This window comes from Bradyrhizobium sp. SZCCHNRI1009 (genome assembly GCF_032487575.1).
Classification (GTDB): Bacteria; Pseudomonadota; Alphaproteobacteria; order Rhizobiales; family Xanthobacteraceae; genus Bradyrhizobium.
The window spans coordinates 111406-334715 of record NZ_JAUEUL010000006.1 but is presented as its reverse complement, the minus strand read 5'-3'; the positions used below and the strand labels follow the sequence as shown (position 1 = coordinate 334715).

Sequence of the window (223310 nt, the reverse complement as noted above, 5' to 3'; positions counted from 1 at the left end):
GGATCACCATCGTTGCATGCATGCTCTACGAATCCGGCCGTACCGAAGACATTCCTGACCGCTGGCGTGAAGCCGCCCAGTCCCTCATTTTCGATCCTGCTGCTGGCCAACGTCACGAGTTGCATGTGCAGCAGCCTGCTGCGGACGCCGCAGACGAAGCCAAGCCGGCCCCCGCCATCGCGCAGGTCCAGCATGGCTCGGCCGAGCTGATCGATCCTGCAGCCCCGGCACCAAGCGCTGATGCTCCGAGCGAGACGCCCGGCCTCCTCGCGCATGGCGACGCCGAGGCAACGGTGGTCACACAACTCTTCGACGTGAGCGCGCAGGCCCAGGGGGCGGCCGAGCCAACGGCTCGGACGGTGGTGGCCGGCTCGACCTGGCAAGTCACCCAGGAGACGTCCCTCCATCCGGCCACACCGATTGCGGACAGCTCCGTCGAACCAGCGCATGCCGGGCAGAGTGCCAGCGCGAGCGGATTCGTCCTCTCGATCAGCGTCGAGATGTGGTCAGGCGCCGGCGCATCGCTGCAGACATGGTCGTTCGGCAGCCTCGGAAAGCCAGCGACGGCGCACGCCGGACCGAGCGGAGAGCCCGCGCCCTCGCTTCAGGACGCGGTGACGGAAGCCATCGCCTCGGCGGTCAGTGCACAAGGCGCGACCAGCGCCCAGGTCGTTCAGGCGCTCGGCGGCAACTCCACGGGCGTGACGGGAGCCGGCATCAAGATCGGCGTCCTCTCCAGCAGCTTCAACAATCTCGGCGGCGCCGCAGCGGACGAAGCCAGCGGAGCCTTGCCCTCGGCCTCCAAGATTCAGATCCTCAAGGACATGCCATCGGGCGGGACGGACGAAGGCCGTGCGATGATGCAGGTCATCCACGATATCGCGCCTGACGCCAGTCTCGCCTTCTACACCGCGTTCCAGAGCGAGCAGGATTTTGCCGACGGCATCATCGCGCTCGCCAATGCCGGCTGCAAGGTCATCGTCGACGATGTGAGCTATTCGGACGAGCCATTCTTCCAGAACGGCATTGTCGCCCAGGCCATTCAGACCGTTCAGGCCATGGGCGTGACCTATGTGACGTCGGCCGGCAACAACGGCAGCTCGGCCTATCAGACGTCCTGGACCTCGACCTCGGGCAGCATCGGCGGAAAGTATTTCGATGGCAATGCACTGAGCTTCGGCGGCAGCATCGCGCAGACGATCACCGTGACCGCGGGCGCGAACCTGCTCGTGCAATGGGACCAGGCTTGGGGTCAAGACACGTCACATCTCGCGGTCGACGTGTTTCAGAATGGACAGTTCCTCGGATACGTTGCGAACAATTCGCTGAATCCGTGGGTTGGTTTGCATTTCTCGGTCTCGGGCACCTACCAGATCGTGATCGCCAACACGGGATTTACTCCTCCTTCCACGATCAAGGAGATTTTGGCAGGCAACGGCCTCCCGGTCTCCATCAGCGGCGCCAATGTCGGGACGGTCTTCGGTCACGCGATGACGCCGGGGGTGATCACCGTCGGAGCCGTCAATGCCGCCAACACGCCGGCCTTTGGCGCAACACCGGTCTCGGAAAGCTTTTCATCGTCCGGCGCCGGGACCGAGATCCTGTTCGCCAACGACGGCACGCGCCTTGCGACGCCGCTCCAGCTCAGCCCGGTCGTGGTCTCCGGCATCGACAACATCTCGACGACCGTCACGGGAATGACCGACTTCTACGGCACCTCCGCAGCCGCCCCCAGCGTTGCCGCGATCGCGGCCTTGATCCTGACGGCCAATTCGACGCTGAGCCACGCCGACGTCTCGGAGATCCTGCAGCAGACCGCGGTGCCGATGGCCAATCCGGCGGTCGCCGGCGCGGGTCTCGCCCAGATCAATCCCGCGGTCGGATCGGCCCCCTATTTCGCCAACACCATCGTCGAGGCGCTCGGATCGATCAGCCTCGCCCAGGTCGGTGTCATCTACGATCTCAACACCATCGGTGCCAGCACATCGGTGGCGCTGCGGTTCAACGGCGCCAACGTCGTCGTTCACCAGCTAAGCAACTGGATGCCGATCGGCGTCGAGGCCAACGGAGGCGGCAGCTACGAAGTCGCCTGGAAGTTTCAGGGGCAGGATCTCTACACCGTCTGGAACGTCGACAGCAGCGGCAACTACATCGGCAACGCGATCGGCGCCGTCTCCGGAAGCTCGTCCGCTTTCGAGACATTTGAGACGTCGTTCCATCAGGACCTGAACGGCGACGGCACGATCGGCGTCGTCAGCACCGTCATCGAGGCCGCGGGAGCCACGAGCCTGGTCCAATCCGGCAACGGCTATTTCCTCAATCCGGTCGCAGGCGGGACGGGCCCGCAGGTCAGCTTCAACGGCAGCACCGTCAGCCCCGGGCAGCTCGGCGGATGGGCACCGATCGCGGCCGAAGCCGTCGGCAGCGGCTATCAGATCGCCTGGAAGATGGCGGGCAGCGATCTCTACACCGTCTGGAACGTCGACAGCAGCGGCAACTACGCGGGCAACGCCATCGGCGCAGTCAATGGGGCCAGCAGCGCGCTCGAGGCGCTGGAGCCGAACTTCCACCAGGACCTGAACGGCGACGGCACGATCGGCATTCCGAGCACGGTCATCGAGGCCGCGGGTTCGACCAGCCTGGTGCTGGCCGGGTCGAGCTATTTCCTCAATCCCGTCGCCGGCGGCACCGGTCCGCAGATCATGTTCGGCGGCAGCATCGTGACCGTCGGTCAGTTCGACGGCTGGGCGCCCATCGCCGCGGAGACGTCCGGCAGCGGCTATGAGATCGCCTGGAAGATGGCCGGCGCCGATCTCTACACCGTCTGGAACGTGGACAGCAGCGGCAACTATACCGGCAACGTGATCGGCGCGGTTGCGGGAAGCTCCGCATCCCTGGAAGCGCTGGAGCCCAGCTTCCACCAGGATCTGAACGGCGACGGCACCATCGGCGCCCCAAGCGTGACACCCAGCGGCAGCGTGATCGAAGCGCTCGGGTCGACCAGCCTGTCGCTGTCGGGCACGACCTATCTGATGGCGCCGGTGTCGGGGGGGACCGCAACGCAGGTGATGTTCGGCGGCAACGTCGTCGTTGCCGGCCAGCTCAGCGGCTGGGCGGCGATCGCTGCGGAGGCCTCTGGCAGCGGCTATCAGGTTGCCTGGAAGATGGCCGGCACCGACCTCTACACGGTCTGGAACACCGATAGCAGCGGCAACTATACCGGCAACGCGATCGGCGCCGTTTCCGGCAGCTCGTCGTCCCTTGAAGCCCTCGAGACCAGCTTCCATCAGGACCTGAATGGCGACGGCACGATCGGGATCCCGACCATCGGCTCGGTGACGGCGAGCGCAGAGGCGGCCACGACGTCGAGCGCGGCCGACCTTGTCCTCGCCGCGCCTTCCTTCACCGGCAATCTCATCGGATTCGGCGGCACGGCCGCTCAGATCGATCTCAAGAGCATCGCCTTCACGTCGCTTCAGATGCATTTCGACGAGACCAGCGGGCTGCTGTCGCTGAGCGACGGGTCCAACAGCGCGTCGCTGCACTTCGTCGGCCCATTGTCGCAGGACAGCTTTCACTTCGCAGCCGACGGCCAGGGCGGCACGCTGATCTCCGGGACCTCGATCTCCGGCGCGGCGTCCTCATCGGTGTCGCTGCAGGGACATGACACCTTCGTGTTCGCCGAGCATTTCGGTCAGGTGACGGTCTCTGACTTCAATCCCGGCACCGACCAGATCGTGTTCAGCCAGAGCATCTTCGCGGAGCAGTCCGCACTGCAGGCCGCCATCCATGACGACGCGGCGGGCAACGCCGTCATCACCGATGCGGCACTCGACACCATCACCATCCAGCACGTTTCGGCGGCCGAGCTGCTGTCCCACCTGTCGAGCTTTCATCTGGTCTGAGACTGGGGCGGCATTCAGAGGGCCGCCCCTCATCGTCGTCAGCACCGACGGGCGGTTTTCCGCCAGTCGCAGGACAGATAACGGCTCGCGCGAGGGCCGCTCTTGGCCTATACGGCGCTTCGACCGCCCAAGACCGTGAGTTCGATGTCCCTGCCCCGCTCCGCTTCGCCGCGCCGCCTGCTGTACGTGGCCAACGAGGACTACGCCTTCCTGATGCATCGCCTGCCGATGGCGCGCGCGGCGCGCGAGGCCGGCTACGAGGTGCATGTCGCGACCAACGTCAACGCCGGCGCCGCCGCGATCGCCGCCGAGCGGTTCGTGCTGCATCCGATCCCGTTCCGGCGCGGCGGGCTGTCGCCGTCATCAGCCCTGCCCACGATCCGCGCGATCCGCGCCGTCGAGGCTGCGATCAGGCCCGACGTGGTGCATCATTCCGGGCTGCAATCGAGCGTGCTCGGCTCGCTCGCCACGCTCGGACGCACCACGCCCGTCGTCAACGCCATGACCGGGCTCGGCTATGTCTTCACCTCGGCGAGCTGGCGCTCGCGCCTGCTCAAGCAGAGCCTGCTGTGGCTGCTGCCGCGGCTCATGAACCGGACACCGAGCTGCGTGCTGGTGCAGAATCCGGACGATCGCCAGGCACTTCAAGCCATGGGCGTCCGCGGCGACAAGATCACGCTGATCCCGGGGTCAGGCGTCGACACCGACCGCTTCCAGCCGCTGCCGGAACCGGACGGGCCGATCACCTTCGGTTTTGCAGGACGGCTGCTCACCGACAAGGGCGTGCGCGCCCTGGTCACTGCCCACCGCATGCTGCGCCAGCAGGGCCGCAGCGACCAGTTGCTGATCGCCGGCTCCCCCGATCCGGCCAATCCCGCCTCAGTCTCGGCCGAGGAGGTCGAGGCCTGGCGGAACGAACCCGGCATCACCCTGCTCGGCCAGATCAAGGACATCACCGAGCTCTGGCGGCGCTGCCACATCGCCGTGCTGCCATCGCATCGCGAAGGTCTTCCGGTGAGCCTGCTGGAGGCTGCCGCCTGTGGCCGGCCGCTGATCTCCACCGATGCGCCGGGCTGCCGCGAGATCGCGATCCATGGCCAGACCGGGCTCTCGGTGCCGGTCGAGGACGCGGCCGCGCTGGCGCAGGCCATGGCGCAACTGGCGACATCGCCGGAGTTGCGCGCGCGCTACGGCACGGCGGCCCGTCAACTGGTCGAGGACAAGCTCTCGGCCAGGATCATCGGCCGCTCGGTGGTGGCGCTCTATGACCGCCTCACCGCGGCGCCGGACGCGCGCGGATGATCGCCCATCCCACCGCAGTCCTCGCCGCCATCGCCGTGCTCGCGGCCGCGATGTGCGGTGTGCTGATCGTGCTGCTGCGCCCGGTGCTGCAGCGCTACGCACTGGCGCGGCCCAACGCGCGCTCGTCGCACAAGATCCCCACGCCGCAGGGCGCCGGCATAGCCGTGGTCGGCGCAACGCTCGTGGTCGGCGGCGCCTTTGCCTCCGCGATGGGCTTTGCACCGCTGCTGATGCTGTTCATCGCGGTGCCGATGCTGGCGCTGGTCGGCCTGGTCGACGACATCAGGCCAATCCCGGTGCTGCCGCGGTTGCTCCTGCAGGGATTGGCCGTTGGCCTCGTCGTATTCACCGCGCCTGACGATCTCAGGCTGTTTCCGATCCCGCTGGCGGTCGAGCGCACGCTGCTGCTGATCGCGGGCCTGTGGTTCGTCAACCTCGTCAACTTCATGGACGGGCTCGATTTGATGACCGTGGCTGAGGCGGTGCCGATCACGGCGACGCTCGTCCTGTTCGGCCTCTCCGGTGAACTGCCCTGGCCGGCGACCGCCATCGCTGCGGCGCTGGGTGGCGCCATGCTCGGCTTTGCGCCCTTCAACCGTCCCGTCGCAAAGGTCTTTCTCGGCGATGTCGGCAGCCTGCCGATCGGGCTGCTGCTCGGCTGGGGCCTGCTCCATCTGGCCTGGCAGGGCTCCATCGCCGCGGCGCTGCTGCTGCCGCTGTATTATCTGATCGACGCCACCTTCACCCTGTTGCGGCGGATGGCGCGGCGCGAGCCGTTCTGGGCGGCGCACCGCACGCATTTCTATCAACAGGCCACCGATAACGGCTTCACCGTCTCGCGCGTCGTCAGCGAGGTGTTCATCCTCAATGTCGTGCTTGCGACCCTCGCAGCCATCTCGGTCGCGCAGCGTTCCATGACGGTCGACGCCATCCTGCTCGTCTTCGGGCTCGGCGCCGTCACCTGGGTGCTGAGCCGCTTCTCGCGGCGGCGCCATTGAAGACTCAGGCCGCGCTCGAGCCGAATTCCGGCACCGCATCCTTCAGCACCGATTTGATCGTCACCGGATCATTGCGCGCGATCGCCTGATCGAGCGCCGCGATCCAGGCCTTCAGCGTCGGCATCGGCGGCTCGTTCGGGTTGGCGGCCATGATGCCGGCGACGCCGATCTCGACCGGCGGCTCCTCGCTCGCAAACAGGATTTCGTTCAGGCGCTCGCCCGGCCGGATGCCCGTGAACACGATCTCGACGTCGTACCCCGGCTGCAGGCCCGACAGGCGGATCATGCGCTCGGCGAGCTCGACGATGCGAACCGGCTGGCCCATGTTGAGCACGTAGACCGAGACATCCGGACGCTGCGGCGCCAGCGCATGCGAGGCTGCCGTGATCACCAGATCGCAGGCCTCGCGAATGGTCATGAAGTAGCGCACCATGTCCGGGTGCGTCACGGTCACCGGGCCGCCCGCCTCGATCTGCGCCTTGAACTTCGGCACCACCGAGCCGTTCGACGCCAGCACGTTGCCGAACCGCACCGAGATCAGCCGCATCGGCGGCCGTCCCGCCGGCCGGTCGGCGAGCTGGCGGTCCAGCGCCTGGCAGTACATTTCGGCGAAACGCTTGGTGAGACCGAGCATCGACACCGGCTCGATCGCCTTGTCGGTCGAGATCATCACCATGGCCTCCGCCCCTGAGGCCACCGCGGCATCGGCCACGTTGATCGAGCCGAAGATGTTGGTCTTGACGCCCTCGCTCCAGTCGCGCTCGAGGATCGGCACATGCTTCAGCGCCGCCGCGTGGAACACCAGATCCGGCTTGAACTCTCCGATCAGCGCGAACACCCGGTCGCGATCGCGGATGTCGGCAATGCGCCCCTCGACCGCGACGTTCGCCTCGGGATCGGCCGCGAGCGCCTCGGTGATCGCATAGAGCGCCGGCTCCGAATTCTCCAGAATGAGCAGCCGTGCCGCGCCGAACGCCACGACGCGGTGGCAGATCTCGGCCCCGATCGAACCGCCGCCGCCGGTCACCACGACGGCTTTGCCGCGCACCAGCGCTTCCAGCCGGCCGTAGTCGATCTTCTCGCTCGGCCGCAGCAGGAGGTCCTCGACCGCGACCGGCGCGAGCCGCGGCGCATCGCCGCTCTCCAGCGACGGCAGGCGGCTCACGATCAGGCGCAACCGGCGCGCCCGCATCAGGAAGGTCTCCGGATGGCAGTCGGGCTCGAACGCCGTCGGCATCATCAGGGCGCGCGCGATCGGCCGGTCCCGCCGGGCAAAGTCGGCCGCGACATCCTCGACGTCGTCGATGCCGCCCAGCACCGGCACGCCGCGGATCAACTGGCCGCGGTCGGCGGCCGACGGCGAGAGAATGCCGATCGGCCAGATCCGCTTGACCGCGCCGCTCTCGATGCCGCGCAGCACGACCTCGGCATCGGCCGCACGGCCGATCAGGAGCGCGGGCGCCGCGTCCTCCGACCGCGCGTGCCGCCGGACCCGCGTGTAGCGGAAGTAGCGATAGGCGAACCGCAGCGCGCTCAGCGCAAAGATCTCAAGGAACCAATAGAGAATGATCGTGAGCTTGCCGAAGAAGAAGGTGCCGCGGACGTTCGGCGCGACGATGATGTAGTCGAGCACCAGCAGCGCCAGCGTCAGCACCGTCGCGACGCGGACGATGTTCAGCGCGTCCGGCAACGAGATGAACCGCCATTTCGTCGTCAGCAGGTTCGAGAAGTAGAAGACGACGAAGCTGAAGGCGATGAAATATGGCAGGATCTGAAAAAGCAGCGGCACCCGCTCCCAGAAGGTGCTGGCGCCTTCGAAGCGGATATAGAACGCCGCGAACAGCGCGACGACGCTGACCAGGAGGTCATGCGCGGCAATCAGCATATTCCGGTAGGTCAGTTGAGACGGACGCGTCATGGTTCCAGCGTCCCTCGCACCGTCTCAGGCTGCGTCCTCGATCGCAGCACCATGCCGCCGGCCACCCCGACGCCGATGACATACATCCACCCCTCGTGAAAATCGAAGATGTGGGAGTTGAACAGCGAGGTGAAGATGTTCTGCACCACCACGAGCAGCCCGATCCAGGGCACCAGCCCGTCGCCCCGGAACAGCAGGAGGTGCACGGCCCACATCGCGTAGAGAGCCACGATCCCGAGTGCCCCCCATTGCACCGCCACGTAGAGCGTCTGATTGTGCGGGTTGCCGACGACCTGGCTCGAGGAGAGGTCGCGCGACCCGCTCGCGGCCAACTCGAACAGATGACGCGTCGAGCCCGAGCCGTGTCCGATCAGCGGCGCGTCGGCCAGGAACCGCAACGACTTGCGCCAGAACTCGAGCCGCTCGCCGATCGACGTCACCGCGCGATCGTTCCTGTAGTCCTGATATTGGCTCGTGAACGTCGCCACCTTGCCCTGCAATTGCGGGGACACGGTCCATGCCGCGAGGCCCAGCGCAAGGGCAACAGCCGCGATCAGCAGGTTCGCGCGCCATTTCAAGTGGATCAGCCCGAACACCGCAAGCAGGATCGGGATCGTCACCAGCGCGGTGCGCGACACCACGATGAAGATCATGTTGGCGAGGAACGCGATCATGATCGCGGTGAGCAGGCCCGCCGGCGCGAAGCGGCGGGCGCGCAGCAATTGGGCGATCGGAAAGGCCAGTGCCACGGCGCAGAGCGAGAACTCCTGGCCCTGGTCGATGTAGTTCTTCACGAAGATGCCGCGATCGGCATTGGCCTTGAGCGCGAGAGCAGGATTGAACGCGACCGCGGTCGACATCGCGACCATCAGCACGCAGGAGGCGAGAAACGCGGTGAAAACCCACAGCCCGCGCTCCGACCGCTGGAAATGATAGAGCAGCGCCGGCAGCACCAGGAGCTTCGCCGCCGGTCCCACCGCGTAGAACCGCGCGCCCCACGCCACGTCCGACCACAGCGTTCCGACCAGCGCCAGCAGGAACAGCGCGATCGGCGCCAGCGAGATCGGCCGCTTCAGGACCTGCAGCAGACGTTCGACGTCGAGAAACGGCACCATCGTGATCAGCATGACCACGCCTAGGATCGATACCAGCGAGGTCGACCACGGCAGCGAGGCCGCCAGCAGAATGGCCACGACATCGACGGTCGTCCGCCACGCCGCCGGATCGCGCCAGCGGCGCGCCAGCAGCGCCGGGCCGGGATGACCTGCCAGCGTGCTCATCGCGCCTCGCTCCGGGCGCGATCGACCAGCGCCGTCGTGCTGTGCCCTTTCAGGATGTCGATCAGGATCACCTCACCGCCGCCGGCCTCGACGACCTCGTGCCCCACCACCTGCTCGCGCGTGTAGTCGCCGCCCTTGACCAGGACGCTCGGCCGGACCAGCTCGATCAGGCGGAGCGGCGTGTCCTCCGCGAAGATGGCGACGAGATCCACCGCCTCGAGCGCGGCCAGCACCTCGGCGCGCGCGCGCTCGTCCTGCACGGGACGGCTCTCGCCCTTCAGCCGCTTGACGGAAGCATCGCTGTTCAGACCGACCACGAGACGGTCGCAGGCGGCGCGCGCCGCGGTCAGCACCTTGACGTGGCCGGGATGCAGAATGTCGAAGCAGCCGTTGGTGAAGCCGACGCGCAGGCCCTCTCCCCGCCATCCCTCGACACGGGCGGCGAGTTCGTCGTCGCTCTCGATGATCTTCTCCTCGGCCGCGCGATAGGCATGCGGCAGGATCTTTCGGCGCAGTTCGGCCGACGTCACGCTGGCGGTGCCCTGCTTGCTGACGGCCACAGCCGCCGCGGCGCTCGCCATCCGCAACGAATCCTCCCAGGCGGCGCCCGCCGCGAGCGTCGCGGCAAGCACGGCGACGACCGTGTCGCCGGCGCCGGAGACGTCGCGCACCTTCACGGGATAGGCCGGCACGTGAATCGGATCGCCCTCGCGCGGGACCAGCGTCATGCCGCGCTCGCTCTGCGTCACCAGGATCGCCTCGCAGTCGGCGAGATAGATCGCATCCTGCGCGGCCGCGGCGATCTCGTGATCGGTCTCGGCCCGGCTGCGGGTCGCTTCCGAAAACTCCTTGCGGTTCGGCGTCAGCACGCTCGCGCCGCGATAGATCGCGAGATTGGCGCTCTTGGGATCGACGATGACGCGCTTGCCGGCCCTGCGCGTCGCGTCGATGACGTTGCGCAGCACGCGCGCCGTCAGCACGCCCTTGGCGTAGTCCGACAGCAGCACGATGTCGGCCCGCGCGATCAGCGGCAGGATGGCCTCGATCAGCTTCTGCTCGATCTCGCCGGACGCCGGTGCGGCGCGCTCCCAGTCGGCGCGCAGCATGTGGGTGGAGAAATGTTCGGAGACGAAGCGCACCTTGCGCGTCGTCGGGCGCGAAGGATCGCGCACCAGCACGCTCTCGATGCCAGCTTCCCTGGCGAGCTCGGCCTCGATCTGGTCGCCAGCCGCATCCTGCCCGACAAGGCCGACAAAGATGCAGCGGGCACCGAGCGCGGCGATGTTGCGCGCGACGTTGCCGGCGCCGCCGATATTGATCTCGCTGCGCTGGACCGCGATCACCGGCGCAGGCGCCTCGGGGGATATGCGCGACACCTCGCCATAGACGAACTCGTCCAGCATGAGGTCGCCGATGCACAGCACCGTCTGGCGGGCGATCGCTTGCGAGAGATCGTCAAAGTCGAACATCAGCGGCAGTCTCGGTGCAATGGTCGGAACCAGATCGTCTAGCGGAAGCGGTCGGAGGAATCGAGATAATCTCGGACATAACCGGCGACCGCATCCTCGAGCGACGTGAAGCCGCCGTTGTAGCCGGCGGCCACCAGCCGGTCGACGTTGCTCTGGGTGAAGTACTGGTAGCTGCCGCGAATCGCTTCGGGCATGTCGATGTACTCGATCCGCGGCGTCGCACCGAGCGTGGCATAGGCCGCGAGCATCATGTCCTTGAAGCTGCGCGCCCGGCCCGTGCCGACGTTGAACAGGCCCGACACGGAGGGAGAAGCCAACAGCCACAGCATCACGCGAACGACGTCGTCGACATGGATGAAGTCGCGGCGCTGGTCGCCATCGGCGATGCCTTCGCGGTGCGACTTGAACAGCTGCAAGGTGTGCCCGGCCTTGATGTCGTCGAAGCGGCGGGTCAGCACGCTCATCATCGATCCCTTGTGGTACTCGTTGGGACCGAACACGTTGAAGAACTTCAACCCAACATATTGCGGCGGCAGCCGCTCGCCGCGCTCGGCGCGCGCTGCGACCGCCATGTCGAACAGATGCTTGCTCCAGCCGTAGAGATTCATCGGCCGCAGCGTCTTCAGCGCGGTGAGCGACGGATCATCGACGAAGCCCTGCGCGCCGTCGCCATAGGTCGCCGCCGACGAGGCGTAGATGAACGGCGTGGTGTTCGCCGTACACCAATCGAGCAGCCGCAGCGAACTGCGGAAGTTGCGCTCCATCACCAGGTCGCCGTCGACCACCGTGGTCGCGGAGATCGCGCCCATGTGCAGGACGGCCTCGAGCCTGCGACCCTTCAGCCAGGCGTCCAGATCGGATGGCGGCACGACGTCCGCCAGTTGCCGCTTGGCGAGGTTGCGCCACTTGCCCTCGCTGCCGAGCGTGTCGCAGACGACGACATCGGTGCGGCCCGCATCGTTCAGCGCCGCAACCAGATTCGATCCGATAAACCCGGCGCCGCCGGTCACCAGCAACATTCAGCAACCCGTCCTGATCCCGAAAACCCCGGCCCTCGCGTAGCGCATGCGACGGCAAAGTGTAAGCGCTTTGGTGACGGCCCGCTCGGCCCACTTTACGTGCGGTGGCCGAGCGGCTACCAGCGCGCCTGAGCCAGGCAGACAAAGAATGAATTCGAATTCGACCAAGGTGGAGGTGGACACCGCGGACACCAGCCCGATCCTGATCATTCCCTATATGTGGATCGGCGATTTCGTGCGCGGCCATACCGTGGTGCGGGTGCTCAAGGAGCGCTGGCCGAACCGGCCGGTCGACCTGCTGGTGACCTCGCTCTGCGCCCCGCTGGTGGATTACATGCCCGGCGTCCGCTCCGGCATCGTCTGGGACCTGCCGCGCAGCCGGCTGGCGCTCGGCCGGCAATGGCAGCTCGCTGCGATGTTGCGCGAACGCCACTATCGGACCGCCCTGGTGATGCCGCGGACCTGGAAATCGGCGCTGGCGCCCGCGCTCGCCGGCATCCCCGAGCGCGTGGGCTTCGTCGGCGAGGTCCGCTTCGGCCTTCTCAACCGCTGGCGCTGGGGCGAGAAAGCGCTCCCCCGCTTCATCGACAAGAATGCCGCGCTGGCGCTGCCCGACCGGGCGCCGCTGCCGCCGGAATGGCCCGTACCGCAGCTGCGGGTGCCTCAGGACGACGTCGCACGCTGGCGCGAGGCCCATGGCCTGGGGAACCGCCCGGCCGTAGCACTGGCCCCGGGGTCGGTGGGTGCCGCCAAGCGCTGGCCTTTTTACGGCGAGGCGGCCCGGCTGCTGCGCGAGGCCGGCCTCGACGTCTGGGTGGTCGGCGGCCCAGGCGAGAAGGCGCTGGCCGCCGAGATCGTCGCCACCGGCGGCCCTGCCGTCCGGGACCTGACCGGAACCGACCTACGCAACGGCATCCTGGCCATGGCCGCGGCCGGCGTCGCCATCTCCAATGATTCGGGGCTCATGCACATCGCCGCGGCGCTGGGGACGCCGACGATGGGCATCTTCGGCCCGACCAGCCCGTACCATTGGGCGCCGCTGAACGGCCTCGCGGCGACGGTCCAGACCAGGACCCAGCTCCCATGCCAGCCCTGCCACCGGCCAGTCTGCAGGATGAACGACCACCGCTGCATGCGCGACATTCCGGCGACCGAGGTCGCCGCCACCGCCCAGCGGGTCCTTGCCGACGCGGCGATCCCGGTCGCGCCCTAGCTTGCGAAGCGGCACCGCGCCCCATACACCGGCGCTGACGTAACCCGAGCCGCCACCGTGACCCGCGCCCCCGACCCGATCGCCAGCCATCTCGCCCGCTCCCGCGCCGCCATGGAGCGCGCGGCCGACGATGCCGCGATGCTCGCCTGCGCCGGGCGGATCGCCGCGACGATCATCGCGGCGCTGCGCGGCGGCCACAAGCTGCTGATCGTCGGCAACGGCGGCAGCGCGGCGGATGCCCAGCACATCGCGGCCGAGATCGTCGGCCGCTACAAACAGGAACGGCGGGCCTACGCGGCGATCGCACTGACCACCGACACCTCGGCGCTGACCGCGATCGGCAATGACTACGGCTTCGATCACGTCTTCGCCCGCCAGGTCGAAGGGCTCGGCGCGCCCGGCGACGTGCTGCTGGCGATCTCGACCTCCGGCCGGTCGCCGAGCATCCTCAACGCGCTGCGAAAGGCGCGCGAGCGCGGACTGAGCACCGTCGGCTTCACCGGTGCCAAGGGCCTCGCGATGGGCGAATTGTGCGACGAGCTGCTGGTCGCGCCGAGCGACGACACACCGCTGATCCAGCAGATCCACCTCGCCACCGCGCATGGCATCTGCGAGGTGATCGAGGCGACGCTGATGCAGGACGAGGGCTAGATGACGACCGATCAGCTCAAGCCGGCGGCGTTTCTCGACCGCGACGGCGTGATCAATCACGACGACAACTACATCGGCTCGCCCGAGCGCATCCGCTGGATGCCGAATGTGGCGCAGGCGATCCGGCGACTCAACGACTCCGGCTATCACGTCTTCCTGTTCACCAACCAGTCGGGCGTTGCGCGCGGGCTGTTCTCGGAGGACGACGTGCTTAGCCTGCACGATTGGATGCGGGCCGAGCTCGCGGCGCAGGGGGCCGTCATCGACGACATCCGCTACTGCCCCTACCATACCGAAGGCTCCGTCGAGCAATATCTGCGCGAGCATCCCTGGCGCAAGCCGGCGCCGGGCATGATCCTCGACCTGATGCAGCACTGGCCGATCCGGCGCGAGGGCAGCTTCGTGATCGGCGACCGTGCCTCCGACATTGCGGCAGCGGAAGCCGCGGGCCTGCCCGGCTTCCTGTTCGCCGGCGGCGACCTCGATGCGTTCGTCGCCGACATCATCGCTCAGACCAGTCCGCGATAGACTGCGGCGATCTTCTCGGCCTCGGCCTCGAGGCTGAATTTCTCCACCACGCGCGTCCGCGCCTTCTCGCCCATCACACGTGCCGCCGCCGGATCCTGCATCAACGGCTCGAGCGCAGCGACCAGCGCATCGACTTCCCCCGGCGGCACCAGCTTCCCGGTGACGCCCTCCTCCACCACGATCTCCGCAGCACCCGCGCGCGCCGCCACCAGCGCGGCGCCTGCTGCCATCGCCTCGATCAAAGTGAGACCGAAGCCCTCGTTGCGCGAAGTGAAAGCGTAGATCGTCAGGCGCTGGTACCAGCGCTGGACGTCGGCGATGTCGAGCTCGCCGGTGATGACGATGCGCTGCTCCAGGCCGGCGGCGGCGATCTGTTTCTTCAGCTCGCTCGCGAACGGCATCTGCTCGGGCGTCACGGCGCCGACCAGCACCGCGGAAAAATCCGGAAAACGCGGCAGCAGCCGACACATCGCGGCGACGAACACGTCGCTGCCCTTCTGTGCGCGGACGCGGCCGAAGCAGCCGATGGCGTATCTGCCCGGCAAGCCGCTCTCGGCGAAGGCCGCCGCGCGATCCGCCGGCGGCGCGTAGATCTCCGTGTCGACGCCATGCGTCACCACCGTCGCCTCGCGCTTCAGATAGGACGCCGAGATGTCGCTGGTGGCGATGATCGCGTCCATGCGGCGGATCAGCCAGCGCGTGATCCAGCTGTGATGGCGCTGCGCGGCCGAGGTGAACACCAGCTTCAACGGCCAGCCCAGCGCCCGCAACAACGCGCCGACGATCATCTCGTCGTTGCGGCGCGCGTGCCAGATCAGCGGCCGCCGCCGGCCCCACAGCTTGAACAGATCGGCCGCTCCGATCCGCGCAATCCCCTCCGGCGCGTAGGAGCCGAGCCATGCCGCGCGCACGCGCTGCGCCAGCTTCGGCGCCACCATCCGGTTGGTCGCGGTCACGCCGGAATAGCGCCGGTGCAGGTTGGGCACGATGACGTCGAGATCGGCGGCAGAAACAGGCTCGGCTTGCACTACTCACTCCAATTGCAGCGGTTCCCTATACGCAACATTAAGCATCGCCGCCAGTTCGCTATGCACGCAACAGGTCCTTCATTTCGCGGGCGTTAGTCTGCGGCAAAACAAACAGGGATCGCGTCAAACAATGACCGTGCTCGTGACCGGCGGCGCCGGCTATATCGGCAGCCACATGGTGCTCGCGCTGGCGGAAGCCGGCGAAAGCGTCGTGGTGATCGACAACCTCTCGACCGGCTTCTCCGCCTTCGTGCCCGACGGCGTGCCGCTGTTCATCGGCGATGCCGGCGACGAAAATCTCGTGGACGGCGTCATCAGCCAGCACGGCGTCGATAGCATCATCCATCTGGCGGGCTCGGTCGTGGTGCCGGAATCGGTGCGCGATCCGCTGCTCTACTACCGCAACAACACCATGACCACGCGCAGCCTGTTGAATGCGGCAGTCGCGCGCGGCGTCAGCCGCTTCGTGTTCTCCTCGACCGCCGCGGTCTACGGCAATCCGGACGAGGTGCCGGTGCCCGAGAGCGCGCCGACCCGTCCGACCTCGCCGTACGGCACCTCGAAGCTGATGGCCGAGATCATGCTGCACGACGTGGCCTCGGCGCATGACCTCAACTACGTGGTGCTGCGCTACTTCAACGTCGCCGGCGCCGATCCGTTCGGACGCGCCGGGCTTGCCACCGTCGGCGCGACGCATCTGATGAAGATCGCGATGGAGGTCGCCACCGGACAGCGCGCCAAGATCGACGTCTTCGGCACCGACTATCCGACCCCCGACGGCACCTGCATCCGCGATTTCATCCATGTCTGCGATCTCGCCCAGGTGCACCGCTCCGCGCTGGCTTATCTGCGCACCGGCGGCGGCTCGGTCACGCTGAATTGTGGGTACGGCCGCGGCTATTCCGTGCTCGAGACCATCGAGGCCGTCCGGCGCGTTTCCGGCCGCGCCATTCCCGTCCAATACGCGCCGCGCCGCCCCGGCGACATCATGAGCATGGTGGCCGACACCAGCCGTTTGAAGGCGCTGCTCGACTGGACCCCGGTCTATGACGATCTGGAAACGATCGCCGCCCATGCGCTGGCCTGGGAGGAGAAACTGTTCCTGGAACGCCACAGCGGCGCGCTGCAGCGGGCCTCGGCCTAGAATCAAGCACTTAGCCGGAGGCCGGGGGGCTTGAAAAAGCCGCCCCGAGCGGGCAAGCACACTTGGCCGCCCGGCGATTTGCCCCGGCGGCCAGGGACCAGAATGGCCGACTTTCCGAAGAAGATCACCGACGATCCCTATGGCGCCGCGATCCTGATCCGCCGCCTGGTGATGGAACAGGGCCTCGTCTACTGGCGGCGCTATCTCACCGCCTTCGCGCTGATGGCGGTGGCGGCCGGAGCGAGCGCCGCGGCGACCTACGTTCTCGGCCAGGTCATCAACAAGGCCTATGTCGAGAAGAGCATTCCGGGCATCGTCGTGCTCTCCGGCGTCACCGTGCTGTTGCTGTTCGTCAAGGGCGTGACCACCTACGGCTACGCCGTCATCCTGTCCAAGATCTCCAACGCCATCCTCGCCAACAATCAGCGGCAGCTGTTCGCCAAGCTGATGAACGAGAGCGTCGGCTTCTTCTCCGAGCGCCATTCGTCGGAGTTCCTGGCGCGGCTCACGTCCGGCGCCAAGTCGATCACCGACATCCTCAACATGCTGATCAACGCCATCGGGCGCGATCTCGTGACCCTGATCGCCATGATCGGCGTGATGGTCATGCAGGATCCCTGGATGTCGCTGCTCGGCCTGCTCGTGGTGCCGCCGGCGATGCTGGTGCTGCGCAAGCTGGTCAAGCGCATCAAGGGCCTTGCCTACAACCAGTTCACCGGCACCGCCGACATCCTCGAGACGATGCAGGAATCGCTGCAGGGCATCCGCACCGTCAAGGCGTTCACGCTCGAGGACACGATGCGCGCGCGCATCGACGAGAACATTGCCGTCGTCGAGCGCAACGCCAACAAGATGGCGCGGGTGTCGAACCGCTCCAATCCGCTGATGGAGATGCTCGGCGGCTTCGCCGTCGCCGGCTGCCTGATGTATGCCGGCTACTCGGTGGTCGCGCTCGACGCCACGCCGGGCCAGTTCTTCTCGTTCATGATCGCCTTCCTGATGGCGACCGAGCCGGCGAAGCGGCTGGCGCGGCTCAACATCGACCTCAACAGCCAGCTCGTCGGCGCCCGCATGCTGCTCGAAGTGGTCGACAGCCCCGCCAGCGAGCGGCCCGACGACGACAAGCCGGCGCTGAAGCTCAGCGACGCCAAGATCGAGCTGCGCGACGTCTCCTTCGCCTATCGCGGCAACGAGACGGTGCTCAACCGCATGAGTTTTGTCGCCGAGCCCGGCAAGGTCACCGCGCTGGTCGGCCCGTCCGGCGGCGGCAAGTCGACGGTGCTGGCGCTGCTGCTGCGGTTCTACGAGGCGACCGCGGGCGACATCCTGATCGACGGCCAGTCGATCGCGCAGGTGTCGCGCCGCTCCTTGCGCGCGCAGGCCGCCTATGTCGGCCAGGACGTCTATCTGTTTCGCGATAGCATCCGCGCCAACATCGCCTTCGGCAAGCCGGGCGCGACCGAGGCCGAGATCATCGAGGCGGCGAAGGCGGCCTGCGCGCACGATTTCATCATGGGCTTCCCGCTCGGCTACGACACGCCGGTCGGCGAGCACGGCACCCAGCTCTCCGGCGGCCAGCGCCAGCGCATCGCGGTTGCCCGCGCGCTGATCCGCAATGCCCCGATCATCCTGCTCGACGAGGCCACCGCGGCGCTGGACTCCGAGTCCGAGCGCCAGGTGCAGGAGGCGATCGAGCATCTCTGCCAGAACCGCACCACCATCGTCATCGCGCATCGCCTGCACACCATCATGAACGCCGACGCCATCCTGGTGGTCGAGGCCGGCGAAATCGTCGAGCGGGGCCGGCACGACGATCTGTTGCGCCGTGGCGGCCGCTATGCTTCGTTCTTCCGCCTGCAACAGCGCGACATGGGGCCGAACGTCATCCCCATGACCGCGACTTCGTGACCGCGACATCCTGAAAAGCCCATTTCACCGCATCGAGACCTTTCATGAGCTCCACCGTCATCCCGGCCTTCCCGCAGCCCTCTCTTCCCGTCGTCGGCGAAGCCGGTGTCTTCCCGGTCCGCCGCATCTGGTGCGTCGGCCGCAACTATCTCGAGCACATCCGCGAGATGGGCAATGACGAGCGCGACCCGCCGTTCTTCTTTGCGAAGCACGCCGACATGCTGGCGCCCGAGGGCGCGGTCATCCCCTACCCGCCGCTGACGCAGGACATGCATCACGAGGTCGAGCTGGTGGTCGCGCTGAAGAGCGGCGGCCTGAACATCCCGACCGACAAGGCGCTCGACCACGTCTACGGCTACGCCGTCGGCATCGACCTCACCCGCCGCGACCTGCAGCTCGCCTCGCGCAAGATGCAGCGCCCCTGGGAGGTCGGCAAATCCTTCGACCACTCCGCGCCCTGCTCGGCTGTGGTGCCCGCGTCCAAGATCGGCCACCCGTCGAAGGGCAAGATCTGGCTCTCGGTCAACGGCACCGAGCGCCAGACCGGCGACCTCTCCGAGCTGATCTGGAACGTGCCGGAGATCATCTGGAAGCTGTCCCAGCAGGTCGAGCTCGCCGCCGGCGACATCATCATGACCGGCACCCCCGCCGGCGTCGCGGCCGTGGTGGCCGGCGACAAGATCGAATGCGGCGTCGACGGCGTCGGCACGCTGAAGGTGTCGATCGGGCCGGCGGCGAAGTAAGGCCGTCCTGCTAGTCGGGCGGCATCACCGCCGCAGATCTCAATTTCGAAAGGCCGCGCCCAGCGCGGCCTTTTTTATTCGCCTGACATCCGTAGCGAAGCACACCACCCGCAGCACCGGCGGTGCGCTCCCCTCCCCCTTGCGGGGAGGGGTCGGGGGTGGGGGTTCCGCGAGTCCCGTTCTCTCAGGAGCGAAGAAAAAAACGCGTGCAACGACAACACTCCCACGTCGATGCTCCGACACACTTTCCTCGCGCCTCGAAACCATCGCCAGTGGGAGCCATCACACGTGCTCCCAACTCAGCTCAGCGCCCGGAGACCCCCACCCCCGACCCCTCCCCGCAAGGGGGAGGGGAGCTCACCGCCTCCGTGCCGATGACCTTGCTCCTCATGGTGAGGAGCGCCGCATGCGGCGCGTCTCGAACCATGAGGCCCGTTACGCGCGGCAATCTCGCGGCACGACGGCACATGCCATCAGCCGGCGCGTGACAGCGCATGCGCAGCATCATCATCTCCACAATCTCAAACAGCATCGCGTCGATCCGGGAACGAGCACCCACCTTCTCGCGACGCAGTCCGCGCCCGAGTGATGCTCCAACTCCCGCCCTCTCCAGATGGAGGGCGCAGGGAAGGCCGGGCGCTGGCCGCGCCCGTGGCCCGCCTGCGAAAAAAATGCAGGCGGCAGGTACCACAGGTCTGGCCGAACACACCCGGCCCTCCCCGCGCGATGGTTTTAACAGGCTATAGCGCGCTCTTCCTGGTGCACCGGGCTTTCTGGCCACCATCCCCAACGCGATGCCGTTAGGCATCGTCGCCGGGTTGATACTAGCGTCGGAGTATCAGAACCACACGCCTTCACCGTCCGCGAACCGCACGTTCGTCCGTGCTCATCACACGCCGCCGCCCGCGTCCACCGCATCCCCTTGCCAACGTCCGTGACGACCGCGAACCGTCCCCTACCGTGCAACGGGATGGGCGGACTGTAATGCTGATTTTGCGAAGTTGTCAAGCGATTTATGTTTCTCCGAAAAAATCTGCAGGGTTGCACGGAGAGTTGATATGCCCTGTCGGCGCATTGGCTTTCGGATCGCTATTAACGATCCAGAAATAAGTCAGTCGAGACAAATTGAGAATTTGATACTGTTCGATTGTATTGCGGCAAACAAGACCCCAAGCGGCTATTCGGCTTCGTTCGTGGACGCTCCATAGTGAAATTGGGCACTCATGGTCCCCAACGAGACGGGCTGAATTTCTGGCTGAGGCGGCAGCACGGGTTCCATGGCGATCGGCGGCAACTCGCCTTCTTCGGCCATCGGTGTGTGCCCGGGTTGATACCGGCAGCCCTCGTCGTAAGCATTGTACCCCCCGTAGCTACGTATGATCATTATGGGCTGAGGATTGCCCTGAATAACAATAGGAACGCTACGCGGATCGGCGAAGACCTGAATTTCGGCCGCGAATTCTGTTCTGTGTCGCATACTGTCCGGAAAAATATCATCGTACTCGAGCCATCCATAAACCAGCGCCCTCTTCTTTCCTTCAAAGACGGCAATCGCGTCCTGAATGAAGAAATCGAAGTATACGTAGCTGCGTGACTTGGGGCCAACTAGGCCTCCGGCGGCAGCGAGGTCTCTGCTCCGGTCCGGGAAGCGAAAACCGGCAGGGATTTCGCCATCGAACACCGCCAGGTTGATTGCGGTAAAGTAGTTTCTCGCCGGCGTCCTGCCTGAGTTCACAATATTGAAGCTGATTCTGTAGTCGACGATCGCACTGTTCTGGCGGAAAGTCTGCACGCTCGAATCGCCAATCGAGAGGAACGCTCGCTCAACAACGACAAGAGCTCGTTCCGAAATCAACGCAGTACGGACTGCGGCCTCTGCCGAAGCCTTGGACGCCGCGATGGATTGCTGCATATCTCGAGATTGAGAAGCCGAGCTTTCTTGAAGAAATTCGAGTTGCCTTTCGCCGGCAAGCCAGAGCTTGCGGGTAGCGAGATACAATTGCCAAGTAAAAAGGGCAAGCAAACCGTTGAAAAGAATCAACAAACTATCCGCTGGCTTCTCAAAAAATAGTTCGTACCAAACCTTTTCTCTTTTCTTGTCAATTTGATTGGCCGCCGATTCAGCCATAGGTTTGGAGGTTGAGTCACTCCCGGCTTTTGCTGGAGGGATTTGGCTGTACGAGCTGTGCTTTTGAAGCACCAAGCCGCCAACGCTGGCCGCCACAAGTAAGAGCAGGACAAAAAATGGTCCCAACTTCACGACAGCCATAACAACCCCTAGCTGTAGATTTCGAATGGATCCAACTCGTGCAACTTTATCGCCGCAAGCCAAACAACAGACGGCGTCACAGAAAACGAGCCCCCCGTTTTTGGCGAGTTCGTCTTTCCCGTCTCAGCTAAACGGCGCTTCTTGATGCGTTTTTGATAATAAGCGCAGGGTGATCATTGGCTGGGGTCGCAACCGGACATGCCTCCGAAAATGATGAGGGTGGATTACGCTGCGCAAACTAACTAATCCGCCCTACCCTGTCCCAGCCTCACCGAAACGCCGACACCACGATCGCCCCCACGATCGCCACCGTCAGCGTGTACTTCGCCGTGTAGTACACCGTCCGATTCCACGCCTTCACCTTGCGCGTGGCCAGGTGAAACTCATACAGCTTGCCGAACACCTTGTTCAGCACGCCGACGTGCTCGCCTTCGACGTTCTGCGTTGCTGAGGCCTTGACGATGTGGTGGCTGACCCAGCGGTTCATGGCGGTGAAGAGGCCGTATTTCATCGGGCGCTCGACGTCGCAGAACAGGATGATGCGGTTGACGTCGGTGGCGTTCTCGGCGCTGTGGATGAAGGTCTCGTCGAACATGAAGGCCTCGCCGTCGCGCCAGACGCAGGGCACGCCGTCGACCAGGATGCGGCACTTGTCGGAGTTCGGGGTGACGAGGCCGAGGTGATAGCGCAGCGAGCCGGCGAAGGGATCGCGGTGGGCGCCGAGCTTGCCGCCAGGCGGCAGCATCGCGAACATCGCGCCATGCACGTTCGGGATGGAGTTCAGCAGCTCGACGGTCTTCGGGCACAGCGTTCGCGCCGACGGCAGGAAGTCGTCGTACCATTTCAGATAGAAGCGCTTCCAGCCGCTCTTGAAGAACGAGTAGAAGCCCCAGTCGTTGTTGGCGGCGGCGGCGCGGATGAAGCCCTCGTCGAACAGGCGCACGGCCTCCTCGCGGATCTCCTGCCAGTTGTCGGTGAGCCTCGATAGCTCTGGAAACTGCTCCACCGGGATGACCGGCGTGTTCGGCACGGCCGAGCCGGCATACATCAGCACGTTGTAAGGGGCGAGATAGGTCGAGTGGTCGCCGAGCTGGCGGGCGAAGCGCAGCCGCTGCTTGCCGCGGAAGTGGACGTAGATGGTGGCCCCGATCAGGATGTAGAGGCCGATGAGCTGAGGCGCGAAAAGCTGTCTGAGCATGTCCGGGACCCATGATCCGGCCGCTCAGAGCGTGTTGCGCAGATATGTCGCCTTTTTGGCGATCGAAATGGTGCTCTGATGCCAGCCGCTAGAGCCCCAATTTAGCCGCAAGTGCGGCGGGCCGCATCATTCGCACGTCGGTTGCAGGCGGACATCCGGGTTGAAAGTTCTGCGCCGTGGCCCCGTTGCAACAGCCCCCGGCACCGGCTCGCGATCGCGCTAGACCCGCGTCAGCTCCTGCAGGCCCTTGAAGGTCAGCCGCTTGGGGTCCCGGACGCCGGCCAGATACATGCGGCGGATGAAGGCGGCCACCGCGTCGCGGTCGCAGCCGGTCAGGACGACGATGGCATCCACCGCGGTCTTCTGGGCCTCCATGGGACTGGTCCTCCTGGCAATGCACCCGGCACGCGCAGGCTGTCACGATGCCGATTAACATCGCGTTAACCGTGCCGACGGCCGCCAGTTCCCATGCCGCGATTCCCGCCGCCGCTCCATACGCGAAACCGCGCAGGCCGGAGCGGCCGCCGTCGGGCACCGCAGGAGCGCCGCCGTCACACCAGGAAGAAGTCGTCGGGCGCCCCGATCAGGCGCTCATCGCCGTGGGCCACGAGCGTCCGCCGCACCGGGCGCACCGGCGGCGTGATGACCCGTCGCTCGAGCTCGTTGGCGCCGGGCAACTGATCGACGAAGCGGACGGCGAAGCCGTCGGGAAAATGCCGGATGACGCGGCCGATGCAACTGCCCACCGCCAGCGGCGTGCCGATCTCCGGCTGGATCTCCGCCGAGACCGCGGCGCCCGACATCGAGGCATCGATCACGAAGCACGGGATGATGCTGCCGTCGGCGAGCGTCAGCGCCGAATGCGGCGAGTTCGGCACGAAGCGCGCGTCGCGGCGGGAATCGCGGATCGACGGATCCTTCTGCTTCTTCTCCAGCCAGACCAGCTTCTCGGCGAGCTTGGCGCGCTCGGCCCGCGTCATCTCCAGCTCGAGCAGGAAGCCGCCATGCACGGTGTCGCTGATCTCGCCTTCGAATTTGCCGAAATCACGGAAATACGAGGTCAGGCGATCGCCGACCTTGCCGACGACGGGCACCTCGAGCAGCGCGCGAAACGGCGACACCCGCGTGGTGCGGCAGGCGAAGGAGCGCAGCCGTCCTTCAGGGGAATACCAGTTCGGCAGCGTGTAGGACCCGACCGTCTGAATCCTGACCGCGCGCTGCTTCAGGAATCGAGCAACCGACATTGCACGCCTCCCCTCGCCCCCATGATGTCCCCGACGATGGCCCGGCCGCCGCCGCGGCACGATGCGCTATTTACAATTTCTGCGTGCATTTTAGGTCGTACTAAATCGAATTGGGCATGACCGCCGTGCCCGGACCGTGCGCGCAAATTGTTGAGGAAATCTGAATGTCGAGACGGAAATCCCGCTCAACGGAATCGTATGTCCAACCCGTTTCCGCTTTCTGAAGATGCGGCCCCGTCTGATTACGGTGCAGCACGGCATGCAGTGTCGGCATCGTCACCCCCATGGAGAGTTCAGCGCGAACGTTTCGCGTGGCGCAGAGGCAAGTCGTGATCGGCCGATCCGCGCTGCCTCGCGCGACGGCACAACCTCGTCGACGGGGTCGCGTTCCTAAGCTCGCGTTGTTAGCAAACGATTCAGCTTAACGAGATTCCCACTGAGGCGCGGCTGCAACTCATGATCTCATTCTGTCGCGCGCGCGCCGACGGATGCGTGCAGGCGCGCCGTGCGCAAATAGCTAACACATTCGCGGCGTTTCACTATTTGCACGCTAACAACCTGTTCACCACTTGCGCAATCGTTGCTTGATGAGGGTGCCGCGGCCCGCCGCGTTCAAGTCTGCTTATACCATTGGCGCTTAGTCGTTAGTGAGGGAGAGCGGCTGTCAGTCGTCAGCGTGTTTGCTCCTGGTGTATGAGTAAGAGAGTAGTTCGGCGTATGATGACCGCACGCATCGTGGTGTTAACCATCGCTCTCGGCGCGGGCGGCGTTGCGGCCTATCTGGTCAGCAATTCCGACGGCCAGCGGCAGGCGCCCGTGGCGCCGGTCGTGCAGTTGCCGACGGTCGAGGTGCTGGTCGCCAAGACCGACATCGGACTCGGACAGGCGATCAAGCCCGGCGACCTGATCTGGCAGACATGGCCCGAGGCTGCGAGCAACATCTTCATCCGGCGCGGCGACCGTCCCGAGGCGGCCAATCAGCTCGTCGGCACCATCGCCCGCTCGCCCTTCGTGATCGGCGAGCCGATCCGCGAGCAGAAGCTGGTGAAGGCCGACGGCTCCGGCTTCATGGCGGCGATCCTGCCCGCGGGCATGCGCGCGATCTCCACCGAGATCTCGCCCGAGACCGGCGCCGGCGGCTTCATCCTGCCGAACGACCGCGTCGACGTCATCCTGTCGAAGCGCGACAAGAACCCTGACAAGCCCGGCGCCGCCGACTTCGTCAGCTCCGAGATCATTCTCTCCAACGTCCGCGTGCTCGCGATCGACCAGGCACCGAAGGAAAAGGAAGGCCAGAACACCGTCGTCGGCAAGACGGTGACGCTCGAGCTCAGGCCCGAGCAGGCCGAGACCCTGGCGCGCGCGCGCCAGGCCGGCTCGCTGGCGCTGGCGCTGCGCAGCATCGCCGACGTGAACGCAGCCGACGGCAACAAGACCGAGGCACAGCAACAGCAACAGCAGCAGCAGATGGCGCGACGGGGCAGCGCCATCGAGATCATTCGCTATGGGATCACGAGCTCGCTCACGGCGCAGAAGTGATCGAAAGGACGTGGAAGATGATGGGTGGGCATCAACGCGCAACGTTCGGGACGTGGGTCGTCCGCGCGCTATCGACATCGGCCGTGATCGGGCTTGCGCTCAATCCGGCGCTGACGCCGGTGAAGGCGGCTGACGACAGGCTGGAGACGCCCGTGGTGTCGGTCGGCTCGTCGAAGATGCGCTTCCTCTCCCTCGGCATCGGCAAGTCCGTCGTCGTCGACTTCCCGCAGGACGTCAAGGACGTGCTGGTCGCCGATCCCAAGGTCGCCAACGCCGTCGTCCGTTCGGCCCGGCGCGCCTACATCATCGGCGCGGCGGTCGGCCAGACCAACGTCGTGTTCTTCGACGGCGAGGGGCAGCAGGTCGCGGCCTATGACATCGCGATCAAGCGCGACCTCAACGGCGTGCGCCAGGCGCTGAGCCAGAGCATTCCCGGCGTGAAGATCGACGGCGTCGGCGAGGGCGTGATCCTGACCGGATCGGTGTCGAGCCCGGTCGAGGCGCAGCAGGCCGGCGAAATCGCCGCACGGCTGGTCGGCGGCGCCGACAAGGTGGTCAACTCGATCGTCGTGCGCGGCCGCGACCAGGTGATGCTGAAGGTCAACGTGTCGGAGGTCCGGCGCGAGATCGTCAAGCAGCTCGGCATCGATCTCAGCGCCAGCCTGAACTACGGCACCGCAGTGGTGAACTTCAACAACACCAACCCGTTCACCGCCTATGGCAAGTCGCTGGTCGGAACCAACGGCCTGTCCGCCACCGGCGGCGGCTTGTCGTCGGTGTCGGCGACGCTGCGCGCGATGGAGACGGCCGGTGTCGTCAAGACGCTGGCCGAGCCCAACCTGACCGCGATCTCCGGCGAATCCGCGACCTTCATCGCGGGCGGCGAATTCCCGATTCCCGGCGGCTATTCGTGCGATCCGACGACGCGGGTCTGCAGCACGTCGATCACCTACAAGAAGTTCGGCATCTCGCTCAACTTCACGCCCGTCGTGCTCGGCGAAGGCCGCATCAGCCTGCGGGTGATGACGGAGGTGTCGGAGCTGTCGAACGACAATGCGATCACGGTGTCCTACGCGCTGACCTCGGCCTCGACCTCGTCGGTGACGATCCCCGCCATCCGCACCCGCCGCGCCGAGACCACGGTCGAGATCCCCTCGGGCGGCTCGATGGCGATGGCCGGCCTGATCCAGAACCAGACCAAGCAGGCGATCAACGGCCTGCCCGGGCTCAATCAGCTGCCGGTGCTCGGCCAGCTGTTCCGCAGCCAGGACTACGTCAACAACGAGACCGAGCTGATGGTGATGGTGACGCCCTATGTCGTGCGCGCCGTCGCCCAGAAGGAGCTGTCGCGCCCGGACGACGGCTTTGCGCCGGCCACCGACTCGGAGTCGGCGCTGCTCGGCCGCATGAACCGGCTGTACGGCATCGCCGCCAAGGTCGACGCGGCCACGGGGCAGCCGGCCGGCTTCGGCTTCATCATCGACTGAGATTGCGGGACGACGGGGGACGGGGGAACGATCATGTCGGCAACATCCACACCAGACGGCGGACGCACGCTGCGCCGGATCGGCGCCATCGCGGGGCTGGCGCTCACGCTCGGCGCCTGCAACGCCACCACCGGTGAGGTCGTCGCGACGATCCCGGACGACTACAGGATTCGCCATCCGATCGCGATCGAGGAAAGCCGGCAGTCGACCGTCGTCTTCGTCGGCAGCGGACGCGGCGGCCTGACCTACCAGCAGCGCGTCGACGTCGCGGGGCTCGCGCGCTCATGGCTGCGCGAAGGCACCGGCGGAATCATGGCGGAGGTGCCGACGGGCACGTCGAACGCGCGCGCCGCGGCCGACGCCTATCGCGAGATCCGCGCCGTGCTGACCGCCGGCGGCGTTCCCGGGCACGCGATCACACTGCGCAACACCATGCCCGATGATCCGCGGCAGCTCGCCGTCATCCGGCTGAGCTATCCGAAGATCGCCGCCGTCGCCGGCCCCTGCGGGCTGTGGCCGGACGACCTCGGGCCGAACCTCGACAATCGCGGCTACAGCAGCAACCAGCACTATCAGAATTTCGGCTGCGCCACGCAGCGCAACCTCGCCGCGATGATCGACAACCCGGCCGATCTCGAGCAGCCGCGCTCGGAGATGGCCGCCTACACGCCGCGCCGCTCCGCTTTGTTCGAGAAGTACCGCAAGGGCGAGTCGACCGCGGTGGCGTATCCGGAGTCCGAGAAGGCCAAGCTCAGCGATACAGGCAAATGATCAACGCGTCCCGTCAAAGCCAGGACGAGCCGGCCGCCCCCAGCGGCCCCGTGCTCGACGACCACATCGCGCCGGTGCCGCGCGTCTCGGTGCAGGCGTTCTGCGAGACCGACCAGACCTCGGCCGCGATCCTCGCAGCCAGCCAGGACCGCCGGCTCGGCAAGGCGCACATCACGATCAAGGCGGGCGGCATGGCGCGCGCCATCGAGACCTATCATTCGCAGCCGACGCCGAACGTCATCGTGATCGAGACCAGGCCCGGCGGCGACATTCTCGGCGGCCTCGACGATCTCGCCAGCGTCTGCGATCCGGGCACCCGCGTGGTGCTGATCGGCAGCCCGGCCGACGGCGTCGCCTATCGCGAGCTGGTCCGGCGCGGCGTCAACGACTACGTGATCGGCCCGGTCGAGACCATCGACGTCATCCGCTCGGTCTGCAGCCTGTTCTCGGCCTCGGAGGCCGTCATCACCGGCCGCATCATCGCCGTGGTCGGCGCCAAGGGCGGCGTCGGCGCCTCCACCGTCGCCCACAACGTCGCCTGGAGCATGGCGCGCGACCTGACGCTGGATTCCGTCGTGATCGATCTCGACATGGCGTTCGGCACCGCGGGACTGGACTACAACCAGGATCCGCTGCAGGGCATCGCCAACGCCGTGTTCCAGCCCGACAGGCCGGATACGGCGCTGATGGAGCGCCTGCTCGCCAAATGCACCGAAAATCTCAACCTGCTCGCCGCACCCGCGACCCTCGACCGCGTCTATGATTTCGGCGCCGACGCGTTCGACGCCATCTTCGACACCCTGCGCATGACCCAGCAATGCATCGTGCTCGACGTGCCGCACCAATGGTCGGCCTGGACGCGGCACGCGCTGATCAATGCCGACGACATCCTCGTGGTCGCCGAGCCCGATCTGGCGAACCTGCGCAACGCCAAGAACCTGCTCGGCGTGCTCAAGGCCTCGCGTCCCAACGACCGGCCGCCGCTGTACTGCCTGAACCAGGTCGGCATGCCCAAGCGGCCGGAGATCGACCTGAAGCGCTTCGCCAAGACCGTCGAGGCCGAGCCGGTCGCGATCATCCCGTTCGACTGCAAGCTGTTCGGCACCGCCGCCAACAACGGCCAGATGATCGCGGAGATCGCGGCGCTGAGCCGCACGCCAAAACTGTTCCAGGACATCGCCAACCGGCTCACCGGCCGCGTCGACCACAAGCCGCAGCGCAACTCGCTGCTGGCGCCGATCGCAAAGCTGCTCGGCGCGAAATAGCGCTTCAGTCGTCGGACCGGCTGAGCGCCCGCGCCAGCGCCTTGTCGGGCTCGCCGGCCACCGGACGGTCGCGGCGCGGCGACAGCTCGCGCTGCGCGATCTTGCGGCGCTCCAGGATGCGCTTGACATAGGCGACGCTGGCGCTGGCCTGCTCCGGCGGCAGTCCTGATCGCGCGATGCTCTCGGCCTCGCTCATCCGGCCCTCCAGCCCGACGATGACGGCGAGGTTGGTCCTGACCCGCGGGCTGGCATCGGGATGCGCGCTCGCCTTGCGCAACTGCTCCTCGGCCTTCGGCAGCTCGTTCGTGAGCGCGTAGGAGAGACCGAGATTGGACAGCACGGACGGGTCGTCAGGGGCGATCTTCAGCGCCGTCATGTAGTATTGCCGGGCCTCCTCGTTGCGCCCCATCTGGTCGAGCGTGGCGCCCTGCGCCGACAGAATGCGCCAGTCGGGATCCTCGGGCGAATGCGCGCGGCTGAGCACGTCGAACGCCTGCTGAAAATTGCCGTTGTCGGCGAGCGCACGGCCATAGGCCGCAAGCAGCGTCCTGTTGCCGGGGCTTGCGATGCTCGCCTGCTCCAGCACGGCGACGGCCTGCGAGCGCTGGCCGGTGGCGCGCAGGGCGCTGCCATAGCGCAGCGCCACCTCGGGATCGTCGGGACTGGCGCGGAAGCGCTCGCGAAGCTGGTCGATCTCGGCGCGCGGGTCGGCGGCGGCAGCGCGGCTCTTTTCGGGATTGCCGCCCAGTGCCCCCGTGACCTCGCTGAGATCGGTGGTCTGGCAGGCGCCGAGACCGAGCAGCACGGCCGTGAACGACAGCGCGAACGCGGCCGGCCGGAGCAGAGGGAGAGAGCGGAGGGGCCGCGTACGCATGCAACTGAACTACTTCGGGACCAGATGATCTGCACGCTGGCAGATTAACCCTAAGGTCCCGTTAAGCGGGCGCGGCCGGCCCGCCTCAATCGATGAATTCGGCGCCGAACTCGCAGCCGATGCGCCAGGCCAGCCGGCACTTGCGCTGGTGGTCGGGCGCGAAGACGATGGTGAACTGCGGGGGAATCTCGACGAATTCGGCGATCACCTTGACGCCGCCGTCGGAAATATCCGTGACCGTGCAGTCGCGCGGCAGGCTGCCGTTGCCGTAGTGAATCTTCGCGATCCTCCTGCACAGCCGACGTTCACTCTTGCGACGGTTCGCCAACATCAACATTTCGACGTCTCACCCACTCGATCGTCCATTCCGGAGACCTCGTTTGTAGCGAGGAAACCTTGGGATCTGACTAGCGCCAAGCCCTGAAATCCAGGGGCCGGATTTGGATTTCGTTTACCCTCTGCATCCCTCAGCGGACCGGCAGCAGCACACGATCGAAATACGCCGACAGCCTCCTGACGTCGTCGAGTGGCAGGACGTCGGCGACATACTGATCGGGCCGCACGATCACGATGCAGCCCGCCGCGCGATCGATGCCGCGCATCGCAAAGATGTCCTGGCCGCTCTTCAGATCGGCACAGAACATCTTCTCGTAGTCGATGAGGCCGTAGCGCCCCTTGCGCGGCAGCAGCAGCTCCGGCATTCGTTCGAGCGCGAGCTCGCGATGCCCCTGCTGGAACACCGCGCGCAGATCGATCACGGAGTCGATGTCGGCGCCCGCCGGGGTGTGGCGGCGCAGGGGTGAGGCGGAATCCTCGCTGAGGAATGTGCACAGGCGGCGGATCGCGGACCCCGGCGCGGCCGGATCCTCTGCCGCCGCGAAGGCGAAGATGCGGAAGCGGCCGTCGGCCTGGACGACGTGGCCGAGCTGCACCGGCTTGGCGTCGCCGAGCCGGATGACCGGCGCCGAGTGAAAGCGCTTGCCGATGACGAAGCCTGTGGCGAGCGGCTGGAAGGTGTCGTCGCCGGTGAGGACGGAGGGCCGATAGTGCGTGGCGGTGCCCGCCGTGTAGCGGCCGTGACGGACGAAATAGTCCTGCGTCTTGGCCGCATCGGCGCCGCCCTGCTTGGCGGCGGAGGCGAGAATTCCTGCCCATTCGCGATCGAAATCGATCAGCTCCTGGGCGATGGCCCGCCGCTCGGCCGAATAGCTGTGCAGGAGCTCCGGCGCGCAGCGCTTGCCCAGCACGGCGGCGAGCTTCCAGCCGAGATTGAACGTGTCCTGCATCGAGACGTTCATGCCCTGCCCCGCCTTCGGGCTGTGGGTGTGGCAGGCGTCGCCGGCGATAAAGACGCGCGGCAGCCGCGTTGCGACCTCGGTCTCCGGCACGTCGTCAAACTTGTCGGTGATGCGCTGGCCGATCTCGTAGACCGACCACCACGCGACCTCCTTCACCTGAAGCGTATACGGCGCGAGAATGCGCTGCGCCTTGGCGATCACCTCGTCGACGGTGATGTTGCGCCCAGCCACGCGCTCGCCGACCTCGAGCTTGGCAAGCTCGACATAGAGCCGGACGAGATAGCCGCCCTCGCGCGGGATCACCAGGAGGCTGCCGTCCTTGGCGGACTGGATCAGCGACTTGAAGCGGATGTCGGGAAAATCGGTGACGGCGAGCACGTCCATCACGCCCCAGGCGTGGTTGGCGGAATCGCCGTGCAGCTCGCGGCCGATCGCCTTGCGCACGATGCTGCGTGCACCGTCACAGCCGACCACGTAGCGCGCCTTGATGGTCTCGACCTGGCCTTCATGCTCCGGATGGATGCGGTCGAAGCTGACGGTCACGCCGTGTGCGTCATTGCCTGTGGACGGATCGATATGAAGGTCCCGCAGTCGCCGGGCGTAGTGCGGCTCGAGCTTCGCGGCCGAACGGCGCATCACGTCCAGGAAGAAGTCGTGCACGCGAGCCTGGTTGAGCACGACATGCGGCATCTCCGACAGGCCATCCTCCACGTCCTGCACGCGGCCGCTGCGCGCAATATGCGCGCGGTTGGCGTCATCGGGCTTCCAGAACGTGGTCTCGTTGATCCAGCAGGCTTCCCTCAGCACTTTCTCGGCGAAGCCATAGGCCTGGAACATCTCCATGGTGCGGCAAGCGATGCCGTCGGCCTGGCCGAGCAGCAGCCGGCCGGGCTTCTGCTCGACGATGCAGGTCTTGATGTCGGGGAAGGCAGAGAGCTGGGCGGCGAGATTGAGGCCCGCCGGGCCGCAGCCGACGATGAGGACGTCGGCCTCGGCCGGCAGCGGGCTGCTCGCGCCGGCGCTCGCGACACGTTCGGCCGTGTCGAAGATTTCGGGATCGCCCGGCTGGAAGCCATTGAGATGAAACTGCACGTGACCACCCTCCCTCGCTGTTCCTTATTGATCAGTATGCTGATCATCAGTATGCTTGTCAAGCTGGTGACAGGAGATTCGAATTGACCGAGATGCGGGACATGCCGGGGCACCTGGCGCGCCGGTTTCAGCAGATCGCCGTGGCGGTGTTTCTGGCGGAGGTGGAAGCGGCCGGCTTCGACCTGACGCCGGTGCAATATGCGGCGCTGGCGGCGATCGCGGCCAACCCGGCGATCGACCAGATCACGCTCGCTGGCCTGATCGCCTATGACCGCACCACGATCACCGGCGTGATCGACCGGCTTGCACAGAAAGGCCTCGTTGTCCGCCGAGCGAGCGCGCGCGACCGCCGGTCACGGGAGCTGTTGATCACCGATGAGGGGAAAAGGACGCTGGAGGCGATCACGCCGGCGGTCGAGGCCGCGCAGCGGCTGATGGTGCGCGGCCTCAGCGCGGCCGAGGCGAACGAGCTGGTGCGCCTGATGCGCAAGGCGATCGCCGCCGCCAACGACCTCAGCCGCGCGCCGCTGCGGGAGGGGGCGGCGGAGGAGCGGTGAAGGTTGCTCCTGCTCCACCCCATCATGCGCACGGTCGCGCCCGAAAAGAACTGACGCTGACACCGTCGTTGCGGCCATCCTTCGAGACGCCCGCCTGCGGCGGGCTCCTCAGGATGAGGATCGAGTGCGTGGCGAAATCCTCTGCGGTGGCGAGATGTTTCCCCTCATGGTGAGGAGGCGCGAAGCGCCGTGTCGAACCATGAGGCCCGAGATCGCGCCGACGATCCGACGGAGCGCCCTGCCCTCACGAATACCGCATCACGCCATCGTCGACCTTGCCGAAGCGCAGGGAGACGATATCGAGGGCGTAGTTCTGGTACAGCCGCCACGGCCGCTTCGAGCCTTGTTTCGGCAGATCGGCGACCGAGCGCTGCACATAGCCGGAGCTGAAGCTCAGCGACGGCAGCGGCGTGACGGTGGCGTCGTCATTGTGCGGCACGCATTGGCGGTAGCCGTGCCGGTCCATGTAGTTGAGGAGCCGGCAGACATATTCGCAGGTAAGGTCGCATTTCAGCGTCCACGACGCGTTGGTGTAGCCGAGCGTCGCCGCCAGGTTCGGCACGTCGGAATACATCATGCCCTTGTAGTTGAGCGTCTTGGCGAAATCGACGGTGCGGCCGTCCACGACGACCTCGAGGCCGCCGAGCACCTGCAGCACCAGGCCGGTCGCGGTGACCACGACATCGGCCTCGATCTCGCGGCCGTCGGTGAGGCGCAGGCCGCGCTCGGTGAAGGTCTCGATCCCGGCCGTCACGACCGAGGCACGCTGCTCGCGAATGGTCTTGAACAGGTCGCCGTCCGGCACCAGGCACAACCGCTGGTCCCACGGGTTGTAGCGCGGCGTGAAATGGGTGGCGACGTCGTAATCGGGACCCAGCGCGGCGCGCACCCCGCCCAGGATCAGCTGCTTGACCCGCTGCGGCTTGCGCCGGCTGAGCTGGAAGAAATACATCCCGAACAGCACGTTGCGCCAGCGGATCAGGTGATAGGCGAGAGCAGCGGGCAGATGCCGGCGGAGCTTGTTGGCGAGCGCGTCCTGGGCGGGGCGCGACACCACATAGGTCGGCGAGCGCTGCAGCATCGTCACATGCGCGGCGGACTTGGCCATCGCTGGCACCAATGTGACCGCGGTCGCGCCGGAGCCGATCACGACGACGCGCTTGCCGGCATAGTCGAGGTCCTCAGGCCAGGCCTGCGGATGCACGATGCGGCCCTTGAAATCGGCCATGCCCTTGAAGTCCGGCAGGTAGCCCTTTTCGTAGCGGTAGTAGCCGGAGCACATGAACAGAAAGCCTGAGGTCATCCGCACGGTCTCGACCGTGCCCTGCTCCGTCCGGCGCTCGGCCTCGACGGTCCAGCATGCGTCCGCGCTCGACCACGACGCACGCCGGACCCGATGGTTGAACCGGATGTGGCGGTCGATGCCGTTCTCGGTCGCGGTGTCCTGGACATATTTCAGGATCTGCGGCCCGTCGGCGATCGCCTTCGGATCTGTCCACGGCTTGAACGAATAGCCAAGCGTGTACATGTCGCTGTCGGAGCGGATGCCGGGATAGCGGAACAGGTCCCATGTGCCGCCGATCGCGCCCCGCCCCTCCAGGATCGCGAAGCGCTTGCCCGGGCACTTGTGCTGCAGATGATAGGCGGCGGCGATGCCGGACAGCCCGGCGCCGACGATCAGCACGTCGACATGCTCTGTTGACATACGGTGTTCCTGGCGTTTCCTGGTGCAGCTTTCTTGCTCTGGCTGCGGACAGTCGCAACCCGGCCCGTCGCTGTCAAATCGCCGGCGCATTCGTCGTCGGTCAACCCTCCTCCGCTATCAGCGGGAAACACCCTCGATACGGATCTGGCGATGAACGCTCCCCACCCGCGCGACGACAGGCCCGGCGACAATGACGGCCCCGGCGGCAGTGGCGCGCCGTCACAGCGCATCGCCCTGGGCTTCTCGCTGTTCGCAATCGGGCTCGCAGCCTGGTCGCTCTTCCCGAGCTTTCCGGCCGGCCAGCTGATCGCGGTCGTCACCGTCATTCCGCTGCTGGCGCTCGTCCTCACCTTGCGCTTTCCCGGGCGGTTCCGCATCGGCCTCGGCTCCGGCTACGGCGCCAATCTCGGCACCGGTTGCATCGTGGCGGCCGGCACGCTCGCCGCGCGCACGCTGTCGGACGTCAATCTCGTCAGCTGGCTGCCGCTGACGGCCTTCGCGGCCGCGGTCGCGATCATTTTCCTCATCGTCGCCGCGCGGTTCGAAACCCAGCTCCGCCGGCGCGGCTGGCGGCTGCTGCTCGCTGCCGTCTTCGTTGCCGCCTATGCGTTCGGAGCGCTCGGCCAGTTCAACACCGCGCTCGACCGCTCGGCGCCGGCGCTGCTGCGCAGCCGCGTGCTGTCAAAGCATCTCGGCCATAGCCGGCTTGCGACCTACCAGGTGACGCTGGAGCCGTGGGGGCCGTTTGCGACGGCAGCCAATGCGCATATCGCGCAGGCGCTGTATGAGCGGCTGCAGCCGGGCGACACCGTATGCCTTCGCCTGCACGACGGCGCCTTCCGCATGGCGTGGTTCACGGTGGCGGCGTGCCGGTGAGGCGTCGCCTGCCGTCCAAGTTGCGCGGACGAGCGACGCTGCGTATGTCTAGGAAAGGATCGTAGCCCGCATGAGCGCAGCGACATGCGGGGTCTCACGCGCAATCTCGATGAACCCGGATGTCGCTGCGCTCATCCGGGCTCCGACCGTGAACGGCCTCGCATGACCGACTTCCTGCCTCGCCCTTTCGCCGTCGATCATCCCGACGTGCTGGAGCTCGACATCACGGCGCTCGACGCACGGCCGGGCGCGGTGCTCCTGGCGCGCTCGCCATTCTATCCCGGTGGCGGCGGCCAATTGCCGGACCGTGGCACGATCGCGTGGAATGGCATCGTTCGCGACGTCGTGGGCTTCGAGCCGACCGCTGCCGGCATCTGGCACCTGATCGGGGTCGACGCCATCCCCGACGGGGCGATCGAGCTGCACGTCGATCCGGCGTTCCGGCAGCGCATGAGCGAGCAGCACACGGTGGCGCATCTCGTCAACAGCGCCGTCTACACCCAGTTCGACGGCGCGCTGCTGACCGGCGTCCGCATGACCGAGACCGACGAATTCAGCGTCGACTTCGACCTGCCCAAGGTGGCGCCGGAGCAGCTCCGTGCGGTGGAAGACGCGGTGAATGCCGCGATCTCGGACGATCGTCCGGTGCGTGCTTTCGACATGCCCTATGACGATGCGCAGGCGACCGCGGGACTGTTCCGTGCCAAATCGGTCGCACCGCCGCGCCAGGCCGACGGCCTGATCCGCATCGTCGACATCGACGGCCTCGACCGCCAGGCCTGCGGCGGCACGCATCTGGTCTCGACGGCCCAGGCGCGGCGGATTCGTATTCTCAAGGTTGATAACAAAGGCCGCCAGAATCGGCGCTTCAGGATCGGGGTGGGCAGCGCGTAGAGCGGATGAGTGAAGCAACATCCGGGCTCTCACGCGCTGTCCTGGCGAACCCGCATGTCGCTGCGCTCATCGGGCTACGCAACTGCCTTGGGTTTCCATGGGCTGGACGATCACGTTGAACCCTTCGTCCGCCGTCGGCGCCACGAAGTAGCTCGTGAACAGGTCGAACTCCTCATCGGTCACCGTGAAGGCATGTCGGCCTTCCGCGTTGCGCATCCGCAGCCGCGCCTTGCAGACCTCGTCGGGCACGTCGAGATGGTGCAGCTGGTGCGGCGCGCCGGCTGCTTCGAACAGGCCGCGCATCCAGGCGCGGCTCGCCGGCGTGTTGGCGGGAAAGTCGAGCACGACGGAAACGCCGGCCCGCAACAGCGCAACGACGTGCGGCCCCATCACGCTGCGCAGCCGTGACGAATTGCGCACGTAGTCCGCCAGGGTGTGCTGCTCGCCGGGATAGAGCCGCGCCAGCCAGTCGTCCTCGGTGATCACGATGGTGCCCGGGCGCCGGCCCAGCGCGGCGGTCAGCGTCGATTTGCCCGCAGCGATCTTGCCGCACACGAGGTGCAGCGTGGCAGGACGAGAAGACATGGAGGGACCTCGCATACGGCGCCGCTTCGGACGCCAAGAGCATTCACAGGCAGTTCTCGCAGGCAGAAGCGCCCGGCCCGACGGATCAGGCCGGGTCGGTAATTCGGCTGATCGGTGCAGCGCCTGAGACGTGAATGCGGAAGGTCATGAGGATATATTTGACAGTTGTTGGCGACGGTGTCCAGGCCGGGCCTCATCGGTTGCTCGAAACCGCGCCGCGATTGAGTTTGACTCGCAGGACGCAACCGCCTGCATGTCACGCGCGCTGCGGTTCACGACTGAGTTGAAGCCACTTCAATGTTGCCGAATTGATCCACCGTGACGGGAGTCGACGACGGCGCAGATACTCCATTGCCAATGCGACGTTCGCTCCTGTAGTTCATTCCAAGGGGTGGGAGCGTCAGCCGGTGGCTCGTCAGGGGCGTCAACGACAAGGCATCGCATCAAGACGACGTGAGGCGCGCATGCGCTCAGCGCGGCGGCGCGCAGCGCTGTCGCGGCTCGGCGGTGCTCTCGTCTGGTTTGCAGCATGGGCCCTGATCTTCCAGTCCGCGCTGGCGCTCTCCGCGATGAGCGCTGCGGCTGCGGCTCCCGACGCCGTCGCCATCATCTGTCAGAGCTCCACCGACGGTCCGACGTCGGACGACATCGGCACTGCGGCCAAGCAATGCGCGAGCTGTCCGTTCTGTGCGCTCGGGCGCGGCGTCACCGTCCCGCACGTCCCCGCCGTGGCGCGGCCGATGCAGATGGTCGTTGCGATCCCGATCGAGCGCACCGACCTCGTTGCGGCACCCCGGCCTGCGCTCGAACTGCCGGTCGCTCGCGGACCACCGGCGGCCGTCTAGGCCGACACTCCAGACATCTCATCCCGTCACGATGCGGCCGGTCTCGTCGGCGCGCGCTGTAGGCTGCCGTCCGGCGGCCGCCGCAGCGTGCCCGCAGCCGCCTCGTCGCGACATGTTCACGAGGCCACGGCGCGCTCGCCGCCAGGCGCCTCTCCCATTCCTATTCCGAGATCCCATCATGGACCATTGTTCGACACCCGTCCGGCGGGGGTTGCTCCGCTCAACCACCGTGCTGACATCGCCGGCGCTGCTGGCATTCGCCCTTTCGAGCCCCGTGCTCGCACAGGACCCATCGCAGGCTCGCTCCGGCACCACGTTGCCGCAGGTGACGGTCACTGTCCCGCAGCCCCGCCCGGCCGCCCGAACGGCAGTCCGCCGCAGGGGCGCACATGCGGCGACGACCAATCCGGCAGTTGCGCCACCGCCGCAGGCGGCCTCATCCGACGGCGTCGCCACGCCTCCCGGCGCCACTTCGGTTGCGCCGGGTGACATCCTGGCGAAGCGGGCCACCACGAGCGACACGGCTGCGCTATTTGCCGATGTGCCCGGCGTCAGCCTCTATTCGGCCGGCGGAGTCTCGAGCCTGCCAGCGATCCATGGCCTCGCCGACGACCGCCTGCGTATCAAGGTCGACGGCATGGACACCATCGCCTCGTGTCCCAATCACATGACCCCGGCGCTGTCCTACATCGATCCGGCCCAGGTCGCCGCGGCCAAGGTCTGGGCGGGCATCACGCCCGTGAGCGTCGGCGGCGACTCGATCGGCGGCACCGTCGCGGTCAACTCGCCGGCGGCCCTGTTCGCGGCGCCGGGGCAGAGCCTGCTGACCAAAGGCAGCATCGGCACGTTCTACCGCAGCAACGGCAACGTGCGCGGCGTCAACCTGTCGGCCACCATGGCCACCGAGAACTACAGCGTCAGCTACAGCGGCGCTGCGGTCAAGGCAGACAACTATACGGCCGGCGGCAACTTCAAGAACTTCACCCTGAGGAGCTCGATCACGCCGGTGCTTCCCCTCGATCAGGTCGGCTCATCCGCCTACGAGACCAGGAATCATCTGATGGGCGTCGCCTGGAGCAAGGACGGCCAGCTCATCGAGCTGAAGGCGGGGGTGCAGGAGGTCCCCTATCAGCTCTACCCGAACCAGCGCATGGACATGCTGGGCAACGATGCCTACAGCGTCAACCTGCACCATCTTGGCCGGTTCGACTGGGGCGATCTGGACACCCGCCTCTACCATCAGTCCGTCGATCACTACATGAACTTCGGCGGTGATCGGCTGTTCTCGTATGGCACGCTGAAGCCGCCGAACACGACGGGAGCAAGCTATCCGGTCAACGGCATGCCGATGTATACGCGCACCAAAACCAACGGCCTGACCTCCAAGGCCGACATCACGCTGTCGCCCCGCGACGTGGTCCGCGTCGGCGTCGATCTGCAGACCTACCGTCTCGACGACTGGTGGCCGCCGGCCCCCGATTGCGGCGTCGGCAACTGCATCGGCGGCATGGCGCCGCTGACGTTCTGGAACATCAACGGCGGCAAGCGCGACCGGGCCGGCGTGTTCAGCGAGTGGGAGGCGAAGTGGAGCCCGTCCTGGCTGTCGCTGCTGGGCGTGCGGTTCGAGCGCGTCGAGACCGACACCGGACCGGTCGTCGGCTACAACACCAGCACCACGCCGCTGACATCGGGGTTCATGTCGGGCATGTACGAGACGAGCTCGGTCGGCTCCCGCGCGGCGTTCAACGCCATGGATCGCTCGCGAAAGGACAACAATATCGACCTGACGGCGCTGTTCCGGAACACGCCGAGCGCTCATCTCACCTTCGAGTTCGGCGCGATGCAGAAGACCCGGTCGCCGAATCTGTACGAACGCTATTCCTGGTCGCGCAACACCATGGCGCTGGAGATGAACAACTTCGTCGGCGACGGCAACGGCTATCTCGGAAACCCCGATCTGAGACCCGAGGTCGCCCATACCGTGAGCTTCACCGGCGCGTGGCACAGCGCCGACCATGAGGCCGAGCTCCGGCTCACCCCCTACTACACCCATGTGCGCGACTACATCGACGCGGTGCAGTGGAAGGCCGCCACCAACACCGCTGCCGTGCCTGCCGTCGCTAACCAGTTCGTGATCATGAAGTACATGAACCAGCAGGCACGGCTGTACGGCTTCGATCTGTCCGGCAAGGTACCGCTGGGCAGCACGCCGGTCGGCGATTTCGGCCTGAAGGGAGTCCTGAGCTATACCAACGGCAGGAACCTCGACACCGGAAGCGGCCTCTACAACATCATGCCGATCAACGGCAAGCTGACGCTCACGCACCGGCTCGACGGCTGGGACAGCGGCCTCGAGCTGGTGATGGTGGGCCGCAAGTCCGACGTCTCCGTCGCGCGCAACGAGCTGAAGACCCCGGGCTACAGCCTGGTCAACCTGCGCAGCAACTACACTTGGCAGAAACTGCGCATCAGCTTCGGCGTCGAGAACCTGTTCAACAAGCTCTACTACCTGCCGCTCGGCGGCGCCTATGTCGGCGAGGGCGCATCGATGTCGTTCAACAAGGAGGCCGGGACCATCGCTGCCACCGGCGGCGGCGTATCGGGCACCGCGACGATGTGGGGCACCGCCGTTCCCGGTCCCGGACGTTCGTTCTATCTGGGTGCGAACCTGGAATTCTGACGCCGGCATTCGCAGCACTGCCCTGTCCCGCAAGCGGGACAGGGCGAGAGCGGGCGCCAGACGACGACGTCGTCGCGACCAGCTGCACGAGCGAGACGTAACGTCGCGCATCGCGCCATCTGCGATTCTCGGCCGAAATCGCGGCCCTCACGAACTTGGAAAAGCTCTAAGAGCGATTCCAGCCGCCGCTCCGTTGACACATCGGGGCGGTTGCCGTCTCCACTGATCCCACGATGCATCGTATTTGAATTTGCTCATTGGAGGGATTGATGAGACTGACCATCGCCGCCGTGCTCGGTGCCGCACTCGCCGGCTTCGCCATCTCGCCGGCTCTGGCCGACGGCTACAAGGACTGCACCAAGCTCGACAAGGCCCAGTGGAAGCCGACGGCCGAGGCGGAAGCCAAGGCCAAGGAAGCGGGCTACGAGGTGCGCCGCTCGAAGGTCGAGGGCTCCTGCTACGAGGTCTACGGCGTCAAGGGCGGCAAGCTGTATGAGCTGTTCTACAGCCCCGAGGATCTCAGCCTGAAGCACACGATCGCCAAGTAGTTGGCGCAAGCGTCGTCCAGCGTGCTGAACGACGTGACGTGAGAGCCATGCACGGCACAGCCCCCAGAGCCAGCCTGAAACGCCAGGACACCGCCGACACCGTGCAGGTCTGGGACCTGCCGCTGCGGCTGTGGCACTGGATGCTCGCCGTGCTGGTGCTCATCGCCTGGGTGACGCCGAACGTCCATGACGGGCTGCACCGGATTGCGGGCTACGCGATCCTGGGTTTGCTCGCCTTTCGCCTGATCTGGGGCATCATCGGCACCCGCCATTCGCGCTTCCGCAGTCTCCGTGCCCGGCTGCGCGCGACGCCGGCCTACCTGTGGAATCTGCGGCGCGGCAGGACCGGGCGCTATCTCGGGCTGAATCCCGCCGGCACGGCGATGCAGCTCGCATTGCTGCTTCTGCTGATCGTCTCCGCGGTGACCGGCGCGATGCAGGTGACCGTACGGTTCTTCGGCGTCTGGTGGGTCGAGGACACCCACGAGGTGACGTCCTATCTGCTGATCCCGCTGGTGGTGCTGCATGTCGCCGGCGTCGTGCTGGTGAGCCGCCTGCAGCACGAGAATCTCGCATGCGCCATGCTGACCGGACGCAAGCTGCTGCGGCGAACGATGCAGCGTGGGCAGCAGTCCAGCGCAAGAGTGGACTCATAAGCGACACACGGAACTCACAATCGCGCACCGTTGCGCTGATGTCACAGTTCCCGCAAAAGCCGCTGGCCACGGGCGTCGTGTTATTGCACCTCGCCGCCAAGCGCCGAACAATCGCAGGTATCGGATACCTGACCGCCCCTCACCAGCAGGGGCTCGGATTTTGGGGAGACCGGATGATGAGCTCGCAGCAGCTTCTGACGCGTGCGTTGTGTCGGTCCGTTGTCCTGGCAGCTTGTGCGGCGGCTTGGCCCGCGGCTGCCGCCGAGATCGAGGCGGCGACGCCGCCCATCGTCGCGGAGCCGATCGCGACGTCGCCGCAGCCGACCGCAGCCGAGCCTGCGCTGACGACCGCGTCGATCACCCCATCGGCCGTCCTGCCTGCGGACGAACAGGCCGCTCCCAACGCGGCAACCGAACCGCCCCGGCCCACCGTCGCCAGCGCCGACCACATCGAGATCCTCGACGAGTGCCCCGACATCGATGCCTGCATCGACCGCTATCTGTTCGCGCTGTATGAGCGCGCGCCGAAGCTCGACAAGATCCGCGAAACCGAGCGCCGCGTCGTCACGGTCAAGCGCAAGGGGCGCATGGTCAAGGTGACGCGCAGCTTCACCAAGCTCGTCGACAATGACTTTACCTGGAAGGATCCGAAGGCGGCCGAGCGCGTCGGCCGCAGCATGGCCGAATACGTGATCGGCGGCATGGACCGCGGCTTCAAGCTGAAGCTGTTTCACACCCTGCACGCCGCCGAGGCCGCGGGTCTCGCGCCGGGCATCACCAGCGGATTCCGCGACGACTATCGCCAGGAGATCGCGAGCGGGCTGAAGGCGGCCAGCAATCGCTCCTATCACGGCGGCAGCCTGCGCGGCGGCTACGGCCATGGCCTCGCGGCTGACATCGTCAGCGTCAACGGCGCGACGCGCGCGCAGCGCTGGGTCGCGACCGAGGCGCTGTGGAAATGGGTCGACGCCAACGGCAAGACGTTCGGCATCGGCCGGCCCTATCTCGACCGCGACCCGCCGCATGTCGGCCCGGTCGACGGCGAGGAATATGCCAAGCATCGCGCGCCGGCCGTGAAGGTGGCAGCGGCGGAGACGAACAAGCATAAGCGCATCGCCGCGCGACCGGAGCATCATGCGGCCAAGCGCGCGAAGGCGGTCCGCGCGTCGGCGCTGGCGTCGCGGCGGACGGGGTGATTGCAAGCGTAGATTGCTACGCCTGTCGCTAAACCACGGACTTGACGACATCCTTCAGTGCGGTGAGCGATGCAGCGCCCTCTCCCCTTGTGGGAGAGGTCATCTCCGAACCATCCACGCACGCGGTCGGGTGAGGGGTCTCTCTCCGCGAGCGTTGCTCGTGGAGGCATACCCCTCACCCAAACAGATTTGTGGCAGTCACCACCTTGCCCTCTCCCACAAGGGGAGAGGGCGCATTCATGGGCATCGCACTCGACTTGTCATCCTCAATCGCTACGATTGAGTTTGATAGTTACTTCGCGATCAAAACAAAAAAGGCCGGGGCAATGCCCCGGCCTTCGTCGTTTCGCCGCGCGTTGCGCCGGAACTCAGTAGCGGTAGTGGTCCGACTTGAATGGGCCTTCCAGCTTGACGCCGATATACGAAGCCTGGTCGGGGCGCAGCTTGGTGAGGGTCACGCCGATCTTGGCGAGGTGCAGCATGGCCACCTTCTCGTCGAGCGACTTCGGCAGCACGTAGACTTCCTTCTTGTACTTGCCGTCCTTGTTGTTGGCGTAGAGTTCGATCTGCGCCAGCGTCTGGTTGGTGAAGGACGCCGACATCACGAAAGACGGGTGGCCCATCGCATTGCCGAGGTTCACGAGGCGGCCTTCGGACAGCAGGATCATGCGCTTGCCGTCGGGGAAGGTGATCTCGTCGACCTGCGGCTTGATGTTGGTCCACTTCAGGTTCTTCAGCGAGGCGACCTGGATCTCGTTGTCAAAGTGGCCGATGTTGCAGACGATGGCGCGATCCTTCATCGCGCGCATGTGCTCGATGGTGATGATGTCCTTGTTGCCGGTGGCGGTCACGAAGATGTCGGCGCGCGGCGCGGCATCTTCCATCGTCACGACCTCATAGCCCTCCATCGCCGCCTGCAGCGCGCAGATCGGATCGATTTCGGACACCATGACGCGGCAGCCGGCCTGGCGCAGCGATGCGGCCGAGCCCTTGCCGACGTCGCCGAAGCCCGCGACCATCGCGACCTTGCCCGACATCATCACGTCGGTGCCGCGGCGGATGCCGTCGACCAGCGACTCGCGGCAGCCATAGAGGTTGTCGAACTTCGACTTGGTGACGCTGTCGTTGACGTTGATCGCGGGCCACAGCAGAGTGCCGGCCTTCTGCATGTCGTACAGACGATGCACGCCCGTGGTGGTCTCCTCCGAGACGCCCTTGATCGACTTGGCGATCTCGGCGAAGTAGCCCTTCGGCTTCTCCTTGAGCTGCTTCTTCAGCAGCGCGAAGAACACCTCCTCTTCCTCGGAGGCCGGCTTGTCGAGGAACGCCGCATCGCCGTTCTCGGCGCGCAGGCCGAGATGGACGTACATGGTGGCGTCGCCGCCGTCATCGAGGATCATGTTGGGATGGCCGCCGCCATGCCAGTCGAACAGTTTTGCGGTGTAGTCCCAGTAGTCGACCAGCGTCTCGCCCTTGACGGCGAACACCGGAATGCCGGCGGCGGCGATCGCGGCGGCCGCGTGGTCCTGGGTCGAATAGATGTTGCAGGAGACCCAGCGGATGTCGGCGCCGAGCGCCTTCAGCGTCTCGATCAGGACCGCGGTCTGGATGGTCATGTGCAGCGAGCCTGCGATGCGCGCGCCCTTCAGCGGCTGCTTCGGGCCATACTCCTCGCGCGTCGCCATCAGGCCGGGCATCTCGGTCTCAGCGAGCGAGATCTCCTTGCGGCCGAACTCGGCGAGCGAAATGTCCTTGACGATGTAGTCGGTAAAACCTGGCTTGGCGGTCATGTCGGGTTCCTGGTCGGATGAATTCGAACTGGTCGTAACGAATGAGATAGACGCGTCGAGGCGCAGTCCAGATCACTCTCCCCGTTGCTCACGGGGAGAGGCAACGGCGGCCTTCTGCCGCCGTCTTCTGACGACGCCGATGCGAGGCATCGGCTGTCATCTCTCTCCGCGCGCGCGGGGAGAGAGATGACGTGTGAATCACACCGCGCGTTTGAACGATTCGGCGAGGTCGGTCTTCTCCCAGGAGAAGCCGCCCTCGTTGTCCGGCGTGCGGCCGAAATGGCCGTAGGACGAGGTGCGCGCGTAGATCGGACGGTTGAGGTCGAGGTGGCTGCGGATGCCGCGCGGGGTGAGATCCATCACCTCGGCCGCGATCTTCTCGAGCCGGTCCTCGGGCACCTTGCCGGTGCCATGGGTGTCGATATAGATCGAGAGCGGGCGCGCCACGCCGATCGCGTAGGCCAACTGCAGCGTGCAGCGGTCAGCAAGACCGGCGGCGACGATGTTCTTGGCGACGTAACGCGCGGCATAGGCGGCGGAACGATCGACCTTGGTCGGGTCCTTGCCCGAGAAGGCGCCGCCGCCATGCGGGGCTGCGCCGCCATAGGTGTCGACGATGATCTTGCGGCCGGTGAGGCCAGCGTCGCCGTCGGGACCGCCGATGAAGAACTTGCCGGTCGGATTGATGTGCCAGATCGTGTTGGGGGTGATCCAACCTTCCGGCAGCGCCTTGCGCACGTAAGGCTCGACCCGCTCCCGCACCTGCTCCGAGGTCATGTCCTCGACCAGATGCTGGTGCGACACCACGATCTCGCGGACGCCGACCGGCTTGCCGTTCTCATACTGCACGGTCACCTGGCTCTTGGAGTCCGGACCGAGCACCTTCTCGACCCCGGAGTGACGAGCCTCCGAGATCAGACGCAGGATCTTGTGGGCGTAGAAGATCGGTGCCGGCATCAGATCCGGGGTCTCGTTGGTGGCGTAACCGAACATGATGCCCTGGTCGCCCGCGCCCTCTTCCTTGCGCTCGCCAGGCTGCAGCGCATCGACGCCCTGCGCGATGTCGGCGGACTGCGGGTGCAGCAGGATCTCGATGTCGCAGGTCTTCCAGTGGAAGCCTTGCTGCTCGTAGCCGATGTCCTTGATGGCCTCGCGGACGACGTGTTCGATGTGGTCGTTGGTGACCGAGGACGGGCCACGGGTCTCGCCGGCGATCACGACCTTGTTGGTGGTGGCAAGCGTCTCGCAGGCGGCGCGGATCTGCCAGGGGTCGATGCCGGCCTTCGGCCCTTCACGGTAGAACAGGTCGACGATCTCGTCGGAAATACGGTCGCAGACCTTGTCCGGATGGCCCTCGGACACCGACTCCGAGGTGAACAGATAAGACGCGCGCATCAAGCAACCCCTTCTTTGCCGCCCACGGCGGTCATTTGTATTGATCCCAAGTCTCTCGATCCCAAGTCTCTTGATCCCAACTGTCCTGATCCCAGGATGTCAGTCGCGACGCCGCGAGATGACGTAGGACTCGTCGTAGAACCACAGCCCGTTGTGCTTTCGCAGAACCTCTCTGGCGGCGTCGAGCGCACGAGACGAGTGGGCCACCTCGGTCAGGCGGTCTTCCTCGATCTGCGCGACATACACCGCCGCGTTCCAGGCTGCAAAGGCCGTCGAGGTTCCGATCGCACCGGTGACCTCGTTGGGCAGAGCCTCCATCTCATACCTGAAAATCGAGCGATTGTCCGCATAGGCGTTAAAATTTAAGTCTCGCCCACTGGAGCCCAGCTCGTATTTCACGGCGCGCAATAGCTCATGGCGGCTGACCGAGAAAGGATTTTCTCCGGGCCAGACCGCCTGGATGATGTCCAGGCCGGGATCCTGGCCGTGGGAGTGGATTCCGATCAGCCGGCCGCCCGGCTTTAAGGCACGCGCCAGCGGTGCGATGATGCGCTTGGCGCGAAAATTGACCGAGGACCGGGCACGGTAGGGCTGGGAGGCGATGATCAGGTCGAAATTGGCCTCGACCCGTCCGGCCCGCGGGATGATGCCGTCGAGCAGGAAGCGGTGGTCCTCGCGGTACAGCACCAGCGCGATCGGCCGTTCGTAGACCGGCATGCCGGTGCGCTGGGAGACGTTGGCGCGCCAGTTCTGCTCCAGAAACGGCTTCAGCGCGGTGATCTGGGCCTCGAAATCCCCGGACGAATCGCCCTGCAGCACGACCTCGTGCCAGATCATCGACGCCGCGACCGAAGGCGACGCCGGCGTCAGCCAGGGCGCCTCGGCATAGTTCATGTTGGTGAACACGAACACGCTGGCCGGATGCTCGAACAGCCGGTCCGGCACCTTCTCCAGTGTCAGCCGGACGTCCTCGAGGCTCAGCTCCTTGCCGGCGACATAGAACGGAATGTGTGGAAAACGGCCGTGCATCGTGCGCAGCACCTTCGACAGCACGGTGCCGTCGCCGACGCCGGCGTCGAACAGCCGCAGCGCCGGCGGCCGCGGATGGATGCTGGCGAGCTCGAGACCGACGCGCTCGGCCACCACCCGCTTCTCGCTGCAGGTGTGCACGAACAGCAGGTATTTCTGGCGGTTCTCGAAGAAGCGGAAATTGCTCTTGGGATCGCGCTTCTCCGGCACGACGTCGAGCCGCGGCGGCGGCAGCGTGCCGGTGGAAGCCGCGATATAGGCCTGGATGCGGTCCAGCGTATCGATGGTGATGCGCTTGCCCTCGCGCAGCCGCTGCACGAGCTTGCCGTCGTTCACGGCCCGGCGGCCGAACGTCGATTCCGCCATGTCCGACTGGCGGCAGAACTCCGTGATCTGGGCGAGCAGCTGGTCGTTCTTCATTCGGTCCGACGGGTGGGAAATGCAAGTGGGCAGCGCGCCCTTGGCCCAACCTCCTAGCACCATCTGCCCACCATTGGAAAGAGCCTGAACCCGGACCCTTCCGGACGCAACAAACCGGATAGGTTCCTGCCTCTCGTCCCCACGGTCCGTGCCGATGCGCCGCTCCCTCCTGCTGCTGATACCGCTGCTGGCTGCCCTCTGGACGTCTCCCGCCCTCGCCCAGTCGAAGTCCCAGCTCGGCCCGCTCTGCACCACCGAGACGACGCCTGCGGACCAGATGATCGCCGCCTGCAACAAGATCATCGCCCTGAAGGCGTTTTCCGGCCGCCAGCTGGCGACGATCTATTTCTGGCGGGCGGTCGGCTGGAACAAGAAGGGCGACTACACCCACGTGATCGCGGATGCCACCGAGGCGCTACGGCTGGCACCGGCGCAGGCGATCTATAATCTGCGCGGCTCGGCCTACTACGACAAAGGCGAGTACGAGATCGCGATCGCCGACTTCAACGACGCCATCAAGAGCGGCGCGCCGAGCGGCACGCTCTTCCACAACCGCGGCAACGCCTATCGCGGCACCGGCGACTACGCCAAGGCGATCGCCGACTACGACCAGGCGATCAGGCTGATGCCGAAATCCGCGCTGTCCTGGCAGAATCGCGGCATCTCCAAGGAAGCGACCGGCGACCTCGACGGCGCGCTTGGCGACATCAACGAGGCGATCCGGCTCGATCCGGCGCTGGCCTCGCCGCTGATCAACCGCAGTGTGATCTGGCGCGCCAAGGGCCATCTCGACCGCGCCGTCGCCGACGCTTCGGAGGCGGTCCGGCTCGCGCAGAATCCGCCGGCCAACGTGATGACGCCGCCGGGCAGCGTCGTCATCGCTGCCCATGTGCATCGCGCGCTGGCCTATGAGGCCAAGGGCGAGTTCGACGCGGCCAAGGCGGATTACGCCGCGGCGCTGACGACGACCGCATCCGATGCCGGCAGCAAGGCCAACCAGGCCACCGCCAGGGTGCGTCTGTCGCTGCTGTCGGAGGCGGTGGTGCGCCCCCAGCCGCAGCCGGAATCCACGGCCCCCTCCTCGGCCGCAGCGGCGCCGACGGGGCAGCGCATGGCGCTGGTCATCGGCAACGGGGCCTACGCTCACGTGCAGCCACTGCCCAATCCGCCGCGCGATGCGCGAGCAATCGCCAGGAGCCTGCGCGACATCGGCTTCACGGTGACCGAGGGCATCGATCTCGACCGCGCGGCGATGCAGGCCAAGACGCGCGACTTCCTGCGCGAGGCGACGCGGGCGCAGGTGGCCGTCGTGTTCTATGCCGGCCACGGCGTGCAGATCGACGGCCGCAACTATCTCCTGCCCACCGACATCGCACCGTCCGCGGGCAGCGATGTGGTCACGGCAATGGTCGACATGGACCAGATCCTGGCCGGGCTCGACGACCAGGTCCGCACCAACATCCTGATCCTCGATGCCTGCCGCAACAATCCGTTCGCGCCGCCGGAGACGGCAAGCGCCGGACCCGGCCGGGGTCTCAGCGCCACCGGGCTGGCCGCACCATCGTCGCTCGGTGCTGGCGCGACGTCCGGGGCCGGCACGCTGATCGCGTTCGCGACCGCGCCGGGCAAGGTCGCGCTCGACGGCGACGGCGACAACAGCCCGTTCTCGGCGGCGCTGTCGCGCCACATCGGCACGCCCGGGCTCGAGGTGCAGCAGATGCTGACGCGCGTACGCGCCGAGGTCGTGGCCGGCACCAAGAACCGGCAGGTGCCGTGGTCGAATTCCTCGCTGCTTGGCGAAGTCTATCTGGCGGCGAGATAAACCTGGGGCTGGGCAGGCACTGCCACAGCCCGACCATCACAGCCCGCGAGACAGGTGCGGCACGCCCGAATCCTGATATCCTTTCTGAACAATGGAGACCAAGCGTGTCGCCGTCGGCCCGCCGCATCGCCGACACGATCCGCTAGCAACAAGTTCGTCTCGAAGGATGAGGGAGGCTCGCATGATCGGTCGTTTCGTTGTCGGACTAGGTGTGTCGCTCGCGCTGGCGGCAGGCCCGGCGCTCGCCGACGATGTCAGCGGCGTCTGGCTGCGCGAAAGCGGCGCCTCCAAGGTCAGATTCGCGCCCTGCGGCGGCGCCATCTGCGGCACGCTGGTCTGGATCAAGGAAGGCACGGTTACCCCCGCCAAGGTCGGCCAGCGGCTGTTCTCCGGCATGAAGCCGACCGGACCCAACGCGTGGGCCGGCAGCTACAGCAATCCCGACGACGGCAAGACCTACGATGCCAAGATGACCCTGTCCGGCGGCACGCTGACCACGGCCGGCTGCGCCTTCGGCGGCGTCATCTGCCGTTCCTCGACCTGGACGCGGACGAATTAGAGCTCCGTTTGCGAATTCATACTACGGTCGGGTCACATCAGGGCATCGATCGTCCATATGGCAGCGAAAACGCAGGCGCGGCTGGGATTCGTGCTGTTTGCGGTGATCACCGCGGCAGTCGCGACGTTCGTGCTGGCACGCCGCTCGGCGACACTGTCCGGCAGCGACCACCGCATGGTCCGCCAGCTCGTCGTCCACTACAATCTGCTGGCTCGCCCCGATGACCCGATCATCGTGCTCGGTGACAGCATCGTCGAGGCGGCGACGCTGCCGGCCAACGCCTGCGGGCATCCGGTCGTCAACGCCGGTCTCGCCGGCGCCGGGACGCGCAGCGATCTCGCCGGCTGGCTGAAGCCCGCACTCGGGCCGAAACGGCCGTTCGCGATCATCGTCTCGCTCGGCGTGAACGACGCGCTGGCCGCCAAGCCCGACTCCAGCGAGGTCTTCGCTGCGCGCTACGAGGCCCTGCTGCGCGAGCTGTCAAAGCTCACCACGCGCATCTTCATCGCCGAGTTTCCCTCCGTCGAGGCGCGCGGGCCATTCACGCCGGCCATGGAGAAGGCCGCCGCGGCGAGCATCACCGGCTATCGCGCCGTGCTGCCGGACCTCGCAAGGCGCACCGGCGCGACCTTCCTGCCCCTGCCGCCGATGGAATCGCCGTTCACGCTCGAAGGCATCCATCTGAATGCCACGGGCTATCGGTCCTGGGACCAGGCGATCCTGCAAGGAACCGAGCTCGCCTGCCGCTGATCCGCAGGCTGCGAAAACATTCCTTCACTTTGCGCCGGCTAGGATTGGGCGTACATCCCGTCGAGACGGTTAACGATCACCGCATGGCCCTGCCTCACACATCGACATCGTCTGGGACTCACAAGCTGCTCGGGCTCGAGCTGCTGCGTTTCATCGCCACGATCTCGGTGCTGTTGTGGCACTATCCGCACTTCGCCTACGTCGCCGACGCGCCGGTCGATCTCGTCCGAAGCGAATTGCCATTCTACCGCGTGCTGTTCCCGTTCTACGAGCTCGGCGAATACGGCGTGGTGATCTTCTGGTGCATCTCCGGGTTCATCTTCTTCTGGAAGTACAGCGCGCTCGTCCCGGATGGCGCGGTCGACGGCTGGACCTTCTTCGTCAACCGGCTGTCGCGGCTCTATCCGCTGCATCTCGCAACGCTGCTGCTGGTCGCGGGGCTGCAGGCCCTCTATGTCGCGCAGCACGGCTTCTTCTTCGTCTACCAGAGCAACGATCTCGCTCATTTCGTCGCCCAGCTTTTCATGGCGAGCGACTGGCTGCCGCCGACCGGGGTCAGCTTCAACGGCCCGATCTGGTCGATCTCGATCGAGGTGCTGGTCTATGCGGCATTCTTCCTGGCGCTGCGCTTCGTCACCACGTCGCCGCTGTTGAACCTGGCGATGATCCTGGCCGGGATCGCGAGCGGGACGCTGGTCGGCAAATGCTTCGTGTTCTTCTATGCCGGCGGACTGGCCGCCATGGCGCGGCAGGGCGTCGCCGAAGTCTCGTATCGGCCGAAGCTCGAGGCGCTCGCAGCATGCGCCGTCATTGGCATTCCGTTCGCGCTCTGGCTATCAGGCGTCGCGCTCGCCGGGCGCTCCGCAGCATTCCTGCTCGTCTATACACCTGTCTTGTTGTTCATCTGCGCGACGCCCATCACGCTGCCACGGCGAACCGAAGTCCTGCTGCAGGCAGCCGGCAACATGACCTATTCCTGCTACCTGTTGCACTTCCCGATCCAACTCACGATCGCGCTCGCTTTCGGTGCGCTTGGACGAGCGATCCCATACGGCAGCGAGATGTTCTGGATCGGCTTCATGGGGCTGACCTTCACGGCAGCGTATCTCACCTATGACCGGTTTGAGGCCCCCGCCCAGCGGCTGATCCGCCGCGCCCTGCTGCGCAAAAACGAAGCGGGGCGGATTGCTCCGGCCCCGCTCCCACATCATTGATCGGCACGATCCGTGCGCCTGATCGCCGGGCGCACAGCCTCGGGCAGCTGATTACTTCCCCCAGATCTCCTCGGCGAGCTCGACGCAGAGGCGCAGCTTGGCCCACTGCTCTTCCTCGCTCAGGATGTTGCCTTCCTCCGTCGAGGCGAAGCCGCATTGCGGCGACAGCGCGAGCTGGTCGAGCGGGGCGAACTTCGAGGCCTCTTCCAGGCGGCGCTTGATGTCGTCCTTCTTCTCGAGCTCGCCGACCTTCGAGGTGACGAGACCGACGACGACCACCTTGTTGCCCTTGGGCAGGAAGCGCAGCGGCTCGAAGCCGCCGGCGCGCTCGCTGTCATATTCCAGGAAATAGCCGTCGTAGTTGGTGTTGGCGAGCATGGTCTCGGCGACCGGCTCATAGCCGCCCGAGGAGATCCACGTCGAGCGGAAATTGCCGCGACAGACATGGGTGGTGATGGTCATGTCGGCGGGACGCTCGGCGATCGCGTAGTTGATGATGCGCGAATAGATCTGCTGCAGGCCGTCCGGATTGTCGCCGCGCTCGCGCGCCTTCTTCAGTTCGTCCTGCGAGCACAGATAGGCCCACACGGTGTCGTCGAACTGCAGATAGCGGCAGCCGGCGTCGTAGAACGCCTTCACGGCCTTGCGGTAGGTCTTGCCGAGATCCTCGTAGAAGGCGTCGAGATCGGGATAGACGTCCTTGGAGATCGATTTGCGGCCGCCTCGGAAGTGCAGCACGGCCGGCGACGGGATCGTCATCTTCGCCGTCACATGCGCCGTATCGGCGTGCTTCTTCAGGAAGCGGAAATGGTCGAGCATCGGATGATCGGCCGGGAAGTCGAGCTTGCCGATAACGCGCACCGCGTCATGACGGGTCTGCACGCCGGTGAACTGAATACCGGCGTCCGGGTGAAACAGCTCGCAGCCGGTCAGCTTGGCGAGGAAGTCGAAATGCCACCAGGAGCGGCGGAACTCGCCGTCGGTCGCAAGCTTCAGGCCGGTCGAGGCCTGGCGATGCACGACCTTCTCGATCTCCATGTCCTCGATCTTTGCGAGGTCGGCCGCCGAGATCTCGCCCTTCTCGAGCTTGGCGCGGGCTTCCTTGATCTTCTGCGGCCGCAAGAGGCTGCCGACTTCGTCGGCGCGGAATGGGGGCTTGGTGCGTTGCATGTGCTCACTCCTTGGAAGGCGTCGATTCGTTGGATAGGGTTGTTGGACCGGCCGCGATCTGTCCTGGCTGGTCACCTGGGCAAAGCGTGATGGACTGGGTCCATCCCCTACCCCGTATCCGGTCGGTATACAATTCTGTCGAAGAGAGATCGTGGAGAGGCACGGCGCAATCCATGCCAAGTGCGGTGGTCTGGCCAATTCCGACCGCGTTCGATGGGCAATCTTGAGGTGACCCCATCAAATCCGTCTCCAGGCAAAGCGCCCTCGGGACAACGAGGCTCCGGCCGCCAGGCCGTCACAACTGGATTCTGCATACCGATGTTGACGACGGCCGCGCCATACCGCCAGACCTCGGTCGATTGCGCGAGCCACGCCGTCCCCGCAACCAATGATGACGCTTCGGCTCGTCGCGTTCAAGCCTATCGATCAGGTCAGTGCGCGGCGGCGCTCGCGACGCCGAGATGCCGCTCCAGGGGCGCCGGATCGGCCTTCAAGGCGCTCGACGGCGCATCGTGCACGATGGTGCCGCGCTCCAGGATCACGACACGGTCGGCCAGCGCCAGCAGCTTCTGCGCGTGCTGCTCGACGATGATGGAGCACAGCCCGCCGGCGCGGCTGATGGTGCCGATCGCGGCCAGCAGCTCCTCGACGATGATCGGCGCGAGGCCTTCGGTCGGCTCATCCAGCAGCAGCACCTTGGGATTGAGCGTCAGCGCGCGGCCGATCGCCAGCATCTGCTGCTCGCCGCCGGAAAGCTGGTTGCCGAAATTGTTGCGCCGCTCCTTGAGCCGCGGAAACATCTGGTAGACGCGCTCGACCGTCCAGGGTCCGGGCTGCGCCACCGCGGTCATGTTCTCCTCCACCGTGAGCGAGCGGAAGATGTTGCGCTCCTGCGGCACCCAGCCGATGCCGGCGCGGGCGCGCTGGTCGGCGCGAAGAGCCGTGATGTCGGTGCCGGCCAACGCGAGCTTGCCGGAGAAGCGGCGGGTGACTCCGACGATGGAGTTGATCAGCGTGGTCTTGCCGGTGCCGTTGCGGCCGAGCAGCGCCAGCACCTGCCCCTCGGGCAGCTTCAGCGACATGTCCGGCAGCACGACCGCCTGGCCGTAGCCGGCGCGCAGGTTCTCGATTGTCAGCAGATCGGTCATCACGCGGCCTCGCCGAGATAGACGGCCTTGACCTGCGGATCGCGCGCGACCTCGTCGGGCGCGCCCTCGACCAGCAGCGCGCCGGAGACGAGAACCGAGATGCGGTCGGCGAAGGAGAAGACGAGATCCATGTCGTGCTCGATCAAGAGCACCGTCACGTCGCGCGGCAGCGCCGCGACGGCGGCGAGAATATCCTTGCGCTCGCCCTCGGGCACGCCGGCGGCGGGCTCGTCGAGGAGCAGAACGCGCGGGCGCGCGGCGATCGCGACCGCGATCTCCAGCAGGCGCTGCTTGCCGTAAGGGAGCGTCGAGGTGCGATCGTTCATCACGTCGAGTAGCCGGAAGCGCTCCAAGGTCTCGGCGATCTCGGCATTGATGTCGTCGCGCGTGCCCATGCGCCGCCACCAGTTGCCGCCGCCGCCGAGTCGCTCGGAGACCGCGAGCCCGATCGTCTCCAGCGGCGTGAGGTCCGGATAGAGCTGGTTGATCTGGAAGGTGCGCGACAGGCCGCGCAGCACGCGCTTGTGCACGGGCAGGTCGGTGATGTCCTGGCCTTCGAGCAGGATGCGCCCCGCGCTCGGCTCCAGCACGCCAGTGAGCTGATTGATGACTGTGGTCTTGCCGGCGCCGTTCGGACCGATCAGCGCATGGCGCGCGCCCGGCGCGATCTGCAGCGACAGATTGCGGGTGACATGGAGGCCGCCAAAATGCTTGTCGAGGCCGCGGGTTTCCAATGCGTAGGTCATGGCGCCTCGTTATCGGTGAGGGCCACCGCGGCCTTGCGGCCGGCGATCTGCCGAAGGATGAGATTGGGCAGCCACAGCGCATAGGCGTGGATGCGATGGCGGCCGACCAGAACGATGACGACGAGCACGAGGCCGATCCAGAACATCCAGTATTGCGGCGTGATCCACTGGAACAGCTCCTGCAGCATCCGGAACACGGCGGCGCCGATCAGCCCGCCATAGAGATAGCCGGATCCGCCGATGACCAGCATCAGCACGAGGTCGGCGGAGCGCTCGAACGAGAACACGTCGAGCGAGGCCAGCGCCGTGGTCTGGGTGAACAGCGCCCCGGCAATGCCGGCGTAGAACGCGCCGACGGTGTAGATCGCGATCAGGCGCTTGTTGACGGGAATGCCGACGGCGGCGGCGCGCAACGGATTGTTCTTGATCGCGCGCAGCGACAGACCGAAGGGGGAATGCACGATTGTCCGCGCCAGCAGGGACAGCACGAACAGCACCGCGAGCGCATAGAAGAACCCGGTCTTGCCGAACATGTCGAAGGCGAACACGCCGAAGATCGGCTGGATGTCGATGCCCTGGAGACCGTCGGTACCGCCGGTGATGTTGGAGAAGCGCTCCGCCAGCGCCTCCATCAACAGCGCGATGCCGAGCGTCACCATCAGCCGCGTCAGGTCGACGCCGCGGATGACCAGGAAGCTGGTGGCGAAGCCAAGCACGGTGGCGGTGAGGCCGGCCACGATCAGCGCCAGCACCGGCTCGTTGATGATGCCGTGCACCGAGAGCAGGCCCGCGCAATAGGCGCCGACGCCGAAGAAGGCGGCGTGGCCGAGCGAGACGATGCCGGCATAGCCGAGGATCAGGTCGAGCGACAGCGCGAACAGCGCCAGCCGCAGGATCTCGGTCATGATCAGGTAGCGCGAGGGAAACGCCAGTCCGACCGCCAGCACGACGATCCAGAAGGCGAACTCGCTCCAGTGCCAGCGGCCGTGCTGCCTGGCGTGAAATCCGACCTCGGTTTGTGCGTTCATGGTCATGCGATCCTCACCGCGTCGCCGTGCGGCCGAACAGGCCGTTCGGACGCCAGATCAGGATCACGATCATGATGGTGTAGATGACGAAGGGGCCGAGCTTCGGCACGTAGTATTTGCCGGCGACGTCGCCGATGCCGAGCAGCAGCGAGGCGAGGAACGGGCCGGTGATCGACGACGAGCCGCCCACGGTGACCACGATCAGGAAGTAGATCATGAACTTCAGCGGGAAGTATGGATCGAGGCCGAGGATCTCGGCGCTGAGCGCGCCGCCCAGGCCGGCGAGCCCGCAGCCGAACGCGAAGGTGAAGGCGAACACCTGCGGCACGTTGATGCCGAGGCCGCTCGCCGCGCGCGGATCATCGACGGCGGCACGCAGCCGGCTGCCGAACCGCGTCTTGGAGAGCACCAGCTGCAGCCCCACCGTGAGCAGCCCGCAGATGACGATGATCATCAGCCGATAGCGGCCGATGCCAACGCCGAAGACGTCGAACTGGCCCTGCAGCACGTCGGGCAGATTGATGAAGATTCGCGAGGAGCCCATGATGTAGTCGACCGCGGCCACCGTCATGAAGACGAGCCCGATCGAGAACAGCACCTGGTCGAGATGGCTGCGCGCATAGAGATGCTGATAGAGCGTCCGCTCCAGCAGCGCGCCGATCATGGCGCTCGCGACGAAGGCCAGCGGCAGCGCCGCGAAGAACGGCCATCCCATCCGGTTGACGAGCACGGCGCAGACGTAGCCGCCGGCCATGGCGAAGGCGCCATGGGCGAGGTTGACGAAGTTCATAAGGCCGAGCGTCACGGCGAGCCCGCAGGCCAGCACGAACAGCAGCATGCCGTAGGCGACGCCGTCGAAGAGGTTGGTGAGGATGGCGGTCATGGAGTCTAGTTTCAGTCCCCAGTCATCCCTTCATCCGAAGGGCATGCATTCAATGCTTGCTCGGTCTGCGCCTCCCCCGCCTGCGGGGGGAGGTCGGATCGCATCTGAACGATGTGATCCGGGTGGGGGACATCTCTCCACACGACGCGTGTGCCGTGGGGTACCCCCACCCCAGCCCTCCCCCGCACGCGGGGGAGGGAGCGCACCGTTCGTGCGCGCTCGAGATGACGCCTATCGCGTCACTTCTTGGCCTTGCCCGGATCCTTGACGGCCTCGAAGGTCTGGAACTCGACGTTGTAGAGCTCGCCGTCGACCTTCTCGACCTTGCGGATGTAGACGTTCTGAACGATGTCGCGCGTCTCCGGATCGATCGAGATGGGACCGCGCGGGCTCTCCCAGGCCATGCCCTTCATCGCCGCAAGCAGGGAATCGCCGTCGGTCTTGCCACCGGTCTTCTTCAGCGCCTCGTAGATCAGATGGATGCCGTCGTAACCGCCGACCGCCATGAAGCCCGGACGGCTGTTGAACGCCTTCTTGTAGGCCGCGACGAACTCCTTGTTCTTCGCCGACGGATGCGCCGCCGAATAGATGTGCGCGGTGACGGCGCCGAGCACGGCGTCGCCCATGTCGTTGAGCAGGTCGTCGTCGGTGACGTCACCCGGTCCGATCACCTTGATGCCGCTCTTGTCGAGGCCGCGCTCGGCATATTGTTTCATGAAGTTGCCGCCCTGGCCGGCCGGCACGAACACGAACATGGCGTCCGGCTTGGCGTCCTTCATGCGCTGCAGGAACGGAGCGAAGTCGGGGTTCGCCAGCGGAACCTTGATTTCCTCGACGATCTCGCCGCCGCCGGCGGTGAAATGCTCCTTGAACGAGGCCAGCGCGTCGTTGCCCGGCGCGTAGTCCGAGGTCAGCGTGGCGACCTTCTTGATGCCGTTCTTGACCGCCCAGTCGCCGATGATCGTCGAGGACTGCGGCAGCGTGAAGCTGGTGCGGACGATGTAGGGCGACTTCTCGGTGATGATGGAGGTGCCGGCCGCCATTACGACTTCCGGGATCTTGCCCTGGGTGGCAAGCGGCGCGGCGGCGAAGGCCGCCGGTGTCACGCCGAAGCCGGCGATCACATTGACCTTGTCGTTGACGATCAGCTCCTGCGCCAGACGCTTGGTGTTGTCGGGCAGCGCCGCGTCGTCCTTGAGGATGACCTGGATCTTCTTGCCGGCGACGGTGTCGCCGTTCTGCTGCATGTAGAGCTTGATGGCATTGTCGATCTGCTTGCCGGTCGACGCCTGGCCGCCGGTCATCGGCACGATCAGGCCGATCTTGAACACGTCTTCGGCCCGCGCCGCACCGGACGCGAGCGCAGCCGCGGCGAGCGCCGCACTGGCGGCGAGCGTCAGTGTCTTGTTTCGCACGAACATTGAAACTACCTCCCTGGTCGATCAGGACCGCAGCCCCCGGCCATTGTTGTCTTAACCGTGCGATCTCGTTCACGATATCGCGGGCGCATCGCTGCGGACTTGGGACCCCGTTGTCAATGGCGATCATGGGAGGCTTCGTGAACGGTAGGTTTCCGCAACGGACCACCGATCCGTGATTGGTATATTAATACCTAAACCATCGAACGGCCAAATTTTACCAATTGATGGCAAGTCGTTAGGGTCCGGGCCGCGGGTCGCCCGCAGCACGAAAGGTCCCCCGTCAATGCCGGCCAGACGCCCCCACCGGACCAGGCTCTTTCCGGCCGCGATGATGCTTCTGGCCGCGGCCGGGCCGATCCTCGCCGGCTGCTCGTCGATCAATGAGAAGGTCGGCGCGGGGATGGGCGATCTGATGCCGCAATGGGCCGGCGGCCTGCCGGCCGACGCGCCACCCCGGCCGGGCACCCCCGAATACGACCGGTTCATGCAGGAGCGCGAGCGGCAGCGGCAGTTGCCGGCCGCCGAACGCGACAAGCAGACGCAGTCCAACGCCAACGCGCAGGCGACCGCCCCCGGCCGCTGACGGCGGCGACATCAATCCATGAAGACGACGGTCTTGCGGCCGTTGAGGATGACGCGGTCCTCGAGGTGATAGCGGATCGCCCGCGCCAGCACGCGCCGCTCGATGTCGCGGCCCTTGCGCACGAGATCGTCGGGGGTGTCGCGATGGCTGATTCGCTCGACGTCCTGGTCGATGATCGGGCCCTCGTCGAGATCGCGGGTGACGTAATGGGCGGTAGCGCCGATCAGCTTGACGCCGCGCTCATAGGCCTGGTGGTAGGGTTTCGCGCCCTTGAAGCCCGGCAGGAACGAATGGTGGATGTTGATGCAGCGGCCCGACAGGCTCGCTGACATCTCGTCCGACAGGATCTGCATGTAGCGCGCCAGCACGACGAGATCGGTCCTGGTCTCATCGACCAGCTTCAGGATGGCCTGCTCCTGGTCGCGCTTGGTGTCCTTGGTGACGGGCATGTGGTGGAACGGAATGTCGCCGAAATCGAGCCCGGCATAGGTCTCGCGCGGATGGTTGGAGACGATCGCGGTCGGAATCATCGCGAGGTCGCGGGTGCGCCAGCGATAGAGGATGTCGACCAGGCAATGGTCGAACTTCGACACCAGCAGCATCACCCGGCGCTGCCCGGCGCGGTCGCGCATCTGCCAGTCCATCGCAAAGCGTTCGGCAATCGCGGCGAATCCGGTCTGCAGCGCCGGCAGGTTGACCGCGAGGTCGGCCGCCGTGAACACCACGCGCATGAAGAAATGACCCGTCTCGAAGTCGCCGAACTGCTGGGCGTCGAGAATATTCTGGCCGTTATGGGCGAGGAAGGTGGAGACGGCCGAGACGATCCCGGGACGATCCGGGCAGGACAGGGTCAGGACATATTGGTGGTCGGACATGGCGTGACGTTACCGGGCGGAGGACGAAGGGTGAATGATGCGGCAGGCTTGGCGCCCGTTCGGGCCCTGCTCTATCACCCTCCGCGCGCTTGCGCCAACGCTCGGCCCATGGGCAGGATGAACAAAATATCAACTCTCAAACTTCGAGCATCGTCATGGCTGACAGGCTGACCGGCAACCGCATCCTGATCCTCGAAACCCGCGAGGAGGCGCAGTTCTCCCGGCTGCTCGCCGAGCAGGGCGCCGACGTGCTGCAATGTCCGATGTTCACGATCGAGGATGCGCCGGACCCGGCGCCGATCGAGGCCTGGATTCGCCGCTGTAACGAACGGCCGTTCGACGATCTCGTGCTGATGACCGGCGAGGGCCTCAGGCGGTTGATGACGGTGGCGCGCCGGATCGGCGTCGAGGCCGAGTTCATCGCCGCGATTGGCAAGGCCCGGACCTTCACCCGCGGTCCCAAGCCGGGGCGCGCCTTGCGCGAGCTGGGCCTGGAAGCGCAGGTCACCACGGAGAAGCCGACCTCGGAAGGCGTGGCCGAACTGCTGGCAGGCTACGACCTCACGGGCCATCGGCTCGGCCTGCAGCTCTATCCCGACAAGGATCATTCGGCGCTGATCGGCGCGATCAAGGCTGGCGGCGCCGAGGTCGATCCGGTGCTGCCCTATGCCTATGATGCCAAGGCGGCGGACGCGAACATCCTCACCGCGATCGACGAGATGATCGCCGGCAAGGTTGACGCGATCGCGCTGACGAGTTCGGGCCAGCCGCGGCGGCTGTTCGACGTCGCCAGGGCGCACGGCGTCGAGGCACGCCTGCGTGAGGGACTGGCACGCACGCAGATCGCCTCCGTCGGGCCTGTGGTGACGGAGGAGCTGGCTGCGCATGGGCTGACGCCGTCGATCACACCGGCGGGCGAGGCCTATTTCATGAAGCCGCTGATCTCGGCGATGGCCAAGGCGCTGGGTGTGAAAGTGCCGCCAGCGGCGCGTTACTAACAGTGTCGTCCCGGGCTTGACCCCGGACCTATAGCCACCGATCGCGATGAGGCAGGCAACTACCAGCCCCGTTCCCAGATAGCGTCCGCGGTATGGGTCCCGGCGTTCGCCGGGACGACAGCGGAGGGTTAGGGGGCGGCCTGCCCCGTCTCCTGCAGAAACGCTTGATACGCGCGCGCGATGCCTTCCTTCAGCGACGTCGTCGCGCGCCAGCCGAGCTTTGCCAGGCGCGAGATGTCGAGCAGCTTGCGCGGCGTGCCGTCGGGGCGCGAGGTGTCGAAGCTGATCCGTCCCCGATAGCCGGCCGTCGCCGCGACCACACGGGCGAAATCGGCAATCGTGATGTCCTCGCCGGTGCCGATGTTGACCAGCCCGGCCTCCGAATAGGTCTTCATCAGGTGCACGCAGGCATCGGCCATGTCGTCGACATAGAGGAATTCGCGCCGCGGCGTTCCCGTGCCCCAGACCACCACCTCCGGCGCATCGGCGAGCCTCGCCTCATGGAAGCGGCGGATCAGCGCCGCAACGACGTGGCTGTACTCGGGATGGTAGTTGTCGCCGGGACCATAGAGATTGGTCGGCATCACGTTGATGAAATCGGCGCCATACTGGCTGCGATAGGCCTCGACCATCTTGATGCCGGCGATCTTGGCGATCGCGTAGGGCTCGTTGGTCGGCTCCAGCGGCCCGGTCAGCATCGAATCCTCGCGCAACGGCTGGGGGGCGAGCTTGGGATAGATGCAGGAGGACCCGAGAAACATCAGCTTCTCGGCGCCGTTCACATGCGCGGCGTGGATGACGTTGGTGGCGATGGCGATGTTCTCGTAGATGAACTCGGCACGCAGCGTGTTGTTGGCGACGATGCCGCCGACCTTCGCCGCGGCGAGGAAAACGGCCTGCGGCCGGGCGCGCGCAAACCATGAGAACACCGCCGCCTGGTCGCGCAGATCGACCTCGCTGCGCGGCACCGTCAGCAGTTCGACGCCTTCGCTCGCCAACCGCCGCACCAGCGCGCTGCCGACCATGCCGCGATGGCCGGCGACGAAGACACGCTTGCCGCGGAGATCAAATGGCGTGGCCACTGCTCGCCTCCCGCCGTGCGGCGCACAGATCGCTGGCGACCATCTCCTTGACCAGTTGGGCGAAGCTCGTCCTTGGTTTCCATCCGAGCTTGTCGCGCGCCTTGCTGCAATCGCCGATCAGGAGGTCGACCTCGGTCGGGCGGAAATAGGTCGGGTCGATCCGCACCACCGCCTTGCCGGATCTCGCGTCGATCCCGGTCTCCTCGACCCCCTCGCCGCGCCATTCGATGCGGCGATCGACCTCGGCGAAGGCGAGCTCGACCAGCTCGCGCACCGAATGGGTCTCGCCGGTCGCCAGCACGAAATCGTCAGGCGTATCGGCCTGCAGGATACGGTGCATGCCCTCGACATAATCGCGCGCATGGCCCCAGTCGCGCTTGGCCTCGAGATTGCCGAGATAGATCGTCTCCTCCAGGCCGGTCTCGATGCGGGCGACGCCGCGGGTGATCTTGCGGGTCACGAAGGTCTCGCCACGGATCGGGCTCTCGTGGTTGAACAGGATGCCGTTGCAGGCGAACATCCCATAGGCCTCGCGATAGTTCACCGTGATCCAGTAGCCGTACAGCTTGGCGCAGCCATAGGGCGAGCGCGGATAGAACGGTGTCGTCTCCCGCTGCGGGATCTCCTGCACCAGGCCGTACAGCTCCGAGGTCGAGGCCTGGTAGAACCGCGTCTGCTTCTCCATGCCGAGAATGCGAATGGCTTCCAACAAGCGCAGAACCCCGAGCGCGTCGGCATTGGCCGTGTATTCCGGACTCTCGAAGCTGACGCCGACATGGCTCTGGGCCGCGAGATTGTAGATCTCGTCGGGGCGGATCTGCTGCACCAGCCGGATCAGGTTGGTGGAATCGGTCATGTCGCCGTAATGCAGCAGGAACGGGACGTTGCCTTCGTGCGGATCCTGGTAGAGATGATCCACCCGCGCGGTATTGAAGGACGATGACCGCCGCTTGATGCCGTGCACAGTGTAGCCAAGGCCGAGCAGATATTCGGCCAGATAGGCGCCGTCCTGGCCCGTGACGCCCGTGATCAAGGCCACGCGGCCGCTGCAATCCTTCCCCGCCATACTCACTCCAACACCGTCGCGCCCCCTCGGGCCGAAGTTCCCGGCGAGCAGTCCACAGCCGAAGCCGCCGGTCAAGCTCGACGGAAAACAAGGCGTTGGATCAATCCCGTATCGGCGCGACGCAAGGCGGGATCTAGTCCCCGTAGCAGCGCAGCCGGTCGAGATCGAGCACGGTCACCCCGCCATATTCGACGCGCAGCAGGCCTTCGCGCTCCAGCGTCTTGAGGCATTGATTGGCGTTCTGCCGGGACAGGCCCGACAGCGCGCCGATCTCCTCCTGGGTGATCTCCAGGTGGCGGGTCGTATTCGGGTAGAGGATCGGATTGAACAGTGACGCGATGCTGCGGGCGAGCCGTGCCGTCGCATCCAGCGTGCGGCCGACCTCGACCAGGCCGATGAACTGGCCGAGCCGCTCGTTGAGCTGGGTGACGAGGAAGCGATTGAAGCCGACGCTGTTCTCGAACAGCCACATGAAGGTCGGTCGCTCCATCAGCGCGACGCGCGTATCGCGCAGCGCCACGACGTCATAGCGGCGCGGCTCGTTCTTCAGCACGCTGCCCTCGCCGAACCAGGCGCCGGCCGACATGCCGGCGAATGTCGTCGCCTTGCCACCGCGCGACACCGTGCTCATGCGCGCCAGACCCGTGACGATCCCGGTCCAGTAGTCGAATTGGTCGCCGCGGACGAAGATGTGTTCGTTGGCCGCAAACGACCGCTCGACGACGCCGGCCGCGGCCGTGTCGATTTCCTCGGGCTTCAAATGGCGGGACCAGGGCGCGATGCGCAGAAGGGTATCGGGAGAGATCAAGCCGTCATCTCGTCTCGTCGAAGCTCGCGGCAGCCATATTGCATCGCAACAATCCAGCGGTGAATTTAGCCTGGGAAATGTCAGGCGCAAGACAGTTCCTGATAGCGCTTTCCCCTATCGAGGGCCACTGCTCTCGACTCGCGCCTCCGATGAGGTGCATCCGAGATGCGGCAAAATGCGCCCGCCCGGGTGGCCCGTCATTCGTCGGATGGCGCGGAACCGATGCCCGGGATAGGATTGCAGCCGACGCGACGAGCTCAACGTCGCGCGACACGATGCCTTGAAGAGCGCGCCAAGCGCCCAAGACAATTCGGGAGGACGACTTGGACTATACGTTGGAAGCGCGCGGAGTGTCGCTGCGTTTCGGTGGGGTGCGGGCCCTGACCGACGTCAGCTTCGGCGTGCGCGAGGGCGAGTTGTTCTCGATCATCGGCCCGAACGGTGCCGGCAAGACCTCGATCGTCAACTGCATCTCCGGCCGCTACAAGCCGACCGAGGGCCGCCTGTTCCATCGCGGCCGCGACATCACCGGCCTGCCGCCGAGCGCGCGCGCCAATATCGGCATCGGCCGCACCTTCCAGAACCTCGCCCTCTTCCACCACATGAGCGTGCTCGACAACATCATGGTCGGGCGCCATCACCTCTTGAAGAACAACTTCCTCACCGGCTCTCTGTATTGGCTCACCGGCGCGCGGCGCGAGGAGCTGAAGCACCGCGAGAAGGTCGAGCAGATCATCGACTTCCTCGACCTGCAGTCGGTGCGCAAGGCGCCGGCCGGCACGCTCTCCTATGGCCTGCGCAAGCGCGTCGAGCTCGCCCGCGCCATGGCGCTGGAGCCACATCTCATTCTCCTCGACGAGCCGATGGCCGGCATGAACTTCGAGGAGAAGGAGGACATGGCGCGCTACATCGTCGACCTCAACGAGGAATACGGCATGACCGTCGTGATGATTGAGCACGACATGGGCGTGGTGATGGACATTTCCCACCGCGTCATGGTGCTGGATTTCGGCCGCAAGATCGCCGAGGGCGACCCGGCCGCGGTGCTCGCCGATCCCCACGTCAAGCGCGCCTATCTCGGCGAGGAGGACGAACTGCTGGTCGATCCCGACGAGGCGCCGTCCATCGCGGAGGACGCGGCATGATGGACTATGCGGGTCGCGTCCGGCAGGCCGACACCTATCCGAAGCTGCTACGGCTGAACGCGAAAGAGCACGGGACGGAGATCGCGCTGCGCGAAAAGGATCTCGGGCTGTGGCGCACCTTCACCTGGGCCGACTACCAGGCGCGCGTGCGCGATTTCACGCTCGGCATGGTCGAGCTTGGGCTCGGCAAGGATGCCGTGATCGGAATCATCGGCGACAACCGGCCCGACTGGGTCGCGGCGGAGATCGCAACGCATGCGATCCGAGGCTACAGCCTCGGGCTCTATCGCGATGTGCTCGACGACGAGGCCGCCTACCTGCTCAATTACGGCGAGGCTCGGTTGGTGTTCGCCGAGGATGAGGAGCAGGTCGACAAGCTGCTCAACCTCGCCGAGCGCGTGCCGGCGCTCAAGCATATCGTCTATTCCGATCCGCGCGGCATGCGGAAGTATGACGATCCCAGGCTGATGCCGGCGGACAAGCTCGCTGAGCTCGGCCGCAATCGGGCGGCGCGCGAGCCGGATCTGTACGACCGCATGGTCGATGCGACCGTCGGCGACGACGTCGCCATTCTCTGCACCACCTCGGGCACGACCTCGCATCCGAAGCTCGCGATGCTCTCGGCCGCGCGCGTGCTCAAGCACTGCGCGACCTATCTCGCGTTCGATCCGAAGGGGCCGGAGGACGAATACGTTTCGGTGCTGCCGCTGCCCTGGATCATGGAACAGGTCTACGTGCTCGGCAAAGGACTGCTCTGCCGGATGAAGGTCAACTTCGTCGAAGAGCCCGACACGATGATGAACGACTTCCGCGAGATCGCGCCGACCTTCGTACTGTTTGCACCAAGGGTGTGGGAGCAGATCGCGGCCGACGTCCGTGCCGCCGTCATGGACGCCTCGCCGCTGAAGCAACGGCTCTACCATCTGGGCATGTCGACCGGCCTTGCGGCGCTGGAAAAGGGCCAGCATTCGAGCCTTGCCGACATGCTGCTGTTCCGTGCGCTGCGCGACCGGCTCGGCTTCACCCGGCTGCGCTCGGCTGCCACCGGCGGTGCCGCGCTCGGGCCCGATACGTTCAAGTTCTTCCGCGCCATGGGCGTACCGCTGCGCACGCTCTACGGCCAGACCGAGCTGCTCGGGGCCTACACGCTGCATCCGGACGACAAGGTCGATCCCGACACGACCGGCGTGCCGATGGCTGACGACATCGAGATCAGGATCGACCAGCCCGACAGCCAGGGCATCGGCGAGATCCTGGTACGCCACCCGAACATGTTCCTGGGCTACTACAAGGCCCCGGAAGCCTCGACCGCCGACGTCAAGGACGGCTGGATGCATTCGGGCGACGCCGGCTATTTCAACGACGCGAAGCAGCTCGTCGTCATCGACCGCATCAAGGACCTCGCCGAGACCGCGCGCGGCGAGCGCTTCTCGCCGCAATATATCGAGAACAAGCTGAAGTTCTCACCCTATATCGCCGAGGCCGTCGTGCTCGGCGCCGGCCGCGAGCACCTCGCCGCGATGATCTGCATCCGCTATTCGATCATCTCGAAATGGGCCGAGAAGAACCGCATCGCTTTCACCACCTATTCCGATCTCGCCTCGCGCAACGAGGTCTATGCGCTGCTGCAGAAAGAGGTCGAGACCGTCAATGCCCACCTGCCGCCGGCGCAGCGCATCTCCCGCTTCCTGCTGCTGTACAAGGAACTCGATGCCGACGACGGCGAGCTCACACGTACGCGCAAGGTGCGCCGCAGCGTCATCAACGAGAAGTACGCCGATATCATCGACGGCATCTATGGCGGCAAGCCGGCGATCCCCGTCGACACGGTCATCCGCTTCCAGGACGGCACCACCCAGCGCATCCGCACCACGCTGAAGGTGGTGGACCTGGACAGCCACGGCCCCATGGCGGAGGCCGCAGAGTGATGTGCTTATCGTCATATTCGGTCATCCTGCGCGGGCTTGACCCGCGCATCCATCTTCTTGCGAGAGCGATGGATCGCCGGGTCGAGCCCGGCGATGACGAGCAGCGGCTTGAGCCGCAGCGAAGGTTACTGCGCATGACTGCGCCCTCTCCCCTTGTGGGAGAGGGCATCTCGGCCGGTCAACGCAAACGCGGTCGGGTGAGGGGTCCCTCTCCTCTCGCTCGCCCGCGGAGAGAACCCCTCACCCGGCTGCGCTGCGCGCAGCCACCCTCTCCCACAAGGGGAGAGGGTAAGAGCCACGCCGGCTCGGCACACCCAATCGTCATGCGCGGGCTTGCCCCGCGCATCCATCCTCTTCCGACAAAGCTGGATCGCCGGGTCAAGCCCGGCGATGACGAGTGAGAACGATCATGAACACCGCCTTCCTGATCCAGCTCCTGGTCAACGGCCTCGTCGTCGGAACGCTCTATGGCGTGGTCGCGATGTCGTTCGTGCTCATCTACAAGGCGACCCAGGTCGTCAATTTCGCGCAAGGCGAGCTGCTCCTGATCGGCGCCTGGGTGTGCTGGGCATTGCTGACGAAATATCAGGTGCCGTTCTGGGTCGGCATGCCGCTGACGCTGGTCTTCATGTTCGCGTTCGGCATCGCGATCCAGGTTGTGATCCTCCGGCCGATGATCGGCGAGCCCATCATCTCCGTCATCATGGTCACGATCGGCCTGTCGACCGTGTTCCAGGCGGCGCTGAAATGGATGTTTGGCGTCAATCCGCAGCCGTTCCCGCCAGTGTTCGCCAGCACGTCCGTCGACCTGTTCGGACTGCAGATCCAGACGGTCTACGTCATGAGCCTCGTCGTGTCGCTGCTGATGATGCTCGGCATGGCCTGGTTCTTCAAGGCCTCCAAATATGGCCTTGCGATGCGCGCCACCGCCTTCAACCAGCAGGTCGCGCAATCGCTCGGCATCTCCGTCAAGAGCGTGTTCGCGATGGCCTGGGCGATCTCGGCGACCGTCTCCGCCGTGGCCGGCGTGGTCGTCGCCGTCGTCAACGGCGTGTCCTCGGGATTGTCGGCCTACGGCATCAAGGTGTTTCCGGCGGCGATCCTCGGAGGCCTCGACTCGGTCGGCGGTGCCGTGCTCGGTGGCATCATCATCGGCCTCCTGGAGAACATCGCGCAATATGTCGACAGCCAGTATCTGCACTGGGGCAATCTGTACGAGATCGCGCCGTTCTACGTCCTGATCATCATCCTGATGATCAAGCCCTACGGCCTGTTCGGTACCAAAGACATCGAGCGGATCTGAACCATGGTCGCACGTTCCACGATACCCGCCGGTGACTTCCGCACCTCCTACGCGGCCGACACCACGATCTTCCCGACCAGGACCAGCCGCAATTTCGCGATCGCCGGTGTCATCCTGCTGTGCTTCGCGCCGCAGGTGTTCTCCGAATACTGGCTGTCGGTTTCGATCCAGATCGGCATCTTCGCGATCGCGGCCCTCGGGCTGAACATCCTGGTCGGCTTCACCGGCCAGATCTCGATCGGCCAGGCCGGCTTCTTCCTGCTCGGCGCCTTCACCTCGGCCTACATCAACAACGCCTATGCCATCCCGGTGTTCTTCGCGATCCCGCTCGCCGGCGTGATCACGGCCCTCGTTGGTCTGGTCTTCGGCCTTCCGGCGGCGCGGCTGAAGGGGCTCTATCTCGTCATCGCCACCCTCGCTGCGCAATACATCCTGCTCGACTTCTTCTCCCGGGCCGAATGGTTCTCCGGCGGCTCGGTGCCGGCTTCGGCCAATCCGTTCTCGATTCTAGGCTACACGCTGCGCGGCGACCGGCAGTATTTTTATGTCGTGCTGGCCTATGTGCTGGTCTGCTACCTCCTCGTCACCAACCTGATGCGCACCCGCGACGGCCGGGCGCTGATCGCGATCCGCGACCATTATCTCTCGGCCGAGATCATGGGCATCAACCTGACCAAATATCGCACGCTGTCGTTCGGCCTCGCCGCGTTCTTCGCCGGCATTGCAGGCGCCCTCTATGCGCACTACCAGCTGGTGATCTCGCAGGAAGGTTTCGGCATCGAGCGCTCGATCCTGTTCCTTGCGATGATCATCATCGGCGGCACCGGTTCGATCATGGGCACGCTGATGGGGACCGCCTTCGTCGTTCTGCTGCCGGAATCGATGGAGTGGCTCAGCCATCTCCTCAAGGGCGGCGCGATCGACAAGGCGCTCGCGCTCAACAACAACATCACCTTTCTGCGCGAGATCGCGATCGGCCTGATCATCATCGGCTTCCTGATGTTCGAGCCCGACGGGCTCGCGCATCGCTGGCGCCAGATCAAGACCTATTGGAAGCTCTATCCGTTCTCACATTGATTCCAACCAACAGGGACCGGCGGCAATCCGGCCCGAACCCACCACAGGAGGAAGCACTATGACGATCAAATCATGGCTCGGCTCGGCGGCACTGGCGCTCTTGGCGGGCGCATTCGCCCCGTCGGCGCAGGCGCAGCAGATCGCGATCGGCCATCTGCAGGATCTCTCAGGCGGCACGTCCGACGTCGGCACGCCCTACGGCCAGGGCGTCGCGGACACCTTCGCCTGGGTCAACAAGAACGGCGGCATCGGCGGCAAGCAGCTCGCAGTCGACAGCAACGATTATGGCTACCAGGTGCCGCGCGCGATCGCGTTGTACAAGAAGTGGTCGGCACCGGACAACAAGGTCGCGGCGATCATGGGCTGGGGCACCGCCGACACCGAGGCGCTGACCGGCTTCCTCGCCAACGACAAGATCCCGGACATGTCCGGCTCCTACGCTGCCGCGCTGACCGATCCGGAAGGCACCAGCGGCAAGGCGAAGCCGGCGCCGTACAACTTCTTCTACGGCCCGAGCTACTCGGATGCGCTGCGCGCCGAGCTGACCTGGGCGGCCGAGGACTGGAAGGCCAAGGGCAAGCCGGGCAAGCCGAAATTCGTCCACATGGGCGCCAACCACCCCTACCCCAACGCGCCGAAGGCGGCCGGCGAGGCGCTCGCCACCGAGCTCGGCTTCGAGGTGCTGCCGCCGCTGGTGTTCGCGCTGGCGCCGGGCGACTACAGCGCGCAGTGCCTGAGCCTGAAGAGCTCCGGCGCCAACTACGCCTATCTCGGCAACACCGCGGCTTCCAACATCTCGGTGATGAAGGCCTGCAAGAATGCCGGCGTCGACGTGCAGTTCCTGTCCAACGTCTGGGGCATGGACGAGAACGCCGCCAAGACCGCGGGCGCTGCCGCCGACGGCGTGATCTTCCCGCTGCGCACCTCGGTGGCCTGGGGTGGCGATGCGCCGGGCATGAAGACGGTGCAGGAGATCTCGAAGATGTCCGACCCGACCGGCAAGGTCTACCGCCCGGTGCACTACGTCGCCGCGGTCTGCTCCTCGCTCTACATGAAGGAGGCGATCGAGTGGGCTGCGAAGAACGGCGGTGCCACCGGCGAGAACGTTGCCAAGGGCTTCTATCAGAAGAAAGATTGGGTGCCGGCCGGGATGGAGGGCGTCTGCAGCCCGTCGACCTGGACGGACAAGGACCACCGCGGCACCATGAAGGTCGACCTCTATCGCGCCCGCGTGACGGGTCCGACCGATGGCGACCTCAACGACCTCATGGCCAAGGGCGTGATCAAGCTCGAGAAGGTCAAGACCATCGAGCTGCCGCGCAAGGCGGAATGGGCTGGTTGGTAAGTTGATCGGCGACGGTTGAGTGAACTCAGCAGTCGCCCCACACACGATCGTCATCCCCGCGAAAGCGGGGATCCAGTACGCCGCGGCTCATCGATCAAGCATCGGCGTCTCTGGAATACTGGGTCCCCCGCCTGCGCGGGGGACGACAGCGGTGGACAGCCACAATGACCGAAACACTCGACACTCCGCGAACCGGCGCAGCCAGCGCGACAGCAGCCCCCCTGCTCTCCGTCCGCAACATCGAGGTCGTCTATGACGACGTCATCCTGGTGCTGCGCGGGCTCAGCCTCGATGTGCCCAAGGGCGCGATCGTCGCGCTGCTCGGCGCCAATGGCGCCGGCAAGTCGACGACGCTGAAGGCGATCTCCGGCCTGTTGAAGACCGAGGACGGCGAGGTCACGCGCGGCGAGATCATGTTCGACGGCGCGCGCATCGACGGCATCGATCCGGAGAAGATCGTCCGCCGCGGCATCTTCCAGGTCATGGAGGGGCGCCGCATCGTCTCCGACATGACGTCGCTGGAGAACCTCAAGCTCGGCGCCTTCACGCGCTCCGATCGCGAGGTCGCAAGCGACATCGAGATGGTGTTCAACTATTTCCCGCGGCTGAAGGAGCGCACCGGCCTCGCCGGCTATCTCTCCGGCGGCGAGCAGCAGATGCTGGCGATCGGGCGCGCGCTGATGGCGCGGCCGAAGATGATCCTGATGGACGAGCCGTCGATGGGACTGTCGCCGCTATTGGTCAAGGAAGTGTTCGCGATCATCAAGGAGATCAACCGCGATCTCGGCGTCACCATCCTGCTGGTCGAACAGAACGCGCGCGCGGCGCTGTCGGTGGCCAGCCACGGCTACATCATGGAGCAGGGAAAGGTGGTGCTCGACGGCACCGCCGACAGCTTGCGCGACAACGAGGACGTCAAGGAATTCTACCTCGGCGGCGCCGGCGACCAGCGCAAGAGCTTCAAGAACCTGAAGAGCTTCAAACGGCGGAAGCGGTGGCTGTGAACGTCACACTCCGTCATTCCGGGGCGCGCGGCACGCGCGAACCCGGAATCTCGAGATTTCCGGGTGCGGTCCAGTGCGCCAAATGGCTTCGCCAGTTCGCGCAGCGAGCCGTCCCGGAATGACGTGCCAGGACACGAGCAATGACCACCCACTACGACGCCCTCGAAACCCGTGATCCCGCAGCCCGCGAGCAGGAGCTGTTCGGCCGCCTGCCCGACGTGCTGCGCGCGGCGACGACGGCGCCGGCGTATGCGGCGCTGCTGCAGGGCATCGATCCCGGAGAAATCACGAGCCGCGCCGCGCTGGCGCAGCTGCCGGTGCTGCGCAAGTCCGAACTGCCTGCCCTGCACAAAGCTGCCCCGCCGTTCGGCGGCTTCGTCGCGCAGGCGCCCGGCGCGTTCTCGCGCCTGTTCACATCGCCCGGACCGATCTTCGAGCCGGAGGCAGCGCACAACGATCCCTGGCGCGGCGCCCGCGCGCTGTTCGCGTCGGGCTTGCGCAGTGGCGATGTCGTGCTCAACACCTTCAGCTATCATCTGACGCCGGGCGGCTTCATCTTCGATGCCTCGGCGCGCGCGCTCGGTTGCGCTGTCATTCCGGCGGGACCAGGGAACACCGAGGCGCAGTTCGAACTGATCGAGGCCTATCGCCCGATCGGCTACAGCGGCACGCCCGACTTCCTCAAGATCCTGCTCGATGCCGCCGCCAGCGCCGGCCGCGACGTCTCCTCGCTCAAGCGCGCGCTGGTGTCTGGCGCGGCGTTCCCGCCGTCGCTGCAGGCCGAGATCAAGGCGCGCGGCATTGATGCCTATCAGGCGTTCGGCACCGCCGATCTCGGCATCATCGCCTATGAGACCGCAGCACGCGACGGCATGGTCGTCAACGAGGACCTGATCTTCGAGATCGTCCGCCCCGGCACCGGCGATCCGGTGGCGCCAGGCGATGTCGGCGAGATCGTCGTGACCTCGCTCGATCCCCACCATCCCTGGATTCGCCTCGCCCTCGGCGACCTCACCGCCGCTCTGCCCGGCATCAGCGCCTGCGGCCGCACCAACATGCGCATCAAGGGCTGGATGGGCCGCGCCGACCAGACCACCAAGATCAAGGGCATGTTCGTGCGCCCCGAGCAGGTCGCCGAGATCGGCAAGCGCCACCCGGAGCTCGGCCGCCTCAGGCTGGTCGTGACCCGCGCCGGCGAGACCGATGCGATGACGCTGAAGGCGGAATGCGCCTCGCCATCAGATGGCCTGCAGGACGCGCTCGCCGCCAGCCTGCGCAACATCACCAAGCTCGGCGGCAGCATCGAGCTGGTCGCGCCTGGCGCGCTGCCCAACGACGGCAAGGTGATCGCCGACGAGCGGTGAATTCCTCTCATTGTCCCCGTAGCGGGAAGCCCTGCACCAGCGGCATGAGCGCGGCGGCGCGCACCGCCCCCACGCAATTGTCGCATCACGCGCGCTCTCCTATACAGCCATGTCCCGTCTCTCGGAGTTCGTCCGCATGGCCTTTCCGCGCGCGTCCAAAGCCCTGTCCCGCTTCACCGTGCTCGATCTGACGCGGGTCCGCGCCGGCCCGACCTGCGCGCGGCAGTTCGCCGACTGGGGCGCCAACGTCATCAAGATCGACGCCATGATGGAGGACGGCGGCGAGGCGCTCGGCGGCCCGCGCCGCGGTTCCGACTTCCAGAACCTGCACCGCAACAAGCGCGCGATGACGCTCAATCTGAAAGATCCCAAAGGCGTCGATGTGTTCATGCGGCTGGCGAAGCAGGCCGACGTGGTCATCGAGAATTATCGCCCCGACGTGAAGACCAAGCTCGGCATCGACTACGAGGCGGTGCGCAAGGTCAATCCGCGCATCGTCTATGGCAGCATCTCCGGCTTCGGCCAGGACGGCCCCTATGCCAAGCGGCCCGGCTTCGATCAGATCGCGCAGGGCATGGGCGGGCTGATGTCGATCACCGGCGCGCCCGGGGAGGGGCCGATGCGCGCGGGCATCCCGATCGCCGATCTCTCCGCGGGCCTGTCCTGCGCGATGGGCATCCTCACCGCGCTGCTCGAGCGCGAGGTCTCCGGCGAGGGCCAGTGGGTCCAGACCTCGTTGTTGCAGGCGCAGATTTTCATGCTCGACTTCCAGGCCGCGCGCTGGCTGATGGAGAAGGAGGTCGCTCCTCAAGCCGGCAACAACCATCCGACCAGCATCCCGACAGGCGTGTTCAAGACTTCTGACGGCTACATCAACATCGCCGCCACGGGGGGACGGATCTGGGAGCGGCTGTGCCAGACGCTCGGCGCGCCCGAATGGATCGACAATCCGGACTACGCGACCGCGCCGGCGCGCTCGAAGAACCGCGATGCGCTCAACGCCGAGATCAACGCGCGCACGCTGGCAAAGACGAGCGAGCAATGGGTTGCCGAGCTCAACGCCGCCGGCGTGCCCTGCGGCCCGATTTACGCGATCGATCAGATGTTCGAGGATCCGCAAGTGAAGCATCTCGGGATGGCTCAGCAGGTCGCCAGCGACGACGGCCGTGACATCACGCTGGTGGCGCAGCCCTTCACCTTGTCGCGCACGCCGAGCCGGATGGCGGCGCGGCCGCCGGAATTCGGCGAGCAGACCGAGGAGATCCTTTCGGAATTCGGCTTCACCGACGGCGAGATCGCCGATCTCCGGCTGCATCGCGTCGTGTGAGCAAGTGCAATATGACCAAGCTGCGGCATCCCGCCGCTGTGGCCCAGATGTCACCACGTTGGAACTTCGACCTGGGCGGGATTGAGGCCAGAGCGAGACCGCGTTAACCTCTTCTCATCAGTTGATCGCGGACCCCCGGGGCCCGCGGGCTTGAGGAGTAGCGGGTCATGAGCGCATCGGAATTGAACGAGTTTCTGTCGGCGATGGATATCGTCCGCGACGTCAACGCCGCCGCTTTGAATCACGACGGCGCGCTGCCCTTCGATGAGACGATGCTGGACAACGAGTCCGACTGGTACCACATGCCGGTCGCGGAGAAGGCCAACTGAGGCTGACCTGCCTCGGGTTCGCGTCCTCGCTGACCTACATCACCTTTGCTCGAAGCCTTCGTTCCGAAAAGCCGGACGGAGGCTTTTTCCTTTCGAGGGTGACGGGATGAGCTGCGAACCCTGATCCACCGAATGCAAAAAAAAGCCCGACGCACGCGCCGGGCAAGGTGATCGTCTCGGGAGGAAACATCAGGGCGCGATGACCAAAGATCAGGCACCGCGCGTGAGCAGCACGACGTCTGCCCATGAATGAAGCCTACCACTGTGCTGCCTAAAATGCTGTCATCGCAAAGACACAACCTCTGGAGAAGCGCGGAAGCGATTCGAACAACGGTCCGTCGCTGCCGATCCGGCCTCTCGTAAACGTGTCGGCGGTGCCACAGTCCGATTACGATCTGCACTGCCGCTCAATTCACCCAAAAAGTCACAATTCCCGCCCCCGCAAATTTGCGTGCTTTGGACGACGGCCTGCGTCCGTCGATCGGCACCGGCCTGATATCGAGTCGCGCGAAGGGCTGAAGTGCTGATCCCAGGCAGATTGAAGAACGAGACGTCGGCCGATTCACTCCGACGTACTCAGTTGCGTTGGCTGACAGCGACGACAGCGCTACTCACCGTCATGCTCGCCAGCACAGTCCTCGCCCAGGCGACGAGTGGCGGCGACGGCGGCGCAGCGACTGGGAATGGCGGCACGAGTTCGGCCACTGGTTCGGGCGGCGATGGCGGTGCCGGAGCCAACATTGCGCAAGGAGGCGGCGGCGGCGGCGCGGGTGTGAACGGCGGCAACGGCGGAGGTGACAGCACGGGCCAGACCCTGGGGGGCCAAGGCGGCATCGGCGCGGGCGAGCGGGGACATGCCGGCGAAAGCGGCAGCGGGAGCACCGGCGGCGGCGGTGGCGGTGGTGGCGCTCATGGCGCGGTGGTCATCACGAACGACGTCAATTCGACAACCGTAACCGGCGGCAATGGCGGACGGGGCGGCTCGACCAGCCTCAGCTTCGGAGCCGGCGGCGGTGGCGCGGGCGGCTACGGGGTGGTCGTGGATGGCAGCGGCCTGACGTACACGAACGTTGGGGTGATCACTGCTGGTGGCGGCGGTCCCGGCGGCGTCGCCAACGGCACTGGTCGTGGAGGCGACGGCGGCGATGGTGGTTACGGCGTCTATCTGACCGGCACCAGTATCCTGGTCAATTCTGGCGCGATCTTCGGTGGCGTAGGCGGCGATGGCGGCAACACCGCCAACAGCATCCAATTCCACGCCGGTGGCGATGGCGGCAATGGCGGTGCAGGCGCGGTCTTCGCAGCCGGTGGAACCTTGATCAACTCCGGGAGCATCAGCGGTGGCGCTTCAGGAAACAAGGGCGTTGGCCCAAATGCGAACGACGGCGACTACCGTCCGGCCGGGGCCGGCGTCACCGGCGCCAATCTCACCATCATCAACAGCGGCACGATCTCGGCCGGGTTCAATACCGGCGGCGTCGCCGTGACCAGCGCCAACGCAATCACCTTCACCGGCGGCAGCAACACGCTGGAGATCTGGGCGAGCTCGATCATCAACGGCAACGTGGCCGGCACCGGCAGCGACACCTTCCGGCTCGGCGGCGCTGTGAACGGCACCTTCGACGCGTCCACGATCGGCGCCTCGGCGCAGTATCGGGGCTTCTCGAGCTTCGTGAAGACCGGCACGAGCACCTGGACGTTGACCGGCACCACCACCGCCGTCACGCCCTGGGCCATCAACCAGGGCACGCTCGCGGTCTCCTCCGACGCCAGCCTCGGCGCGGCCTCCGGCGGGCTCTCGTTCGGCGGCGGCACGTTGCAATATCTCGCGGGCTTCAGCTCCAGCCGCAACATCACGCTCAATGCTGGCGGCGGCAGCTTCGACACCAACGGCAACAACGCCACGCTCAGCGGCACGATCACCGGCAGCGGCGGACTGACCAAGCTCGGCGCGGGCACCCTGACGCTGACCGGGACGACCACTTTTGCCGGCGACACCGTCATCAGCGGCGGCACCCTGCGGACCGGTGCGTCCGGCGTTCTCTCGGTCGCCAGCAGCTACATGATCGCGAGCGGTGCGACGCTCGACATCGATGGCACGGGCCAGACCATCGGCGGACTTTGCGGCAGCGGCAGCGTCCTCCTCGGAACCAACGGGTCGCTGGCGATCGGCGACAATGGCGGCGCCACCGTGTTCTCGGGCACGATCTCGGGCAGTGGCACCTTCGTCAAGAGCGGCCCGGGCGTGATCACACTCGGCGGCACCAACACCTACACCGGGGCGACCATCGTCGATGGCGGCACGCTGCGCGCCGGCGCGGCCGGCGCCTTCGCCCCCTGGAGCTCCATCGAGGTCGACAATGGCGGCACTCTCGATCTCAACGGCTTCAATCAGACGATCGCCTCGCTGACGGGCGGCGGCGCCGTGCTGCTCGGCGCGGGCACGCTGACGTCAGGCGGCGACAACGCCAGCACGAGCTACACCGGCACGATCTCCGGCAGCGGCGGCTTCACCAAGGTCGGCACCGGCACGATGCGGTTCGACGGGCCGACCAGCTACACCGGCGCGACCACGATCGGCGCCGGCACCTTGCAGGCCGGCGCCTCCGGCGTGCTCGCCTCGGCCAGCGCGTTCATGATCGCGCCGGGTGCGACGCTCGATCTCAACGGTTTTGATCAGTCCATCGGCTCGCTCACCGGCAGCGGCAGCGTCCTGCTCGGCGCGGGCACGCTGACATCAGGCGGCAACAACGGCAGCACGACCTTCTCCGGCACGGTCTCCGGCAGCGGCGGCTTCACCAAGACCGGCAACGGCCGGATGACGCTCACTGGCACCAGCAGCTACACGGGTGCGACCATCATCAACGGCGGCGTGCTCGACGTCGAGGGCGCGATCACCAACACGTCCGGTGTGACCGTCAACGCCGGCGGCACGCTGATGGGCGCGGGCCTGGTTGATCCACCCATGACCGTCGGCATCAACGATGGCGGCACGCTGGCGCCCGGCAACGGCACCGCGGGGTCGTCGATGACCATCGTCGGCAACCTCGCCTTCCAGTCCGGCGCGTTCTATCTGGTGCAGATCGATCCGACGACGGCCTCGTTCGCCAGCGTCACCGGATCGGCCACGCTCGGCGGCGCGACCGTCAAGGCCGAGTTCGACGCCGGCGGCTACGTCGACAAGCGCTACACCATTCTGACGACGAGCGGCGGCATTACGGGCAGCTTCGGCTCGGTGGTGAAGACCAACCTGCCCTCCGGCTTCAAGACCAGCCTGAGCTACGACGCCAACAACGTCTATCTCGATCTGATCCTCGCCTTCGCCCTGCCCGGCGGGCTCAACGGCAATCAGAAAGCGGTCGGCGACACGCTCTCGGTCTTCTTCGACCGAACCGGCGACATTCCGGTCGTGTTCGGCAAGATGAATCAAGCCGGGCTGACACAGGCGTCCGGTGAGAGCGCGACCGGGAGCCAGCAGACGACGTTCAACGCGATGAGCCAGTTCGCGGGCCTGCTGACCGATCCGTTCGCACAGCGTGCTGGCGGCGGTACCGGCAGTGGCAGCGCGAGCAGCTACGCGGACCCCACGCGCAAGCGCACCGATGCCTTTGCGATGCTGACCGACGACAGGCCGGCGGACTTCGCGCAGCGCTGGAATGTCTGGGCGGCCGGCTTCGGCGGCTCACAATCGACCAGCGGCAATGCGGGCGTCGGCTCCAGCGACACCACCAGCCGCATCGCCGGCACCGCTGTCGGCGCCGATTACCGGATCGCGCCGCAGACCTTTGCAGGCTTCGCGCTCGGCGGCGGCGGCACCAACTTCAGCGTCGGCGGCCTCGGCTCCGGCCGTTCCGACCTGTTCCAAGCCGGCGCCTATCTGCATCATCATATCGGCCCGAGCTATCTCGGAGCCGCCCTGGCCTATGGCTGGCAGGACGTCACCACCGACCGTGCCGTCACCATCGCCGGCGCCGACCGGCTGCGCGCGACCTATCAGGCCCACGCCTGGACCGGCCGCATCGAGGGCGGCACCCGCTTCCTTGCGCCGGTCGGCGGCATCGGATTGACGCCGTACGCAGCGGCGCAGGTCACGAGCCTGCGGCTGCCCGGTTACGTCGAGCAAGCCGTCGCCGGGGCCTCGACGTTCGCGCTGAGCTACAACGGCAAGACGGTCGCTGATACGCGCACTGAGCTCGGCCTGCGGACTGACAAGTCCTATGCCTTGAGCGATGGCACACTCACCCTGCGCGGCCGACTCGCCTGGGCGCACGACTTCAATCCCGATCGTTCAGTCGCCGCGACCTTCCAGACGCTGCCGGGCGCGAGCTTCGTCGTGAACGGCGCAGCGCAGGCGCGCGATTCCGCGCTAGCGACCACATCGATCGAGATGAATTGGCTGAACGGCTGGAGCGCAATGGCCACATTGGAGAGCGTGCTCTCGAACGTCACGCGCTCCTATGCAGGCAAAGGGACCGTGCGCTACGCGTGGTGAGAGCTGGCGCGGCGCTCACCTCTCCCGAGGCAGTCCTTCGAGACGCCCGCCTAGGGGCGGGCTCCTCAGGACGAGGTCTGAATCCGCGGCGCGATCAAGATCCTCTCCATGAATACGCGGTCGGCGTGTTCATGGCCTCGTGTAAGGCGGCCGCTCGGTCCCTAGCCCGTCATGGTGAGGAGCGCCGCGCCCAGACCAACGAAAACGGCAACGGTCGAGCGCGGCGCGTCTCGAACCATGAGGCCCAATACGTCGCGGCCAGCTTGCCCTACGCCTCGGCCTTCGCCGCAGGCGCGCTGGACTTGCCGAAGCTCGCCACCAGCCGATCGATCAGCGGCCAGAACAGCAGCAGGATCGCCAGCGTCGTGATGGTGCCGACGAGACCGTTGGCCCAGAACACCTTCATGTTGCCGCCGGAGATGATCATCGACTGCCGGAATGCATCCTCGGCACGGCTACCGAGCACCAGCGCCAAGGTGAACGGCGCCAGCGGGATCTTGATCTTCTTGAAGACATAGCCGACGACGCCGAAGCCGAGCATCAGCCACACGTCGAACATCGCGTTCTGGATGGCGTAGGCGCCGATCGCGCAGGACACCACGATCATCGGCGCCACCGCAGCGAACGGCACGCGCAGGATCGAGGCGAAGATCGGCACGGTCGAGAGCACCAGCACGAGGCCGACGACATTGCCGAGATACATCGAGGCGATCAGGCCCCAGACGAAGTCCTTGTGCTCCACGAACAGCAGCGGGCCGGGATTGAGGCCCCACACCATCAGGCCGCCGAGCAGGATCGCCGCGGTACCCGAGCCGGGAATGCCGAGCGCCAGCATCGGCAACAGCGCCGCGGTGCCCGAGGCATGCGCTGCGGTCTCGGGTGCGAACACGCCCTCGATACGGCCCTTGCCAAAACTGTCCTGGTTCTTGGAGAAGCGCTTGGCGAGGTTGTAGCCCATGAAGGAGGCCGCAATCGCGCCGCCCGGCGTGATGCCGAGCCAGCAGCCGATCACTGAGGAACGCAGCAGCGTCATCCAGTATTTCGGCAGATCCTTCCAGACGGCGAGCACCGTGCGCAAGGAGATCGCGGCGGCGTGACCGCGCAGCGCCAGGCGTTCCTCCATCGTCAGCAGGATCTCGCTGATGCCGAACAGGCCGATGACCGCGACCAGGAAGTTGATGCCGCGCAACAGATCGGTCGAGCCAAAGGTCATCCGCAACTGACCGGACACGGTGTCCATCCCGACGCCGGCAAGCAGCAGACCGAGCGCCATCGCAATGACCGTCTTGTGCTTGTCCTCGCGTCCCAGGCCCACGAACGAGCAAAAGGTCAGGAGATACACGGCGAAGAATTCAGGCGGACCGAACTTCAGCGCAAACGACGAGATCCAGGGTGCCAGGAAGGTGATCAGCATCACCGCGACCAGCGAGCCGATGAACGACGAGGTGAAGGCGGCGGTCAGCGCTTCCGCTGCTTTGCCCTGCTGCGCCATGGGATAGCCGTCGAAAGTGGTCGCCACCGACCACGCCTCGCCGGGAATGTTGAACAGGATCGAGGTGATGGCGCCGCCGAACAGCGCGCCCCAGTAGATGCAGGACAGCATCACGATGGCCGAGGTCGGGTCCATCGAGAAGGTCAGCGGCAGCAGGATGGCGACGCCGTTGGGGCCGCCCAGCCCGGGCAGCACGCCGACGAAGACGCCGAGCACCAGCCCGACCATCATCAAGAGCAGCGTCTTCCAGGTCAGGAGGACCGCGAACCCGTGCAGCAGCAGACCCAAGGCTTCCATGATTTCAATCCAACTGTTACCGCGTCATTGCGAGCGCAGCGAAGCGATCCAGAGTAGAGTGCGCAGCCCTGGATCGCTTCGTCGCTTCGCTCCTCGCAATGACGGGGGATAGACCGGTGTTTAGTACCCGAACGCCGCTTCGAGCGGCCCCTTCGGCATGATCACGTCGAACACGACATCGAACGTCACGAACATCACGGCGCTGAACAGGAACGCCGTGAGCAGCGATTTCCAGATCGCGATCTTGCCGACGAGGCGCATGAACCCGGCGATGAGCAGGAAGCTCGCGACATAGATGCCGAGGAACTGCATCGCGATGCAGAACAACAAGGTCGGCACGAACACGGCCATCACGCGGCGCAGTTGCGCGCGCGTCACGAAGGTCTCGACTGCTTCCTTGCTCGACAGGAAGGCGGCGCCGATCCCGTAAAGGCTGGCGCCGCCGAGGATCACCGACAGATAGAACGGAAAGTAGCCGGGCTCCGGACCGGTCGAGTCCCAGGACGCACCGGTCCGCCAATTGTCCCAGGCGAGCACGACCGCGAGCGCGAGCAGCAGCAGCGACACCGCGACGTCGACGGTCCCGGTAGAGGTGACGGCCGGAGAATTCTCCTCCGGCGCGGTCGGATCGTCGACGGCAATCTCGAGCTCAGCGTTGGACATCGATCCTCCTCATCCCCTCGCCCCGTCCAGCCTTACTTGGCGACGAAGCCCGCTTCCGTCATCAGCTGCTTGTTGAGCGAGCCATCCTCTTCGAGGAACTGCAGCATGTCCTTGCCAGTGAGGAAGATCGGCTTCAGCGCCTGCTTCTCCATGTAGTCCTTGTACTCCGATGTCTGCACCAGCTTGCTGAACAGGTCGATGTAGAACTCCTGCTGTTCCTGCGTCACCTTGCCCGGCAGGAACATGCCGCGCAGCATCAGGTACTGCACGTCGAGCCCCTGCTCCTTGCAGGTCGGAATGTCGTTCCAGGACTGCGTTTCGGTGACCTTCGTCGTGTAGGAGATGCGCTCCTTGTCGAATACGCACAGCGGACGCACCTGGCCGGCGCGCCAGACTTCGAGATTTTCCGACGGATTGTTGACGTTGGATTCGGTGTGACCGCCGACCAGCTGGGTCGCGGCCTCGCCCCCCGACTTGTAAGGCAGATAGGAGAACTTGGCGCCGGTCTTCTTCTCCATGAAGACGGTCAGCACGTGGTCCTCTCGCTTGGAGCCGGTACCGCCCATCTTGAACGGCGAGGCCGACGCCTTGGCGGCATCGATGAACTCCTTCACCGTCTTTGGGCCGTTGACGTTGTCCCACAGCACGAACTGGTCGAGTGCGATCACCGCAACCGGCGACAGCTCGTGCCAGTCGAACGGCAGCTTGGCCGACAGCGGCAGCATGTAGATCAGCGAATAGGCGATCAGGATCTTGTTCGGATCGCCGTCGCTGGACTTCATGTACATCAGGGCTTCGGCGCCCGACGCGCCGCCCTTCAGCGACACGACAACCGGCTGCTTCAGAAGATTGTTCTTCTGAATGGCAGCCTGCATCATCCGCGCCATCTGGTCGGATGCACCGCCGGCGCCCGCGGCGACGACGATCTCGACCGGCTTGGTCGGCTCCCAGCCGGCAAAGGCCGGAGCGCTTGTGAAAATGGCCGCCGTCGCGGCCGCGATCTTGATCAGTTTGCGCACGTGTTTTCTTCCCCGTTCGAAACGCCAGCTTGCATCCTACCAGGATACTGCTGGCTTATTGTGGTCAGTTCAAGAACACAAGCACGATGCGGCCTCATGTTCCTCGGCATAAGGTCGCAAGCACGGCATCGGACTACTTGCCTTTCCAGTTCGGCGTCCGCTTGTTGAGGAACGCCTCCATGCCCTCGCGGAAATCCTCACTCATATAGGCGCGCAGGATCAAATCCTCGCCCTCGTCCCGCGACAGGGTCCGGCGGATGCGGCGCACCGCCTCCTTGGTCACCTCGAGGGTGATCGGCGCGTGCGAGGCGATGAGCTTCGCGGTCTCCAGCGCGCGTGTCTGCAGCGTCTCGACGTCGGGCACGATCTCGTTGAGCAGACCGAGCGCCAGCGCCTCGGGCGCCTCGACCAGCCGCGCCCTGAAGATGAGATCCTTGGTGCGCGCAGGCCCAATCAGCGAGACCACGCGCGAAATGTTCGACATCGACAGGCAGTTGCCGAGCGTACGCGCGATCGGAAAACCGATGCGCGTGGTCTCTGTGCCGATACGGATGTCGCAGCAGGCGGCGATGCCGGCGCCGCCGCCGGTGCAGGCGCCCGCGATCGCCGCAATCACCGGCACACGGCACAGTTCCAGCGTGCCGAGCACGCGGTCGATCCGCGCCTCATAGTCGAGCGCATCCTGCGCGGTCTTGAAGGCGCGGAACTGTGAAATGTCGGTGCCCGAAGCGAAGGCCTTGTCGCCGGCCCCGGTCAGGATCAGCGCCTTGATCGACCGATCGCCATTGATGGCCTCGCAGATCGAGGCCATCTGGTCGTACATCGCGAACGTCATCGCGTTGCGCGCCTGCGGCCGGTTGAAGGTGATCTTGGCGATGCCGTCGTCGACGGCATAGATGAGATCGTCGGAGCCGGTCACAGGCGCGGTCATCAGGCCACCTTCGGAATCGGCGCGGCCTCGCGCGCCTTGAGAACATCCATCGCCGCAAGCACGCCCCCGGCACGATGCGGCACGTTGGCGAGCGCCAGGCCCATCTCGACGCCGGAGAGCGTGCCCATCAGCATCAGGTCGTTGAAATGACCGATATGGCCGATGCGGAAGACCTTGCCCTTGATCTTGTTGAGGCCGGTGCCGAGCGACATGTCGAAGTTTTCCAGCACCGTCTTGCGGAACTGATCGGCATCATGGGCGTCGGGCATGACGACGCCGGTTAGCGCCGGCGAATGCGCCTGCGGATCGGCGCATTGCGTGTCGAGGCCCCACGCCTTCACAGCGGCGCGCGTCGCAAGGCTGTGGCGGCGGTGGCGGGCGAACACATTCTCGTGGCCCTCCTCCTCCAGCATCTTCAGCGCCTCGTTGAGGCCCATCAGCAGATTGCAGGCCGGCGTATAGGGAAAGGTGCCGAGCTTGTTGAAGGTGATGATCTCCTGCCAGTCCCAGTAGGAGCGCATGCCGGGATTGGCCTTGGCGGCGGCGAGCGCCTTCTCCGAGACGGCGTTGAAGCCGAGGCCCGGCGGCAGCATCAGGCCCTTCTGCGAGCCCGCGACGGAGACGTCGATGCCCCACGCGTCGTGCTCATACTCCATCGAGCCGAGGCCGGAGATGGTGTCGACCATCAGGAGCGCCGGGTGGCCGGACCGGTCGAGGGCCTTGCGCACCTCGAGCGGCGGCGTCAGGCAGCCGGTCGAGGTCTCATTGTGCACGACGCAAACGGCCTTGATCTTGTGCGCCTTGTCGTCGACCAGACGCTGCTCGATCGCCGCGATGTCGGCGCCATGACGCCAGTCGCCGGGGATGAAGTCGACGTCGAGCTTGAACTTGTCGGCGATGCCCCGCCACAGCACAGCGAACTGGCCGGTCTCAACCATCAGCACCTTGTCGCCGGGCGCGAGCGTGTTGACGATCGCGGCTTCCCACGCGCCGGTTCCCGACGACGGATAGATGATCACCGGCTGCTTGGTGCGGAAGATGCGCTGGCTGGCCGCCAGCACCGCGAAGCCGAGCTCGGCGAACTCAGGACCGCGATGGTCCAAGGTCGGCATGTCCATCGCGCGCAGCACGCGGTCGGGTACGTTGGTCGGCCCCGGAATCTGAAGAAAATGCCGTCCCGTGTGCACAGTCATTGGCGTCCATCCCCGGTCATTTGGTTGGTGCGCGGACGTGGCATGCCACGCGCTCGCCGCGCTTTTCTCCCGCCAGACCGCTGGCGTCAATAAAGAAGACGCAAGCACCGATCGCTCCGGGCTGACATCCCTCAGATGCACACAAATCCCCTTCTTCTGTGCAGTGCGGCATAGCGGGGCACCCCGGCTTGCGGCACGCGATTTGGCCTCATGTCACCGCCGCAAGATGACTCGGCGCATTGCCCTGCGATGGCTCGTCGAGCAGGGCCATCGCGGCATCGACACCGCCGGCGCGATGCGGCACGCCGGCCGCGCGCAGCCCCATCTCGACACCGCTCAGCGCAGCAATCAAGGTCAGCGCGTTGCACTCGCCGAGATGGCCGATGCGGAACACCTTGCCCGCGACCTTGGACAGGCCCGAGCCGAGCGACATGTTGTACTTATCGAGCACGACCTGGCGGAACTGATCGGCGTCATGGCCCGGCGGCATGAGCACGGCGGTCAGCACCGGCGAAAAATCCTTTGGCTCCTGGCACAGCACCTCGAGGCCCCAATGCTCGACCGCGGCGCGGGTCGCGGCCGCAAGGCGCTGGTGGCGCGCGAACACCTGATCGAGCCCCTCCTCGAGCAGCACGGCAATCGCTTCGCGCAGGCCATAGAGCAGGTTCGTCGCCGGGGTATAGGGGAAGAAGCCATTCGCGTTCAGCTTCAGCATGTCCTCCCAGTCCCAGAACGAGCGCGGCATCTTGTTGCCCTTGGCAACAAGGCGCGCCTGGTCCGAGATGGCGTTGAAGCCGAGCCCCGGCGGCAGCATGAAACCCTTCTGCGAGCAGGATACGGCGACATCAACCTTCCACTCGTCGAAGCGGAAGTCGGCCGAGGCGAGACCAGAGATGGTGTCGACCATCAGCAGCGCCGGATGTTTGGCGCGGTCCATGGCGGCGCGCACCTCGCCGACCCGGCTGGTCGCGCCGGTCGAGGTCTCGTTGTGCACGACCATCACCGCCTTGAGCCGATGGGCGGCATCGGCGACCAGCTTCTCCTCGATGACGGCGGGATCGACGCCACGGCGCCAGTCGCCGGGAATGAAGTCGACCTCGATGCCCCACCGCGCCGCCATCTGCCGCCACAGCGTGGCGAAATGGCCGGTCTCGACCATCAGCACCCTGTCGCCCGGCGACAAAGTGTTGACGATGGCGGCCTCCCAGGCGCCGGTGCCCGAGGACGGATAGATGACCACCGGGCTCGTGGTCTTGAAGATCGTCTGCGAGCCGCTGAGCACGGCCCTCCCCAGCTCGGCGAACTCGGCGCTGCGGTGATCGATCACCGGCATGTCCATGGCCCGCAGCACCCGCTCGGGCACCGGACTTGGGCCCGGAATATGCAGGAAATGACGGCCTTGGGGACGGGTCACGGCAGAACTCCAGGGAGACGACGGCATTCTGGCACCCATGATTGCATTCAATTTCTTGACGTGCAAGAGCTTAAACGCATTCACGGATGAGGTCGACCACATCTGTAACTACCGCTACAATGGGTAAGATGAATTCCACGATTCCCGATATCGAGACGCCACCCTTGGCTGGGCCAAGCGGTCGATCCGTGCCCGCGCGGGACGAGACCTCGCTGCATGACGAGATCCTGGCACGGCTGCGCGACTACATCGTCGAGGGCCACGTCGCCGACGGTGGACGCCTGTCCGAGCGCCAGCTTTGCGAAATGCTGGGGGTATCCCGCACGCCCTTGCGCGAAGCGCTGAAGGTGCTCGCAGCCGAAGGGCTGGTCGAGCTACTGCCCAATCGCGGCGCCCGGGTGCGCCCTCTCAGCGCCGCCGACATCCATGAATTGTTCGACCTGATGGGAGGCCTGGAAGGCCTCGCCGGGCGCCTCGCCTGCGAGAAGATTTCGGATGAAGCGATCGCGGAAATCGAGCAATTTCATCACGATATGTACGGGTTCTACATGCGGCAGGACATGCAGGGCTATTTCCGCATGAACCAGTTGATCCACCGCGCGATCGTCGACGCCGCCGCCAATGCCACCCTTCATGCGACCTATGAGAGCTTGGCGGGCCGCATCCGCCGGGTGCGCTTCTCCGCCAATTTCGCCCGCAAGCGCGAGCGCTGGAGCGAGGCCATGCGCGAGCATGAGCTGATCCTCGATGCGCTGCGCCGCCGCGCCGGAAGCGAGCTGTCGGACATCCTGTTCCAGCATCTGCGCAACAAGGGCGCGGCTGCGATCGCCTACTTCGCAGAGGGCCAGCCGCCGCTGGCGGGAGCCAAGCCGGACAAGGTCGAATAACGCCCGGGATTGCGCAAATTTGCATGCAATCAGATTGACGCATTTGCGGAAATGAATGACACCGGGCGGAACAGCGCCCGCCGGACGACAGCCGGGCCCGACCAGGGATCACCATGCCGAACGCCAAAGCCGGTCCGTCCAGGCTCGAACAGAAGCTCCGCGCCGAGATCACGGGCAACGTCTTCTTCGACCGCTTCAACCGCGGCCGCTACGCCACCGACGCCTCGTTCTACCAGGTCATCCCGGCGGGCGTGGTCGTGCCGCGCACGATGGACGAGGCGCTGCTTGCGCTCGCCATCGCCCGCGACGACGGCCGCATCGTCACGCCCCGCGGCGGCGGCACCTCGCAATGCGGCCAGACCGTCAACGAGGGGATCGTCGTCGATTTTTCCAAGCACCTGAACCGCATCGTCTCGCTCGATGTCGAGGCCCGGACCTGCGTGGTCGAGCCGGGCATCGTGCTCGACGATCTCAACCGCCAGCTCAGGAAGCACGGCCTGTGGTTTCCGGTCGACGTCTCCACGGCGTCGCGCGCCACGATCGGCGGCATGGCCGGCAACAATTCCTGCGGCGGCCGCTCGCTGCGCTACGGCACCATGCGCGACAACACCATCGCGATCGACGCCGCGCTGGCCGACGGCACGCTGGCGCGTTTCGGCGAGGTGCCGCGCGACCTTGGTGACGTCAGCGCGCCCGACGGCGCCCGCGCGCTGTTCCGCGACATGCTGGCGCTGGGAGAGCGCGAGGCGGCCGAGATCGCCGACAAGTTTCCCAAGGTGCAGCGCCGCGTCGGCGGCTACAATCTCGACGCGCTGACGCCGCGCAACGCCGCCAACAACATGGCCCACCTGCTGGTCGGCTCGGAAGGCACGCTCGCGTTCTCCACCCGGATCGAGCTCAAGCTGTGGCCGCTGATCCGCACCAAAGTGCTCGGAGTCTGCCATTTCGGGAGCTTCTATCAGGCGATGGATGCGGCCCAGCATCTGGTGAAGTTGAAGCCGATCGCCGTCGAGCTGGTCGACCGCACCATGATCGGGCTGGGCCGCGACATCGCGATGTTCCAGCCGGTGATCGCGGCCGCCGTGCGGGGCGATCCCGACGCGATCCTGGTGATGGAGTTCGCCGAGGAGACCAAGGACGAGAATCTCGCCAAGCTCAAACAGCTCTCCGAGCTGATGGGCGACCTCGGCTTCTCCTGGAGCAACGAGATAAGCAAATGGGGTGGCGTGGTCGAGATCACCGAGCCCGCGCTGCAGACCGCCGTCGCCGACTTCCGCGCCGCCGGCCTCAACGTGATGATGTCGATGAAGGAGGCCGGCAAGCCGGTGTCGTTCGTCGAGGACTGCGCGGTGCCGCTGCCGCATCTCGCCGACTACACCGCGCGCCTCAACGAGGTCTTCGCCAGGCACGGCACGCGCGGCACGATGTATGCGCATGCCTCCGAAGGCTGCCTGCATGTCCGTCCGGTGCTGAACCTGAAGCTCGAGAAGGACGTGAAGGCGATGCGCGCGATCGCCGAGGAAACGTTCGCCATGGTGCGCGAGTACAAGGGCTCGCATTCCGGCGAGCATGGCGACGGCATCGTGCGCTCGGAATTCCATGAGCAGATGTTCGGCAGCCGCATCGTCGCCGACTTCAAGGAAGTGAAGCGGCGCTTCGACCCGGCGAACGTGCTCAATCCCGGCCGCATCGTCGATCCGCCCAGGATCGACGACCGCTCGCTGTTCCGCTATCCGCCGGACTACCGCGTCGACGACATCAAGACAGTACTCGACTGGTCGGCCTATCCCGGCGCCGCCGGCGGTTTCCAGGGCGCGGTCGAGATGTGCAACAACAACGGCGCCTGCCGCAAGCTCGACGGCGGCGTGATGTGCCCGTCCTACCGCGCCACCCGCGACGAGAAGGATGTCACGCGCGGCCGCGCCAACACCTTGCGACTCGCGATTTCCGGCCAGCTCGGTCCCGGCGCGCTGTCGTCCGACGAGATGATGGAGACGCTGAAGCTCTGCGTGTCCTGCAAGGCCTGCCGCCGCGAGTGCCCGACCGGCGTCGACATGGCCAAGATGAAGATCGAGGTGCTGGCGGCCCGCGCGACCACGCATGGCCTCACCTTGCGCGACCGGCTCGTCGCCTATCTGCCGCGCTATGCCGATATGGCTGCCCGCTTCGCGCCGCTCGTGAACCTGCGCAATCACGTCGCGCCCCTGCGCGCACTGATGGAGCGCGTCGCGGGCATCAGCGCCAGGCGCAAGCTGCCGGCGTTCCGCAGCGACACCTTCCGTGTCGACGCCGACGCGTTCGGTCCGGCTGATGGCCGCGAGGTCGTGCTGTTCGGCGACACCTTCAACCGCGTCTACGAGCGCGAAAACCTCGACGCCGCGCTGCGCGTGCTGATCGCCGGCGGCTATCGCGTGCATGTGCCGAAGCCGACGGATGGTGGCCGCCCGCTGTGCTGCGGCCGCACTTTTCTCTCCGCCGGCCTCGTCGGCGAAGCCAAGTCCGAGCTGCAGCGCCTGGTCGAAACCTACGCGCCGTTCGCATCGCGCGGCGTGCCGATCATCGGCCTGGAACCGAGCTGCCTGCTGACGCTCCGCGACGAGCTGCTGTCGCTGCGCAACGACGCGACCGCGAAAACGATCAGCGCACATGCGCTGCTGCTGGAGGAGTTTCTGGCGCGCGAGGCCGAGAGCGGCCGGCTCGCGCTGCCGCTCGCCCCCCTGCCCGGCAAGGCGCTGCTGCACGGCCATTGCCACCAAAAGTCCTTCGCCGCCTTCAAGCCGGTCGAGCAGGTGCTGCGGCTCATTCCGGAGCTCGAGATCGAGACCATCGAATCCTCCTGCTGCGGCATGGCCGGCGCCTTCGGCTACGGCGCGGAGACCTACGAGGTCTCGCTGCAAATGGCGGAAGCGTCGCTGCTACCAGCCGTGCGCAAGGCTGACGGCACGACCTTCATCGTCGCCGACGGCACCTCCTGCCGTCACCAGATCCAGGACGGCGCCGATCGAAGCGCCGTGCACGCCGCGCAACTCCTGGCGATGAGCCTGGAGCGAGGGCGCGCATCAACGTAGTTCGTAAGTGGGCAAAGCGAAGCGTGCCCACCACAGACCTTCCGCTTCGCCAGATGGTGGCACGCTCCGCTTTGCCACCCTACGCAGCTTCGTTTGAGTTAATGACACAGGGACTAACAGACATGGCCGATCTCACGCTCGACACCGCCCGCAAGATCCTCGATGCCACCCTCGCCAAAGGCCTCGAAAAGAAGCTCAAGCCGCTCGCCGTGATGGTGCTCGACGCGCGCGGCTGCCTGAAGGCCGCCGCCGCACAGGACGGCACCAGCCTGATGCGGGCCGAGGTCGCGCACGGCAAGGCTTATGGGGCGCTCGCGCTCGGCCTCGGCTCCCGCGCCCTGTTCCAGCGCGCGCAGGAGCAGGCCTATTTCATCGACGCCGTGAACACGCTGGCCCAGGGCCGCATGGTCCCGGTGCCCGGCGGCGTGCTGATCATGGACGGCACCACGCTCGTCGGCGCCGTCGGCGTCTCCGGCGATACCTCCGATAATGACGAGATCTGCGCGGTCGCCGGCATCGAAGCCGCCGGCCTCAAGGCCAATGCGGGCTGAGCTCGGTCGCACCAGCAGCTCTCCGGGAGTTCTTCCGTTCCACGGTCTCGAGGGGGCTGGCCTGCCCTCTCGGAGCTCGGTGGATCGCGCGTCGAACTCCCCGGCTCTGTCAAAAGCTGACGGAGAATTCATTCGGCCGGCTTGACCGGCCCGAAACATTGCCGGCCGCCGCACGTTTGTACCAAGGGGCGCGTGGAGAAACCGGACATGCCTCGCAGACGAACTCGCACCATCATCATCACTGGCGCCTCCGCAGGCGTCGGCCGTGCCATCGCGAAGCGTTTCGGCGAGGCCGGCGATCGCATCGGCCTGATCGCGCGCGACGAGGAAGCGCTGCGCGACGTCCAGCGCGAGCTGCAGGCGCGGTTTGCCCATGCCGAATACGAGGCCGTCGATGTCGCCGATGCGCAGGCCCTGTTCGACGCGGCCGAGCGGCTCGAGCAGCGCCTGGGTCCGGTCGACATCTGGATCAATGACGCCATGGAGACGGTGTTCTCGACCGTAGCGGACATCACGCCGGAAGAATTCCGCCGCGTCACCGAGGTCACCTATCTCGGCTTCGTGCACGGCACGATGGCGGCGCTGCGCTCGATGCGCCGGCGCAGCGAAGGCCGCATCATCCAGATCGGCTCGGCGCTCGCCTATCGCGGCATTCCGCTGCAGGCGGCCTATTGCGGCGCCAAACATGCGATCCGGGGCTTCACCGACTCGCTGCGTGCCGAGCTGATGCACGAGCGCTCGGGCATCACGCTCAGCATCGTCGATCTGCCCGCGGTGAACACACCGCAATTCGACTGGGCCCGCGCGCACCTTGCGCATACGCCACGCCCGATGGGCCGGCCGGTGGAGCCCGAGGTGATCGCGGACGCCGTCTATCGCGTTGCCGACGGCGGCTTCCGCGAATATTGGATCGGCTGGCCGACACTGCTCACGATCCTCGGTAACGCCGTCGCGCCGGCTTTGCTCGACCGCTACCTCGCAGCCAAGGCGATCGCCGGGCAACAGACCGATGTGCCGCTGGTGCCCGACCGCACCGACAATCTCGATCACCCGGTGACGCGCCTGCACCGCACCCGCGGTTCGTTCAGCCGCGGCGCGGCCCAGCAGACCCTGCTGGTGCCCGGTGATGTCGCGCGCGCGATGACGGTCGCGCTCGGCGCCGCGGTCTTTATTGCGTTGGGAGCGGCAATGAGCCGGCGGCGCTGGCGATGAGCCGCGACGCTGCCCTTGCGCGACACCGGCAAGATGCGCTTCTCTGCAACGCGGCTTCCACTCGGGCTCGGGGCGCCTCCATGACCATCGAGAGCATCAGCGCGATTACTATCGCCACCCACGACATGGCGCGCGCCGTCACTTTCTATCGCGCGCTCGGCTTTGACGACGTTGCTCATGGCGGCGCCCACACACCGTTCACGAGTTTCAGGGTCGGCTCCGGCTTTCTCAACCTGATCGCCATGCCCAAGGACAAGCAATGGAGCTGGTGGGGCCGCATCATCTTCCATGTCACCGACGTCGACGCCGTCTACGCGAAGGCGCTCGGCGCCGGCTTCACGCCCTCGACCGAGCCGCGCGACGCCGAGTGGGGTGAGCGCTATTTCCACCTCACCGATCCCGATGGTCATGAATTGAGCTTCGCGCGGCCGCTGGGCTAACCGAGCTCGAAGGTGGTGACTCCGAACACCCGCTCGATCCGCAGCGGCGGGATCGGCCCGGTGTACATCCGCGCGGTCTCGAACACCGGCACGAGGCCGAGGCCGTCTGCGAGCGCCACCGCCGCGGAATTGATCGCGGGCCCGTCGAGGAACACCTCGGCTTCGCCGGCCGTGCTCAACAGAGCCGCGATTACGGCCTCGGCATCATCGCGCCTCTCGGCAACCAGCGGACCGATCTTGTAGCCGATGCGGCACGGACGGATCACACCCCAGGCGGCTAGCGTATCATCGCGGATCAGCGCACGCCCGGCATGTCCAGGCGCCTCGATCCACGCCTGCAGGAACGCTCGCCGGGGCGCCGGAAACACCGTCGCGTCGGCGGCTTCGATCTCGGCGAGCGGTACGCCTGCCAGGGCGACGATGTCAGAATGAACCGCCGCCGGCAGTGGCATCGCAAGCCTGCCGCCGTAACGCACATTGGCGTAGGCATAGCTGAAGCCGGATCTCCGGTAGTTGTCCTGCTGCGCGACCACGCCGTCGAGGCCGACCACGCGCGCCCCGGCATGCGCCATCGCCGCCTGCCAGAGCCGTAGCCCGTGACCGTGCCCGCGGAAGTCGGGTCGGACGATGTAGAAGCCGAGAAAGGCGAAGCGGTCGTCGTAGTTCACGCAGGACACGGTTGCGATCGGCACGCCCTCACGCTCGGCAATCAGAAAGCCGCCCGCATCGACCACGGCGAAGCAGGCCGCATCCGACAGGCCGGGGTTCCAGCCCTCGGCCGCCGCCCAGCCGACCGCCAGCGAAATCTCGTCTGGACGCATCGAACGGATGTGCAGGCCGTCAGCGTTGGGATGTCCTGCCGATCGCGTCATGTTCTTCTCAATCCGAATGCCGCAGCATCCATCAATCATGACGCCGTGCGACGCTCGGAGCAACCTACGTAGCCAATCCTGCTGTAAGGTTTCAGTCGCAAACGAAGATCATCCAAGCTCATTGTTCATCTGCGGAAAGGACAGGACCGGGCAACACGCGAAAGTGTGCTGCGCAGTCGCGGACCAATCGTAGGCACGTCTCGATGAGCTGCTGAATCGCCTCGGGCATCCGCTCCGGATATCTTTTTCCGGATAGAGCTAGAATTGAATTTTGATGTGCCCCTCGACCGAGTGATCCTGGGTGCTCGTCGAAAGATTGCCGCGATAGGACAATCCTATGACGGTATTCGCGCTTGTGCGCAGATCCAGTGCGGTCTGCACCAGGGCGGCATCCCGGGCGAGCGGCACTCCGGCGATGTCGAATCGAGCGCCCGTGCTTCTGAAAAGCAGGTAGTCTTCCGGACTAAGCTGGCCGAACCCGTGTTGCCAAGCGAGCGATGCTGAAGGTTTGAGCGCCATTCCGCCCGACAATGCAATCACCGCCGACGCGCGCGCCCCGATCGCGGTATACCCCACGTCCTCCTCGCGCGCTGCGGCGGAAAGTGCGGCAACGTCACCGACCTCATCGAAGCCGTTGGTATGGAGATGGATCCAGGACCAACCTGTGAATGGCTCCACAACAGCATTTGCGAGGTTCAGCTCATACCCAATCTCACCAAACAATTGTGAGCTGAACGCGCCATAACGCCCGGTCGCCCGTTCGAGAAAACCAGGATAGCTGATCGAGCGAGCGCTCCCAATCGTGATGACACTCAGAAGGGCTCCCGAGCGGACGTTCCAGGCACCCACGCCCAATCCTGTATAGACGCCGAAAAATGCGCTATCGATATCGGCCGAGCTCGCACGGGCATCGATGCTCATCCTCGAATTGGTGTAGCCGAGTGCGACGCCTGCCCGCCAGTTGTCGCCCAGCCGCCCGTCTACTCCGCTGAAGAAGCCGCTCAGGAGTCTGCTCATACCAGCAGCACTCCCGTCACCATGAACCGTGCCCCAAGCCCCCACTCCCTGAGCCCACCAGGCAATATTCCGCGATGTGGATGCGTTGGCCGACAAAGGAATGCTGCCAGCGCGGAAAATGTGCCTGCCCGTATCGGCATAGGCCAGGTGCTTCGGCGAGGATCGATCGGCATCACCGTAGATCACGGCCGGACCTTCGGAGCCAAAACTCGCAAAGGCCCCAAAACGGTCCTCAAACGACGTTTGACGCAAGCGACCGAGGATGGCGTCCCGGGCGTAATGACCGTCTTCAACGATGGACGTGCGTGCGCTGGCATGAAGTTCGCCCGATAGCGCGTCGAACGCCTGCTGCGCGCCGGCCGCCGTCTGGAAGATCACGCTACCGAAAAGCCGGCTGTCCGGCGAGCTTTGCTGGAGAGCGGTGGCTACGGCCAGCTGGTTTGCCGTTCGCGCGACGCTCGGAAAGAAGGTCGACTGGGTCAGCGAGAGGAACACGTTGTGGGCATCATAAGTCAGGCTGGGAAACAGGAACGCAGAGTTGCTGCTCACCCCAGAGAAGGCACCAATGACGCCATCGGTGGCATTGAGAATATTGTAGGTCGTACGGAAGCCATAGGCACCGCTTTGCGGCAGGACAACAACATTGCCATTGAGTCTCGCCGTGCCGGTCGCCACGATCCGGTCTGCGGCCCCGGTCGTGTTGGTCTCGACTTCGTAGGCGGAGCCAGGGGCGAAGGATAGGTCGCCGGAGACATTAAGCGTCCCGATCGAATTGCCTGGCGCAACGACTCCGCTGCTCGCAACACCGAGCCCCCCGATCGTGCCATTGCCCGTGAGCCGGGCCCCGGAGTTGACGAACACGGTCGATGCAAGCGTCCCCGTGACGTCCAGTATCCCGCCGTTGACGAACGTCGGGCCGGTATAGCTGCTGTCCCCGCTCAGGACGAGCGTGCCACTGCCGTTCTGCTCGAGGGTACCAGAGCCCGAGATCGTTCCACCGAAGGTGTAATTGTCGGAATGATTGAAGGCCAAGATTCCATTGTTGATCACGTCGCCGACGATCGAGCCGCTGGTGCCGCCATTCCCGAGTTGCAGCGTGCCGGCGCTGACGGTGGTGCCGCCGGTATAAGTGTTCGCGCCAGAGAAGATGGTCGTGCCGGAGCCAAGCTGTTGGAATGTCCCGGTGCCGGAAATGATGCCACCGAACGTGTAGCTGTCGGAACGATTGATCGCGAAGATGCCATTGTCGTTGACGTTGCCGCCAATCGAACCGCCGCTGCCGCCATTCCCGAGTTGCAGTGCGCCACTGTTCACCGTGATCGAGGTGTTTGGCATGCTTCCGTCGACCTCGAGCAGGCCGCCATTCACGGCAAAGCTGGAGATGAGCGGAGTGGTGCCCGTAAGCGTCCAGTGGCTGCTGCCTTCCTTGAGAAACGTCCCGAAGCCCTGGTATTGCAGGCCTGCACCGACAGTTGCGACGTTGAAGCTCGCTGTACCAGTGCCGCCTAGTGCAAGGGTGTCGCTGCCGCCGCCGAAGACGTTGCCGTTGATCACAGCGGTTGGATGAAGCTCAAGCCGGTTCGCCGAACCATGAAATCGCACCGCGCCGCCTGCACCGCCGTTTAGCGTGCCGGCCACAGTGAGAGTCGTGGGGCTTACGACGAGGCTCGATGTATCAATGGCGAAACCAGCCGCCCCCGTACCATTCGAGGTCACGTGGCTTCCGGCACCGATCGCAATCGCAATCGATCCGCTCGTTCCGCTTCTGGCATATATGCCCGTCGTATTGGTTCCTGTGACGTCGCCAGCGACGGTAATCTCTACGGCGCCATTGCCATCGCTCCGCGCAAATATGCCACTCTCCTGGCCGCTCACGGCGGTTCCGGCGGTCGTGGTCACCGTGACATCCGCGTTCCCTCTCGCGAGAAGGGCGACATCGCTGCCGGTCGTGCCGGCGGCCGTGACGTCACCATTGACGGTTACGGTCGTCGATCCAGTGCCGTAGTTGCGGCTCAGAATTCCATAGCGCGCGCCACTAACGTTGGAGCCCGCGCCGGTTGTCACGGTCAGATCAGTGCCGAAATTGATCGCCACGATTCCCCGCGATACCGCGGTTGTGCCCGTGCTGACGACGTCGCCATTGGTCGTGATATTGAGCGCGCCGGTGCCCTGGTTGCGGCCCCGAATGCCGTAGTTGAGGGCGGTGATGTCGCCGTTGGTATTGACCGTGATGCTGCCCGGAACGCTGGCCGTTGTCGTCATATTGAGTCCGTTACCGGCGCTCGCGGTAAACGGAGAGGAGTTCGTATCGGTGTATGAAAGGTCGCCAGCGCCGGTGATCGTGAGGGCATTCGCGGAAACGGTCGTAATACGGAATCCTGATAGCGCAGTCACGTGCGCGTTGGCGCCCGAAATCGTCTGGGCGGTGCTGGCCCCCGAGCATTCCCAATTGGAACCGCCCACATTGGCGCAAGCAGAGTAGGCCCGGCGGCTATAGCCGGAAACAGCACCCACCAGCATCGAAGACGACAGCACCAGCTGCCGGCATAGAGACCTGTCGGACAAGCGCCCCCTCCTTGGGCTGGGAAATTCAACCTTTATATGTCAAAAATCACTCGACAACCAGGAGATGCCGCACTTCGATCACAAAGTCGTAGGTCGATCCCGTCTTTCGAGGCGCTCTCCTGGGCCGCGCTGAAGAGGCGCGGCCTCTTGTCGGGTCCACCGCCGTTTGGGGAAGCATCCATGTGCTGTCGTGACGATGTGCCGACATTCGAATCAAACGAGATTTTGCCCGCCGATCAAACTGGCCTGCGCCTTCCCGCGGAACAGGTCGGCCAAGCCGGCGGGGAGGCGCTTCGGTACTCCATGTCCCCCGGACTGCCCGAGTTTCTTGGTTCTCAGCGCATCGCCATCGTGGGTTCGTCCTATCAATCCGGCAAACTCTATTTCCTCGGTCAGAACGTCGATGGCGGGCTCTTGGTCCACGAGCGCCTCTTTCACAAGGCTATGGGACTCTGCGTCGTGGACAGAGACACGATCCTGCTCGCCACGATGTTCCAAATCCTGAAATTCAGGAACGTGCTTGCGCCCGGCCAGCGGATCAACGATCTGCACGATGCCTGTTATGTCCCGCGCCAGATATTCACCACCGGCGAGCTCGATGTTCACGACGTCGGGGTGCTGAGCGATGGCCGCATCGTCTTCGTCAACACGCTTTACAATTGTCTTGCTTCAATATCGGAACGGCACAGCTTCACGCCGCTGTGGAAGCCTTCATTCATTTCGAAGATCGTCAAGGAGGACCGATGTCACCTGAACGGACTTGCCATCGAAGACGGCACCCCTCGCTACGTTACCGCGATCAGCAAATCGGATACCGTCGATGGCTGGCGCGACCGTCGCTCCGACGGCGGCATCGTCGTCGACGTGCACTCCAACGAGATAGTGATCGGCGGTCTCTCGATGCCTCATTCCCCCCGACTCTATCGCGGGAGATTGTGGGTGCTTAACTCGGGCACAGGGGAGATCGGGTGGATCGCGCATTCAGCAGCCGGCGCGACGTTCCAGGTTTTGGCCTTCTGTCCCGGCTTCGTGCGCGGGCTCGCGTTTTTCGGCAACCATGCCTTCGTTGGCTTGTCGAAACCTCGCTATGAGCGGTTCGAGGGTCTCGCACTGGATCGCCGGTTAGCCGAAACCGATTCCGAACCGTGGTGCGGAATTCAATTGATCAATCTCGATACCGGTGTCTGCGAAAACTGGTTTCGGATCGACGGGGCGGTAACCGAATTCTACGATCTGGGCGTGGTGGCAGACGTGGTGCGCCCCATGGCGATCGGCTTCGCCAACAACGAGATCCTTGATCTCGTCACCCATGATCCGATGGATGCCGCTCAGAGCGCTTGGCCTGTGCAGAAACGAGCGCCGGGACTGGGGTCCCCGTCGCGGGCGTAGAGTTGCACGCTAGCCGAGGAACAAGTGCTCCTCAAAGACGGCAGGCCGCACGCACGTGACGGTGACCAGAAAGCCCGGGGCACCAGAGAGATCACGTATAAGCCGATTCACCTGCCCTGCGCCCTCTTCATCTCTGAGTGCTGAGACCAGAACGGGACTCGGGCGCACGGCGCCGCGAGATTGCTGACGAATATATTCTGTTGCTTGACGATGGCGACGATGTTGAGAACACGCGCACGTCTCCACCAGCGTTATTCCGGACCGCGCCTGCAACGCGTGGGCACGGAATCCATAACCGCCATCGGGAGTATGGATTCCGGGCTCGCCCTACGCGCGCCCCGGAATGACGACCTCATCATACGAGCGAAATCATTTCCCCGGCCACACCGGCTTGCGCTTCTCGGCAAATGCCTTCAGGCCTTCCTTGGCGTCTTCGGTCATCGCGAGCAGCGCAATCTGGCTTTCGAGATAGGCGATGGACTCGTCGAACGACATCGAGGCGATGGCGCGCATGGCGTATTTGCCGCGGCGGATGGCTGTCGGCGACTTGTCGACGAGACGGCCGATCAGCCAGTCGATCTTGCCGTCGAGCTCGGCGGCGGGAACGACGTGGTTGAGCAGCCCGGCGGCCTGCGCGACCTTGGCGTCGAACGGCTCGCCCGTGAGCGCCCATTCGTTGACGAGACGCGGCGGCGCGATGCTCTGCAAGAGGCTCAGGACCTGCATCGGGAACACGCCGACCTTCACCTCCGGAAGGCCGAAGAGGACGTGGTCGGCCGCGACCGCCATGTCGGTCATGCACAGCAGGCCCATGCCGCCGGCCATGCAGACGCCGCCGACCCGCGCGATCGCCGGCTTGGTGGCATTCTGCGACAGCCTGAGCAGATCGGCATAGTCGACATTGGGACGGGAGAAATCCATCGCGAACGCCGCGCCGGAGTTCTGCAGGTCGGCGCCCGCGCAGAACGCCTTGTCGCCCGCCCCCGTCAGCACGATCACGCGCACCCCGGGATCGTCATGCGCCTGGCGATAGCCGCGCGAGATGCCGGCGATGACGTCGCCATTCAGCGCGTTGCGCTTCTCCGGACGATTGATGGTGATCCAGAGGGCCTGCCCGCGCTTGTCGAGAATCACGCTGTCGTCGGTCATCGCCTTGCCTGTCGCTTGCTGTCGGATGCGAGATTGTCGCGGGATAGCCGCGAGGAGCAAGGAAAACTTGCGTCAGGAGGCCGCGCGGCGGCCGATCTCATCGATGACGCCGCGCAGCAGCGGACGCGCAGGCTCGAACTGGCCGGTACGCAGGAACGCGATGGTCTGCCGGAACGACGTCGGATGCACCAGCAGTCCCACGTGCGAGGCCTTGACGGTCGTGTAGTCCGTCATCCCGACGAGCTTGCAGCTCTCGACCGAGACGCGGCCGTCGTTCGGCCATGGCAGCAGGAACAGCCCGGCGATCGGGTCGAGGAAACGGTTGCCGGCGATCACGCCGATCTCGTAGTCGGCGGCCGGCAAGGAGGCGAGCGTGACGTCTTTCGTGGTCACCAGTTGCAGGCCTGCCGGCCCGAAATAGGCGCGATACAGCCCGACGTTCTGCAGCCGGTCGGCGAGCTCGCTGCCGCCATTGGGCGTTCCCAGCATGACGACACGGCCGAGCCGCGCCGGCCGATGCTTCGCGATCGCGACCCGTGCCAGCAGCCCGCCCATCGAGTGGGTGACGAAATGGACCGGACCGTCGATCCCGGCGGCGAAATCGGCGATCGCCGGGCGGATGTCGTCAGCAAGAAACTCGAGCGGCTTCTTGCGGCTCTCATAGTCGAGGTTCAGCGTCGCAAAACCTGCGCGCTGCAACCGCTTTTCCAGCGGACGCAGCATCAATGACCGGCCGGCGATGCCATGCAGCAGCACAACCCCCGCATCGCGGGGGCCACTGTGCTGAGAACGCCGGCGCAGCGATGCGATCACGCGACTTCCCGCTCCTCCGGCTCGCGCTCCGTCGTAGCGGTTGCCGCACTCGCCTCGGCAAGCGCCTTGGCGCCGACATAGTCGGTCTTGCCCGAGCCGAGCAGCGGGATCTTGTCGACCACCATCACGACGGCCGGCACCGCAAGCTCCGGCGCGCCTTGCGCCTTGGCCTGACGCTGTATCGCGGAGCGTTCGGCATCCTTCTGCGTCGTGATCAGCACGATGCGCTCGCCCTTGCGCTGGTCGGGGATCGACACCGCGACCGAGGCTGCCTGCGGCCACAAAGCCGCGGCGATCTGCTCGACCACCGTCAGCGACACCATCTCGCCGGCGATCTTGGCAAAGCGCTTGGCGCGGCCCTTGATCGTGATGAAGCCCTGCGCGTCGATGGTGACGATGTCGCCGGTGTCGTGCCAGCCCTCCGGCAGTGCCTCGAGCACGCCGGGATTTTCGGCCCTGACATAGCCGAGCATGACGTTGGGGCCGCGGACCGAAAGCCGTCCGCCCTCCTCGATGCCCGGCACCTTGTCGAGCCGATACTCCATCAGCGGCGACAGGCGGCCGACGGTGCCGACACGGTTGGCCATCGGCGTGTTCATCGCCAGCACCGGCGCGGTCTCGGTGACGCCATAGCCTTCGAGAACGCGGATGCCATAACGCTCCATGTAGATCTGCCGTGTCCGATCCTTGACCGGCTCGGCGCCGGCAATGACCAGCCGCAGGGTGCGGAAATCGTAGGCATGAGCGGAGCGCGCGTAGCCGGTCAGGAAGGTGTCGGTGCCGAACAAGATCGTGGCGCCGGTCTGGTAGATCAGTTCGGGCACGATCCGGTAATGCAGCGGCGACGGGTACATGTAGATCGGGATGCCCGCCAACATGGGCATCATCATGCCGCCAGTGAGGCCGAAGGAGTGAAAGACCGGCAAAACATTAAACACAAGATCGTTAGCGTTGGCATCGACCCTCGCCAATGCCTGCGCGGCATTCGCGAGAATGTTGCGATGGGACAGGACGACGCCCTTCGGGGTGCCTTCGGAGCCGGACGTGAACAGAATCACCGCCGGATGGTCGGCATTGCGGGCGACGCGCGGCTTGGTGCCGTCGATCATCCCCTTGATCTTGTCGGCCAGGCTGACGGAGGCCTTGACGTCCTCGAGATAGACCAGGCGGGCCTGTCCTTCGATCGCCGCGATCAGCTTGTCGAGCTTGCCCTTCTCGATGAAGGCCCGCGACGTCAGAACGGTCGTGACCTGCGCCGCCTTCATTGCCGCCAGCACATTCACCGGGCCGGCGGAGAAATTCAGCATTGCCGGCACGCGGCCGATCGACTGCAGCGCCATGAACACCACGGCGACGCCGGCGGAGTTCGGCAGCAACAGGCCGATGTTCTCGCCCACCATCGTGCCCTGCTCGAGCTTGCGGCTGAGCACCTGCGAGCCGAGCAGCAGCTTGCGATAGGTCAGCTTGGTGCCGAGCGGATCCTCGATCATCACCTTGCCGGTGTCGTGGTCGCGATGGGCATGGGCGAGCGCCTCGAACAGCGTCCGATCCAGCATGGCGTTCTTGACCATGGCGTCGATCATCACGTCCTGCAGCGCCGCGCCGGCCGCATTGCGGCGGGTCTTGCCCTTGAGAGCCGCATCGATGGTGAGCTTCACCGGCGGCAGGATCGTCACCGTCACCTTGGGAAACCAGGAGCGCTTGATCTGGCCATCCTTGAGATAGCTGAGATGCGAGCGCTGCGCGCCCTCGATGCGAACGGGCACCACGATGGCGTCGGCCTTGTCGGCGATCATTGCGGTGCCGTCATAGACCTTCATCAGCGAGCCCGACACCGTGATGCGGCCCTCGGGGAAGATCACCACCGGCTCCTGGCTGGCGACCAGCTTGATCAGGTCGCGAGCACCGAGCGGCTTGGTCGGGTCGATCGTGATGTGGCTCACCAGCTTCAGGAAGACCTTCGCCCACCAGGCCTTGGAGATCCCGGTGTCCACGGCGAAGGTCGCATCAATCGGAAGCACCGCGTGTAGCAGCGGACCGTCGATCAGGCTGACATGGTTCGGCGCGATCAGCATGCGGGTGCCGGCTGGCGGCAGGTTCTCCAGGCCGCGCACTTCGGTGCGGAACAGAGCACGGAACAGCATCGCGCCGAAATCGCGCACGCCCTCCCTGCCCCATTTGTTGAGCACGAACCAGACGGCGCCGAAGCTGGCCAGAGCCAGACCGAAGAAGATCCAGGCGATCGAGACGCCCGCGGCCTGCAGGCCGGCTACGCCCAGCGAGCCGACCACCATGAAGGCGGCCTGCAGCACATTGCCGGCAGCGATGACCCGGGCGCGCTCGGTCGGCTCCGACCAGGCCTGCACGGCGGCGAACGCCGGAACCACGAACAGGCCGCCGCCAAAGGCGAAAACGGCGAAATCGATCAGCATGCGCGCGCCCGCCCAAGAGCCGACGAAGGCGAGCGGCGTGAGGCCCTTTGCGGCCTCGGTCGTCCCGATCGCCCAGGACAGATCGAGGCCGAGCACGCCCATGAGGATGGCGCCGATCGGCACCAGCGCGAGATTCGGCCTGACGTGGCTGAGATGCGCTGCGAACAGCGAGCCGATGGCAATGCCAATCGCGAAGATGGCGAGGCACAGAGTGACCACGCCCTCGGTGCCGCCGACGACATCCTTGACCAGCGCCGGCAGCAGCGACAGCACGACGGCGCCGACCAGCCAGAACCAGGACACGATCACCATGCCGTCCCACAGCCGCGGCGCGGCGTACAGCGACTTGAGAAGGTGCGAGGTCGAGGTCCAGGGATTGGCCGTGATGCGCAGATCGGGGGCCGACGGCGACGTGTGCGGAATGCGCGAGGCCGACGCCCAGGAGATCAACGCGAGGCCGATGACGGCGAGAGCGACCCATCCCATGTGCGACGAGCCGGAGACGAGCTGGCCGCCGGCGATGGTGCCGATCAGGATGGCCATGAAGGTCGCGCCTTCGACCAGCGCGTTGCCGGTTGCGAGCTCACCGACCGTCAGTTGATCCGGCAGCATGGCGTATTTCACGGGACCGAACAGCGCGGCAATGACACCGAACATGCCGAGGGCGACGAACAGCAGCGGGATCGAATGCAGAAAGAAGCCCAGCGCCGCAAAGGTTGCGGCGAAGATCTCCGCGAATTTGAGCCGGCGCGCCACGATTCCCTTAACATATCGATCCGCCAGCTCGCCGCCGAGCCCGGACAGGATGAAGAACGGAAAGATGAAGACGGCGCCCGCCACGGTCACAAGCGCGTCGCCATGCGTTGCCACGGCGCCATAGAGCAGCATGATGACCAGCGCATTCTTCAGGACGTTGTCGTTCAGCGCCGAGGAGAATTGAGCCCAGAACAGCGGGGCAAAACGGCGCGACGACATCAACTGCTTGATCATGATCGATTCCTGATGTGCTGCAGCGGCTTGGCCGCAAGGATCGCAAGAGTCTTGAAGGTTGGTGATGAAATGAGGCGGAGCCGGCGATGCATCCCGTTAGACGCGGTCATGCGGTTAGGCGTTCTGTTGTTGGTCGCCGACCAGGATGGAAAATAGCGCGAAGGTCGTGTGCAAAAGGCTTATCCAGACCGATGGCAACGGGACGGAGGGGGTGGGACGCGAGGACATGGTGACCGCTTCGTTGCGCATCAGATCGGGATTTGAGACGAGGTCAGGTCAGTTCGCTCAGGTAGTGGAAGCAGCCGAACAGGCCGCCACGGCGCAGCCGGTGCCCTTCGCGCCCGGCGGCACGAAACAGACGTTGTCCCGCCAGCCGCCTCGTTCGCCGCGCAGCCAGCAGACCGGCAACATCACAAGCATTTGCGATCCGCTCGACGCGCGCCGTCCAAAGGTGAGACGCGAACCGCGCGAGACCGTTCAGTCCTGTCGGCGCATTGGTCGAAAAAAAATGGGGAGCGCGAGAGTCGAGAACCTGCATGAGACTTCTCCATATTTTGAGCAACGCTCAAAATATATATCGCGCTTTTGAGCGCCGCTCAAGAAGAGAATGTAAAACGTCAAAGAAGGGTAAAATGATCCTGCGAGGCGCCGCCCCTCGGCGTGAGGGGCAATTAGGGCCCTCGAATCAGAAGGGATTTTCGATAACTCGGCTTGCCCCAGTGGGTCAGCCTGCCGATTTGCGCAGCCAGACCTTGTTGTCGTGGAAGGCCGCGCCCCCGATCGGGGCGACGGTGTCGGCGGCGGTGAGCACGTTGATGCCGCGTCCCCCGACATGGGCGCGATTGGGATGGATCGATTCGGCGATCAACACTCCGCGCCGGACTCCGTCGAACAGCCGGGCCGCAAGCGAGGTCTGTCCGCGCTCATTGCCGAGCGTGACGATGTCGCCGTCGACGATGCCGAGCGGGGCTGCATCCAGCGGATGGATCATGACGGAGGGGGCCCCTTCCCGCGCCTGCGACGATGGCGTCTCGTTGAAGGAGGTGTTGAGGAACGAGCGTGCGGGACTGGTTGCAAGCCGGAACGGATGCTGCTGATCGACCTCTTCGGTCGCCGCCCAATGGTCGGGCAATGACGGCATGCGCTCCGGATTTCCCATGACGCGTCCGAATGGCGGATGAGCCCAGTCGGCCTTGAAGTGGAATTTGCCGTCCCTGTGCGCGAAGCCGTCGAGATAGTGCGACGTGCGGAAGTCCGGCTGAAGGTCACGCCAGACATCGGCCTCGAGCCCGGCGATATCGCCATGGCCGCTCTTCTTCAACGTCGCATCGATCAGCTCGCGCGGCGACATCTCGAAGCCCGGATGCACAGCCCGCAGCCGCCGCGCCAGGCCTTGCAGCACCTCGTGGTTGGAGCGGCACTCACCCGGTGGATCAATCAGCTTCGGTCCGACCGAGATGTGCTGATGGCCGCCGCCGTAATAGAGATCGTCATGCTCCATGAACATCGTGGCGGGCAGCACGATGTCCGCCATCTGCGCCGTCTCGGTCATGAACTGCTCGTGGACGGCGACGAAAAGGTCTTCGCGCGCAAATCCGTTGCGAACCAGCTCCTGCTCGGGCGCCACCGTCATCGGGTTGGTGTTCTGGATCAGCATCGCCTTGACTGGCGGGCCTCCACAGAGGGCCACCGCGTCTCCCGTCAGGATGCGCCCGATCTGGGACTGATCGAGGAAGCGGGTGGAATGATCCACGGCGTCATGGCCCTCGATGATCGACTCATCGAAGTGCCAAAGCGCGGCGTTGTTGAAGAAGGCCCCGCCTCCTTCGTACTGCCAGGCGCCCGTCACCGCGGGAATGCAGGATGCCGCATGCATCTGCGTGGCACCGTTCCTGCTACGGGTGAAGCCGTAACCCAGCCGGAAGAAGGTGCGCTTCGTCTCTCCGACCAGACGGGCGAACGCCTCGATCTCGGCCACGGGAACGCCAGAGATTTGCGATGCCCATTGCGGCGTCCGCGTCTGCAGATGCGCTTCGAGTTCCGCAGGGCAGTCCGTGTACTTCTCCATATAGGCGCGGTCGGCAAAGCCGTCGCGAAACAGCACGTGCATCACGCCGCAGGCAAAGGCGCCGTCGGTGCCCGGGCGCAGGATGATCTTGATGTCGGCCTGCTTCATCGTCTCATTGTCGTAGACATCGATCGCGGCGATCTTGGCGCCCCGCTCTTTTCGGGCGCGCGCGGCATGAGTCATGACATTGACCTGCGTGTTCACCGGGTTCGTGCCCCAGATCACGACCAGGTCCGAGAGCGCCATTTCCCGCGGATCGACGCCGGCGATCTTCCCGGTGCCGATGGCAAAGCCGATACGCGCGACATTGGCGCAGATCGTCGAGTAGAATCGCGAATACTTCTTCACATGGGTGAGACGATTGAGGCCGTCGCGCATCACGAGACCCATCGTGCCCGCGTAATAATACGGCCATACCGACTGAGCGCCAAAATCCCGCTCCGCCTGGAGAAACCGCTCCGCGATCTCGTCCAATGCCTCGTCCCAGGAGATGCGTGCAAAATGCCCTGATCCTTTCGGACCGACGCGACGCATCGGATGCATCAGCCTTTCAGGATGATGAATCCGCTCGGCATATCTCGCGACCTTGGCGCAAACCACGCCAGCCGTATAGGTCTGCCGTTTCGAGCCGCGAACGCGACCGACCGTCTTCCGATCGAGCACTTCGACGTCGAGCGCGCAGGCGGACGGACAATCGTGCGGGCAGGTGGAATGGCGGATATCGACGCGGGTCTGCTGGTTCATGCCCGATTGGTAGCATCAAAGAATGCATCCGCCGAGAGCATTCGCGAGGCATTCGCATGAACAAGATTCGTACGTGTCTGCATCACCGCAGATCTGGTTCTGGACGCGGACAAGTCGCCGCCGACGACGGCTGATCCGCCGTTAGGGGCGAGATGAAGACGGCAAGAAAAGACGATAGGCTTTGTTGCGTGCTCGTGTTTGCTGCCTGCGACGGTCTACATCGCAGCGCACCATCACGAGCCCTCAGCTGACGGCAATTTCGATTGCAAAGCGATTTTCATATATTAATATATCAGTTGAGGAAACGAAAATGTCCGGTCGCCCCCCGAGGAAATTGGCCGCAGCGCCACGGCCCGTGGTGGCCCGCATGCGCCGCAATGGTCGCCCCCGCGGCGCGACAGCAGCGTCACGCATCTACACCGATCTCAGGTCGGAACTCGTGTCGCTCGTGCGCCTGCCGGGCGAACCGATTTCGGAAGCGCAGATCGCGACGGCCTATGGCGTCAGCAGGACACCGGTCCGCGAGGCCATTCTGAAGCTCTCGGACGAAGGGCTGGTCGAGATCTTTCCGCAGTCCGGCATCTTCGTCTCGCGCATTCCGGTCGCAGCACTCCCCGAGACCATCATCATCCGAAAGTCTCTCGAAGAGACCACCGCACGGATGGCGGCCGAGCATGCAACATCGAGCCAGTTGCTCAACCTGCATGCGACCCTCGAACGTCAGCGCGAGGCCTGCGCCGCAAAGGATCGCGAAGCCTTCCACCAGGCCGACGAGATGTTTCACGCTGGCATCGCCGAGGTCGCCGGCTATCCCGGTATCTGGAAGCTGATCGTTCAGGTCAAGGTTCACGTCGACCGCTATCGCCGCCTGACCTTGCCGCAGATCGGACGGATGGCCGAAGTGATCGCAGAGCACGAACCAATCCTTCAGGCCATCGAACGGCGCGATCCGGATCGTGCCCGGGCTGCCATGGCGAGTCATCTGGAACGCCTGCTCGACGACATCTCTGAAATTCAGACCAAGAATCCAGAGTATTTCGATCAACCAAGCTAGCGAGATGATCGCATCGAACCTTGCGGCGACACGATCACTTCGGCGGAGAGACGCCATGAAAAGACGCGATTTCATCAGACTGAGCGTGGGCTTTGCGGGCGTTGCAACGCTGCCGCCGATCTCGGCCGCCCTTGCGCAATCGAAGGCGGTGTTCAAGGCATCCGACGTTCAGCCGCCGGGGTATCCGACGGTTGCAGCAACAGAAAACCTCGGCAAGAAGCTTGCGGCGGCAACCAGCGGCAGGCTGTCGATCCAGATGTATCCGTCCGCTCAGCTCGGCGGCGAGAAAGAGACCATCGAGCAGACCCAGATCGGGGCGATCCAGATGCTGCGGGTCAGCACCGGCGCGCTCGGCCCGATCGTCGATGACGTCAACGTCGTCAACATGCCCTTCCTGTTCAAGAGCATCGAACATTCGGAAAAGATGATGGACGGTCCGATCGGTCAGGACCTTCTGGACCGCGTCAGCGCCAATGCCAGCGCAAATCTCGTCGCGCTCTGCTGGATGAATTCGGGTGCGCGCAGCATCTACAATACCAAGAAGCCCATCAGGACGGTGGAGGACGTGAAGGGGCTGAAGATTCGCGTGATCGGCAATCCCATCTTCATCGACATGATGAACGCGCTCGGCGGCAACGGCGTCGCGATGGGGTACGATCAGGTCTTCAGCGCGCTGCAGACCGGCGTGATCGACGGGGCCGAGAACAATCTACCGAGCTACGTCTTCAGCAATCACTACACGGCCGCGAAGTACTATTCGCTCACCCAGCATCTTGTCATTCCAGAAGTCCTCGCGTTCTCGAAGCGCGCCTGGGCGAACCTGTCGACCGACGACCAGACCTTGATCAAGAAGTTCGCACGCGAAGCACAGATGGAGGAGCGCGAACTCTGGAAGGTCTACGAGCGGGAAGCGATGGAGAAGGCCAGGGCCGCCGGCTCCGAAATCGTCGAAATCGCCGACAAGGCGCCGTTCCAGAAGGCCGTAAAGCCGGTCTGGGACAAATACGGTCCGAAGCACCAAGAACTGATTAAGCGCATTCAGGACATCGCGTAGACCGCGCGCTCGGTTCGGACGATCGGGAGGCTTACGATGGCCGGACTCCATCTCCGGCGATGGATGCGCTGCATCTCGCCTGCGTCATCGCGGGCGTGACGGCGCTCGTGCTGATCTCAGCCCTCATCCTTTGGGCGGTCTTCACGCGCCTACGTCCTGAACAGCGCGACCTTCTGGCCCGAACCGATGGCCGTCCTGTTGTACTGGCGCCACCAAGCCACAACGCCGTCCTGTACTCGCTCGCGACCGGTGGGGCGTTCTCGATCAGCGCGCTGCTCATGGCGGGTATATTCCCGGGACTGCTGCTCGGCTTCTCGCGGATCCTGCTCTGTACCGTGTTCGCCTATCGCGAAGACCATCCCCACAGCCGGCAGGTTCCAGCCAAGGATGCGGTCAAGATCACGATCGATCGCTGGCCGGATGCGGCCATCATCGGTTCAGCAGGACGCCGGAAAATGCTTCTCGGCCCCTACTCGTCCTCGTCTTGACCGGTCTCTGCCAATCCGCGTAGCGGCTCGGGATTCAGAAGAACGATCGCCCCGTGCTCGAGGCGGACCCAGTCCCGCGCGGCCCACGCACGCAATTGCTTGTTGATGCTCTCCCGCGTCATGCCGACCATTTCGCTGATCTCCTGCTGAGTGATGGCAATGGTGCGGCTCGCGGCATCCAGCTTGCGCTTGTCGGTCAGGCCGAGCAGTGCACTGGCAAGGCGGCGAGGAAGATCCTGAAGGATGACCTGCTCGACCTGGTCGCTGGTCCAGCGCAGCCGATCGCAAAGCAGCTCGATGAATTTCATTGCCAGCACCGGTTGGCTCTTCACGAACGGCAGGAATTCGCGCCGATCGATGACCAGTATCTCGCAATTCGTGTTGGCCGTTGCATCGGCTGTGCGTTCTCGTCCGTCGAGCACGGCGACCTCGCCGAATATCTCACCCGCGCTGATCAGGTTCAGGATGGCATTGCGGCCGTCGGGCGACGAGACACTGATTTTGACGGTGCCACTGATCACGGCATATAAGCTCGAGCCAGGATCGCCTTTTGAGAAGATGGTTGCACCGCGCTTGAGCGATGTCGGCTTGGCGTAGCGGCAGAGCTGATCGACCGCATCAGCCTCGAGCTCACGAAAAATCGGATGCTGACGCAGCACCGACAGTTTGCCGTTATTGGTAGGTCGGACGCTCGCCCGCTTTTCCTCAGTCACACCGCATCTCCCAGGCGTCCGAATACCGCCGCCCAAGGGAAATGTCCAAAGCTGGTGGCCAAGGCCCCGCGGATATCAGGGGACTATGGACACGCCTACAGCCACCAGCAAAAACGATCCCTCGGACTTGCGACCACCGATCCTCGATTTCATTGCATCTCGGAATACGGCAGATCGGCGGATTGTCCAGGAAAATGCGGCGAACGCTCAACGGCGAAGCCATGTGCCAATCGACGCCGGAGGCGTTTACGCCGCCGGGACGGGCCCTGCATACATTGTGCAACGCGTGAGAGTCGTCCAGCCGCCCCGTCGGACCGGCAGCGCTACTCTTCTGAGCGCAAGATGCCGCAGCCCAAGGGCAGCCTGTACCTCACACCCGATGCCTTGTCTGTGAATCAGCCCAAAGCAGGACCGCAGCGAACCCGACAAAAACCCCCACAACTGCAAAGCTGACCATCATAGCGTCCAGCGGCATGTCTCTCTCCCCCTGTTCGAGTTTGAGACACAGTTCCCTATCGGCTGCGCGACAGTCCTTGATCCAGATCAATGCAATACGGATTTCGCCCGCGATGTCAGGCAGCAGCCATTGCTTCAGCTCGCGCCGAGTCCCGAAGCGAGACGCCCCCGGGCAGGATCGCGATGATGCCCTCCCGTTCGAGCTTCGTGAACGTTCGACTGACGGTCTCGATGGTGAGCCCGAGATAGTCGGCGATATCCTGCCGACTCATCGGCAACGGTACCATGTTAGAGGCCCCCCGAAGCTCCACCAGCCGATCCCTCCAGCCAACGAGGAATGTCGCGACCTTCTCCTCGGCTGATCGGCGTCCGAGAAGTACCATGTGATCACGCGCCTGATTCAGCTCCTGCACGGCCAGTTCGTTCATCCGGCGCAGCAGATTCGGCTTGTCCTCGGCAAAGCGTCCGAACGGTCCCTTCGCGAACTGGCAGACGGTGACGGGACCGATCGCGTCAGCCGAAAATCCGTGCCGTTCCTCCGTCGTCATGCCGACGAAGTCGCCGGGCAGCGCAAATCCGACGATCTGCCTGCGTCCGTCGGGGAGAAGCTTGTAGAGCCTCATGACCCCATCCAATAAATTGTAGAAGCAGGACGACGTATCTTCTTGCGCGAAAACCGTCTCGCAGGTCGCAAAATGGGCTCGGCGGCTGAGGTGCTCGAATTCGCGCATCTCAAACTGGTCGAGCGACGCACAGACACTGAATCCCCGCACGGCACAATCGGCACAGGCCTGCCCGTGGAAATCGATTGCAACAAGAGACGTCTTCATACGAGGGCTCCGGTGGGCCAAGCGCAAAGCGAATGGTTGCATTCTAACGGACGCTCGAAGTTCCGATTGATTCAAATCAAACGAACCAACAATCCGGGCCCTATCGTGGCCGCCACTCCCAACACCAATGGATATCGTGAATGCAGCGGCTTGTTCAGTGCCACCTTCTCGCCGCCACGATGTTGGCGACACCGTCATACGCAGCGTCGACAGCAGAGCAACGCGGACAGGCTTTCGCGAAGGCCCACTGCGCACGATGTCACGCCATCGGTCGAACGGGAGAGAGCCCCTTCGAACCGGCCCCTCCGTTCCGCAGCCTACATCTCCGCTACCCGATCGAATCGTTGGGCGAAGCGCTCGCGGAGGGGATCATGACTGGTCACCCGGCCATGCCCCAGTTCCAGCTCGCGCCGCCGCAGATCCACGATCTGCTCTCGTATTTGAAGAGCTTGGAATAGCCCCGTCGATTCAGAGCGCCTGTATCGTCCAGGTCAAAATCGATTTGGCGATCCGGCCGAAGGCCTCGTCGAAGGCGGACACGGCATCAGCAGGATCAAGCCGGGCAACGGGCTGGTTTTCGTCAAACAGCCGAGACGCGATGGCCTTGCCGTTCTTGTCGACGAGGCGAGCCGACAGGCCGATCTCCACCGCGGCGGTATCGGCATTGATCCGGAAACGGCGGACATCAATCAGCAGCTGAAAATCCGGCTGGCCCAGATCGGATGTCCGCAGCGGAGCGTGGGCCACATCGTAATTCTCGAAGGCATCGATCAGACGTGATTGCAACAACTTGGGGATGCTGTCAGCCCACAGGAAATCACCGAACCCCGGGTAATCCTTTGTTGGCGTGAATAGCATGCGCTGAGTCTGCAGCATCGCCACGGCCGTGGGCTCAGGTATCGCAAGCTGCCCCTTGATGGTCTTGTTGACCGGCCCCAGTTCTCGCGGCGCGCTCAGATCATAGGTGACTTTCTGTGCTGGAGCACCGCCTCCCGTCATTTTCTCCAGACCCGAGACGATTCCATCGAGCTTGCCGGTATTCCGCGCAAGGCCGTCTGAGAATGTCTTGAGGTTGGCGATCGTATCTTTGAGCGGCCCTGCATTCTCCGCAAGAACTGCATCGACACGCCGCAGGGCGTCCCGGGCGGCCTGCGTCATGCTTTGTCCGGCGCCCGGTTCTGCAATCAAGGTCGATACGGCACTCGCCGCTCCTGCCGACGCGCCACCCTCCAGCGCGATCACCGGCACTCCTGTCAGCCCCTGAAATTCCAACCCTACTTTGGTGTCGGCGCGCACGGGAGTCGTCGACGCCACGGAAATCGTTGCGTTGACCCGACGCGGATCGTTCGCCGCCAGACCGAGCTCGGTCACCTCGCCGACCCGGATTCCATTGAACAGAACGGCAGCCCCGACCAGCAGGCCGGGCACCGAGCCCTCGAACTGCACGTGATAGGTCGTGCGAGGACCGAGTCCTCCGGTGTTGTTGAGCCAGTAAACGAAGCCAAAGATTGCGACGATGGCCGCCAGCACGAAGCCGCCGATGACAGCGAAGGGTGCACGGGTTTCCATCTTTCAACTCGCTTTTGGTTGCAGCATCTGGGATCGCTTGCCGTGAAAATAGGCTTTGACCCATGGATGTTCTGATCGGAGGAGGTCGCTCATAGGACCAATCGCCACGATCCTGCCATCGGCCAACGCAGCGACACGGTCGCAGACCGTGTTGAGGCTGGCGAGGTCATGGGTCACCATAAACACCGTCAATCCCAACGTCAGCTGGAGCGTCTTGATCAGGGCATCGAAGTCGCCGGCGGAAATCGGATCGAGGCCGGAGGTCGGCTCGTCAAGAAATACGATCGCCGGATCGAGAGCGAGGGCGCGCGCCAGCGCCGCGCGCTTCGTCATGCCACCGGATAGCTCGGCTGGGAATTTATCACCGTCCTCTGCGCGAAGGCCGACCATTTCGAGCTTGGCTATCGCGATCTCATCCATCAACTCCTGCGACATCTGCAGGCTCTCGCGCAGCGGAAACTGAACGTTCTGCTTGACCGTCAGTGACGAGAACAGAGCTCCCTGCTGGAACAGAATTCCCCAGCGCTTCGCTGCCGCCTGCGTCGTCCGCTCCTCGGCGCTCCCAAGGGTTGTCCCCATGACCTCGATAGACCCGCTGCGCCGAGGAATGAGCCCGATGATCGTCCGCATCAGGACGGATTTTCCGCCGCCTGACGCGCCTACCAACCCGAGAATCTCACCGCGACGAACGTCGAGCGAAAGATCGTTCAGAACGAGCTGCCGGCCGAACCCGACAACGAGATCGGTCACGCGGATCGCGCTGGACACGCCAAGATCATCCATTGCTACATTCCAATGGACGCAAAGAACACGGCGAAAAGACCATCGAGCACGATGACCAGGAAAATGGACTTCACCACGGATGTCGTAGTCTGTTGCCCCAGCGATTCGGCACTACCTTTCACACGAAGTCCCTCACTGCAGGCGACAATGCCGATCACCAAGGCCATGAACGGCGCCTTCAATATTCCCACTTCGAAGTGCGTCACCGAGATGGCATCGTGTAGCCGGGCGATGAAGATTGCCGGTCCCATGCCGCCATAGAGCTGGGCCACCAGCCCTCCTCCATACAGGCCAGCCATCGAGCCAATGAAGGCGAGAATTGGCAAGGTCAAGATCAACGCAAGGATACGGGGCAGGATCAGCACCTCGACAGGATCAAGTCCCATCGTCACCAGCGCATCGATCTCCTCGCGCATCTTCATCGATCCAAGCTCGGCCGTGTAGGCGCTTCCCGACCGTCCTGCCACCATGATCGCGACGATCAGAACGCCAAGCTCGCGCAGGACCAGAATTCCGACCATGTCGACGACGTAAGACTCGGCACCGAAACGTCGAAAATGGAAGATCCCCTGCTGGGCAATGATGGCGCCGATCAGGAAGGTGATCAACACCACGATTGGAATGGCCTGCCATCCGATGCGGTACATCTGATAGACGAGGGAGGTCACGCGCAGAGATCGCGGCCGGCGCAGCGTCCGCAGCAGCGCAAAGAACAGCGCGGCCAACATGTCCAGAAACACCTTGATGTCCTGGGCGGCCCCCAGACTCGAACGACCGAGGTCGGTGAGTTTGGCAAGGATCGGGTTCAGTCTCGGTGCCGGCGCGACGGCTCGCCGATTGACCTGCCGGACCTCCTCGACGAGGCCGATGTAGTTTTCTGCCACCCCGGTCGTCTCGACCCGCCGACCGCCAACAGCAGCCCGGCGGCCGAGCTTCTCAAGCAACCAAGCCCCCACGGTATCGATTTCGCTGACGGCTCCAAGATCAAGCTTCACCGCAGTCGCGCTGTTGATGCTGTTGCCGACAGAGCTGGTCAAGCTCTCGAGCTCTGCCACGTTCAGGGACACCCATGATCCGCTCGGACGAAGCTCGAGCACATCCTCCGTCGTCGCGGCGGTAAGTCCCGGATGAGCACGCAATTGGATGTCTCCCTCATTCGGCGTGCCGAGGCACACCCGTTCCTAAATCGCGCCGATCTGCCTCGCTTGATCTGCGTCAATCCCGTCAGCGCAACGGGTTGAGCGAAATCAAGCATCGTGCCGAGCTACGTTCTACAGTGATTTTGACCCGAGGACAAAACATGGCCATCGACCCGACGACGCTCCGGACCGAGTTGGAGAGCCTGACGCGCGAGCTAAGCCAGCTGTTGCGGGGCGCGGGTGCGCCGCGTGACAACCCGGACGCGCAACCAGCTGCCGGAATGCTCGCTGCAGCGATCGAGGGGCTAGACATGCGTCTAAGTGAGACCGACGTTCAGGTGGAGCGGATGATCAGGGATCGTCCGATCGCGGCGACAGCTTCGGCCTTCGCCTTCGGGCTCGCGGTTGGCCTCCTGCTGCGGAGAACTTAAGTGGATACCGAAAATGTCGTTAAACATTTGCGCCTTCTCTGGCGGACGGACCGGGTCATTGCCGACATCAGGCTCCGGCATCTGCTCGTCGGACTCGGCCTCCGGGCCTTTGCGGCGCTGATCGCCGTCTTTGGCCTCCTGATGTTCGAGCTGGCGGCCTACCTTGCGTTGGTCCAGATCACCTCTGCGGTCGTGGCAGCCGCAGCACTCGGAGCCTGCAATATCGCGATTGCGGCGATCCTCCTGATCATCGCATCCCGTGCACCGTCCGGCCGGGAACTCGAACTAGCCAACGAGATTCACTCCTCGGCGATGGACTCGCTGCAGTTGGAAGCACGAGCTTTGCAGTCCCGGATCTCGAGCGTGGTCAACCATCCGCTCAACAGCCTCATTCCGCTGCTCATCGTTCCCGTTGCGACGATGATCATCAGAACTCTCCGCTCGCATGGCGCCTCCGAAGGCGAGGCGGCGAGGCCGCCGTCGAATGACGACCACCATCCGACCTGAACCGATGGATCCGGTGAGAGGACACCAAACACTAAGCTTAGAGCCTGAGTTTGACATTGCAAAGGTCGCGCTCGGTTGGATCGGTTCTGACCTCGAAACCGAGGTTCCTACACATCTCCAGCATGACGACATTCTCCTGCAGGACGTCGCCGGAGATCATTTTCAGGCCCTCCGACTTGGCGTATTCGATGATCAGCTGCATCAATGCCCAGCCGAGTCCGCGTCCCTTGAGATCCGACCGCAACAGGATCGCGTACTCCCCGCTCTCGTAAACCGAGTCGGAGTGAATCCTCACGACGCCGACCAGTTCGTTTGTCGCTTCATCGAGCGCCACAAAAGCCATCGCGCGCGCATAGTCGAGCTGCGTCAGGCGCGCGATGAACTCGTGCGTGAACTCCTTCATGGGGGCAAAGAATCGAAGACGCAGGTCTTCCGGAGTGACATGCTTGAGGAACTCATGAATGGTTGGCTCATCCTCGGGTCGGATCGGCCGCGCAAGGATCCGCCAGCCGTCCTTGACCTGGAGATGCCGTTCCCATTGGCTCGGATAGGGCCGAACGGCGAAATTCGACGGACCAGAGCCTTTGAATTTCGGCGGAACCCTGCCGACGGCGACGCGCGCATCGACGGCCATGACGCCGCTCTCGTCGGCGAGCAGCGGATTGATATCGAGTTCGCGAATCTCGGGAACGTCTGCTGCAAGCTGCGCAAGCTTGACCAGCACCAGTGCGACTGCATCGGGCTTGACCGCGGGGACATCACGATAAGCGCGCAGCAATCGTGAGACGCGCGTCCGCTCGATGAGGTTTCGCGCCAGATGGAGATCGAGCGGAGGCAGACCGAGCGCCTTGTCGTTGATGATCTCGACGGCGGTACCGCCCCTGCCGAACACGATCACGGTTCCGAAGATCGGATCGTCGGCAATGCCCATGATCAGCTCCCGCGCCTTGGCGCGGACGATCATGGCTTGCACGATCACGCCGGAAATCCGTGCGTCGGGCCGAAGGGCCTTCGCGCGGGCCATGATCTCGTTCGCCGCGTTACGCACGGCCTCGGCCGTGGTGAGATTGAGCACGACACCGCCGACGTCGGATTTGTGAATGATATCTCTCGACAGAATCTTGAGAACGACAGTTGTGCCTTGAGCGAACAACTGTTCCGCATACCCGACCGCCTCGTCGACCGAGGACGCAGCGAACGTCGGCACCATCGCAATATCGTAAGCCTCCAGCAGGCGACTGATCTCGACCGGATCGAGCCAGGTCCGCCCGTCGGCGAGGGCTGTCGCTATAATTCCGCGGGCTGCGTCGACGTCGGGCGCAAAAGAGCTCGGCATGGCCGGCGGGACAGCGGCAAGCGATTCGACCACCTCCCGATGACGAACGAGATGCATGAAGCCGCGAACGGCATCATCCTCGGTTGGATAGTTCGGAATTCCTGCCCCGCTCAAGGTCTCGATGACCGGCTGCTCCGCGCCGACCCATGCCGCCAGAACCGGCTTTGCCCAGCGCCGGTGCTGCTTTCGATAGGTACTGACGAACTCGGTGACAGCCGTGGCGATGGCGCTCGCGGATGCAATCGCGGTCTGAACATTCATGACGAGAATTGCATCGTTGGCTTGATCGGCGAGCAGCGCTTCGAGCGCGAGCGTGTAGCGTGCGGCATCGGCATCGCCGACGATGTCGACCGGGTTGGATCCGGACCAGGTCGGCGGCAGGATGGCGTCAAGTTTGTCGTGGACGACCGGCGAAAGTGCGGCAGGCACGCCTCCGAGCTCGACCAGTCGATCCACGGCGAGCACGCCGATCCCGCCGCCATTCGTGAGAATGGCGAGCCTCTTGCCCATGGGCGACTCCACCCGCCCCAGCGTTTCGGCGCAGTCGAACAACTCGCGCAGATCGGAGACCCGCAGAACGCCGGCCCGGCGAAAAGCCGCATCATAGACGGCATCGGCTCCCGCCAGCGCGCCCGTATGTGTCGCCGCAGCTTGCGCACCGACGGCACCGCGGCCCGACTTTACGACCACAACCGGCTTGACCCTTGCCGCCCCTCGCGCCGCGGACATGAACTTTCGCGCGTCCTTGACGGCTTCGATGTAGAGCAGGATCGCGCGGGTCCCACCGTCCAACGCGAAGTGGTCCAGAAGATCTGCGAGATCGACGTCCAACTGATCGCCGATCGAGACGATTCCAGAAAACCCAACACCGCGCTGAGCAGCCCAATCTACCATCCCCGCCGCGATAGCGCCGGACTGGGAAATGAGCGCCAAGCTTCCTGCAACCGGCATGTGTGCCGAAAAGCTCGCATTGAGCTTGATGGTAGGCATCATGATTCCGAGACAGTTCGGCCCGATGAGACGCATGCCGTATTTCTGCGCCGCCTTCTCGGCCTGGTCGGCGAGCGACCCCTCTCCGTGCCCGAGACCCGAGGTAATGATCAAAGCCCCTGCCGTCCCCAACGCGCCTGCGCGATGAATGAGATCCGGGATCGAAGGGGGGGGCGTCGTGATCACCACCAGTTCCGGCACAAACGCCAGTTCGGCGAGGCTGCCAACGGCTGCGATATTGGATATTTCCCGATAGCGAGAATTGACCAGGCCAAGCTTGCCCTCGAACCGCGCCTTGACGATATTGTCGAGGATGGCCTTCCCTACCGAGTTCGGTCGCGGACTTCCTCCGATCAGAGCGATGGAGCGTGGCAAAAGCAGGTTCCGCATTCGGTAGGTCGACATTTGCACGTCCAACATCAGTCGGTGAAAGGCGGGTGAATCCCGGAGACTGATCTTAGTTTCAATCCGCAGCCGGTCTAGCGCGACTTATCATCCCAGCATGGTGACGGATGCAACCCCGCTGCGTTCCCTGACTGCGCCTGCCGGTTCTGCTCGGTAGGCCGCAGTATTCGGACCAAGTCCTTGATGAGCATCAAACGATTGCCGGGCTGATTATCTTATTACCCTGCAAATTCGTCCGGGAGGCTCTCCGATGCGAGCGATGGTTCTGCGAAAGCCTGGAGCGCCTCTGCAGCCCGAGACACTCGCGGACCCCGATCCTGGTCCCGGTGAGATCCGCGTCAAGATCAGGGCATGCGGCGTGTGTCGCACTGACCTGCATGTGTACGACGGTGAGCTTCCCGACATCCGGTATCCGCTCATCCCCGGACACGAGATCGTCGGTCATGTCGATCAGATTGGTCCTGGTGTGACGACGCACAGGCTCGGCGAACGCGTCGGAATTCCATGGCTGGGGCATACATGCGGCCATTGCGCGTTCTGCGCACGTGGTATGGAAAATCTCTGCGACCAGCCGACGTTTACCGGCTATACGCGCGATGGCGGCTATGCGACCCACACCGTCGTCGACGCAAATTATGCATTCCCGCTCGATGGTCTGGAGGATGACATCGCCACCGCACCACTGTTGTGCGCCGGCCTGATCGGCTGGCGATCCCTGGTCATGGCAGGGGAAGCCGAGAGGCTTGGCATCTACGGATTCGGCGCGGCGGGTCACATCGTTGCCCAGGTGGCCCGCTGGCAGGGGCGTCAGATCTATGCGTTCACCCGCGAGCACGACGAGGCTGCGCAGGATCTGGCTCGCCAACTTGGCGCCACATGGGCCGGAGCGGCGGGCCAGCGTCCCGATGTTGCTCTGGACGCGGCCATCATCTACGCGCCAGCTGGCGAGCTTGTTCCGGCCGCTCTGCGGGCTGTTCGGAAGGGTGGCCGGGTGGTCTGCGCAGGTATCCATATGAGCGACATTCCGACGTTTCCCTATTCCCTTCTCTGGGGAGAACGCCAAGTGGTGTCCGTCGCCAACCTGACGCGACAGGACGGTCTCGATTTCCTGCAGGTCGCGCAGCAGGCTCAGATACGGACCCATACGACGCCCTATCCGCTGTCCGACGCAAATGACGTTCTGGCCCGCCTGAGGCGGGGTGACGTCGTCGGCGCGGCGGTGCTTATCCCGGACTTTTGAAGTGAACGTGGTAACCCCGCCCATGGCATCAACATCCGATCAGGAACTGGTCTTCTCCTTCTTGGGCAATACCACCCGACATCCAGGTGTCCGCCGGATCGACACGCACGCGGCTTCAGTGTTTCTGATCGGCGACCGCGCTCTGAAGATCAAGCGCGCCGTTCGGCTGCCATTTCTGGACTATTCGACGCTCGATCGGCGCAAGGCAGCGTGCGCGAAGGAAATGGAGATGAATCACCCGTTTGCTCCAGACATCTATCGGCGTGTCGTCGCCATCACCAGGGCGCCAGACGGATCATTCGAAGTCGATGGATCCGGCACTCCGGTCGAATATGCCGTCGAGATGCGTCGCTTCGATGACAGCCGGACACTCGATCACCTCGCTCGCCACCAGCAATTGGAGATCGGCTTGGGCGAACGTCTGGCGGAGACGATCGCGGCGTCGCATGCCGTGGCCACCCGGATGCCGTCCAACGCGTGGACGCAGTCGCTTCCAGTCTGGATCGACGCGTTCGTCGCCAGCTTTCGAAACGTCCCACTATTTGACGCTACGCAAATCGAAGAACTCCGCGCTCTTTGCCACTCGGCCTTCACACGGCTCTGTCCCCTGCTCGAGCAACGCGCAAAAGAGGGGCACGTGAAGCGCTGCCACGGCGACCTCCATCTCGCAAATATCGTTCTCATCGACGACAAGCCGGTGCTGTTTGACGCCATCGAGTTCGACGACCGGATAGCCACGATCGACGTCCTCTACGATCTCGCGTTTCCATTGATGGACCTCTTGCACTTCGGGCAGTCGATCGCCGCCAACCATCTCTTGAATCGCTACCTCTCGATCGCTGCGCCCGACCAGACCGGTGGATTGGCTGCTCTGCCTCTGTTCATGGCGATCCGGGCCGCTATCCGTGCGCAAGTCTTTCTTGCAAGGCTCGACCGCAGTGATGCCGAACACTCGGAGGCAGACCGCTCTGCGACCATCGGGATCGCAGAGAGCTACTTCCAACTTGCGCGCAGCCTCATTCGGCCGGCGGAGCCGAGGGTGGTCGCCGTCGGCGGATTATCGGGAACGGGAAAATCTGCGCTCGCCCGGGCTCTGGCTCCCCTCTTGGCTCCTCCACCGGGAGCAATCGTGTTGCGCAGCGACGTGCTGCGCAAGCAACTATCCGGCGTGAAGGAAACCGAACGCCTCCCAGCTGCGGCCTATACGCCGGCATCGAGTGCACAGGTCTATCGAGAGTTGACGACGCAGGCCGGCCGCGTGCTCTCACAAGGCTTCACGGTGATCGTCGACGCCGTGTTTGCACGTTCGGATGAACGACAGGCGATCCATGATCTCGCGAACCGGCTGAAGGTGCCCTTTGCCGGCCTCTTCCTCGTCGCAGATTTGCGCAGCCGGCAGGAGCGGATCCACCATCGAGTCGACGATGCGTCCGATGCAACGGTTGGAATTGCCGAAGATCAGGAACGCTACGACATCGGCGCCCTGGATTGGCTCCGGGTGGATGCGTCGGGCACGGCCGAGACGACACTGGAACAAAGCCGATCATTGCTCCGGATCGGCACCTGAGTCCGGTGGAATAACGCTGCCTGACCGCCACAAGCGGCGACTACGTGTGCACGTAGTCGCCCGGCGCGTCTCCGAGATCATTTGAACGATCTGCCCCGAGTTGCGGCGGCGCGCCCGGTGCACCCGACTGCTGTCCAAGCCACGCCGTCCACGCCGGCCACCATGACCCCTCCAGTTTTGGCGAGGTGCTCTGCCACTCGTCCGGCCCGAGATATGGCGCGTCGGCTGCCTTGGTCCGCATCTGATGGGAGCGCCCCTGCTCGCCCGGCGGCGCCACGATGCCGGCATTGTGGCCGCCGCTCGCAAGCACGAAAGTGACGTCGGCATCAACTTCGTAGTGGACCTTGTAAGTCGACTTCCAGGGCGCAACGTGATCACGCAGGGTCCCGACCACGAACATCGGCGTGTGGATGTCCGAGAGCGAAACGGGTTTCCCCTCGACCCGATATCGCCCCTCGGCGAGATCGTTGTTCAGGAACAGCTTGCGCAGATACTCGGAGTGCATCCGATACGGCAGCCGCGTCGCATCTGCGTTCCATGCCATCAAGTCGCTCGGATTCGCGCGCTCACCGAGAAGATAGTCGCGCGAGACACGCGACCAGATCAGATCGTTGGAGCGCAGCAATTGAAATGCGCCCGCCATCTGCGTGGTGTCGAGATATCCACGCTCCCACATCATGTCTTCGAGAAAGGCGACCTGGCTTTCATTGATGAAGAGCGTCAGCTCTCCCGCTTCGGTGAAATCGGTCTGGGCCGCAAACAGCGTGATCGTCTTCAGACGCTGGTCACCGTCCCGTGCCATGGCCGCCGCCGTGATCGAAAGAAGCGTTCCGCCGAGACAATAGCCTGCGGCATGAACCGGCGTATTCGGAATGATCGTTCCGATCATCTCCAGGGCCGCCATGACGCCCAGCGAGCGGTAGTCGTCAAACGCAAGATTCCGGTCTTCCGCGCCGGGGTTTCGCCAGGAGATCATGAAAACCGTAAAGCCTTGGTCGGTCAGGTATCGGACCAGCGAATTGTGCGGCGATAGATCCAGGATGTAATATTTCATGATCCAAGCCGGTACGATCAGGACCGGCTCTGGTCGCACCTTCTCGGTCGTCGGCAGATATTGAATCAGCTCAATCAACTGATTGCGAAGCACAACCTTGCCCGGTGCGGTCGCGACGGTCTTGCCGGCGACGAACTCACCATTGCTCGATATCTTTCCGGGCTGCATTACCTGCATGATATCGGCGAGCCAGTTCTGCCAGCCGAAGATCAGGTTCTCTCCACCGCTTTGAAACGTCTTTTCCAAGACTTCCGGGTTGGTCGCGGCAAAGTTCGATGGTGCGAAGATGTCGAGCAGTTGACGAATTGAAAAGTCGACGACGGCTTCGTTGGCGGGGTCGACACCACGAATGCCGGTCGTCGCCTTGTGCCACCAATCTTCCCCGAGCAGGAACGCCTGGGCGAACAAGTTGTACGGGTACGTCGCCCATTGCGGCGTGGAAAAGCGATGATCGTTCGCCTGCGGTTTGATCAGGTCCCAAGGACCACGATTCGGGTCTGCAAAATGCAGGGACCGTTCAGCGACCTGCTTTGCGCCGTACCAGGCATCTCGAACGATTTCGATCTGGCGCTGAGGTGCAGCGGCCAGATGACAAGCCCAATCCAGATACGCCATTGATAGAGCGGCCGGGGAAATTCCGCCGGTGAGCCGAGCCAGCATCGCGCTGAAGGCCTTGTCCAGCTCGTGATCCTCGCGTCGAAGCTCGCCGGAACTCGCGTCGGCTTCGCGGGAGAGCAACTTTGCGTCGGATGCGGCGAGCGCAGCAGCCGGCTTCAAAGAGGTCCCTGCAGAGACAACGGCACTGCTTCGGTCGTTGTCGGTCGTTCCTTCGCGTTCCCGTTCGGGACGCGACACACCCGCACTCTTCAGTTTCGCCACCGTTGCCCCATAAGATTCACGCTGGCATCAATCAGGCGCTGCCCGTGTTTGAAAAGTCGATCGCAATCACGCCTGACGAAATCAATCTGATGCCGTCCACATTCCTGAACCATCGCCTGGATTCCCGTCACGGAATGCACGCCGGCCAGCTTCGACACGAACTCGGCCAGCAGATGCGCCTCCGTACGCGCGCGATCCAGCACTTCGTTGCTGGCAAACAGAATCTCCTCCATGATGATCTGCTGGGAGCCAACGAGCAGCTCAAGTGCGTGCTTGTTGGAGAGAGCGACACGTTCGGACAGTTCGGCCGTTTCGTCGGCCAGGATCTTGGTCCCGGAGAACTCGGACATGGGCACCTCTCCTCTCGCTGGATCAGAAGGCCGTATAGCTGCAATTCAAAGCCAAGACCTTGAGCTGCGTCAATGACGGCGGCGGCACCTGCTTTGACCTGCGTCAATTCAAGACCGTGGCAGCGGGTTACTTTTTCTTAGCTTTTGACATTGGAGTTCGCCATGCGCGCCCATCAGATCATGACCCGCCCCGTCATCACCGTCACCCCTGACACTTCCATCGTGGATGCGGCAAATATCATGCTTCAACGGCACGTCAGCGGCCTTCCAGTGGTCGATCCCGGCGGAAAGCTGGTGGGCGTCGTCTCGGAAGGCGATTTCATCCGCCGAACGGAGATCGGCACCGGGCGAAAGCGCGGCCGCTGGCTGCGATTCATTCTCGGGCCCGGAAAGTCGGCGGCCGACTTCGTCCACGAGCATGGTCGCAAAGTGTCAGAGGTGATGACCAAGTCTCCCTTGACGATCACCGAGGACGCCGCGCTGGCTGAGATCGTGGAACTGATGGAAAAGAACCACGTGAAACGGTTGCCCGTGGTCAAGGGAGACCGAGTGATCGGCATCGTGTCACGGGCGAACCTGCTGCAAGCGGTCGCCGCGCTCGGGCGGCAGGTTCCGGATCCAACGGCCGACGACGATCACATCCGCAACCGCGTGATCGACGCCCTCGAGAAGAACGACTGGTGCCCGTTCGGATTGTCCGTCATCGTTAAGGACGGCATCGTTCATCTGAGCGGCGTCATTACCGAAGAGCGGTCGCGGCAGGCGGCAATCGTTGCCACCGAGAACATCTCTGGCGTCAAGAAGGTGCATGATCATCTGTGCTGGGTCGACACCATGTCGGGCATGTACCTGAACTCACCGGAAGACGATGAGATGGCCAAAGCCGGCTGATGGCTGCTGAGGACGCTGCCGCTCCTCCGTGTCCGGCAACAGTGACGATGCCCTCAGGCTCCCGGATTATTGCGTCCGAACGTCCCTACCCGACGCAGGGCTTCGATCTCCTGCTCGGTGTACCCAAGCCTGTGGCGCAGGATTGCGGCCGTATGCTCACCGAGCCGCGGCGCCGCCGTCGGCTCGACGGTTGGTGTGAGCTTCATGGTGATTGCAGGCTCGACGTTGGGTATCGAGCCTGCTGTCGGGTGCGGAATACGACAGGTGCGGTCGCGCATCCGGACCTCGGCCGCGTTGAACGCCTGCTCGACCGTTCGAACGCGTCCAACCGGAACTCCAGCCTGGTTCATCCGGGATATCCAGACATCCATCCGTTCCGTGGCAAGGATGTCGGCGATGAGGCCGCGCAGTTGCGCACGGTTGACCCATCGCGCCCTTCGCGTGGCAAAGCGAGGATCGCTCAGGAGATCCGGACGACCAAGCACCTCAGTCGACAGCCGGCGGTAGAGCCGATCGTTGGCACATGCGATGTAGAGTGGGCCATCTGACGCTTCAAAGACGCCGACCGTCGGAGAGTCGTTCGGCGAATTTCCCGTTCGCGTGGGGTTCACGCCATTCATCAAATACGCCATTCCGGAGAAGCCTGTCATCGCCAACGCGATGTCGAACAGCGCCACCTCGACGTGCTGCCCGCGACCGAGCCGCTGCCGGGCGGCAAGTGCCAACAGGATGGCATTGCAGGCGGACATGCCGGTGGCCAGATCAACGATCGGAGGACCGGTCCGCACCGGCGGACCGTCGGCGAAACCGTTGAGGGACATGAACCCGCTTTCGGCCTGGGTGATCGGATCGAACCCTGATCGCCACGCGAATGGACCGGAGCGTCCGTAAGCCGAGATCGAGCAATAGATCAGCCCGGGATTGGTGCTGGACAATGCCTGATAGTCCAGCCCGAACTTCTCCATGACGGACGACGAGAAATTCTCCACGACGATGTCGGCCTTGGCGATCAGCGCACGCGCGACGTCTCTGGCCTGCGGGATCGTGAGATCCAACACCATGCCGCGCTTGTTCCGATTGAGGCTGAGGAACGCAGCGCTCTCTCCGCCGAGCTCGGCGTGCTCGTATGCCCGGGTATCGTCCCCCGTGAGCGGCTGCTCGATCTTGATCACCTCGGCGCCGAAATCGGCCAGCGTCTGTGTGCACGCGGGCCCTGCGACGACACGTGTGAAGTCGATCACCAGCAGACCAGCCAGCGCGGTCGGCGCGTCAGGCGACCGTGGCGCACGCTCTGGCAGGGTGACCTCGGCCGGCATCCCAGAGTCCTTCCCGCGGCTTTGATCGTCTGAAGCGATCTTCCATTCACTGCCGGGCGCGGCTTGCCTCCAACGTCCGACAACGCATGGTTAGCTCAACGGCGGCCGCAAAAAAAGCCTGGGTCGGAGCTGTCGAGCCGGGCTAGTTCTGCTGCAGCGCAATGCAATCTGCATAAGGCGTCGGTCGACAGCTCACCGCCGGATCATCTTGCGCCAATAAAGCGAGTTCCCCCAGGCCCAGGGCCGGCCCGGTTGGAACAACACATATCCGCACCGAATGAAATTGTTCGCGGAAACGATGTTGCAGGTCGTGTCCGAAACGATGCAATCCAGTCCCGAGCGGCGCGCGCGCAGCTCGATCGCACGCATCAGCCGCCGCTGCAGGCCGTAACCACACCGCTCTTGGAGAACACCAACCCTCGAAAGGTAGGCGATGCCTTTGCCGAGGGATGACGGCGTCATTCCGGCGAAGGCAACGGGCCGTCCGAGCTCGGTCGATATCCACCATTGTCCGCTCTCGAAATCAGGCAGAGGCGCGCAATCGAGGAATGTGCGCGCATGGAGCTCCTTCAAGGTGTCGAGAACGTCAGGCTCGCAAGCGTCGACCTCCCTGATGCGGAAGCGGCGGTCTCGCCGTAAGGTCCTGGCTGGCACGGCATTACCTTCCGAGCACGACTTTGATGCCGAGCCAGATCGCGCCGATCAGACCTGTCGCGATGACCGTGATGACGGCCTTGAACGTGTAGCTCTGAGCCTGCTCCACGCTCTTGCGCCAGCGCCGCAGGTGCTGGAAATCGGCTCTCAGCTCAGTGATCGTCTTCGACATGGTCGCTTCCGGAATCTTGCAAAGTGGATTTGGAACGTGGTCACGACAGCGCATCGCCGGCGGCGATCGCGACGAGCCCTACCAGGGCGAGCGAAATCAGATAGACGGTCATCGTCCTGTCCCGATCGGTTGAAAACAGAAAGGCGCGGCGGATCGCGGCCAACGCGATCGCTTCGGGCGCGAACCTTATCCCTCGCGTGAGGGACCGCTGCGGGCACGACGACGATCATCGTGCCCGCGACCACCCCGTTCGCGCGGGACGGTCAACATCCGGATGACTATGAGAGCACACGCTGCCGAACGGCAAAATGAGGTGATCCGGAAGCAGTCGCGCCAGCATCCCCGAACAGGAGCCCACCGCTGTTGGCGGGCTGCGGCCACCGCGATTTCGGAAATTTCGATGCTGACATTTTGTCAGTGATTTGCCCGACGTGTCAAATTTGATCGAAATGCGGCGATCGGGTTTTCCGATTTCGATAACCACCGGGCGAATTCCTTTCCTGAAACATAAAAAGCCCGCTGCCGACTGATCGGCGCGGGCTCTATGATTTTTTCGACGTTGGCAAAATGCGCCTGATTTGCCCGACGTGTCAAGCGCCCAAATGCGCGCCGATCGTCAGTTCATTTCGCAGCTCGTCGGGCTGAGCCGGAAGGAGGTTTCTTGATGTATGTCGTCGCAGTCGTTCTGGCCGCCTTGTCCGCGCTGTTCTACGCGGCCGCGCAGCATCAGCTCGGATCGGTCGGTGCCGACGTCTGCAGCTACGGCAGCCTGTTCTGCGATAAGCCGCACTACATGATGACGGGTGCGCTGCTCGCGGGCCTCTGGGGCAAGTTCGTCAGCATGCGATAGCAGCGTCGACGATCAGTTCTTGATCGCGTAGAGCGGCGTTCGCACGGTCAGCTGATAGACCGGCTTCGGCGCCCATGCAATCTGCGCCGTGATGCCGAACAGGCGATTGTCGTCGTCATCCATGCGATCGAGATCGAGCCTGACCAGTGGCTGCGTGTAGGCCGCGATCGGCGCGAGGGCGAGCAGCTGCGCACCGCCGAACGACTGCAGCCCGACCCGCGCGGAGACCTTCCAGTTGTTGTCCCACTGATAGAAGCCGCCGACATAGCCGGCGGTGGTGTCGCCGATCCGCGCCAGAACGGTGTCGATCTCCGTGTGAGCATATTGGATGCCCGCCAGCCAGCCGCGCATCTCGTCGGGGTCGAGCGCGTATTTCGCCTCGACCACCGTATTGAACGACGTTGTCGCCAACGGCGAGTCCGGCACCGACCGCGTCAGCGTCGACTGCAGCGTCAAGGTCGGGAATGCGCCACCGTTCTGCTGATAGACATCGGCCTGGAAGCCGAGGAACCAACTCGTCACCGCGACGTCAGACCAACCGGACAGGCCGTTGTAGGACGCGCTGCCGGTGAAGCCGCCATAGAGCGAGAGCGCGTCGCCGAGATCCGCCGTGAGCGGAACGTCGACGCCGACGCTCTGGTTGGTCGGGGCCGAGAGCTGCGGGCGCCCCGGCAAGGTTGGCCGGTCGAGCAGCTTGCGCAAGGTTGCGAGCTGCGACAGCGTTCCGAACAGCGAGGTGTCGCCGAGGCCCGTCGACAACGCCCCGCCGGGCAGATAGGCGTAGTTCGTGCGGAAATCGATATAGACGTTGGCAAGAGCCGCCGGCTCATCCGCCTCATCGTCCTTGGCAAGGGCACTGCCGCTCATGACCAGTGCCGCGCCCGCGACAAGAGCAGATATCCGCCGCTGCGTCCGACCGCCGCGCAGCCGCCATTCCTCGTGTGCCATGAGACTTCCCCCAGCACCGAAAATACGCCGGTCAAGCGCGATCCTTCAAGTGCTGATCGCGCGAAGCCGACCGGGGTCAGGGGAAAGCTGCCGCGCGTCTCATGCCGACGGCGCCGGCTTCGCGCCTGCCGCTCGCGTGGCCATGACATGGCGCAGCACGCGCGACAGCTCGTCGACCGAGTAAGGCTTCTGGATCAGGCTGAAACCGTGGCGGTCACCGTCAGCGAGGACATGACTGTAACCGCTGTTGAGCACGATCGGGATCATCGGCAACCGCCGGCGGATTTCCTGGCCGAGCGTCACCCCGTCCATGCCGGGCATCACGACGTCGCTGAGCACGAGATCGAAGCTCTCGGGATTCTCGTCGATCATCCGCAGTGCATCCGTTCCGCTGCGCGCAAGCACCGTCCGGTAGCCGAGGTCCTCGAGCAATTGCGTGGAAAATTCGCCGATCTCCGGGTTGTCCTCGACGACCAGCACGCTCCAGCGCGCAGCGAGCTGTTCGGCATCCTGCTCGCTCCGCTCGCGCGGTCCCAGTGGTTTGTCCGTCAGCGGAAGCAACAATGTCAGCGTCGTGCCCTTGCCGAGCTCGCTGTCGACCAGCACCCGTCCGCCGGACTGATGAACGAAGCCGTACACCTGGGACAGACCGAGGCCGGTACCGCGCCCAACGCCCTTGGTGGTGAAAAACGGCTCGAAGATCCGGTCGATCTGATCTGGAGGAATGCCGGATCCGGTGTCGCTGACCGCAATGGAGACGAACGACGACTGCCCGGACTGACCGCCCTCCCGGACGATCTCGCCGCGAATGCTCAGGACGCCCCGCCCCTCCATCGCATCGCGCGCATTGGCGACGAGGTTCACGAGCGCCGTCTCGAACTGATTGATGTCGACGTCGACCGGAAGCGGGCGCAAAGCGAGATCGAGCTCGATCACAGCCGGTGCGCCGAGCACGGTCTGCAGCATCTCCTCGATCCGCTCGATATGAACAGCGGCATCGAAGACGCGGCGCTCCATCGGCGTCCGCCGCGCGAAGGCGAGCAACTGTCCGGTGAGCTTGGCGGCGCGATCCGCCGTGTCCGAGATCGCATCCACGTAGCGCCGCATGCGCTCCGGGGACAGCTGGCGCCGGCGCAACAGGTCGGCCGACGACCGGATCACGGTCAGCAGATTGTTGAAGTCGTGCGCGACGCCGCCGGTGAGCTGGCCGATCGCCTCCATCTTCTGGGCCTGGCGGAACGCCTCCTCCGCCTTGCGCCGTTCGGTCAGCTCGACCGCCTCGGGCACGATGGCGGCCACCTGTCCGGTCTCATCCCGCACCGGCCGCATCTGGAAGTCGAACCAGCGTGAGCCGCCGACCGGCAGTTCGAGCTGCAACTCCTGGCGGGCCCCGTCGCCGCGAGCGACGGCGTCAACCAGTGATCTGATCACCTCGGGCATGCCGGGCGTACCCGCAAACCACGGCGTCTCCCAGAATGGCAGCCCTGCGACCTCGTGCAGCGGCGCAGCGATCGCTTCGAGCGAGGTCGCATTGGCGTCCAGAAGCGTCCCATCGGACGAGAGCAGCGCTTGGAACGTGTAGCTCGCCTCGAAGATCGTCCGCAGCCGCGCCTCCTTGGCCTGCAGCTCCGCGGTACGCTCGGAGACCTGCGTCTCCAGACGCTCGTTCAGCTCACGCAGCGTGATCTCGGCCTCGTGCCGCACCCGCGACAGATCGATGTTGGCGCGCACCCGCGCCAGCAGCTCGCGCGCGCTGAACGGCTTGGTGAGATAGTCGCTCGCCCCGGCATCAAGTCCCTCCACCTTGGCCTCTTCGCCGGCGCGCGCCGACAGCATGACCACAGGAATGTCGCGAAGCTGCGCATCGCCACGCAGCACTCTCAGCAGGCCGAAGCCGTCGAGCCCCGGCATCATAACGTCGGTCAGCACCAGATCGGGGCGGCGCCGTCGGACGGCCTCGAGGGCCGCGATGCCATCGCTGACCGCCTCCACGTCATAATCCTCGCCGAGCAAACGGCGGACGTAGTCGCGCATATCAGGATTGTCGTCCGCGAGCACCACGCGATCACGGGCCGATGCCGTCGCGGAGCGAACTCCGAGGTCATCGGATGACGACGGGTGAGGAAGCTCGAACCGCCCACCACCGTTCAGCCATCCGAGCGCCTCCTCGATGTAGGCTTCGGCACGCACGTTGGTAACGGCCAGGACACGGGAAGGTCCGATCTGGCCCGCCGGCAGATGCGCCGAGCCTAGCGGAATTCGCACGGTGAAAACCGAGCCGCGGCCGAGTTCGCTGTCTACGGCGATCTCCCCGCCATGAAGCCTCACCAGTTCCTGAACGAGAGCGAGACCGATGCCGCTGCCCTCGAAGGATCGGCCGCGCGCACCTTCGATGCGACGAAACCGTTCGAACAAATGCGGCAGCTCACTGGGCGGGATGCCGGTGCCGGTGTCGCGAACCTCGAGCTCGGCATGATTGCCGTCAGTGGACAAGCCGATCGACACCGCGATTTCACCTTCGAGGGTGAACTTGAACGCATTCGACACCAGATTGAGAACGATCTTCTCCCACAAGTCGCGGTCGACATACACCGGCTCGGACAGGGGCGTGCGGTCGATGGTGAGACGCAGGCCGGCAGGATCCGTCGCCGAGCGGAAGTTGGACACGAGCTCGGCAGTGAAACCCGCAAGATCGATCGGCTCGAAATGCGCGGTCATGCGGCCGGCCTCGATGCGCGAAAAGTCGAGCAGCGTGTTCACGAGCTTCAGCAGACGAATGCCGTTGCGGTGGATCAGGCTGAGGGCGGATCGCGCCTCGGGGGTGAGTTGGGCCTCGGCGCGGCCGAGCAGCTCTTCCAGCGGGCTCAACATCAGCGTCAGTGGCGTACGAAACTCGTGGCTGATGTTGGAAAAGAACGTCGTCTTGGCGCGGTCGATTTCGGCCAGCGCTTCCGCCCGGCGCCGCTCTGCCTGATAGGCCCCGCCGTTGCTGACGGCCGCTGCAATCTGCCCCGCGACGAGGTTCAGGAAGCGGGCATAGCTCTCGTCGTAGAGGCGGAACGGATTGAGACCTGCGACGAGGAAGCCGCCCCGTCCGGCTTCCCCCGACGCGGGCAGCGGAAGCACAACGGCGTGCTGTGGCGGCTGACGCCATCCGCCGGTCGGAAAGCTGAGACCGAACCGCCGCGGAAGGTCACGAACCAGCACCGCATCCTGCAGCTTCAGCGCTTCGGCCAGAGGCCACGTTGCTTCCGGCTGAATTCTCAGCCTCGGCTGAGCAGCGGGATGATCGCGGTCGATGCCGGTCAAGGCCTGCAGTCGCGCCGCCTCGCCGTCCGGGTCGGTCATGTAGATCATCGCGAACGGAAGGTCGCGCGCCTCCCGCGCCAACGCGTCCGCGCAGCTTGCGCAGGCCTGATCGATGCTGCGGGCCCCGGCCCCGGCATTTGCGAGTTCGCGCAGCAACGAGAGCTGGCGCTCGCTGATCACGCGCTGAGTGTCATCGGTGTTGGCGCAGAAGATTCCTCCAGGTGATCCATCGTCGTCCGGAATGGGACTGTAGGAGAACGTGTAGTAGGTCTCCTCGGGAAAGCCGTTGCGCTCCATGATCAGGAGTTGCGCCTCGACATAGGTGCCCTGGTCACCGCCGCCGGCCTTGGCCAGCAACGGACCGATGTCCTCCCAGATCTCGTGCCAGACTGCAGAGATCGGTCGGCCGAGTGCCCACGGATGTTTGCCGCCGATGATGGTCTTGTAAGCATCGTTGTAGAGATAGATCAGCTCCCTTCCCCAACCGATCCAGATCGGCTGTTGGGATGTCAGCATGATCCTGACGGCCGTCTTCAGGCTCCGCGGCCAATGCTCCGGCGGTCCGATCGAGGTGCTCTCCCAATCGAACCGCAACATCAGTCCGGCCAGCTCACTGCCTCCGGAAAAAAGCCTCTCGCGCTCGGCCATGCCGAGCTCCTGATCATGCCCTGTTTGCCGCTCGTCCGGCACGCGCTCCCCCTGGTCGAAATCCGACGTGATCTGGAACGCAGGTACTCTCCTCCGGTTCCGGAGCCGGGAACAAAAAGGGGGCGTGCGACTTCGAGACATACACCGCCGGGGGAGCGCTGCCATGGCCACGACCGTTGCATCTGAACCGAACACACCGAGACGGTCGCCCTGGAGCGTATTCCGGCTGTTGGGTCCAGGTCTCGTGACCGGTGCCGCTGACGACGACCCGTCGGGAATAGCAACGTACTCCCAGGCCGGCGCGCAGTTCGGTTATGGGCTGTTGTGGACGGTCTTTCTGACAGCGCCTTTCATGATCGCGATCCAGCTGGTGAGCGCGCGCATCGGCCGTGTCACCGGCAAAGGGCTGGCGGCCAACATCACCGCGCTTGCGCCACGCGGGATCGTCTTCGGCCTCGTCGCGCTGCTGGTCGGCGCCAACACCTTCAACATCGCAGCCGATATCGCGGCGATGGCGGAGTCGCTGTCGCTGGTGATCGGCGGTCTCAATCATGAGCACGCGCTCATCTTCGCCGCCGGGTCGACGCTGCTCCAGGTATTCCTGCCCTACCGCCGCTACGCACCTTTCATCAAGGTGCTGACCCTCAGCCTGTTCGCCTACGTCGCGACCGCTTTGATGGTCAAAGTGCCCTGGAGCACGGCGCTGCTCGCGGCGGTTTGGCCCAGCCTCTCGACGGAGGCCGACTATCTGCTGACGGTGGTGGCTGTGCTCGGCACCACCATCAGCCCCTACCTGTTCTTCTGGCAGGCCTCGCAGGAGGTCGAGGAGATGAACCAGGGCAAGGTCGACCGTCCCTTGCGCGAGCTGTCGAAGAAGGACCACCCCGACCTCCGCCGGATCAGGATCGACACCACGATCGGCATGATCTTCTCCAACGCGATCGCGTTCTTCATCATCGTGACGACCGCCACGGTGCTGCACGCGCATGGCATCACCAAAATCGACTCGGCGACGCAGGCGGCCGAAGCCCTGCGCCCGCTCGCGGGCGACTTCACCTTCCTGTTGTTCGCGCTCGGCATCATCGGGACCGGCATGCTGGCGATCCCGGTGCTGGCGGGCTCGGCCGCATACGCCGTCGCCGAGATCTTCGGCTGGCACGCGACCCTGGAGGCCAAGCCGGACGAGGCGGTCGGCTTCTACAGCATCATTGCTGCCGCCACGATCATCGGCTTCGGGCTCGGCTTCACCGGCATCGACCCGATCCACATGCTGGTGTGGAGCGCCGTGCTCAACGGCATCGCCGCCGTGCCGATCATGGCGATGATGATGGTGATCGTGTCCAATGCCGGGCTGATGGGCCGCTTCCGCGGACGGTCCTGGCTGATCGCCCTGGGATGGATGGGGACAGGCATCATGGCCATCGCCGTGCTGGCGCTGCTGTGGTCATTCGTCACGGGCCGCGCCTAGCGGCCATCGCATGTCCCTCTGCGTCGGCTGCAACGCAGTTGCACAACGTCATTGGTGCAACGCGGAACGTAAACTGTGTTAACAGTCCGTTCCCGCCATCCCGCCGCGATTGATGCCGATCAACGCCGGGCGCGCGCCGGTATGGCGGTGCTCGAACAAAGGACCTCGGAGACTGCCTTGACCCAGCCGCAACGCATGAGCGCATCGACGCTCCCCCCCTATTCTCCGCGCGGACTCGCGCTGCTGCGCGATCCGCTGCTCAACAAGGGCACCGGCTTCACCGAGCAGGAGCGCGATGCGCTCGGCCTGCGCGGCTTCCTGCCCGCCGGGGTCATGTCGATGCCGGCCCAGGCCGAGCGGATCCTGGTCAATCTTCGCAGCCTGTCCAGCGACCTCGAGAAGTATGTGGCACTGAACGCGCTGCATGACCGCAACGAAGCGCTGTTCTTCCGGGTGGTCTGCGACAATATCGACGAGATCCAGCCGCTGATCTACACGCCGACCGTCGGCCTCGCCTGCCAGAAATACGGTCTGATCTTCCAGCGTCCGCGCGGCCTGTTCATCTCGGCCAACGACCGCGGCCGGATCGCGGAGATCCTCGCCAACTGGCCGTATCGCGCCAGGCTGATCGTCGTCACCGACGGCGAGCGCATCCTGGGTCTCGGCGATCTCGGCGCCAACGGCATGGGCATTCCGGTCGGCAAGCTGTCGCTGTACTCGGCCTGCGCCGGCATCCATCCGGAAGAGTGCCTGCCCGTCATGCTCGATGTCGGCACCAACAACGAAGAGCTTCTGGCCGACCCCTACTACATCGGGCTGCGCCAGAAGCGCCTCACGGGCGAAGCCTATGACGCCTTCGTCGACGAGTTCATGACCGCGGCCCGCGCCGCCTTCCCGGGCGTGCTGATCCAGTTCGAGGATTTCGCCAACCACGCCGCGTTCAAGCTGCTGCACAAATATCGCGACGACGCCTGCGTCTTCAACGACGACATCCAGGGCACCGCGGCGGTGGCGCTCGCCGGCTTGTTTTCGGCGCTGCGCATCACCGGCGGCAAGCTCCGCGATCAGACGGTGCTGTTCCTCGGCGCCGGCGAGGCGGCCACCGGCATCGCGGATCTCGTCGTCTCCGCCATGATGGCCGAGGGCCTGTCCGAAGCAGAGTCGCTGCGGCGCAACTGGCTGACGGACTCGCGCGGCCTCGTCATCAAGGGGCGGGAGAACCTGCACGGCCACAAGCTGCGCTATGCGCACGACCAGGCGCCGATCGCGGACTTCCTGACCGCGATCAGGACGCTGAAGCCGACCGCGATCATCGGCGTGGCGGCCGTCGGCGGCGCCTTCACGCCGGAAGTGCTGCAGGCCATGGCCGAGCTGAACGAGCGCCCCATCATCTTTGCGCTCTCCAACCCGACCTCGAAGGCGGAATGCTCGGCGGAGTCGGCCTATCGCTATACCCAGGGCCGCGCGCTGTTCGCCTGCGGCAGCCCCTACGATCCAGTCAAGCTCGACGGCAAGACCTTCGTGCCGCGTCAGGGCAACAACTCCTACATCTTCCCCGGCGTCGGCCTCGGCGCCATCGCCAGCGGCGCGCGGCTGGTGACCGACGAGATGTTCATGGCCGCCGCGCATACCCTGGCGAACTGCGTCACCGGCGCCGATCTCGAGCAGGGCAGCCTCTACCCGGCGCTGCCGCGCATCCGCGAGGTGTCTGCCCATATCGGCGCCGCGGTGGCCGGCGTTGCCTATCAGAACGGGCTCGCCACGGGCCCTGCGCCGAACGATCTGCTCGGTTTCGTCGAGTCGAAGATGTACGACGCCCGCTACTGAGCCCGAGATCGCGGATGCCTCGGGCTCACCGAGGTCGAGCGAGGAGGCATCCGCTCTATTGATCCGGAACGATCGCATTGGTCGGCGTCGGCCGGTCCGTGATCTGCTGACCGAACAGGCTCGCGATCAGTTCGACCGCGACGCGCGCAGTCTTGCCGCGCTCGTCGAGGAACGGGTTGAGCTCGACGATGTCGACCGAACGGACCAGGCCGGAATCGTGCAGCATCTCCATGATGAGATGCGCCTCGCGATAGGTCGCGCCGCCAGGTACGGTCGTGCCGACGCCGGGGGCCACCTCGGGATCGAGGAAGTCGACATCGAAGCTCACATGCAGGACGCCGTTCCGCGCACGAACCCTGTCGAGGATCCGGCGCATCAGCACGCCGACGCCGAATTCGTCGATGGCGCGCATGTCGGCGATGCTGATACGCCGGAGACGCAGCAGCTCCTTTTCGGCCCTGTCGATCGAGCGGATGCCGAACAGCTCCAGCTGATCCGGGGGGATGGACGCGCGTGCCTCGTCGCCGAGCAGGCCGTCGAGACCCGGCTCGCCGCACAAGAACGCGGCGGACATGCCGTGCATGTTCGCCGTGATCGTGGTGTCCGGCGTGTTGTAGTCGGCATGTGCGTCGAGCCACAGCACGAACAGCTCCCGCCCGATCTCGCGGCAATGGCGCGCGACCCCGTTCACCGACCCCATCGACAGCGAATGGTCGCCGCCGAGAAACACCGGAATGGCGCCGGTCCGGGCCAGGTCATGGCTGCGGCGCGCCAGGACCCGCGACCAGCGCTGGATCTGGCGATAGTGCTTGGCCCTCGCCGGCGGCTCGTCTGCAGACTCCGTCATGTCGACGATGCCGACATCGCCGTAGTCGGTAACGTCGAGCCCTAGGCTTTCCAGCACGTTGATGAGACCTGCGGTGCGCAGCGCAGCCGGCCCCATCAGCGTGCCGCGGACCGACGCGCCGAGATCGATCGGCGCACCAAGGACGGCAATGCGATGTGGCGCTGTAAGGTCTGGAGAAGCCAAGACGGAATCCTTTCATCGACGGCCGGCCGCCCAGCGTAGCGCGATTTTGCACCGCGTGCTTCGCCGGTGATGCGTCTCGGTCCACGGGAACCAATCGCATCAGACGGCATTTTCAGGAACGTCACATCCGCCCTCGGCCGAATCGCGTCGGCACGGGGGGCCAATCCGACGAGCCGCGGCAGGAAGGCGACCAAAGTGAGCAGCGAAACGTTCGAAACTCCTCCACAGCCGGGCGTCGCCGAACGCGCGCTCGACACCGCGACCGACATGTCGCGCACACTCGGGGAGATGGTCGGCACCTTGAGTGCGGCCGTCGACCGGCTCAGCGAAGCGGCAAGGGACGCGCGGCGGCCGGGGACCGCTCTGTCGACCGTCAGCGCGATCACCCGCGAGGCGCCGCTCGCAAGCCTGTTCGTCGCCTTCCTGTTCGGGGTCGCGGTCGCGCGCCGGCGCTGAAGGGTGGCGCTCAGAACAGCCGCGGTCCACGCCGGTCGAGCTGCGACTCCCAGGTCAGGAGCGTGGCGACCATGATCATGATCGCGATCCCCGCGACACTGATCAGAATCTGCATCGCGAACCCGCTCGCCACATCGGTCAGCACGACCTGGCCGAGAAAGGCCAGCAGCACACCCACGCAATAGATCGAGAGCGAGCTCTCACCGCACCTGATCATGGCCGTCGTCAGCGGACGGATCGGCCCCTTCCATTGCGGCGGCGCCAGCCGTGACACCACGAAGGCAAGCGCCAGGAAATGCAACAGCCGCACCGGCGCAAGGTGGCTCTTGTAGATCGGATAGATCAGGCCGCTGATGCCGGACGGGATCAGGCTCTCGAGACTCTTGAACTCCCAGCTGAGCGCCATCAGCAGACTGAAGACGAGATAGCCGATCGCCACGACCAGCAGCATCGGCGAGTCGAGGAGCCGGCGCAGCCGCGTGGTGCCGGCATAGCTGTACCAGGCGCCGATCACGAACAGGAACTGCCAGGCGAACGGATTGAAATACAGCTCGCCGCTCGGCCACGCTGGCACCTGCCAGCTGAACAGCTGAACCATCATGTAGAGCAGGAATGAAAGCACCAGCGTCAGCGTCGCGCTGGTCATCATCAGCCACAGGATGACGGGAAAGCAGAAGTGCAGGATTGCGAACGTCAGCAGGATGTCGGTGTTGACCGGCGCGAATTGCAGCAGCGCCACATGCACCAGCGTGGGCCCGGGCTCGCGGAAGAAGAAGCCGGTGTTGGTCTCGTCGACGAAGCGCGTGCCGCCGCCGATCACCCAGACCAGCGCCGCATAGGCGAGCAGCAGGACCAGGAACGCCGCATAGATCTCCCAGGCACGCCGCAACGCCCGCACCACCGTGGTCGCCCAGCCCTGGTCCCGCAGCGCTCCGCCATAGGCCAGCATGCAGGTGTAGCCGGAGATGAAGACGAACACCTCGGAGGTGTCGCTGAAACCGTAATTGCGCAGCGTCAGCCACGCCAGCGAGTTGTCTGGAACATGATCGATGAAGATGAACCAGAGGGCGAGACCCCGGCACGCGTCGACCCGGAGGTCACGCCGTCCGTTGCCGTTCCCGTTGCCGGCTGCCACGCTATCTGTCTTCGCCAGCTCTTGATCATCGGCAAACAAGATGGACCTCGTCTCGGGATGGCGGACCAACATCGACTCCGGCATGTCGTGCCTTAATATCTCCTGCCGGTCATCGATCGGAACTCGAATCCGAAACACGCGTCGTCCGCCCTTCCGGCAGATTCCGGGCCCTCGAACGCGCCCCCCCGTCTTCGTCTTCAGGTTGCCCCGCGCGATTTCAGCGGATTGTGCACGGCCGATATCCGCACTGGAAAAGTGTGCACGGAAGCCGGGTACCTGCGGAACATTGTCGGCATGGTGGTGTTAACCATCTCACCAACCGCGGTGCTGGCAATTGTTCCAGTCCCGTATTTGCCCGGATTGATTGTAGATTGGTTAGACGTTGACTTTGAGTGGAAGTGTTGACAGGGGGGTTCCGTGATCCACCGAGGTGTCCAATATACGGTCGTGGCGACTGCTGAACCGGACATTTGGGAATGGCGGTACGAGTTTGGCGATCAGATCAAGACCGGACGCACCCAGACCAGACTCGCCGCGCTCGCGGCGCGGCGCGTGAAGTCGAAGATCGATGCGGCCCTCCGTGCGGCCCAGACGGGTTCCGTGTCCACGGTGAACGTCGCCGAACGGATCGACAGGGCGAAGGCTGTATCGCATAGCCTGACCTGACATTCTGTTCCCTGGCAGTCCGGCGAGCGCCGGTCGGCTCATCGTCTGTTGAGACAGATCAAGGCATCGATGCCGGCATTTGTCATGTTCAGACTATGGAAACTCTCGTTTTTCGCTGCTCCCAGACGGGATCGAACGTGCAGATCGGCTTGGCCACACCGGCTCTTGCCGACCAGTTCGACGCCTATGAGGCGGCCGCATGCCCCGCATGTGGCGGTACGCACCTCGTCAACAGGCTGAGCGGAAAGATGCTGAGCGACAGGGAGGGCTCGACATGTCCTACGTTGCGGAAGAGTTGACGATCACCGCCTCGCCCGGCGTGTCTCGCCCGACCGATATGTCTTGGCTGCGCCGTGCGACCGCGCTCCTGAAGGCGATCGTCAGCCGGATCGACCTGTCCCACTTTCCCAAATCGTGCTGTAATTGACGTCGAGATTCATCGACGCGCCGCGTGCCTGCGCGGCGGAACGGCCAAGATCGCCCCTCTCCAGGGGCGAAACATTCCTTCATGAGCCGCTCGCCGCCACTTGGGCGAGGTGCGCCACCACCCAACAGACAAAGATCAGGAGTTTCTTGATGCACGCCTCGGTGATGAGAGTTATCGCGATCGCGATCGCGGCTGCGGCTTCGACACCGGTCTGGGCCGCCGATCCGGATCACGGCGGAGATCTGGCCCGTCGCTGGTGCGCCTCATGCCACCTCATCGAAGGGACGCAGAAGCAGGCCAGCGCGGACGTTCCCTCCTTCGCCCAGATTGCTAAGAAGACGGATTTGACGCCAGAGAAGATCGCGTTTTTCCTGCTCGACCCGCATCCGAAGATGCCAAGCTTTCCGCTCAACCGGCTGGAGGCAGCCGACATCGCCGCCTATATCGGCAGCCTGCGAAAATAGGGCTGGGCTCCTTCGCCCGTCTGGTCCGCCCGCGCCCATTCGGCGGCAGCGCTGCCGCCGAGCTCCGTCCATGCAGACCGTCGCTCCTGCGACGGCAAGGCTCGCGGTTCAGCTCTTGGGCTCGGTCACCTTGCTCGCGGCGGACATGATGCTCGCCGTGATCGTCTTCATGTGTTCACCGGCGTTGGTGAACTGGCTGCGCAGGAACTCGGACTGGATCCGCATCGCCTCCTCGAGCTCGGTGGCGTGAACGAGCTTTCGCGCGTGCTCGAAAGCCGTCTTGATGTTCTGCTCGGTGAGAGTGAGCGCCTGCTTGGACATGTCCGCGGCAGGGCCCGGAACCGTGCCGATCGACTTGCCGGCTGCGTCGAAGAACATCTCGAACGCCTTTTCCGCCTGCGAGATGGTCTTTTCGGCCAGGTCCCGCAGTTCAGCGGGCACTTCGAGTTTGGTTTGGGTCATCGTTGCGTCCTCCACGACAGATCCAACTACCACATCCGACTCCCTGCGTCGCCGTGCAAATGGATGCGGGAAGAAGCCGGCAAGCGCCTGTCAGAGCGCGGCCAGACGTTGGCGCGCGATCTGCAGCGCGTGCTCGATCGAAGCGAGATGACGATCATAGGTCAGCCGCGCGCGCTCGTCCGAAACGAAACCTGAGAGTTCTCGCGCATGCTGCAGGGCAAGATCGAGGAGGAGGACAGTTCTTCTCACATCTTCCCTGACGCCGAATGCACCGGCTCGCACGTTGTCCGTGTGGACGGCACCGGCCACCACAACCGCGGCCTTCGCTTGCGCCCTTGCAAAGGCGGCGTGAGGCAAGAGTACTCTCGTGCGAAAGGGAACGATGTTGGTCATTGGCCTTTCCCCACTGCTCTGCAGGGGCGGATCTGCATCGAATTTTCAGCGTTTTACCCGTGGCATTTTACGGAAGCCTTAGAGCGATCGCACACTTCATGGCCGCCCTGGCCGCAACGCGAGCGACGGGATTAACTTGAAGGCAAAGGGAGCGGCCTCGACTCCGGCGAAAAGTGTCAGCCGCGGTCGCGGCAAGCGCCGATCAGCCCGAAAAGCGACGCCGATACTCCGACGGCGACACACCGAGATGCCGCAGGAACGCCCGCCGCATGCGCTCGTCGTCGCCAAAACCAGCCCGTTTGGCGATTTCGACCACGTTTTCGACCTGGCGGCTTTCGAGCAGGAGGCGCGCCGTCTCGACCCTGAGCGCCTCGACTCCCTGTGCCGGTGTCATCCCGGTACGGCTGACATAGGTGCGGGCAAAGGTACGCGGCGTCATGCCGGCTCGCGCGGCCAGCGCCTCGACCCGCAGATCGCTGGCGATGTTCTCGATGATCCAGGCATGCAGCGCACTGAACCGACCCTCGACGTCGGACGCTTGCGCCGCCAGCACGGTCGAAAACTGACTCTGGCCGCCAGGACGTTTCAGAAAGACGACGAGCCGTCGCGCCACGTCGAGTGCGATCGTATGACCGAAATCCTCCTCGATCATCGCCAGCGCGAGATCGATGCCGGCGCTCACGCCTGCGGATGACCAGACCCGGCCGTCCTGCACAAAGATGGCGTCGGGCTCGACCTTCACGTTCGGAAAGCTGTCCTGCAGGCGCGGACAATAGCGCCAATGTGTCGCGGCCCGCCTGCCCTCCAGCGCTCCGACCCAGGCCAGCGCAAAGGCGCCGAGGCAGACGGACGCGATGCGGCGGGCGCCGGGAAGCACCTGGCCGATCCACTGCATCACCGTCTCGTCCTGCCGCAGCTTCCAGATGCCGGGCCCCCCCGGAATCAGCAGCGTATCGACCTCCTCAGGCTTCAGGGATGAGAGTGGCGCAGTGTCGATCATCAGGCCGACATCGGTCGGCACAAGCCCGCCTTCCTTGGACACGTAGCTCAGCACATAGCCCGGCGCCGGCAGCTCGATCTCGCTGAGCTCGGCAAACACCTGTGCCGGGCCGGAGACGTCGAGCAGTGTCACTCCAGGAAAGGCGAAGATCGCCAGCCGCCTTTCGGCACCATCTCGACGCACCGCAGCACGCCGGGGAGAGTTGGCAGAATTCGAGGGCATATTGTCCTTTAAGCCATCGGAGCCCCGCCTGTATAGCTCGACCTTGCAGTGCTGGAGTTCACGCGATGTCGCGCAACCTGGACGGCCGATACAAGACGGTCGCCTCGCCCTGGGACGACTACACCGTCTACAGCTTCTCCGATGCGTCGGAGATCCAGCAGCCTGATCGGCAGCCGATCATGGATGCGATGAATTCGATCATTGCCATTAACTGGAAAGCAATCGAACCCCACTGGACCGCGACCTCGTCGCCATTCGACAGCAAATACAGCCTCGTTCTGGTCTACGATCACATCGGACTGGTCGCGTTCTCGGTCTATCGCGTGATGACGATCGCGCAGCGGCTGGCCATCTACCGCAGTGGGACCGAAGTACTACCCGCACATCAGGGCCGTGGCCTGTATGGGTTCTTTACGTCGCAGATCCTCAAGCATCCTGGGTCGGCCACGCCCGGCGAGGAAATTCTGTACGGATGGCGAACGCGCAACCCGATCGTGTGGGCGGCCAACGCCAAGATTTGCGAGAGAGTCGCGCCGTCGCTGCTCGACGAGTCCGCGGATGCCGAGCTGCAGGCCGCCTGCGTCGAGATGTGTGCGACCATCTATCCGGGCAAGCAGCTCGAGGTGCCCCACATGATCATGCGTGGCGCCTATGGACACATCCAGCACATCAGGCAGGACTATCACGGCAGGGCCTCGCTGGTTGAGACCGCGATGTCGCGGATCATCCCGGATTCCGCCGACGCCCTGTTCTCCGTCGGCTACGCGAGGGTGTGATGGCGGCGCTTGGACAACAGGCGGTCGCGTCCTCTCCGCTCCGGTTCTTCGATCGCGCCTATGTCGCGTGGGGAACGGTCGCGTTCGCCTACGCCATCGCCTTCCTGCAGCGGATGTCGCCGCAGACCGTGGGCCTCGACTTCATGCGGGACTTCGGCACCGACGCCTCCGGCGTCGCGATGCTCGCCTCCAGCTACTTCTGGGGCTACACATTGATGCAAATCCCCGCGGGCGTGCTGGTCGACCGCTACGGTGTGAAGCGCGTCGTGCTGTGCAGCATGACGGCATCCGTGCTCGGCAGCGCCGCCTTCGCCCTGTCGCCCACCCTGCTCGACGTCTTCATCGCGCGGGTGGTCGTGGCCTGCGGCGACGCGCTGGTGTTCACGGCGCTGCTGAAGCTCGTCGCGCAGAGCTTTTCCGACCAGCGTTTCGGCCTGATGTCCGGCGTCTCCCAGGTATCGGGCTATGTCGGCGGCGTCCTCGCCACGACTCCGCTCGCTGCTGCGGTCAGCGGCTTCGGCTGGCGCGCCTGTTTTCTCTTCATTGCCTGCGTCGGCGTCGTGAACTTCGCCTGCGCGTCGGCGACCCTGAAATCCGCACCGGCGAACTACACCAGTAGGACGCTGAAGAGCGTCCTGATCACGAGCTGGCATGCGCTCGGGTCGGCCGCGACCTGGGGATGCGCCATGAGCTTCGCTGCGCATTTCGCGGTCGTGACCACGCTCGCCGGCGTATGGGGCATCCCGATGGTCGCGCATTATTTCGGCATCTCGCCGTCGGCGGCCGGCGGCCCCCTGCTCGCCTTCATGGTCGGCAACGCCATCGGATCGATCTTTCTCGGCCATGCCGCGGACCGGATGCAGTCGCTCAATGCAGCTCTGATCTCCATCACCTTCCTGCGCATGCTGCTCGTCGTGATGCTGTTGCCGGCACTGGCGCACAGCTTCGGCTTCTTCTATGTCGGCGCGGTGTTCGCCCTGCTCGGCCTGGTGGCCGGGGGCACCGTGCCGCTGATCCTGAAAAGCACCAAGCATCTCTACACGGCGGAGCGCATCGGCGTCGGCGCATCGATCAATACGACGGCCGCCGGCATTTTTGCCGGACTGGCTCAGCCGGTGATCGCCTTTGCCATGGTGAGTGCGAGCGGCCTCAACCCCGACATCGGATCAAGCCTGCGCAGTGCTGCCAGCGATTCCGGCTACGCAGCCCTGATCGAGATTCTTCTCCTGATGTCGCTTCCTGGACTGCTTGGGCCGCTGATGATGAGGCGCAAATTGATACTTCGTACTTAAGCATAAAAAACAGAGAGGGTCAGTATGTCGCGTTTGTATTTGAGAAGGGACGAAGTCCGATCCGGCCATCAGGCCGGAAGCTGGCAGAGCGTCCTGTTTTCGGAATTCGAGGCTCAGATGAGCAGCGAAGCAAGACCCTTTCCGTGCGTATACGGCGTCGCGGGCTATCGTCACGATCAGCTTCGCTATCTGTTTCTCGACCCCATCGACATCGATGTGCTCGGCCAGCAGCTCGCCTTGTTCGTCTCCGAGAGCCGCTCGCACGGGCCCAACACCTCGCTGGTCCTGTTCACCCGCCCGCGCCCGGTTCAGACCATCGACTCCTACTACAAGAAGTTCTGGAAGATCCTCGATCAGTTGGCCCGCGTCGACAGCCAGCCGTGGCCGGCCGAAATTCCCGAGACCGTCGATCATCCGATGTGGGAGTTCTCGTTTGCCGGAGAGCCGATCTTCGTGGTCTGCAGCACACCCGCGCATGTGATGCGGCAAAGCCGTCGCTCGAGCGCATTCATGCTGACCTTCCAACCGCGCTGGGTGTTCGAACGGATGCTCGGCACCGATGAGGCCGCCGCCAAGGCCTTCGGCGAGGTGCGCAAACGGCTGGTCCCGTTCGACACGACGGCGCCGTCGCCCCAGCTCGGACGCTACGGCAATCCGGAGGGCCGGGAGTTCAAGCAGTATTTCCTCTACGACGACAACCAGCCGCCGCCGGCCTGTCCCTTCCACAAGCTGGCGCAGACCAAGCCATCGTCCATCGCAGACAAGGAGCAGGCCGCATGACCCAGATCATCGCTGGAACGAAGACCAGCTTTGCGATCGATCCCGACATCCTGGCGCTGTTGCCGACGCAGGGCTGCATCGAGCTGCAGCACGATGCGGCCGGCAAGGTTCACGCCTTTCATACCCACCCGGTCGACGAAATCCTCGTCGTGATCCGGGGACGGCTCACGTTTCGTTGGGAAGGCGGCGAGCGCATCTGCACGGCCGGCGACAAGATTCTGCTGCCGGCCGGGACGCTGCACGAATCGGAAGCGCTGGATGATGCAATCTACGCGATCGCGACGCGACCGCCCGCAACCATTGCATGCAATCGGGAGGGATGAGCTCAGGACAGAGGGCGATCGGTCTCCGAAAGGGACTCCGCGGTCAACCGCTCAACCATCTCGATCACCTCGATGCGCTGGCCCGGAGCCAGCTTCAGGAATGCCTTCAGCAGACGAAGGCTTTCCACGGCTTCGCTCGATGGGGCTCCGAGCTTCGTGTGCAGCTCCGCGATGAATGTTGAATTCTTCATCTCGCACCTTTGGCAGGAAACAGTAATGCCAGTCCTTAGCAAACGTGAAGGCCTTGCACGCAAGGTAGATACTGCAGCAATCGAGGCTGAAAGTCTTGGTCTGACGACTGCGACCCTGATCCTCAGGATGGCCCGCCTGGAAATCGACCGTGCGGAACCCGAAGAGGTTGAAAGTATGCCAGCGAACAACTCTTGCAGCAAGCCGAACTGACCGGTTGGTTGATTTCGGCGTCACAATTTGAGCCTTCTGGCAGTTTCTGGCTGACGATACCAGTGGAAACGGTCGTTTACCGAACGAGGCGGGGGGATTACGGAAGCGGTAAGCTTGTCCTCCACATTAGAGGTCTTCTATAGTTTGCTTGGGGGAAGAATGGGTTGCGGATCCTGTCCGGGATCCGTGCCCACTCCCGCGACACAGCGGCTGCAGGAAGACCATGCGCACTTATTATTTCGATATGAAGGATGGCATTCCGACCAGAGACCGGACCGGCCTGGAATTTGCGACGAGTGCAGGGGCGATCGAGCACAGCCGGGATTTGGCCCGGCGCCTCCGGCACGACCCGCGCATCACCGACCGCAGGCTGTCCATCGTCGTCGTCGACGAATCTGGCGCGGAGGTTCACCGCGAGCCGGTTTATCCGGCTGCAGTGAAAGCCAGCCTGTCCTGATTTTTTCATAGGCGTGCCAGCAGTGACTGCGCGCTGACTGCTTTTTCTACTTTTCGTAGAGGGCACGAAAAGCAAGACAACTCTTGAGTGTGCATATCGGACGCGCGGTCCGGGCCGCTTCGGCATCAAGAGCCCCCTGAGTGCCAGACGCCCCGCCGATCCACTCGACCGGCTCTCTCCTTTCCTCGGCCGCCAACGCACGCCGCCGCTGCACCACCGAGGGCCTATTGCTGCTTCTCCCAAAACGAGAGCAGGCCCTGGGAGGCCGAACCGCCGATCACGCACGGGATGCCGACGGCGACCTGCCCCAGCGCGGCGGCCGAGACACAACCGAGCGCAAGGGCGCCGACGCCGAGCTGTCCCCAGAAATCCATGTTGCGCCGGGCATCCGAGCCCTTGGTCTTCAGCTCCTCGACGGCGGCGACGGCATCCTTGCGGACGGCGCCGAGCTGCACCGTATCGGCGGCCTCGACCACCTCCCTGAGCGGCTCCTTGACCGGTCCCGACTGCCGCGCCAGTTCCTCCCGGAGATAGTCGCGCAGGCTGGCATCGCGCACCGAGTAGCTGGCAAGCGTATAGCGCGCCATGCTGCCGATCGTCAGCTTGTCGACCGTGTCGCGGCTCTTCGACCAAGGCAGCATCTGGACGATACGCTGGATCGGTACGCGCGAGCCGGTTGCGAAGTAATAGCCCCAGAGGATGTCGAGCAGATCCTGGTGGGTCGCGTAGCTGAGCCGCGTGTCGAGCTTGCGTTCCTCCTTCTTGAACGGATTCTGCGTCAATGCGCCACGCAGCTTGTCCATCACGCCAGGCTTCGTTTCCTCCAATGGGATGTCCATCAAGGTCGGCTGTGCGCCGCTGAGATAGCCGTCGATCATCACGCGGCGGCCCGGCATCTTCGGCGCCACCCTGCGCATGAGATTGCGCCAGTCCGGCAGACCTGAATAAGCGATGGCTCGCACGACCACCCACTCCTCCTCGGGAGGCACGGGAAAGAAGCTGTTGACAAGTTGTTCGGCCTTGGCGGGATTGGAGCCGATCGCCCCCGCGATGAATCCGAGATAAATGCCCGCGTTCTCCGGCTCCTTGAACGTCTGTGAATGGAATAGCACCCGGACCGCCGCCGGCACATGGGCGTAGTCGGGTTTGGTGCGATAGTTGTAGATCCAGTTCTGGACGACACCGAGCGACGCGCGTGGGTCGATCTCCGGGACGACCGCAGCAGCAAGAGCTGATTGAACGAAAGTGCAAGCGATGAGGGCCAAGGCGATCGCGCGCATGGTCTGCTCCCGACAAACGTTCGCCGCATCAGCATCTGCTGGCGCGTACGGATGAGGACGATGCTGCACGCCGTTTGAATCGACTCTGCGTCGAATCTGCGGCCGTGCTCGGTTCCCTGCCGGTCACCCTTCGCAGGCGTGATCGCAGGCCGCCAAGTCTCCACGGCCTCGACATGATTTGGCCGTCCACCGGCTCTTGCATCTGGGCATGACGAGCAGGCAGATGCGTGCATGTTGACCGCCCGGAACAGCCGTCACCGCGGAGACAGCAGATCGCGACACGTCGCATTGATCGTTGCGACACTGTCGGTGCTGACGTCTGCGCCGCCGGCCGTAGCGGGCGAAGCCCTTGCAGTACAGGGCAATCGGCGCGTCGATGCCGACACCGTGCGATCCTATTTTCACGCTGACGTCAACGGGCGATACGACGCCGCCGCGCTCGACGCCGGCTTGAAGGCGCTGGTTGGGAGCGGACTGTTCGACGACGTGAAGATCAGCCGCGCCGATGGACGGACCGTGGTCCGCGTCTCGGAAGCAAAAGTGCTCGATCGCGTCGCCTTCGAAGGTAACAAGAAGGTGAAGGATGCGGAGCTCACGGGCGCGGTGCTATCAACGCCGCGTGCCGGCCTCCAGCGCGCAACTGTCCAGGGCGACGTCGCCCGCATCATCCAGGCGTATCATCGTGTGGGACGCGACGACGTCCGCGTGGTCCCGGAGATCATCGATCGCGGCAACGACCGCGTCGATCTCGTCTTCACGATCACCGAAGGCAGGAAGACGCCGGTCAGGGCGATCAGCTTCACGGGCAACCGGGCCTACGGCGCACGGCAATTGCACGCGGTGATCAAGACCTCGGCCACCAACGTGCTGAGCTTCGTGACCGGCGGCAATGTCTACGACGCCGATCGCGTCAACGAGGACCGCGAACTGCTGCGGCAATACTATCGTAACCACGGCTACGCCGATGCCGAGGTCACGAACGTGAGCGTCGACTATGACGCGGCAAATGGCGGCTACAACCTCACCTTTGCGATCGAGGAAGGCGTCCTCTATAGGCTTGCGGTGGTCGACATCTCCTGTAACGTGCAGGGGCTGACGTGCGAGCGCCTGCGTCCGCTGGTGCTGGCGCAGCAGGGCGACACGTTCGACCAGAGCAAGATCGACAAGACCTCCGAGGTCCTGACGGCCGAGCTTGGCAAGCTCGGCCTTCCGTTTGCGCAGGTCGAGCCCAGGATCACGCGCCATGCGCAGGATCGGCTGGCCGACGTCATCTTCCAGATCGAGCAGGGACGGCGCAGCTATGTCGAGCGCATCGAGATCCACGGCAACACGCGCACGCATGATGACGTGATTCGACGCGAGTTCGACGTCAGCGAGGGCGATGCCTACAACAGGACGTTGATCGACCGCGCCGAACGTCGCCTGCGCAACCTCAACTACTTCAAGACCGTCAAGATCTCGACGCGGCCTGGCTCGGCCAGCGATCGCGTGGTGCTGGACGTCGAGGCCATCGATCAGGCGACCGGCGACTTCAACGTCTCGGGCGGCTATTCGTCCACGGACGGATTGCTCGCCGAGGTCAAGATCGGTGACCGCAACGTGCTCGGCACCGGCAACACTGCGCAGGCCACTTTCACCTACGGCCAGTTCGCGCGAGGCGCCAGCCTGTCGTTCACCTCGCCCTACGCCCTCGGTCGAACGACACCTGGCATGGAGCTGTTCGCGCGACAGAGCATGGTCAGCACGTTCCAATCGTTCGGCAGCAACACCTATGGCGGCGCCCTCACCCTGGGCATGCCGGTCAGCGAGCAGACGGCCATGCTGTGGCGCTATTCGCTCTATGACCAGAGGGTGGTGCTCGCACCGGGGATCTCGCCGGCGGCGGTGTCCCTGCCGGTTCGCCAAGCGGTCGCAGCCGGGCGGCAGACGGTGTCCTCGCTCGGCAATACCGTCACCTATAGCACCCTTGACAATAACAAGGTGCCGACCAGCGGCATCCGTTCACAGTTGACGCAGGATCTCGCCGGCCTCGGCGGCGATGTTCGCTTCTTACGGACCACGGGCGACGTCCGCTATTATCGGTCGATCAACAGCGACCTGACCGGCATGGTGCGCGCGCAAGGCGGCTATATCACCGGATGGGGCGGCCAGCAGGCGCCGCTGCTCAACAGCTTCTTCGGCGGTCCTACCATGGTGCGCGGCTTCGCGCCGGGCGGCTTCGGACCGCGTGATCTGACGCCGGGATCGACGATGGATAATGTGGGCGGCAGCCTGTTCTGGGCGACCACGGCGGAGCTGCAGGGCAACATTCCCGGATTGCCGCAGGAATACGGCCTGCGTGCATCGGCCTTCGTCGACGCCGGGACCGTGTTCGGCTATCGCGGCCCGACCCAGAATGTCCAGGTGGCGAACAGGAACGTGCTGCGGTCCTCGGTCGGCGTCGGCATGACCTGGGCATCGCCGTTCGGACCGCTTACCGTCGACTACGCGGTCCCGATCAGCAAGGCGGCATACGACGTCGTGCAGCCGCTCCGTTTCAGCGCCGGTGGCTTCTGAGCCAACGCCGCAACGTCGACGGAGCGCCGCGTCACCTCAGTACGGATAATAGTAACCGCGCGGGCCGTAATACGGGTGACCGTAATACGGGCGAACATAGTAGGGCCGCGGTGCGTAGTACACCCGCGGCGGCCCGTAATAGCCGGGGCCGGGATAATAGCCGGGCCCATAGTAATAATAGTCGTCGTTCTGATGCGCGGCGATTGCGCCGAAGGTGCCGATCATTGCACCCATGATGGCCAAGCCGGCGGCTGGATTGCCCCTGTAGACGCGGCGGTAGCGCCGGCGAGCGCTGAGATCGGTCAAATCGCCGGCTGTCGCCGTCGCGACCGCCGGCTTGTTGGCCGGACCCGCCACCCGCGCATGGGCCGGCGCCGGCGCGCTTGCCACCACGGCGATGGCCGCGACGGCCGCAATCGCGATTTTTCCACCGGCCGAAGGAGATCGATATTTCCCGCTGAACATGGCATCACCCTTCACTTCACTCATTCCCGAATACAACATGGCCGGGCGTGCAGCTTGACCTGTGTCAACTCAGGACGAACCAGCCGTCCGGCGGCACGTACGCATCCCGCAATCGTGCTTAGACGCGACGTCACGCCCCCTGGTTCAGCCCACCGCCGCATCGATTTCTGCGAACCGATGGCCGCCCGTCGGGAACCAATGGCTGCACACCGACGCCGTCCATCATGCCGTCGGCAACAGGAGTCCTCATGCCTTCCAGACTGACACGCCCATTCTTCAGCGCCGTCGCCACGCTGGCGCTCACCGCTTCGATGGCGAGCGCCGGCGACAGCGCGACCTCGCTGTTCAAGGTGGTGACCGTCAAGGATGAGATCGTCATCGGTCTCAATAGCGAAGAGCTGGCTACGATCGGCGGGAACGATGCCAGCGCCGTTGCGCGCGCATTGGCGCAGAAAGGCGACCTCGCGGCCTGGCAGTACAACGTTCATCGCGGCCCGAACGGCGAGCTGCAGATGGCACCTTCGGCCAAGATTGCTCTGCTGTCGCATGCCTCGCTGCGCGTCGAGCCCTACAGCACCACTTATGTCGTGGCGCCCCATCCCTGAACGAAACGATTGTCCGACCGGCGCTCGTACCGTCGACGACGGAACGAGGCCGGTCGGGCCAGCCGTTAGCTCTCGCCCCGATGGCCCGATCGCACGGCCCCATCGCATGTCCTGGGGACCCTGTCGGTGGAAAACCCGTAGACCACGGCCAGCCGGTCCAGGCACTCCTTGAAGCGGCGGGCGAAATAGTCGTTCCAGCGCTGGCTGGCGAGCCCCCGCTTGTGTCCGACCTGCTCCATGGTCAGGCCGTGCACCAGGATGTCATGGGTAATCGCCGCGCCGTCGGCGCCGAGCTCGCGCTCGGCGCGGTTGAGCCGCAGCACCGCCCGCCTCTGGCCTTCGGTGACCGGCTCGCGCCCGCGGGCGCCGTCAACGTGCTCGCGCGAGGGATCGATCGCCTGCGGGCCTCGCTCGGCCCGCTCCCAATCGTTCTGGAACGCCCGTCCGGCCCGGTATTGGGCGTCATCGATCTGCTTGTGCGCGTGCAGCCGGCCGAGCGGGTCGCTGCGGACCGATCGCAACGCGACGATCTTTTCGCCGGGCTCAAGCGCCAGCGGGTCGTCGATCTCTACGGGAATCACGTCTGCATTTCGCGGCAGGTCGTGAGCTCTGCGGTCGTGGGTCTTGGACATGCGATGGGGCTTGCTGCGTCGGGGGCGCGCCATGTCTCGTCTCCGGAAAATGAATGGGGTCGGTTCGGGTCGGGCTTGCCGCGCTCTACGCGGCCGCGACCAGCCGCAGGATCAAAGGGCCGGCGGGGCGCGAAGCGGTTTCCTCGGGCGGAAGCCGCGTCAGATGGTAGTGCGGCGTGCAGTAGCAGGAGCCGGGCTGGCGCGGATGACCGCAAAAAGTGATGGGATCGTCGTCTCGGTCGCCGCCATAGGGATAGCGGCAATCGTTGCGCTCGAGCTGGTCGAGGGACAGCAGGCGCGGGCTGATGCCGACGCAACGCAGCTTGACGGCCGCCGCGGGTTTCGCCGCGGATGGCATCGGCCGGGCCGCCGCGTCCGGGCTCCGCCGTCCGGTTCGGGGCGCCGCGGACATCGGCCGGGGCGTGGATCGCGCGGCTTTCGGCCCGCCCGGCGCGGCCAGCCCGATCCGCCTGCCGCGGCCAAGCGTCGCGTTCCGGGTATAGGCGGTTCCGAACTGCGCATTGAGGGCGCGCGCGATCTCGGCATAGGACCGCCCCTGGGCATGAAGCTCGCACAGCATCTTGGAATGCTGGTCTGGCCAATCTGTGGATTGCATTCTCGCCTCTTCCTTCTGGGTCGGGGCCGCCGGACCCGCCGGCTCACCCGACGGCCAAATCTTCCGATATTCCGAAGAAAAAGTCAAGCTTGAGTTCTGATTATTCGAAACATATAATGTCTTCCGAGATTCGCAAAAGAGGTCAAAGCCATGTTGGACGTTGCCATGATCGAGCGTGCACTCGAGAAGCCAGGAAAGACGAAAGGAGGGTTGGCCCGCGCCATGGGCGTGCGGCCGGGCGCGGTCTCCGAGATCCTCGGCGGCCAGCGCCTGATCAAGGCGGCCGAGATTCCGCTCATTACGGAGTATCTCGAGCTCAATTCCGTCCCCATCATGGGCCGGGTCGGCGCCGGCTCGGTGATCGAGCCCGATTACGAGCAGGTGCCCGTCGAGGGCCTCGGCGAGGTCGCCCTGCCCTTCCCGATCTCCGAGGAGACCATCGCCTTCGAGGTAACGGGCGATTCGATGCTGCCGAAATACGAGAACGGCGATGTGATCGTGGTCTACCGCGAGCAGCGCCACCCGCTGTCGAGCTTCTACGGCGAGGAGGCGGTGGTGCGCCTCAAGTCCGGCGAGCGTTACCTGAAGACGATCGAACGGGGCAAATCGCCGTCCGTGGTCAATCTGAAGAGCTTCAACGCCAAGCCGATCGTGGGGGTCAAGCTGGACTGGATCGGCGAGATCTTCGTCACCCTGCCGCGCGGCCAGATCTCGCGGATCCGCGCCAAGGCGGCCGCCAAGTCGCGCGCCCGCGCGGCAAACAAGTAAGACTCGAGGCCGGATGCAGGGGACGCCGAGGCGCTCCCCCTGCATCCCCTCCCTCCAGTGGAGGGTGGGCACCGCGCCTGTTGCGCCGTCGTGATCGACAATTCTGAGCGACATATGGGGATGTGCGTCCATGGTCTCGCGGCGCCCCAGGCGTCCGAGTGATACAGTGGTCTCACCCTCTTCAAACGAGAGGGTGCAGGGAAGGCCGGACCTCGACTGAGGCCCGTGGCCCGCCTGCTCAAAAAATGCAGGCGGCAGGTACCACAGGTCCAGCCGGATGATCCGGCCCTCCCTGCGCGATGGCTTTACGGCTGCTTCGCGTTCTCCCCGGTGCGCCGGGCTTTTTGGTCACCGTCACCCACGCGGCGCCATTGGCGCCAACGCAGGCTTGATACTGGCATCGGAGTATCAGGACCACGCGACTTGACCGTGCGAGCCGATGTTGTTCGTCCGCGCGAATGACCACGCTGCAAACCGGCTCGCCCATCACTCCCCGCCTCCACGTGTCGTGACGACCGCGATACGCCCTCTCCACGAGGCGGGATGCGCCTAGACAATCACGAATTCTGAAAAAGAGAAAGAAGAATTTTTCGGCCCGGCGGGCCGGACCGGGGCAATGCGTTGAAGCCTCGCCCAAAACAAGCGTTTCCGCACACGTCGTCTGCGGGCGATCGAAGGCCATGAAACGGACCATCGTGCGGGCGCATCGACCCTGATTCGCCCGACGGGCGTGACGCCTTGCCAGCAGCCGCGCCTGGCGCCCGGATCAGTCCTCGACCCGCAGCTCCTCGCCATCTCTCGCGGAAGGCAGCCCAATTCGAAAGCGCCTGAACGCTGCAATCCTCGATACGGCAGAGCGACTGGTGGGACAGGCTGGTCTTGCGCTATCTCGGCTCCAAGCGGTGGCCCGCCCCGACGATACACGCGCCCGCCAGCGAGCCGGACCTGCTGCGCCGTCGCGTCATCGCCGATATCCGGCCGAGGTCGACGACGTCGCGCAAGCGGATTGATCCCGATCAAGGACCAGGCGCCGCGCCAGAGCAAACTCACCATCAACCTGTGGCTGCACAGGCAGGACATGGGGAAACGCCATCATGGGAAACGCCATGCGGAGATATCTTCTTGCCTTTAGCTTGGTGATCGCCGCACTCGGCTTCACGTCGTCGGCGCGTGCGGGATGCTGGCCGAACGAAAACTTCCACCTCGTGTGCTGGCTGGATACCTATGGAACGGCGTGCGAAGCGCATCACGCGCTGACCAGCGTCAGGGCCGTGCTGTATCCGGAGCCGCGCTACTCGTACTATGAATTCGAGGTTTCGCACTGGTGGACGGCCCACAAGACCGTGGCCTGTCCGCCGAATCAAAAGACGACGTTCAGCGGTGTCTGGGACCGGGAAACCGGAAAGGCGGAGGAAACGGCGACCACCGGCATTTCGTCGGTGACGAGGCGAGTCTACTGCAGCAACAATCCCTGGACGGGCCAGGGGCCGCCAACGGTGCCGATCTGCTCATATCCGGCCGATGATCCGAACGTGGGACTGCCCGTCACCTCGGCGATGCTCACGCAAAGCCAGCGAGACGATCTGCTTCGCGTTCAGGAGCCGTTGCATACCCGTTGCCAGCAGATCAAGCCGCTCGAGGACGAGGTGTCGTGGCTGAACGGCCGCCCCATCGTCGAGGTGGTCGCGTCCCACCATGAATATCAGAAGCTCGAATGGCATCTGTGGTTCATGGATTTCGGCGAGTTCGGACCATGGCATGAGGTCGCGGCACCGAAGCCGAAGGGCCCCTTGATCTGGAAGGGCACGACCTATACCGAGCGCCGCATTGCGACATCGAGGCACAGATATTGGCTGAACAAGCCCGGCCGCTGGAAGGTGGTTGCGAAGCCGAAGCCGACCGCGGCGGCGGCGCAGGCGATCCCGATCAGCGTGACCACCGAATGTCCCGGCGCGACGTTCAACGTGCAGTAACGGGCGATGACGCGGTCTTCATGGCGTGCGGGAACATGCTTCCGGACGCCACGCTACATCGCCTGGACTATTTCCGCGGCTGATGCCGGTTTGGTGATGGCCGCGCAGGCTGGGATGGAGTCGGTGAGGCGAGGGTGGACCGAATCAGTCTTGACAAAATTCTGATTTAAAGAAATAATGGAGCATCACAGTCAGCCGAAGGCGAACCGGCGCTCCATGCAGTATTTCGTCGTGATGATCGACTACGGCCGGCGCGGACGCGAGGCCGTGGTCGATCCTGAGATGACCCGGCGCGACGTCGTGGCGCGCATCGCGTCGGGCGAATATGCGAACGTCAGCTTCATCCACGAGATCGTCGACCGATCGGTTGCCGACGTCACCGCCGACATCATGTCCGAAGCCGCCCTGCCCGAGATCGATGGGCGGGACGCCGACCTGCAGGCCGTCCGGTTCGATCACCTCCACGACCTGCGCAAGCACGAGCAGGTTTGATCCGGCTGCGCCAGATCAGACCAGAAAGACGGTCGAACCGGTCGTCTTGCGTGCCGCGAGATCGGCGTGGGCCCGGGCCGCCTCCTTGAGCGGATAGGTCTGGTTGACCTCGATCTTCACCGCGCCCGATTTGACCACGTCGAACAGCTCGTTGGCCATCGCGACCAGGCTCTCGCGCCTGGCGGCGTAGGTGAACAGCGTCGGCCGGGTCACGAACAGCGATCCCTTCTGGGCGAGCAGCCCGAGATTGAGCGGATCGACCGTGCCGGAGGACTGGCCGAACAGCACGGCGTAGCCGAGCGGCGCGAGGCAATCGAGCGACTTGAGGAACGTGTCCTTGCCGACGGAATCATAGACCACCGGCACCTTCTTGCCGCCGGTGATCTCGCCGACGCGTGCGACGAAGTCCTCCCGCGTATAGATGATGGTGTGCTCGCAGCCGTGGGCCTTGGCGAGTTGCGCCTTGTCGTCGCTGGATACGGTGCCGATGACGTGAACGCCGAGATGCTTGGCCCATTGGCTGAGGATGAGGCCCACGCCGCCGGCCGCGGCATGCAGCAGGATGGTTTCGCCCGCCTTCACGCGGTAGGTCTGCCGGATCAGGTACTGGGCGGTCAGGCCCTTGAGCATCATCGCGGCGGCGGTCTTGTCGTCGATCTCGTCGGGCAGCTTCAACAGCAGCGCGGCCGGCATCAGCCGCGCCTCGGAATAGGCGCCGAGCGGGGACGAGCCGTAGGCGACGCGGTCACCCACCTTCAGGTCCGTCACCCCTTCGCCCAGTTCCTCGATCACACCGGCGCCCTCGCTGCCCAGCCCGCTCGGAAGCTGGACCGGATAGAGCCCGGAGCGATTGTAGATGTCGATGAAGTTGAGCCCGACCGCCGTGTGGCGAATGCGCGCCTCGCCGGGGCCGGGCTTGCCGACCTCGATCTGCTCCCAGGCGAGAACCTCGGGACCGCCGGTCTTGTGGAAACGAATGGCGTTCGTCATGGGTTGTCATCCTCCCTGTTCGGATTGCGCGACGCCGCGCCGCCCGGTCGCGCGCCGGCCCCTTGCGGGCCGTTCGAGCCTGTGCTTCTCCGCGACCGAACCTCGGTCTTCCGTAGCCGCAGTCGGCTGGGTTTGGCAATCGGCTTTGCCAGCCGGCACAGGAACAACGATCACCGTTCCAGCGTTCATCGGCCATAGCGTGGAGTCCGAGCCCATGCCGCCCAAGCGACGCAGCGCAGTAGTCAATCCGGCCATCCTGATCGAGCTGGCCTGCCACACCTTGATGGGCATCGCCATGGGGCTCGGCTTCGCCTTCGGGCTGACCCAACTGGATGCGTTCGGCATCTCGACCCTGATCGCCCACAGTGTCGATCCGCACGTGACGTTCGTGATCTTCGTCGGTGTGTTGACGCTGTCATTTGCCGTCGGCGCGACGATGACGGGCTTCGTGTTCACGATGATGGAGGAGAGATAGAAAGCCGCGCGCCGATGGCTGCATGGGCGCCCGCAATGTCATCAGCGCGTCGCGCAAACCATGCAGATGGAGATCAGGTTCGACCGGCGCGGAGACGACCAGATGGCCGGACTGATCGGTGCAAGCGATCCGCGGCTTCGCGAAGCAGGCTTCAGAGCCGCGGGCGTTGTCGCGCGCCTGGGCGCACGGCCGTCATGAACGGCTGGCTTGCTCTGTTTGCGGCTGGAATGCTCGAGATCATCTGGGCGCTCGGCCTGAAGCATTCCGACGGCCTGACACGCTTCTGGCCCAGCGTCGCGACCGTGACCGCGATCCTGCTCAGCTTCGCGATGATGTCGCTTGCGCTGCGCTCACTGCCGTTTGGCACCGCCTATGCGGTATGGACCGGCATCGGCGCGGCCGGGAGCATCCTCGCCGGCATGGTCCTCTACAGCGAGCCGGCGGATCCGACGCGACTGTTCTGCCTCACGCTGATCATCACCGGCATGATCGGGCTGAAGCTGAACTCGCCGGTCTGACACCGTCGACGGCCTCCGGCAGGATCGTGACAGCTCGACGCTGCCGAAGACGATGAGGGCGATCACGAACGGCAGCAGGTGATAGAGCGCACGGAAGATCAGCAGCGCCGCGAGCAGCCGCTCCTGATCAACGCCGCCCAGACCCAGCAGGATCGTTGCATCGAACAGGCCGATGCCGGCCGGGGCATGGCTGGCGAATCCAAGCAAGGTCGCGGCGATGAAGACCGCCATCAGCCGCGCGAGGTCGATGCCGAGCTCGGCCGGCATGAGCACATACATTGCCAGCGCCGCGGTGCTGAGCTCGAACAGCCCGACCGCGATCTGCAGCAGCACGGCAGGCCCGGACGGCAGCCGCACCGGCCATCGTCTGCTTCGCCGCCCCGGCCAGCTCCACACCACGAAGGCGGTGACGGCGCAGAGCAGCGCGGCCGCAACGGCCCGGTTGAGCGCCGGCGGCCAATACTCCACCCAGCCGAAGGCGTCCGGATCGATCATCAAGCTCAGGCCGAGGGCGGTGAGATTGCCGAGCCAGAAGGTCAGCCCGGTCAGGAAGCTGATATTGGCGATGTCGATCGCCCCGAGCCGGTACGGCGCGTAGATCCGGTATCGAACCAGCGGCGAGATCAACGCGACCGCGCCGATGCCGTGCGCGATCGGATAGCTCGTGAAGCTGCCAAGCGCGGCCGCGCGATAGGGAATGTCGCGGCGGCCGATCGTCCGCAATGCGAACAGGTCGTAGAGCGTGAGGCTGGCGCAGGAGAGGAGGACGAATGCCAGAGCCGCCGCGATCAGATGACGGTCGGTGGCCTCGACGATCGACAGGACATGGGCAAAGTCGAGCTTCTTGACGGCGCGTGTGAGAACGTACACCGCCACAGCCGCGATCGACAGGCTCAAGGCCAGTCCGCCCAGGCTGCGCCACCAGATTCTGCGGTTCGACGGCAGCGGCGGAACGTCGATCAGGTCAGCCATTCAACGTGTTTTCGCTTCAAGCCTGCGCCGGCCGATTCGAGCAGGACGATGGCGCCGTGTGACACACCGATGTGACAGCGGCGTTACCATTGTGCGCTGCCCCCATGCCTTAATTATTTGTTAACGACGGACGATCGTTCACCGCTACCAACACGGCGAGCTGCAATGCAGCACCACATTTGCGATCATTCAAATTTGAATTAATCGCGGACGGGTTCGAGCGTAATGACGTGGACCGTATCAGTACGGATGCATGAAGGTCGCATCTTCGTCACGCGGACTTTCTAAGACGGGTGCGGGACGCCAACATTCGAGGCAGCATGAACGCGGAATTCGAACACGAACTCACGCCGGACCAATGGGAGACGCTGAAGGCGCTTCGCATTCCCGCGCGTGAACGCCGCAGGCTGAACGGCATGATTGTCGACGAGCTCACCGCATTTGGACTCGTCTCTATGGACAATGGCGCGGCGACACTCACGATGGCCGGCCGCAAGGTGCTCGTCAGGGGATCCTCACGCCTGCTCGATGTCGCAGCCTGATGTTTCGGAGCGCGGCCCGCCCTTCGAAGCGCCACGCGCCGAACTCACCACATGGATTTCCGCGCACGCTCGGGCCACTCGCGATCGTACGCCGCGCCGTCGATGTCGTTGGCCGTCATCGCCGCGAGAATCTGCCCCGGCGTCGGCAGTTGCTGCGGATCGACACGCCTATCCGGGTTCCAGAGATCGGCACGAACGATCGCGCGGGCACATTGGAAGTAGATCTCTTCCACCGTCATGATGACGACGGAGCGCGGCAGCTTGCCTTCCATCCGGAACGACTCCAACAGATCGGGGGCCGTCGACAGATGACCATGCCCGTTCACACGCAGCGTGTTGCCTGATCCCGGAATCAGGAACAGCAGAGCGATCCGCGGGTCGCGCACGATGTTGCGCAAGGAATCCACGCGATTGTTGCCGCGGCGGTCCGGCATCATCAGCGTCTTGTCGTCGTGGATGCGGATGAATCCGGGGAGATCGCCGCGCGGCGAGCAATCGAGACCTTCGGGACCACATGTCGCGAGCGCCACGAACGGCGACTGCTCGATCATGATCCGGTAGTGCGGCGTCACGCGATCGGCCACCTTCGCCGTCGAGGCCAGCCCCGTCTCGCCATAGATCGCCTCGAGCTGTTCAATCGTGGTGATGATCGACATGGCCGCTGCCTCCGTTTGATCCGATCGGCTCTGCGTCAATCGGCCGCTTGATGATGTCCGCAAGCCTGTGACCGTGCGGCTCGGGGTCTCCGACATTGACGATCGTGACATCCGCTACGGCGTCTTCGCTCACCGCGCGGTGGAGACGCTCGCCGATGTCGCCGTCACTCGGACGGTGCCGCTTGCCGAGCCGTTCGGCGAGAACATCCGCGGGCGCGGTGATGGCGACGACGATGACGTTGGCATAATCCCGGCGCGCGGCGGGAATGATCGTTCGCGAGACGTTCACGACGACGGTGCGGCCGGCCAGGATGTCATCCTTGATCGCGCGCGGCACGCCGTAGTCATGACCATGGGCCTCCCAATGCAGCGCGAACTCTCCAGCACTGAGCGCCTGACGAAAGGCGGACACGCTCATCTCGAGATTGTCCTCGAAGGCCGAGGCTTCGCGCGTGACGATCCGCCGCGGAAAGACGACCCGGTCATCGCCGGCGCATTCGCGACGCGCCACGTTGAGCAAGGTGTCCTTGCCCGCGCCGCTCGGCCCGACCACCAGGATCAGGCGTCCCGGACCAAGCTTCCCGGATGTCGTCGCTGAGGCAGGCTCGATTCCGCTCATGCCACCCGCAATCCTTCCCGCCAGACGCTGCGCACGACCGACAACTGGCCCGCGACATGAACCCGGATCAGGTCCGCACGCTTGCCCACGGCGATCTCGCCGCGATCATGCAGGCCGACGGCGTCCGCAGGCGCCTTGGTGACGGTGCGGACGGCGGCGGCAAGATCAATGGACGGCACCCGCTGCGGCAATTGCAGCGCGCCCATCAGCAGACTCGACGGCACATAGTCCGACGACAGAATGTCGAGCAGGCCCTCGCGCGCGAGGTCCACGGCTGCGATATTGCCGGAGTGGGATCCGCCGCGCACGACGTTCGGCGCGCCCATCAGGATGCTGATGCCCGCCTGGTGAAGGCCCCGCGCGGCCTCCATCGTGGTCGGAAACTCCGCGACCGCGATGCCGTCCTTGATTGCGTCGGCGACGTTCTCCTCCGTCGTGTCATCGTGGCTGGCCAGCGGCACGTCATGGGTCTTTGCCAGCGCAATGATGTCGCGCATGTTCGGCGCCGCGTAGGCCTGCTGATACGCGAAGCGGCGCGCGAACATCACGTCGAGCTCGGCATCGGTCTTGCCGCCGCTCTTGCCGCGATAGTAGTCGCGCAGCTTGCCTTCGTCGCGAAACTGGCGCTGCCCGGGCGTATGATCCATCAGCGACATCAGCCGCACATCCGGACGCCCCGCCAGTTGCCGCGCCTCCTCGACCACGGTCGGCATCGGCACTTCGCAGCGCAGATGCAGGAAGTGATCGGACCGCAGCAGGCCGCCGTCGCGCGCCGTCGCGATCGCCTCCGCGAGCACATTGGCTTGACCGTCGACGCCCTCGGCGCCTTCCTCGCTCCACACGCGCAGCGAATCCAGCACCGTCGTGATGCCCGCGGTCGCAAGCTGCCCGTCATAGGAAATGACCGCAGCGACGGGGTCCCAATAGACCTTCGGGCGCGGCACGAAATGCGCTTCGAGGTGATCGGTATGCAGTTCGACCAGTCCGGGCATCAGCAGGTCGCCGCCGGCATCCAGGCTGCCGGCCGGCGCAGCCCCTTCGCCCAATTCCGCGATCCGGCCTCCGGCGATCGCCACCCAGCCCTGCTCGACGACGCGGTCGGCGAGGACCAGCCTGGCATTGCCTATCACGATATCGGACATGTTCGCGCTCATCTGCAATGTCTACCTCTATGCCGCCGCGGCGAATGTCGTGACGTCGACCGTGCGATCTGCAATCTGGGCGCGGATCTCGTCATCATGGACGATCGCGAGCATGGCCACTCCATCCCTCTTCTTTGCCGCGATCAGGTCGACCACGACCGCACGGTTGGCCGCGTCGAGCGACGCGGTCGGCTCGTCGAGCAGCAGCACCGGAAGGTCGGAGATGAAGCCGCGGGCGATATTGACCCGCTGCTGCTCGCCGCCCGAGAAGGTCGATGGCGGGAGCGACCACAACCGCTCGGGAATGTTCAACCGCCGCAGCAGCGCGCCTGCCCGCCCCCGGGCGTCTTCGCGCGGCACGCCGGCCGCGAGCAGCGGCTCGGCTACGACATCGAGTGCAGGGACCCGCGGCACCGCGCGCAGGAATTGGCTGACATAGCCGATGGTCTGCCGCCTCGCATTCAGGACCAGGCGCGGCTCGGCGCCGGCGAGATCGGTCATCGCGCCCACGTGCCGGACGCCGATGCGTCCGCCATCGCAGCGGTAGTTGCCGAAGATCATCTTCAGGATCGACGACTTGCCAGCGCCCGACGGTCCCGACAACACGACGCATTCGCCGGCCTTGACCTGGAACGACACGCCGCGCACCACGGGCAGCGAGATGCCGCCCTGCAGATGCATGGTGAAGGTCTTCTCTGCATTCTCGACATCGATCATCACGGTCATCGCATTGGGCTCTTGCATCATGGCGGCAGGATCGAGGACACGAGGAGCTGGGTGTAAGGCTCGCGCGGATCGTCGAGCACCTGGTCGGTGAGGCCGGTCTCGATCACCCGCCCCTCCTTCATGACCATCACGCGGTGCGACAGCAGCCGCGCCACGGCCAGATCGTGGGTCACGACGATGGCGGCCAGGCCGAGCTCATTGACGAGGCTGCGCATCAGGTCGAGCAGGCGCGCCTGCACCGAGACATCGAGCCCTCCGGTCGGCTCATCCATGAACACGAGCCGGGGCTCGGTCACCAGATTGCGCGCGATCTGCAGCCGCTGCCGCATGCCGCCGGAATAGGTCCGCGGCGCATCGTCGATGCGGGCGACATCGATTTCCACGCGCTCGAGCCAGGACGAGGCGGTCTGCCTGATCCGACCATAGTTGTTCCAGCCGACCGCCATCAGCCGCTCACCGACATTGGCGCCGGCGGAGACCGCCATGCGCAGACCCTGCGCCGGGTCCTGATGCACATAGCCCCAGTCGGTGCGGAACAGAAAGCGGCGCTCGGCCTCGCCAAGGCCGGCAAGATCGCGCAGCACCCCGTCGCGCATGCGGTAGGACACGCGGCCAGCCGTCGGCGCGAGCTGCGCCGACAACATCTGCAAGAGTGTCGATTTGCCCGAGCCGGATTCGCCGACGATGGCGAGCACCTCGCCGGGATAGAGCACGAAGGAGACATCGCGGCAGGCCGCCAGGCGGCCGTAGCTCTTCGCAAGCCCTTCCGCGACGAGCAGCGGCTGATCGGATGCGCTGATCATCTCAGCCATGGGCGCTCTCCTTGTGCGGGGGGACGCTCTGCGCGCCACGATGTCCGGATGCCTGGCGGCCCTCGCAGTAATCAGTGTCGGAGCAGACGAACATGCGGCTGCCCTTGTCGTCGGTCACGATCTCGTCCAGATAGGACTCCTCCGCGCCGCACAGCGCGCAGGGCGCGTCGAACTTGTAACGCGTGAACGGATGGTCCTCGAAATCCAGCGAGACGACCGACGTATACGGCGGAATGGCATAGATTCGCTTCTCGCGTCCCGCGCCGAACAATTGCAGCGCCGGGCAATTGTCCATCTTGGGATTGTCGAACTTCGGCGTCGGCGACGGATCCATCACGTAGCGCGCATTGACCTTGACCGGATAGGCGTAGGAGGTCGCGATGTGACCGAAGCGCGCGATGTCCTCATAGAGCTTGACGTGCATCAGGCCATACTCGGCCAGCGCATGCATGCGGCGGGTCTCGGTCTCGCGCGGCTCGAGAAAGCGCAGCGGCTCGGGGATCGGCACCTGATAGACCAGCACCTGCCCCTCGTGAAGCGGCGCCTCGGGAATGCGATGCCGGGTCTGGATGACGCTCGCCGCTTCCGTCGAGGTCGTGGTGGCGACACCCGCGGTCTTGGCGAAGAACTTGCGGATCGAGATCGCATTGGTCGTATCGTCCGAGCCCTGGTCGATGACCTTGAGCACGTCGCAGGGACCGAGAATGGCCGCAGTGACCTGCACGCCGCCGGTGCCCCAGCCATAGGGCATCGGCATCTCGCGGCTCGCGAACGGCACCTGATAGCCGGGAATCGCGATCGCCTTCAGGATGGCGCGGCGGATCATCCGCTTGGTCTGCTCGTCGAGATAGGCGAAGTTGTAGGCCGGCGCGTTCATTCCGCAGCTTCCTTCAATTCGGGAGCGGCATTGGCCTCGGCGAACTCCCGGCGCAGCTTGCGCAGCAGGCCGAGCTCGGACTGGAAGTCGACATAATGCGGCAGCTTCAGATGCTCGACGAACCCGGTCGCCTGCACATTGTCGGAGTGCGACATCACGAACTCCTCATCCTGCGCCGGTGCAACCATGTCCTCGCCGAGCTCGCGCGCCCGCAGGGCACGGTCGACCAGGGCCATCGACATCGTCTTGCGCTCGCTCTGCCCGAAGGCGAGGCCATAACCGCGGGTGAAGCACGGCGGCTCGGTCGCCGAGCCCTTGAACTGGTTCACCATCTGACATTCGGTCAGCTCGACCGATCCGAGCGGCACCGCGAAGCCGACCTCCTCGGCCACGAACTCGACCTCGACGTCCCCGAAGCGGATTTCGCCGGCGAAGGGATGGTTGCGGCCATAGCCGCGCTGGGTCGAGTAGCCGAGCGCGAGCAGAAAGCCCTCATCGCCACGGGCCAGGTTCTGCAGCCGCAGATCGCGGTCGGCGGGAAAGCTCAGGGGATCACGGGTGAGATCGCCGACCGGCGCGCCAACCTCGGCTTGCGGCGACGGCTCGATCAGTCCGTCCTGACCGAGAATATCGGTGACACGCGGCGTCGGCGCATTCGGCGCCTCGGCACGGGCCGGCAGCTCCGGCTCGACGCCGGCCGCCAACTGCGGATCGAGCAGCCGATGCGTATAGTCGAAGGTCGGCCCGAGCACCTGGCCGCCGGGAATGTCCTTGAAGGTCGACGAGACACGCCGCTGCACCCGCATTGCGCCGGTATCGACCGGCTCGCTCGCGCCGAAGCGCGGCAGCGTCGCGCGAAAGGCGCGCACCAGAAAGATCGCCTCGATCAGATCACCGCGCGCCTGCTTGATCGCCAGCGCCGCGAGCTCGCGATCGTACAGCGAACCTTCGCTCATCACGCGATCGACGGCGAGCCCCAACTGCTCGGAGACCTGCGCCAGCGACAGCTCCGGCACATCGCGATCACCCCGGCGCTCATGCGCCAGCAGCCGGTGCGCGTTCTCGATGGCGCGCTCGCCACCCTTGACGGCAACATACATGCCTCACTCTCCTGCGGAAACGAGCCGGGTCGTTCGCGGGATGGCGACGATGGACGAGCCATCGACCAGCACGACGTCGACACCACGCGGAAACAGCCTCTCATTGATCGACAGCCGCTCGAACAGGTCGGTCGGCGCGACCGTCGCACGGAACGATGTCGTCCCGTCGATGCCCGGACCACGCAGCTTGAACGTCGGCCCCCGGGACACGCTCGGCACCTGCAGGACCAGCGTCGTCGAGCGATCGGGATATTCGGCACTGCCGAGCGCGAATGAAGTCAGATCGGGAAGCGTTTCCGGGTCCGCCGCGACCGCAAAGCAGGCGAGCGCCGCGTCGGCGACGATCGGCGCCCCCGTATGAAACTTGAGCCAGGCGCCGACCTCGGACGTGCCGGCGAGCGGCGCATCAAGCCAGATCGGCGTATCGTGATCGAACAGGGTCAACGCGATCGCGGCGGCACCTGGCATCAACGACGACGGCCGGCCGACATCGCCCTCGACCTGTCGCAGACTTCCCGGACGCGCCATGGCCTCCATGACGATCCGGAAGGTGGATTGCGCGGACAGCACATTGTCGGCGAAGCCGGGCTGCAGATCGGAAGCGGCGGCACCCATCAGCCTTCTCCTCGCACCATCGTATAGAAATCGACACGCGTGGCCGCAGCCTGCTCCGCGCGGTGGGCCCGCGATGCACGCATCTGCGCCTGCAGCGGTGCGACCACCTGCGTCTCGATCGATCGCACATGGCTTGATGACTGGATCATCGCGTCACACAGCGCGATCAGGCGCGCCTTGCCGGCGTCGCGTCCCAGCACATAGCCGAACCCGACCTCGCCGCTCTCGAGCCGCACCGCGGCGCGCGACACCGTCGCCTCGCCGACATTGAACGGCGCACCGTCGCCGCCGATCCGTCCCCGCAGCATCACCAGGCCATTCTCCGCCGGACGAAGATCGCGATACTCAGGCACCGCGAGGTCATTCAGCCTGGCGCGGATGTCCGCATGCGAGGCATGCGCCAATACCCGCATCGCCGCCCTGCGCCGGTCCTGCATCGTGGTCTCGCCGTCCATCGTCATCCCGATCTTGCCGTCTCGAAGTTGTCTATGTTAATAGACAACTTCGTAGCGAAGCGCCATGACTGTTTGATGACATGGGCGTGATTTCAGGCCGGACAGCGGAGAGCCGTGGATGAGCATGCAAGGCGCCGACTCGGGCGTGGCGCTGTGGCGGCGGGTGGCCGACGGCATCGAGCGCGACATCGCCGACGGCCGCTTCGCGGCCGGAACGCGCCTGCCCGGCGAGACCGAAATCGCCGAAACCTATCGCGTCAACCGTCATACGGTGCGTCGCGCGCTCGCGACCTTGGCGGAGCGCGGCCTCGTGCGCGCCGAGCGCGGCAGCGGCACCTATGTCGAAGCGCCTCGTCTGTCATATCCTCTGAGATCGCGCACCAGGTTCTCCGAGATCGTGGGGGCCGGCGGGCGCGAGCCGCGTGGACAGCTGATCGCAGCGTCCGAAGAGCCCGCGACGCGCGAGCTCGCGCGCGAGCTGCGATTGAAGACGGGCGCACCATTGGTGCGGATCGAGGCGCTGCGTCTCGCCGACAAGACGCCGATCTGCGTGAGCACATCCTGGCTGTCGGCCGAGCGTTTCCCCGAGGCCGGCCACATCTTCGCGTCGGTGCGCTCGATGACCGCCTTGCTCGCCCATTACGGCATTCGCGACTATCGCCGCGGCGCGACCAGAATCACGGCGGCGATCGCCGACGCGAGCGACGCCGCGCGGCTCGACCTCGCGCTTGGCCGTCCGGTGCTGGTGGTCGACAGCACCGATGTCGATGCCGACGGGACGCCGCTCGTCAGCAAGCGCTCGCGTTTCGCCGCGGAGCGCGTGACGTTCGAGGTGGAGAGCTAGACCAGACGTCCGCTACTCCCCCGTGCGCGCTCAGTCGATGAGCGAGCCGTCCTGATTGAAGAACGGATGCGGCCCGTCGAAATCTCCGATCGGCACCTGATGGGTGACGACCGTTCCGAATCCCGGTCCTGGAAACCAGGCATGAAGGTGAAAGGCCGGCGGCTCGACCCGGAAGGATGGCGGGCGCAGCTCGGCCAGATCGAGCGCGACGGCATGGTTCGGCGCTGGACAGATCGTGCAGGGAATGCCCGCAAACCGGGTCAGCGTCGCGCGATGAACGTGACCGCATCCGATCAGTTGCACCCGCGGATGGCGCGCGAGGATCGCCGCGAGATCGTCGGCATTGCGCAGGTTCTGCCGGTCCATGTGCCAGATGCCGGTGGTGAATGGCGGGTGGTGCAGGAACAGCAGGGCCGGCCTTTCGCTGGAGGTGGACAGCCTGGCATCGAGCCATTGTAGACTCGCCTCGTCCAATTCGCCATGCGGATGGCCGGGCACGCTGGAATCGAGCAGAAGCAGATCGAGACCGGCCAGTTCCACATGCTGGTTCAGTGGCGCCGACTGCTCATGAGCAGCGCCGGGAAACGCCGCGCGCATCAGTTCGCGGGAATCGTGATTGCCTGGTACGGCGGCGAATGGAATCTCGAGGCCGGCAAGAAGATCTTTCAGATGATCGTACTCGGCCGGCGACGGCGTATCGGCGAGATCGCCCGAGATCACCACCAGATCGAGCTTCGGCGCGAACCGGTTGAGCTCCATGATGCAACGGGCCAGCGCACGCGCCGTATCGACGCGGCGGTAGGCGAGCCGGCCGGGCCCCTTGATGTGCAGGTCGGAGATCTGGGCAATGGTGACGGGGCTCTTGGTCATCGGCTGATCAACCCTTCTCCGGCAGCAGACGAATGGACTCGGGCGCAATCCGCAGGCCGATCCGCTCGCCCGCAGCGACCCTGATCGTATTCGGCGCGTCCACGGTCAGTGCGATCGCGGCGGCATCGCGGACAACGATCCGCTGCCGGTCGCCGGCAAAGCGGACGCTGTCGACGACGCCGGTCAGACTCGATGCCGCGGCGTCGACGATCGCGATCGTTTCCGGCCGAACCATCGCCACCGCCAGGTTGCGTGGACCGGGATCGGCGATCGGCTGCCGGCCTCCCGGCAGAACGAGCTGGCCGCCGTCGAGCGGCGCCTCGATGATGTTGGCCGCGCCGACGAACTCCGCGACGAAACGATCGGCCGGCGCAAAATAGACCTCTTGCGGCGTCCCGATCTGGGCGATAGCGCCCTTGCGCATCACGACGATGCGGTCGCCGAGCTCCATGGCTTCAGCCTGATCATGCGTGACGTAGATCGCCGTGATGCCGAGCGTGCGCAACAGGCCGTTGAGCTCGCCGCGCAAGCGCTCCCGCAAGGCGGCATCGAGTGCGGTGAGCGGCTCGTCGAGCAGCAGCACGCTCGGGCGGATGGCGACTGCGCGCGCCAGCGCGACGCGCTGACGCTGACCGCCCGAGAGCTGATCGATGCGCCGGTCTTCAAGACCGCCCAGATTGGTCAGCGCGACCAGCTCGGCGACGCGCGCGGCGCGCTCCGGCTTGGCCACGCGGCGGATCTTGAGCCCGTAGCCGATATTGTCCGCAACCGTCATGTTGGGGAACAGCGCGTAGGACTGGAACACCATGCCGACATTGCGCTTCTCGATCGGCTGTCGCGTCAGATCCTTGCCGTCGAACAGCACGCGCCCGCCCGCATCGGGTGTTTCGAGCCCGGCCACGATCCGCAGCAGCGTGGTCTTGCCGCAACCGGACGGCCCCAGCAGCACCAGCGTCTCGCTCTGCGCGATGTCGAGCGTGGCGCGCGCGAGCGCGCACGTCCCGTCGGCAAAGGTCTTGCCGCAATTCTCCACCTTGAGGGCGGCTCCATGCCGGGTCATCGTGCTCACCGCAGGCTTCCTCTCTCGCCGACCCATTGCATGGCCACCAGCAGCGGGATGATCATGACGAAGAAGATCAGCGTGTAGGCGGATGCGACCTCGAGCCGCATCGATGCGTAGCTGTCGGCGAGACCGACCGGCAGTGTCTTGGTCAACGGCGTATGCAACATCCAGGTCAGGTTGAACTCTCCAAGAGATAGTGTCACCACCATGAGGCTGCCCGCCAGGATGCCGGGCGCGGCGTTGGGAACGATGACGTCGATGAAGCGGCGCCATGGCGCGGCTCCGACCGATGCGGCGCCTTCGTCGAGCGATGTCACGTCGATCGTCGAGAACACCGCCATGACGGACCGCACCATGAACGGCATCGTGAAGATCACATGGCCGACGAGGATGAACAGCCACGAGCGACGGAAGCTTCCGGCCCCGCCATAGGTGAGCAACAGCGCCAGCGCGATGGCGAGCCCGGGAATCGCGAGCGGCAAGGTGATGATCTCCTCGACCAGCCGCGCCAGCCGTCCGCCGCGAACGTACAGCGCGTAGGCCGCGGGAACACCGACCACGAGCGTGACCGCCAGCGTACCCAGCGCGATCAGGATCGACGCCATGATCGTGCCCGCGTAGAGCTCCCAGACCTGGGCCACCCACTGCAAGGTCACGCCGGACTGAATGCCGCGGAAGTAGTTGACGGTCACACCCGCCACGATCGAAAGGCCGGCCGGCACGGCCAGGAAGGCAGCGACCAGCAATGTGAACAGCAGTTGAAGGATGAAGATGGCTCTGTCGCGCACGTGCCTACCCTGCCGCTGCCACGGAGCTGCCGGCGAAGGAGCGCGCCAGTGCCAGCATCAGCCAGGTCATCAGGCCAAGCCCGACCGAGAGCGCCGCCGAGGTGGCAAGGTTTCCGGCCAGCGTGAACTCCGTGTAGATCAGCATCGGCAACACGTCGATGTTCGTGGCCAAGGTGAATGCCGTTCCGAACGCGCCCATCGCCGTCGCGAACGCGATCGCTCCGGACGCGATCAGCGCCGGCGTCAAGGCCGGCAGGATCACGTCGCGCAGCACGGCCCAGGGGCCGGCGCCGAGCGAGCGCGCGGCCTCCTCCAGGCCCGGATCCAATTTCTGCGCGGCAGCCATGATCGTGAGGATCACCCGCGGAATCGAGAAATAGAGATAGCCGAGGAACAGCCCGTAGATCGAATAGGCGAATACGAGCTTGTCGCCGGTGAGCCGGGACGAGATCTCGCCGATCAGCCCCTGGCGGCCAGCCAAAAGGATGATCATGAAGCCGACCACGACGCCCGGGAACGCGAGCGGAAACGTCAGGATCGCGACCAGGAGCGCGCGGCCCGGAAACCGGTGACGCTGCAGGAACAGGCCGGCGATCGTCGCGATGACCAGGGTCGCGATCGTGGTGGCCGCCGCCAGCGCCAGCGTGTTGAGAAGTGTCGTGCGGTAGCGCGGCTCGATGATGATCGCGAGATATTCGGCCAGACCGTGCGGTCCCTCGGCGCCGGTGACGAGCAGCCTCGCCATCGGAAGCAGGAAGAAGGCCGCGGTGACGGCTGCCAATGGCAGCAGGCAGAGCCGGACGAATGAACTGTGCGACATGTGATCAAGTGCGCCTCCGCCGGATCCTCTCCGGCGGAGGCGCGGTGCTCCTTCAGCGGACTTCGGACAGATAGCGATCGACGAAGCCCTTTTGCGCGGCTTCCATATCGCCCCAGTTCACGCTCTTGGCGCGGGCGTAGTCGCTGTCCGGCAGGAACTTGTTCTTCACCGCGTCCGGCAGCTCGATCGGGCGCGCCGGGCGCAGATAGGCATTGGTCCAGATCGCCTGGCCCTTGTCGGAGAGCAGATAGTCGATCACCTTCTTCGCCTTGTCCTTGTCGGGTGCGTTCTTCACCAGGCCGACGACGTAGGGGAAGACCACCGAGCCTTCGCAGGGAATCACGAACTCGAAATTGCCCTTCTCGGTATATTTCGCGCGGTAGGCGTTGAAATCGTAGTCGAACAGGATCGGGATCTCGCCCGAGACGACACGCGCGTAGGACGTCTGCTTTGGCACGATCGGATCGTTCTTGCGCAGGTCCTTGAAGAACGTAACGGCAGGTTCGAAATTCGCTTGCGAACCGCCGAGCGCGAGATTGACGGCGACGGCGCCGACATAGCCGACGGCAGCCGAGCTCGGGTCGAGATAGCCGACCATGCCCTTGTAGTCCGGCTTGAGCAGATCCTTCCAGCAGGCCGGGACCGGCTTGCCGCCAAGCGCATCCTTGTTCACGAACAGGCCGAGCGTACCGGAGTGGATCGTGGTCCAGTAGCCATCCGCATCCTTCAAGCCGGCGGGGACCTGATCCCAGTTCGCCGGCTTGTAGGCCTCGAGCGCGTCCTGCGTCTTCGCCTTCATTCCGAAGGTGACTCCGAAATAGCCGATGTCGCCGACTGGGTTGCTCTTCTCGGCAAGGATCTGCGCCAGCGCCTGGCCGGAGTTCTTGTTGTCGTGCGGAATGTCGTAGCCGAGATCGGTCTTGATCGCCTTGAGCATCGAGGCCCAGTCGGCCCATTCCGGCGGGCAGTTGTAGCAGATGACGTCCGCAGCCTTGGCCGGCTGCCACGATGCGGCGACGCACAGCGCGAGCAGCGCGAGAACGAGGCGGGTGAGCTTCATGAAGATAGACTCCGTATTCCTGGCATCACGGCCAGTTCCGGAGCTTCCCCTAAAGGCGGCACATGAAGGATTTGCGACACCGGGTGCAGCACACACAGCTGACGCCGCACCCTGATCGTTCGTAGGCAAACGATCGCAACCTTCGGATGCCACGCCGTTCAAGCGATGGCGCGGCGGCCGATGATCGCAAACCGCAGCTTGCCCGAGATCCAGTCGATCGCGGCCACCGCCACCAGGATCATCAGGATCAGGAACGACACCTTCTGCCATTCCAGCACGCGGATCTGTTCGGCGAGTTGCAGTCCGATGCCACCGGCGCCGACGATGCCGATGATCGTCGCCGAGCGCGTGTTGGATTCGATGAAGTAGAGCACCTGCCCGGCAATCACGGGAAGAACCTGCGGCAGCAGGCCGAAGCGGATCTCATGCAGCGGGCTGCCGCCGGCAGCGCGAACGCCCTCGACCTGCCGCCGGTCGGCCCCCTCGATCGCCTCCGAGAACAGCTTGCCCAACGCGCCGAAGTCGGACACGGCAATCGCGAGCACACCGGCGAACGGACCGAGTCCAACGACGTTGATCCAGACGAGCGCCCAGATCAGCGTATCGACGCCGCGGATGCTGTCGAACAGCCGCCGTACCGGAAAGCGGAAGATTGCGGACGGGACGATATTGCGCGCCGCGAGCAGGCTGACGGGCAGCGCGAGCACGGCCGCGAGCATCGTGCCGAGCATGGCAATCGACAGTGTCTCTCCCATCGATTTCAGATAGGTCGGAAGCGATGCACCGGGATCCGGCGGCAGCATCATCAGGGTGATCCAACCGAGTTGACTGATGCCCGCCAACAACCTCGTCGGCGAGAAGCCGAGATCGACGAGCCCGAACACGAAGATCCCCATCGCGGCAACGGCCGCCAGCGGCGTCGCCAGACGGGCGGACGCCGGCCGCTCGAACACGCCTGGGTATCGCGATCGCAGCGCGGCGGTATCGATCTCGTCCAGCTTTCGCATCATGCCCGGCCTTCGCTGCCGAAGAGACGGCTGCGCAGCAGCCCCGTGCCAATGTCGATGACAAACACCGTCAGGATGATCAGAACGAGGATCGCGCTGACGTCGGAATAGTAGAACTTGCGGATCGCGACGACGAGCTCCTGGCCGATGCCACCCGCACCGACGAAGCCCATCACCGACGCCTCGCGGACGTTGATCTCGAACCGCAGCAACGTGTAGCTCGTGTAGCCTGCGACGACCTGTGGCAGGACGGCAAAGCGCATGCAGGACAGCCAGCCGGCACCGGTCGCGCGGACTCCCTCGACCGGCTTCATGTCGACGTTTTCGACGACCTCCGAAAACAGCTTGCCGAGCGCACCGCAGGAGTGGATCGCGATGGCGAATACGCCGGCCATTGGCCCCAACCCGAAGGCCATGACAAAAATCAGAGCGAACACGATGCCCGGCACCGTGCGGGCAAACTCGAGCAGGCGCCGGACCGCGAAGCGCAGCCAGGATGCAGGAGAGGTGTTCTCGGCCGCGAGGAAATTCAATGCAAACGCCAGGACGGCGCCGAGCATGGTTCCGACATAGCTGATCAGGATCGTCTCACCGAGAAGCCGCGTCCATTTGCGCAGGCCCCAGAGCCATTCCGGCAGGTTGGTCCACACGCGGTGTCCGTCGTCGAGCGTGAAGAGCCGGTCGAAATAGCTGAGGAAGTTGCCGAGATAGGTGACGAGCGTTCGGAGGTTGACCTCCGAACCGATGGCTGAAACGAACAGCACGAGGCCGCACGCAACCAGCACGACCACGGCACGCAGACGCTTGCGCGCCACCGCTTTGCGGTAGGCGCGCTGCAAAGGTTCGAGCTGCTGTTCAGGCAGGATGGCGACGGCTGACGACATGTTTGCCGGTGCAAAGCGCAAATAGGCCGGCGGGGCTTCGATGACGCGGTCCCCGCCGGCCCGGTGCAACGCTTACGAGCCCTTCTTGCGCAGAGAGTCGACGAATTTGATCAGCTCGACAGTCTTGTTGTAGTCCTCCGTCGAGATCGCCTCCCACGGCTTGTTCTTGCCGTCGGACAGCTTGGCGAAGGCTTCCGGATCCTTCTTCGCCGCGTCGAGGAAGGCCTGCTTGATTGCGGCCTTCATGTCGGTGGGCAGGTCGCTGAGATAGGCGTAGGGCGAGTTGATGATCATGTCCGACTTGCCGATGATACGGAAATCTTCCTTCTTCAGCGGCGTGCCGTCGGCCGACTTCACCATGTTCTTGGTGAGCATGCGGGTCAGGTTGGAGTCATCTCCGTTGTTCCACCAGTTTGCGGCGACGTCGACGGTTCCCTGCGCCAGGGCAAGCACGGCGTTCTCGTGGCTGCCCGTAAAGATGACCTGGGAGAAATAGGTGTCGGGGTCGATGCCCATCTGGCTCATCTTGAAGCGCGGCATGTTGTTGCCAGAGGTCGAGTTCGGGTCCACCAGGCCGAGATTCTTGCCCTTCAGATCCTCGAGCTTCTGGTACGGGCTCTTGGCGAGCACGTAGAACACTGAATAATAGCCCTTCGAGCCGTCCGAGTTGACGTCGATCACGAAAGCGTCCGTCTTGACGCCCGTCACGCGCGCGCGGGCGAAGGAGGCCGGACCATAATAGCCGATGTGAATGTTGCCGGCGCGCTGGCCCTCGATGACCGCGGCGTAGTCATTGGCGACGCGCAGCGTCACCTTGACGCCGAGCTCCTTGGAAAGATAGTTCACGAACGGCGTGTAACGCTCGACGACACCCGAGCCGTTTTCGGCCGGGATCGCGGCAAAGGTGATCTCCGGATATTTGGTTCGCCAGTCCTCGGCCGAGGCGGACGAAGCGAACGACAGAGCGGCCAAACCGGCCAGAATGAGACGACGATTGATCATGGAACGTCCTTCAAGTTTCAGGGGACGATGTCAGGATTGACACGACAGATGCGCCCGCAGCACGCAGGCAATCAGGCGACGGCAACTTTGCCGACAGCCGGAACGGATTCGGGAGCTTTGGGCATTGCCGGCGGCATCACCTCGTCGGCCTCCAGATCGTACAGCTCGCGCGCGATCTGGCCGGTGAGCGCCGCCGGCAGATCGTCGAACACGACCCGACCATTCGCCATTCCGATCAATCGGTCGCAATAGCTGCGCGCCAGATCGAGCGAGTGCAGATTGCAGATCACGGTGATGCCGAAATGCTTGTTGATGCGCAGCAGCGCGTCCATGACGATCTTGGTGTTGCGCGGATCGAGCGAGGCGATCGGCTCATCGGCCAAGATGATTTCCGGATTCTGGACCAGCGCGCGCGCGATCGCGACGCGCTGCTGCTGCCCGCCCGAAAGCTGATCGGCGCGCTGCGCGGCGAGGGAGGCCATGTCGAACTGCTCGAGCGCGGACAGCGCCATGGCAACATCCGCCGCCGGCCAGAGCTGCGCCAGAGAGCGCCACGACGGGATTTCGGCGAGTCGCCCCATCAGGACGTTCGTGAGCACGTCCAATCGGCCGACCAGATTGAACTGCTGGAAGATCATCGCCGAGCGCGCGCGCCACTGCCGCAGGTCGCGGCCGCGCAGCGCCGTCACATCGAGATCCTTGAAGAGAATGCGGCCGCCGCTCACAGGACTCAGGCGATTGATGGACCGCAGCAGGGTCGACTTGCCCGCGCCGGAACGCCCGATCACGCCGACGAAGCTGCCGGGTGCAACAGAGAAGGACGCATTGTCGACCGCGGCTTTCATGCCAAAACGGCACGTCAGGCCATCCACCACCAGCATTGAATTCTCCAGACGCCTCGCTTTGGCCTATCGCTAACGTCTCGATTCTACAGTTATGTGACAGCAACACTGCGGCGCCACATCCGTCCACATGCCGGTCGGCAGTCATGCAGATGTCACGCCTCTGTCATAGGGGAGACCCAACACCTTCACAGGCGTAGAGACAGGATGCGAGATGGCCGGCAAGCTGCTTTCGATTGAACCTACCGTCGACCCTTCGGCCAAGCTCCAGGACGTGACGCTCGGCGCCTATTGCGAGATAGGCGCCCGCACCATCCTGCAGGAGGTGACGATGGGCGACTACTCCTACGTGGTCAACGATTCCCAGATCACCTACACGACGATCGGCAAGTTCTGCTCGATCGCGGCGATGACCCGGATCAACCCGGGCAACCACCCGATGCAGCGGGCGACGCAGGCCCATTTCACCTATCGCGCCAGCGCCTATTTTCCAGGCGAGCCCGACGATGCCGAGTTCTTCGCCTGGCGGCGAGAGCATCATGTCCGGATCGGACACGACGTCTGGATCGGCCATGGCGCGATCGTGCTGCCGGGCCGCAACATCGGCACCGGCGCGGTCGTGGCGGCTGGCGCCATCGTCACCAAGGACGTTCCGGCCTATACCATCGTCGCCGGCAATCCGGCGCGCCCGATCAAGCGCCGGTTTCCGCACGAGGTCGAGCAGCGGCTGCTGGATCTGGCGTGGTGGGATTGGAAGCACGAGGCGCTGCGCGCGGCGCTGCCCGATTTCCGCAAGCTCGAGATCACCGCGTTCCTGGATAAATACGAGGCCGCTCTCGACGCCCTCGTCCCGGTACGGCAGAGTGCCGCCCCATGACCGATATCTCAATCTCGCGGGGCCGCTGCCTCGTCGACACCGACCTCGTGGACACCTCCTTGATCATATCCGGCGACGTCATCGCCGGCATCGGGACACCGGGGTGCCGGTCAGGTCTCGAACTCGACGCGGAGGGGCTCACCGTGCTCCCCGGCATCGTCGACATCCACGGCGATGCGTTCGAGCGCCAGATGATGCCGCGCGCCGGGGTCGATTTCCCGACCGACGTCGCGCTGATCGACAGCGACCGCCAGGCCGTCAGCAATGGCATCACCACGGTCTTCCACGCAACGACCTGGTCATGGGAGCCGGGCCTGCGCAGCGCCGACAATGCGCGGCGGCTGCTCGAATCGATCGAAGCGCTGCGCCCGCAGCTCGCGGCCGACACGCGCTTTCATCTGCGCCACGAGACCTTCAATCTCGACGACGAGGAGGAAATCGGCCAGTGGCTCGCCGATCGGCGCGTCGACCTGTTCGCCTTCAACGATCACATGGACTCGACGGTCGCGAGCCTGGACACGCCGCACAAGCGCCAGCGCATGGTCGACCGCACCGGCCTGCCCGGCGCGGAGTTCGACCGGCTGGTCGCGCGCATCGCCTCTCGCGCGGATGCCGTTCCAGCCTCGATCGCGCGGCTGGCCGACATCGCACGCAAGGCTGGCGTCCGCATGCTGTCGCACGACGACGACAGCCCGGCCATGCGCAAGGCGTTTCGCAGCCAGGGCGTGACCATCGCGGAATTTCCGGTCAACGAGGAGACTGCGCGCGAGGCCGCTCAGGGCGGAGACGCGATCGTCTTCGGCGCGCCCAACGTCGTTCGGGGCGGCAGCCATACCGGGTGGACGCGAGCCAGCGACATGATCGCCAAGGGCCTCTGCTCGGTGCTGGCCTCCGACTACTACTATCCAGCGCCGCTGCTGGCGGCGTATCGGCTCGCGGCGGACGGCGTTCTGCCGCTGGCACGCGCCTGGGATCTGATCTCGGGCGGCCCCGCACGCGCGGCCGGACTGGCGGACCGTGGGACGCTGGCCGAAGGCCGCCGCGCCGACGTCATTCTGGTCGATGACCGCGTGCCGTTGCGCCCCCGCGTCGTCGCCGTCATCGCGTCCGGCCGGCTGGTCTATCTGGCCGAGACCCATCGGCTGAACGCAGTGCCCGTGCGCACCATCGCGGCGGAGTAGCAGATCATGGTCGATGCGCCCCGCTACGCGATCTACTACGCCCCGGCGGCGACGACGGGCTTGGCCGGATTCGGCGCGAGCCTGCTGGGTTACGACGCCTGGAGCGGCGACGAGCCGAGCTTTCCGGAAGAAGTCGTTCGCGCGGTTCCCGATTGGGCCGAGCTGAGCGCGGACCCGCGCAAATATGGCTTCCACGCCACTTTGAAGGCGCCGTTCGAACTGGCCGATGCGCAGAGCGAAGCCTCGCTCCGCGACGCCTGTGCGGAGTTCGCGGCAAGGCCGCGCGCCATTCCGATCATTCGTCCCATCGTGGACTCGATCAGCGGCTTCGTCGCGATGATCCCTGGCGAGCCCTCGCCGGCGCTGCAACAGCTCGCAGCCGATTGTGTCCGGGCGTTCGAGCCGTTTCGCGCGCCGATGACCGCCGCGGACCGTGCACGGCGCAAGCCGGACCTGCTGACACCACGACAGCGCGATCATCTCGATCGCTGGGGCTATCCCTATGTCATGGAGGATTTCCGCTTCCACATGACGCTGACCTGCCGGCTGTCCGACGAACGACGCCGGCCGATCCTGACGATGCTGCAGCAGAGATTTGCGGCGCTGTCGCTGACAGAGCTCCGGATCGACCGGATCGTGTTGTTCCGCCAGCCCAACGCCCGCCAGCGGTTCGGCATCATCGGAGACTGGCCGCTCACGGCCGTCCAGCGCATCTAGGGACGTCGGTTCGGCATGGCCGCATGGTGCGGCCGCGCCTGCCGGTCGAACAGCGCGACCGGCAATCTCGTCGGACCTACACCGCCTTCGTCAGGGCGCCATCGATGATCAGATTGGTTCCCGAAATGCGGCTTGCGAGCGGGCTTGCGAGCATCACGACGCCGTAGGCCACCTCCTGGGCTGTTCCCATGCGCCCCGTCGGATTCAAGCCCATTGCGGTCTTGAACAGGTCAGGCGATCCATTCTCGATGTTCTGCCAGATGCCGCCCTCGAAATAGGTGTTGCCCGGCGACACCGCGTTGACGCGAATGCCTTTGCCGACCAGTTGATGCGCGAGGCCCTTGGCGTAATGGATCAGCGCACCCTTGATCGCGCCATAGGATCCGGCGGCGAAATCGACTTCAAAGCCCGACACGCTGGAGATGATGACGATCGAGGCCGACTTCGACTGCTCCAGGTAAGGAATGGCTGCCGCGATCGCGTTGACCGTATGCATCATGTCGGTGCGAAAGGACTTCTCCCAGGTCTCCGGAGAGTCGCCCACGGCGAGCGCGCTGACGTTGCAGACCACGCAATCGATTCCGCCCAGCTCCCTTGCCGCGCCGTCGACCCAGCCCTTCAGCGCCACGGGATCGGCGACGTCGACGCCCTGCCCCCACGCCTTCACGCCTTTCGACGCAAGTGTCGTCACGACCTTGCCGACTGCGTCGCCGTCGCGCGCGCAGATCGCGACACCGGCGCCTTCCTCGGCGAACAATTCCGCGATCGCAAGGCCAATACCCTTGCTGCCGCCCGTCACCAGCACGCTCTTGCCGGCCAATCCCAGATCCATGATCGTCTCCTTTCAATCAGTTTCGGTTTTCAACCGTGATAGCCGGCGAGCAGAGCCTTGTTGACCTTGCAGATGTAGGTGTATTTCGGATTGACGACCTGGGTGCAGCGCGCCTCGGCGACCTGGCCGAGCAGCATGTAGGCCTCCGGCGCCGGAATCCTCCAATCGTCCTCCAGCCAGTTGATCATCTCCTCGAACGCGATCCGCATCGCGTCCTCGAGCGGGCGCGCGCAGCCCAGCGTGCAGATGTGCGTCGGCGTCTCGATTCGCGGATGGTTCAGCCGCGCCGGCGCCTTGTCCAACGACACCTTCACGGTGAGGTTCGCGGCGATCTCGATCGCGCCCATGCCGTTGGCTTCGCCGTCGCCCTGGATGGCGTGGCAATCGCCGAGGAAAAGATGCGCGCCGTCCTTGTTGACGCGGAAGAACACCGAGTTGCCGGAGGTGATCTCCTGAACGTCGAGATTGCCACCATGCGGCCCGTTGTCCACCGTCAGCACCGCGCCATGCACCGGCGCGACCCCGGCAACGCCGATCATCGGCCGGACCGGAAGCTTCACATGCTCGTTCCACAGCACGTGGCCGTCCTCGACCGCGACGACGCGGGTCTGGATGCCGAACTCCTTGCGCCGGACCCAGTCCGGAAACATGCCGATGCCCGGCCACAGCGCGGTGAAGCCGAGCCGGTCGAGCTCCATGTCAATGATGTCGAGCCGCAACATGTCGCCAGGCTTGGCGCCGCGCACCTCGATCGGGCCAGTCGCACCGTTGACGTAGGGCAGCGTCACGTCGCTCTCGACCAGTTGCTGGTCGAGCGCGCGGATGGTGCCGTCGTTGACATTGATCGCGCATTCGACGACGAAGATCTCGCCGGGATCGACGGCCGCGATGAACTCATTGTCGCCCGAGAGCGCGTATTTTATGTTGCCGGCCTTGCCGATGCGCTTTGACATGATCACTCCCTGCTATCTCCAACGTCGTTGCATCATCGCGGCTGCCGCCGCCACGGCATCAGCAGCCGCTCGATCTTGCCGACCGCAAACGTCAGAACCAGCGCCAGCGCGATCGTCGCAACCAGCGCGGCGAACACCTTCGGAATGATATAGAGCGACCCGGCCTTGAAGATGGCGTGCCCCAGCCCTTCGGAGGAGGACATGAACTCGCCGACGATCGCGCCGATCAGGGCAAAGCCGACGGTGAGCTTCAGCCCCGCGAAGATGTCCGTCAGCGACGCCGGCACCACCAGCTTGCGGAAGATCTGGAACTTGGACGCGCCGAGAGTGCGGAACAAATTGATCTGGTCGGGATCGACGCCGGTGGCACCCTTGTACGAGGTCACCAGGGCGACAATCACGACCGACAAAGTCGACATCGCAACCTTCGAGATCAGCCCGGTGCCGAACCAGATGATGATGATCGGCGCCAGCGCGATGATCGGAATCGAGCCGAGCGCGATCACGAACGGCTCGACCACGCGCGAGACGAAGCGCGAATACCACAGCGACAGTCCGATCAATGTGCCGATGCAGTTGCCGACGAAGAAGCCGAGCAGCGTCTCCAGCCCGGTGACGGAGGTGTCGCGCCACAGGCTGCCGTCATAGGCCATCTGCGCGAGAAACTTGAGGATGGCGGACGGCGAGCCGAACATGAAGGCGGCAGCCTTGTTCTGCCCGGTCGCATATTCCCAGAAGGCGAGGAAGGCCGCCAGGACGAGAAGCTGGGTGACGAGCACGGCAAGCGTGGTGCGCAGATGCAGCCATCGCCGCCCACGTGTCGGCGTCCGAACCGCCCGTGCCTCGGAGACCGGTGTCGGTGCCGAGCGGACCGGCGGCGCGTCGATGTCGGCGGTCATTGCAGCACCACGTCGAGATCGGCCCAAATGCTGCGGACGTAGTCACTGAAGCCTGGCGTCTGCCGCACCGAGATCACGTCGCGGCGCTCGCTGCCGAGCCCAATGTCGTAGACCGCCTTGATCTGCGTCGGCCGCTTCGACAGCACGATCACCCGGTCGGCGAGTGACACCGCCTCCTCGATGTCGTGGGTGATCAGCAGCAGCGAACGGCGCCCCTGCCGGACCAGGCCCACCGTGTCGTTCTCGATCAGGAGCTTGCTTTGGAAATCCAGCGCGGCGAACGGCTCGTCGAGCAGCAGCACGTCGGGCTCATTGACCAGCGTGCGCGCGAGCGCCACCCGCTGGCGCATGCCACCGGACAGGGTCGCGGGATAGTGGTCGGCAAAGCCGTGCAGCCCGAGCTGGTCGAGCAAGGCCCGGCAGCGGTCCTCCGCTTCGGCGGCCGGAACGCCATGTATCTCGAGTCCCAGCATGGTGTTGCTGAGCGCGGTCCGCCACGGCAGCAGCAGATCCTTCTGCAGCATGTAGCCGACATTCTGCGGTTGGCCGGCGACCTCGCGGCCGTGCCAGCGGATGCGGCCGGCATCCGGCGCCAACAATCCGCACAGCGTGTTCAGGAGCGTCGTCTTCCCGCAACCGGACGGGCCGACGATGCTGACGATCTCCCCCTCTCGCAATGTCAGGCTGAGATCGCCGATCACCGGCACCACGCGGCCGCCCTCAAGCTCGTAGCTCTTGGCAACATGCTCGACGACGAGCGGCGGCGCAGGCGCTGCGATGGCGCCCGGCGCGGCCTGCATCATGCCGGTCACCTCGGTCATTTGAGGCTGGCGATCGCCTTCTCTGCAAAGGAGTTGTCGATGATCTGATCGAACGGCACCGAGCCCTTGGCGTTGCCGAGATAGACCTGCATTTCCATCAGGTTCGCCCACTGGTCCGTCTTGGTGATCACCGACTGCGCCGGAATGAGATATTTCAGCTCGGCGTCGATCGCCTTGTCGACGACCTCGCCGGGCAGGTCCGGGAACTCCTTGCGTGCGACTTCCTTGGAGAAAGCGGGGTCGGCGTAGGTCTTGCGCGAGGCTTCCTCGAACGAGGTCACCAGCGCCTGCACCATCTCGGGATCCTTCTGGATCGTGGTCGGCAGCACCATGATCCCCGTATTGCAGAACGGACCGATGTAGTTCGAGAAGTCGAACACCACCTTGGCGCCCTGCGCCTCCGCCGCTGCGACGCTGGGCTGATAGGCGATCGCGATGTCGGCCTGGCCCGCCAGCATCGCGGCGATTTCGGTGCCGGGGTTGACGGGGACGATGGTCGCATCGACGCCGACCTTCAGTCCCGCTTTCTCCAGAAGGCGCTTCGCCACGCTGTAGTTGGTGTTCGGCTCGGGCGAGGTCACGATCTTAAGGCCCTTGAACGCTTTGGGATCGGTGATCGGCTCGAGTGTCTTGGAGACGCCGAAATAGTGCGCCCTCTGCACCACCGTCCCGACCACCACACCAGGACCGCCGTTCTCGCGCGAGATCTGTGCCATGGTCGCGTCGCCGATGGCAAAATCAGCCGAGCCGCCGAGCACTGCGGCGAAGGTCTGGGTGTCGCCCCCGGCGGCGCTCACCTGCATGTCCAGACCGTTCTTCTTGAAGATCCCGGCGTGCATGCCGACGTAGAGATTGATGTAGCCGAGATTGTGCACGGCCTCGCTGAAGCGCACCGTCTTCAGGCCCGCCGCCGTCGCGCTCCTGGCTCCGACCAGCGAGGATGCTCCCCATCCTGTCGCGAGCGCGGCTGAGTTCGCCAGAAATCGTCGTCGGTCGATCGACAGGCTCGCGCTTGCATTTGATGCCGAGACAGTTTCGCTCATGGTGATGAACTCCTCCCAGGCCAATGAAAATCTGCGAGGAGACTATGGTCGGGTCGTCGTGCAGCAAGGCGAAATAACAGACGCGATCTGCTGAAAAGCTGACAACACTGTGCGCTGTGCGACACCTTGCGCCGTGCCGCGCCGTGATCTGCCGACGGCTTGTCGCCTTGCTGCCGCTTCAGGAGTCGCCGTGGTCAAACGTGCATCGCAACAAAGGCGATAATGTCAATTTTGCCACTTGGGCCGCACAAAGAAATTGCACGTCGGCCGCCGGCTCGACCGTCAATACGAGGTCGCGCGGCGCCCAGACCAGGCGGGACGTCAACCTCCTGTTGCCGAGACAACGATGCGTGCCCTCCGGCTGCCGCCGCTCAATGTCGGACCACCATGTCGCGAAGCCGACGTTCGAAACCGCCCAAGCGGGCGGCATCTGCAAGCTCCCCGCCGCCACGTCCTCGCATTTGCAGCATGGCGCCGCCGAGTGTCGGATTTTCGACAATCCCCTGATACTAAAAACGAATGGCATATCGCTTGCAATGCACAATGCGCCTCGCTATTGCAGCGCAATAATTTTCTTGGAGTGCAAAATGCTCGGAATTGGAAGCAAGCTGCCATCGTTTGAAATCGTCGGCGTGAAACCCGGCTTTCATCTGCAGGAGGAGAAGGGCGAGAGCGCCTTCGAGACCCTGACCGAGACCAGCTTCCCTGGAAAGTGGAAGATCATCTTCTTCTATCCGAAGGATTTCACTTTCGTCTGTCCGACCGAGATTGCCGAGTTCGCGCGCCTGGCGAAGGACTTCGCGGACCGCGATGCCGTGGTGCTCGGCGGCTCGACCGACAACGAGTTCTGCAAGCTCGCCTGGCGCCGCGACCACAAGGATCTGCACAAGCTGCCGATCTGGCAGTTCGCCGACACCAAGGGCGCATTGGTCGACGGCCTCGGCGTTCGTTCGCCGGATGGCGTCGCCTACCGCTACACCTTCATCGTCGATCCCGACAACACCATCCAGCACGTCTATGCGACCAACCTCAATGTCGGCCGCGCTCCGAAGGATACGCTGCGCGTGCTCGACGCGCTGCAGACCGACGAGCTCTGCCCGTGCAATCGCGAAGTCGGCGGCGAGACCCTGAAGGTCGCCTGATCATGTCGATCGAGCAGTTGAAGGACCAGATCCCGGACTTCGCCAAGGATGTCAGGCTCAATCTGTCATCCATGGCGTCCGACGAGACGCTGTCGCCGCAGGCCAAATATGGCCTGTTCGTCGCCTGCGCGATTGCGACTCGCAATCCGAGCGTCGTTGCGGCCTTCGAATCGGTTGCGGCCGCGCAGCTGTCGCCCGCCGCTTTGGCGGCGGCGAAATCGGCCGCCGCGATCATGGCCATGAACAACGTCTACTACCGCTTCGTGCACCTTGCCTCGAACAAGGAGTACGCGACGATGCCGGCCCGGCTGCGGATGAACGTCATCGCCAACCCCGGCGTCGACAAGGCCGATTTCGAGCTGTGGTCGCTCGCGGTGTCCGCCATCAACGGCTGCGGCACCTGCATCGATTCGCATGAGAAGGTCCTGCAGGATGCGGGCGTGCCCGCGGCCACGATCCAGACCGCCGTCCGCTTTGCCGCCATCATCCAGTCGGTTGCCGTTGCGATCGAAGCCGCTTGTGTGTCCGTCGCGCTGGCGGCGGAGTAAAAATCGATCGGATATGTGAATGCGGCCGGCATTGTCCGGCCGCATTTGTTTTTCGCCACCTCTCGCCTAAGTTGCAGAATTTCCTGGCGCGCCTGCAACTCCTCGGCCCGCTAAGCCCCTGACCTCGCGGCAAAGTCGAGAGGGTTGCGGCATCCAGATACTCCACCCGATCTTTCTGCAAAGCGCAGAACTCGCCCCCGGTCTCGCGCATCGCGAGCAATCACCGATGCGGCGCGCCGGGAAATTTCCATCAAATAGCCTTACCTGCTCACCCTTCCCGACAAGAACATTGATCAGCTTAGGGACCAAGCAACATCGATTGTGACCAGGGCGCGCGAAAACAATGGCGTGCATGTCGGAAGGAAACCGGACCTGTCGGTCTCGACGGAAGCGTTGATGCAATGTCCCCGATGTCGCATCATGTGCGCTTCGGTTGGACCGCGCGCGCCCGACGTCCTGAAGCTATCTCCCACGACCCGTTCGTCGGAGACAGGAGGCTAGTGATGAGTGCTCCAGATCAGAACGATCCGGCAAAGCCAGCGCCGCCCTGGGCGAGCGAAGAGCTCCGCAGATATGCGCCGCGCCGCCGCCAGACGGAGGCCGGCCCGACGACGTTCGATCCGCCTGCCGACGGCGTGCCCCTGCCGCATCATCTGGTGTCCCGGCCAAGCTCCCTGCCGGCGCGGCCGGCGGCCCTTGACCTCGACGATGAGGAGGTGCATCGCGCCTGGAGCGCGAAGCTCGATCCCGTCGTGATGCCGCTGCCGCCGGAGGATCCGGACAGATCGTTCCGGCTGGGCAGCATCATCAAGATCGGTGCAGCCGTCGGCATCGCGGCCTCCATCGCCATGATGGTGGTCAACATGGTCTCCTTCGAGAATGGCGGGCCGACACCGGGCAGCAAGAGCCCGATCATGCCGACCGCCGTGCTGGAAAGCCTGGCCCAGATCGATCCCGCGGAAGCCAAGGTTGCCCAGGAAGATCCCCCGCAGACGGTCGCCGCGCTCGCGGCTCCCAGCAGTACAGAACTGGCGATGCGGCCATGGCCCTCGACGCCGACGTCGCCAGCGCCGGCCGCCGCAGCGCCGGCGGTCTCCCCTCCCTCCCCTGCGCTGCCGATGGCCTCGCCCCGCCCGACCGTTCCGCTGCCGCGAGACGAGGTCGACGGGCTGATGAAGCGCGGACGCGACCTGCTCGCCGCGGGCGACGTCGCCAGCGCGCGGCTGATTCTGACGCGGCTTTCCGACGCCGGCATCGCGGACGCTTCCCTCCTGCTCGCGCGCACCTACGACCCGGCCGAACTGACGAAATCACGGTTGCTCGGTGCCGTTCCCGACGCAGCCAAGGCACGGGCCTGGTATCTCAGGGCTGCGGAGCAAGGATCGCCGGAAGCCAGCCGACGCATCTCGGCTGCACGGTAACGCATCAATCTCGGAGCGCTCGAGACGCGACCCGGACCGCTCCCGGCGAGACGGGCGGCCGCGATCTGCTGCGCTCGAGAACCACATATCGATGGGAGGACTGGTGATGCAGGGCATCCATGCTGCAGCTCGCGCCTGCTTGGCCGCTAGATGGAGCCGACGTCGCAAACCACGGGATGCAACGAACAGCCGCTCTCGAACAGCCGCATGCCTCGTCCTGGCTCTGTCCGCAACATTGGCGCTGGCCGGGCATCGAGCGGTCGCCGCCGACAACGAGATTCGCATCGGCAACACCATGCCCTATAGCGGCCCGGCTCTCGCCTATGGTGTCATCGGCAAGACGATCGCGGCCTACTTCAACAAGATCAATTCCGAGGGCGGCATCAACGGCCGGCGCATCAACTTCATTTCCTACGACGACGGCTATGCGCCGCAGAGGACGGTGGAGATGACGCGCAAGCTCGTCGAGGAGGACAACGTCCTGCTGATGTTTGCGAGCCTGGGCACGGCCCCCAACCTGGCGGTGCGCCCATATCTCAACGCCAACAAAGTCCCGCAATTGTTCGTGGCATCCGGCTCCTCGCAATGGGACCAGCCGCACGACTTTCCGTGGACCATGGGCTTTCAGCCAAGCTACCAGGCCGAGGCGCACGTCTATGCCCAGTACCTGCTGGAGACCCACAGCCGCGGCAAGATCGCGATTCTCTATCAGGACGACGATTTCGGAAGGGACTACGTCAAGGGATTGAAGGACGGCCTGGGCGGCAAGCTTCCGATCGTCGCGGAAGCCGGCTACAAGGTGACGGACGCCAACGTCAATCAGCAGATCGCCACGCTGAAGGCCTCCGGCGCCGACATCTTCTTCGACGTGACCACACCCAAATTTGCCGTGATGGCGATCCGCCGCGCGGCCGAGCTCGGCTGGCATCCGGACCACATCATCTCGACAGTCTCGGAATCGGTCTCCGCCGTGATGCAGCCGGCCGGCCTGCAGAATGCCGAAGGCATCCTGTCCGCGGGCTACTACTACGAGGGCGAGGAGGCCGCGGCGGCGGGCGATCCATCCTACCGCGAATGGTCCGCCTTCATGGACCGCTATCTGCCGGACGTACCGAGAAGCAATGGTCTTGCGACCTTCGGCTACCTCGCGGCAAACGCGATGGTCGCGGTGTTGCGGAGTTGCGGCGACGACCTGTCGCGCGACAACGTCATGAAGCAGGCGGCATCCCTGAAGAGCCTCAAATTGCCGATGCTGACGCCCGGCATCACCGTCAACACCAGCCCCCATGATCACGCGCCGCTGGAGCAGATGCAGATGATGCAGTTCACCGGCGGGAAGTGGCAGCGCTTCGGTCCGGTGCGGAGCGGTATCGATCCCGGCAGTGTCAGCGATTCCTTCAAGACCATTTTCCGTTACGGTACGGCGAAGCGCGATCTGGCCAACCAGCTGAATGCCAATACCGTCACGCTGATGACCGGCTCGTTCGGCAGCACCTATGCCAACATGGGTGCGGACCTCGCATCGGCGCTCGACAAGGGGACGGAGCTGCGCATCCTTCCCGTGATCGGCCGCGGCTCGGTGCAATCGGTCGCCGACATCCTGCTGCTGCGCGGCGTCGACGCCGGCATCATCCGCAAGGACACCCTGGCCTTTCTCGAGCGCAAGGACTTCGCCAACAACATCCGCGAGCAACTGGTCTATGTCACCAAGCTGTTCAACGAGGAGATGCACGTGCTGGCGCCGAGATCTATCACCAGCCTGAGCGAGCTCGACGGCAAGACCATCGCCGTCGACCTGCCCGACGGCGGCACCTTCGTCACCTCGATCAACGTGTTCGAGCGCCTCGGGATCAGGCCGCATCTGCTCTATATCGAACCGCGGCTGGCGCTGGATATGCTGCGCAAGGGCGACATCGACGCGATCATCACGGTCGAGGGCAAGCCGGTGCAATGGCTGAGCCAGGTCAACGATCCCAATCTGCACCTGGTGCCCGTCGACTACGACAAGGCTCTGCACGACGACTACCTGCCGGCGCAATTGTCCGCCGAGGACTATCCGAACCTCGTCGGCGCCTCGGCGCCGGTGAACACGATCGCGGCCGAGGCCGTGCTGGCGTCGTTCAACTGGCCGGCCGGCAGCGACCGTCACCGCCGGCTGTCTCTGCTGGTCGAAGCCTTCTTCAGCAACATGCAGGCGCTGCAACGGCCGCCATACCACCCGAAATGGCAGGAGGTGGCGCCGCTGGCGCCGATCGCGGGCTGGACAAGATTCAAGACGGCACAGGACTGGCTCGATCGCAATACGCCGCCTCCCCAGATGCTGGGGGCGAATGCACAGGTCAACGATATGCAGGCGAGCGGCGTTTCGGCCGATCCCCGGTTGTTCCGTGAATTCATGGAATGGCGAGCCAACCGCCAGAAGCGCGCCGCGCCGCGGCACCCACAGTAGCCAGGTCGTGCGGTCAAGCCGTGGCTGAGGCAGGGCTGATCCGCACCTGCACGTCGCAGGGACGTGCGAGGTAGGGCGCCGAGGTGACCAGCACGTCCGCGCCCGCCGCAGCATAGGCGGCGGCGTTCTGCGCATTCACGCCCCCCGCGGCCGCAATGATCGGCCGACGCTGTAGCGCCGCGCTGATGGCGATCCGCTCCGCCAGCGTAGCGATCTGGGCAGGCAGAAATTTCTCGGCCTGGATCACGTCGAAGCCGGCCACGGCGGCGGCGACCGCCTGCTCGACCGTGGTGACCTCGATCACGATCCGCTTCTCCGGCGCGCTCCGCCGCAACCGCTCCGCGACGTCGGCAAGCGACGCATCGCCGAGAAACGCCCGGTGCTCCGGAAAGACCAGCACGGTCTCCGACAGGCCGAGCCGATGCATCACCGCGCCGCCAGCCTTCACCGCGGCGACGGCGAACGGCTTGGTGCCGGGGACGTTCTTACGCGTGCAGGCGACCGCAATGCCCGGCCTGATCGCCCGCGCCGCGCCGACGATCGCAGCCGCCCCGGTCGCGACGCCGGACCAGATCTCGATGAGCGTCTGCGCCACCTTCCAGCTCCGCATCAGGCCTGCCGCCGCGCCGTCTGCACGGAGGATCGGAGCCCCCTCCTCCAGCACCGTTCCGCTGCCGGCGAACAGTTCGACATGGCAGCCCGCGAGCTCGATCAACGCCGCCGCATCCTCGGCCAATGCCAGCACCATGCGGCCGCGCGCAGCGAAGTGCATCAGGCCCGGCTCGGCGCCGATCCCGAGCGTCTCCGTCGTCAGGTCGCCATAGGGGACATCGTCGCGGAGCAGCACTTCGAGATCATTGTGCGTAGCGATGGTCGGCGCGCGCGACATCTGCTCTTTCTCCACAGGCTGCATCCTCTATATAAACCCTGGTCGCTGCCCGTCTCCGATCGCCAGGCCCCGCATGATCCCGCACGATCTTCCTGCCCCCGTTGAGCTCAATCAGCCCCGTCTCGCCGCGATTCTCTATGGACCGGGCGACGATGCCGATGCCTTGCTGGACGCCTTTGCCCAGGAGCTGCTGCGACGGGGCGTCCGGGTCGGCGGCATCGTTCAGCGCAATACGAGAGACGAGGTCGGCAAGAAAAGCGGAATGGACGTGATCGATCTCGGCAATGGCGACACGATCTCGATCTGCCAGGACCTCGGCGCCGGATCGACGGCCTGCAAGCTCGACACCGCGGGCCTTGCCGAAGCCGGCATGGCCGTTCACCGCGCGATCGCAGCCCATGCCGACCTCATCGTGATCAACAAGTTCTCCAAGCAGGAGGCTGCGGGAAGCGGGTTGCGCGGCGAGCTGGCCGACGCGATCACCTCGGGCATTCCGGTACTGACGGCCGTGCCGCAGAAATGCATCGACGACTGGCGGAGCTTTGCGGGCGACTTCGGCACGCTGCTGCAGCCGTCACGTTCGGCGATGGAAACCTGGTGGCTCGGCCTGCGCGCGCGCCACGCATCGACCGGCTGATCGGCGCAACAATTCGGCGCCATGTTCCTATTTGCCGATCATCACATCCGACGACTTGATGACGGCGGAGACGCTGTCGCCGACGGCAAGCGCGAGCTCCTCCACCGCCTCGTTGGTGATCGCCGAGAAGACCGTCAGTCCCGGGGCGAGCTCCACCTTGACGTGGGCGGTGGTCGCTCCCTTTTCAACCGAGATGATCCGTCCCGGCAAGACGTTTCGTGCGCTCAGCTTCACGTGCTGTTCCTCATCGATTGCAGCTTCGTTGCTGCCCCAGAATGTAAGCAGAACGCGGGCCCGAACTCAATGACCTATATCAAGAACGATATAGGATTGATGATCCGGCACCGGTTTGCGGCACCTCGTCGACCTGCGCGATCCGACGGGCATCAGCCGAACTTGAACAGCACGCCGTAGCCGCCGCGCGGATAGCTCCACTCGATGTCGCCGCTGGCCTCGCCGATGACCCGGCAGGTGCCGCATTCGATGCAGCCGTCGACCGTGATCTCGACCTGGCCCTTGTCGTTGAGCTCGTAGCAGCGTGCCGGGCAGGCCTTGAGAAGCGCCTTCAACTGCGGCGTCGGCGTCGTATGCGGACGGACCTTGATATGGGCCCGGCCGGGATCGACCTGATAGCGATTGTAGAACAGCTTGTCTTCGACCCTGACCGCGACGTCCGTGCTCATGTCTGATCTCCCTCGCTTAAGCTGTTTCGTTCATTCACCAATCATCGCCACGCCCGGGCAAACCTGAAGGCGTCGCCGAACAGGCCGGTCCATGACCTTGCATTCACGAAGGAGCGCACGGTGCTGCTCTCTTTCTCCTTCTTCGGCGTGCCGTCGACGCGCACGAAGTTCTGCATCGCCTTGGAGACGAGCTGCGGATAGGTCAGGAAGAAGTTCTGCGACTGGTTGTGCAGCAGCGCCGGCATGTCCTTGTATTTCTTCAGATCCTTGATGACGAAGGAGTCCTCCAGCATCTTCTTGTAGAGCGCGAGGTTCTCCTTGGTCATCGGATCACGGCGCGACTTCACCTGGAAGATCGCCTCGGCCGCGATGCGCCCCGAGGTCATCGCGAGATTGGAGCCCTCGCGGTGAACGGCGTTGTTGAGCTGGGCGGCATCGCCGACCACGACCCAGCCATCGCCGCAGAGCTGCGGGATCGCGTTGTAGCCGCCTTCGGGAATGAGATGCGCCGAGTACTCCTTGACTTCCGAGCCCTCGATCAGCGGCGCCACCGACGGATGCTGCTTGAACCGCTCGAGCAGGCCGTAGGGCGTCTCGCCGGTCTTCTGGAAGTCGGAGACGAGGCAGCCGATGCCGAGCGAAATGCACTCCTTGTTGGAGTAGATGAAGCCCATGCCGGTCATGCCGCGGGAAATCGTACCGACGGCCTCGATGACGGCGCCCTCGTCGCCCTTCAGGTTGAAGCGCGCCTCGATCGTCTCGCGCGGCAGGAAGTGCATCTCCTTGACCGCGAGCGCGACGTTCTCCGGCTTCGGCCGCTCGCGCAGGCCGGCGCGGCTCCCGAGCAGGCCGTTGACGCCCTCCGCCAGCACGACGACGTCGGCATGGATCTCACCATCGCGTCGATCGGTCCTGACGCCGATCACCTTGCCATAGGCGTCCTGCGCCAGCTCGGTGACGGTGGTCTCGCACAGCACGGTGGCGCCGGCTTCCTTGACCTTGGACGAGAACCACTTGTCGAACTGGGCACGGATGATGGTGTAGCGGTTCGGCTTCTCCTCGTTGAAGTCGTCCGACTTGTAGTGCAGGCCGACATGCGACTTGTCGTCGAGCATCCAGAAGCGCTGCTCGACCAGATGGCGTTCGAGCGGCGCTTCCTCGCGGAAGTCCGGAATCAGCTTCTCCAGCATGTCGGCGTAGAGGATCGCGCCCTGCACGTTCTTCGAGCCGGAATACTCGCCGCGCTCGAGCTGCAGCACCTTCATGCCGCGCTGAGCCATGGTCAGCGCAGCCGCATTGCCGGCCATGCCGGCACCCACGACGATCGCGTCGAAACGTTCCTCGATCATTGCCCTGCTCCCTCTCTGGTGCCTAGCTTGCGATGCGATCGCGCGAATGCGGCGACAGACGCGCACGGAATGCCTCCGTCAGCGCAGGCAGCAGCCGGATCGCGTCGGTGACGATGCCGACATGCGCGAAGTCGAAGATCGGCGCGTTCTTGTCGGTGTTGATGGCGACGATCAGATCGGCGCCCTCGACACCGACCCGATGCTGGATCGCGCCGGAAATGCCTGCGGCGATGTACAGCTTGGGCCGGATGGTCTTGCCGGTCTGGCCGATCTGCCGATCGGACGTGACCCAGCCCTTCTGCACCAGTGGCCGGGAGCAGCCGAATTCGGCGCCGAGCACCGACGCGAGCCCCTTGACGAGCTGGAAGTTCTCCGGCGAGCCAAGCCCGAGCCCGCCGGCCACGACGATGTCGGCATAGGCGAGATTGGACTTGGCGGAATCGCGATCCGGAATGAAGGACAGCACCTTGGTGACGATGTCCTCCTCGACGAGACCGAGCTTGTGCTCGATGACGCGGCTCGCAGGCTTCTCGACGCGGTCCGGCATCGGCATCACGCGCGGGCGGACGGTCGCCATCTGCGGCCGGTAGTTCAGCGTGTAGATCGTGCAGAGCAGCGAGCCGCCGAAGGTCGGCCGCGTCGCGGCCAGGGAGCCGTCGGCATCGACGTCGAGTTCAGTGCAGTCGGCGGTCAGACCCGTGAGCAGCGTCGTCGCGACGGAGCCCGCGAGGTCGCGGCCGAGCGTGGTGGCGCCGAGCAGCAGGATTTCCGGCTTGAAGGTGTTGACGACGTCGGTCAGCGCCTTGGTGTAGGCTTCGTTGCGATAGTCGGTAAGAACGCCGTCCGCGACGATGTAGGCGAGATCGGCGCCATAGCAGAACGACTCCGCGGCAGCGTGCTGCACGGCGTCTCCGGGAGGACCGATCACCACGGCCGCCAGATCAACCTTCAGCTTGTCGGCAAGCTTGCGGCCGGCGCCCATCAGCTCCCAGGACACCGGGTGAACCTGGCCGCGCTCCTGCTCGATGAACACCCAGACGTGCTTGTAGGCCTTGAAATGCTCGGGCAGCTCCTTCTTGGTCGCGGCGCGACCGGCTGCGGCGGGCGGTGCTTTGGTGGGTTCGCTCATGATCGTCGTCCCTTGGTCCGTCAAAAGCCGTCTGGATCAGAAGCCGTGTGCTGACGTCGTCAGCTCGGCTTCGAGCTTCGGCTGCCGCTTGAACAATTCCTCGATCAGCGCGTCGGCCGGCGCGCGGTTCGAGAAGTCGACCATGGTCGCCTTCTCCGCCCGGGCCGACGGCGCGAAGACCCGCTTCACGATGGTCGGCGAGCCCTTCAGGCCGCACTTCGAGATGTCCTCGACGCCGGCGTCCTTGGCGCTCCAGGTCACGATCTGAGCGCGCGCCGCACGCAGCGCATCCGCCATGGCGCCGCGGCGGATCTCGTTGGTCGCCTCCAGCATCGTCACCAGGCACGGCAGCCTGGTCTTCAGCACCTGAACGCCGCCCTCGGAGCGACGCTCGGCTTCGATGGTGCGCGCGACGGGATCGACCTCGTTGATCTTCGCCACATAGGTCAGTTGCAGCAGGCCCAGACGCTTGGCGATGCCCGGGCCGACCTGCGCGGTGTCGCCGTCGATCGTCTGCTTGCCGGTGAACACGATGTCCGGCGCTCCGAAGGTCTCGCTGATCTTGCGAATGGCTGTCGCCAGCGCATAGGTGGTCGCCAGCGTATCGGCGCCGGCAAAGAAGCGATCGGTCAGCAGCACGGCGCGATCGGCCCCGTAGGTCAGTGCCCGGCGCAGCGAGTCTTCGGCGGACGGCGGCCCCATCGTCAGCACCGTCACCTCGCCGCCGAACTTGTCGCGCAGTTGCAGCGCCGCCTCGAGCGCGAACAGGTCGTAGGGGTTGATGATGGTCGGCACACCCTGGCGCATGATGGTGTTGGTCACCGGATGAACGCGGATCTGCGCGGAGTCCGGAACCTGCTTGATGCAGACGACGATATGCATGCGATCACTCCGGGTGTGTAGGCCTGCGATCAGGACAGCAATTGTCGTACCAGTTTCGGCCGCGATGATTATCGGCACGGATTCAACACCTTGGCGCATGAACCTGAACTGCTTCTGAGAACTCGCCGCCGAGGTCCGACACGTCGCAAGCAACACGCGTCGGGAATGCGACAGGACTTTGAGAGCGCACCGCTCGCCTGAAAGCAGAAGCGCCGCCAGTGGTGCTGGCGGCGCTTCTGGGAGCGATCGTTAGTTCATGCGTTACTTGAGCGTCGTCAGCGACACGAATGGCTTGGGAGCCGGCTTCGGCGGCGCCACCGCCTCCTTGAGCACCTTGAACACCCGCTGATCGAGCGGCGTCGAGACGAGGAAGTCCTGATAGGCCTGCTCGAGGTACGACTTGCAGCGGGCTGCGACGTCCTCATTGGAAACGCCGGAGAAGTCCTCGCTGACGAGGTACTGCCCCATCCGGCGGAGAATATGCAGCCGGCAGACATTGAGGATCTTGGGATCGTAGTCGACACCGAGCAGCTTGAAGAATTCCTCGGCAGCAGAGGTCTGCTTCAGTTCGTCCAGAACGTTCGGCGTTGCCACAGTCATTGCTTTGCTCCTTGACTCGAAATCGGATCAACCTCGCACAACGAGGTCGGCGCCGGAGGCGGCGGTCCCTGGCGCACCTTCTGTCTGATGTGAGCGAGCTGCGCTTCGAGAAACTCGATCCGGTCCAGCATCACGGAAAGGGCCTCACCGACCGGATCAGGCATCAGATGATGATCCAGATCGATGCGTCCGACGGTCCGCCGATGGGTGAATTCAGGCCGCACCACCTTGGCAGGGATGCCGACCACGGTGACGTCGGGCGGCGTGCTCTGGATGACGACGGAGTTGGCACCGACGCGGGTCCGCGGACCGATCGTGATCGGGCCGAGAATCTTGGCGCCGGCGCCGACGACGACACCGCTGTCCAGCGTCGGATGCCGCTTGCCTGGCGACCACGACGTGCCGCCCAGGGTGACGCCGTGATAGAGCGTGACATCATCGCCGATCTCGGCAGTTTCACCGATCACGACGCAGGCCCCATGATCGATGAAGAAGCGGCGGCCGATCTCGGCGCCCGGATGAATGTCGACATTCGACAGGAAGCGTCCGAGCCACGACAACAAGCGTGCCGGAAAACGCCAGCCGCGAATCCACAGCCGATGCGCCAGGCGGTGCCAGATCAGCGCGTGAATGCCGGGATAGGTCAGCAGGGTCTCGATTTCGCTGCGCGCCGCCGGATCGCGCGAGCGGACACAGCCAATGTCTTCGCGGATCAGGCGGAGCAGCGAGGGCGGGCTCGCCTCGACGACGATCGGCTTGGCAATGGGGGTATCGACGATGTCGCTCATGATCAGGCAAAGCTCGCCAGCGGGTGATCGCAGACTTCGCGCCAGATGGCCGCAACGGCCTCTTTCGGCACCGGCCCCTTGTGAACGACGGCATGCCTGCGCACGCGCGCCAGGATGTGCCGAGCCTGGTCGGCGCTCGCCGGCAGGCGCAGATCCGACAGCAGCGAGGTGATCGCCGACAGCCCGGAATGCTTCCCGATCACGATCCGGTTGGAGCGGCCGAACAGCACCGGATCGAGCGCCTGATAGGTGCGCTGATCCTTCAGCAGGCCATCGACGTGAATGCCGGATTCGTGGGTAAAGACGTGCTCGCCGACGATGGCCTTGTTGAGTGGAATGGCGCGTGCCGCGGCGGCCGCCACGACATTGGCGACGTGATCGAGTTCGGCCAGCACGATGCCGGTCTCGCGCCGGTAGAGCTGCCGCAGCGCGACCGCGACCTCCTCCAGCGGAGCATTGCCGGCGCGCTCGCCGAGGCCGATCACGGTGACCGATGCATGGGTCGCGCCCGCCTTGACCGCCGCCAGCGTGTTGGCGGTGGCAAGACCGAGATCGTCATGGCCGTGAAACTCGATCTCCAGGTCCGTGGTCGCGCGCAAGGCGCCGACCAGAGCTGACGTCGCGTCCGGATCGAGCACGCTCAGCGTATCGGCGACGCGGAAGCGCCGGGCGCCGACCGACTTTGCGGTCGCGATCACCTCGGCGAGAAAGCCGACATCGGCGCGCGAGGAATCCTCACCGCCGACGGCAACGGCCAGTCCGCGGCTCCGCGCATAGCCGACCACGCGCTTGAGCAGTTCCAGCGCGGCACTGCGGCTGCCGCCGAGCTTGGCGGCGATCTGCACGTCGGATGTCGGGATGGAGACATTCACCATCGAGACGCCGGCCGCGATCGCCGCATCGACATCCGCCTCGCGCATCCGGCACCAGCCGATGATGGTCGCGGGCAGACTGGCCTCGACGATCGCCCTGATGGCAGCGATCTCGTCGGCCCCCATTGCCGGCGTGCCGGCCTCGATCTCGGGAACGCCGGCTCGCGCCAGCGCACGGGCGATCGCGACCTTCTCTCCGAGAGCGAAGGCGACGCCCGGCGCCTGCTCGCCGTCGCGGAGCGTGGTATCGTTGAGGATGACCCGGGGCATCGGGCTCCCCGAGACCGCGCTCCCGTTGGCAGAGCCGGCATCTCGGGCATTCCTGGACCCGCGCTGTCCGGAGACGTCTGGCATTCACTCGCTCCGTCGCAACCTGTGTGTGGCCGCCAGAAGCACGACGCTCCGTTGCGGCCTGCCATTCACTCAGCAACGGCCATGCCACCGCCGGACACCACGCCAACCAATTGAATATCCGATTGTTTTTCCAACGTCCCGGATTGTCGGATTCGTGACAGCGTCGGACATCGAACGTCGACGCGGAGAGACATGCCAGCGCCGCGCCTGGACCGCGCGGCGACCAAGGCTGCCGTCAGGCGTGGCGCCTGCGGCGCAGGTGGATGACGATGTCGATCCGCTCCATGCCGTAGCCCGGCAGCGGCTCGGGCAACTGCTCGAACGCGACCTGTTCGGGCACGTCGACGAGCTCGCCTTCGTCCTCATAGAAGAAGTGCGGATGCACGGTCGTATTGGTGTCGAAGAATGATTTCGAGCCGTCCACGCCGATCTGCCGCAGCAGTCCGAGCTCCACGAACTGGTTGAGGGTGTTGTAGATGGTGGCCTGCGAGATCTTCATGCCCGAAGCAACGGCAGCGGCATAGAGCGCGTCGGCGGTGATGTGGCGGTCGCCGCCGCCGAACAGAATCCGGCTCAGTTGCTGACGCTGCTGGGTAGGACGCAACCCGGCCCGACGCAGCGCGTCCTCGCATCGACGCATCAGGATCTCGCCAGCTTCGCAAGTCTCCGCCTGGGGACAACGTCCGCTGTCGGAGTTGCACGGGAATCCAAGCTGGCTGTCCAACAACATCGTCACGGTCCTCGAACTCACATCGCGGCGCCCGCCGCCTCCTGCAGCGCCACCTCGCGTCGCCGTTCGGCCATCCGGCTCTCGCCGCTCTCCTCGCCAAAACAAACTTCGAAGTCGTTGCACTGGGTACAGACCGGCGTCGTGCACATCACGAAGCCATCGTCCTCGCACAGCATGCGGTAGAAGAAGCGCTTCCAGCGCATGTTTCTAGCGTTGCGGCTCGCCAGCGGCGCGAAGTGGCGCATCAACAGCCGCGACAGCTCGGACCGCTCGCGCAGGCCCAGGTCTTCCCAGAGATGGTTGGGCTCCATCGCGCGACGCGCCACCATGGCCGCGAGCCAGCGGCCGACCTCGCCGTCCGTGGAGCGCTGCGCGGCGAGCAGATCGCGCACCATCGTGATCTCGTCGTCGTCCGGCGCGGCCACGGCCCCGGTGAACGGCAGCCATGAGGAGTCGATCGAGGCTGCCGGAAACAACTGCGCCAGCAGCGCGATCAGCTCGACTGTCGAAAGCCCGGCGCGCTCCGCCAATACGCCGTGCTCCATCGCCGCGACAGAGAGGATCGATGCGATGACGTGACGGTCGAAGCAGATGTCGCTGTCGATCAGCGCGTCCTCGGGATCGACGCCGGTCAGCAGGCGGTAAATCTCGCGGCCGTGATGCCGCTTGTCCTCTTCGAACGAGCCGTTGCGCGGCGACTTTTGCAGGCCGACAGCAACGGATTCCGAGACGCCCACGATTGCGATGGTCATAGCGCGATCCCCTGCCGCCATGTCGACGGGACATGCGATGAGGTACCGGCCTTCCGACGGGAGGAAGGCCGGTACCAAGACTGCTTAAGCCGTTGCGGCGAGATCGGCGGCAGTCTTTCCGATTTGGCTCTCGTCCACGGCCTTCATGATGCCGTGCTCCATCAGCATGTCCTCGAGCTCGTCCATCGTGATCGGCGTCGGGATGATGCCCTTGCCGCCGTTGTTGTGGATCTTCTGAGCCAGCGAGCGGTAGTGGCCGGCCTGGACCGAGTCCGGCGCGTATTCCAGCACGGTCATGCGACGCAGCTCGGCGTGCTGCACGATGTTGTCGCGCGGCACGAAGTAGATCAGCTGCGTGCCGAGCTTCTTGGCCAGCGCCTCGGCAAGCTCCAGCTCCTTGTCGGTCTGGCGCTCGTTGCAGACCAGGCCGCCCAGGCGCACGCCGCCGGAATTCGCGTACTTCAGAATGCCCTTCGAGATGTTGTTGGCGGCATACATCGCCATCATCTCGCCGGACATCACGATGTAGATCTCCTGTGCCTTGTTCTCGCGGATCGGCATCGCGAAGCCGCCGCAGACCACGTCGCCGAGCACGTCGTAGGACACGTAGTCGATGTCCTCATAGGCGCCGTTCTCCTCCAGGAAGTTGATCGAGGTGATGACGCCGCGGCCGGCGCAGCCGACGCCCGGTTCCGGACCGCCGGACTCGACGCAGCGGATGTCGCGATAGCCGACCTTCATGACCTCCTCGATCTCGAGGTCCTCGACGCTGCCGGCGGCGGCGGCCAGGCTGAGAATGGTGTCCTGCGCCTTGGCGTGCAGGATCAGACGGGTCGAATCCGCCTTGGGATCGCAGCCGACGATCAGGATCCGATGACCCATCTCGGCGAGCGCCGCGAGCGTGTTCTGCGACGTCGTCGATTTGCCGATGCCGCCTTTGCCGTAGAATGCGATTTGTCGCAGTGATGACATTCTGCTCTCCATCAACCGATTGCCTATGTCGCGCCCGCGCTGTTCGCGAGGCGTGACCGCGTCCTCTCTGTGTCCGAACCGGCAGACGGGTTGTTGGGAAGGAGAGCATCGCTCGTCCGAAGCGTCGGCGTGCACTCAGCCCTCAACCATTGCCTGGGCCCAGTTTTGCAACGGCTGTGCCAGCACGCGCACGGCGTCAAAAACAGTCATGATTTAAAGGAGATGCGGAGCATTCCGTGAGCGATGGCGGGTTGTTGCAAACCCGACATCGGAATGCTTCGCAAGATGCGACGACGCGCGGTGCTGTCCGAAACGACACAACGGCGGCGGCTTTTCAGCCGCGCGGCGCCCGGAACGAGATTTGCTAGGTCCTCTCCGCAGCCCTGCGGCACAGACGCTGACAACGTTGAGGAGGATGCAATGCAGATCGGAGTGGAGACGGCCAAGGCCGTGGACCAGCGGCGCGTGTTCGTGATCGACGACGACGAGATCACGCGCGCGGCCCTGCAGTTCATGTTGCACGACGAGATCGAGACACATGAATTGGCGACTCCCGAGGAGGCGTATGAGAAGGGCGTCGACTGGCTGGCGCCGAACGTGGTGCTGCTCGGGGTTTCCTTCCTGAAGCAACGCGGCCCCGAGCTCGTCCGCGAGATCCTGGCGAAGTTCAAGGGCGTGCGGATTCTGATCGTGACCGCGAAGGCGGACGAGGCGATCGCGATCGAGGGTCTCAAGGCCGGCGCGCATGGCGCCGTGGTCAAGCCGCTCACCATCGAGTCGGTGCGCAAGAAGGTCGACACCATTCTCGGCCGCGCCGGCGGCGCGCAGCTCGTCCAGCTCGGCGGCGCCTGACGTGACGACCGTCGTCTTCTACGAGAAGCCGGGCTGCGGCACCAACGCCCGGCAGAAGCTGATGCTGACGCGCGCCGGCCACGATGTCGTCGCCAGGAATCTCTTGACCGAGCCCTGGACCGGCGAGCGGCTGCGCGCGTATTTCGCCGGGACTCCCGTCTGGGCCTGGTTCAATCCAGCCTCGCCGCGCGTGAAATCAGGAGAGATCGAGCCAGAGACGATCGAAGCCGTCGCGGCCATCGACCTGATGCTCGAGGATCCGCTGCTGATCCGCCGGCCATTGATCGAAGCCGGCGGCCAGTGCTGCGCCGGCTTCGATCGTGAACCCGTGATCTCGCTGCTTCGGCAGTACGACGATCTGGACGACGTCCAGGGCTGCACGCGTCCGGAGGCGTCGACACCTTGTCCGGAGCCGCGCTGAGCGGCTCCGGTCAGCACGTCAGCGTTTCAACACCATGACCAGGCGATCGACACGCTTGCCCTGCTTGAAGTGGGATTCGACGATCTCGTCGATATCCTCAGCGGTGGTCGGCCGATACCAGACGCCGTCCGGATAGACCACCATCATCGGTCCGGCGCTGCAGAAGCCGAAGCAGCCGGCAGCGGTGACGCCGATGTCCGTCAACCGCTGCGCCTCGATGGTCTTGGTCAGCCGGTCCCACAGCGGCTGCACGCCGAGCGCGCCGCAGCTGCCGCGCGGATGTCCGGGCGGGCGCTGCGTCAGGCAGACGAAGGCGTGGTGTTTGTAGAGCTGCGGAATCTCGAACGCGTCATCCGCCTCGGCGACATCGGCATCGCTCATGACGCAGGCGCCTTGATGCCCTTGTCGGCGAGCAGTGTCGCGAGCTCGCCGGCCTGGAACATCTCGCGCACGATGTCGCAGCCACCCACGAACTCGCCCTTCACGTAGAGCTGTGGAATGGTCGGCCAGTTGGAGAACTCCTTGATGCCTTCGCGAATGAAGGGATCGGCGAGCACGTTGACGCTCTCGTACGCCACGTCGAGCTTGGCCAGGATCTGCGCCACCGCGGCGGAGAAGCCGCATTGCGGCGCGGCCGGCACGCCCTTCATGAACAGCACGACATCACTGCCGTCGATCAGCTTCTGAATGCGTTCGGATGTCGACATGGACTGGATCCTTTCCCTGAATGCGACCGATCAGCCGGGCGGCAACGATCACTTCGGCAATGACGTTTCGAGCGCCAGCGCGTGCAGCACGCCGCCCATCTGGCCCTTGAGAGCCGAATAGACCATCTGATGCTGCTGCACCCGGCTCTTCCCAGCGAAGGCCTGTGAGGTGACGCGCGCCGAATAATGGTCGCCATCGCCTGCCAGATCCTCGATCACGACAACGGCATCCGGGAACGCCTCCTTGATCAGACGCTCGATATCCGTTGCTGCCATCGCCATCGCTGCTGCTCCCGCTGGATTGATGACGGCATCATGCAAGCTCCGAACCAGTCATTTGCGCGCCGCAATCGCCGGCTCGCCGGCATCTGACGACGTGTCCACGCCAAATCGCGCAAGCGTCGCGTCGTGTTTGCGACATCGGCCGCGGGGCGGCGAGGAAGCGGCGTTCAAAATCCAACATCGGCCCGTTCTTCCACCCGCCTCGTGCCGGCTTCGACACTGCTGCGCCCGCGCGAAAACGGTCCGCGTCTTGCAGTGATTTGATCGAGGTCAATGCAGATGCTCGAACTCGTCAGCGAACCCGACACGATCAACTTCGGCGATCTGCCGCAAGAGATCGATGCCCTGTTGCAACAGGGCGTGGCGGCCTATCGCCGCGACCACGCGCAGGCGGACCGGCTGTTTCGCCAGGCGCTGGCGGCCGCTCCGCAGCAGCTTCCGACCTACTTCTGCCTATATAAGATTCACACCTATCAGGGCCATCTCGACGAGGCAGAGGCGGTCGCCGAGCTGGGCCTTGCCGAAGCGGCGCGCCAGGCCGGCTGGCCACGTGATTGGCGGCATTGGACGCCGCATGATCCGCTGCCGGACGGCGCCGGCCGTTTCGCGCTCTACACGCTGAAGGCCCTCGCCTTCATCCATCTGCGCAAGACTGATTCCGAGGGTGCAGCCGAAATGCTCGCGGCGCTGCGGCGACTCGATCCCACCGGCGCCGTCGGATGGCCGGTCGTCGCCGCGCTGGCCGAGGGGCTCGGTCCGGAATGAGGCGACGCCATGCACGAGCGAAGCGAAACATGACTCGAATTGCAACGACCATCCCCCGGTGCGAACCAGGATCATGAGAGGAACCAACGCATGATGACCATGCACGCCCCGCCCCCTCCTTCCCCGGCGCAGACCGCCGTAGCGACCGGCTCCCAGAGTGCAGCCGAGAGCGTGATTGCGGCGTTGCGAACGGTCTATGACCCGGAGATTCCGGTGAACGTCTACGATCTCGGGCTGGTCTATCGGATCGCGCACGAGGGCGGCGGCGCCGTCGAGATCGACATGACCCTGACGGCGCCCGGCTGCCCGGTCGCGAGCGAGATCGTTCGCATGGTGGAGGACGCCGTGCAGGCCGTCGACGGCGTCGCATCGGTGAAAGTCACGCTCGTGTTCGAGCCGCCCTGGGACAAGTCGCGCATGTCCGAAGAGACCGCGCTGGAGCTGGGTTTGTTGTAACGCGCGCCAACCGCGCAACGGAAGCAGGAGCATCACATGCCTACGGAGAGCACGATCAAGCTGACCGCCAGCGACGGCCATACCTTTCAGGCGTTTCGTGCCGATCCCACCGACGCGCCGAAGGGGGCGATCGTCGTCCTGCCGGACGGCGCTGACGCTGCCGGCAGGCTACGCAAGATCGCCGATACCTTTGCGGCCAGCGGATATGTCGTGATTGCGCCGGAGCTGTCACCTCCTGCGGCGGTCGAATCGACGGTGGAGGGCGAGCCGGCCAAGTCCGTGCCGGATCCGGCAACGCCGCTGCTCGCCGAAGTCCAGTCGACCGTCGACAGCGTCAAGGACTGCGGCAAGGTGGCGGTAGTCGGCTTCGGCGCCGGCGGCGGTCTGGCCTATGACGCGGCCAACCGCGTCTCCGGCGTGGCCTGCGCGGTGAGCTACTACGCGACAGGTGTCGTCAATGCGGCCGGCGCCAAGCGCAAGATTCCGACCCTGCTCCATTTCGGCGAGGCCGACATCGTCGTGCCGTTCGCGGAGGTGACCATGTTCCGCGCCTATCATCCCGAGGTCAGCGCATTCTCCTATCCGAATGCCGCGCATGCGTTCGACGACAACGGCGAGACCTATGATGAATCTGCAGCCGCGCTGGCACATGAGCGGACACTGGCGTGGATCTCGCAATACGTCGTCGGCCAGCCGCCGATCACGCTGAAGAATGCCGGCGCCTACGCGCTCGCCAAGACCGACAAGAAAAAGAAGAAGAAGGCCGACGACGACATGGGACCGCCGACCGATTGAGAATCCGATGGAGTGAGAGCGTCGCGATGCTGCCGACCACCATCCTGATCGACGAGCGGCCACGTTGCGTGGTGCGCCCCAACGACACCAAGGATCTCAACCGCTTCATCCGCAACGGCAAGCCTTTTCTGCTCGCCGAGCATCCGGACGGCAAGATCACCCACCGCAACGCCAGCGGCACCGAGCTGGTCCAATGGCAGAACGCGCTGGCGCTGCACCGCGCCTGGGGCGGCGACGACGAGAATTTCTTCGGCGTGCCGTTGTATTAGTTTGGTACTAGTTGTAGTCCGATGGACTACAAGAACCTTCGGATCACCTACAAGCTCGCTGCGCGATACAGCGCCCTCTCCCCTTGTGGGAGAGGGCATGCAGGACAGCGCAGCAGACTCGGTTGGGTGAGGGGTCTCTCTCGCCGGGCGCCACCTCGCAGAGCCCCCCCTCACCCGACCAAATATGCGGAGAAGCCGGCGATGCCCTCTCCCACGAGGAGAGAGGGCCCATTCTTGAGCACCGCGGCTTACCTCTCAGCTCACGGTCGCGCGGCCCGCGCGTCGTGCGGATTTCCGGCCTGGTTGCGCATCCAGTCGGCAAGCTTGGTCATCGCGGCGTCGACATCCTGGCGGGCCTCGATGTCGCTGACGGTCTCCTCGAGCGCGCCGCGCATGCAGAGCAGCCAGGCGTCGCGCTCGGCATTGCCGATGGGAAAGCCCATATGGCGCTGACGCAGCCGCGGATGCCCCTTCTCAGGTGAATACAGCTTCGGGCCGCCGAGCCATTCCGAGAGGTATCGCTTCAGGATGTGCTTGATCGGCCCAAGATTGGTGCCGTGCATGTCGCGGATGGCCCTCGCCTCGGGCAGAGTATCCATCCGGTGGTAGAACGACTCGACCAGACGATCGACCACGACGGCGCCGCCAATTCGTTCATAGGGCGTGACGACCGGTCCCGCTTCTGAAGTCCCGGTCTCTGAAGTCCCAGCATCCGCCATCGGTCGTTCCTGTCTCTACTCGTCCAAGCTCGGCTGCAGGATGACCTCAGCCGGCGCCCCCGGGCCCTGCTGGTCCACGAGCTCCAGCGCATCGACACGCGACAAACCGCCGCCACTGTCCATCAGCACGATAGCGTCCTTCGGCATGCTGGCAAGAGCCTCGATCAGCTTGGCGACAGTCACGGTCCCTCCCGCTCACGCAGCGTCGTGCGCGGCCACAGGCGCGCCGGTTTCGTCGAAATTCAGCGTCACCGGATCCTCGTCGAGCATCACGATCTCGGCCCGGCTCAGCGCCCCATTGGCATGGTAGCTGTAGCAGTGCGTGAGCTCGATCTCGCCATAGACGATCTTTTCGAACCCGGTCAGTACGCCTTCGGCATCGAAATAGCCGCGGATGAACGTGTTCCGGTTCGAGAGCTGCTCAGGCGCGATCGCAGTCACCAGCCGCAGCGGCAGCTTGACGCCGGTGTAGGAGACGAAGAATCGACACGCCTGTCCCGCATCCGCGCTCATGCTGCCGCTCGCATCGAAGGTCACACCGCCGCCGTCACGAGACGGCTGCGGTCTTCAGGGCCTCAATCTGGTCACGGTCGACCTTGAACACGCCGCGGCCGCCGGCAAAGGTCTGATAGGCCTTCATGCCGATCGCAGCACTCAACTTGTCGAACCATTGCTGCGGCGTCAGGTCCCCGGGGCGCTCGCTGATCTCGGCGACAGTGCCGTCATTGGCGAAGCGGACATGCAGCGTCAAATTGTCCATGGTATCCTCCTCTTACAGGCCTGAACCGAAGCCGAGCAGCTCGATCTTGACGTTCTCGGTGCCAAGGATGGTCGCCTGGCAGGCGAGGCGCGACTTCGAGCCGACGCCGACGATGGTGTCGAGCTTCTCGTTCTCGAGCTTCGTCACCTTCGACACGCCCTTGCGTCCCTCCTGCAGGAAGATGTGGCAGGAGCCGCACTTTGCCTGGCCCTCGCATTTGTGCTGGATCTCGACCTCAGCGCCGAGCAGCGCTGCCAGAATGGTGGTGCCCTCGCCCACCTCGATCGTCTTGCCGGAGGGCATGACCGTCAGAGTTGCCATTGAATGTCTCCTTTGCTGGGTTGAGTTCAACTGGTGTCAGTAGATCGCGGCGCCCGCCCCGACATTGACCGAGGCGTCCTTCATCGTCGCAACGATGAAGGCGATCTGGTCCGTGGTGAGATGGACGTGGAACGGCAGGGCCACCACACGATCGGCGACCTTCTCCGTCACGAGATAATCGCCACGGCGATAGCCCATGTCGAAATAGTGTCGCTGCAGATGCAGAGGATTCGAATAGGCCACCGCCTCGACCTGCTCGACCCTGAGATCCTCGACGATCGAGTCCCGGCTCGACTTCGAGAACCGGGTGCCGAGATGGACCTGGTAGAGGAACCAGTTCACCTCGGTGACATCTGGACCGACATAGGGATCCTTGATGCCCTCGAACGACTGCACCTCGCTGTAATAGATCTGCTCGATCAGCTTGCGCCGCTCGAGGATCTCGTCGATCCGCCTCAGTTGCGCCAGCCCGAGCGCGGCGGTCACGTCGCTCATCACGGCCTGGTGCGACGCGCTGCTGCTGACCACGACCGATGCGCGCTCGTCGAGCCGGTGCGACCGGTGCCGACGCACGGCCACCGCGATGTCGACGTCGTCGGTGACGACCATGCCGCCCTCGCCGCAGGTCAGCGCGAAGGGCTGCGAGAAGTCGAACACCGCGGCCGTACCGAATGTGCCGACCAGCGCCCCCTTGTATCTCGAGCCGATAGCCTCGGTCGAATCCTCGATGACAGGCAGTTCGTGGGCTTTCGCGATCGCCTGCAGCTCAGACCATTTGGCCGGGTGGCCGTTGGTGTTGCCGGCCAGGATCGCCTTGGTGCGCTCCGTGATGCGCGCCTCGATCTTGCTCGGGGCCAGCGTGCCCGAATAGTAGTCGATATCGGCAAACACCGGCTTGGCGCCGGCGATGCTGATCGCATGCGCGATCTCGCGGAACGAATACGACGACGCGATCACCTCGTCGCCGGGCCCGATCCCCATCGCCTTCAGAATCAGCAGCAGACCGAGCGTTCCGCTCGGGACGGCGATGGCATATTTGCGCCCGAGATAGGCGGCGAACGTTGCCTCGAACTCCTCCACCAGCGGACCGCAGGACAGCCGCGGCGAGCGAAGCGTCGCCTCGACCGCCGCGATCTCCGCCGTCGTGATGTCGGGATCGGACAGCGGGATGAAGTCGGAGCCAACCGGCGTAAGTTCGGTCTCGTCCTGCTCCTGTCGATCCGCATCGTGCACCAGAACGGGATTGATCATGATCAGCTCCGCCTGGCGAGGATCAGGCCGGTGGCCTTCGCCGGATCGTCGGTGACCCCAGCGCAATGTTCGCTGGCGTCGAGCAGATGCAGATCGAACGCCGGATAGCTGCGGAACGGCGCCTCGGTCACGTCGGAGGCATCACACCGCGTCAGCGCCAGCTTGGGAAACCGACGGCGCAGTTCGCCGAACGCCGCGCTGCCGGCATCTGGTCCGGTGAGGACCTGCTCGATCTCATTCAGTTCCTGCTCGGCAAGCGCCATGTCACCCGTCCTCTTTGCTACTGCCAGAATATCCGCTCGGGATCGGCGTTCAGTTCGTCAACCGCCGCGGTCAACCGCCGGTGCACGCTGTGCAGTTCCCAAATCCCCCGACCGTGATCTCTCCAGAACAGCTTCCACATTGCGTTCGCGGCGTCATGACGCAGCAGCGCGACGTCGATCACCCCGCCGTCCTTGTCGATGTTGCGCGAGCAGCACGGACTCTGGACGTGATAGCCCTCAGTCGCCGGCGACACCGTCGGCTCGACGTAGCGATAGCGCTTGCGCGACTTCAGCGCGCGTTCGATCCGCTTGCGATCCAGTTCGTTGGGATGCGCAGGCAGGACGACGCTGGGCTCGAGCGCGGCTGCGATCATGGCAGAACATCTCCCTAGACCGGGACGATCTCCTCTTCGAGACAGCCCACGACGAGCTGCTCGCCGAACTCGACGAGATAGATCGGCATGTTCGCCTCGGTGTGAGTGCCGACCTGGACGATCTCGCCCATGTCGCCGACGCCGACCAGCTTCGCCTCGGCCGGCGCGTTCGGAAACGAGCCGTCGTTGACGAGATCGATCAGCGCCTTCACGCGTTGACCCCATTGATATCTAGGCAGACGTGGCTCGATCATGATCTGGTTGCTCCCGGCAGCGGCAGCTCGTCCTCGGCCTCCCCGCGGGGAACGGTGGATTCGAGCTCCTTGCGCTTCATGCCGACGCGGTTTCCGCTCTCGAGAAACTCGACGCCGTAGATGTAGAACTGCTGCAGGAAGGTTCCGATCGAGACGACGTAGCCGACCTCGCCCTTCTTCGCGAGGATCTCGCCGATCTCCTTGCCTGCATAGGTGCCGTCGTTGCGGATCGTACGCTTGGCCTTGACCTTCTCGCCAAACGCGAAATACGGCGGCGCGGACAGCTCCACGACCTCGCTGTCACGAACGATGTTGCTCATGCCGGTTTCTCCATCGCAGCTCCGGAACGATTGTCGAGCCGGCCGCGCGCCATCTCCTGCACCAGCGGATCCTCGTCGCGCGCCAACTCGCCGAGCTCGCTGAGCGCGATCCGGCTCGCAACCTCGTGACGCACCCGCCAATCAGCGTCCTTGCGCATCGCGGTGAGGAGATCCGGCGCGAGCCGCTCGGCGATCTCGAGCCGCACCCGTGGATCGGGGTCGCTGATCATGCCGAGCAGCCAGTCGCTCGGGATGCGCCGCGCGACGACGCGGCGGACCTCGGCCTCCGGGTCCCCCATCATGCGGCCGAGCACAGACGGCACGATGCGGCGGGCCACGACGAGGCGGACGTAATAGTCGTCGTCCATCATCATCGGCATCAGATCTTCCGGATCGAGCACCGTCGCGATCCGGATGCGGACCTCGCGATGCGGATCGTGGCGCAGCCGCAGCACCAGCCGCTTCGGCAGCCGCCGCGCGGCGTTCCAGCGCACGGTCTCCTCGGGATCATCGAGCAGCGGCGGCAGGAAGAACGGGCTGGCATGCTTCGCCGCGATCGCACGAACCTCGAAGTGCGGATGCTTGACGTAGCCGTTGGCGAGCGCCGGATTCCAATTGAAGAAGCGGTCGATGCGACGGGCGTAGCGATCGTGCACGCAGGCGTGCCGAAGGCGACATCCGCCGGATGCGTTGAGCGGCGCGTGTTCGCAGCCCGCGCAACTGATCTCGTTGCCCTGCCAGTCGATGGCCTCGTCGATGTCGTCATTCATCGTCGAGCTCCACCCGGTCGACCACCTCGAGCAGGACGCGTGCGCCGATCTTGTCGCTGGGATCGAGCTCGAGCAGCTTCTGCACCGCAAGCCGTCCCTCGACGAGATTGCCGAGGCGCATCTGCAAATAGGCGTATCCCTTCAAGGTGAACATGAAGAAGCGCGGCAGCATGTTGTCATAGCTGCCGAACTCGGCATGACCGGCGCGAACGTCGCGCCAGTGCGGTGGCAAGCGGTTTTCGACGGCCGCCTTGGCGAGGCACCGCTTGGCGATCCGCAGCGCGTCAGCGAGCCGTCCCTTGTAGAAATAGAAGCGGTAGAAGCCGATCAGGACCGCCGCATGCCCAGGCGCCAGCGCGTCCGCCTCCTTCAGATGCGTCTCCGCAACCTCGTCGAGATGATAGCTCTGGCCCGCCTGCCACAGATGATACTCGGCTTCCTCCGGCAGGCCGCCGCCGAGCAGCGCGTCGGCGAGCAGCGCGTCCTCGATGGCAGTCTGAGAGCTGGGCCGGGCATCGGTGGGCATGGCGAGCTGTCCTAGTGCTCCAGCGCCTTCAAGGCATGGGTCGAGCACGAGACCTGTTTCGGATCGTGAAACACGAGGCCGGTCTGCGTCGCGGTATCCGCGAAGTCGATGGTGACGCCGTCCAGCAGCAGCCGGCTCTCTGCCGGCAGGAACAGCCTAACGCCGTCTCGCTCGACCACCGCATCGCCGGGCTGGGGTGCGGCGAGGACGCTGATGTCGGCGGCGAGCCCGGAGCAGCCGCCGGGAGAGACGGCGAGCCGGAAGCCGGAACCCGCAGTGCCGTCGGCCCGCAACATCATGTGCATGAATTTCTGCGCGGCCGGCGTGAGCGTGAAGTTCATCTCGGTCTCCCTCAAGCCGGCGGCTGGTAGCGCGGGAACGAATTGTCGATCACGCAGGTGTTGTCGACCGGGCAGACCGCCGCGCATTGCGGCTCGTCGAAATGGCCGATGCACTCGGTGCACTTCTTCGGATCGATCACGAAGGTGCCGTTCTTCTCCGAGATCGCCACGTTCGGACATTCGGGTTCGCAGGCCGAGCAGCTCGTGCACTGCGAGGCAATGATCTTCAAGGTCATCAAAGGCTCCTGTCGAAGGGACCCGGCGGCGGGATCGCGCCGCCGGGGTCTGATGTCACGCCGCCGAGATCAGGGCGCCCTGGCGAATTTCGGCGTCGCCGCGCACGACGTGCTGGATCTCGCCGCTGTTCACCTTGTCGAGATAGCTCTTGAACCAGGCGATCGCGGACTTCTCGATGAACTCGTGCGCGAACTGGTCGACCGGCTCGATGCCCGCCGCCTGCAGGTCGCTCTTCGGGCAGCCGCCGATCTTGGCCACGAACACCGCATGGCAGTCGTTGATGGCGCGGATGACGGTCTCCAGGCTGTCCTCGTCGCCATAGCCGCCCTGGCAGTACAGGTCGACGCGGCGGTGACCAACGAACTTGGCACCGGCCGTGGAGAGCTCGTAGACCTGGAACTCCTTGGCGTGACCGAAATGCTCGTTGATCAGGCCCGAGCCCTTGGTCGCGACCGCGATCAAGAGCTTGATGTCGCTCGACTGGCCGGCGAGCGAGGCGAGCTCTTCCTGCTTCGCCACGACCTTGGCGACGCGCTCGCTCTCGACCGCCTCCTGATAGGCCTTGCGGCTGTCGATGTCGTAATTCACCTCCATCGCCATGATCTTGTCGGTGGTGAACTCGGCCGAGCGATCCTCGCCGAGCAGGCCCACGGCGTCGGCGCGGCACTGGCGGCAATGCCGCATCATGTTCATCTCGCCTTCGCACTCGTCCTGCAGCGCCTTCAGCTCCTGCGCCGTCGGGCCGCGCTGGCCGGTCAGGCCGAACACCGTGCCGTGCTCCGGCGAGGAGATCAGCGGCATGATATTGTGCAGGAACGCGCCGCGCGATTTCACCGCCTTGTTGACCTCGACGAGGTGCTTGTCGTTGACGCCCGGGATCATCACCGAGTTGACCTTGCAGAGGATGCCGCGCTCGGTAAGCATCTCCAGGCCCTGCAGCTGGCGATCGGTGAGCAGCTTGGCCGCCTCGACGCCGGTGTAGCGCTTGTGCTTCCAGAACACCCAGGGATAGATCTTGGCGCCAATTTCAGGGTCGACCATGTTGATCGTGATCGTGACGTGATCGACGTTGAATCCGGCGATGGTGTCGACATGGTCGGGCAGCGCGAGGCCGTTGGTCGACAGGCAGAGCTTGATGTCCGGGGCGGTCCGGGCGATCAGCTCGAAGGTCTTGAACGTCTTCTCCGGATTGGCGAGCGGATCGCCGGGACCGGCGATCCCGAGCACGGTCATCTGCGGAATGGTCGAGGCGACGGCGAGCACCTTCTTGGCGGCCTGCTCCGGCGACAGCTTCTCGCTGACCACGCCCGGACGCGACTCGTTGGCGCAGTCATATTTGCGGTTGCAGTAGTTGCACTGGATGTTGCAGGCGGGCGCGACCGCGACATGCATGCGCGCGTAGTGATGATGCGCCTCCTCGCTGTAGCAGGGATGGTTCTTCACCTTCTCCCAGATCTCCGGCGGAAGGTCGTTCTCGCCTGCGCCCGAGCCGCAGCTCGCCTTGCCGCTGCCGCCCGAGGTGCCGCAACCCTTGTGTTCCGCGATGGTCTGCATCACCGAGCTCAGCTTGTCGCCGTCCGGTATCGTCGCCTGTTCGTGCTGCACTGACGCGTCCATGTCCGCTCCTTACGTTGCTGGCGAGCCGCAAACCGCCTTGACGATGGTTCAGCAACTCGCGTGCCACGCTGCGGAAGCGGTCATTTCGCCGGACTATCAACGTGTTAGTGAAATGATTGCGCCTGTCGCCTTGCCAACATGCGAGAGGCTCGCGATCGCGCGGATGTTAGAAACGTTACAGACTCGGCCAAGGCCTCAAGCCGAACAGCAAGACAGCGCGGCATGCGACCGCGCTGTCCGATGATCCGATCGATTGGTTGTATTCAGCCGCCGATGATGATCTCGGTGGCGCGGACCAGCGGAATCGCGATCGGCGTCAACCGCTCGGCGATGAAGAACTTCAGCTCGTTCTTCGACAATGAGTCGGGCTCGACCAGGACGTAATGCTCGGCGCCGGAGCGCTTGATCACCTGGCGACCATAGGTGCGCAGCAGCTGGTCGTTGAAGCGGCAGCCGATGAACAGGAAGCTGCGGTCGGTGCGCCGGTCCTTGACCGTGTCGGGTATCGGCGTCTGGATGTCGATGTCGGTCAAGACCTCGACATAGTCGGCATCGGTGATCAGGAAGTTCTTGGCCGGCATGATCCCGCCATGCGGCTTGTAGAGCAGCGTGGTCCAGCTTGCAGCCTTCTCGCGATCGCTCTCGGCGCCCGCGGCGTCATAGAAGCGATACCAGCGGTCCTCGCCGATGCCGGCACGGGTGATGCCCTGCACCTCGCCCCAGTCAGTACGTCCAGCCAGCGCCGTCCGCATGGCGCCGTCATACCAGCTGTCGACGATCATCGGCAGCGGCAGCGACGCCAGATGCTGCTGCAGCGATGTCGGCGCGACCGGCGCGGCAAAGGCTTCAGCCATCAGCGCCGTCACCGTCGAGCGGTGGCGCGTGCTCTCGATGTGCTGGGCTGAAGCCCACGCATTGCCCTTGGCGCGGCGCGGCAGCGCCACCTTGGTGCCGAAGAACGCGGCCAGCGCTTCAGGATTCATCGGCACGTCGGCGCCGGACTGCTCCGACACGGCGGGACCGAGGAACGGGACGACCTTGCCGGCCTTCAGTCCGGCGACAACGTCCTTGAGCAGGGCCTCGGCATCGGCCTGCTTGACGATGTCGATATGAGGAAGCGGCGCGTTCATCACTCGTCCCCTTCGCCACCGCGCTTGCGCGCATTGATCGTGATCGGCAGCCGCGTGTCGGCGGCCATCTGCGGCAATTCCAGCACCCAGCCATTGGCGATGCGGATCCAGCCGCCCCACAAGGACTCGTGCTCGGACTCGACGATGGGCTCCTCGAGGTCCTTTTTGGGGACGTAGATCGACAGGCCCGTTTCCGGCGAGCGGCGGATCATGACTTTCATTGCGTGAGCTCCGTGGATCGAAGGGGGTCCGCCGATTGCGGAGGATGATGCTGCAGCCAGGCCGGCGAGGTCTCGCGCAACCTGGCGACGATATCGGGCAGAGCCTGCAGCACGCGCTCGATGTCCTCGGTCGACGTGTCGCGCGACAAGGAAAAGCGGACGGCGCCGCGCAGCAGATCGGCCGGAACGTTCATCGCGCGCAGCACATGCGACGGCTCCATCGAGCCGGACGCGCAGGCGGAGCCGAGCGAAGCCGCGATGCCGGCCTGGTTCAGGCGCATCACGATCGGCTCGCCTTCCAGATGCTGGAAGGTGATGTTGGAGGTGTTCGGCAGGCGATGGTCCGGATCGCCGAGCACGGCGCAATGGCCGACGCTCTGGATGATGTCCTGCTCCAGCCGGTCGCGCAGACTGCGCACCCGGCCCTGCTCATCGGCAAGATGTCGGCCAGCGAGCTCGGCCGCCTTGCCGAGCCCGACGATCGCGGGCACGTTCTCGGTGCCGCCACGCCGCCGGCGCTCCTGCGGGCCGCCGCGCAGAAGCGGCACGAACGGCGTGCCCTTTCTGACATACAGCGCACCGATGCCCTTGGGACCGTGCAGCTTGTGGCCGGACAGCGACAACAGGTCGATATCGGCGCTCTTCAGATCGATCGGGATCTTGCCGACCGCCTGCACGGCGTCGGTGTGGAATAGCGCGCCGGCCTCATGCGCGAGCTTGGCCAGCTCGGAAACCGGAAACAGCGTGCCGGTCTCGTTGTTCGCCCACATCACCGAGGCGATCGCCGTGCGCGGCCCGAGCGCGCGCCGATAAGCCTCCAGATCGAGGCGGCCGGCGGCATCGACGCCGATCAGATGCACCGCGACGCCCCGCTTGTCCCTGAGGTATTCGACGAGCGACAGGATCGCGGGATGCTCCACCGCCGTCGTGACGATCTCGTTCCGGCCCTCCTGCGCGTCGAGCGCCGACAGGATCGCGGCATTGTCGGATTCCGTCCCGCCCGAGGTGAAGACGATCTCGTGGTCGAAAGCGGCGCCGAGCAGCGCCTGCAGGCTCTTGCGCGCCTGCCTCACGGCCCCGGCGACCTCGCTGCCGAACGCATGCGAGGACGACGCATTGCCGAACTGGTCCGTGAAGAACGGCAACATCGCGGCGACGACCTCGGGATCCGCGCGGGTCGTCGCGTTGTTGTCGAGATAGACCGGGCGCAAGACCGCTCCTTAATGCCGCGCCTTGGCTGCGCCGGCCACCGGAACGAGGCGAACGAACTCGCCGAGCTTTTCGATCATGCGCGCCTGGATGCCTTCGAGCGTCGCGCTGGCGAGCTTGCAGAAAATACAGGCGCCGGCGAGCTTGACCATGATCTTGTTGCCGTCGATCTCGACGAGTTCGCAATCGCCGCCGTCGCGCTTGAGATTCGGACGGACCTCCTCGATCACGGCCCGGATGATCTGCTCGCGCTCGCTCATCTGCGACGGCGCTTCGACGATGCCCTGGGATTCGACCAGCATGGTTTCACTTCTCGCGTTTTGAATGATCGAGCGAAAGATCAGGCGAACGACTTGCCGCAGCCGCAGCTCGACTTCGCGTTCGGATTCTCGAAGGTGAAGCCGGACCCCTCCAGCGCGATGACGAAATCGATCGTCGTGCCCTCGAGATATTCGAGGCTCTTGTGATCGACGAGCACGCGCACGCCCTCGCGCTCGATCACGGTGTCCTCCGGCTCGCTGCCGCTGACGAGACCCATGTTGTACTTGAGCCCGGCGCAGCCGCCGGCTTCGACCATGATCCTGAGGCCGTCGACCGGCTTGTCGGAGGTCGTGATCGCGTTGCGAACCGCATTGATGGCGCTGTCGGTCAGGTTGATCATCATCGTCTCGCCCTTTCCCATTCGGCTGTTGCGAATGGGATTGGCAAGTCCCGTGCCATGCAACAATCGCCTGAAAGACCTCATGTTTTCATGCCGTCGCTGTGGCGTTTCCGACGCATGTCGGGTTTCCGACACGGATGACCGACGCCGGGCCACGGACCAGCCGAAGGAATGTCGCGGCGGAAACCCGACAATGCCCGGAGGTCGCGGGCGAAAGACCAAGTAAATCAAGGCGCAGCACACATCGGCAGACAATTTGCATTCCAGCCCTTTTCGACCGCGCCGTGCGGCGAACGGCTGACCAGGACATGCGAGAGAATTGCTGATGACGACATTGGAGAAGACGGTTGCAATCGAGACCACCGCGCTCGCGCAGCTCGACAAGGAAGGACGGCTGTTGAACGCCGTACTCAAGGCGCCGACCACCAAGCCGGGGCGGTTCGGCTTCCGCGGCGACATCGCGCTGAAATTCCAGACCCAGGTTGCGGACGAGAAGCGCCCGCCGGACTTCTCGATCGAGCAGGTGCTGACGATCGTCAACGACGGCGAGGCGACGATTCCGGTGCTCGTCGGCTACATCCACTCGCTGGCTTATCTGGAGACCGCGGTCGAGGTGCTCAAGGGCCTGCTGACGCCGGACGGCAGCTACTTCATGTTCTGCAACAACATCGATCTGCTGGCGAAGTACCGCATCAAGATGGGCGACGTCACGTTCTATGTGCTGCCCTGCGACGAATCCACCGTCTGGAAGGAGATGATGGATCTCCTCGGAATCGACAAGAACGACATCAAGAAGCTCGATACCGCCGGCAAGCTCGACTACGTGCTCGATGCCGCCAAGAAGTTCAGCGAGAGCTATGAAGTCATCGCCTATGCAGATGCGCTGGCCAAGATGGAGCCGGTGAAGAACCGTAACGAGAACCGGCCGGTCTGACTCTCGTTCCTTCACGCGCAAGCTGAAGTCCCGGCGCTCGCGCCGGGACTTCGTGTGAGAGCTCAGCCTTCTTCACACTGAAGACCCGTCTCTTCGGCCTCCTCGTCATCCTCGACCAGGGTCACGCCGGTCACGCAGATGTCGCCGTCGAGGACACTCAGCGCGACCGGCGTCAGGCTCTCGCCCTTGCACGGGCCGTCGACGCAGAGTCCGGTGCCGATCTCGAACAGCGAGCCGTGCTTGCCGCACAGGATGCGCAGGCCGTTGCCGTCCAGGAACTGGTTGCGTTCCCAGTCGAGATTGACCTTGTCGTGCGGGCACATGTTCAGATAGCCGAACACCTGCTTGCCCCAGCGGATGACGAAGATCGGCCACGGACGATGGCTGCCGTCCTCGGCCACGATCATGAGCTGAAAGCCCATGGCGCGGCGGCTCGGAATGTCGTTGAAGCTGCAGATGGCGTAGGCGACGTCGGTCGTCATGTCAGGCCTCATCGATGTCTGGCGCATGTCCGACATTGCCGCTCTCGGCCCAGCGAGAGCGGCGGTCGGCTCGCTGAAGGACCACGTTGCAAGATTCGCGCAACTCTGCCTGTTCGCCTCGCCTTCTTCGCCGCTGCGGGAGACTGGCACAGAACTTGAAAATTTCTCCTGCAAACGCGGCTTTGTAAGGAGATCGACATGAACGTGGCACTGGAATTCGTCGAGAGCTCGCTCGACGACATCAAGGCGGCGCTGGCTGGCGGCACGCTGACGGTCTACTCGGTGGCACGCCCGATCACTGCAGACAAGGCCGTCGACCGCAGTGGCGTGCTCGCAACCTTCACGTTCGGCTCGCCCGCCTTCGGCCCCGCGGCGGACGGCCTCGAGCAGCCGAACTTCGTTGCGGCATCGGTACCGGCGGCCACCGTCGGCACGCCTGGCTTCGCGCGGGCGCGCAAGGCGGACGGCACCACTGTCGCCGATTTCTCCGCCGGCCCAGGCGAGCGCGAGATCAAGTTCACCGAAATATCATGCTCGCCCGGCGCGCCGGTCACGGTCGCGACCTTCAAGATCATCGCCGAAGGCGGCTGGCCGGAGCGTCCGGAATACTACGACACGCATCCGCGCCCGGGCTATCCGATGCCGAAGACGCTCTGACGCGCCACGTGCAATCATCGGATCGGCATCTCTGTTGGATCAACGACATCGCGAGCGCATCCATGAACACGGACACCTCTGACGCCCTGGTCAGCTCGGATTGGCTGGCACAACATCTGTCCGACCCTGCTATCAAGATCCTCGACTGCACCTGGCACCATCCGAGCACCAACCTGGACGGCCGTACGCAATATCGCGGCCGGCACCTGCCGGGCTCGGTGCATTTCGACATCGACCAGATCGCCGACAAGTCGAGCCCGCTGCCGCACATGCTGCCATCATCGGAGGATTTCGCCCACAAGGTCGGGCTGCTCGGCGTCAGCAATGCCGACCGGGTCATCGTCTATGACCGTCACTATGGCGGCTCGGCCGCGGGCCGTGTGTGGTGGATGTTCCGCGCCTTCGGCCACGACAACGTCGCCCTGCTCGACGGCGGCTTCGGCAAATGGACCAAGGAGAAGAAGCCGGCGGAGATGACGCCTGTGCGCCCCGTGCCGGCGAGCTTCAGCGCGAGCTTCAGGCCGGAGCTTGTGGCAACCTCGGGCGCCGTGCAGAGCTTGCTGCACAGTGGCGGCGCGCAGTTGGTCGACGCCCGTGGGCCGGGCAAGTTCGACGGCACCCAGGCGGACGTGTTCACGTTCAAGCGCCAGGGCCACATTCCCGGCGCCGTCAATCTGCCCTGGGCGGATCTGGTCGACCCCGACACCGGCGAACTGCTGGCCTCTGATGCGCTCGGCGCCCGCTTCGCCGCCGCTGGCGTCGATCTGGCGAAGCCGATCGTCACCACCTGCGCCTCGGGCATCACTTCTTGCATGCTGGCGCTGGCGCTCTATCGCCTCGGTGTTCCGAACGCGGCCGTCCACGACGGCGCCTGGGCGGAATGGAGCCAGCTCGACGACACGCCGGCGGCGGCGTGACAAAGCGGACTTGGATGGCGGGAGCACGAGCATGGCAAAGACCCTGGTCAAGACGACGCAGGACGGCCGCAAGGTCGAGGTGATCGGGCTGGCAATCTGCCTCGAAGGCGAGCTCGAGGCGTTCGAGCTGGTCGAGGTGAAGCTGCATCCGAACCGGCGCAAGATCTGGGAGGCCGCGCCCGACGCCACCCACATGGCCGGCCGGATCACGCTGACGAAGGACGAGGCCGCGATCGTCGAGAGCGCGTTTGCCGCCGCCCAGGCCGAGATTCTCGCCAACCCCGCCGCAATCAACGAACGCTTCCGCATCGCCGCGATGTGGAAGGCCAGGGAACAGGGAATCGAGTAGGCGCCACATTCGGAGTGGTGCGCATCTCCCTCCGCCGTCATTCCGAGGCGCGCACATCGCGAGCCCGGAATCCATAGCAACGACCGGCTATGAGGCAACGACCGGCTATGAGGCGCGAGATGTCCGTGGCGCCTGTGTGTGAAAACAAGAAACATTCGTGGTTATGGATTCCGGGCTCATCGCTGCGCTATGCCCCGGAATGACGCATGGATGAACTGTGCCGCCATGGATGCGGCAGGAAAGACTCGTAGGGTGGCAAAGCCGTCGGGCGACGCGAAGCGGCGTCCGATGGTGCGCCCACCATTGTCGTTCCGGATGCGCAGATGGACGGCGGGCTCGGCGCGTGAGACCGAATCCCCTATTGAGAGACCGCCCAGGCGCCTTTGCCCACCCTACGGACCAATGCCCGTCATCGCGAGCGCAGCGACGCGATCCAGGGCGGCGCGAGGACTCTGGATTACTTCGTCGCCTGCGGCGGCTCGCAATGGCGCTGTGGCGCGCATCCGTCCCTGCTACTGAAAAATCCGGCCACGGTAGTGATAGCCGCCGCCGTCATCGACGTCGAACAGCTCGCCGATGTCCGGATGCTTGACCGGCTCGCCCGAGACGTCGGCGACCAGGTTCTGTTCGGGCACATAAGCGATGTAGCTGCTGTCGCCGCATTCGGCGAGCAGATAGTAGAACGGCTGCTCCCGATCGAGCCGCGTATCCATCGTGATCGCCCGCCAGCCCTCCTCCTCGGAGAACGACAGATCGACGTCGAACACGACATCGCGCAGGTCGTAGACGCGATGCCGGGTCACCTGGCCGATTGTGAACTTTGCTTCCATCCGCAGCATGACGGCACGCTCGACAGTCTCAGGCCGCCGGCGAATGGGTCTGGCAGTTGGTCGGGCAGACCCGGGCGCAGGCGCCGCAGCCGATGCAGGCGCCGGTGTCGTGCATGACCATGATCTTCTTCTCGACCTCGTCATCCTCGTCGTCGTCGAGCTCGACGAACTCGCCCTCGTCGTTGATGCCCTTCAGGGTCATGACCTCGCGGCCGCAGACCTTGTAGCAGCGCCCGCAGCCGATGCACTTGGCCGCATCGATCGCGACTAGGTAGTCCGGCCGCCAGTCGCGGCCGTCACGGGTTGAATTGGACATGGTGACGGGTCCTTGTACAGGCTCACGCGGCCTCGAGCTTCTTCAGCTCGGCCCGCTTCTTCTCCAGCTCGGCGAACGCCTCGTGCGCCTTCTGCGCCGTCGGCAGGATCTGGTCCCAGTTGATGGGCAGCTCCTCCGACAGATCATGCAGGTTCATCTTGGCATCCATAGCGCGCGCCGACAGCTTCTTGATCTCGGCCTTCAGGGTGTCCAGGTCGCTCATCTCTCATCCTCACAGTTCAGTAATTCGCGACATCCTTGAACTTCTCGATCATCTCGACGCCGGCCTTGACGAACTTGTCGCCCTCGTCGGCCAGCTTGCCGAGATTGTCGAAGCCGAAGCGGTGTACGTCGCGCAGCTGCTTGTTGACCACGATCAGCCGGCCGCCGATCAGCACCATGCGGCCGAAGCCCTCGTGACTCATCTTCAGCATCGGCGAGATCATCACGCCGGTGGCCTTCTCGATCGACAGCGCGACCGCGTTGAAGAACAGCTCGAGCCGCCAGATCGTCTCCGGATCGGGATCGCCGATGATCGGCAAAGCGCGCCGCTTCTCCTTGTCCAGGATGTAGGGCTCGAGCAGATCGACATCCTTCTTGCCCTCCCAAGCCCCATGGGTGTCCTGGGCACGCCAGACCTTGATCAGCTCCTTGACAAAGGGCCGCTGCTCGGCGGGGACGGTTTCGACGGCTACCGCGGTATCGGACATGGTGGTTTCCTCATTCCTCGAAATCGAGCGCGCGTTCCTGGCCCTTCGCCAGCGCCTTGCGCAGCCACGGCGGCGGCGTCCCCTTCAGCACGGTCTGCAGCTTGCCCAGGAGATCGGTGATCTCCTCGGGCTGATTGACCTTCATCGGATGGATGTTGTTGGCGACGACGCGCGCTGCGCCGGAGCCTCCGATCGCGGCGACATAGAGGATGGCGCAATCCTTGATCGCCTCGATCTTCGGCGCCAGCTTGTCCTCGTTGCCGTCCTCCTTGAGATCGCCGTCGAACTCGACGCTCTCGACGAAGCGGTAGCCCTCGGGATCGAGATCGTAGATCGCGATGTTCTTGGCCCAGCCGAAATGGGCATCGACGCGTTTCAGATCCTGGGTAGCGAATGCGACTTTCATGTCGTCGGTCCTTTCTCCTCAAGCGTCAATGCAAAGGCGCCACGACGGCGGATTCGGGCGATGCCTGCTGGAAATCCTTCCAGGGATCGATCCAGGTATCCGGCGTCGGCTGATGATTGTCCTCGCGGTCGGCGATGATCAGGTTGGCCAGCGCAAACACCAAGTCGCGGGTGCCGCGATAGCCGACCGTCAGCAGATGCCCTGCGCCCAGCCGGTCGAACATCGGAAAGCCGATCCGGTAGAACGGGATCTTCAGCCGCGCGGCAGCCTGGCGGCCGTGCGAATGCGTCATCATCAGCCCGCAGTCGCGCTGCTTCGCGAGATTCTCCAGATCCTCGAGATCGCCGATCAGCACCTCCTCGCACGGCATCCGCTCGAGCACCGGCGACTGCGTCGTGGTGATGGCGACCGAGATCTCGGCCCCCATGTCGTGCAGCATGCTGGCGACGTCGAACAGCAGGTCCGGCTCGGCGCCGATCGCGAGCCTGCGGCCGCCGATGTGGAAATGCGCGTCCAGCATCGCGTCGGCGAGCTGGCCACGCTGCCGGCGATACTTCGCTGGCACCGGGCGTCCCGAGATCTCGCTCAGGAACGTCATGAACTCGTCGTTCGGCAGCAGCCCGCAGAGACGTTCGAACAACCGGTATGGAACGCCGGTCCTGGCCTGCATCGCCTCCGCCGCGCGCCTCATCTGCGCCCCGATCGCGATCGTCCAGGACGCGCTGCCCATGACCGCGATCTCCTCCAGCCCGATGCCGCCGATCGTCGTCGGTGTGAACTCGTCGGGGATATGACCGTCGAGCGAGCCGCCGATATCCGGCAGGAACGACGGCTCCAGCCCGAAATCCTCGATGATGGTACGCAGTTCCTCGATGTCCCCCGGCGTCAGATGACAGCCCGGCAGCACGTTGACCCGCGCTGGATCGCGCCTTGTCGACGTCGGCTTGTCGACGAGCACCTCGACCATCTTGGCGACGGTCTTGTCCCAGCCATCCTGGAACGCGTCCTTGAAATCCGGCGTGGAGACATAGACCAGCGGATAGTTCGCCAGCTCCGGATGCTTCTCGCGGATCAGCCTGATGTAGCCGTCGACGTCGTCGCCCTTGGTCTCCGTGACCCCGGTGGAACAGATGCCGATGATCTCCGGCTTTTGTCGCTTGTGGATGTTGAGGATCGCCTGCTCGACATTCTCGTAGCCGCCGAGCACGGTGGCGACCTCGCTCATCGCGGTCGTCTGCATCGGCACCGCTTCCTTGAAGTGGCGCACGAACAAGGTCAGGCCGAACGAGGTGCAGCCCTGCGAGCCGTGCAGCAGCGGCATCGCGCCGCGCAGGCCGAGGAAGGCGAACGAGCCGCCGATCGGCTGGCTCATCTTCAGCGGATTGACCGCGCAGGCCTTCTTTCCGATGATGACCTTGGCCATGAGCGCTCCTACTCCGCCGCCTGCAGCAGCTCGGCCGGCGCCTTCTGCGCCGCCAGGATGTCCTCGACCCGACCGGCACAGGCGCCGCAGCCGCCAGAGGCGTTGGTGTGCGTGCGCACACCGGCGACGTCGGTGAGGCCATGCGCCTTGATCGCATCCTCGATGGTGCCGAGGTCGACCGTCTTGCAGTGGCAGATCTTCTTGGCACGCCGCGCGGCTTCAGCTGCGACTGGATCGGCCGCGAGCGCGGCAGCTTCGGCATTGGCCTGAGCGATCGCCCTGGCCTGCCAATTGTTGCTGGCCGTCTCCCAGGGCGCCCGCTTGCGCAGTTGCTCCCACATCGGGTTGTAGATCGCCTTGTCGATCTCGGCGACCAGCTTCACCATGCCGATATAGCCCATATAGGCGTGCGAGCGCTCCTGGTTGATGTCGAGCCAGGGCATCGCCGCCTTCAGTGCCACGAATTGCGACTTGCCGCCCGACAGCATGATGTCGGCCTTGGCGTCCTTGAGCATCTTGTACATCTCGCGCGGCGCCATATCGTCGATCATGTGCGCGTCCTGGCCCATCAGCTCCTTGATGCGCTCCTTGTCCTCCTTGGTGGACTTCTTCACGGAGGTGCCGACCAGCTCCATGCCGGCCTCCTGCAGCGCCGCCACCACCGACCACGATTTCACGCCGCCAGTGATCAGGAGCACCTTCTTGCCGGTGAGCCGTTGCTTGAACGGCTCGATCGCCGCCCAGGCCTTGGCTTCCTCGCGGGCGATCACCGCCTCGGTACGATCCAGCAGATCGGCCGGAGCGCCGCGCTCGACCAGGAGACGCGCGATTTCGCGCAGCGAGTCCGATGAGTCCTGGATGCCGTAGAACGAGCCCTCGAAGAACGGGATGCCGTAGCGCTCCTCCATCTTGCGGGCGACGTTGATCATCGCCTTGGAGCACACCATCATCGCTGCGCGAGCGCGGTGTGACGACGCGACGTTCTTGTAGCGGCCGTCGCCGGAGATGCAGGCGGAGATACGGATGCCGAGCTCGTCGAACAGCGGCTTCACCTGCCAGAGCTCGCCGGAAAGATTGTATTCGCCGATGATGTTGAGGTCGTAGGGGGTGGTCACCTCCGGCTCGACGGTGCCGATGACGTGGTCGAGCAGCGCCTCGCCGGCGAGCTTGTTGCCGAGGTTCTTCGGGCCCACAAAGCCCGGTGCATTGACGGGAATGCACGGCTTGCCGAACTTGGCGGAGGCTGCCTTGCAGACCGCGTTGATGTCGTCGCCGGTCATGGCGGGCACGCAGGTCTGGTAGACGAAGACCGCCGGCGGATCGTACTTCTCGATGATCTCCTTGATCGCCTTGTACAGGCGCTTCTCGCCGCCGAACACGACGTCGGTCTCGTTGATGTCGGTGGTGAAGCCGGTGCGCCAGATCTGCGCGCCCGACGAGGCCGCACCGCGATTGTCCCAGGAATTCCCCTCGCACGCGATCGGCCCGTGCACGAGATGCGCGACGTCCGTCAGCGGCTGCAGGGCGACCTTGGCGCCGTCGAAGGCGCAACCACCGGCCGCGCCGCCCGGCTGCAGCTGCTTGGTGCAGCCCTTCTTGCGCTCGGCCTCGGACTTGTTGGCGTTCTTGCCGCAACCCGGCTCGTTGAAGACGTTCTGGATCGTGGCAGACAGCGAGCTCATCGGCTTCTCCTGTTGGCGGACCTTCTGCGCGTCTTGGTGAGACGAGGAGGCTCCGGCCTCTGCGGCCGTCCCCGTGAGCCTTGTCGTCCAGATCGAAGCGCGGCGGCCCTTGAGGGACCGCCGCGCGCCGTCACTTAGCGGATGATGTCGAAGCTGTAGTCCGACTTGGCCGGCACGTTGGTGTTGCGGTCGATCTCGTCGAAGATCTTGTCGAGGATCGTGACCAGCACGTTCAGGCCGCCCTGATAGCCCCACACCGGATAGCGGTGCTTGTGGTGGCGATCGAAGATCGGGAAGCCGATGCGGATCAGCGGCGTGCCGGTGTCGCGCTCCAGATACTTGCCGTAGGTGTTGCCGATCAGGAAATCGACCGGCTCGGTGAACAGCAGCGAGCGCATGTGCCAGAGATCCTTGCCGGGATACACGTGGCAGTTCTTGCCGAACGGCGAGCTATCGAACACCGCCTGGACCTTCTCGGCCCAGTCTTTGTTGCCGTTGGTGGCGAGCACATGGGTCGGCTCGGCCCCGAGCTCGAGCAGGAACGCGGCCAAGCCGAGGCATAGGTCCGGATCGCCGTAGATCGCGAACTTCTTGCCGTGGATGTGCGCGCTAGAGTCGGCGATCGCGTCGACCAGGCGCCCACGCTCGAGAGCGAGAGATTCCGGGATCTCCTTGCCGCTGATGCGCGACAGCGCCATCACGAAGGCGTCGGTGCCGGTCACACCGACCGGATGGTTGAAGGAGACGACCTCCTGGCCGTGGTTCTTGATGAACGGCAGGGTCTTCTCGGTGCAGAAGTGCTGCATCGAGATCGTCGCCTTGGCGTGAACGGCGTTGGCCGCGTCCTCCAGGGTCGTGCCGCCGTCGTACATACGGAACTCGCCGTCGGTCGGCGTGTCGAACACGTTCGAATTGTCGCCGAGGATCGTATACTCGATTCCCATCGCCTCGAAGATGTGCTTCACTTCCTTGATGTTGCCAACGGTGTAGCCATCGAAACCGCCGATGAAATTGATCTTCTCGTTGGGAACGCGCTCCAGCTTCGGCGCGGTGCCGGCCTTGCCGTCCCAGAAGTGCTCGAGAATGCCCTTCATCGCGTTGTCGTAGCCGGTGACATGGCTGCCGACAAAGGCAGGCGTATGGGCGAAAGGCACGTCGAATTCGGCCGGAACCGAACCCTTCTCCTTGGAGGTCTTGATGAAGGCGTTGAGGTCGTCGCCGATGACTTCCGCCATGCAGGTGGTGGAGACAGCGATCATCGACGGCTTGTACATGTTGTAGGCGTTGGCGAG

The 223310-nt window shown here is 64.9% G+C and carries 225 protein-coding genes (1 of these 225 running past the window's edge); 93 read left to right on the top strand and 132 right to left on the bottom strand.

Features of this window, described 5'->3' with window-relative positions; all coding sequences use genetic code 11:
- The first annotated feature begins 125 nt into the window (after positions 1-125).
- From QX010_RS14510 to QX010_RS14500, 3 genes are all read left to right on the top strand, one after another.
- The gene (locus tag QX010_RS14510; RefSeq protein ID WP_316180155.1) at positions 126-3905 is read left to right on the top strand and encodes a S8 family serine peptidase; all 3780 of its coding nucleotides are present in this window, start codon (positions 126-128) and stop codon (positions 3903-3905) included.
- A 144-nt stretch (positions 3906-4049) separates the two neighbouring features.
- Positions 4050-5207 carry a glycosyltransferase family 4 protein gene (locus tag QX010_RS14505; RefSeq protein ID WP_316180153.1) on the top strand — a complete coding sequence of 386 codons (1158 nt, stop codon included), beginning with the start codon at positions 4050-4052 and terminating at the stop codon, positions 5205-5207.
- Positions 5204-6205, top strand: a complete 1002-nt coding sequence (locus QX010_RS14500) for a glycosyl transferase (RefSeq protein WP_316180151.1) — start codon at positions 5204-5206, stop codon at positions 6203-6205. Before QX010_RS14505 ends, QX010_RS14500 begins: the two co-directional genes overlap by 4 nt.
- A gap of 4 nt (positions 6206-6209) precedes the next feature.
- Here QX010_RS14500 and QX010_RS14495 read toward each other — a convergent pair whose 3' ends face one another.
- Genes QX010_RS14495 through rfaD form a run of 4 tightly spaced genes read right to left on the bottom strand, consistent with a single transcriptional unit; the run spans position 6210 to position 11891 of the window.
- Positions 6210-8123, bottom strand: a complete 1914-nt coding sequence (locus QX010_RS14495) for a nucleoside-diphosphate sugar epimerase/dehydratase (RefSeq protein ID WP_316180149.1) — start codon at positions 8121-8123, stop codon at positions 6210-6212.
- Entirely contained in the window at positions 8120-9403 is a 1284-nt protein-coding gene (locus QX010_RS14490; protein ID WP_316180147.1) for an O-antigen ligase family protein, read from the bottom strand. Before QX010_RS14490 ends, QX010_RS14495 begins: the two co-directional genes overlap by 4 nt.
- Complete coding sequence (gene rfaE1, locus QX010_RS14485; protein WP_316180145.1) at positions 9400-10872, bottom strand: D-glycero-beta-D-manno-heptose-7-phosphate kinase; 1473 nt, start codon at positions 10870-10872, stop codon at positions 9400-9402. Before rfaE1 ends, QX010_RS14490 begins: the two co-directional genes overlap by 4 nt.
- 38 nt (positions 10873-10910) lie before the next feature.
- Entirely contained in the window at positions 10911-11891 is a 981-nt protein-coding gene (gene rfaD / locus QX010_RS14480) for an ADP-glyceromanno-heptose 6-epimerase (RefSeq protein ID WP_316180144.1), read from the bottom strand.
- A 148-nt stretch (positions 11892-12039) separates the two neighbouring features.
- Here rfaD and waaF point away from each other — a divergent pair, with 148 nt between their 5' ends.
- Genes waaF through QX010_RS14465 form a run of 3 tightly spaced genes read left to right on the top strand, consistent with a single transcriptional unit; the run spans position 12040 to position 14283 of the window.
- The gene (gene waaF / locus QX010_RS14475) at positions 12040-13104 is read left to right on the top strand and encodes a lipopolysaccharide heptosyltransferase II (protein ID WP_315803511.1); all 1065 of its coding nucleotides are present in this window, start codon (positions 12040-12042) and stop codon (positions 13102-13104) included.
- A gap of 57 nt (positions 13105-13161) precedes the next feature.
- A complete protein-coding gene (locus QX010_RS14470; RefSeq protein ID WP_315803512.1) occupies positions 13162-13755 on the top strand; it encodes a D-sedoheptulose 7-phosphate isomerase in 594 nt (197 codons plus the stop codon).
- Entirely contained in the window at positions 13756-14283 is a 528-nt protein-coding gene (locus tag QX010_RS14465; RefSeq protein ID WP_316180143.1) for an HAD family hydrolase, read from the top strand. It abuts the gene before it with no gap.
- Here the strand turns inward: QX010_RS14465 and QX010_RS14460 are convergent.
- Positions 14265-15311, bottom strand: a complete 1047-nt coding sequence (locus QX010_RS14460; protein ID WP_316180141.1) for a glycosyltransferase family 4 protein — start codon at positions 15309-15311, stop codon at positions 14265-14267. The genes QX010_RS14465 and QX010_RS14460 overlap by 19 nt on opposite strands.
- Before the next feature lie 130 nt (positions 15312-15441).
- Here QX010_RS14460 and galE point away from each other — a divergent pair, with 130 nt between their 5' ends.
- The 4 genes from galE (at position 15442) to QX010_RS14440 (ending at position 19695) form a co-directional block, all read left to right on the top strand.
- On the top strand, positions 15442-16455 hold the full coding sequence (gene galE / locus QX010_RS14455) for a UDP-glucose 4-epimerase GalE (RefSeq protein ID WP_316180139.1): 1014 nt from the start codon (positions 15442-15444) through the stop codon (positions 16453-16455).
- A 102-nt stretch (positions 16456-16557) separates the two neighbouring features.
- Complete coding sequence (locus QX010_RS14450; protein WP_316180137.1) at positions 16558-18363, top strand: ABC transporter ATP-binding protein; 1806 nt, start codon at positions 16558-16560, stop codon at positions 18361-18363.
- Positions 18364-18407: 44 nt separating this feature from the next.
- Positions 18408-19106 (top strand): fumarylacetoacetate hydrolase family protein, encoded by a 699-nt coding sequence (locus QX010_RS14445; protein ID WP_316180136.1) that lies wholly within the window; start codon positions 18408-18410, stop codon positions 19104-19106.
- 406 nt (positions 19107-19512) lie between these two features.
- Positions 19513-19695 (top strand): hypothetical protein, encoded by a 183-nt coding sequence (locus QX010_RS14440; protein WP_316180134.1) that lies wholly within the window; start codon positions 19513-19515, stop codon positions 19693-19695.
- Positions 19696-20283: 588 nt separating this feature from the next.
- Here the strand turns inward: QX010_RS14440 and QX010_RS14435 are convergent.
- The 4 genes from QX010_RS14435 to QX010_RS14420 form a co-directional block, all read right to left on the bottom strand.
- Positions 20284-21375 carry a hypothetical protein gene (locus QX010_RS14435; protein ID WP_316180132.1) on the bottom strand — a complete coding sequence of 364 codons (1092 nt, stop codon included), beginning with the start codon at positions 21373-21375 and terminating at the stop codon, positions 20284-20286.
- Positions 21376-21643: 268 nt separating this feature from the next.
- On the bottom strand, positions 21644-22573 hold the full coding sequence (locus tag QX010_RS14430; protein ID WP_316180130.1) for an aspartyl/asparaginyl beta-hydroxylase domain-containing protein: 930 nt from the start codon (positions 22571-22573) through the stop codon (positions 21644-21646).
- Positions 22574-22792: 219 nt separating this feature from the next.
- On the bottom strand, positions 22793-22948 hold the full coding sequence (locus tag QX010_RS14425; protein WP_316180128.1) for a hypothetical protein: 156 nt from the start codon (positions 22946-22948) through the stop codon (positions 22793-22795).
- Positions 22949-23124: 176 nt separating this feature from the next.
- On the bottom strand, positions 23125-23817 hold the full coding sequence (locus tag QX010_RS14420) for a PilZ domain-containing protein (protein ID WP_316180126.1): 693 nt from the start codon (positions 23815-23817) through the stop codon (positions 23125-23127).
- A 717-nt stretch (positions 23818-24534) separates the two neighbouring features.
- Here QX010_RS14420 and cpaB point away from each other — a divergent pair.
- From cpaB to QX010_RS14400, 4 genes are read left to right on the top strand one after another with little or no spacing between them, the layout of a single operon-like run.
- Positions 24535-25356: a Flp pilus assembly protein CpaB gene (gene cpaB / locus QX010_RS14415; RefSeq protein WP_316180124.1), complete on the top strand. Its 822-nt coding sequence runs from the start codon at positions 24535-24537 to the stop codon at positions 25354-25356.
- A 17-nt stretch (positions 25357-25373) separates the two neighbouring features.
- Positions 25374-26843, top strand: coding sequence for a type II and III secretion system protein family protein (locus QX010_RS14410; RefSeq protein ID WP_315803524.1), 1470 nt, complete (start codon positions 25374-25376; stop codon positions 26841-26843).
- A 33-nt stretch (positions 26844-26876) separates the two neighbouring features.
- Entirely contained in the window at positions 26877-27614 is a 738-nt protein-coding gene (locus QX010_RS14405; RefSeq protein WP_316180123.1) for a CpaD family pilus assembly protein, read from the top strand.
- Positions 27611-28879: a CpaE family protein gene (locus QX010_RS14400; protein WP_316180122.1), complete on the top strand. Its 1269-nt coding sequence runs from the start codon at positions 27611-27613 to the stop codon at positions 28877-28879. The genes QX010_RS14405 and QX010_RS14400 overlap by 4 nt, the downstream gene beginning before the upstream one ends.
- Positions 28880-28883: 4 nt before the next feature.
- On the opposite strand, the gene QX010_RS14395 is transcribed toward QX010_RS14400, so the two are convergent.
- The 3 genes from QX010_RS14395 to QX010_RS14385 all read right to left on the bottom strand — a co-directional run bounded on the left by QX010_RS14395 (position 28884) and on the right by QX010_RS14385 (position 32143).
- The gene (locus QX010_RS14395) at positions 28884-29753 is read right to left on the bottom strand and encodes a tetratricopeptide repeat protein (RefSeq protein WP_315803527.1); all 870 of its coding nucleotides are present in this window, start codon (positions 29751-29753) and stop codon (positions 28884-28886) included.
- An 85-nt stretch (positions 29754-29838) separates the two neighbouring features.
- A complete protein-coding gene (locus tag QX010_RS14390; protein ID WP_315712872.1) occupies positions 29839-30084 on the bottom strand; it encodes a PilZ domain-containing protein in 246 nt (81 codons plus the stop codon).
- Positions 30085-30220: 136 nt separating this feature from the next.
- A complete protein-coding gene (locus QX010_RS14385; RefSeq protein ID WP_316180119.1) occupies positions 30221-32143 on the bottom strand; it encodes an FAD-binding monooxygenase in 1923 nt (640 codons plus the stop codon).
- Positions 32144-32244: 101 nt separating this feature from the next.
- Here QX010_RS14385 and QX010_RS14380 point away from each other — a divergent pair, with 101 nt between their 5' ends.
- The gene (locus QX010_RS14380; RefSeq protein ID WP_315803789.1) at positions 32245-32700 is read left to right on the top strand and encodes a MarR family winged helix-turn-helix transcriptional regulator; all 456 of its coding nucleotides are present in this window, start codon (positions 32245-32247) and stop codon (positions 32698-32700) included.
- A 244-nt stretch (positions 32701-32944) separates the two neighbouring features.
- Here QX010_RS14380 and QX010_RS14375 read toward each other — a convergent pair whose 3' ends face one another.
- Positions 32945-34405: an NAD(P)/FAD-dependent oxidoreductase gene (locus QX010_RS14375; RefSeq protein ID WP_316180118.1), complete on the bottom strand. Its 1461-nt coding sequence runs from the start codon at positions 34403-34405 to the stop codon at positions 32945-32947.
- Between the two features lie 150 nt (positions 34406-34555).
- Between QX010_RS14375 and QX010_RS14370 the strand changes: the two genes are divergently transcribed.
- Positions 34556-35281, top strand: a complete 726-nt coding sequence (locus tag QX010_RS14370; protein ID WP_316180116.1) for a hypothetical protein — start codon at positions 34556-34558, stop codon at positions 35279-35281.
- 162 nt (positions 35282-35443) lie between these two features.
- Positions 35444-36175, top strand: coding sequence for an alanyl-tRNA editing protein (locus tag QX010_RS14365; RefSeq protein WP_316180114.1), 732 nt, complete (start codon positions 35444-35446; stop codon positions 36173-36175).
- Between the two features lie 66 nt (positions 36176-36241).
- Here QX010_RS14365 and QX010_RS14360 read toward each other — a convergent pair whose 3' ends face one another.
- The gene (locus QX010_RS14360; protein ID WP_316180113.1) at positions 36242-36760 is read right to left on the bottom strand and encodes an ATP-binding protein; all 519 of its coding nucleotides are present in this window, start codon (positions 36758-36760) and stop codon (positions 36242-36244) included.
- Positions 36761-37224: 464 nt separating this feature from the next.
- On the opposite strand from QX010_RS14360, the gene QX010_RS14355 reads away from it, so the two are divergent.
- The 5 genes from QX010_RS14355 (at position 37225) to QX010_RS14335 (ending at position 42685) form a co-directional block, all read left to right on the top strand.
- Positions 37225-37605: a DUF2946 family protein gene (locus QX010_RS14355; protein WP_316180111.1), complete on the top strand. Its 381-nt coding sequence runs from the start codon at positions 37225-37227 to the stop codon at positions 37603-37605.
- Between the two features lie 211 nt (positions 37606-37816).
- On the top strand, positions 37817-40285 hold the full coding sequence (locus QX010_RS14350) for a TonB-dependent receptor (protein ID WP_316180109.1): 2469 nt from the start codon (positions 37817-37819) through the stop codon (positions 40283-40285).
- A 269-nt stretch (positions 40286-40554) separates the two neighbouring features.
- Entirely contained in the window at positions 40555-40833 is a 279-nt protein-coding gene (locus QX010_RS14345; protein WP_316180108.1) for a PepSY domain-containing protein, read from the top strand.
- A gap of 47 nt (positions 40834-40880) precedes the next feature.
- The gene (locus tag QX010_RS14340; RefSeq protein ID WP_316180106.1) at positions 40881-41489 is read left to right on the top strand and encodes a cytochrome b/b6 domain-containing protein; all 609 of its coding nucleotides are present in this window, start codon (positions 40881-40883) and stop codon (positions 41487-41489) included.
- A gap of 173 nt (positions 41490-41662) precedes the next feature.
- Entirely contained in the window at positions 41663-42685 is a 1023-nt protein-coding gene (locus QX010_RS14335; protein WP_316180104.1) for a hypothetical protein, read from the top strand.
- Positions 42686-43053: 368 nt separating this feature from the next.
- Here the strand turns inward: QX010_RS14335 and ahcY are convergent, their stop codons facing one another.
- The 3 genes from ahcY to QX010_RS14320 form a co-directional block, all read right to left on the bottom strand.
- A complete protein-coding gene (ahcY, locus tag QX010_RS14330) occupies positions 43054-44475 on the bottom strand; it encodes an adenosylhomocysteinase (RefSeq protein WP_316180103.1) in 1422 nt (473 codons plus the stop codon).
- 198 nt (positions 44476-44673) lie between these two features.
- Positions 44674-45870, bottom strand: a complete 1197-nt coding sequence (gene metK / locus QX010_RS14325; RefSeq protein ID WP_316180101.1) for a methionine adenosyltransferase — start codon at positions 45868-45870, stop codon at positions 44674-44676.
- A gap of 99 nt (positions 45871-45969) precedes the next feature.
- A complete protein-coding gene (locus QX010_RS14320; RefSeq protein ID WP_172112675.1) occupies positions 45970-47319 on the bottom strand; it encodes a hypothetical protein in 1350 nt (449 codons plus the stop codon).
- Positions 47320-47473: 154 nt separating this feature from the next.
- On the opposite strand from QX010_RS14320, the gene QX010_RS14315 reads away from it, so the two are divergent.
- The 4 genes from QX010_RS14315 (at position 47474) to QX010_RS14300 (ending at position 51664) form a co-directional block, all read left to right on the top strand.
- Positions 47474-49141: a caspase family protein gene (locus QX010_RS14315; RefSeq protein WP_316180100.1), complete on the top strand. Its 1668-nt coding sequence runs from the start codon at positions 47474-47476 to the stop codon at positions 49139-49141.
- Positions 49142-49322: 181 nt separating this feature from the next.
- Positions 49323-49700 (top strand): DUF2147 domain-containing protein, encoded by a 378-nt coding sequence (locus QX010_RS14310; RefSeq protein WP_315803541.1) that lies wholly within the window; start codon positions 49323-49325, stop codon positions 49698-49700.
- Positions 49701-49757: 57 nt separating this feature from the next.
- Positions 49758-50450: an SGNH/GDSL hydrolase family protein gene (locus QX010_RS14305; RefSeq protein ID WP_316180098.1), complete on the top strand. Its 693-nt coding sequence runs from the start codon at positions 49758-49760 to the stop codon at positions 50448-50450.
- 83 nt (positions 50451-50533) lie between these two features.
- The gene (locus tag QX010_RS14300) at positions 50534-51664 is read left to right on the top strand and encodes an acyltransferase (RefSeq protein WP_316180096.1); all 1131 of its coding nucleotides are present in this window, start codon (positions 50534-50536) and stop codon (positions 51662-51664) included.
- A 51-nt stretch (positions 51665-51715) separates the two neighbouring features.
- Here QX010_RS14300 and QX010_RS14295 read toward each other — a convergent pair whose 3' ends face one another.
- The 6 genes from QX010_RS14295 to QX010_RS14270 form a co-directional block, all read right to left on the bottom strand.
- Positions 51716-52834, bottom strand: a complete 1119-nt coding sequence (locus QX010_RS14295) for a cobalamin-independent methionine synthase II family protein (RefSeq protein WP_315803544.1) — start codon at positions 52832-52834, stop codon at positions 51716-51718.
- A gap of 431 nt (positions 52835-53265) precedes the next feature.
- Entirely contained in the window at positions 53266-53982 is a 717-nt protein-coding gene (locus QX010_RS14290; protein ID WP_315803545.1) for an ABC transporter ATP-binding protein, read from the bottom strand.
- Positions 53982-54728, bottom strand: coding sequence for an ABC transporter ATP-binding protein (locus QX010_RS14285; RefSeq protein WP_315803546.1), 747 nt, complete (start codon positions 54726-54728; stop codon positions 53982-53984). The genes QX010_RS14290 and QX010_RS14285 overlap by 1 nt, the downstream gene beginning before the upstream one ends.
- On the bottom strand, positions 54725-55762 hold the full coding sequence (locus tag QX010_RS14280; protein ID WP_316180094.1) for a branched-chain amino acid ABC transporter permease: 1038 nt from the start codon (positions 55760-55762) through the stop codon (positions 54725-54727). The genes QX010_RS14285 and QX010_RS14280 overlap by 4 nt, the downstream gene beginning before the upstream one ends.
- A 7-nt stretch (positions 55763-55769) precedes the next feature.
- Positions 55770-56639 (bottom strand): branched-chain amino acid ABC transporter permease, encoded by an 870-nt coding sequence (locus tag QX010_RS14275; RefSeq protein ID WP_315712905.1) that lies wholly within the window; start codon positions 56637-56639, stop codon positions 55770-55772.
- A 239-nt stretch (positions 56640-56878) separates the two neighbouring features.
- Positions 56879-58060, bottom strand: coding sequence for an ABC transporter substrate-binding protein (locus tag QX010_RS14270; protein ID WP_315803548.1), 1182 nt, complete (start codon positions 58058-58060; stop codon positions 56879-56881).
- Between the two features lie 283 nt (positions 58061-58343).
- Between QX010_RS14270 and QX010_RS14265 the strand changes: the two genes are divergently transcribed.
- Positions 58344-58643 carry a hypothetical protein gene (locus QX010_RS14265; protein WP_315803549.1) on the top strand — a complete coding sequence of 100 codons (300 nt, stop codon included), beginning with the start codon at positions 58344-58346 and terminating at the stop codon, positions 58641-58643.
- Positions 58644-58654: 11 nt separating this feature from the next.
- On the opposite strand, the gene purU is transcribed toward QX010_RS14265, so the two are convergent.
- Positions 58655-59518: a formyltetrahydrofolate deformylase gene (purU, locus tag QX010_RS14260; RefSeq protein WP_316180092.1), complete on the bottom strand. Its 864-nt coding sequence runs from the start codon at positions 59516-59518 to the stop codon at positions 58655-58657.
- Between the two features lie 155 nt (positions 59519-59673).
- Between purU and QX010_RS14255 the strand changes: the two genes are divergently transcribed.
- On the top strand, positions 59674-60516 hold the full coding sequence (locus QX010_RS14255) for a uroporphyrinogen-III synthase (RefSeq protein WP_316180090.1): 843 nt from the start codon (positions 59674-59676) through the stop codon (positions 60514-60516).
- 128 nt (positions 60517-60644) lie between these two features.
- Here the strand turns inward: QX010_RS14255 and QX010_RS14250 are convergent, their stop codons facing one another.
- The 3 genes from QX010_RS14250 to QX010_RS14240 form a co-directional block, all read right to left on the bottom strand.
- Complete coding sequence (locus QX010_RS14250) at positions 60645-61598, bottom strand: GDP-L-fucose synthase (protein ID WP_316180088.1); 954 nt, start codon at positions 61596-61598, stop codon at positions 60645-60647.
- The gene (gmd, locus tag QX010_RS14245; RefSeq protein ID WP_409997946.1) at positions 61582-62637 is read right to left on the bottom strand and encodes a GDP-mannose 4,6-dehydratase; all 1056 of its coding nucleotides are present in this window, start codon (positions 62635-62637) and stop codon (positions 61582-61584) included. Before gmd ends, QX010_RS14250 begins: the two co-directional genes overlap by 17 nt.
- 160 nt (positions 62638-62797) lie before the next feature.
- Complete coding sequence (locus tag QX010_RS14240) at positions 62798-63472, bottom strand: Crp/Fnr family transcriptional regulator (RefSeq protein WP_315803554.1); 675 nt, start codon at positions 63470-63472, stop codon at positions 62798-62800.
- Between the two features lie 323 nt (positions 63473-63795).
- On the opposite strand from QX010_RS14240, the gene QX010_RS14235 reads away from it, so the two are divergent.
- From QX010_RS14235 to QX010_RS14190, 10 genes are all read left to right on the top strand, one after another.
- Positions 63796-64617: an ABC transporter ATP-binding protein gene (locus QX010_RS14235; protein WP_315803555.1), complete on the top strand. Its 822-nt coding sequence runs from the start codon at positions 63796-63798 to the stop codon at positions 64615-64617.
- Complete coding sequence (locus QX010_RS14230; protein WP_316180086.1) at positions 64614-66545, top strand: long-chain fatty acid--CoA ligase; 1932 nt, start codon at positions 64614-64616, stop codon at positions 66543-66545. Before QX010_RS14235 ends, QX010_RS14230 begins: the two co-directional genes overlap by 4 nt.
- A 409-nt stretch (positions 66546-66954) precedes the next feature.
- The gene (locus tag QX010_RS14225) at positions 66955-67848 is read left to right on the top strand and encodes a branched-chain amino acid ABC transporter permease (RefSeq protein ID WP_315803557.1); all 894 of its coding nucleotides are present in this window, start codon (positions 66955-66957) and stop codon (positions 67846-67848) included.
- Positions 67849-67851: 3 nt separating this feature from the next.
- The gene (locus QX010_RS14220; protein ID WP_315803558.1) at positions 67852-68925 is read left to right on the top strand and encodes a branched-chain amino acid ABC transporter permease; all 1074 of its coding nucleotides are present in this window, start codon (positions 67852-67854) and stop codon (positions 68923-68925) included.
- A gap of 58 nt (positions 68926-68983) precedes the next feature.
- Positions 68984-70270 (top strand): ABC transporter substrate-binding protein, encoded by a 1287-nt coding sequence (locus QX010_RS14215; RefSeq protein ID WP_315803559.1) that lies wholly within the window; start codon positions 68984-68986, stop codon positions 70268-70270.
- 164 nt (positions 70271-70434) lie between these two features.
- The gene (locus QX010_RS14210) at positions 70435-71274 is read left to right on the top strand and encodes an ABC transporter ATP-binding protein (protein WP_316180084.1); all 840 of its coding nucleotides are present in this window, start codon (positions 70435-70437) and stop codon (positions 71272-71274) included.
- Positions 71275-71414: 140 nt separating this feature from the next.
- Positions 71415-72638, top strand: coding sequence for a phenylacetate--CoA ligase family protein (locus QX010_RS14205; RefSeq protein WP_316180082.1), 1224 nt, complete (start codon positions 71415-71417; stop codon positions 72636-72638).
- A gap of 136 nt (positions 72639-72774) precedes the next feature.
- Entirely contained in the window at positions 72775-73965 is a 1191-nt protein-coding gene (locus QX010_RS14200; protein WP_316180080.1) for a CaiB/BaiF CoA-transferase family protein, read from the top strand.
- 167 nt (positions 73966-74132) lie between these two features.
- Complete coding sequence (locus QX010_RS14195) at positions 74133-74294, top strand: hypothetical protein (RefSeq protein WP_315803563.1); 162 nt, start codon at positions 74133-74135, stop codon at positions 74292-74294.
- Positions 74295-74874: 580 nt separating this feature from the next.
- Positions 74875-78786 (top strand): autotransporter domain-containing protein, encoded by a 3912-nt coding sequence (locus tag QX010_RS14190; RefSeq protein ID WP_316180078.1) that lies wholly within the window; start codon positions 74875-74877, stop codon positions 78784-78786.
- Between the two features lie 268 nt (positions 78787-79054).
- Here QX010_RS14190 and QX010_RS14185 read toward each other — a convergent pair whose 3' ends face one another.
- From QX010_RS14185 to QX010_RS14160, 6 genes are all read right to left on the bottom strand, one after another.
- Positions 79055-80575, bottom strand: coding sequence for a tripartite tricarboxylate transporter permease (locus QX010_RS14185; RefSeq protein ID WP_316180076.1), 1521 nt, complete (start codon positions 80573-80575; stop codon positions 79055-79057).
- A gap of 120 nt (positions 80576-80695) precedes the next feature.
- Positions 80696-81238 carry a tripartite tricarboxylate transporter TctB family protein gene (locus QX010_RS14180; RefSeq protein WP_315803566.1) on the bottom strand — a complete coding sequence of 181 codons (543 nt, stop codon included), beginning with the start codon at positions 81236-81238 and terminating at the stop codon, positions 80696-80698.
- A 32-nt stretch (positions 81239-81270) separates the two neighbouring features.
- The gene (locus QX010_RS14175; RefSeq protein WP_316180073.1) at positions 81271-82257 is read right to left on the bottom strand and encodes a Bug family tripartite tricarboxylate transporter substrate binding protein; all 987 of its coding nucleotides are present in this window, start codon (positions 82255-82257) and stop codon (positions 81271-81273) included.
- Positions 82258-82390: 133 nt separating this feature from the next.
- Positions 82391-83188, bottom strand: coding sequence for an enoyl-CoA hydratase/isomerase family protein (locus QX010_RS14170; protein ID WP_316180071.1), 798 nt, complete (start codon positions 83186-83188; stop codon positions 82391-82393).
- Positions 83188-84381, bottom strand: a complete 1194-nt coding sequence (locus tag QX010_RS14165) for a pyridoxal-phosphate-dependent aminotransferase family protein (protein WP_316180069.1) — start codon at positions 84379-84381, stop codon at positions 83188-83190. The genes QX010_RS14170 and QX010_RS14165 overlap by 1 nt, the downstream gene beginning before the upstream one ends.
- A gap of 208 nt (positions 84382-84589) precedes the next feature.
- The gene (locus tag QX010_RS14160) at positions 84590-85795 is read right to left on the bottom strand and encodes an alanine--glyoxylate aminotransferase family protein (protein WP_316180068.1); all 1206 of its coding nucleotides are present in this window, start codon (positions 85793-85795) and stop codon (positions 84590-84592) included.
- A gap of 128 nt (positions 85796-85923) precedes the next feature.
- On the opposite strand from QX010_RS14160, the gene QX010_RS14155 reads away from it, so the two are divergent.
- The 5 genes from QX010_RS14155 (at position 85924) to QX010_RS14135 (ending at position 91953) form a co-directional block, all read left to right on the top strand.
- The gene (locus QX010_RS14155; RefSeq protein ID WP_316180066.1) at positions 85924-86682 is read left to right on the top strand and encodes a GntR family transcriptional regulator; all 759 of its coding nucleotides are present in this window, start codon (positions 85924-85926) and stop codon (positions 86680-86682) included.
- A 113-nt stretch (positions 86683-86795) separates the two neighbouring features.
- Positions 86796-89750 (top strand): FAD-binding and (Fe-S)-binding domain-containing protein, encoded by a 2955-nt coding sequence (locus QX010_RS14150; protein ID WP_316180064.1) that lies wholly within the window; start codon positions 86796-86798, stop codon positions 89748-89750.
- A gap of 122 nt (positions 89751-89872) precedes the next feature.
- Complete coding sequence (locus QX010_RS14145; protein ID WP_316180062.1) at positions 89873-90301, top strand: GlcG/HbpS family heme-binding protein; 429 nt, start codon at positions 89873-89875, stop codon at positions 90299-90301.
- 207 nt (positions 90302-90508) lie between these two features.
- Positions 90509-91513, top strand: coding sequence for an SDR family oxidoreductase (locus QX010_RS14140; protein ID WP_315803574.1), 1005 nt, complete (start codon positions 90509-90511; stop codon positions 91511-91513).
- An 80-nt stretch (positions 91514-91593) separates the two neighbouring features.
- Positions 91594-91953 carry a VOC family protein gene (locus QX010_RS14135; RefSeq protein WP_316180060.1) on the top strand — a complete coding sequence of 120 codons (360 nt, stop codon included), beginning with the start codon at positions 91594-91596 and terminating at the stop codon, positions 91951-91953.
- On the opposite strand, the gene QX010_RS14130 is transcribed toward QX010_RS14135, so the two are convergent.
- Together QX010_RS14130 and QX010_RS14125 are read right to left on the bottom strand one after the other, a co-directional pair.
- A complete protein-coding gene (locus tag QX010_RS14130) occupies positions 91950-92825 on the bottom strand; it encodes a GNAT family N-acetyltransferase (protein WP_316180057.1) in 876 nt (291 codons plus the stop codon). The genes QX010_RS14135 and QX010_RS14130 overlap by 4 nt on opposite strands.
- Before the next feature lie 258 nt (positions 92826-93083).
- Positions 93084-96407, bottom strand: a complete 3324-nt coding sequence (locus tag QX010_RS14125) for an autotransporter domain-containing protein (protein ID WP_316180056.1) — start codon at positions 96405-96407, stop codon at positions 93084-93086.
- A 180-nt stretch (positions 96408-96587) separates the two neighbouring features.
- Between QX010_RS14125 and QX010_RS14120 the strand changes: the two genes are divergently transcribed.
- Positions 96588-97796, top strand: coding sequence for a TIGR03032 family protein (locus QX010_RS14120; protein ID WP_316180054.1), 1209 nt, complete (start codon positions 96588-96590; stop codon positions 97794-97796).
- 369 nt (positions 97797-98165) lie between these two features.
- Here the strand turns inward: QX010_RS14120 and QX010_RS14115 are convergent, their stop codons facing one another.
- The 5 genes from QX010_RS14115 to QX010_RS14095 all read right to left on the bottom strand — a co-directional run bounded on the left by QX010_RS14115 (position 98166) and on the right by QX010_RS14095 (position 105992).
- Positions 98166-98945 carry an enoyl-CoA hydratase/isomerase family protein gene (locus tag QX010_RS14115; protein ID WP_315803578.1) on the bottom strand — a complete coding sequence of 260 codons (780 nt, stop codon included), beginning with the start codon at positions 98943-98945 and terminating at the stop codon, positions 98166-98168.
- Between the two features lie 72 nt (positions 98946-99017).
- Positions 99018-99755, bottom strand: coding sequence for an esterase/lipase family protein (locus QX010_RS14110; RefSeq protein WP_315803791.1), 738 nt, complete (start codon positions 99753-99755; stop codon positions 99018-99020).
- Positions 99755-103180 (bottom strand): acyl-[ACP]--phospholipid O-acyltransferase, encoded by a 3426-nt coding sequence (locus QX010_RS14105; protein WP_316180052.1) that lies wholly within the window; start codon positions 103178-103180, stop codon positions 99755-99757. Before QX010_RS14105 ends, QX010_RS14110 begins: the two co-directional genes overlap by 1 nt.
- Positions 103181-103451: 271 nt before the next feature.
- Positions 103452-103718: a hypothetical protein gene (locus QX010_RS14100; protein WP_316180050.1), complete on the bottom strand. Its 267-nt coding sequence runs from the start codon at positions 103716-103718 to the stop codon at positions 103452-103454.
- 186 nt (positions 103719-103904) lie between these two features.
- Positions 103905-105992, bottom strand: coding sequence for a molybdopterin oxidoreductase family protein (locus tag QX010_RS14095; RefSeq protein ID WP_316180049.1), 2088 nt, complete (start codon positions 105990-105992; stop codon positions 103905-103907).
- Between the two features lie 367 nt (positions 105993-106359).
- On the opposite strand from QX010_RS14095, the gene QX010_RS14090 reads away from it, so the two are divergent.
- Genes QX010_RS14090 through QX010_RS14080 form a run of 3 tightly spaced genes read left to right on the top strand, consistent with a single transcriptional unit; the run spans position 106360 to position 108588 of the window.
- Positions 106360-107046 carry a GntR family transcriptional regulator gene (locus QX010_RS14090; RefSeq protein ID WP_316180167.1) on the top strand — a complete coding sequence of 229 codons (687 nt, stop codon included), beginning with the start codon at positions 106360-106362 and terminating at the stop codon, positions 107044-107046.
- A 55-nt stretch (positions 107047-107101) separates the two neighbouring features.
- Positions 107102-108100, top strand: coding sequence for a TRAP transporter substrate-binding protein (locus QX010_RS14085; protein ID WP_316180048.1), 999 nt, complete (start codon positions 107102-107104; stop codon positions 108098-108100).
- Positions 108101-108159: 59 nt separating this feature from the next.
- Positions 108160-108588 carry a TRAP transporter large permease subunit gene (locus tag QX010_RS14080; protein ID WP_316180047.1) on the top strand — a complete coding sequence of 143 codons (429 nt, stop codon included), beginning with the start codon at positions 108160-108162 and terminating at the stop codon, positions 108586-108588.
- Here the strand turns inward: QX010_RS14080 and QX010_RS14075 are convergent.
- On the bottom strand, positions 108570-109301 hold the full coding sequence (locus QX010_RS14075; protein ID WP_315803585.1) for a Crp/Fnr family transcriptional regulator: 732 nt from the start codon (positions 109299-109301) through the stop codon (positions 108570-108572). The two genes, QX010_RS14080 and QX010_RS14075, sit on opposite strands and share 19 nt — an antisense overlap.
- Positions 109302-109873: 572 nt before the next feature.
- Positions 109874-110587, bottom strand: a complete 714-nt coding sequence (locus QX010_RS14070; RefSeq protein WP_315803586.1) for a helix-turn-helix domain-containing protein — start codon at positions 110585-110587, stop codon at positions 109874-109876.
- A gap of 140 nt (positions 110588-110727) precedes the next feature.
- Here QX010_RS14070 and QX010_RS14065 point away from each other — a divergent pair, with 140 nt between their 5' ends.
- On the top strand, positions 110728-111045 hold the full coding sequence (locus QX010_RS14065) for a cytochrome c (RefSeq protein WP_316180046.1): 318 nt from the start codon (positions 110728-110730) through the stop codon (positions 111043-111045).
- Positions 111046-111055: 10 nt separating this feature from the next.
- Here the strand turns inward: QX010_RS14065 and QX010_RS14060 are convergent, their stop codons facing one another.
- The 3 genes from QX010_RS14060 to QX010_RS14050 are packed head-to-tail and all read right to left on the bottom strand — an operon-like array spanning position 111056 to position 114078.
- Complete coding sequence (locus QX010_RS14060) at positions 111056-112156, bottom strand: ABC-type transport auxiliary lipoprotein family protein (protein ID WP_316180045.1); 1101 nt, start codon at positions 112154-112156, stop codon at positions 111056-111058.
- A 3-nt stretch (positions 112157-112159) separates the two neighbouring features.
- Positions 112160-112939 (bottom strand): ABC transporter ATP-binding protein, encoded by a 780-nt coding sequence (locus QX010_RS14055; protein ID WP_315803589.1) that lies wholly within the window; start codon positions 112937-112939, stop codon positions 112160-112162.
- Between the two features lie 2 nt (positions 112940-112941).
- Complete coding sequence (locus QX010_RS14050; RefSeq protein WP_316180044.1) at positions 112942-114078, bottom strand: ABC transporter permease; 1137 nt, start codon at positions 114076-114078, stop codon at positions 112942-112944.
- A 161-nt stretch (positions 114079-114239) separates the two neighbouring features.
- Here QX010_RS14050 and QX010_RS14045 point away from each other — a divergent pair, with 161 nt between their 5' ends.
- Together QX010_RS14045 and QX010_RS14040 are read left to right on the top strand one after the other, a co-directional pair.
- A complete protein-coding gene (locus tag QX010_RS14045; protein WP_315803591.1) occupies positions 114240-114509 on the top strand; it encodes a hypothetical protein in 270 nt (89 codons plus the stop codon).
- A complete protein-coding gene (locus QX010_RS14040; protein WP_315803592.1) occupies positions 114510-115016 on the top strand; it encodes a phage holin family protein in 507 nt (168 codons plus the stop codon).
- Between the two features lie 37 nt (positions 115017-115053).
- Here the strand turns inward: QX010_RS14040 and QX010_RS14035 are convergent, their stop codons facing one another.
- A complete protein-coding gene (locus tag QX010_RS14035; protein ID WP_316180043.1) occupies positions 115054-117747 on the bottom strand; it encodes a bifunctional acetate--CoA ligase family protein/GNAT family N-acetyltransferase in 2694 nt (897 codons plus the stop codon).
- A gap of 250 nt (positions 117748-117997) precedes the next feature.
- On the opposite strand from QX010_RS14035, the gene QX010_RS14030 reads away from it, so the two are divergent.
- Both QX010_RS14030 and QX010_RS14025 read left to right on the top strand, forming a co-directional pair.
- Entirely contained in the window at positions 117998-118987 is a 990-nt protein-coding gene (locus tag QX010_RS14030; protein WP_315803594.1) for a zinc-dependent alcohol dehydrogenase family protein, read from the top strand.
- Between the two features lie 22 nt (positions 118988-119009).
- Positions 119010-120554, top strand: coding sequence for an AAA family ATPase (locus tag QX010_RS14025; protein WP_316180040.1), 1545 nt, complete (start codon positions 119010-119012; stop codon positions 120552-120554).
- A gap of 40 nt (positions 120555-120594) precedes the next feature.
- Here the strand turns inward: QX010_RS14025 and QX010_RS14020 are convergent, their stop codons facing one another.
- Complete coding sequence (locus QX010_RS14020; RefSeq protein WP_410051951.1) at positions 120595-122268, bottom strand: PHA/PHB synthase family protein; 1674 nt, start codon at positions 122266-122268, stop codon at positions 120595-120597.
- Between the two features lie 206 nt (positions 122269-122474).
- On the bottom strand, positions 122475-122837 hold the full coding sequence (locus QX010_RS14015) for a hypothetical protein (protein ID WP_316180039.1): 363 nt from the start codon (positions 122835-122837) through the stop codon (positions 122475-122477).
- Positions 122838-122999: 162 nt separating this feature from the next.
- On the opposite strand from QX010_RS14015, the gene QX010_RS14010 reads away from it, so the two are divergent.
- The gene (locus tag QX010_RS14010; RefSeq protein WP_315753506.1) at positions 123000-123728 is read left to right on the top strand and encodes a CBS domain-containing protein; all 729 of its coding nucleotides are present in this window, start codon (positions 123000-123002) and stop codon (positions 123726-123728) included.
- A 53-nt stretch (positions 123729-123781) separates the two neighbouring features.
- Here the strand turns inward: QX010_RS14010 and QX010_RS14005 are convergent, their stop codons facing one another.
- The 4 genes from QX010_RS14005 to QX010_RS13990 all read right to left on the bottom strand — a co-directional run bounded on the left by QX010_RS14005 (position 123782) and on the right by QX010_RS13990 (position 126033).
- On the bottom strand, positions 123782-125044 hold the full coding sequence (locus QX010_RS14005) for a CoA transferase (RefSeq protein ID WP_316180037.1): 1263 nt from the start codon (positions 125042-125044) through the stop codon (positions 123782-123784).
- A 192-nt stretch (positions 125045-125236) separates the two neighbouring features.
- On the bottom strand, positions 125237-125698 hold the full coding sequence (locus QX010_RS14000) for a GNAT family N-acetyltransferase (protein ID WP_316180036.1): 462 nt from the start codon (positions 125696-125698) through the stop codon (positions 125237-125239).
- A gap of 4 nt (positions 125699-125702) precedes the next feature.
- Positions 125703-125870, bottom strand: a complete 168-nt coding sequence (locus QX010_RS13995; RefSeq protein WP_315753630.1) for a hypothetical protein — start codon at positions 125868-125870, stop codon at positions 125703-125705.
- A gap of 40 nt (positions 125871-125910) precedes the next feature.
- Complete coding sequence (locus tag QX010_RS13990; RefSeq protein WP_316180034.1) at positions 125911-126033, bottom strand: hypothetical protein; 123 nt, start codon at positions 126031-126033, stop codon at positions 125911-125913.
- A gap of 501 nt (positions 126034-126534) precedes the next feature.
- On the opposite strand from QX010_RS13990, the gene QX010_RS13985 reads away from it, so the two are divergent.
- A complete protein-coding gene (locus QX010_RS13985; RefSeq protein WP_315803600.1) occupies positions 126535-126720 on the top strand; it encodes a hypothetical protein in 186 nt (61 codons plus the stop codon).
- A 12-nt stretch (positions 126721-126732) separates the two neighbouring features.
- On the opposite strand, the gene QX010_RS13980 is transcribed toward QX010_RS13985, so the two are convergent.
- Together QX010_RS13980 and QX010_RS13975 are read right to left on the bottom strand one after the other, a co-directional pair.
- Positions 126733-127668, bottom strand: coding sequence for a hypothetical protein (locus QX010_RS13980; protein ID WP_316180033.1), 936 nt, complete (start codon positions 127666-127668; stop codon positions 126733-126735).
- Between the two features lie 99 nt (positions 127669-127767).
- On the bottom strand, positions 127768-131625 hold the full coding sequence (locus QX010_RS13975; RefSeq protein WP_316180032.1) for an ATP-binding protein: 3858 nt from the start codon (positions 131623-131625) through the stop codon (positions 127768-127770).
- A gap of 163 nt (positions 131626-131788) precedes the next feature.
- Here QX010_RS13975 and QX010_RS13970 point away from each other — a divergent pair, with 163 nt between their 5' ends.
- Both QX010_RS13970 and QX010_RS13965 read left to right on the top strand, forming a co-directional pair.
- On the top strand, positions 131789-133093 hold the full coding sequence (locus QX010_RS13970; protein ID WP_315803603.1) for a divalent metal cation transporter: 1305 nt from the start codon (positions 131789-131791) through the stop codon (positions 133091-133093).
- Between the two features lie 195 nt (positions 133094-133288).
- On the top strand, positions 133289-134920 hold the full coding sequence (locus QX010_RS13965; protein WP_315803793.1) for an NAD-dependent malic enzyme: 1632 nt from the start codon (positions 133289-133291) through the stop codon (positions 134918-134920).
- Positions 134921-134975: 55 nt separating this feature from the next.
- Here QX010_RS13965 and rocF read toward each other — a convergent pair whose 3' ends face one another.
- Positions 134976-135950 (bottom strand): arginase, encoded by a 975-nt coding sequence (gene rocF, locus QX010_RS13960; protein WP_316180030.1) that lies wholly within the window; start codon positions 135948-135950, stop codon positions 134976-134978.
- A 195-nt stretch (positions 135951-136145) separates the two neighbouring features.
- Here rocF and QX010_RS13955 point away from each other — a divergent pair, with 195 nt between their 5' ends.
- Entirely contained in the window at positions 136146-136406 is a 261-nt protein-coding gene (locus tag QX010_RS13955; protein ID WP_315803605.1) for a hypothetical protein, read from the top strand.
- A 10-nt stretch (positions 136407-136416) separates the two neighbouring features.
- Here QX010_RS13955 and QX010_RS13950 read toward each other — a convergent pair whose 3' ends face one another.
- The gene (locus tag QX010_RS13950; RefSeq protein ID WP_410051950.1) at positions 136417-137613 is read right to left on the bottom strand and encodes an OpgC domain-containing protein; all 1197 of its coding nucleotides are present in this window, start codon (positions 137611-137613) and stop codon (positions 136417-136419) included.
- A 345-nt stretch (positions 137614-137958) separates the two neighbouring features.
- On the opposite strand from QX010_RS13950, the gene QX010_RS13945 reads away from it, so the two are divergent.
- The 3 genes from QX010_RS13945 to QX010_RS13935 all read left to right on the top strand — a co-directional run bounded on the left by QX010_RS13945 (position 137959) and on the right by QX010_RS13935 (position 139098).
- Positions 137959-138207: a hypothetical protein gene (locus QX010_RS13945; protein WP_315803607.1), complete on the top strand. Its 249-nt coding sequence runs from the start codon at positions 137959-137961 to the stop codon at positions 138205-138207.
- Between the two features lie 274 nt (positions 138208-138481).
- The gene (locus QX010_RS13940) at positions 138482-138634 is read left to right on the top strand and encodes a hypothetical protein (protein WP_316180026.1); all 153 of its coding nucleotides are present in this window, start codon (positions 138482-138484) and stop codon (positions 138632-138634) included.
- Positions 138635-138783: 149 nt separating this feature from the next.
- Complete coding sequence (locus tag QX010_RS13935) at positions 138784-139098, top strand: c-type cytochrome (RefSeq protein ID WP_316180024.1); 315 nt, start codon at positions 138784-138786, stop codon at positions 139096-139098.
- A 108-nt stretch (positions 139099-139206) separates the two neighbouring features.
- Here the strand turns inward: QX010_RS13935 and QX010_RS13930 are convergent, their stop codons facing one another.
- The 3 genes from QX010_RS13930 to QX010_RS13920 all read right to left on the bottom strand — a co-directional run bounded on the left by QX010_RS13930 (position 139207) and on the right by QX010_RS13920 (position 141175).
- Entirely contained in the window at positions 139207-139560 is a 354-nt protein-coding gene (locus QX010_RS13930; protein ID WP_316180022.1) for a phasin, read from the bottom strand.
- A gap of 90 nt (positions 139561-139650) precedes the next feature.
- Positions 139651-139953 (bottom strand): hypothetical protein, encoded by a 303-nt coding sequence (locus tag QX010_RS13925; RefSeq protein ID WP_315803610.1) that lies wholly within the window; start codon positions 139951-139953, stop codon positions 139651-139653.
- A gap of 202 nt (positions 139954-140155) precedes the next feature.
- The gene (locus QX010_RS13920; protein ID WP_315803611.1) at positions 140156-141175 is read right to left on the bottom strand and encodes a GlxA family transcriptional regulator; all 1020 of its coding nucleotides are present in this window, start codon (positions 141173-141175) and stop codon (positions 140156-140158) included.
- A 65-nt stretch (positions 141176-141240) separates the two neighbouring features.
- Here QX010_RS13920 and QX010_RS13915 point away from each other — a divergent pair, with 65 nt between their 5' ends.
- From QX010_RS13915 to QX010_RS13900, 4 genes are all read left to right on the top strand, one after another.
- Positions 141241-141951: a hypothetical protein gene (locus QX010_RS13915; RefSeq protein ID WP_315803612.1), complete on the top strand. Its 711-nt coding sequence runs from the start codon at positions 141241-141243 to the stop codon at positions 141949-141951.
- Positions 141951-143243, top strand: coding sequence for an MFS transporter (locus QX010_RS13910; protein ID WP_316180020.1), 1293 nt, complete (start codon positions 141951-141953; stop codon positions 143241-143243). Before QX010_RS13915 ends, QX010_RS13910 begins: the two co-directional genes overlap by 1 nt.
- Before the next feature lie 117 nt (positions 143244-143360).
- Entirely contained in the window at positions 143361-144023 is a 663-nt protein-coding gene (locus QX010_RS13905; RefSeq protein ID WP_315803614.1) for a YqcI/YcgG family protein, read from the top strand.
- On the top strand, positions 144020-144346 hold the full coding sequence (locus tag QX010_RS13900) for a cupin domain-containing protein (RefSeq protein ID WP_315803615.1): 327 nt from the start codon (positions 144020-144022) through the stop codon (positions 144344-144346). The genes QX010_RS13905 and QX010_RS13900 overlap by 4 nt, the downstream gene beginning before the upstream one ends.
- Positions 144347-144348: 2 nt before the next feature.
- On the opposite strand, the gene QX010_RS13895 is transcribed toward QX010_RS13900, so the two are convergent.
- The gene (locus QX010_RS13895; RefSeq protein ID WP_315712988.1) at positions 144349-144537 is read right to left on the bottom strand and encodes a hypothetical protein; all 189 of its coding nucleotides are present in this window, start codon (positions 144535-144537) and stop codon (positions 144349-144351) included.
- Here QX010_RS13895 and QX010_RS13890 point away from each other — a divergent pair.
- Together QX010_RS13890 and QX010_RS13885 are read left to right on the top strand one after the other, a co-directional pair.
- On the top strand, positions 144518-144748 hold the full coding sequence (locus QX010_RS13890) for a hypothetical protein (protein ID WP_315803616.1): 231 nt from the start codon (positions 144518-144520) through the stop codon (positions 144746-144748). The genes QX010_RS13895 and QX010_RS13890 overlap by 20 nt on opposite strands.
- Before the next feature lie 223 nt (positions 144749-144971).
- Positions 144972-145205, top strand: coding sequence for a DUF6894 family protein (locus QX010_RS13885; RefSeq protein WP_315712992.1), 234 nt, complete (start codon positions 144972-144974; stop codon positions 145203-145205).
- A gap of 224 nt (positions 145206-145429) precedes the next feature.
- Here the strand turns inward: QX010_RS13885 and QX010_RS13880 are convergent, their stop codons facing one another.
- Positions 145430-146485, bottom strand: a complete 1056-nt coding sequence (locus tag QX010_RS13880; protein WP_315803617.1) for a hypothetical protein — start codon at positions 146483-146485, stop codon at positions 145430-145432.
- Positions 146486-146719: 234 nt separating this feature from the next.
- Between QX010_RS13880 and bamA the strand changes: the two genes are divergently transcribed.
- On the top strand, positions 146720-149041 hold the full coding sequence (gene bamA / locus QX010_RS13875; protein ID WP_409997953.1) for an outer membrane protein assembly factor BamA: 2322 nt from the start codon (positions 146720-146722) through the stop codon (positions 149039-149041).
- Between the two features lie 36 nt (positions 149042-149077).
- On the opposite strand, the gene QX010_RS13870 is transcribed toward bamA, so the two are convergent.
- Positions 149078-149506, bottom strand: a complete 429-nt coding sequence (locus QX010_RS13870; protein WP_315803619.1) for a hypothetical protein — start codon at positions 149504-149506, stop codon at positions 149078-149080.
- Positions 149507-149754: 248 nt separating this feature from the next.
- Between QX010_RS13870 and QX010_RS13865 the strand changes: the two genes are divergently transcribed.
- Entirely contained in the window at positions 149755-150111 is a 357-nt protein-coding gene (locus QX010_RS13865) for a hypothetical protein (protein WP_316180018.1), read from the top strand.
- A 65-nt stretch (positions 150112-150176) separates the two neighbouring features.
- On the opposite strand, the gene QX010_RS13860 is transcribed toward QX010_RS13865, so the two are convergent.
- Positions 150177-150776 carry a DUF6456 domain-containing protein gene (locus QX010_RS13860; protein ID WP_315803621.1) on the bottom strand — a complete coding sequence of 200 codons (600 nt, stop codon included), beginning with the start codon at positions 150774-150776 and terminating at the stop codon, positions 150177-150179.
- A 52-nt stretch (positions 150777-150828) separates the two neighbouring features.
- Positions 150829-151359: a GcrA family cell cycle regulator gene (locus tag QX010_RS13855; protein WP_315803622.1), complete on the bottom strand. Its 531-nt coding sequence runs from the start codon at positions 151357-151359 to the stop codon at positions 150829-150831.
- A 150-nt stretch (positions 151360-151509) separates the two neighbouring features.
- On the opposite strand from QX010_RS13855, the gene QX010_RS13850 reads away from it, so the two are divergent.
- From QX010_RS13850 to QX010_RS13840, 3 genes are all read left to right on the top strand, one after another.
- Positions 151510-152127: a helix-turn-helix transcriptional regulator gene (locus QX010_RS13850; RefSeq protein ID WP_315713004.1), complete on the top strand. Its 618-nt coding sequence runs from the start codon at positions 151510-151512 to the stop codon at positions 152125-152127.
- Positions 152128-153233: 1106 nt separating this feature from the next.
- Entirely contained in the window at positions 153234-154100 is an 867-nt protein-coding gene (locus QX010_RS13845; protein ID WP_316180016.1) for a hypothetical protein, read from the top strand.
- 216 nt (positions 154101-154316) lie between these two features.
- The gene (locus QX010_RS13840) at positions 154317-154592 is read left to right on the top strand and encodes a hypothetical protein (RefSeq protein ID WP_316180015.1); all 276 of its coding nucleotides are present in this window, start codon (positions 154317-154319) and stop codon (positions 154590-154592) included.
- Between the two features lie 15 nt (positions 154593-154607).
- Here the strand turns inward: QX010_RS13840 and QX010_RS13835 are convergent, their stop codons facing one another.
- Positions 154608-155582, bottom strand: coding sequence for a quinone oxidoreductase (locus tag QX010_RS13835; RefSeq protein ID WP_315803625.1), 975 nt, complete (start codon positions 155580-155582; stop codon positions 154608-154610).
- Positions 155583-155796: 214 nt separating this feature from the next.
- Here QX010_RS13835 and QX010_RS13830 point away from each other — a divergent pair, with 214 nt between their 5' ends.
- The 3 genes from QX010_RS13830 to QX010_RS13820 all read left to right on the top strand — a co-directional run bounded on the left by QX010_RS13830 (position 155797) and on the right by QX010_RS13820 (position 158089).
- Positions 155797-156057, top strand: a complete 261-nt coding sequence (locus QX010_RS13830) for a hypothetical protein (protein WP_316180014.1) — start codon at positions 155797-155799, stop codon at positions 156055-156057.
- A 194-nt stretch (positions 156058-156251) separates the two neighbouring features.
- Positions 156252-156575 (top strand): multidrug efflux SMR transporter, encoded by a 324-nt coding sequence (locus QX010_RS13825; protein ID WP_316180013.1) that lies wholly within the window; start codon positions 156252-156254, stop codon positions 156573-156575.
- 1292 nt (positions 156576-157867) lie between these two features.
- A complete protein-coding gene (locus tag QX010_RS13820; protein WP_316180012.1) occupies positions 157868-158089 on the top strand; it encodes a hypothetical protein in 222 nt (73 codons plus the stop codon).
- A 44-nt stretch (positions 158090-158133) separates the two neighbouring features.
- On the opposite strand, the gene QX010_RS13815 is transcribed toward QX010_RS13820, so the two are convergent.
- From QX010_RS13815 to phnG, 9 genes are read right to left on the bottom strand one after another with little or no spacing between them, the layout of a single operon-like run.
- Positions 158134-158745 carry a pyridoxamine 5'-phosphate oxidase family protein gene (locus tag QX010_RS13815; RefSeq protein ID WP_316180010.1) on the bottom strand — a complete coding sequence of 204 codons (612 nt, stop codon included), beginning with the start codon at positions 158743-158745 and terminating at the stop codon, positions 158134-158136.
- A complete protein-coding gene (gene phnN, locus QX010_RS13810; RefSeq protein WP_316180009.1) occupies positions 158723-159364 on the bottom strand; it encodes a phosphonate metabolism protein/1,5-bisphosphokinase (PRPP-forming) PhnN in 642 nt (213 codons plus the stop codon). Before phnN ends, QX010_RS13815 begins: the two co-directional genes overlap by 23 nt.
- On the bottom strand, positions 159361-160518 hold the full coding sequence (locus QX010_RS13805) for an alpha-D-ribose 1-methylphosphonate 5-triphosphate diphosphatase (protein WP_316180007.1): 1158 nt from the start codon (positions 160516-160518) through the stop codon (positions 159361-159363). The genes phnN and QX010_RS13805 overlap by 4 nt, the downstream gene beginning before the upstream one ends.
- Before the next feature lie 15 nt (positions 160519-160533).
- The gene (phnL, locus tag QX010_RS13800) at positions 160534-161232 is read right to left on the bottom strand and encodes a phosphonate C-P lyase system protein PhnL (protein ID WP_316180005.1); all 699 of its coding nucleotides are present in this window, start codon (positions 161230-161232) and stop codon (positions 160534-160536) included.
- A 17-nt stretch (positions 161233-161249) separates the two neighbouring features.
- Entirely contained in the window at positions 161250-162044 is a 795-nt protein-coding gene (phnK, locus tag QX010_RS13795) for a phosphonate C-P lyase system protein PhnK (protein ID WP_316180004.1), read from the bottom strand.
- On the bottom strand, positions 162037-162921 hold the full coding sequence (locus tag QX010_RS13790) for an alpha-D-ribose 1-methylphosphonate 5-phosphate C-P-lyase PhnJ (protein WP_316180003.1): 885 nt from the start codon (positions 162919-162921) through the stop codon (positions 162037-162039). The genes phnK and QX010_RS13790 overlap by 8 nt, the downstream gene beginning before the upstream one ends.
- Positions 162918-164021, bottom strand: coding sequence for a carbon-phosphorus lyase complex subunit PhnI (locus QX010_RS13785; protein ID WP_316180001.1), 1104 nt, complete (start codon positions 164019-164021; stop codon positions 162918-162920). Before QX010_RS13785 ends, QX010_RS13790 begins: the two co-directional genes overlap by 4 nt.
- A 3-nt stretch (positions 164022-164024) precedes the next feature.
- Positions 164025-164636: a phosphonate C-P lyase system protein PhnH gene (phnH, locus tag QX010_RS13780; RefSeq protein WP_316180000.1), complete on the bottom strand. Its 612-nt coding sequence runs from the start codon at positions 164634-164636 to the stop codon at positions 164025-164027.
- Positions 164636-165091, bottom strand: coding sequence for a phosphonate C-P lyase system protein PhnG (phnG, locus tag QX010_RS13775; RefSeq protein WP_315803796.1), 456 nt, complete (start codon positions 165089-165091; stop codon positions 164636-164638). The genes phnH and phnG overlap by 1 nt, the downstream gene beginning before the upstream one ends.
- A gap of 118 nt (positions 165092-165209) precedes the next feature.
- Here phnG and phnF point away from each other — a divergent pair, with 118 nt between their 5' ends.
- Positions 165210-165935, top strand: a complete 726-nt coding sequence (gene phnF, locus QX010_RS13770) for a phosphonate metabolism transcriptional regulator PhnF (protein WP_316179998.1) — start codon at positions 165210-165212, stop codon at positions 165933-165935.
- Between the two features lie 30 nt (positions 165936-165965).
- Here the strand turns inward: phnF and QX010_RS13765 are convergent, their stop codons facing one another.
- The 9 genes from QX010_RS13765 to phnC all read right to left on the bottom strand — a co-directional run bounded on the left by QX010_RS13765 (position 165966) and on the right by phnC (position 174310).
- Positions 165966-166805: a phosphodiesterase gene (locus tag QX010_RS13765; protein WP_316179996.1), complete on the bottom strand. Its 840-nt coding sequence runs from the start codon at positions 166803-166805 to the stop codon at positions 165966-165968.
- Between the two features lie 7 nt (positions 166806-166812).
- The gene (locus tag QX010_RS13760) at positions 166813-167865 is read right to left on the bottom strand and encodes an ABC transporter ATP-binding protein (RefSeq protein WP_316179994.1); all 1053 of its coding nucleotides are present in this window, start codon (positions 167863-167865) and stop codon (positions 166813-166815) included.
- A 5-nt stretch (positions 167866-167870) separates the two neighbouring features.
- Complete coding sequence (locus tag QX010_RS13755) at positions 167871-168656, bottom strand: ABC transporter permease (protein WP_316179992.1); 786 nt, start codon at positions 168654-168656, stop codon at positions 167871-167873.
- A 4-nt stretch (positions 168657-168660) separates the two neighbouring features.
- Positions 168661-169476 (bottom strand): ABC transporter permease, encoded by an 816-nt coding sequence (locus tag QX010_RS13750; protein ID WP_316179991.1) that lies wholly within the window; start codon positions 169474-169476, stop codon positions 168661-168663.
- 52 nt (positions 169477-169528) lie between these two features.
- Positions 169529-170536, bottom strand: coding sequence for an ABC transporter substrate-binding protein (locus QX010_RS13745; protein ID WP_315803640.1), 1008 nt, complete (start codon positions 170534-170536; stop codon positions 169529-169531).
- Positions 170537-170694: 158 nt separating this feature from the next.
- Complete coding sequence (gene phnE / locus QX010_RS13740) at positions 170695-171543, bottom strand: phosphonate ABC transporter, permease protein PhnE (protein ID WP_316180162.1); 849 nt, start codon at positions 171541-171543, stop codon at positions 170695-170697.
- Entirely contained in the window at positions 171543-172427 is an 885-nt protein-coding gene (gene phnE / locus QX010_RS13735; protein ID WP_316179989.1) for a phosphonate ABC transporter, permease protein PhnE, read from the bottom strand. The genes phnE (QX010_RS13740) and phnE (QX010_RS13735) overlap by 1 nt, the downstream gene beginning before the upstream one ends.
- Before the next feature lie 72 nt (positions 172428-172499).
- Entirely contained in the window at positions 172500-173429 is a 930-nt protein-coding gene (gene phnD, locus QX010_RS13730; RefSeq protein ID WP_315803642.1) for a phosphonate ABC transporter substrate-binding protein, read from the bottom strand.
- A 71-nt stretch (positions 173430-173500) separates the two neighbouring features.
- Positions 173501-174310 (bottom strand): phosphonate ABC transporter ATP-binding protein, encoded by an 810-nt coding sequence (gene phnC / locus QX010_RS13725; RefSeq protein WP_316179986.1) that lies wholly within the window; start codon positions 174308-174310, stop codon positions 173501-173503.
- Positions 174311-174485: 175 nt separating this feature from the next.
- On the opposite strand from phnC, the gene QX010_RS13720 reads away from it, so the two are divergent.
- The 3 genes from QX010_RS13720 to QX010_RS13710 are packed head-to-tail and all read left to right on the top strand — an operon-like array spanning position 174486 to position 177046.
- Positions 174486-175148, top strand: a complete 663-nt coding sequence (locus QX010_RS13720; RefSeq protein ID WP_316179985.1) for a DapH/DapD/GlmU-related protein — start codon at positions 174486-174488, stop codon at positions 175146-175148.
- The gene (locus QX010_RS13715; protein WP_316179983.1) at positions 175145-176329 is read left to right on the top strand and encodes an alpha-D-ribose 1-methylphosphonate 5-triphosphate diphosphatase; all 1185 of its coding nucleotides are present in this window, start codon (positions 175145-175147) and stop codon (positions 176327-176329) included. Before QX010_RS13720 ends, QX010_RS13715 begins: the two co-directional genes overlap by 4 nt.
- Before the next feature lie 6 nt (positions 176330-176335).
- Complete coding sequence (locus QX010_RS13710; RefSeq protein WP_315803646.1) at positions 176336-177046, top strand: DUF1045 domain-containing protein; 711 nt, start codon at positions 176336-176338, stop codon at positions 177044-177046.
- A 76-nt stretch (positions 177047-177122) separates the two neighbouring features.
- Here QX010_RS13710 and QX010_RS13705 read toward each other — a convergent pair whose 3' ends face one another.
- Genes QX010_RS13705 through QX010_RS13685 form a run of 5 tightly spaced genes read right to left on the bottom strand, consistent with a single transcriptional unit; the run spans position 177123 to position 181594 of the window.
- The gene (locus QX010_RS13705; RefSeq protein WP_316179981.1) at positions 177123-177878 is read right to left on the bottom strand and encodes an SDR family NAD(P)-dependent oxidoreductase; all 756 of its coding nucleotides are present in this window, start codon (positions 177876-177878) and stop codon (positions 177123-177125) included.
- A 29-nt stretch (positions 177879-177907) separates the two neighbouring features.
- Positions 177908-178831: an acetamidase/formamidase family protein gene (locus tag QX010_RS13700; RefSeq protein WP_316179979.1), complete on the bottom strand. Its 924-nt coding sequence runs from the start codon at positions 178829-178831 to the stop codon at positions 177908-177910.
- A gap of 32 nt (positions 178832-178863) precedes the next feature.
- The gene (locus tag QX010_RS13695; protein WP_316179977.1) at positions 178864-179730 is read right to left on the bottom strand and encodes an ABC transporter permease; all 867 of its coding nucleotides are present in this window, start codon (positions 179728-179730) and stop codon (positions 178864-178866) included.
- Complete coding sequence (locus QX010_RS13690) at positions 179727-180530, bottom strand: ABC transporter ATP-binding protein (protein WP_316180161.1); 804 nt, start codon at positions 180528-180530, stop codon at positions 179727-179729. Before QX010_RS13690 ends, QX010_RS13695 begins: the two co-directional genes overlap by 4 nt.
- Positions 180531-180547: 17 nt before the next feature.
- A complete protein-coding gene (locus QX010_RS13685) occupies positions 180548-181594 on the bottom strand; it encodes an ABC transporter substrate-binding protein (protein ID WP_316179975.1) in 1047 nt (348 codons plus the stop codon).
- Between the two features lie 587 nt (positions 181595-182181).
- On the opposite strand from QX010_RS13685, the gene QX010_RS13680 reads away from it, so the two are divergent.
- From QX010_RS13680 to QX010_RS13665, 4 genes are all read left to right on the top strand, one after another.
- Entirely contained in the window at positions 182182-182736 is a 555-nt protein-coding gene (locus QX010_RS13680; protein WP_315713058.1) for a peroxiredoxin, read from the top strand.
- 2 nt (positions 182737-182738) lie between these two features.
- Positions 182739-183284, top strand: a complete 546-nt coding sequence (locus QX010_RS13675) for a carboxymuconolactone decarboxylase family protein (RefSeq protein ID WP_316179973.1) — start codon at positions 182739-182741, stop codon at positions 183282-183284.
- 503 nt (positions 183285-183787) lie between these two features.
- Positions 183788-184705 carry a sel1 repeat family protein gene (locus QX010_RS13670; RefSeq protein ID WP_316179971.1) on the top strand — a complete coding sequence of 306 codons (918 nt, stop codon included), beginning with the start codon at positions 183788-183790 and terminating at the stop codon, positions 184703-184705.
- 106 nt (positions 184706-184811) lie between these two features.
- Positions 184812-187154: an ABC transporter substrate-binding protein gene (locus tag QX010_RS13665; protein ID WP_316179970.1), complete on the top strand. Its 2343-nt coding sequence runs from the start codon at positions 184812-184814 to the stop codon at positions 187152-187154.
- A gap of 13 nt (positions 187155-187167) precedes the next feature.
- Here QX010_RS13665 and modD read toward each other — a convergent pair whose 3' ends face one another.
- Complete coding sequence (gene modD / locus QX010_RS13660; RefSeq protein ID WP_316179969.1) at positions 187168-188043, bottom strand: ModD protein; 876 nt, start codon at positions 188041-188043, stop codon at positions 187168-187170.
- Positions 188044-188116: 73 nt separating this feature from the next.
- Here modD and QX010_RS13655 point away from each other — a divergent pair, with 73 nt between their 5' ends.
- A complete protein-coding gene (locus QX010_RS13655; protein ID WP_316180160.1) occupies positions 188117-188680 on the top strand; it encodes a DUF2478 domain-containing protein in 564 nt (187 codons plus the stop codon).
- 27 nt (positions 188681-188707) lie between these two features.
- Here QX010_RS13655 and QX010_RS13650 read toward each other — a convergent pair whose 3' ends face one another.
- The 11 genes from QX010_RS13650 to nifH all read right to left on the bottom strand — a co-directional run bounded on the left by QX010_RS13650 (position 188708) and on the right by nifH (position 197791).
- Complete coding sequence (locus QX010_RS13650; protein ID WP_315803799.1) at positions 188708-188914, bottom strand: molybdopterin-binding protein; 207 nt, start codon at positions 188912-188914, stop codon at positions 188708-188710.
- Between the two features lie 152 nt (positions 188915-189066).
- Positions 189067-189363, bottom strand: a complete 297-nt coding sequence (locus tag QX010_RS13645) for a ferredoxin family protein (protein ID WP_172112536.1) — start codon at positions 189361-189363, stop codon at positions 189067-189069.
- Positions 189364-189404: 41 nt separating this feature from the next.
- Positions 189405-190712, bottom strand: coding sequence for an FAD-dependent monooxygenase (locus QX010_RS13640; protein ID WP_315803656.1), 1308 nt, complete (start codon positions 190710-190712; stop codon positions 189405-189407).
- Positions 190713-190734: 22 nt separating this feature from the next.
- Positions 190735-191841, bottom strand: a complete 1107-nt coding sequence (locus QX010_RS13635; protein WP_316179968.1) for an electron transfer flavoprotein subunit alpha/FixB family protein — start codon at positions 191839-191841, stop codon at positions 190735-190737.
- 36 nt (positions 191842-191877) lie between these two features.
- Entirely contained in the window at positions 191878-192723 is an 846-nt protein-coding gene (locus QX010_RS13630) for an electron transfer flavoprotein subunit beta/FixA family protein (protein WP_315803658.1), read from the bottom strand.
- 261 nt (positions 192724-192984) lie between these two features.
- Positions 192985-193323, bottom strand: a complete 339-nt coding sequence (gene nifW / locus QX010_RS13625; protein ID WP_316179967.1) for a nitrogenase stabilizing/protective protein NifW — start codon at positions 193321-193323, stop codon at positions 192985-192987.
- A complete protein-coding gene (cysE, locus tag QX010_RS13620) occupies positions 193320-194111 on the bottom strand; it encodes a serine O-acetyltransferase (protein ID WP_316179965.1) in 792 nt (263 codons plus the stop codon). Before cysE ends, nifW begins: the two co-directional genes overlap by 4 nt.
- 2 nt (positions 194112-194113) lie before the next feature.
- Positions 194114-195253, bottom strand: coding sequence for a homocitrate synthase (gene nifV, locus QX010_RS13615; protein ID WP_315803661.1), 1140 nt, complete (start codon positions 195251-195253; stop codon positions 194114-194116).
- 319 nt (positions 195254-195572) lie between these two features.
- On the bottom strand, positions 195573-196067 hold the full coding sequence (gene irr / locus QX010_RS13610; protein ID WP_315803662.1) for a Fur family transcriptional regulator Irr: 495 nt from the start codon (positions 196065-196067) through the stop codon (positions 195573-195575).
- A gap of 17 nt (positions 196068-196084) precedes the next feature.
- On the bottom strand, positions 196085-196819 hold the full coding sequence (locus tag QX010_RS13605; RefSeq protein WP_316179963.1) for a nitrogen fixation protein NifQ: 735 nt from the start codon (positions 196817-196819) through the stop codon (positions 196085-196087).
- Between the two features lie 84 nt (positions 196820-196903).
- Positions 196904-197791 (bottom strand): nitrogenase iron protein, encoded by an 888-nt coding sequence (gene nifH / locus QX010_RS13600; protein WP_315803664.1) that lies wholly within the window; start codon positions 197789-197791, stop codon positions 196904-196906.
- 420 nt (positions 197792-198211) lie between these two features.
- Between nifH and QX010_RS13595 the strand changes: the two genes are divergently transcribed.
- Positions 198212-198643, top strand: a complete 432-nt coding sequence (locus QX010_RS13595) for a response regulator transcription factor (RefSeq protein ID WP_315741025.1) — start codon at positions 198212-198214, stop codon at positions 198641-198643.
- On the top strand, positions 198537-199064 hold the full coding sequence (locus tag QX010_RS13590) for an ArsC/Spx/MgsR family protein (protein WP_410051949.1): 528 nt from the start codon (positions 198537-198539) through the stop codon (positions 199062-199064). The genes QX010_RS13595 and QX010_RS13590 overlap by 107 nt, the downstream gene beginning before the upstream one ends.
- Before the next feature lie 18 nt (positions 199065-199082).
- On the opposite strand, the gene QX010_RS13585 is transcribed toward QX010_RS13590, so the two are convergent.
- The 3 genes from QX010_RS13585 to QX010_RS13575 are packed head-to-tail and all read right to left on the bottom strand — an operon-like array spanning position 199083 to position 200053.
- Positions 199083-199445 carry a (2Fe-2S) ferredoxin domain-containing protein gene (locus QX010_RS13585; RefSeq protein ID WP_315803666.1) on the bottom strand — a complete coding sequence of 121 codons (363 nt, stop codon included), beginning with the start codon at positions 199443-199445 and terminating at the stop codon, positions 199083-199085.
- Positions 199442-199771: a Grx4 family monothiol glutaredoxin gene (grxD, locus tag QX010_RS13580; RefSeq protein ID WP_315803667.1), complete on the bottom strand. Its 330-nt coding sequence runs from the start codon at positions 199769-199771 to the stop codon at positions 199442-199444. Before grxD ends, QX010_RS13585 begins: the two co-directional genes overlap by 4 nt.
- 48 nt (positions 199772-199819) lie before the next feature.
- On the bottom strand, positions 199820-200053 hold the full coding sequence (locus tag QX010_RS13575) for a BolA/IbaG family iron-sulfur metabolism protein (protein ID WP_006609694.1): 234 nt from the start codon (positions 200051-200053) through the stop codon (positions 199820-199822).
- A gap of 273 nt (positions 200054-200326) precedes the next feature.
- Here QX010_RS13575 and QX010_RS13570 point away from each other — a divergent pair, with 273 nt between their 5' ends.
- The 4 genes from QX010_RS13570 to QX010_RS13555 all read left to right on the top strand — a co-directional run bounded on the left by QX010_RS13570 (position 200327) and on the right by QX010_RS13555 (position 202338).
- Positions 200327-200818 (top strand): hypothetical protein, encoded by a 492-nt coding sequence (locus QX010_RS13570; RefSeq protein ID WP_315803668.1) that lies wholly within the window; start codon positions 200327-200329, stop codon positions 200816-200818.
- Between the two features lie 93 nt (positions 200819-200911).
- Positions 200912-201274, top strand: a complete 363-nt coding sequence (locus QX010_RS13565) for an iron-sulfur cluster assembly protein (protein WP_315803800.1) — start codon at positions 200912-200914, stop codon at positions 201272-201274.
- 36 nt (positions 201275-201310) lie between these two features.
- Positions 201311-202069, top strand: coding sequence for a dienelactone hydrolase family protein (locus QX010_RS13560; protein ID WP_316179959.1), 759 nt, complete (start codon positions 201311-201313; stop codon positions 202067-202069).
- A 26-nt stretch (positions 202070-202095) separates the two neighbouring features.
- Complete coding sequence (locus tag QX010_RS13555; protein ID WP_315803670.1) at positions 202096-202338, top strand: hypothetical protein; 243 nt, start codon at positions 202096-202098, stop codon at positions 202336-202338.
- Between the two features lie 260 nt (positions 202339-202598).
- On the opposite strand, the gene QX010_RS13550 is transcribed toward QX010_RS13555, so the two are convergent.
- The 20 genes from QX010_RS13550 to QX010_RS13455 all read right to left on the bottom strand — a co-directional run bounded on the left by QX010_RS13550 (position 202599) and on the right by QX010_RS13455 (position 213312).
- A complete protein-coding gene (locus QX010_RS13550) occupies positions 202599-203057 on the bottom strand; it encodes a group II truncated hemoglobin (protein WP_315803671.1) in 459 nt (152 codons plus the stop codon).
- 15 nt (positions 203058-203072) lie between these two features.
- Complete coding sequence (locus tag QX010_RS13545) at positions 203073-203240, bottom strand: hypothetical protein (RefSeq protein ID WP_315803672.1); 168 nt, start codon at positions 203238-203240, stop codon at positions 203073-203075.
- Positions 203241-203252: 12 nt separating this feature from the next.
- Positions 203253-203570, bottom strand: a complete 318-nt coding sequence (locus QX010_RS13540) for a DUF6156 family protein (protein ID WP_316179957.1) — start codon at positions 203568-203570, stop codon at positions 203253-203255.
- A 34-nt stretch (positions 203571-203604) separates the two neighbouring features.
- Complete coding sequence (locus QX010_RS13535; protein WP_315803674.1) at positions 203605-203817, bottom strand: hypothetical protein; 213 nt, start codon at positions 203815-203817, stop codon at positions 203605-203607.
- Positions 203818-203829: 12 nt separating this feature from the next.
- The gene (locus QX010_RS13530) at positions 203830-204138 is read right to left on the bottom strand and encodes a 2Fe-2S iron-sulfur cluster-binding protein (RefSeq protein ID WP_315713113.1); all 309 of its coding nucleotides are present in this window, start codon (positions 204136-204138) and stop codon (positions 203830-203832) included.
- Between the two features lie 36 nt (positions 204139-204174).
- Positions 204175-205389, bottom strand: a complete 1215-nt coding sequence (locus QX010_RS13525) for a DegT/DnrJ/EryC1/StrS family aminotransferase (RefSeq protein ID WP_315803675.1) — start codon at positions 205387-205389, stop codon at positions 204175-204177.
- Positions 205390-205391: 2 nt separating this feature from the next.
- Complete coding sequence (locus QX010_RS13520) at positions 205392-205652, bottom strand: hypothetical protein (RefSeq protein ID WP_315803676.1); 261 nt, start codon at positions 205650-205652, stop codon at positions 205392-205394.
- Positions 205653-205669: 17 nt separating this feature from the next.
- Complete coding sequence (locus QX010_RS13515; protein ID WP_315803677.1) at positions 205670-206026, bottom strand: DUF3024 domain-containing protein; 357 nt, start codon at positions 206024-206026, stop codon at positions 205670-205672.
- Between the two features lie 14 nt (positions 206027-206040).
- On the bottom strand, positions 206041-206280 hold the full coding sequence (locus QX010_RS13510; protein ID WP_316179954.1) for a nitrogen fixation protein NifZ: 240 nt from the start codon (positions 206278-206280) through the stop codon (positions 206041-206043).
- Positions 206277-206600 (bottom strand): nitrogen fixation protein NifZ, encoded by a 324-nt coding sequence (locus QX010_RS13505; protein ID WP_315803679.1) that lies wholly within the window; start codon positions 206598-206600, stop codon positions 206277-206279. Before QX010_RS13505 ends, QX010_RS13510 begins: the two co-directional genes overlap by 4 nt.
- Positions 206597-207370 carry a 4Fe4S-binding leucine-rich repeat protein gene (locus QX010_RS13500; protein ID WP_316179953.1) on the bottom strand — a complete coding sequence of 258 codons (774 nt, stop codon included), beginning with the start codon at positions 207368-207370 and terminating at the stop codon, positions 206597-206599. The genes QX010_RS13505 and QX010_RS13500 overlap by 4 nt, the downstream gene beginning before the upstream one ends.
- Positions 207363-207896 (bottom strand): hypothetical protein, encoded by a 534-nt coding sequence (locus QX010_RS13495; RefSeq protein WP_315803681.1) that lies wholly within the window; start codon positions 207894-207896, stop codon positions 207363-207365. The genes QX010_RS13500 and QX010_RS13495 overlap by 8 nt, the downstream gene beginning before the upstream one ends.
- Positions 207897-207907: 11 nt before the next feature.
- Positions 207908-208237 (bottom strand): iron-sulfur cluster assembly accessory protein, encoded by a 330-nt coding sequence (locus tag QX010_RS13490; RefSeq protein WP_316179951.1) that lies wholly within the window; start codon positions 208235-208237, stop codon positions 207908-207910.
- An 11-nt stretch (positions 208238-208248) separates the two neighbouring features.
- The gene (locus QX010_RS13485) at positions 208249-208473 is read right to left on the bottom strand and encodes a YfhL family 4Fe-4S dicluster ferredoxin (RefSeq protein ID WP_006609676.1); all 225 of its coding nucleotides are present in this window, start codon (positions 208471-208473) and stop codon (positions 208249-208251) included.
- A gap of 55 nt (positions 208474-208528) precedes the next feature.
- Positions 208529-210091: a nitrogenase cofactor biosynthesis protein NifB gene (gene nifB / locus QX010_RS13480; protein WP_315803683.1), complete on the bottom strand. Its 1563-nt coding sequence runs from the start codon at positions 210089-210091 to the stop codon at positions 208529-208531.
- Between the two features lie 263 nt (positions 210092-210354).
- Positions 210355-211221, bottom strand: coding sequence for an SIR2 family protein (locus QX010_RS13475; protein WP_316179949.1), 867 nt, complete (start codon positions 211219-211221; stop codon positions 210355-210357).
- Positions 211221-211442: a putative nitrogen fixation protein NifT gene (gene nifT / locus QX010_RS13470; protein WP_315713133.1), complete on the bottom strand. Its 222-nt coding sequence runs from the start codon at positions 211440-211442 to the stop codon at positions 211221-211223. The genes QX010_RS13475 and nifT overlap by 1 nt, the downstream gene beginning before the upstream one ends.
- Positions 211439-212653 (bottom strand): cysteine desulfurase NifS, encoded by a 1215-nt coding sequence (nifS, locus tag QX010_RS13465; RefSeq protein ID WP_316179947.1) that lies wholly within the window; start codon positions 212651-212653, stop codon positions 211439-211441. Before nifS ends, nifT begins: the two co-directional genes overlap by 4 nt.
- A 9-nt stretch (positions 212654-212662) precedes the next feature.
- On the bottom strand, positions 212663-212953 hold the full coding sequence (locus QX010_RS13460) for a NifU family protein (protein ID WP_316179946.1): 291 nt from the start codon (positions 212951-212953) through the stop codon (positions 212663-212665).
- A gap of 38 nt (positions 212954-212991) precedes the next feature.
- On the bottom strand, positions 212992-213312 hold the full coding sequence (locus QX010_RS13455) for a HesB/IscA family protein (protein ID WP_257170758.1): 321 nt from the start codon (positions 213310-213312) through the stop codon (positions 212992-212994).
- Positions 213313-213637: 325 nt separating this feature from the next.
- Between QX010_RS13455 and QX010_RS13450 the strand changes: the two genes are divergently transcribed.
- Complete coding sequence (locus tag QX010_RS13450; protein ID WP_315803686.1) at positions 213638-214246, top strand: hypothetical protein; 609 nt, start codon at positions 213638-213640, stop codon at positions 214244-214246.
- A 62-nt stretch (positions 214247-214308) separates the two neighbouring features.
- Here QX010_RS13450 and QX010_RS13445 read toward each other — a convergent pair whose 3' ends face one another.
- Entirely contained in the window at positions 214309-214728 is a 420-nt protein-coding gene (locus QX010_RS13445; RefSeq protein WP_315803687.1) for a Rieske (2Fe-2S) protein, read from the bottom strand.
- 198 nt (positions 214729-214926) lie between these two features.
- Between QX010_RS13445 and QX010_RS13440 the strand changes: the two genes are divergently transcribed.
- From QX010_RS13440 to QX010_RS13430, 3 genes are all read left to right on the top strand, one after another.
- Complete coding sequence (locus tag QX010_RS13440) at positions 214927-215385, top strand: hypothetical protein (RefSeq protein WP_315803688.1); 459 nt, start codon at positions 214927-214929, stop codon at positions 215383-215385.
- A gap of 62 nt (positions 215386-215447) precedes the next feature.
- Complete coding sequence (locus QX010_RS13435; protein ID WP_316179943.1) at positions 215448-216302, top strand: sulfurtransferase; 855 nt, start codon at positions 215448-215450, stop codon at positions 216300-216302.
- A 31-nt stretch (positions 216303-216333) separates the two neighbouring features.
- The gene (locus QX010_RS13430) at positions 216334-216651 is read left to right on the top strand and encodes a hypothetical protein (protein ID WP_315713146.1); all 318 of its coding nucleotides are present in this window, start codon (positions 216334-216336) and stop codon (positions 216649-216651) included.
- 512 nt (positions 216652-217163) lie between these two features.
- Here the strand turns inward: QX010_RS13430 and hspQ are convergent.
- The 8 genes from hspQ to nifK form a co-directional block, all read right to left on the bottom strand.
- A complete protein-coding gene (hspQ, locus tag QX010_RS13425) occupies positions 217164-217490 on the bottom strand; it encodes a heat shock protein HspQ (protein ID WP_316179941.1) in 327 nt (108 codons plus the stop codon).
- Between the two features lie 19 nt (positions 217491-217509).
- Positions 217510-217797, bottom strand: a complete 288-nt coding sequence (gene fdxB, locus QX010_RS13420; protein ID WP_008960273.1) for a ferredoxin III, nif-specific — start codon at positions 217795-217797, stop codon at positions 217510-217512.
- A gap of 22 nt (positions 217798-217819) precedes the next feature.
- Positions 217820-218020 (bottom strand): CCE_0567 family metalloprotein, encoded by a 201-nt coding sequence (locus QX010_RS13415; RefSeq protein ID WP_006609662.1) that lies wholly within the window; start codon positions 218018-218020, stop codon positions 217820-217822.
- Positions 218021-218036: 16 nt separating this feature from the next.
- Positions 218037-218507 carry a NifX-associated nitrogen fixation protein gene (locus QX010_RS13410; protein ID WP_316179939.1) on the bottom strand — a complete coding sequence of 157 codons (471 nt, stop codon included), beginning with the start codon at positions 218505-218507 and terminating at the stop codon, positions 218037-218039.
- A gap of 10 nt (positions 218508-218517) precedes the next feature.
- A complete protein-coding gene (gene nifX / locus QX010_RS13405; protein ID WP_315803692.1) occupies positions 218518-218913 on the bottom strand; it encodes a nitrogen fixation protein NifX in 396 nt (131 codons plus the stop codon).
- A gap of 25 nt (positions 218914-218938) precedes the next feature.
- Positions 218939-220336, bottom strand: a complete 1398-nt coding sequence (nifN, locus tag QX010_RS13400) for a nitrogenase iron-molybdenum cofactor biosynthesis protein NifN (RefSeq protein ID WP_316179937.1) — start codon at positions 220334-220336, stop codon at positions 218939-218941.
- Between the two features lie 8 nt (positions 220337-220344).
- The gene (gene nifE, locus QX010_RS13395; RefSeq protein WP_316179935.1) at positions 220345-222018 is read right to left on the bottom strand and encodes a nitrogenase iron-molybdenum cofactor biosynthesis protein NifE; all 1674 of its coding nucleotides are present in this window, start codon (positions 222016-222018) and stop codon (positions 220345-220347) included.
- Positions 222019-222152: 134 nt separating this feature from the next.
- On the bottom strand, positions 222153-223310 hold the 3' portion of the coding sequence (gene nifK, locus QX010_RS13390) for a nitrogenase molybdenum-iron protein subunit beta (protein WP_316179933.1). It continues 402 nt past the right edge of the window; only the last 1158 of its 1560 coding nucleotides appear in the window; its start codon lies beyond the right edge, outside the window; it ends in the stop codon at positions 222153-222155.

Bases quoted from the DNA above. Each gene is read 5' to 3' on its own strand.
- QX010_RS14195 (WP_315803563.1), top strand. From the start codon at position 74,133: ATGAGCGCATCGGAATTGAACGAGTTTCTGTCGGCGATGGATATCGTC.
- QX010_RS13505 (WP_315803679.1), bottom strand. From the start codon at position 206,600: ATGAGCAACATCGTTCGTGACAGCGAGGTCGTGGAGCTGTCCGCGCCG.
- nifE (WP_316179935.1), bottom strand. From the start codon at position 222,018: ATGAGCTCGCTGTCTGCCACGATCCAGAACGTCTTCAACGAGCCGGGT.
- QX010_RS13850 (WP_315713004.1), top strand. From the start codon at position 151,510: ATGTTGGACGTTGCCATGATCGAGCGTGCACTCGAGAAGCCAGGAAAG.
- QX010_RS13940 (WP_316180026.1), top strand. From the start codon at position 138,482: ATGTCCTACGTTGCGGAAGAGTTGACGATCACCGCCTCGCCCGGCGTG.
- QX010_RS14170 (WP_316180071.1), bottom strand. From the start codon at position 83,188: ATGACCGCGCCTGTGACCGGCTCCGACGATCTCATCTATGCCGTCGAC.
- QX010_RS13695 (WP_316179977.1), bottom strand. From the start codon at position 179,730: ATGACCGCCGACATCGACGCGCCGCCGGTCCGCTCGGCACCGACACCG.
- QX010_RS14405 (WP_316180123.1), top strand. From the start codon at position 26,877: ATGTCGGCAACATCCACACCAGACGGCGGACGCACGCTGCGCCGGATC.
- QX010_RS13645 (WP_172112536.1), bottom strand. From the start codon at position 189,363: ATGAGCACGGACGTCGCGGTCAGGGTCGAAGACAAGCTGTTCTACAAT.
- QX010_RS13440 (WP_315803688.1), top strand. From the start codon at position 214,927: ATGAACGTGGCACTGGAATTCGTCGAGAGCTCGCTCGACGACATCAAG.
- QX010_RS13490 (WP_316179951.1), bottom strand. From the start codon at position 208,237: ATGAACTTCACGCTCACGCCGGCCGCGCAGAAATTCATGCACATGATG.
- QX010_RS13760 (WP_316179994.1), bottom strand. From the start codon at position 167,865: ATGACCCGGCATGGAGCCGCCCTCAAGGTGGAGAATTGCGGCAAGACC.
- QX010_RS13785 (WP_316180001.1), bottom strand. From the start codon at position 164,021: ATGTATGTTGCCGTCAAGGGTGGCGAGCGCGCCATCGAGAACGCGCAC.
- metK (WP_316180101.1), bottom strand. From the start codon at position 45,870: ATGCGCGCGTCTTATCTGTTCACCTCGGAGTCGGTGTCCGAGGGCCAT.
- QX010_RS14205 (WP_316180082.1), top strand. From the start codon at position 71,415: ATGACCACCCACTACGACGCCCTCGAAACCCGTGATCCCGCAGCCCGC.
- QX010_RS13975 (WP_316180032.1), bottom strand. From the start codon at position 131,625: ATGGCCGAGCGCGAGAGGCTTTTTTCCGGAGGCAGTGAGCTGGCCGGA.
- QX010_RS13720 (WP_316179985.1), top strand. From the start codon at position 174,486: ATGGCCGGCAAGCTGCTTTCGATTGAACCTACCGTCGACCCTTCGGCC.
- QX010_RS14100 (WP_316180050.1), bottom strand. From the start codon at position 103,718: ATGCAGGTTCTCGACTCTCGCGCTCCCCATTTTTTTTCGACCAATGCG.
- QX010_RS14095 (WP_316180049.1), bottom strand. From the start codon at position 105,992: ATGAACCAGCAGACCCGCGTCGATATCCGCCATTCCACCTGCCCGCAC.
- QX010_RS14390 (WP_315712872.1), bottom strand. From the start codon at position 30,084: ATGTTGGCGAACCGTCGCAAGAGTGAACGTCGGCTGTGCAGGAGGATC.
- nifB (WP_315803683.1), bottom strand. From the start codon at position 210,091: ATGGACGCGTCAGTGCAGCACGAACAGGCGACGATACCGGACGGCGAC.
- QX010_RS14270 (WP_315803548.1), bottom strand. From the start codon at position 58,060: ATGTTCGTGCGAAACAAGACACTGACGCTCGCCGCCAGTGCGGCGCTC.
- QX010_RS14395 (WP_315803527.1), bottom strand. From the start codon at position 29,753: ATGCGTACGCGGCCCCTCCGCTCTCTCCCTCTGCTCCGGCCGGCCGCG.
- QX010_RS13745 (WP_315803640.1), bottom strand. From the start codon at position 170,536: ATGAAGCTCACCCGCCTCGTTCTCGCGCTGCTCGCGCTGTGCGTCGCC.
- QX010_RS14315 (WP_316180100.1), top strand. From the start codon at position 47,474: ATGCGCCGCTCCCTCCTGCTGCTGATACCGCTGCTGGCTGCCCTCTGG.
- phnH (WP_316180000.1), bottom strand. From the start codon at position 164,636: ATGGGTGCCGCCGCTTCCGATCTGCAGCCCGGCTTCGCCGACAATGTG.
- ahcY (WP_316180103.1), bottom strand. From the start codon at position 44,475: ATGACCGCCAAGCCAGGTTTTACCGACTACATCGTCAAGGACATTTCG.
- QX010_RS14265 (WP_315803549.1), top strand. From the start codon at position 58,344: ATGCCGGCCAGACGCCCCCACCGGACCAGGCTCTTTCCGGCCGCGATG.
- QX010_RS14135 (WP_316180060.1), top strand. From the start codon at position 91,594: ATGACCATCGAGAGCATCAGCGCGATTACTATCGCCACCCACGACATG.
- QX010_RS13820 (WP_316180012.1), top strand. From the start codon at position 157,868: ATGAACGCGGAATTCGAACACGAACTCACGCCGGACCAATGGGAGACG.
- QX010_RS13870 (WP_315803619.1), bottom strand. From the start codon at position 149,506: ATGTTCAGCGGGAAATATCGATCTCCTTCGGCCGGTGGAAAAATCGCG.
- phnF (WP_316179998.1), top strand. From the start codon at position 165,210: ATGAGCATGCAAGGCGCCGACTCGGGCGTGGCGCTGTGGCGGCGGGTG.
- QX010_RS13450 (WP_315803686.1), top strand. From the start codon at position 213,638: ATGACGACATTGGAGAAGACGGTTGCAATCGAGACCACCGCGCTCGCG.
- grxD (WP_315803667.1), bottom strand. From the start codon at position 199,771: ATGTCGACATCCGAACGCATTCAGAAGCTGATCGACGGCAGTGATGTC.
- QX010_RS13905 (WP_315803614.1), top strand. From the start codon at position 143,361: ATGAGCAGCGAAGCAAGACCCTTTCCGTGCGTATACGGCGTCGCGGGC.
- QX010_RS14115 (WP_315803578.1), bottom strand. From the start codon at position 98,945: ATGACCGACGACAGCGTGATTCTCGACAAGCGCGGGCAGGCCCTCTGG.
- phnG (WP_315803796.1), bottom strand. From the start codon at position 165,091: ATGGACGGCGAGACCACGATGCAGGACCGGCGCAGGGCGGCGATGCGG.
- QX010_RS14255 (WP_316180090.1), top strand. From the start codon at position 59,674: ATGGCTGACAGGCTGACCGGCAACCGCATCCTGATCCTCGAAACCCGC.
- cysE (WP_316179965.1), bottom strand. From the start codon at position 194,111: ATGAGCGACATCGTCGATACCCCCATTGCCAAGCCGATCGTCGTCGAG.
- QX010_RS14410 (WP_315803524.1), top strand. From the start codon at position 25,374: ATGATGGGTGGGCATCAACGCGCAACGTTCGGGACGTGGGTCGTCCGC.
- QX010_RS14200 (WP_316180080.1), top strand. From the start codon at position 72,775: ATGGCCTTTCCGCGCGCGTCCAAAGCCCTGTCCCGCTTCACCGTGCTC.
- QX010_RS13445 (WP_315803687.1), bottom strand. From the start codon at position 214,728: ATGACGACCGACGTCGCCTACGCCATCTGCAGCTTCAACGACATTCCG.
- QX010_RS14155 (WP_316180066.1), top strand. From the start codon at position 85,924: ATGAATTCCACGATTCCCGATATCGAGACGCCACCCTTGGCTGGGCCA.
- QX010_RS13675 (WP_316179973.1), top strand. From the start codon at position 182,739: ATGTCGATCGAGCAGTTGAAGGACCAGATCCCGGACTTCGCCAAGGAT.
- QX010_RS13930 (WP_316180022.1), bottom strand. From the start codon at position 139,560: ATGACCCAAACCAAACTCGAAGTGCCCGCTGAACTGCGGGACCTGGCC.
- QX010_RS14290 (WP_315803545.1), bottom strand. From the start codon at position 53,982: ATGACCGATCTGCTGACAATCGAGAACCTGCGCGCCGGCTACGGCCAG.
- QX010_RS13950 (WP_410051950.1), bottom strand. From the start codon at position 137,613: ATGTTGGTCCGCCATCCCGAGACGAGGTCCATCTTGTTTGCCGATGAT.
- QX010_RS14365 (WP_316180114.1), top strand. From the start codon at position 35,444: ATGACCGACTTCCTGCCTCGCCCTTTCGCCGTCGATCATCCCGACGTG.
- QX010_RS14435 (WP_316180132.1), bottom strand. From the start codon at position 21,375: ATGGCTGTCGTGAAGTTGGGACCATTTTTTGTCCTGCTCTTACTTGTG.
- QX010_RS13825 (WP_316180013.1), top strand. From the start codon at position 156,252: ATGAACGGCTGGCTTGCTCTGTTTGCGGCTGGAATGCTCGAGATCATC.
- QX010_RS13575 (WP_006609694.1), bottom strand. From the start codon at position 200,053: ATGGCGATGGCAGCAACGGATATCGAGCGTCTGATCAAGGAGGCGTTC.
- QX010_RS14030 (WP_315803594.1), top strand. From the start codon at position 117,998: ATGCGAGCGATGGTTCTGCGAAAGCCTGGAGCGCCTCTGCAGCCCGAG.
- QX010_RS14505 (WP_316180153.1), top strand. From the start codon at position 4,050: ATGTCCCTGCCCCGCTCCGCTTCGCCGCGCCGCCTGCTGTACGTGGCC.
- QX010_RS14185 (WP_316180076.1), bottom strand. From the start codon at position 80,575: ATGGAAGCCTTGGGTCTGCTGCTGCACGGGTTCGCGGTCCTCCTGACC.
- QX010_RS14090 (WP_316180167.1), top strand. From the start codon at position 106,360: ATGCGCCGCAATGGTCGCCCCCGCGGCGCGACAGCAGCGTCACGCATC.
- QX010_RS14180 (WP_315803566.1), bottom strand. From the start codon at position 81,238: ATGTCCAACGCTGAGCTCGAGATTGCCGTCGACGATCCGACCGCGCCG.
- QX010_RS14045 (WP_315803591.1), top strand. From the start codon at position 114,240: ATGGCCATCGACCCGACGACGCTCCGGACCGAGTTGGAGAGCCTGACG.
- QX010_RS14500 (WP_316180151.1), top strand. From the start codon at position 5,204: ATGATCGCCCATCCCACCGCAGTCCTCGCCGCCATCGCCGTGCTCGCG.
- QX010_RS14055 (WP_315803589.1), bottom strand. From the start codon at position 112,939: ATGGATGATCTTGGCGTGTCCAGCGCGATCCGCGTGACCGATCTCGTT.
- QX010_RS14035 (WP_316180043.1), bottom strand. From the start codon at position 117,747: ATGTCGACCTACCGAATGCGGAACCTGCTTTTGCCACGCTCCATCGCT.
- QX010_RS14060 (WP_316180045.1), bottom strand. From the start codon at position 112,156: ATGGAAACCCGTGCACCCTTCGCTGTCATCGGCGGCTTCGTGCTGGCG.
- QX010_RS13485 (WP_006609676.1), bottom strand. From the start codon at position 208,473: ATGACCTTGAAGATCATTGCCTCGCAGTGCACGAGCTGCTCGGCCTGC.
- QX010_RS13495 (WP_315803681.1), bottom strand. From the start codon at position 207,896: ATGCCCACCGATGCCCGGCCCAGCTCTCAGACTGCCATCGAGGACGCG.
- QX010_RS13970 (WP_315803603.1), top strand. From the start codon at position 131,789: ATGGCCACGACCGTTGCATCTGAACCGAACACACCGAGACGGTCGCCC.
- QX010_RS14495 (WP_316180149.1), bottom strand. From the start codon at position 8,123: ATGACGCGTCCGTCTCAACTGACCTACCGGAATATGCTGATTGCCGCG.
- QX010_RS13840 (WP_316180015.1), top strand. From the start codon at position 154,317: ATGCAGTATTTCGTCGTGATGATCGACTACGGCCGGCGCGGACGCGAG.
- hspQ (WP_316179941.1), bottom strand. From the start codon at position 217,490: ATGCTGCGGATGGAAGCAAAGTTCACAATCGGCCAGGTGACCCGGCAT.
- QX010_RS14285 (WP_315803546.1), bottom strand. From the start codon at position 54,728: ATGACCTACGCATTGGAAACCCGCGGCCTCGACAAGCATTTTGGCGGC.
- phnN (WP_316180009.1), bottom strand. From the start codon at position 159,364: ATGAGCGGAATCGAGCCTGCCTCAGCGACGACATCCGGGAAGCTTGGT.
- QX010_RS14440 (WP_316180134.1), top strand. From the start codon at position 19,513: ATGCGGCGCGTCTCGAACCATGAGGCCCGTTACGCGCGGCAATCTCGC.
- QX010_RS13690 (WP_316180161.1), bottom strand. From the start codon at position 180,530: ATGCAGGCCGCGCCGGGCGCCATCGCAGCGCCTGCGCCGCCGCTCGTC.
- QX010_RS14400 (WP_316180122.1), top strand. From the start codon at position 27,611: ATGATCAACGCGTCCCGTCAAAGCCAGGACGAGCCGGCCGCCCCCAGC.
- QX010_RS13540 (WP_316179957.1), bottom strand. From the start codon at position 203,570: ATGAGCGCGGATGCGGGACAGGCGTGTCGATTCTTCGTCTCCTACACC.
- rfaD (WP_316180144.1), bottom strand. From the start codon at position 11,891: ATGTTGCTGGTGACCGGCGGCGCCGGGTTTATCGGATCGAATCTGGTT.
- QX010_RS14465 (WP_316180143.1), top strand. From the start codon at position 13,756: ATGACGACCGATCAGCTCAAGCCGGCGGCGTTTCTCGACCGCGACGGC.
- irr (WP_315803662.1), bottom strand. From the start codon at position 196,067: ATGTTGTTGGACAGCCAGCTTGGATTCCCGTGCAACTCCGACAGCGGA.
- QX010_RS14070 (WP_315803586.1), bottom strand. From the start codon at position 110,587: ATGAAGACGTCTCTTGTTGCAATCGATTTCCACGGGCAGGCCTGTGCC.
- QX010_RS13460 (WP_316179946.1), bottom strand. From the start codon at position 212,953: ATGCTGGTCGAATCCCAGGGCATCGTCGAAGCGCCGTCGCAGATGAGC.
- QX010_RS14120 (WP_316180054.1), top strand. From the start codon at position 96,588: ATGTGCTGTCGTGACGATGTGCCGACATTCGAATCAAACGAGATTTTG.
- QX010_RS13685 (WP_316179975.1), bottom strand. From the start codon at position 181,594: ATGAGCGAAACTGTCTCGGCATCAAATGCAAGCGCGAGCCTGTCGATC.
- QX010_RS13715 (WP_316179983.1), top strand. From the start codon at position 175,145: ATGACCGATATCTCAATCTCGCGGGGCCGCTGCCTCGTCGACACCGAC.
- QX010_RS14005 (WP_316180037.1), bottom strand. From the start codon at position 125,044: ATGCCGGCCGAGGTCACCCTGCCAGAGCGTGCGCCACGGTCGCCTGAC.
- QX010_RS13865 (WP_316180018.1), top strand. From the start codon at position 149,755: ATGCCTTCCAGACTGACACGCCCATTCTTCAGCGCCGTCGCCACGCTG.
- QX010_RS14295 (WP_315803544.1), bottom strand. From the start codon at position 52,834: ATGCAACGCACCAAGCCCCCATTCCGCGCCGACGAAGTCGGCAGCCTC.
- QX010_RS14275 (WP_315712905.1), bottom strand. From the start codon at position 56,639: ATGACCGCCATCCTCACCAACCTCTTCGACGGCGTCGCCTACGGCATG.
- QX010_RS14420 (WP_316180126.1), bottom strand. From the start codon at position 23,817: ATGTCGGTTGCTCGATTCCTGAAGCAGCGCGCGGTCAGGATTCAGACG.
- QX010_RS14345 (WP_316180108.1), top strand. From the start codon at position 40,555: ATGAGACTGACCATCGCCGCCGTGCTCGGTGCCGCACTCGCCGGCTTC.
- QX010_RS14310 (WP_315803541.1), top strand. From the start codon at position 49,323: ATGATCGGTCGTTTCGTTGTCGGACTAGGTGTGTCGCTCGCGCTGGCG.
- QX010_RS13550 (WP_315803671.1), bottom strand. From the start codon at position 203,057: ATGGCGGATGCTGGGACTTCAGAGACCGGGACTTCAGAAGCGGGACCG.
- QX010_RS13520 (WP_315803676.1), bottom strand. From the start codon at position 205,652: ATGGCGCTTGCCGAGCAGGAACTGAATGAGATCGAGCAGGTCCTCACC.
- QX010_RS13895 (WP_315712988.1), bottom strand. From the start codon at position 144,537: ATGAAGAATTCAACATTCATCGCGGAGCTGCACACGAAGCTCGGAGCC.
- QX010_RS14080 (WP_316180047.1), top strand. From the start codon at position 108,160: ATGGATGCGCTGCATCTCGCCTGCGTCATCGCGGGCGTGACGGCGCTC.
- QX010_RS14105 (WP_316180052.1), bottom strand. From the start codon at position 103,180: ATGATCAAGCAGTTGATGTCGTCGCGCCGTTTTGCCCCGCTGTTCTGG.
- QX010_RS13980 (WP_316180033.1), bottom strand. From the start codon at position 127,668: ATGGCACACGAGGAATGGCGGCTGCGCGGCGGTCGGACGCAGCGGCGG.
- QX010_RS13535 (WP_315803674.1), bottom strand. From the start codon at position 203,817: ATGGACAATTTGACGCTGCATGTCCGCTTCGCCAATGACGGCACTGTC.
- QX010_RS14490 (WP_316180147.1), bottom strand. From the start codon at position 9,403: ATGAGCACGCTGGCAGGTCATCCCGGCCCGGCGCTGCTGGCGCGCCGC.
- QX010_RS14130 (WP_316180057.1), bottom strand. From the start codon at position 92,825: ATGACGCGATCGGCAGGACATCCCAACGCTGACGGCCTGCACATCCGT.
- waaF (WP_315803511.1), top strand. From the start codon at position 12,040: ATGAATTCGAATTCGACCAAGGTGGAGGTGGACACCGCGGACACCAGC.
- QX010_RS13890 (WP_315803616.1), top strand. From the start codon at position 144,518: ATGAATGTTGAATTCTTCATCTCGCACCTTTGGCAGGAAACAGTAATG.
- cpaB (WP_316180124.1), top strand. From the start codon at position 24,535: ATGATGACCGCACGCATCGTGGTGTTAACCATCGCTCTCGGCGCGGGC.
- QX010_RS14010 (WP_315753506.1), top strand. From the start codon at position 123,000: ATGCGCGCCCATCAGATCATGACCCGCCCCGTCATCACCGTCACCCCT.
- QX010_RS14025 (WP_316180040.1), top strand. From the start codon at position 119,010: ATGGCATCAACATCCGATCAGGAACTGGTCTTCTCCTTCTTGGGCAAT.
- QX010_RS14305 (WP_316180098.1), top strand. From the start codon at position 49,758: ATGGCAGCGAAAACGCAGGCGCGGCTGGGATTCGTGCTGTTTGCGGTG.
- QX010_RS13765 (WP_316179996.1), bottom strand. From the start codon at position 166,805: ATGACCAAGAGCCCCGTCACCATTGCCCAGATCTCCGACCTGCACATC.
- nifV (WP_315803661.1), bottom strand. From the start codon at position 195,253: ATGCCCCGGGTCATCCTCAACGATACCACGCTCCGCGACGGCGAGCAG.
- fdxB (WP_008960273.1), bottom strand. From the start codon at position 217,797: ATGTCCAATTCAACCCGTGACGGCCGCGACTGGCGGCCGGACTACCTA.
- QX010_RS13560 (WP_316179959.1), top strand. From the start codon at position 201,311: ATGCCTACGGAGAGCACGATCAAGCTGACCGCCAGCGACGGCCATACC.
- QX010_RS13565 (WP_315803800.1), top strand. From the start codon at position 200,912: ATGACCATGCACGCCCCGCCCCCTCCTTCCCCGGCGCAGACCGCCGTA.
- QX010_RS14445 (WP_316180136.1), top strand. From the start codon at position 18,408: ATGAGCTCCACCGTCATCCCGGCCTTCCCGCAGCCCTCTCTTCCCGTC.
- QX010_RS13430 (WP_315713146.1), top strand. From the start codon at position 216,334: ATGGCAAAGACCCTGGTCAAGACGACGCAGGACGGCCGCAAGGTCGAG.
- QX010_RS13605 (WP_316179963.1), bottom strand. From the start codon at position 196,819: ATGACCATCGCAATCGTGGGCGTCTCGGAATCCGTTGCTGTCGGCCTG.
- phnL (WP_316180005.1), bottom strand. From the start codon at position 161,232: ATGACCGTGATGATCGATGTCGAGAATGCAGAGAAGACCTTCACCATG.
- nifN (WP_316179937.1), bottom strand. From the start codon at position 220,336: ATGGCCAAGGTCATCATCGGAAAGAAGGCCTGCGCGGTCAATCCGCTG.
- phnE (WP_316180162.1), bottom strand. From the start codon at position 171,543: ATGCGAAAGCTGGACGAGATCGATACCGCCGCGCTGCGATCGCGATAC.
- QX010_RS13640 (WP_315803656.1), bottom strand. From the start codon at position 190,712: ATGATCGAGGAACGTTTCGACGCGATCGTCGTGGGTGCCGGCATGGCC.
- QX010_RS14370 (WP_316180116.1), top strand. From the start codon at position 34,556: ATGAACGCTCCCCACCCGCGCGACGACAGGCCCGGCGACAATGACGGC.
- QX010_RS13515 (WP_315803677.1), bottom strand. From the start codon at position 206,026: ATGATCGCAGCCGCGCTCGAGCCCAGCGTCGTCCTGCCTGCGCATCCC.
- QX010_RS13995 (WP_315753630.1), bottom strand. From the start codon at position 125,870: ATGTCGAAGACGATCACTGAGCTGAGAGCCGATTTCCAGCACCTGCGG.
- QX010_RS14085 (WP_316180048.1), top strand. From the start codon at position 107,102: ATGAAAAGACGCGATTTCATCAGACTGAGCGTGGGCTTTGCGGGCGTT.
- QX010_RS14300 (WP_316180096.1), top strand. From the start codon at position 50,534: ATGGCCCTGCCTCACACATCGACATCGTCTGGGACTCACAAGCTGCTC.
- QX010_RS13935 (WP_316180024.1), top strand. From the start codon at position 138,784: ATGCACGCCTCGGTGATGAGAGTTATCGCGATCGCGATCGCGGCTGCG.
- QX010_RS13510 (WP_316179954.1), bottom strand. From the start codon at position 206,280: ATGATCGAGCCACGTCTGCCTAGATATCAATGGGGTCAACGCGTGAAG.
- QX010_RS14215 (WP_315803559.1), top strand. From the start codon at position 68,984: ATGACGATCAAATCATGGCTCGGCTCGGCGGCACTGGCGCTCTTGGCG.
- galE (WP_316180139.1), top strand. From the start codon at position 15,442: ATGACCGTGCTCGTGACCGGCGGCGCCGGCTATATCGGCAGCCACATG.
- purU (WP_316180092.1), bottom strand. From the start codon at position 59,518: ATGTCCGACCACCAATATGTCCTGACCCTGTCCTGCCCGGATCGTCCC.
- QX010_RS13925 (WP_315803610.1), bottom strand. From the start codon at position 139,953: ATGACCAACATCGTTCCCTTTCGCACGAGAGTACTCTTGCCTCACGCC.
- phnD (WP_315803642.1), bottom strand. From the start codon at position 173,429: ATGATCAATCGTCGTCTCATTCTGGCCGGTTTGGCCGCTCTGTCGTTC.
- QX010_RS13670 (WP_316179971.1), top strand. From the start codon at position 183,788: ATGAGTGCTCCAGATCAGAACGATCCGGCAAAGCCAGCGCCGCCCTGG.
- QX010_RS14450 (WP_316180137.1), top strand. From the start codon at position 16,558: ATGGCCGACTTTCCGAAGAAGATCACCGACGATCCCTATGGCGCCGCG.
- phnK (WP_316180004.1), bottom strand. From the start codon at position 162,044: ATGGCTGAGATGATCAGCGCATCCGATCAGCCGCTGCTCGTCGCGGAA.
- QX010_RS13435 (WP_316179943.1), top strand. From the start codon at position 215,448: ATGAACACGGACACCTCTGACGCCCTGGTCAGCTCGGATTGGCTGGCA.
- QX010_RS13790 (WP_316180003.1), bottom strand. From the start codon at position 162,921: ATGAACGCGCCGGCCTACAACTTCGCCTATCTCGACGAGCAGACCAAG.
- QX010_RS13410 (WP_316179939.1), bottom strand. From the start codon at position 218,507: ATGTCCGATACCGCGGTAGCCGTCGAAACCGTCCCCGCCGAGCAGCGG.
- QX010_RS13885 (WP_315712992.1), top strand. From the start codon at position 144,972: ATGCGCACTTATTATTTCGATATGAAGGATGGCATTCCGACCAGAGAC.
- QX010_RS14065 (WP_316180046.1), top strand. From the start codon at position 110,728: ATGCAGCGGCTTGTTCAGTGCCACCTTCTCGCCGCCACGATGTTGGCG.
- QX010_RS14335 (WP_316180104.1), top strand. From the start codon at position 41,663: ATGATGAGCTCGCAGCAGCTTCTGACGCGTGCGTTGTGTCGGTCCGTT.
- QX010_RS14230 (WP_316180086.1), top strand. From the start codon at position 64,614: ATGATGGACTATGCGGGTCGCGTCCGGCAGGCCGACACCTATCCGAAG.
- QX010_RS14140 (WP_315803574.1), top strand. From the start codon at position 90,509: ATGCCTCGCAGACGAACTCGCACCATCATCATCACTGGCGCCTCCGCA.
- QX010_RS13815 (WP_316180010.1), bottom strand. From the start codon at position 158,745: ATGTCGATCATCACCACGATTGAACAGCTCGAGGCGATCTATGGCGAG.
- QX010_RS13710 (WP_315803646.1), top strand. From the start codon at position 176,336: ATGGTCGATGCGCCCCGCTACGCGATCTACTACGCCCCGGCGGCGACG.
- QX010_RS13455 (WP_257170758.1), bottom strand. From the start codon at position 213,312: ATGATCAACCTGACCGACAGCGCCATCAATGCGGTTCGCAACGCGATC.
- QX010_RS13985 (WP_315803600.1), top strand. From the start codon at position 126,535: ATGTATGTCGTCGCAGTCGTTCTGGCCGCCTTGTCCGCGCTGTTCTAC.
- QX010_RS13915 (WP_315803612.1), top strand. From the start codon at position 141,241: ATGTCGCGCAACCTGGACGGCCGATACAAGACGGTCGCCTCGCCCTGG.
- rfaE1 (WP_316180145.1), bottom strand. From the start codon at position 10,872: ATGTTCGACTTTGACGATCTCTCGCAAGCGATCGCCCGCCAGACGGTG.
- QX010_RS13590 (WP_410051949.1), top strand. From the start codon at position 198,537: ATGGCGCCGTGGTCAAGCCGCTCACCATCGAGTCGGTGCGCAAGAAGG.
- QX010_RS13880 (WP_315803617.1), bottom strand. From the start codon at position 146,485: ATGCGCGCGATCGCCTTGGCCCTCATCGCTTGCACTTTCGTTCAATCA.
- QX010_RS14210 (WP_316180084.1), top strand. From the start codon at position 70,435: ATGACCGAAACACTCGACACTCCGCGAACCGGCGCAGCCAGCGCGACA.
- QX010_RS14165 (WP_316180069.1), bottom strand. From the start codon at position 84,381: ATGACTGTGCACACGGGACGGCATTTTCTTCAGATTCCGGGGCCGACC.
- QX010_RS13655 (WP_316180160.1), top strand. From the start codon at position 188,117: ATGATCCCGCACGATCTTCCTGCCCCCGTTGAGCTCAATCAGCCCCGT.
- nifW (WP_316179967.1), bottom strand. From the start codon at position 193,323: ATGACTGTGGCAACGCCGAACGTTCTGGACGAACTGAAGCAGACCTCT.
- QX010_RS13595 (WP_315741025.1), top strand. From the start codon at position 198,212: ATGCAGATCGGAGTGGAGACGGCCAAGGCCGTGGACCAGCGGCGCGTG.
- QX010_RS14220 (WP_315803558.1), top strand. From the start codon at position 67,852: ATGGTCGCACGTTCCACGATACCCGCCGGTGACTTCCGCACCTCCTAC.
- QX010_RS13415 (WP_006609662.1), bottom strand. From the start codon at position 218,020: ATGAGCGACCTGGACACCCTGAAGGCCGAGATCAAGAAGCTGTCGGCG.
- QX010_RS13585 (WP_315803666.1), bottom strand. From the start codon at position 199,445: ATGAGCGATGCCGATGTCGCCGAGGCGGATGACGCGTTCGAGATTCCG.
- nifT (WP_315713133.1), bottom strand. From the start codon at position 211,442: ATGAAAGTCATGATCCGCCGCTCGCCGGAAACGGGCCTGTCGATCTAC.
- modD (WP_316179969.1), bottom strand. From the start codon at position 188,043: ATGTCGCGCGCGCCGACCATCGCTACGCACAATGATCTCGAAGTGCTG.
- QX010_RS13630 (WP_315803658.1), bottom strand. From the start codon at position 192,723: ATGCATATCGTCGTCTGCATCAAGCAGGTTCCGGACTCCGCGCAGATC.
- QX010_RS14015 (WP_316180039.1), bottom strand. From the start codon at position 122,837: ATGTCCGAGTTCTCCGGGACCAAGATCCTGGCCGACGAAACGGCCGAA.
- QX010_RS13680 (WP_315713058.1), top strand. From the start codon at position 182,182: ATGCTCGGAATTGGAAGCAAGCTGCCATCGTTTGAAATCGTCGGCGTG.
- QX010_RS14430 (WP_316180130.1), bottom strand. From the start codon at position 22,573: ATGCTCAGACAGCTTTTCGCGCCTCAGCTCATCGGCCTCTACATCCTG.
- QX010_RS13845 (WP_316180016.1), top strand. From the start codon at position 153,234: ATGCGGAGATATCTTCTTGCCTTTAGCTTGGTGATCGCCGCACTCGGC.
- QX010_RS13530 (WP_315713113.1), bottom strand. From the start codon at position 204,138: ATGGCAACTCTGACGGTCATGCCCTCCGGCAAGACGATCGAGGTGGGC.
- QX010_RS13475 (WP_316179949.1), bottom strand. From the start codon at position 211,221: ATGAACGCGCCGCTTCCTCATATCGACATCGTCAAGCAGGCCGATGCC.
- QX010_RS13900 (WP_315803615.1), top strand. From the start codon at position 144,020: ATGACCCAGATCATCGCTGGAACGAAGACCAGCTTTGCGATCGATCCC.
- QX010_RS13965 (WP_315803793.1), top strand. From the start codon at position 133,289: ATGAGCGCATCGACGCTCCCCCCCTATTCTCCGCGCGGACTCGCGCTG.
- QX010_RS13665 (WP_316179970.1), top strand. From the start codon at position 184,812: ATGCAGGGCATCCATGCTGCAGCTCGCGCCTGCTTGGCCGCTAGATGG.
- QX010_RS14425 (WP_316180128.1), bottom strand. From the start codon at position 22,948: ATGGAGGCCCAGAAGACCGCGGTGGATGCCATCGTCGTCCTGACCGGC.
- QX010_RS13830 (WP_316180014.1), top strand. From the start codon at position 155,797: ATGCCGCCCAAGCGACGCAGCGCAGTAGTCAATCCGGCCATCCTGATC.
- QX010_RS14360 (WP_316180113.1), bottom strand. From the start codon at position 36,760: ATGTCTTCTCGTCCTGCCACGCTGCACCTCGTGTGCGGCAAGATCGCT.
- QX010_RS14150 (WP_316180064.1), top strand. From the start codon at position 86,796: ATGCCGAACGCCAAAGCCGGTCCGTCCAGGCTCGAACAGAAGCTCCGC.
- QX010_RS13705 (WP_316179981.1), bottom strand. From the start codon at position 177,878: ATGGATCTGGGATTGGCCGGCAAGAGCGTGCTGGTGACGGGCGGCAGC.
- QX010_RS13570 (WP_315803668.1), top strand. From the start codon at position 200,327: ATGCAGATGCTCGAACTCGTCAGCGAACCCGACACGATCAACTTCGGC.
- QX010_RS13860 (WP_315803621.1), bottom strand. From the start codon at position 150,776: ATGGCGCGCCCCCGACGCAGCAAGCCCCATCGCATGTCCAAGACCCAC.
- QX010_RS13555 (WP_315803670.1), top strand. From the start codon at position 202,096: ATGCTGCCGACCACCATCCTGATCGACGAGCGGCCACGTTGCGTGGTG.
- QX010_RS13700 (WP_316179979.1), bottom strand. From the start codon at position 178,831: ATGTCAAAGCGCATCGGCAAGGCCGGCAACATAAAATACGCGCTCTCG.
- QX010_RS13635 (WP_316179968.1), bottom strand. From the start codon at position 191,841: ATGAGCGAACCCACCAAAGCACCGCCCGCCGCAGCCGGTCGCGCCGCG.
- QX010_RS14355 (WP_316180111.1), top strand. From the start codon at position 37,225: ATGCGCTCAGCGCGGCGGCGCGCAGCGCTGTCGCGGCTCGGCGGTGCT.
- QX010_RS14320 (WP_172112675.1), bottom strand. From the start codon at position 47,319: ATGAAGAACGACCAGCTGCTCGCCCAGATCACGGAGTTCTGCCGCCAG.
- QX010_RS13855 (WP_315803622.1), bottom strand. From the start codon at position 151,359: ATGCAATCCACAGATTGGCCAGACCAGCATTCCAAGATGCTGTGCGAG.
- QX010_RS14380 (WP_315803789.1), top strand. From the start codon at position 32,245: ATGCCGGGGCACCTGGCGCGCCGGTTTCAGCAGATCGCCGTGGCGGTG.
- QX010_RS14145 (WP_316180062.1), top strand. From the start codon at position 89,873: ATGGCCGATCTCACGCTCGACACCGCCCGCAAGATCCTCGATGCCACC.
- QX010_RS14375 (WP_316180118.1), bottom strand. From the start codon at position 34,405: ATGTCAACAGAGCATGTCGACGTGCTGATCGTCGGCGCCGGGCTGTCC.
- QX010_RS13910 (WP_316180020.1), top strand. From the start codon at position 141,951: ATGGCGGCGCTTGGACAACAGGCGGTCGCGTCCTCTCCGCTCCGGTTC.
- QX010_RS14280 (WP_316180094.1), bottom strand. From the start codon at position 55,762: ATGACCATGAACGCACAAACCGAGGTCGGATTTCACGCCAGGCAGCAC.
- nifH (WP_315803664.1), bottom strand. From the start codon at position 197,791: ATGTCATCACTGCGACAAATCGCATTCTACGGCAAAGGCGGCATCGGC.
- QX010_RS13750 (WP_316179991.1), bottom strand. From the start codon at position 169,476: ATGTCGCACAGTTCATTCGTCCGGCTCTGCCTGCTGCCATTGGCAGCC.
- QX010_RS14020 (WP_410051951.1), bottom strand. From the start codon at position 122,268: ATGCTGGCTCGGCTCACCGGCGGAATTTCCCCGGCCGCTCTATCAATG.
- QX010_RS14340 (WP_316180106.1), top strand. From the start codon at position 40,881: ATGCACGGCACAGCCCCCAGAGCCAGCCTGAAACGCCAGGACACCGCC.
- QX010_RS13500 (WP_316179953.1), bottom strand. From the start codon at position 207,370: ATGAATGACGACATCGACGAGGCCATCGACTGGCAGGGCAACGAGATC.
- QX010_RS13525 (WP_315803675.1), bottom strand. From the start codon at position 205,389: ATGATCAATCCCGTTCTGGTGCACGATGCGGATCGACAGGAGCAGGAC.
- phnE (WP_316179989.1), bottom strand. From the start codon at position 172,427: ATGTCGTCAGCCGTCGCCATCCTGCCTGAACAGCAGCTCGAACCTTTG.
- QX010_RS13805 (WP_316180007.1), bottom strand. From the start codon at position 160,518: ATGAGCGCGAACATGTCCGATATCGTGATAGGCAATGCCAGGCTGGTC.
- phnC (WP_316179986.1), bottom strand. From the start codon at position 174,310: ATGCTGGTGGTGGATGGCCTGACGTGCCGTTTTGGCATGAAAGCCGCG.
- QX010_RS13835 (WP_315803625.1), bottom strand. From the start codon at position 155,582: ATGACGAACGCCATTCGTTTCCACAAGACCGGCGGTCCCGAGGTTCTC.
- QX010_RS13920 (WP_315803611.1), bottom strand. From the start codon at position 141,175: ATGCCCTCGAATTCTGCCAACTCTCCCCGGCGTGCTGCGGTGCGTCGA.
- nifX (WP_315803692.1), bottom strand. From the start codon at position 218,913: ATGAAAGTCGCATTCGCTACCCAGGATCTGAAACGCGTCGATGCCCAT.
- QX010_RS14225 (WP_315803557.1), top strand. From the start codon at position 66,955: ATGAACACCGCCTTCCTGATCCAGCTCCTGGTCAACGGCCTCGTCGTC.